General features: G+C 56.6%; 226 protein-coding genes, 2 tRNA genes and 2 pseudogenes (1 of these 230 cut by a window edge). 132 read left to right on the plus strand and 98 right to left on the minus strand.

Going from position 1 to position 223,036, the window contains the following annotated elements:
- Positions 1-158: 158 nt before the first annotated feature.
- The 5 genes from ACR0AW_RS14355 (at position 159) to ACR0AW_RS14375 (ending at position 3,597) form a co-directional block, all read left to right on the plus strand.
- Positions 159-542 (plus strand): nuclear transport factor 2 family protein, encoded by a 384-nt coding sequence (locus ACR0AW_RS14355; RefSeq protein ID WP_170776376.1) that lies wholly within the window; start codon positions 159-161, stop codon positions 540-542.
- 136 nt (positions 543-678) lie between these two features.
- A complete protein-coding gene (locus ACR0AW_RS14360) occupies positions 679-1,182 on the plus strand; it encodes an aggregation factor core (protein ID WP_170408449.1) in 504 nt (167 codons plus the stop codon).
- A 25-nt stretch (positions 1,183-1,207) separates the two neighbouring features.
- A complete protein-coding gene (locus ACR0AW_RS14365; protein ID WP_480444246.1) occupies positions 1,208-1,648 on the plus strand; it encodes a TspO/MBR family protein in 441 nt (146 codons plus the stop codon).
- A gap of 65 nt (positions 1,649-1,713) precedes the next feature.
- Positions 1,714-2,214 carry a CIA30 family protein gene (locus ACR0AW_RS14370; protein ID WP_480437146.1) on the plus strand — a complete coding sequence of 167 codons (501 nt, stop codon included), beginning with the start codon at positions 1,714-1,716 and terminating at the stop codon, positions 2,212-2,214.
- A 210-nt stretch (positions 2,215-2,424) separates the two neighbouring features.
- Entirely contained in the window at positions 2,425-3,597 is a 1,173-nt protein-coding gene (locus ACR0AW_RS14375; RefSeq protein WP_170733514.1) for an adenylate/guanylate cyclase domain-containing protein, read from the plus strand.
- A 351-nt stretch (positions 3,598-3,948) separates the two neighbouring features.
- Here ACR0AW_RS14375 and ACR0AW_RS14380 read toward each other — a convergent pair whose 3' ends face one another.
- Positions 3,949-5,481 carry a phospholipase D family protein gene (locus ACR0AW_RS14380; protein WP_170733515.1) on the minus strand — a complete coding sequence of 511 codons (1,533 nt, stop codon included), beginning with the start codon at positions 5,479-5,481 and terminating at the stop codon, positions 3,949-3,951.
- Between the two features lie 357 nt (positions 5,482-5,838).
- On the opposite strand from ACR0AW_RS14380, the gene ACR0AW_RS14385 reads away from it, so the two are divergent.
- Complete coding sequence (locus ACR0AW_RS14385; RefSeq protein ID WP_480439225.1) at positions 5,839-6,585, plus strand: hypothetical protein; 747 nt, start codon at positions 5,839-5,841, stop codon at positions 6,583-6,585.
- 37 nt (positions 6,586-6,622) lie between these two features.
- Here ACR0AW_RS14385 and ACR0AW_RS14390 read toward each other — a convergent pair whose 3' ends face one another.
- From ACR0AW_RS14390 to ACR0AW_RS14410, 5 genes are all read right to left on the minus strand, one after another.
- On the minus strand, positions 6,623-7,072 hold the full coding sequence (locus tag ACR0AW_RS14390) for a MarR family transcriptional regulator (RefSeq protein ID WP_170513692.1): 450 nt from the start codon (positions 7,070-7,072) through the stop codon (positions 6,623-6,625).
- Positions 7,062-8,162 carry an Acg family FMN-binding oxidoreductase gene (locus ACR0AW_RS14395; RefSeq protein ID WP_170513695.1) on the minus strand — a complete coding sequence of 367 codons (1,101 nt, stop codon included), beginning with the start codon at positions 8,160-8,162 and terminating at the stop codon, positions 7,062-7,064. Before ACR0AW_RS14395 ends, ACR0AW_RS14390 begins: the two co-directional genes overlap by 11 nt.
- A 215-nt stretch (positions 8,163-8,377) precedes the next feature.
- Positions 8,378-9,055 carry a GntR family transcriptional regulator gene (locus ACR0AW_RS14400; protein WP_170408443.1) on the minus strand — a complete coding sequence of 226 codons (678 nt, stop codon included), beginning with the start codon at positions 9,053-9,055 and terminating at the stop codon, positions 8,378-8,380.
- Positions 9,052-10,083 carry a Gfo/Idh/MocA family protein gene (locus tag ACR0AW_RS14405; protein WP_170733516.1) on the minus strand — a complete coding sequence of 344 codons (1,032 nt, stop codon included), beginning with the start codon at positions 10,081-10,083 and terminating at the stop codon, positions 9,052-9,054. Before ACR0AW_RS14405 ends, ACR0AW_RS14400 begins: the two co-directional genes overlap by 4 nt.
- Positions 10,080-11,168, minus strand: a complete 1,089-nt coding sequence (locus ACR0AW_RS14410) for an isocitrate/isopropylmalate family dehydrogenase (RefSeq protein WP_170733517.1) — start codon at positions 11,166-11,168, stop codon at positions 10,080-10,082. The genes ACR0AW_RS14405 and ACR0AW_RS14410 overlap by 4 nt, the downstream gene beginning before the upstream one ends.
- Positions 11,169-11,303: 135 nt before the next feature.
- Here ACR0AW_RS14410 and ACR0AW_RS14415 point away from each other — a divergent pair, with 135 nt between their 5' ends.
- The 7 genes from ACR0AW_RS14415 to otnC are packed head-to-tail and all read left to right on the plus strand — an operon-like array spanning position 11,304 to position 17,626.
- Positions 11,304-12,311 (plus strand): Bug family tripartite tricarboxylate transporter substrate binding protein, encoded by a 1,008-nt coding sequence (locus tag ACR0AW_RS14415; RefSeq protein ID WP_170513339.1) that lies wholly within the window; start codon positions 11,304-11,306, stop codon positions 12,309-12,311.
- Positions 12,312-12,367: 56 nt separating this feature from the next.
- Positions 12,368-13,117: a hypothetical protein gene (locus ACR0AW_RS14420; RefSeq protein ID WP_480439228.1), complete on the plus strand. Its 750-nt coding sequence runs from the start codon at positions 12,368-12,370 to the stop codon at positions 13,115-13,117.
- 4 nt (positions 13,118-13,121) lie between these two features.
- A complete protein-coding gene (locus ACR0AW_RS14425) occupies positions 13,122-14,633 on the plus strand; it encodes a tripartite tricarboxylate transporter permease (protein WP_170638038.1) in 1,512 nt (503 codons plus the stop codon).
- Positions 14,633-14,920 carry a putative quinol monooxygenase gene (locus ACR0AW_RS14430; protein ID WP_170423472.1) on the plus strand — a complete coding sequence of 96 codons (288 nt, stop codon included), beginning with the start codon at positions 14,633-14,635 and terminating at the stop codon, positions 14,918-14,920. Before ACR0AW_RS14425 ends, ACR0AW_RS14430 begins: the two co-directional genes overlap by 1 nt.
- Positions 14,917-15,717 carry an N-acyl homoserine lactonase family protein gene (locus ACR0AW_RS14435; protein ID WP_170733518.1) on the plus strand — a complete coding sequence of 267 codons (801 nt, stop codon included), beginning with the start codon at positions 14,917-14,919 and terminating at the stop codon, positions 15,715-15,717. Before ACR0AW_RS14430 ends, ACR0AW_RS14435 begins: the two co-directional genes overlap by 4 nt.
- On the plus strand, positions 15,711-16,988 hold the full coding sequence (gene otnK / locus ACR0AW_RS14440) for a 3-oxo-tetronate kinase (RefSeq protein WP_170733519.1): 1,278 nt from the start codon (positions 15,711-15,713) through the stop codon (positions 16,986-16,988). Before ACR0AW_RS14435 ends, otnK begins: the two co-directional genes overlap by 7 nt.
- Positions 16,985-17,626 carry a 3-oxo-tetronate 4-phosphate decarboxylase gene (gene otnC, locus ACR0AW_RS14445; RefSeq protein WP_170733520.1) on the plus strand — a complete coding sequence of 214 codons (642 nt, stop codon included), beginning with the start codon at positions 16,985-16,987 and terminating at the stop codon, positions 17,624-17,626. The genes otnK and otnC overlap by 4 nt, the downstream gene beginning before the upstream one ends.
- Before the next feature lie 263 nt (positions 17,627-17,889).
- On the opposite strand, the gene ACR0AW_RS14450 is transcribed toward otnC, so the two are convergent.
- From ACR0AW_RS14450 to ACR0AW_RS14460, 3 genes are all read right to left on the minus strand, one after another.
- A complete protein-coding gene (locus tag ACR0AW_RS14450; protein ID WP_170637440.1) occupies positions 17,890-18,879 on the minus strand; it encodes a HupE/UreJ family protein in 990 nt (329 codons plus the stop codon).
- On the minus strand, positions 18,876-19,706 hold the full coding sequence (locus ACR0AW_RS14455; RefSeq protein ID WP_170597593.1) for a peptidyl-prolyl cis-trans isomerase: 831 nt from the start codon (positions 19,704-19,706) through the stop codon (positions 18,876-18,878). Before ACR0AW_RS14455 ends, ACR0AW_RS14450 begins: the two co-directional genes overlap by 4 nt.
- Positions 19,707-19,864: 158 nt before the next feature.
- Positions 19,865-21,787 (minus strand): DUF3604 domain-containing protein, encoded by a 1,923-nt coding sequence (locus ACR0AW_RS14460; RefSeq protein WP_170733521.1) that lies wholly within the window; start codon positions 21,785-21,787, stop codon positions 19,865-19,867.
- Between the two features lie 237 nt (positions 21,788-22,024).
- On the opposite strand from ACR0AW_RS14460, the gene ACR0AW_RS14465 reads away from it, so the two are divergent.
- On the plus strand, positions 22,025-22,468 hold the full coding sequence (locus tag ACR0AW_RS14465) for a hypothetical protein (RefSeq protein WP_170733522.1): 444 nt from the start codon (positions 22,025-22,027) through the stop codon (positions 22,466-22,468).
- A 611-nt stretch (positions 22,469-23,079) separates the two neighbouring features.
- Here the strand turns inward: ACR0AW_RS14465 and ACR0AW_RS14470 are convergent.
- Both ACR0AW_RS14470 and ACR0AW_RS14475 read right to left on the minus strand, forming a co-directional pair.
- Positions 23,080-23,155, minus strand: a tRNA-Ala gene (locus ACR0AW_RS14470).
- 137 nt (positions 23,156-23,292) lie between these two features.
- On the minus strand, positions 23,293-23,616 hold the full coding sequence (locus ACR0AW_RS14475) for a TIGR02300 family protein (RefSeq protein ID WP_170402007.1): 324 nt from the start codon (positions 23,614-23,616) through the stop codon (positions 23,293-23,295).
- A 100-nt stretch (positions 23,617-23,716) separates the two neighbouring features.
- On the opposite strand from ACR0AW_RS14475, the gene ACR0AW_RS14480 reads away from it, so the two are divergent.
- From ACR0AW_RS14480 to ACR0AW_RS14490, 3 genes are all read left to right on the plus strand, one after another.
- Positions 23,717-24,409, plus strand: a complete 693-nt coding sequence (locus ACR0AW_RS14480) for a M48 family metallopeptidase (protein ID WP_480439232.1) — start codon at positions 23,717-23,719, stop codon at positions 24,407-24,409.
- Between the two features lie 30 nt (positions 24,410-24,439).
- On the plus strand, positions 24,440-25,087 hold the full coding sequence (locus ACR0AW_RS14485; RefSeq protein ID WP_170395556.1) for a GntR family transcriptional regulator: 648 nt from the start codon (positions 24,440-24,442) through the stop codon (positions 25,085-25,087).
- A gap of 111 nt (positions 25,088-25,198) precedes the next feature.
- Positions 25,199-26,329 carry a lytic murein transglycosylase gene (locus ACR0AW_RS14490; protein ID WP_170733523.1) on the plus strand — a complete coding sequence of 377 codons (1,131 nt, stop codon included), beginning with the start codon at positions 25,199-25,201 and terminating at the stop codon, positions 26,327-26,329.
- 4 nt (positions 26,330-26,333) lie between these two features.
- On the opposite strand, the gene ACR0AW_RS14495 is transcribed toward ACR0AW_RS14490, so the two are convergent.
- A complete protein-coding gene (locus tag ACR0AW_RS14495; RefSeq protein WP_170395560.1) occupies positions 26,334-27,296 on the minus strand; it encodes an acetyl-CoA carboxylase carboxyltransferase subunit alpha in 963 nt (320 codons plus the stop codon).
- Positions 27,297-27,417: 121 nt separating this feature from the next.
- On the opposite strand from ACR0AW_RS14495, the gene ACR0AW_RS14500 reads away from it, so the two are divergent.
- Positions 27,418-28,251 (plus strand): AraC family transcriptional regulator, encoded by an 834-nt coding sequence (locus ACR0AW_RS14500; RefSeq protein ID WP_170733524.1) that lies wholly within the window; start codon positions 27,418-27,420, stop codon positions 28,249-28,251.
- Between the two features lies 1 nt (position 28,252).
- Here ACR0AW_RS14500 and ACR0AW_RS14505 read toward each other — a convergent pair whose 3' ends face one another.
- Positions 28,253-28,849: a LysE family translocator gene (locus ACR0AW_RS14505; RefSeq protein WP_170663985.1), complete on the minus strand. Its 597-nt coding sequence runs from the start codon at positions 28,847-28,849 to the stop codon at positions 28,253-28,255.
- A 72-nt stretch (positions 28,850-28,921) separates the two neighbouring features.
- Between ACR0AW_RS14505 and ACR0AW_RS14510 the strand changes: the two genes are divergently transcribed.
- Both ACR0AW_RS14510 and ACR0AW_RS14515 read left to right on the plus strand, forming a co-directional pair.
- Positions 28,922-29,374, plus strand: coding sequence for an Lrp/AsnC family transcriptional regulator (locus ACR0AW_RS14510; protein ID WP_170733525.1), 453 nt, complete (start codon positions 28,922-28,924; stop codon positions 29,372-29,374).
- 118 nt (positions 29,375-29,492) lie between these two features.
- Positions 29,493-30,071, plus strand: a complete 579-nt coding sequence (locus tag ACR0AW_RS14515; protein ID WP_170395568.1) for a PA14 domain-containing protein — start codon at positions 29,493-29,495, stop codon at positions 30,069-30,071.
- A 39-nt stretch (positions 30,072-30,110) separates the two neighbouring features.
- Here ACR0AW_RS14515 and ACR0AW_RS14520 read toward each other — a convergent pair whose 3' ends face one another.
- Positions 30,111-31,073: an L-malyl-CoA/beta-methylmalyl-CoA lyase gene (locus ACR0AW_RS14520; RefSeq protein ID WP_170733526.1), complete on the minus strand. Its 963-nt coding sequence runs from the start codon at positions 31,071-31,073 to the stop codon at positions 30,111-30,113.
- Between the two features lie 295 nt (positions 31,074-31,368).
- On the opposite strand from ACR0AW_RS14520, the gene dgcN reads away from it, so the two are divergent.
- The 3 genes from dgcN (at position 31,369) to ACR0AW_RS14535 (ending at position 34,275) form a co-directional block, all read left to right on the plus strand.
- A complete protein-coding gene (dgcN, locus tag ACR0AW_RS14525; protein ID WP_170612778.1) occupies positions 31,369-32,370 on the plus strand; it encodes an N-acetyltransferase DgcN in 1,002 nt (333 codons plus the stop codon).
- A 68-nt stretch (positions 32,371-32,438) separates the two neighbouring features.
- Positions 32,439-33,404: an N-acetyl-D-Glu racemase DgcA gene (dgcA, locus tag ACR0AW_RS14530; protein WP_170733527.1), complete on the plus strand. Its 966-nt coding sequence runs from the start codon at positions 32,439-32,441 to the stop codon at positions 33,402-33,404.
- Between the two features lie 10 nt (positions 33,405-33,414).
- Complete coding sequence (locus ACR0AW_RS14535) at positions 33,415-34,275, plus strand: D-amino-acid transaminase (RefSeq protein ID WP_170395576.1); 861 nt, start codon at positions 33,415-33,417, stop codon at positions 34,273-34,275.
- A gap of 45 nt (positions 34,276-34,320) precedes the next feature.
- Here the strand turns inward: ACR0AW_RS14535 and ACR0AW_RS14540 are convergent, their stop codons facing one another.
- From ACR0AW_RS14540 to ACR0AW_RS14550, 3 genes are all read right to left on the minus strand, one after another.
- Complete coding sequence (locus ACR0AW_RS14540) at positions 34,321-34,635, minus strand: DUF1244 domain-containing protein (protein WP_170395578.1); 315 nt, start codon at positions 34,633-34,635, stop codon at positions 34,321-34,323.
- Positions 34,636-34,749: 114 nt separating this feature from the next.
- On the minus strand, positions 34,750-34,989 hold the full coding sequence (locus ACR0AW_RS14545) for a DUF6868 family protein (RefSeq protein ID WP_170733528.1): 240 nt from the start codon (positions 34,987-34,989) through the stop codon (positions 34,750-34,752).
- Positions 34,990-35,076: 87 nt separating this feature from the next.
- Complete coding sequence (locus tag ACR0AW_RS14550; protein ID WP_170733529.1) at positions 35,077-35,814, minus strand: N-formylglutamate amidohydrolase; 738 nt, start codon at positions 35,812-35,814, stop codon at positions 35,077-35,079.
- Positions 35,815-35,932: 118 nt separating this feature from the next.
- Here ACR0AW_RS14550 and pyk point away from each other — a divergent pair, with 118 nt between their 5' ends.
- The 5 genes from pyk (at position 35,933) to rplT (ending at position 40,387) form a co-directional block, all read left to right on the plus strand.
- Positions 35,933-37,378: a pyruvate kinase gene (pyk, locus tag ACR0AW_RS14555; protein ID WP_170395584.1), complete on the plus strand. Its 1,446-nt coding sequence runs from the start codon at positions 35,933-35,935 to the stop codon at positions 37,376-37,378.
- 243 nt (positions 37,379-37,621) lie between these two features.
- Positions 37,622-38,059 (plus strand): universal stress protein, encoded by a 438-nt coding sequence (locus tag ACR0AW_RS14560; protein ID WP_170395586.1) that lies wholly within the window; start codon positions 37,622-37,624, stop codon positions 38,057-38,059.
- A 14-nt stretch (positions 38,060-38,073) separates the two neighbouring features.
- Positions 38,074-39,624 (plus strand): alanine/glycine:cation symporter family protein, encoded by a 1,551-nt coding sequence (locus ACR0AW_RS14565; protein WP_170465878.1) that lies wholly within the window; start codon positions 38,074-38,076, stop codon positions 39,622-39,624.
- A gap of 182 nt (positions 39,625-39,806) precedes the next feature.
- Entirely contained in the window at positions 39,807-40,007 is a 201-nt protein-coding gene (rpmI, locus tag ACR0AW_RS14570; protein ID WP_010443552.1) for a 50S ribosomal protein L35, read from the plus strand.
- 14 nt (positions 40,008-40,021) lie between these two features.
- Positions 40,022-40,387, plus strand: a complete 366-nt coding sequence (gene rplT / locus ACR0AW_RS14575; RefSeq protein WP_008756009.1) for a 50S ribosomal protein L20 — start codon at positions 40,022-40,024, stop codon at positions 40,385-40,387.
- A 331-nt stretch (positions 40,388-40,718) separates the two neighbouring features.
- Here the strand turns inward: rplT and ACR0AW_RS14580 are convergent.
- Positions 40,719-40,808, minus strand: a tRNA-Ser gene (locus ACR0AW_RS14580).
- Positions 40,809-41,190: 382 nt separating this feature from the next.
- Here ACR0AW_RS14580 and ACR0AW_RS14585 point away from each other — a divergent pair.
- Positions 41,191-42,069: a FecR family protein gene (locus ACR0AW_RS14585; protein ID WP_480776502.1), complete on the plus strand. Its 879-nt coding sequence runs from the start codon at positions 41,191-41,193 to the stop codon at positions 42,067-42,069.
- Positions 42,070-42,090: 21 nt separating this feature from the next.
- A complete protein-coding gene (locus ACR0AW_RS14590) occupies positions 42,091-44,352 on the plus strand; it encodes an adenylate/guanylate cyclase domain-containing protein (RefSeq protein ID WP_170733530.1) in 2,262 nt (753 codons plus the stop codon).
- Between the two features lie 220 nt (positions 44,353-44,572).
- Here the strand turns inward: ACR0AW_RS14590 and hemC are convergent, their stop codons facing one another.
- Positions 44,573-45,529 (minus strand): hydroxymethylbilane synthase, encoded by a 957-nt coding sequence (gene hemC / locus ACR0AW_RS14595; protein WP_170733531.1) that lies wholly within the window; start codon positions 45,527-45,529, stop codon positions 44,573-44,575.
- Between the two features lie 107 nt (positions 45,530-45,636).
- Between hemC and hemE the strand changes: the two genes are divergently transcribed.
- Positions 45,637-46,671 carry a uroporphyrinogen decarboxylase gene (gene hemE / locus ACR0AW_RS14600; protein ID WP_170733532.1) on the plus strand — a complete coding sequence of 345 codons (1,035 nt, stop codon included), beginning with the start codon at positions 45,637-45,639 and terminating at the stop codon, positions 46,669-46,671.
- A 58-nt stretch (positions 46,672-46,729) separates the two neighbouring features.
- Here the strand turns inward: hemE and ACR0AW_RS14605 are convergent, their stop codons facing one another.
- Positions 46,730-47,824 carry a CaiB/BaiF CoA transferase family protein gene (locus tag ACR0AW_RS14605; protein WP_170733533.1) on the minus strand — a complete coding sequence of 365 codons (1,095 nt, stop codon included), beginning with the start codon at positions 47,822-47,824 and terminating at the stop codon, positions 46,730-46,732.
- A gap of 155 nt (positions 47,825-47,979) precedes the next feature.
- Between ACR0AW_RS14605 and ACR0AW_RS14610 the strand changes: the two genes are divergently transcribed.
- The 7 genes from ACR0AW_RS14610 to uvrC all read left to right on the plus strand — a co-directional run bounded on the left by ACR0AW_RS14610 (position 47,980) and on the right by uvrC (position 55,273).
- Positions 47,980-48,495: an SRPBCC family protein gene (locus tag ACR0AW_RS14610; RefSeq protein ID WP_170423597.1), complete on the plus strand. Its 516-nt coding sequence runs from the start codon at positions 47,980-47,982 to the stop codon at positions 48,493-48,495.
- 91 nt (positions 48,496-48,586) lie between these two features.
- Positions 48,587-49,516, plus strand: coding sequence for an ABC transporter ATP-binding protein (locus ACR0AW_RS14615; RefSeq protein WP_170395599.1), 930 nt, complete (start codon positions 48,587-48,589; stop codon positions 49,514-49,516).
- Positions 49,513-50,274: an ABC transporter permease gene (locus ACR0AW_RS14620; protein ID WP_170395601.1), complete on the plus strand. Its 762-nt coding sequence runs from the start codon at positions 49,513-49,515 to the stop codon at positions 50,272-50,274. Before ACR0AW_RS14615 ends, ACR0AW_RS14620 begins: the two co-directional genes overlap by 4 nt.
- Before the next feature lie 104 nt (positions 50,275-50,378).
- Complete coding sequence (locus ACR0AW_RS14625) at positions 50,379-51,176, plus strand: S49 family peptidase (protein WP_170423599.1); 798 nt, start codon at positions 50,379-50,381, stop codon at positions 51,174-51,176.
- Positions 51,177-51,344: 168 nt separating this feature from the next.
- Entirely contained in the window at positions 51,345-52,307 is a 963-nt protein-coding gene (locus ACR0AW_RS14630; protein WP_170733534.1) for a calcium/sodium antiporter, read from the plus strand.
- Positions 52,308-52,328: 21 nt separating this feature from the next.
- A complete protein-coding gene (locus tag ACR0AW_RS14635) occupies positions 52,329-53,108 on the plus strand; it encodes an SDR family oxidoreductase (RefSeq protein ID WP_170423603.1) in 780 nt (259 codons plus the stop codon).
- 290 nt (positions 53,109-53,398) lie between these two features.
- Complete coding sequence (uvrC, locus tag ACR0AW_RS14640) at positions 53,399-55,273, plus strand: excinuclease ABC subunit UvrC (protein WP_170733535.1); 1,875 nt, start codon at positions 53,399-53,401, stop codon at positions 55,271-55,273.
- Here uvrC and ACR0AW_RS14645 read toward each other — a convergent pair.
- Positions 55,270-56,154 (minus strand): DMT family transporter, encoded by an 885-nt coding sequence (locus ACR0AW_RS14645; RefSeq protein WP_170776378.1) that lies wholly within the window; start codon positions 56,152-56,154, stop codon positions 55,270-55,272. The genes uvrC and ACR0AW_RS14645 overlap by 4 nt on opposite strands.
- Positions 56,155-56,345: 191 nt before the next feature.
- Here ACR0AW_RS14645 and pgsA point away from each other — a divergent pair, with 191 nt between their 5' ends.
- From pgsA to ACR0AW_RS14660, 3 genes are read left to right on the plus strand one after another with little or no spacing between them, the layout of a single operon-like run.
- Entirely contained in the window at positions 56,346-57,014 is a 669-nt protein-coding gene (gene pgsA / locus ACR0AW_RS14650) for a CDP-diacylglycerol--glycerol-3-phosphate 3-phosphatidyltransferase (RefSeq protein WP_170395613.1), read from the plus strand.
- 3 nt (positions 57,015-57,017) lie between these two features.
- Positions 57,018-57,263: a molybdopterin converting factor subunit 1 gene (gene moaD, locus ACR0AW_RS14655; protein WP_170395615.1), complete on the plus strand. Its 246-nt coding sequence runs from the start codon at positions 57,018-57,020 to the stop codon at positions 57,261-57,263.
- A 1-nt stretch (position 57,264) separates the two neighbouring features.
- On the plus strand, positions 57,265-57,708 hold the full coding sequence (locus ACR0AW_RS14660) for a molybdopterin synthase catalytic subunit (protein WP_170395617.1): 444 nt from the start codon (positions 57,265-57,267) through the stop codon (positions 57,706-57,708).
- Between the two features lie 5 nt (positions 57,709-57,713).
- On the opposite strand, the gene ACR0AW_RS14665 is transcribed toward ACR0AW_RS14660, so the two are convergent.
- From ACR0AW_RS14665 to ubiA, 3 genes are all read right to left on the minus strand, one after another.
- On the minus strand, positions 57,714-58,034 hold the full coding sequence (locus ACR0AW_RS14665) for a hypothetical protein (protein WP_170395619.1): 321 nt from the start codon (positions 58,032-58,034) through the stop codon (positions 57,714-57,716).
- Position 58,035: 1 nt separating this feature from the next.
- Complete coding sequence (locus ACR0AW_RS14670) at positions 58,036-59,958, minus strand: OmpA family protein (protein WP_170733537.1); 1,923 nt, start codon at positions 59,956-59,958, stop codon at positions 58,036-58,038.
- Between the two features lie 67 nt (positions 59,959-60,025).
- Positions 60,026-60,988 (minus strand): 4-hydroxybenzoate octaprenyltransferase, encoded by a 963-nt coding sequence (ubiA, locus tag ACR0AW_RS14675; RefSeq protein ID WP_170423611.1) that lies wholly within the window; start codon positions 60,986-60,988, stop codon positions 60,026-60,028.
- Positions 60,989-61,000: 12 nt separating this feature from the next.
- Between ubiA and ACR0AW_RS14680 the strand changes: the two genes are divergently transcribed.
- The 9 genes from ACR0AW_RS14680 (at position 61,001) to ACR0AW_RS14720 (ending at position 70,347) form a co-directional block, all read left to right on the plus strand.
- Positions 61,001-61,726: a 16S rRNA (uracil(1498)-N(3))-methyltransferase gene (locus ACR0AW_RS14680; protein ID WP_170408406.1), complete on the plus strand. Its 726-nt coding sequence runs from the start codon at positions 61,001-61,003 to the stop codon at positions 61,724-61,726.
- Entirely contained in the window at positions 61,723-62,571 is an 849-nt protein-coding gene (locus ACR0AW_RS14685; protein WP_170733538.1) for a GNAT family N-acetyltransferase, read from the plus strand. The genes ACR0AW_RS14680 and ACR0AW_RS14685 overlap by 4 nt, the downstream gene beginning before the upstream one ends.
- The gene (locus tag ACR0AW_RS14690) at positions 62,568-63,095 is read left to right on the plus strand and encodes a hypothetical protein (RefSeq protein WP_170408404.1); all 528 of its coding nucleotides are present in this window, start codon (positions 62,568-62,570) and stop codon (positions 63,093-63,095) included. The genes ACR0AW_RS14685 and ACR0AW_RS14690 overlap by 4 nt, the downstream gene beginning before the upstream one ends.
- Before the next feature lie 67 nt (positions 63,096-63,162).
- Positions 63,163-64,533 (plus strand): glutamate--cysteine ligase, encoded by a 1,371-nt coding sequence (locus ACR0AW_RS14695; protein WP_170733539.1) that lies wholly within the window; start codon positions 63,163-63,165, stop codon positions 64,531-64,533.
- A gap of 70 nt (positions 64,534-64,603) precedes the next feature.
- Positions 64,604-65,677 (plus strand): phenylalanine--tRNA ligase subunit alpha, encoded by a 1,074-nt coding sequence (gene pheS / locus ACR0AW_RS14700; protein ID WP_010443591.1) that lies wholly within the window; start codon positions 64,604-64,606, stop codon positions 65,675-65,677.
- Positions 65,674-66,246, plus strand: a complete 573-nt coding sequence (locus ACR0AW_RS14705; protein ID WP_170733540.1) for a hypothetical protein — start codon at positions 65,674-65,676, stop codon at positions 66,244-66,246. The genes pheS and ACR0AW_RS14705 overlap by 4 nt, the downstream gene beginning before the upstream one ends.
- A gap of 295 nt (positions 66,247-66,541) precedes the next feature.
- The gene (locus ACR0AW_RS14710) at positions 66,542-67,345 is read left to right on the plus strand and encodes a CE1 family esterase (RefSeq protein ID WP_170513226.1); all 804 of its coding nucleotides are present in this window, start codon (positions 66,542-66,544) and stop codon (positions 67,343-67,345) included.
- Positions 67,346-67,423: 78 nt separating this feature from the next.
- Entirely contained in the window at positions 67,424-69,820 is a 2,397-nt protein-coding gene (gene pheT / locus ACR0AW_RS14715) for a phenylalanine--tRNA ligase subunit beta (protein ID WP_170733541.1), read from the plus strand.
- 80 nt (positions 69,821-69,900) lie between these two features.
- Positions 69,901-70,347, plus strand: coding sequence for a YtoQ family protein (locus ACR0AW_RS14720; RefSeq protein WP_170423625.1), 447 nt, complete (start codon positions 69,901-69,903; stop codon positions 70,345-70,347).
- 51 nt (positions 70,348-70,398) lie between these two features.
- Here ACR0AW_RS14720 and ACR0AW_RS14725 read toward each other — a convergent pair whose 3' ends face one another.
- Positions 70,399-71,097 carry a glutathione S-transferase N-terminal domain-containing protein gene (locus tag ACR0AW_RS14725; protein WP_170423627.1) on the minus strand — a complete coding sequence of 233 codons (699 nt, stop codon included), beginning with the start codon at positions 71,095-71,097 and terminating at the stop codon, positions 70,399-70,401.
- Between the two features lie 223 nt (positions 71,098-71,320).
- Between ACR0AW_RS14725 and ACR0AW_RS14730 the strand changes: the two genes are divergently transcribed.
- Positions 71,321-72,127: a mechanosensitive ion channel family protein gene (locus ACR0AW_RS14730; protein WP_170423629.1), complete on the plus strand. Its 807-nt coding sequence runs from the start codon at positions 71,321-71,323 to the stop codon at positions 72,125-72,127.
- Positions 72,128-72,314: 187 nt separating this feature from the next.
- Here the strand turns inward: ACR0AW_RS14730 and ald are convergent, their stop codons facing one another.
- Positions 72,315-73,430, minus strand: a complete 1,116-nt coding sequence (gene ald, locus ACR0AW_RS14735) for an alanine dehydrogenase (protein WP_170395644.1) — start codon at positions 73,428-73,430, stop codon at positions 72,315-72,317.
- 135 nt (positions 73,431-73,565) lie between these two features.
- Here ald and ACR0AW_RS14740 point away from each other — a divergent pair, with 135 nt between their 5' ends.
- Positions 73,566-74,024, plus strand: a complete 459-nt coding sequence (locus ACR0AW_RS14740) for an Lrp/AsnC family transcriptional regulator (protein WP_170395646.1) — start codon at positions 73,566-73,568, stop codon at positions 74,022-74,024.
- Between the two features lie 150 nt (positions 74,025-74,174).
- Positions 74,175-75,113 carry a polyphosphate kinase 2 gene (ppk2, locus tag ACR0AW_RS14745; RefSeq protein WP_170395648.1) on the plus strand — a complete coding sequence of 313 codons (939 nt, stop codon included), beginning with the start codon at positions 74,175-74,177 and terminating at the stop codon, positions 75,111-75,113.
- Positions 75,114-75,164: 51 nt separating this feature from the next.
- Here the strand turns inward: ppk2 and ACR0AW_RS14750 are convergent, their stop codons facing one another.
- A complete protein-coding gene (locus ACR0AW_RS14750) occupies positions 75,165-76,400 on the minus strand; it encodes a CAP domain-containing protein (RefSeq protein ID WP_480439242.1) in 1,236 nt (411 codons plus the stop codon).
- A gap of 296 nt (positions 76,401-76,696) precedes the next feature.
- Positions 76,697-76,903 (minus strand): 30S ribosomal protein S21, encoded by a 207-nt coding sequence (gene rpsU / locus ACR0AW_RS14755; RefSeq protein WP_005614280.1) that lies wholly within the window; start codon positions 76,901-76,903, stop codon positions 76,697-76,699.
- A gap of 111 nt (positions 76,904-77,014) precedes the next feature.
- On the opposite strand from rpsU, the gene ACR0AW_RS14760 reads away from it, so the two are divergent.
- Positions 77,015-77,707, plus strand: coding sequence for a COQ9 family protein (locus ACR0AW_RS14760; protein WP_170733544.1), 693 nt, complete (start codon positions 77,015-77,017; stop codon positions 77,705-77,707).
- A 72-nt stretch (positions 77,708-77,779) separates the two neighbouring features.
- Positions 77,780-78,766 (plus strand): NAD(P)H-quinone oxidoreductase, encoded by a 987-nt coding sequence (locus ACR0AW_RS14765; RefSeq protein WP_170733545.1) that lies wholly within the window; start codon positions 77,780-77,782, stop codon positions 78,764-78,766.
- 15 nt (positions 78,767-78,781) lie between these two features.
- Here the strand turns inward: ACR0AW_RS14765 and ACR0AW_RS14770 are convergent, their stop codons facing one another.
- Positions 78,782-79,639, minus strand: a complete 858-nt coding sequence (locus ACR0AW_RS14770; protein ID WP_480439330.1) for a DUF2189 domain-containing protein — start codon at positions 79,637-79,639, stop codon at positions 78,782-78,784.
- A gap of 214 nt (positions 79,640-79,853) precedes the next feature.
- On the opposite strand from ACR0AW_RS14770, the gene ACR0AW_RS14775 reads away from it, so the two are divergent.
- Complete coding sequence (locus tag ACR0AW_RS14775) at positions 79,854-80,837, plus strand: quinone oxidoreductase family protein (protein WP_170423639.1); 984 nt, start codon at positions 79,854-79,856, stop codon at positions 80,835-80,837.
- Positions 80,838-80,878: 41 nt separating this feature from the next.
- On the opposite strand, the gene ACR0AW_RS14780 is transcribed toward ACR0AW_RS14775, so the two are convergent.
- The 8 genes from ACR0AW_RS14780 to ACR0AW_RS14815 all read right to left on the minus strand — a co-directional run bounded on the left by ACR0AW_RS14780 (position 80,879) and on the right by ACR0AW_RS14815 (position 86,295).
- Complete coding sequence (locus ACR0AW_RS14780; RefSeq protein ID WP_170733546.1) at positions 80,879-81,412, minus strand: porin family protein; 534 nt, start codon at positions 81,410-81,412, stop codon at positions 80,879-80,881.
- 261 nt (positions 81,413-81,673) lie between these two features.
- On the minus strand, positions 81,674-82,147 hold the full coding sequence (locus tag ACR0AW_RS14785) for a YHS domain-containing (seleno)protein (protein ID WP_170395661.1): 474 nt from the start codon (positions 82,145-82,147) through the stop codon (positions 81,674-81,676).
- Positions 82,148-82,319: 172 nt separating this feature from the next.
- The gene (locus ACR0AW_RS14790; RefSeq protein WP_170395663.1) at positions 82,320-82,595 is read right to left on the minus strand and encodes a hypothetical protein; all 276 of its coding nucleotides are present in this window, start codon (positions 82,593-82,595) and stop codon (positions 82,320-82,322) included.
- On the minus strand, positions 82,592-83,197 hold the full coding sequence (plsY, locus tag ACR0AW_RS14795; protein WP_170647151.1) for a glycerol-3-phosphate 1-O-acyltransferase PlsY: 606 nt from the start codon (positions 83,195-83,197) through the stop codon (positions 82,592-82,594). Before plsY ends, ACR0AW_RS14790 begins: the two co-directional genes overlap by 4 nt.
- Positions 83,197-84,477 carry a dihydroorotase gene (gene pyrC / locus ACR0AW_RS14800; RefSeq protein WP_170733547.1) on the minus strand — a complete coding sequence of 427 codons (1,281 nt, stop codon included), beginning with the start codon at positions 84,475-84,477 and terminating at the stop codon, positions 83,197-83,199. The genes plsY and pyrC overlap by 1 nt, the downstream gene beginning before the upstream one ends.
- The gene (locus ACR0AW_RS14805) at positions 84,474-84,860 is read right to left on the minus strand and encodes a hypothetical protein (protein WP_170597242.1); all 387 of its coding nucleotides are present in this window, start codon (positions 84,858-84,860) and stop codon (positions 84,474-84,476) included. Before ACR0AW_RS14805 ends, pyrC begins: the two co-directional genes overlap by 4 nt.
- Complete coding sequence (locus ACR0AW_RS14810) at positions 84,845-85,363, minus strand: hypothetical protein (protein ID WP_170733548.1); 519 nt, start codon at positions 85,361-85,363, stop codon at positions 84,845-84,847. Before ACR0AW_RS14810 ends, ACR0AW_RS14805 begins: the two co-directional genes overlap by 16 nt.
- On the minus strand, positions 85,360-86,295 hold the full coding sequence (locus ACR0AW_RS14815) for an aspartate carbamoyltransferase catalytic subunit (protein ID WP_170395673.1): 936 nt from the start codon (positions 86,293-86,295) through the stop codon (positions 85,360-85,362). The genes ACR0AW_RS14810 and ACR0AW_RS14815 overlap by 4 nt, the downstream gene beginning before the upstream one ends.
- A gap of 758 nt (positions 86,296-87,053) precedes the next feature.
- Between ACR0AW_RS14815 and ACR0AW_RS14820 the strand changes: the two genes are divergently transcribed.
- The 6 genes from ACR0AW_RS14820 to ACR0AW_RS14845 all read left to right on the plus strand — a co-directional run bounded on the left by ACR0AW_RS14820 (position 87,054) and on the right by ACR0AW_RS14845 (position 94,550).
- Complete coding sequence (locus tag ACR0AW_RS14820; protein WP_170514155.1) at positions 87,054-87,818, plus strand: uracil-DNA glycosylase; 765 nt, start codon at positions 87,054-87,056, stop codon at positions 87,816-87,818.
- Entirely contained in the window at positions 87,815-88,414 is a 600-nt protein-coding gene (locus tag ACR0AW_RS14825; RefSeq protein WP_170733549.1) for a metallophosphoesterase, read from the plus strand. Before ACR0AW_RS14820 ends, ACR0AW_RS14825 begins: the two co-directional genes overlap by 4 nt.
- Positions 88,411-89,031, plus strand: coding sequence for a LysE family translocator (locus ACR0AW_RS14830; protein ID WP_170733550.1), 621 nt, complete (start codon positions 88,411-88,413; stop codon positions 89,029-89,031). Before ACR0AW_RS14825 ends, ACR0AW_RS14830 begins: the two co-directional genes overlap by 4 nt.
- Positions 89,032-89,037: 6 nt before the next feature.
- Positions 89,038-89,580, plus strand: a complete 543-nt coding sequence (gene moaB / locus ACR0AW_RS14835) for a molybdenum cofactor biosynthesis protein B (RefSeq protein WP_170408382.1) — start codon at positions 89,038-89,040, stop codon at positions 89,578-89,580.
- A gap of 105 nt (positions 89,581-89,685) precedes the next feature.
- On the plus strand, positions 89,686-91,143 hold the full coding sequence (locus ACR0AW_RS14840; protein ID WP_170733551.1) for an RND family efflux transporter: 1,458 nt from the start codon (positions 89,686-89,688) through the stop codon (positions 91,141-91,143).
- 5 nt (positions 91,144-91,148) lie between these two features.
- Positions 91,149-94,550: an efflux RND transporter permease subunit gene (locus ACR0AW_RS14845; RefSeq protein ID WP_170733552.1), complete on the plus strand. Its 3,402-nt coding sequence runs from the start codon at positions 91,149-91,151 to the stop codon at positions 94,548-94,550.
- Here ACR0AW_RS14845 and ACR0AW_RS14850 read toward each other — a convergent pair.
- Positions 94,517-94,966: an NUDIX hydrolase gene (locus ACR0AW_RS14850; RefSeq protein WP_170612826.1), complete on the minus strand. Its 450-nt coding sequence runs from the start codon at positions 94,964-94,966 to the stop codon at positions 94,517-94,519. The genes ACR0AW_RS14845 and ACR0AW_RS14850 overlap by 34 nt on opposite strands.
- A gap of 4 nt (positions 94,967-94,970) precedes the next feature.
- Complete coding sequence (locus tag ACR0AW_RS14855; protein ID WP_170733553.1) at positions 94,971-95,783, minus strand: protein-disulfide reductase DsbD domain-containing protein; 813 nt, start codon at positions 95,781-95,783, stop codon at positions 94,971-94,973.
- Between the two features lie 148 nt (positions 95,784-95,931).
- Here ACR0AW_RS14855 and ACR0AW_RS14860 point away from each other — a divergent pair, with 148 nt between their 5' ends.
- Complete coding sequence (locus ACR0AW_RS14860; protein WP_170395693.1) at positions 95,932-96,486, plus strand: YqgE/AlgH family protein; 555 nt, start codon at positions 95,932-95,934, stop codon at positions 96,484-96,486.
- Here the strand turns inward: ACR0AW_RS14860 and ACR0AW_RS14865 are convergent.
- Positions 96,483-97,430, minus strand: coding sequence for an L-threonylcarbamoyladenylate synthase (locus tag ACR0AW_RS14865; RefSeq protein WP_170733554.1), 948 nt, complete (start codon positions 97,428-97,430; stop codon positions 96,483-96,485). The two genes, ACR0AW_RS14860 and ACR0AW_RS14865, sit on opposite strands and share 4 nt — an antisense overlap.
- Positions 97,431-97,562: 132 nt before the next feature.
- Between ACR0AW_RS14865 and ACR0AW_RS14870 the strand changes: the two genes are divergently transcribed.
- The 7 genes from ACR0AW_RS14870 (at position 97,563) to ACR0AW_RS14900 (ending at position 104,067) form a co-directional block, all read left to right on the plus strand.
- Entirely contained in the window at positions 97,563-99,266 is a 1,704-nt protein-coding gene (locus ACR0AW_RS14870; RefSeq protein ID WP_170612830.1) for an acyl-CoA dehydrogenase family protein, read from the plus strand.
- Positions 99,266-100,312 (plus strand): MBL fold metallo-hydrolase, encoded by a 1,047-nt coding sequence (locus ACR0AW_RS14875; protein WP_170733555.1) that lies wholly within the window; start codon positions 99,266-99,268, stop codon positions 100,310-100,312. Before ACR0AW_RS14870 ends, ACR0AW_RS14875 begins: the two co-directional genes overlap by 1 nt.
- 4 nt (positions 100,313-100,316) lie before the next feature.
- Positions 100,317-100,766, plus strand: a complete 450-nt coding sequence (locus ACR0AW_RS14880) for a DUF6173 family protein (RefSeq protein ID WP_170395701.1) — start codon at positions 100,317-100,319, stop codon at positions 100,764-100,766.
- Between the two features lie 64 nt (positions 100,767-100,830).
- A complete protein-coding gene (locus ACR0AW_RS14885) occupies positions 100,831-102,669 on the plus strand; it encodes a glycerophosphodiester phosphodiesterase (RefSeq protein ID WP_170513839.1) in 1,839 nt (612 codons plus the stop codon).
- Positions 102,656-103,210, plus strand: a complete 555-nt coding sequence (locus tag ACR0AW_RS14890; protein WP_170733556.1) for a hypothetical protein — start codon at positions 102,656-102,658, stop codon at positions 103,208-103,210. Before ACR0AW_RS14885 ends, ACR0AW_RS14890 begins: the two co-directional genes overlap by 14 nt.
- Positions 103,211-103,278: 68 nt before the next feature.
- Positions 103,279-103,413 carry an aa3-type cytochrome c oxidase subunit IV gene (locus tag ACR0AW_RS14895; protein ID WP_170395707.1) on the plus strand — a complete coding sequence of 45 codons (135 nt, stop codon included), beginning with the start codon at positions 103,279-103,281 and terminating at the stop codon, positions 103,411-103,413.
- Between the two features lie 21 nt (positions 103,414-103,434).
- Positions 103,435-104,067: a hypothetical protein gene (locus ACR0AW_RS14900; protein ID WP_170733557.1), complete on the plus strand. Its 633-nt coding sequence runs from the start codon at positions 103,435-103,437 to the stop codon at positions 104,065-104,067.
- Here the strand turns inward: ACR0AW_RS14900 and ACR0AW_RS14905 are convergent.
- Positions 104,056-104,388, minus strand: coding sequence for an AzlD domain-containing protein (locus ACR0AW_RS14905; RefSeq protein ID WP_170395711.1), 333 nt, complete (start codon positions 104,386-104,388; stop codon positions 104,056-104,058). The genes ACR0AW_RS14900 and ACR0AW_RS14905 overlap by 12 nt on opposite strands.
- The gene (locus ACR0AW_RS14910; protein WP_170408370.1) at positions 104,385-105,095 is read right to left on the minus strand and encodes an AzlC family ABC transporter permease; all 711 of its coding nucleotides are present in this window, start codon (positions 105,093-105,095) and stop codon (positions 104,385-104,387) included. The genes ACR0AW_RS14905 and ACR0AW_RS14910 overlap by 4 nt, the downstream gene beginning before the upstream one ends.
- Here ACR0AW_RS14910 and ACR0AW_RS14915 point away from each other — a divergent pair.
- Genes ACR0AW_RS14915 through ACR0AW_RS14930 form a run of 4 tightly spaced genes read left to right on the plus strand, consistent with a single transcriptional unit; the run spans position 105,094 to position 108,434 of the window.
- Entirely contained in the window at positions 105,094-106,035 is a 942-nt protein-coding gene (locus ACR0AW_RS14915) for a formate dehydrogenase accessory sulfurtransferase FdhD (protein ID WP_480439249.1), read from the plus strand. The genes ACR0AW_RS14910 and ACR0AW_RS14915 overlap by 2 nt on opposite strands.
- Complete coding sequence (gene mobA, locus ACR0AW_RS14920) at positions 106,028-106,684, plus strand: molybdenum cofactor guanylyltransferase MobA (RefSeq protein WP_170733558.1); 657 nt, start codon at positions 106,028-106,030, stop codon at positions 106,682-106,684. The genes ACR0AW_RS14915 and mobA overlap by 8 nt, the downstream gene beginning before the upstream one ends.
- Positions 106,681-107,172, plus strand: a complete 492-nt coding sequence (mobB, locus tag ACR0AW_RS14925) for a molybdopterin-guanine dinucleotide biosynthesis protein B (protein ID WP_170733559.1) — start codon at positions 106,681-106,683, stop codon at positions 107,170-107,172. The genes mobA and mobB overlap by 4 nt, the downstream gene beginning before the upstream one ends.
- The gene (locus tag ACR0AW_RS14930; RefSeq protein ID WP_170733560.1) at positions 107,169-108,434 is read left to right on the plus strand and encodes a molybdenum cofactor synthesis domain-containing protein; all 1,266 of its coding nucleotides are present in this window, start codon (positions 107,169-107,171) and stop codon (positions 108,432-108,434) included. Before mobB ends, ACR0AW_RS14930 begins: the two co-directional genes overlap by 4 nt.
- On the opposite strand, the gene ACR0AW_RS14935 is transcribed toward ACR0AW_RS14930, so the two are convergent.
- From ACR0AW_RS14935 to ACR0AW_RS14945, 3 genes are all read right to left on the minus strand, one after another.
- Positions 108,431-109,423, minus strand: a complete 993-nt coding sequence (locus ACR0AW_RS14935; protein WP_170733561.1) for a hypothetical protein — start codon at positions 109,421-109,423, stop codon at positions 108,431-108,433. The two genes, ACR0AW_RS14930 and ACR0AW_RS14935, sit on opposite strands and share 4 nt — an antisense overlap.
- A 14-nt stretch (positions 109,424-109,437) precedes the next feature.
- Entirely contained in the window at positions 109,438-109,908 is a 471-nt protein-coding gene (gene greA, locus ACR0AW_RS14940; RefSeq protein ID WP_170408364.1) for a transcription elongation factor GreA, read from the minus strand.
- A 234-nt stretch (positions 109,909-110,142) separates the two neighbouring features.
- Positions 110,143-110,523, minus strand: a complete 381-nt coding sequence (locus ACR0AW_RS14945; protein WP_170513859.1) for a VOC family protein — start codon at positions 110,521-110,523, stop codon at positions 110,143-110,145.
- Positions 110,524-110,612: 89 nt separating this feature from the next.
- Here ACR0AW_RS14945 and soxR point away from each other — a divergent pair, with 89 nt between their 5' ends.
- The 4 genes from soxR (at position 110,613) to ACR0AW_RS14965 (ending at position 115,476) form a co-directional block, all read left to right on the plus strand.
- A complete protein-coding gene (gene soxR / locus ACR0AW_RS14950) occupies positions 110,613-111,068 on the plus strand; it encodes a redox-sensitive transcriptional activator SoxR (protein WP_170395726.1) in 456 nt (151 codons plus the stop codon).
- A 136-nt stretch (positions 111,069-111,204) separates the two neighbouring features.
- A complete protein-coding gene (locus ACR0AW_RS14955) occupies positions 111,205-112,851 on the plus strand; it encodes an electron transfer flavoprotein-ubiquinone oxidoreductase (RefSeq protein WP_170626187.1) in 1,647 nt (548 codons plus the stop codon).
- Between the two features lie 104 nt (positions 112,852-112,955).
- Positions 112,956-114,668, plus strand: a complete 1,713-nt coding sequence (locus tag ACR0AW_RS14960) for a tetratricopeptide repeat protein (protein WP_170733562.1) — start codon at positions 112,956-112,958, stop codon at positions 114,666-114,668.
- Positions 114,658-115,476, plus strand: a complete 819-nt coding sequence (locus tag ACR0AW_RS14965) for a 4-(cytidine 5'-diphospho)-2-C-methyl-D-erythritol kinase (RefSeq protein ID WP_170733563.1) — start codon at positions 114,658-114,660, stop codon at positions 115,474-115,476. The genes ACR0AW_RS14960 and ACR0AW_RS14965 overlap by 11 nt, the downstream gene beginning before the upstream one ends.
- On the opposite strand, the gene ACR0AW_RS14970 is transcribed toward ACR0AW_RS14965, so the two are convergent.
- Entirely contained in the window at positions 115,469-116,467 is a 999-nt protein-coding gene (locus ACR0AW_RS14970; protein ID WP_170733564.1) for a polyprenyl synthetase family protein, read from the minus strand. The two genes, ACR0AW_RS14965 and ACR0AW_RS14970, sit on opposite strands and share 8 nt — an antisense overlap.
- 56 nt (positions 116,468-116,523) lie before the next feature.
- Between ACR0AW_RS14970 and ACR0AW_RS14975 the strand changes: the two genes are divergently transcribed.
- The 3 genes from ACR0AW_RS14975 (at position 116,524) to ACR0AW_RS14985 (ending at position 117,792) form a co-directional block, all read left to right on the plus strand.
- Positions 116,524-116,739: a putative signal transducing protein gene (locus ACR0AW_RS14975; protein WP_008755664.1), complete on the plus strand. Its 216-nt coding sequence runs from the start codon at positions 116,524-116,526 to the stop codon at positions 116,737-116,739.
- Complete coding sequence (locus tag ACR0AW_RS14980) at positions 116,736-117,503, plus strand: methyltransferase (RefSeq protein WP_170395736.1); 768 nt, start codon at positions 116,736-116,738, stop codon at positions 117,501-117,503. The genes ACR0AW_RS14975 and ACR0AW_RS14980 overlap by 4 nt, the downstream gene beginning before the upstream one ends.
- Positions 117,504-117,627: 124 nt before the next feature.
- Positions 117,628-117,792, plus strand: a complete 165-nt coding sequence (locus ACR0AW_RS14985) for a YdcH family protein (protein ID WP_170395738.1) — start codon at positions 117,628-117,630, stop codon at positions 117,790-117,792.
- 4 nt (positions 117,793-117,796) lie between these two features.
- Here ACR0AW_RS14985 and yddG read toward each other — a convergent pair whose 3' ends face one another.
- The 10 genes from yddG to ACR0AW_RS15035 form a co-directional block, all read right to left on the minus strand.
- On the minus strand, positions 117,797-118,663 hold the full coding sequence (gene yddG, locus ACR0AW_RS14990) for an aromatic amino acid exporter YddG (protein WP_170423689.1): 867 nt from the start codon (positions 118,661-118,663) through the stop codon (positions 117,797-117,799).
- Complete coding sequence (locus tag ACR0AW_RS14995) at positions 118,660-119,607, minus strand: transcriptional regulator GcvA (protein ID WP_170513880.1); 948 nt, start codon at positions 119,605-119,607, stop codon at positions 118,660-118,662. Before ACR0AW_RS14995 ends, yddG begins: the two co-directional genes overlap by 4 nt.
- A 303-nt stretch (positions 119,608-119,910) precedes the next feature.
- Complete coding sequence (gene phbB / locus ACR0AW_RS15000; RefSeq protein WP_170513883.1) at positions 119,911-120,633, minus strand: acetoacetyl-CoA reductase; 723 nt, start codon at positions 120,631-120,633, stop codon at positions 119,911-119,913.
- A 187-nt stretch (positions 120,634-120,820) separates the two neighbouring features.
- On the minus strand, positions 120,821-121,996 hold the full coding sequence (locus tag ACR0AW_RS15005) for an acetyl-CoA C-acetyltransferase (RefSeq protein ID WP_170733565.1): 1,176 nt from the start codon (positions 121,994-121,996) through the stop codon (positions 120,821-120,823).
- 194 nt (positions 121,997-122,190) lie between these two features.
- Positions 122,191-123,024 carry an EAL domain-containing protein gene (locus ACR0AW_RS15010; RefSeq protein WP_170733566.1) on the minus strand — a complete coding sequence of 278 codons (834 nt, stop codon included), beginning with the start codon at positions 123,022-123,024 and terminating at the stop codon, positions 122,191-122,193.
- Positions 123,025-123,134: 110 nt separating this feature from the next.
- Positions 123,135-123,323, minus strand: coding sequence for a hypothetical protein (locus ACR0AW_RS15015; protein ID WP_170395750.1), 189 nt, complete (start codon positions 123,321-123,323; stop codon positions 123,135-123,137).
- Positions 123,324-123,413: 90 nt separating this feature from the next.
- Positions 123,414-124,385, minus strand: coding sequence for a sterol desaturase family protein (locus ACR0AW_RS15020; RefSeq protein WP_170395752.1), 972 nt, complete (start codon positions 124,383-124,385; stop codon positions 123,414-123,416).
- Positions 124,382-124,768, minus strand: a complete 387-nt coding sequence (locus tag ACR0AW_RS15025; protein ID WP_170395754.1) for a hypothetical protein — start codon at positions 124,766-124,768, stop codon at positions 124,382-124,384. Before ACR0AW_RS15025 ends, ACR0AW_RS15020 begins: the two co-directional genes overlap by 4 nt.
- Positions 124,769-124,827: 59 nt before the next feature.
- Positions 124,828-125,157, minus strand: a complete 330-nt coding sequence (locus tag ACR0AW_RS15030; protein WP_170395756.1) for a hypothetical protein — start codon at positions 125,155-125,157, stop codon at positions 124,828-124,830.
- A gap of 93 nt (positions 125,158-125,250) precedes the next feature.
- On the minus strand, positions 125,251-125,817 hold the full coding sequence (locus tag ACR0AW_RS15035; RefSeq protein WP_170395758.1) for a TlpA disulfide reductase family protein: 567 nt from the start codon (positions 125,815-125,817) through the stop codon (positions 125,251-125,253).
- A gap of 21 nt (positions 125,818-125,838) precedes the next feature.
- Between ACR0AW_RS15035 and argH the strand changes: the two genes are divergently transcribed.
- The 4 genes from argH (at position 125,839) to ACR0AW_RS15055 (ending at position 131,552) form a co-directional block, all read left to right on the plus strand.
- Complete coding sequence (gene argH / locus ACR0AW_RS15040) at positions 125,839-127,227, plus strand: argininosuccinate lyase (protein WP_170408352.1); 1,389 nt, start codon at positions 125,839-125,841, stop codon at positions 127,225-127,227.
- On the plus strand, positions 127,227-127,409 hold the full coding sequence (locus tag ACR0AW_RS15045; RefSeq protein WP_170395762.1) for an argininosuccinate lyase: 183 nt from the start codon (positions 127,227-127,229) through the stop codon (positions 127,407-127,409). The genes argH and ACR0AW_RS15045 overlap by 1 nt, the downstream gene beginning before the upstream one ends.
- A gap of 294 nt (positions 127,410-127,703) precedes the next feature.
- Positions 127,704-128,969, plus strand: coding sequence for a diaminopimelate decarboxylase (lysA, locus tag ACR0AW_RS15050; protein ID WP_170733567.1), 1,266 nt, complete (start codon positions 127,704-127,706; stop codon positions 128,967-128,969).
- Between the two features lie 96 nt (positions 128,970-129,065).
- Positions 129,066-131,552 carry a TIGR02302 family protein gene (locus ACR0AW_RS15055; RefSeq protein ID WP_480439334.1) on the plus strand — a complete coding sequence of 829 codons (2,487 nt, stop codon included), beginning with the start codon at positions 129,066-129,068 and terminating at the stop codon, positions 131,550-131,552.
- Here ACR0AW_RS15055 and ACR0AW_RS15060 read toward each other — a convergent pair.
- A complete protein-coding gene (locus ACR0AW_RS15060) occupies positions 131,549-132,316 on the minus strand; it encodes a zinc-ribbon domain-containing protein (protein WP_170733569.1) in 768 nt (255 codons plus the stop codon). The two genes, ACR0AW_RS15055 and ACR0AW_RS15060, sit on opposite strands and share 4 nt — an antisense overlap.
- A 182-nt stretch (positions 132,317-132,498) precedes the next feature.
- On the opposite strand from ACR0AW_RS15060, the gene ACR0AW_RS15065 reads away from it, so the two are divergent.
- Genes ACR0AW_RS15065 through ACR0AW_RS15080 form a run of 4 tightly spaced genes read left to right on the plus strand, consistent with a single transcriptional unit; the run spans position 132,499 to position 135,404 of the window.
- A complete protein-coding gene (locus ACR0AW_RS15065; protein ID WP_170423929.1) occupies positions 132,499-133,176 on the plus strand; it encodes a cell division ATP-binding protein FtsE in 678 nt (225 codons plus the stop codon).
- Positions 133,173-134,072 (plus strand): FtsX-like permease family protein, encoded by a 900-nt coding sequence (locus ACR0AW_RS15070; RefSeq protein ID WP_170408348.1) that lies wholly within the window; start codon positions 133,173-133,175, stop codon positions 134,070-134,072. The genes ACR0AW_RS15065 and ACR0AW_RS15070 overlap by 4 nt, the downstream gene beginning before the upstream one ends.
- On the plus strand, positions 134,072-134,812 hold the full coding sequence (locus ACR0AW_RS15075; RefSeq protein WP_170513904.1) for a lysophospholipid acyltransferase family protein: 741 nt from the start codon (positions 134,072-134,074) through the stop codon (positions 134,810-134,812). Before ACR0AW_RS15070 ends, ACR0AW_RS15075 begins: the two co-directional genes overlap by 1 nt.
- Positions 134,799-135,404 carry a pyridoxamine 5'-phosphate oxidase family protein gene (locus ACR0AW_RS15080; protein WP_170733570.1) on the plus strand — a complete coding sequence of 202 codons (606 nt, stop codon included), beginning with the start codon at positions 134,799-134,801 and terminating at the stop codon, positions 135,402-135,404. The genes ACR0AW_RS15075 and ACR0AW_RS15080 overlap by 14 nt, the downstream gene beginning before the upstream one ends.
- A 17-nt stretch (positions 135,405-135,421) precedes the next feature.
- Here the strand turns inward: ACR0AW_RS15080 and ACR0AW_RS15085 are convergent, their stop codons facing one another.
- The 9 genes from ACR0AW_RS15085 to mdh form a co-directional block, all read right to left on the minus strand.
- A complete protein-coding gene (locus tag ACR0AW_RS15085; RefSeq protein WP_170733571.1) occupies positions 135,422-135,730 on the minus strand; it encodes an EthD family reductase in 309 nt (102 codons plus the stop codon).
- 121 nt (positions 135,731-135,851) lie between these two features.
- A complete protein-coding gene (gene lpdA, locus ACR0AW_RS15090) occupies positions 135,852-137,240 on the minus strand; it encodes a dihydrolipoyl dehydrogenase (protein ID WP_170733572.1) in 1,389 nt (462 codons plus the stop codon).
- Positions 137,241-137,311: 71 nt separating this feature from the next.
- A complete protein-coding gene (locus tag ACR0AW_RS15095; RefSeq protein ID WP_170395780.1) occupies positions 137,312-137,581 on the minus strand; it encodes a hypothetical protein in 270 nt (89 codons plus the stop codon).
- A gap of 1 nt (position 137,582) precedes the next feature.
- Complete coding sequence (gene odhB, locus ACR0AW_RS15100) at positions 137,583-139,097, minus strand: 2-oxoglutarate dehydrogenase complex dihydrolipoyllysine-residue succinyltransferase (protein ID WP_170465910.1); 1,515 nt, start codon at positions 139,095-139,097, stop codon at positions 137,583-137,585.
- 3 nt (positions 139,098-139,100) lie between these two features.
- Positions 139,101-142,058 (minus strand): 2-oxoglutarate dehydrogenase E1 component, encoded by a 2,958-nt coding sequence (locus tag ACR0AW_RS15105; RefSeq protein ID WP_170395783.1) that lies wholly within the window; start codon positions 142,056-142,058, stop codon positions 139,101-139,103.
- Entirely contained in the window at positions 142,055-142,594 is a 540-nt protein-coding gene (locus ACR0AW_RS15110) for a DUF805 domain-containing protein (RefSeq protein ID WP_170395785.1), read from the minus strand. Before ACR0AW_RS15110 ends, ACR0AW_RS15105 begins: the two co-directional genes overlap by 4 nt.
- A gap of 34 nt (positions 142,595-142,628) precedes the next feature.
- Positions 142,629-143,510, minus strand: a complete 882-nt coding sequence (gene sucD / locus ACR0AW_RS15115) for a succinate--CoA ligase subunit alpha (RefSeq protein WP_170522246.1) — start codon at positions 143,508-143,510, stop codon at positions 142,629-142,631.
- Positions 143,511-143,593: 83 nt separating this feature from the next.
- Positions 143,594-144,787 (minus strand): ADP-forming succinate--CoA ligase subunit beta, encoded by a 1,194-nt coding sequence (sucC, locus tag ACR0AW_RS15120; protein ID WP_170395786.1) that lies wholly within the window; start codon positions 144,785-144,787, stop codon positions 143,594-143,596.
- A gap of 309 nt (positions 144,788-145,096) precedes the next feature.
- The gene (mdh, locus tag ACR0AW_RS15125; RefSeq protein WP_170353522.1) at positions 145,097-146,059 is read right to left on the minus strand and encodes a malate dehydrogenase; all 963 of its coding nucleotides are present in this window, start codon (positions 146,057-146,059) and stop codon (positions 145,097-145,099) included.
- A 161-nt stretch (positions 146,060-146,220) separates the two neighbouring features.
- On the opposite strand from mdh, the gene ACR0AW_RS15130 reads away from it, so the two are divergent.
- The gene (locus ACR0AW_RS15130) at positions 146,221-146,976 is read left to right on the plus strand and encodes a sulfite exporter TauE/SafE family protein (protein ID WP_170733573.1); all 756 of its coding nucleotides are present in this window, start codon (positions 146,221-146,223) and stop codon (positions 146,974-146,976) included.
- On the opposite strand, the gene ACR0AW_RS15135 is transcribed toward ACR0AW_RS15130, so the two are convergent.
- Positions 146,973-147,272 carry a hypothetical protein gene (locus tag ACR0AW_RS15135; RefSeq protein ID WP_170733574.1) on the minus strand — a complete coding sequence of 100 codons (300 nt, stop codon included), beginning with the start codon at positions 147,270-147,272 and terminating at the stop codon, positions 146,973-146,975. The genes ACR0AW_RS15130 and ACR0AW_RS15135 overlap by 4 nt on opposite strands.
- A gap of 175 nt (positions 147,273-147,447) precedes the next feature.
- Here ACR0AW_RS15135 and ACR0AW_RS15140 point away from each other — a divergent pair, with 175 nt between their 5' ends.
- From ACR0AW_RS15140 to ACR0AW_RS15190, 11 genes are all read left to right on the plus strand, one after another.
- Positions 147,448-148,305 carry an HpcH/HpaI aldolase/citrate lyase family protein gene (locus ACR0AW_RS15140; protein WP_170733575.1) on the plus strand — a complete coding sequence of 286 codons (858 nt, stop codon included), beginning with the start codon at positions 147,448-147,450 and terminating at the stop codon, positions 148,303-148,305.
- Between the two features lie 6 nt (positions 148,306-148,311).
- Entirely contained in the window at positions 148,312-148,866 is a 555-nt protein-coding gene (locus tag ACR0AW_RS15145) for an NnrU family protein (RefSeq protein WP_170733576.1), read from the plus strand.
- A 12-nt stretch (positions 148,867-148,878) separates the two neighbouring features.
- Positions 148,879-149,085, plus strand: coding sequence for a DUF1737 domain-containing protein (locus ACR0AW_RS15150; protein WP_170408336.1), 207 nt, complete (start codon positions 148,879-148,881; stop codon positions 149,083-149,085).
- A complete protein-coding gene (locus ACR0AW_RS15155; RefSeq protein WP_170733577.1) occupies positions 149,085-150,113 on the plus strand; it encodes a MaoC family dehydratase in 1,029 nt (342 codons plus the stop codon). Before ACR0AW_RS15150 ends, ACR0AW_RS15155 begins: the two co-directional genes overlap by 1 nt.
- Positions 150,114-150,179: 66 nt before the next feature.
- Complete coding sequence (locus ACR0AW_RS15160) at positions 150,180-150,851, plus strand: DUF1194 domain-containing protein (protein WP_370644346.1); 672 nt, start codon at positions 150,180-150,182, stop codon at positions 150,849-150,851.
- Positions 150,852-151,058: 207 nt separating this feature from the next.
- Complete coding sequence (sdhC, locus tag ACR0AW_RS15165) at positions 151,059-151,442, plus strand: succinate dehydrogenase, cytochrome b556 subunit (protein WP_170423721.1); 384 nt, start codon at positions 151,059-151,061, stop codon at positions 151,440-151,442.
- A gap of 13 nt (positions 151,443-151,455) precedes the next feature.
- Complete coding sequence (locus ACR0AW_RS15170; protein WP_170733578.1) at positions 151,456-151,839, plus strand: succinate dehydrogenase, hydrophobic membrane anchor protein; 384 nt, start codon at positions 151,456-151,458, stop codon at positions 151,837-151,839.
- Positions 151,840-151,851: 12 nt separating this feature from the next.
- Positions 151,852-153,660, plus strand: a complete 1,809-nt coding sequence (gene sdhA, locus ACR0AW_RS15175; protein ID WP_170395802.1) for a succinate dehydrogenase flavoprotein subunit — start codon at positions 151,852-151,854, stop codon at positions 153,658-153,660.
- Between the two features lie 12 nt (positions 153,661-153,672).
- The gene (locus tag ACR0AW_RS15180; protein ID WP_170408332.1) at positions 153,673-154,452 is read left to right on the plus strand and encodes a succinate dehydrogenase iron-sulfur subunit; all 780 of its coding nucleotides are present in this window, start codon (positions 153,673-153,675) and stop codon (positions 154,450-154,452) included.
- 137 nt (positions 154,453-154,589) lie between these two features.
- Complete coding sequence (locus ACR0AW_RS15185) at positions 154,590-154,730, plus strand: hypothetical protein (protein ID WP_170395806.1); 141 nt, start codon at positions 154,590-154,592, stop codon at positions 154,728-154,730.
- A gap of 286 nt (positions 154,731-155,016) precedes the next feature.
- Complete coding sequence (locus tag ACR0AW_RS15190; RefSeq protein ID WP_170513058.1) at positions 155,017-155,880, plus strand: DUF1989 domain-containing protein; 864 nt, start codon at positions 155,017-155,019, stop codon at positions 155,878-155,880.
- A 12-nt stretch (positions 155,881-155,892) separates the two neighbouring features.
- Here ACR0AW_RS15190 and deoD read toward each other — a convergent pair whose 3' ends face one another.
- The 3 genes from deoD to ACR0AW_RS15205 all read right to left on the minus strand — a co-directional run bounded on the left by deoD (position 155,893) and on the right by ACR0AW_RS15205 (position 159,016).
- Positions 155,893-156,603 (minus strand): purine-nucleoside phosphorylase, encoded by a 711-nt coding sequence (deoD, locus tag ACR0AW_RS15195; protein WP_170733579.1) that lies wholly within the window; start codon positions 156,601-156,603, stop codon positions 155,893-155,895.
- Between the two features lie 18 nt (positions 156,604-156,621).
- Positions 156,622-156,933, minus strand: a complete 312-nt coding sequence (locus tag ACR0AW_RS15200) for an H-NS histone family protein (protein WP_170647115.1) — start codon at positions 156,931-156,933, stop codon at positions 156,622-156,624.
- Positions 156,934-157,048: 115 nt separating this feature from the next.
- Positions 157,049-159,016 carry a protein meaA gene (locus ACR0AW_RS15205; protein ID WP_170733580.1) on the minus strand — a complete coding sequence of 656 codons (1,968 nt, stop codon included), beginning with the start codon at positions 159,014-159,016 and terminating at the stop codon, positions 157,049-157,051.
- A gap of 145 nt (positions 159,017-159,161) precedes the next feature.
- On the opposite strand from ACR0AW_RS15205, the gene ACR0AW_RS15210 reads away from it, so the two are divergent.
- The 7 genes from ACR0AW_RS15210 (at position 159,162) to ACR0AW_RS15240 (ending at position 166,069) form a co-directional block, all read left to right on the plus strand.
- On the plus strand, positions 159,162-160,544 hold the full coding sequence (locus tag ACR0AW_RS15210) for a 1-acyl-sn-glycerol-3-phosphate acyltransferase (protein WP_170733581.1): 1,383 nt from the start codon (positions 159,162-159,164) through the stop codon (positions 160,542-160,544).
- 111 nt (positions 160,545-160,655) lie between these two features.
- Positions 160,656-161,942: a crotonyl-CoA carboxylase/reductase gene (gene ccrA / locus ACR0AW_RS15215; protein ID WP_170395824.1), complete on the plus strand. Its 1,287-nt coding sequence runs from the start codon at positions 160,656-160,658 to the stop codon at positions 161,940-161,942.
- 210 nt (positions 161,943-162,152) lie between these two features.
- Positions 162,153-162,371, plus strand: a complete 219-nt coding sequence (locus ACR0AW_RS15220; protein ID WP_152610760.1) for a hypothetical protein — start codon at positions 162,153-162,155, stop codon at positions 162,369-162,371.
- Positions 162,310-163,029: a helix-turn-helix transcriptional regulator gene (locus ACR0AW_RS15225; RefSeq protein WP_170395826.1), complete on the plus strand. Its 720-nt coding sequence runs from the start codon at positions 162,310-162,312 to the stop codon at positions 163,027-163,029. Before ACR0AW_RS15220 ends, ACR0AW_RS15225 begins: the two co-directional genes overlap by 62 nt.
- An 83-nt stretch (positions 163,030-163,112) precedes the next feature.
- Positions 163,113-163,751, plus strand: a complete 639-nt coding sequence (locus ACR0AW_RS15230) for an acyl-homoserine-lactone synthase (protein WP_170589699.1) — start codon at positions 163,113-163,115, stop codon at positions 163,749-163,751.
- 60 nt (positions 163,752-163,811) lie between these two features.
- A complete protein-coding gene (locus ACR0AW_RS15235; protein WP_170733582.1) occupies positions 163,812-165,344 on the plus strand; it encodes an AAA family ATPase in 1,533 nt (510 codons plus the stop codon).
- The gene (locus tag ACR0AW_RS15240) at positions 165,341-166,069 is read left to right on the plus strand and encodes an SDR family oxidoreductase (protein WP_170776380.1); all 729 of its coding nucleotides are present in this window, start codon (positions 165,341-165,343) and stop codon (positions 166,067-166,069) included. Before ACR0AW_RS15235 ends, ACR0AW_RS15240 begins: the two co-directional genes overlap by 4 nt.
- Before the next feature lie 3 nt (positions 166,070-166,072).
- Here ACR0AW_RS15240 and ACR0AW_RS15245 read toward each other — a convergent pair whose 3' ends face one another.
- The 13 genes from ACR0AW_RS15245 to ACR0AW_RS15305 all read right to left on the minus strand — a co-directional run bounded on the left by ACR0AW_RS15245 (position 166,073) and on the right by ACR0AW_RS15305 (position 177,030).
- Positions 166,073-166,837 carry a TIGR02186 family protein gene (locus tag ACR0AW_RS15245; protein WP_170395832.1) on the minus strand — a complete coding sequence of 255 codons (765 nt, stop codon included), beginning with the start codon at positions 166,835-166,837 and terminating at the stop codon, positions 166,073-166,075.
- A 1-nt stretch (position 166,838) separates the two neighbouring features.
- Positions 166,839-167,759 carry a sulfite exporter TauE/SafE family protein gene (locus tag ACR0AW_RS15250; RefSeq protein ID WP_170395834.1) on the minus strand — a complete coding sequence of 307 codons (921 nt, stop codon included), beginning with the start codon at positions 167,757-167,759 and terminating at the stop codon, positions 166,839-166,841.
- A gap of 260 nt (positions 167,760-168,019) precedes the next feature.
- A complete protein-coding gene (locus ACR0AW_RS15255; RefSeq protein WP_170408321.1) occupies positions 168,020-169,030 on the minus strand; it encodes an ABC transporter permease in 1,011 nt (336 codons plus the stop codon).
- Positions 169,030-170,124, minus strand: coding sequence for an ABC transporter permease (locus ACR0AW_RS15260; RefSeq protein ID WP_170733584.1), 1,095 nt, complete (start codon positions 170,122-170,124; stop codon positions 169,030-169,032). Before ACR0AW_RS15260 ends, ACR0AW_RS15255 begins: the two co-directional genes overlap by 1 nt.
- A 3-nt stretch (positions 170,125-170,127) precedes the next feature.
- Positions 170,128-171,657, minus strand: coding sequence for an ABC transporter ATP-binding protein (locus ACR0AW_RS15265; protein WP_170395839.1), 1,530 nt, complete (start codon positions 171,655-171,657; stop codon positions 170,128-170,130).
- Positions 171,658-171,738: 81 nt separating this feature from the next.
- On the minus strand, positions 171,739-172,737 hold the full coding sequence (locus ACR0AW_RS15270; protein ID WP_170395841.1) for a BMP family lipoprotein: 999 nt from the start codon (positions 172,735-172,737) through the stop codon (positions 171,739-171,741).
- 135 nt (positions 172,738-172,872) lie between these two features.
- Positions 172,873-173,289 (minus strand): GNAT family N-acetyltransferase, encoded by a 417-nt coding sequence (locus ACR0AW_RS15275; protein WP_480439262.1) that lies wholly within the window; start codon positions 173,287-173,289, stop codon positions 172,873-172,875.
- Positions 173,290-173,300: 11 nt separating this feature from the next.
- Positions 173,301-173,891 (minus strand): tRNA (adenosine(37)-N6)-threonylcarbamoyltransferase complex dimerization subunit type 1 TsaB, encoded by a 591-nt coding sequence (gene tsaB / locus ACR0AW_RS15280; RefSeq protein WP_170733586.1) that lies wholly within the window; start codon positions 173,889-173,891, stop codon positions 173,301-173,303.
- Positions 173,881-174,444 (minus strand): NifU family protein, encoded by a 564-nt coding sequence (locus tag ACR0AW_RS15285; RefSeq protein WP_170733587.1) that lies wholly within the window; start codon positions 174,442-174,444, stop codon positions 173,881-173,883. Before ACR0AW_RS15285 ends, tsaB begins: the two co-directional genes overlap by 11 nt.
- A gap of 69 nt (positions 174,445-174,513) precedes the next feature.
- Positions 174,514-175,107 (minus strand): 2-hydroxychromene-2-carboxylate isomerase, encoded by a 594-nt coding sequence (locus ACR0AW_RS15290; protein ID WP_170776382.1) that lies wholly within the window; start codon positions 175,105-175,107, stop codon positions 174,514-174,516.
- Positions 175,108-175,116: 9 nt separating this feature from the next.
- A complete protein-coding gene (locus ACR0AW_RS15295) occupies positions 175,117-175,572 on the minus strand; it encodes a universal stress protein (RefSeq protein WP_170733589.1) in 456 nt (151 codons plus the stop codon).
- Between the two features lie 73 nt (positions 175,573-175,645).
- On the minus strand, positions 175,646-176,509 hold the full coding sequence (locus tag ACR0AW_RS15300; RefSeq protein WP_170733590.1) for a branched-chain amino acid aminotransferase: 864 nt from the start codon (positions 176,507-176,509) through the stop codon (positions 175,646-175,648).
- A gap of 59 nt (positions 176,510-176,568) precedes the next feature.
- Entirely contained in the window at positions 176,569-177,030 is a 462-nt protein-coding gene (locus ACR0AW_RS15305) for an Lrp/AsnC family transcriptional regulator (RefSeq protein WP_170408315.1), read from the minus strand.
- 129 nt (positions 177,031-177,159) lie between these two features.
- Between ACR0AW_RS15305 and ACR0AW_RS15310 the strand changes: the two genes are divergently transcribed.
- Positions 177,160-178,209, plus strand: a complete 1,050-nt coding sequence (locus tag ACR0AW_RS15310; protein WP_170733591.1) for a Glu/Leu/Phe/Val dehydrogenase — start codon at positions 177,160-177,162, stop codon at positions 178,207-178,209.
- 66 nt (positions 178,210-178,275) lie between these two features.
- On the opposite strand, the gene trpS is transcribed toward ACR0AW_RS15310, so the two are convergent.
- Entirely contained in the window at positions 178,276-179,304 is a 1,029-nt protein-coding gene (gene trpS / locus ACR0AW_RS15315) for a tryptophan--tRNA ligase (RefSeq protein WP_170408313.1), read from the minus strand.
- Positions 179,305-179,390: 86 nt separating this feature from the next.
- Between trpS and ACR0AW_RS15320 the strand changes: the two genes are divergently transcribed.
- On the plus strand, positions 179,391-180,077 hold the full coding sequence (locus ACR0AW_RS15320) for a rhomboid family intramembrane serine protease (protein WP_170423757.1): 687 nt from the start codon (positions 179,391-179,393) through the stop codon (positions 180,075-180,077).
- 6 nt (positions 180,078-180,083) lie between these two features.
- On the opposite strand, the gene murJ is transcribed toward ACR0AW_RS15320, so the two are convergent.
- The 3 genes from murJ to ACR0AW_RS15335 are packed head-to-tail and all read right to left on the minus strand — an operon-like array spanning position 180,084 to position 185,573.
- Entirely contained in the window at positions 180,084-181,625 is a 1,542-nt protein-coding gene (gene murJ, locus ACR0AW_RS15325; protein ID WP_170733592.1) for a murein biosynthesis integral membrane protein MurJ, read from the minus strand.
- A complete protein-coding gene (locus ACR0AW_RS15330; protein ID WP_170733593.1) occupies positions 181,622-184,441 on the minus strand; it encodes a [protein-PII] uridylyltransferase in 2,820 nt (939 codons plus the stop codon). The genes murJ and ACR0AW_RS15330 overlap by 4 nt, the downstream gene beginning before the upstream one ends.
- Positions 184,401-185,573 carry a penicillin-binding protein activator gene (locus ACR0AW_RS15335; protein WP_170395865.1) on the minus strand — a complete coding sequence of 391 codons (1,173 nt, stop codon included), beginning with the start codon at positions 185,571-185,573 and terminating at the stop codon, positions 184,401-184,403. Before ACR0AW_RS15335 ends, ACR0AW_RS15330 begins: the two co-directional genes overlap by 41 nt.
- Before the next feature lie 87 nt (positions 185,574-185,660).
- Here ACR0AW_RS15335 and rsmI point away from each other — a divergent pair, with 87 nt between their 5' ends.
- From rsmI to gshB, 3 genes are all read left to right on the plus strand, one after another.
- Positions 185,661-186,518 carry a 16S rRNA (cytidine(1402)-2'-O)-methyltransferase gene (gene rsmI, locus ACR0AW_RS15340; RefSeq protein WP_170733594.1) on the plus strand — a complete coding sequence of 286 codons (858 nt, stop codon included), beginning with the start codon at positions 185,661-185,663 and terminating at the stop codon, positions 186,516-186,518.
- A gap of 1 nt (position 186,519) precedes the next feature.
- Positions 186,520-186,891: a YraN family protein gene (locus tag ACR0AW_RS15345; RefSeq protein ID WP_170733595.1), complete on the plus strand. Its 372-nt coding sequence runs from the start codon at positions 186,520-186,522 to the stop codon at positions 186,889-186,891.
- 61 nt (positions 186,892-186,952) lie between these two features.
- Positions 186,953-187,885, plus strand: a complete 933-nt coding sequence (gshB, locus tag ACR0AW_RS15350) for a glutathione synthase (RefSeq protein ID WP_170733596.1) — start codon at positions 186,953-186,955, stop codon at positions 187,883-187,885.
- Here the strand turns inward: gshB and ACR0AW_RS15355 are convergent.
- Genes ACR0AW_RS15355 through cobU form a run of 4 tightly spaced genes read right to left on the minus strand, consistent with a single transcriptional unit; the run spans position 187,882 to position 191,483 of the window.
- Positions 187,882-189,396: a YifB family Mg chelatase-like AAA ATPase gene (locus tag ACR0AW_RS15355; RefSeq protein WP_480776503.1), complete on the minus strand. Its 1,515-nt coding sequence runs from the start codon at positions 189,394-189,396 to the stop codon at positions 187,882-187,884. The two genes, gshB and ACR0AW_RS15355, sit on opposite strands and share 4 nt — an antisense overlap.
- Before the next feature lie 47 nt (positions 189,397-189,443).
- Positions 189,444-190,328, minus strand: coding sequence for a glutathione S-transferase (locus ACR0AW_RS15360; RefSeq protein WP_170733598.1), 885 nt, complete (start codon positions 190,326-190,328; stop codon positions 189,444-189,446).
- 58 nt (positions 190,329-190,386) lie between these two features.
- The gene (locus tag ACR0AW_RS15365) at positions 190,387-190,965 is read right to left on the minus strand and encodes a histidine phosphatase family protein (protein ID WP_170408306.1); all 579 of its coding nucleotides are present in this window, start codon (positions 190,963-190,965) and stop codon (positions 190,387-190,389) included.
- Positions 190,962-191,483 (minus strand): bifunctional adenosylcobinamide kinase/adenosylcobinamide-phosphate guanylyltransferase, encoded by a 522-nt coding sequence (gene cobU, locus ACR0AW_RS15370; RefSeq protein WP_170408461.1) that lies wholly within the window; start codon positions 191,481-191,483, stop codon positions 190,962-190,964. The genes ACR0AW_RS15365 and cobU overlap by 4 nt, the downstream gene beginning before the upstream one ends.
- Positions 191,484-191,586: 103 nt before the next feature.
- Here cobU and ACR0AW_RS15375 point away from each other — a divergent pair, with 103 nt between their 5' ends.
- The 9 genes and pseudogenes from ACR0AW_RS15375 (at position 191,587) to dut (ACR0AW_RS15415) (ending at position 201,513) form a co-directional block, all read left to right on the plus strand.
- On the plus strand, positions 191,587-192,465 hold the full coding sequence (locus tag ACR0AW_RS15375) for an RNA polymerase factor sigma-32 (RefSeq protein ID WP_170566354.1): 879 nt from the start codon (positions 191,587-191,589) through the stop codon (positions 192,463-192,465).
- Positions 192,462-193,283: a ChaN family lipoprotein gene (locus tag ACR0AW_RS15380; protein ID WP_170733599.1), complete on the plus strand. Its 822-nt coding sequence runs from the start codon at positions 192,462-192,464 to the stop codon at positions 193,281-193,283. The genes ACR0AW_RS15375 and ACR0AW_RS15380 overlap by 4 nt, the downstream gene beginning before the upstream one ends.
- A 63-nt stretch (positions 193,284-193,346) precedes the next feature.
- The gene (coaBC, locus tag ACR0AW_RS15385) at positions 193,347-194,543 is read left to right on the plus strand and encodes a bifunctional phosphopantothenoylcysteine decarboxylase/phosphopantothenate--cysteine ligase CoaBC (protein WP_480439267.1); all 1,197 of its coding nucleotides are present in this window, start codon (positions 193,347-193,349) and stop codon (positions 194,541-194,543) included.
- 26 nt (positions 194,544-194,569) lie between these two features.
- Positions 194,570-194,851 (plus strand): annotated as a pseudogene (gene dut, locus ACR0AW_RS15390) (dUTP diphosphatase); the annotation flags it as partial.
- A gap of 573 nt (positions 194,852-195,424) precedes the next feature.
- Positions 195,425-196,486: a hypothetical protein gene (locus ACR0AW_RS15395; RefSeq protein WP_480439269.1), complete on the plus strand. Its 1,062-nt coding sequence runs from the start codon at positions 195,425-195,427 to the stop codon at positions 196,484-196,486.
- Positions 196,479-198,539, plus strand: coding sequence for a hypothetical protein (locus tag ACR0AW_RS15400; protein ID WP_480439271.1), 2,061 nt, complete (start codon positions 196,479-196,481; stop codon positions 198,537-198,539). Before ACR0AW_RS15395 ends, ACR0AW_RS15400 begins: the two co-directional genes overlap by 8 nt.
- 8 nt (positions 198,540-198,547) lie before the next feature.
- Positions 198,548-200,608, plus strand: a complete 2,061-nt coding sequence (locus ACR0AW_RS15405; protein WP_480439273.1) for a tyrosine-type recombinase/integrase — start codon at positions 198,548-198,550, stop codon at positions 200,606-200,608.
- A complete protein-coding gene (locus ACR0AW_RS15410) occupies positions 200,601-201,080 on the plus strand; it encodes a hypothetical protein (protein WP_480776504.1) in 480 nt (159 codons plus the stop codon). The genes ACR0AW_RS15405 and ACR0AW_RS15410 overlap by 8 nt, the downstream gene beginning before the upstream one ends.
- Positions 201,064-201,513 (plus strand): dUTP diphosphatase, encoded by a 450-nt coding sequence (gene dut, locus ACR0AW_RS15415; RefSeq protein WP_480439277.1) that lies wholly within the window; start codon positions 201,064-201,066, stop codon positions 201,511-201,513. The genes ACR0AW_RS15410 and dut (ACR0AW_RS15415) overlap by 17 nt, the downstream gene beginning before the upstream one ends.
- 29 nt (positions 201,514-201,542) lie before the next feature.
- Here the strand turns inward: dut (ACR0AW_RS15415) and ACR0AW_RS15420 are convergent, their stop codons facing one another.
- A complete protein-coding gene (locus ACR0AW_RS15420) occupies positions 201,543-201,800 on the minus strand; it encodes a helix-turn-helix domain-containing protein (RefSeq protein WP_480439279.1) in 258 nt (85 codons plus the stop codon).
- Between the two features lie 87 nt (positions 201,801-201,887).
- On the opposite strand from ACR0AW_RS15420, the gene ACR0AW_RS15425 reads away from it, so the two are divergent.
- From ACR0AW_RS15425 to ACR0AW_RS15440, 4 genes are all read left to right on the plus strand, one after another.
- On the plus strand, positions 201,888-202,523 hold the full coding sequence (locus ACR0AW_RS15425; protein ID WP_480439281.1) for a hypothetical protein: 636 nt from the start codon (positions 201,888-201,890) through the stop codon (positions 202,521-202,523).
- Positions 202,524-202,552: 29 nt separating this feature from the next.
- Positions 202,553-202,981 carry a helix-turn-helix domain-containing protein gene (locus tag ACR0AW_RS15430; protein WP_480439283.1) on the plus strand — a complete coding sequence of 143 codons (429 nt, stop codon included), beginning with the start codon at positions 202,553-202,555 and terminating at the stop codon, positions 202,979-202,981.
- On the plus strand, positions 202,968-203,174 hold the full coding sequence (locus tag ACR0AW_RS15435) for a hypothetical protein (RefSeq protein WP_480439285.1): 207 nt from the start codon (positions 202,968-202,970) through the stop codon (positions 203,172-203,174). The genes ACR0AW_RS15430 and ACR0AW_RS15435 overlap by 14 nt, the downstream gene beginning before the upstream one ends.
- A 167-nt stretch (positions 203,175-203,341) precedes the next feature.
- The gene (locus ACR0AW_RS15440) at positions 203,342-203,527 is read left to right on the plus strand and encodes a hypothetical protein (protein ID WP_281995185.1); all 186 of its coding nucleotides are present in this window, start codon (positions 203,342-203,344) and stop codon (positions 203,525-203,527) included.
- Positions 203,528-203,900: 373 nt separating this feature from the next.
- On the opposite strand, the gene ACR0AW_RS15445 is transcribed toward ACR0AW_RS15440, so the two are convergent.
- The gene (locus tag ACR0AW_RS15445) at positions 203,901-204,104 is read right to left on the minus strand and encodes a hypothetical protein (protein WP_480439287.1); all 204 of its coding nucleotides are present in this window, start codon (positions 204,102-204,104) and stop codon (positions 203,901-203,903) included.
- Positions 204,105-204,334: 230 nt separating this feature from the next.
- On the opposite strand from ACR0AW_RS15445, the gene ACR0AW_RS15450 reads away from it, so the two are divergent.
- On the plus strand, positions 204,335-204,835 hold the full coding sequence (locus ACR0AW_RS15450) for a 3'-5' exonuclease family protein (RefSeq protein ID WP_480439289.1): 501 nt from the start codon (positions 204,335-204,337) through the stop codon (positions 204,833-204,835).
- 353 nt (positions 204,836-205,188) lie between these two features.
- Complete coding sequence (locus tag ACR0AW_RS15455) at positions 205,189-210,798, plus strand: RecQ family ATP-dependent DNA helicase (RefSeq protein WP_480439291.1); 5,610 nt, start codon at positions 205,189-205,191, stop codon at positions 210,796-210,798.
- A gap of 221 nt (positions 210,799-211,019) precedes the next feature.
- Here ACR0AW_RS15455 and ACR0AW_RS15460 read toward each other — a convergent pair whose 3' ends face one another.
- The gene (locus ACR0AW_RS15460) at positions 211,020-211,463 is read right to left on the minus strand and encodes a hypothetical protein (protein ID WP_480439293.1); all 444 of its coding nucleotides are present in this window, start codon (positions 211,461-211,463) and stop codon (positions 211,020-211,022) included.
- A gap of 37 nt (positions 211,464-211,500) precedes the next feature.
- The gene (locus ACR0AW_RS15465) at positions 211,501-211,869 is read right to left on the minus strand and encodes an antibiotic biosynthesis monooxygenase family protein (RefSeq protein WP_480439295.1); all 369 of its coding nucleotides are present in this window, start codon (positions 211,867-211,869) and stop codon (positions 211,501-211,503) included.
- Between the two features lie 139 nt (positions 211,870-212,008).
- Here ACR0AW_RS15465 and ACR0AW_RS15470 point away from each other — a divergent pair, with 139 nt between their 5' ends.
- The gene (locus ACR0AW_RS15470; protein ID WP_480439296.1) at positions 212,009-212,461 is read left to right on the plus strand and encodes a MarR family winged helix-turn-helix transcriptional regulator; all 453 of its coding nucleotides are present in this window, start codon (positions 212,009-212,011) and stop codon (positions 212,459-212,461) included.
- A 114-nt stretch (positions 212,462-212,575) separates the two neighbouring features.
- On the opposite strand, the gene ACR0AW_RS15475 is transcribed toward ACR0AW_RS15470, so the two are convergent.
- From ACR0AW_RS15475 to ACR0AW_RS15485, 3 genes are all read right to left on the minus strand, one after another.
- Positions 212,576-214,108 (minus strand): UvrD-helicase domain-containing protein, encoded by a 1,533-nt coding sequence (locus ACR0AW_RS15475; protein WP_480439298.1) that lies wholly within the window; start codon positions 214,106-214,108, stop codon positions 212,576-212,578.
- Complete coding sequence (locus ACR0AW_RS15480; protein ID WP_480439300.1) at positions 214,101-215,849, minus strand: ATP-dependent nuclease; 1,749 nt, start codon at positions 215,847-215,849, stop codon at positions 214,101-214,103. The genes ACR0AW_RS15475 and ACR0AW_RS15480 overlap by 8 nt, the downstream gene beginning before the upstream one ends.
- A gap of 296 nt (positions 215,850-216,145) precedes the next feature.
- Entirely contained in the window at positions 216,146-220,624 is a 4,479-nt protein-coding gene (locus tag ACR0AW_RS15485; protein WP_480439302.1) for an NACHT domain-containing protein, read from the minus strand.
- 491 nt (positions 220,625-221,115) lie between these two features.
- Here ACR0AW_RS15485 and ACR0AW_RS15490 point away from each other — a divergent pair, with 491 nt between their 5' ends.
- The 3 genes and pseudogenes from ACR0AW_RS15490 to ACR0AW_RS15500 all read left to right on the plus strand — a co-directional run.
- Positions 221,116-221,517: a hypothetical protein gene (locus ACR0AW_RS15490; RefSeq protein WP_480439304.1), complete on the plus strand. Its 402-nt coding sequence runs from the start codon at positions 221,116-221,118 to the stop codon at positions 221,515-221,517.
- Positions 221,518-221,860: 343 nt separating this feature from the next.
- Positions 221,861-222,037, plus strand: a pseudogene (locus ACR0AW_RS15495) (dUTP diphosphatase); the annotation flags it as partial.
- Positions 222,037-223,036 carry the 5' portion of a molybdopterin-synthase adenylyltransferase MoeB gene (locus ACR0AW_RS15500; protein WP_170733602.1) on the plus strand. The gene runs 59 nt beyond the window's last position, so 1,000 of the gene's 1,059 nt are visible here — the first part of the coding sequence; it begins with the start codon at positions 222,037-222,039; its stop codon lies off the right edge, out of view. The pseudogene ACR0AW_RS15495 and the gene ACR0AW_RS15500, both read left to right, overlap by 1 nt.

Here is a 223,036-nt window from a genome sequence, read left to right on the forward strand (position 1 = left end):
ATGACACCGAGTAATTGGCCAACTCTCGAAATAGTCGGAGCACAAAATCAAGCTCGCAACTTCTTGTCGATTAGTAATTGAGATTCTTGCCGGGTTGCTCCCCGGAATTGCGTGGGCCAACATTTTTGGGTGGTACAAACGTCGATTTGGAGATCAGTATGCCGGACCTCAAAACTAACAAGAAAAACGTCATCGCTTTCTACGAAATGATGTTCAACGAGTGTCGACCTGCCGAGGCCATAGATATCTTTGTTGGGGAAACCTATACGCAGCACAACCCGCATGTTGGCGACGGCAAGCAAGCTTTTATCGAATATTTCGAGCGCATGGCCGCCGAATACCCGGGAAAGCGTGTGGACATCAAACGTGCGTTTGCTGAAGGCGATCACGTTATTCTGCATTGCCATCAAATCTGGCCTGATGGTCTCGAGTACGCAGGGATCGATATTTTTCGCCTGGATGCTGATGGCAAGGTTGTCGAACACTGGGACGTTCTTCAGGAAGTTCCAGCAAACAGCGAGAATGACAATGGTATGTTTTGACTTCGTCGTTCTGACAGCGGTGCATGGAACTTCGAAAGGGCCTGTCAGCTAAACCACCATAGTCAAAGGGCATAAGTCTGATCCAAGAGATCCGCCGAAGCGTATCTATCAAGAACCAATAAGGAAGGAGATAAATATGCTCCCGAAGAGTATTCTTGCGGCGACCCTTGGACTATTTGCAGCCACTTCGCTTCAAGCCGGAGTTCAAATTCGCTTCATAGAAGGCGCACCCAAAGACCGTTTTGTTCTGACAAATGTGGGAACGTGCGAAGTAGAAACCTCGACCGTTAAAATTGACTTGTCGCAATCTGCTGGACGTCTGATTTTCGACGTTACCGAAAAAGGCGCGGGTGTAGAGGTATTCCAACCGCTCGAATTCGTTGAGGGTGCGGATGCACTGCGTCAATTTCCTTCGGTCGTGGACGGGCAGAATACAATTGAACTTGAGATCGTTTCCCTCGCAGCCGGGGACAAATTAGCCTTTACCATCGATGTGGACGACACGATCGGGCAACGCGAAATCACCGTAACGGAGTCGGAGATCGAAGGCGCCACGGTGTCATATACCGACGCGGATGAGACCAGTACTGCGACCTTCTCTTCCGAAGCGCTTGTCAACGTGACGACCAAGGGCTGCTGAAAGCTATCCCACAATGTCGAATTGGATGGTCCGCATAGCATTTCTTGCGCTCGTGTTGGGAGGCGGCATCCTGATCGGGATATTGACCGCGCCTGGCGATTGGTATGCGCAGCTTTCTAAACCTGCTTTCAATCCACCAAATTGGATATTTGGCCCGGTCTGGACGGTGCTTTATGTCTTGATCGCCATGGCGGGTTGGCGCCAGTTCGAAACAGACCGAAGCTCGACTGCCATGAAGCTGTGGTGGGCACAGATGGGTCTAAACTTTTCGTGGTCCCCAATCTTTTTCATACTGCAACTACCGTGGTTTGCGTTTGTTGTAATTGCCGCGTTGCTGGCTGTCATCGTCATGTTCATCGCTCTGGTCAGGAGCTCGGATCAGGTTTCCGCACTAGCCTTCCTGCCGTACTTTGCATGGGTCGCATTTGCCACTGTCTTGAACCTTTCTATTGCAATACTGAACTGAGAAAAAACGATATGCGTGGAAACTTCGCTGGGCTTGTTTCAGGTCTTGTTATCATCGGATCTATAATGGCACAGGCTGATGAAAATCTTGCAGAAGACTTCTCCAAGTCTCCGGAGACGAGTTGGGACTACGTTGCCGACACCGTCATGGGAGGAGTTTCTTCAGGACAGGTGCAGTTTCGTTCGGAACGTGATGTTGCGTTCGCCCGGTTGACCGGAACTGTCAGCACAAAAAACAACGGCGGCTTTATCCAGTTCCGACGCAAGTTGTCTGATCGACCAGATGAGGGTGTATCGGGCGTCAGGCTGTTGGTACGGGGGAATGGCGAGCAATACTTCGTCCACCTCAGGACACGTGGCACGGTGCTTCCATGGCAATACTATCAGGCCGCGTTCGCAACTTCTGACAACTGGACCGAAGTCTGGTTACCTCTCCCAGGCTTCAAGGCTTCAGGTGCCATGTTGCGCGCTATTCCCGTTGCTGACGAAATCACCTCAGTTGGAGTTGTAGCCTACGGGAGAGATCACGAGGCCCGCGTAGATGTCAGCGAGATTGGTTTCTATTGAAGGTTTCCCAAGAGAGGGCTGCAATCTTCAAATAGGTCTGTTTGGAACCGCGCGGGATCTAAATTTACAAACCATCTTCCCGATGGAATACATTCCGTTGATGCCCGAGCATCAATTTGGACAGGTCTGATCAGGCTGCTCAACAACAGCAACCGACATTGCCATTCCAATTGTCTTTGCTCATCGTTTCCAAGCGACTAAATTGGGTCCATGGAAGAAGTCACTCGACTGACCGAATGGATGATTACAGAAGGTCGTCGCTCCGGTGATCCTGTAAAGGTGGTGTCACAGTTTTGTTCCTCCTTGATCGAGGCCGGAGTGCCGCTTTGGCGGGCAAACATTGGCCAGCGCTTTGCCAACCCATTGCTTATTGCCTGGGGGGTAGTTTGGACGCCTGAAGGCACCGACAGCTACGACGTCACGCATGAGACGATGTTGACAGATGGCTATGTCGGGAGTTCATTCGAGTATATTCTTGCGAACAGAAAGCCACTTCACAAAAGTCTACGGCGACTGGACTCGGAAACAGAGCATTCATCCTATCTTGAATTTGCAGAGCAGGGTGGCACCGACTACTACGCTACTTTGCTCTATTACGGCGATGGATCGCTGCATGGATGTACGTTCGTTACTCAGGCAAAGGATGGATTCTCGCCCGAACATCTTAGGCTGATTGAAGCGGCCTTACCGGCCCTTTCTTCCGCCTTGGAACCTGTCACGATGCGAAAATCGTCTAAAGGTCTGCTTCGAACTTATTTGGGAGATGGACCTTCCGAGGCCGTCTGGAGCGGCAATATAAAGCGCGGAGAGCGAACAACTTTGGATGCCGTGGTTATGTTCACTGATCTGCGAGGCTTTACAGCACTTTCCGAGACCTCCCCGGAAGAAGATATCTTCGACACGCTTAGCGACTATTTTGATCTGGTGGTTAAAGCCGTAGAGGACAACGGTGGAGACGTCCTCAAGTTCATGGGCGATGGCATCCTGTCGATCTTTACTATTGAAGCTCAAAAAGACCATGCCGACCGCTGCAGAATGGCGGCTCTTGCAGCGCAGAGTGTGCTGAGTGGTTTGAACGCTCTCAACACCAGACGAGACGGGTTTCAAAAACAGCCTTTGGATGTTGGTATTGGAATTAACGTTGGGCAGGTCAGCTATGGTAATATCGGCAGCCCCGGCAGGCTTGATTTCACAGTTCTGGGCGGGGCGGTGAACGTTGCAAGCCGAATTGAAGGTTTAACAAAATCAACTGGTCGGAGAGTGTTGGCGACGTCAGCCGTTGCAAGTGCTGCTCCGAACATGTTCGTTAGCTGTGGGGATCACGAAATACGTGGCCTTGCGCAGCCCATTGAATTGTTCTTTCTCACTGAAGATGCACAATAATCAGCTATAGTTATTCAAAACAATCTACCTTCGGCATCTTACGACATTAAATGATCGCTAGAAATGAAACACAAAGCGCAAAAATCCACTAAGGCACGGCAAGCTGAACGTAACTGTTAGAGTAACCGGAAACCGGGACTTGCCCGTTAACGTTCAGCTTCCCTGGAATGATAAACATGTCCATTGACTTTGGTAGCAGGCATTATCCCGCCAGCAGTTGATAAAATGAATATCTAGTCTGTATTAAGAATTGGATATTGGGAAATATCTGCGACTGATGACCTATTTCTTTTTTGCTGCCATATTCGCAGGCGCCGGTGACGGCCAAGCGATCAGGTAGTTTGCAGAAACCTAAAGCTGGGACCCAATTGGTAAAATACTTAATAACCCGGCAACTATGTGATCCCAGGCCGATCCTGTCGGCTCGAATTGGTACTCAAGAATGGTGCCATCATTGGCTCTTGTCGTCCATTTAAGCTGGCCAGCTTGCTCGAGCGTCACGTTATATGTGTATGCGGGTAGTGCATCGTCCAAGGCTCCCATCGTCTGCGCAGTCAATGCTGGAGAGTCAATCAGAATTCCCATCTCGGTGTTGATGTTGACAGATCGCGGATCCCAGTTGAATGAACCCACGAACAAGTACTGGTCATCAATTGCAAATGCCTTGGAGTGCAGGCCTGACCTAGATTGAGCCCAGTTAATACCGCGGCGTTGGACTTGATAAGCGTCGGGTCGCAGCTCGTAGAGTTCTACTCCACCGCGTAGTAGTGCTCGGCGTTTCTTGGCGTAGTGTGCGTAAACGGGTGCGACGTCGTTAGATGCAAGTGAGTTGGTTACAACCTTTACGTCGACCCCACGGTTCTCGAGTTCGGTCAGCCATTTCACACCGTTGTTGCGCGGCACGAAGTAGGCGGACACGATGTTCACTTCACTGCTGGCATTCTCAAAGTACGGAAGCAATTGAGATGCAAGAACGGGACCTGAGTTCTCGAGGCCCGCGGCCTTTGAAGGCGGATCAGCATAAAGTTTCGCTGGCAGCCAATCCAGTAACAGGGCGCCATCCGCGAAGTTCTCTTTTGCCGACTTTCTGAGCGCTGCGCCGTACTGCGTTTGCTTCGCTTCCTCGACGAATTCATTCAACCTGCTGCGTGCATCGCTCAGGTCAAATTCTTCGGGTTCTCCGACAACCACGCGAGCCGGAACAGCGAATTCGCTGTTCCAGTAAGCGTCAAAGCTACGTGACACTTCGCGTACAACTGGGCCTGCGGCCAGCACATCCAGATCAGCATAGTTCATTTCTTCCCGCGCCAAAAAATACTCGGCACCGATGTTTCTCCCACCCACAATCGTGAACACGTTGTCTGCTGTCATGGACTTGTTGTGCATTCTGCGATTGATGCGTTTGAAATCAGTCAGACCCGCGATCAAAATGCTCTGATCTCGCCAGAACGGGTTGAATAGCCTTATTTCGATGTTTTTGTGATTGTCCAACGCAGCGGTCATCGCGTCGTAGCAGGACGTATCCATATCATCCAACAACAGCCTGACACGAACACCTCGATCCGCCGCTTGCAAGAGACTGGCAGCGAACAGGTGACCGGTTGGGTCGTCGTGCAGAAGATAGTATTGCGCGTCTATCGTTCGCTCGGCCGCAGTGGCCAACAACAGCCGTGATACGAGCGCTTCTTCTCCATCACTGATCAGCTTGATGCCTGACCGACCGTCTTTAGGATCCCCAAGGCGATTGGCCGCCTGACCCAGAGCCGTGCTGGAATTTGCCGGTAGCGCAGCTGATACCGTCTTTTCATACGTGCGGGTTTTCGGAGCGCAAGCGACAAGAAACAGCGCGCAATAAACACTAATCACGAACTTCCACAGCGCCATTGGCTTTCTCCAACCCTATGCCCTAGGTGACTACGCCCGAGCACGCGATTGCAAGTTTGTTCTATGAAGCCTGAGGTTGTTTCGTTCGCTAGTGTTGATTTCGTAACTCTCGCAAGCGCCATGTTGTTGGTTTGCGATTTCGGCACACCCCTAGTTCCAACGGACTATGGCAGAACCCAGATGCGTCGAACCACACCGCTTGTAACCAGTTTCCGTGTTATAAGTCTCTGATCAGGTAAAATGATGCTCTCTGATTTTGGAAGTTTAGGTGCTCTTAGCATTGACGTGTTACGATTCCACCCCACAGTTTTGACGCAGATTTTCGGAGCATCCAGAGTGTTTGTGAGGACAACCGCCTTGTTGATTTTTGCTGTGTCGACCCCGGCCACGGCATTGCAGCTTCGCGAAACAGGGCGTTATGAACTTAATCAGCCCGCAAGTCTTGACTACGATCCGACCTTTTGTGGGTTGTGGATTGCGAACGAGGGGCCCGAGGCAATTCTCGTTACATTGCAAGGTGATGAATTGCGCCGTATATCCAGCGATCTCTTTCGGATCAAAGCAATTGCTGTTGAAGGGGATCACTTGTTGCTGGGCGATGGTCTCGGCAGTCTTCAACGTGTCACCAAGGACGGATCACGCCTGGGAGCACCCTTCGAATTGGAAGGTGGTTTCGCGGATACGGAAGGAATTGCGATCAACGCCAAGGGACAGATCGTGACCGTAGAGGATGACCCCGAACGGTTGTCGTGGTTCACCTCAGAGGGTGCTTTGACGGCGAGGTTGGATACCATGAAGCTCTCTCCTCCCTTGAGTGAGGCGCAGGGCATCGCGATTGATCCGCGTACCGGCCACATGTTGATTGTTGATGACTGGGAAGGGTCAAACAGCCTGTATGAGTTCACGGCAGATGGCCAACTGCTCGCCCAGCAAAGTTTGTTGGAATTCGGAACCGATCCAGAAGGCATCGCCATTAGGCCGGGGTCCAATCAACTGTTCGTTGCATTCGACGGTGGCGCGAAGATTGTGACATTTGACTACACGCCCACTTTGCCTGAAGGATCGCCGCCGCTCCCGCCGGGCGCGGATTGCATGATGTTCTGAAAATTTGGTTGCTTGCTTCGGCTGGCGCAGGTTTCGGCTAGTCGCGCTCGCTGTCCAAAGTTTCGCGTATGAGCGTCAGATTAGGTAATGATTCATGGAACGGTTCAGGCCCGAGTTCGGACAAAACTGGAGCCAGGGATTCCGACATCCGCTCCATACAAGCTTTCAAAAACTCCGCGCCTTGCGGTGTAGGCCGAGCAATTTTCGAACGTTTGTCATTGGGGTTGGCTTCAAGAGTAACAAGGTCATGATTTTCAAGACTGGAGAGTATGTGCGTCATCGAAGTTTTAGGCACTTGAAACGCGTTCGAAAGTTGCTGTGGAGTTTCACCCTCGGGACGCCGTACCAGATGGCCCAAAATTCCGAATTGAGTCGCCGTCATTCTACCAGGCAAGAACGCTTCCAGCTTGGTCGAGATCAACTGATTGATGATCCCGACCTCGGTGAAGAACCGGTAAACTTCGTTGGTCTCATCTTCAGGCTTCATTCAGAATTCGTGTCTCCAGCGGCCAGCGTGGTGTGGGAATTGGTTCAGGTCCATACCCCAAACGCAGCAACATTTGCACCGTGTGGCCCGGTGACGCAAGAAGCTCATGCGCCAGAGCGTACTCATCGGCCATCTCAGGATACTCTTGAAGTGCCTGGCTGACCGGATGAACGCCTAGGCCCATTTCGGTTGTCTTCAGGTAGAAACGCATCAACTGACGTCCTGCATCGATTTGATCGCTTCGCGTATTTTTAGCTGTCGTGAGAACTGCGTACTGCGGTGTCGCGTCTAGCATAGCGAAATAGTCTTGCATGTGCGCCTGAGTGCCTGGGTGATCAACGTTCATCAGGGTCTCATTGTCCAATAGGCCGGTAAGTCGCAGCGTTTCCAGAAACGGATCGCGTAACTCAATCCCGTCCGGGTTGGCGTTGATTTCTGCTTTCCCGATCCGCATGAGGTCCACGGATTCTTTCAAGGTCTGCGGTGTTCGCATTTCGATTTCAAAAGCGCGTTTCGTGAGGTCTCGAATACGGACCACCAAATCTTCATCGGTAATCAAAGTTGCATAGTTGCCAAGCGTAGACACTTGATCGGCAGAGAGGCGCTGTTCTGTGTACGGTTCTTTGTTGGAATGCCGTTTGAGGATTTGATCTGAGAGTGGATCGGATGCCCCGCCAGATACAAACATCGCTTCTGCGATAGGTCCGTCATTCCCATCTGGCAGTAACTCGACCTCTGTATCAAACCCCTGTGCACCTGCTGCCAGAACCATCGTCTCAACAAATGCGCCGAGGCCAATATAGAGCTGGCGGTGGTAAGGGTCGGTTTCAGGAAGCTCACGTTCAGGATCACGGTGGATGCGCACTTTGTCTTGCCCAACCAACTCGATCAGCCAAGGTTGCAAATTGTGTGGATTGGGGGCGAGAATTGCGTAGGACAAAGCAGCCTTGCGTGGGTCATCATACGGTTTTGGCGTCCACGGAGCTAAAGCTTCATGGGGCGTACGTGTCGTGAGAAACCCAGCCGCGCCCGTTGCCGCCAGTATTGTGCCTCCGCCTAGAATCTTGAGAAAACGTCTTCGGTTTGGCATCTTGACTCTCCAATAGTACGATATCGAACTAAATTAATACGAAATCGTACTATTTCAACCCCAATCGATGCAGTGATTGTTTGAGCGACTAGAAAAAAGAATATCAGAGCAGCCGGAGGCAACTGCGGGTTGCCGTTATCGACAAGTATTCGGAGCGCCTTTAGTACCGAAAATAAGCAGATATTTTAGATGATTAATGGCCGGATACGAGAAGATCAGAGGCTGTTGAGCCGATGCTTTTCGAGTATCTCGCAAAGCATAGCCTTGGCTTGCAGCCTGTGTTCTCGATGACGTTCACGGGCGACATCCGGACGACCTTCACTAATCGCTTGGAAAACAACCCGATGATCTTCATTGGATTTGACGGGCAGGGGTCTGATGAACAAGGTCGTTGCGCGCGCGCGGCGCACCTGGTCGCTCATCATGGCGACAATCGCTTCGACCCGTTTGTTGCCGCCCAACCGAACGAGCTCTTGATGAAATAACTCATCGGCCTCGGCCCAGGCTTCAAGATCTTCGGCTTCGATGGCTCGGTCCATCTTCGCAATTGATCCAGCAAGTACTGCCAGTTCATCTTCTGAATAACCCGCTTCGGCAGCGCGTTGTGCAGCGAGGCTCTCGAGCTCCGTCAGGATATCGTAGATTTCACGCATATCGTCTGATGAAACCGGCAGTATCCGCACGCCTTTGCGGGGCCGCATCTCCAACAACCCCTTGCTTTCCAACATCAGCGCAGCTTCCCGTATCGGGGTGCGGGACATACCAAGGGTTTCGGCGAGTTCCGACTCCAGGTGGTCAGTTCCGGCTGCAAGTTCGCCGGACAGGATCATCTGCCGCAAATCCCTAACGGCGCGTTGCGTATTGGAAAGAGTTTTTGCGTCTTGACCCTTCACGGCGTCTCCAGGTTGATCTTTCGTCCCTCCGCAGCCGAAAGATAGATGCTCTCTTCGATGCGGATCACGTCCAAATAGTCTCGGGCCGTGTTTTCCAGCGGCGTGCCCTTTACAAGGCCTGAAACGACGTGACTTTGCAAGGCGTGGACGCAATCGCCGCCAAATCCATTATGATCGCTTGGAGGTAGAATTTGCTGCTGCGCCTGCTTTCCAAAAGCGCGGAGTTCAACTGAACCATCGCCGTTAAGAACCAATGATCCTGTTGTTCCTTCAATGAGAGCTTCACCCATAGTTTGACGCAGGTTTTTGGCGCTGTGGTCAAGACACCTGTTCCCATCGAACAGAGCTTTCAAACCATTGGGATGATCAAACAGGATATAGCCGGCGTCCTCACCCGCGATAATGGGGTTCACTTGGCGCAAGTCCGCATAAACTGCGATGGGCGCATCGAACAAGAATCGGAATGTGTCTACCCAGTGAACTGCTGTTTCATGAACCAGGAAACGCGGCATGTCCTGAAAATACGGCTGCCGGTCAAGATAGGCGCGTGGTCCTTGTCCGTCGCCAGGCCGAAGCCGGAAAGTAGCTTGTAGAGGTGTACCAATTCGACCCTCGGTCATCGCCTCTTTGATCGCGCGATACCAAGGTTGAAAGCGAAAGTTCTCGTGTACAACAATAGTTGCTCCTACCGCTTCGGCCTCTGCAACAATTTTCTCAGCTTCATGCAGCGACATGCAGAAAGGTTTTTGGCAGATCAACCACTTTATTCCAGAGTGCAGCGCCGTTCGGATGGCATCGGCCTGCGCCAAAGGTGGAAGGATGATGTCCACGAGATCTGGTTTTTCCGCCTCCAGCATTTTTGACAGATCATCGTAAGCGGCCAGTCCTGTTTCTTTCGCCTTTTTGATGTCACGGTTGCAGGATGCAATCGGAACCGCTCCGGGCATTCGAGACCAGCTTTCGTAGTGGAACTTGCTGAAATACCCCGCACCTACGCACGCGACCGTGATGGCTTGTTGAGTATTCATGCCAACAATGCTTCCAATACCGATGAGGCTGCGTCCTGCGTTCCGGCGGTGCCACCAAGGTCACGCGTCAGGTTTTGACCGCTCTCAGTCACCTTTTCCACGGCTTCCCGTAAACGTTCGCCATCTTTGGACAGTTCTGGATGATTATGGGTCAACCCTAACCATTCAAGCATCATTGCCGCAGACAAGATCATCGCGAAAGGATTGGCAGTGTTTTGTCCCGCAATGTCCGGAGCAGAGCCGTGACAGGGTTGGAACACGGCGTAGTTCAACCCGATATCTGCTGAAGGAGCCAATCCAAGACCGCCCATAAGGCCGGCGCCAAGGTCGGAGAGAATGTCTCCGAACATGTTCTCAGTGACCAAAACATCAAATTCCCAAGGTTTTTGAACCATCCATAGAGCGGTGGCATCAACATAAGCATGGTCTGCCTGCAATTCGGGATGGTTTGCAGCTTCTGCATCAAACATCGATCTGAAGAACGCAAAGGCGCGGAATACATTGGCTTTGTCGACACATGTAACTCGACCCCGACCGCGCCCGGTTCTTTTGCGGTTCTGGGCGAGTTCAAACGCAAACCGGAACAGTTTTTCGGACACCTCACGAGTGATCAGCAGAGTTTCACGTGCTTCGTGTTCGGTAACTTCTCCAGCGCCTTGGGTGAAGAACAGTCCTTCTGTGCTTTCGCGTATCAAGACAAAGTCGATCTCTTTTCCGGGAGGCAGCGCCAAGGGGGTCATTTGTCCGCTGCTAACCTTTACCGGACGCACGCCGGCAAAAAGGCCGAGCTGCTTCCGCAGGTCGATCTGTGGTGAAATCTCGGTTCCGTCAGGGTAGCGAACATCCGGCAAACCCATTGCAGATAGCAGAATCGCATCAGCCTTGCGTGCAGTTTCAAGTGAACCAGTCGGAAACGATTCTCCAGTTTTGGCGTAGTGGGCTGCGCCCGCTGGAGCGTCTGTAAACACCAGTTCGTAGGAAGGACTGCCGCGCGAGAGCTGACGCAGAATTTCAAGCGTAGGGGCCATAATTTCCGGGCCGATTCCGTCCCCGTGGAACACTGCCACATCATAACTTTTCTTCATCTTAGCCCGCTTCCTTCCCGTTTCGCATTCATAGCGCGATAGCAGCTTTCACTACAGTCCGTTGACAACGCATTCTTTAATGTATACGCAAATAAATGCAATAATAAACGCAAAGATGTTTGGGAGGACTTGGAAATGAAACTGAAGTTAGGGCAGTTGGCGGCCGCAGCCGTGATTGCAACCGGGATTTCAGGGGCTGCTACCGCGCAGGATTACCCTTACCGTGATATCACCACAGCTGTGGTCTGGGGGGCCGGTGGCGGCACGGACACGATCAACCGAATGATCATGGCCGAAATGGAAAAACACCTTCCAGTCTCGATCAATGTGATCAACCAAACCGGTGGGGTCGCAGGCTCCAACGGCATGGTCTACGTCATGAACCAACCAGACGATGGCTACACATTGGTTGGTCTGTCTGAATCGAACGTCACCGCTGCTGTGCAGGGTGGTTGGGATAAGAAATTTGACTTTTGGTATCCGTTTATTGTTGGCGGATCACCCGATCTGATCTCGGTTCCGGCGGACAGCCCTTACAATACTCTGGAAGAACTGGTCGACGCTGCCAAAGCCGCTCCTGGCACTATTCCCGCTGCCGCGTCCGGCGCGGGTTCGATCCACCACTTGAATCTTCTCGCCATCGAGAAAGGGTCCGGTGCAGAGTTCAAGTTTGTTCCATACAAAGGCTCAGCGCCCGGGCAGGAAGCGGCGATAGCAGGTGAGGTTGCGTTGGTTGTGACTTCGCTGGCTGAACAAGCTCCTTTGATCGAAGGCGGACAATTGAAGCCACTTGCGATGTTGACACCGGAAGATGCGCAGATTGCCGGAGCTACAGTGCCATCTGCCTTTGGCATCTATGACGGTCTCGACAAGTATCTGCCGCTAAAACAAGCCATCGGATTCGCCGTTCACAGCTCGGCTGGAGATGATGTGAAGGCGGCCCTCGGCGATGCGTTCGAGCAGGCGATTGCATCCGATACCGTCGCTGAATGGGCTGAGGCAAACAATTATGATGTCGGTGGTCAACACGGCGAAGAAGCTCAAGAATTGTTTGCGAACCTTGAGGCTACTTTTGCCTATACCTTGCAAGATTTGGGCGCTGCCACGGTCGATCCAGCCTCGCTGGGTATCGAGAAGCCCTAATCCGATCAACTTTGGAAGGGCGCGTCTGATCGCGCCCTTTCCTCTAGGAGGCAGGCATGGACAAAATCGACGAAACACTGGTCATGCGGACCCGCGATTTCTGGGCTGCGATTGTTCTAATAACAGTGTCCGTCTTTTTCCTTTGGAAGACGTTGGACATCCCACTTTGGGGTGAAAACCGCGCAGGTGTAAGTGGGTCGGACTGGTACAACTCGGCTGCAATTGTACCGTTGTTCATCTTCTGTGGATTGCTTGTGTTGTCCTTCGTCTTGCTGGCTAATTCGATCCGCTCAGGTGGAGCCCAGAACGCACTCACGGCTTTGGGGATTGGATGGGGTAAGTCGGAAGCCTATCGAGCAACAACAATAGGCCTGATCCTTCTTGCATACGTCGTCGGGCTGGTTCCCAGAGTGGACTTCATATTGTGCTCGGGGTTACTGATTACAGCTTTGACTTACGGCTACTACGGCGGTCACGCGCGGCGTGCTTTGGTAGCCTGTATCGCAGTTGTTTCTGCCGGGGTTTTTGCGTTCGCCGTGTTTCCCGCGCAGGCGGAATGGAATGCACACAGTGATGATTGGTTTACACTGGCCCTATGGGTCTCGCTATCACTTGTGGTGTTGACCAAAGCGGCTTCCGAACGCGTTTTGCGGTTAGTGCCAGTCGTCGCAATATTGGCCCCGCTGATCCTCGTTTGCGCGATGGCCTTTATTTTCCGACAGAACGTGCCCGCGCGCGGGGGACTGATCTTCAAGCAAATCGAATACCACTACTACGTGACGCTTCGTCCGTTTTGGAAAGACTGACCGGATGGACTTTATCCTTTCGCAACTGGCTGGGTTTGGGACCGCATTCGTTGGTCTGGCAGTGGACCCGCTGACCTATCTGTATTTGATTGCATCCGTGTTCCTAGGCATCACGTTCGGCGCATTGCCCGGCCTGACCGCAACGCTGGCAGTGACGATCCTGACGGGATTTTTCGGCAACAAGATCCCATTGGACTATTCGCTTATCGCTTTGCTCGGGGCCTATGTCGGCGCGATTTACGGCGGCTCTTACCCGTCTATTCTGCTGAACATACCTGGCACAGCAGCCAGCGCGGCGACGGCCATGGATGGCTACCCTCTGGCCAAAGCAGGTCGAGGGGGCGAAGCACTTGGTCTGACCACAACGGCCAGCTTTATCGGTACGGTTATCGGGACTATCACGCTTTTGATTTTTGTCTGGGCACTGCTTTTGGTTTCGAAGAACATCGCGAGTCCGGAAAAAGCACTCTTGGCTTTGTTTGGCATCCTTCTATCTGGCACACTTATGAGCGAGGATCTGGTGATCAAGGGATGGATCGCCGGTCTGATCGGGCTTGCAATGTCTATGGTGGGGCTCGATCCGCTTCTGTCTGAGCCGCGCTATACTTTCGGCTGGTCTTACTTGTTGAGCGGGTTTCAGGTCGTGCCAGTTTTGATGGGGGCCTTCGCCATCCCCCAAATCATCGACGGCTTGAGGCATGTTGAGGCCGGGAAAGTTCTGGCCCTGAAAGGTCGCATCCTTCCGAACCTACGCTCCATCCGACGCTACCTGCCCACCATTGGCCGGTCAGGAGTGATTGGGACCGGGGTGGGAGCGCTTCCTGGCGTCGGCGAAGATGTCGCCGGTTGGGTCAGCTACGGTGTCGGCAAGACCGTATCTGCCGAGGGCGACAAGTTCGGAAAAGGGTCATTGGAAGGTCTGCTATGCTCTGAAACAGCAAACAACGCCTGCATTGGGGGCGCGCTAATCCCGCTTTTGGTTTTGGGCATTCCCGGTTCACCACCCGCCGCGGCTTTAATGGGGGCTTTCAAGATCAACAACGTGATCCCGGGCCCCACGATAGACCCCGAGATCATTCTGCGCGTAGTCGCAATCCTGGTGTTGGCATCCCTGACTATGTTCTTGATGGGCCTGTTCACTGCTCGGGTCTTTATCAAAATACTCGCCATACCGCAGACCATCTTCTTGCCGGTTGTGATGGTTCTGACAACAATCGGGTCCTTCAGCGTCGGTGGTGGCATCAATGATCTCTACCTGATGCTTGGTGTCGGCGCCGTCGCCTATTTTATGAACCTGATGAAGTACCCAATCGCTCCATTGGTCATTGGGGTTATACTGGGAAGCCTGTTTGACGAAACTTTCCGCCGATCGCTGTTCTTGTCGGACGGGGATCTTTCGGTCTTCTTTTCACGACCCGGTGCGGCCATTCTACTTGTGCTCAACGTTGGTCTGATCCTCAGCCAACTGCCCGTGGCAAAGCGCGCTTTCTCACGTCTGAAAGGACTTTCCGTCTGATGTTTGTGGTTACCGTCACCTTCACTCTCAAGCCCGGTACGAGAGAAACCTTTTTGCCGCTAATGGTCGAAAACGCTTCAACCTCTTTGCGTGAAGAACCCGGATGCCAGCAGTTTGACGTTTGCCTAGGCGACGATCCCGAGACAGTTTTTCTCTATGAGGTTTATGATGACAGCGTGGCGTTCTCCGCCCACCTGGAAAGCGCGCATTTCCAGTCCTTCGATACGGCTGTGGCTGATATGATCGCCACCAAGACTGTTCACCAGTATTCCGAGGTCATCCGATGAACGATTGGGAAATTCACGCCGTGAAATACGCGGATCGCAATGCCCGCACTCGACGCGACAGCTTCATATTGGATGACAATCACGATGCACCTCACGCGATGGACTATTTCGTTTGGGTGCTCAAGCGTGGCAACAAAGTTATACTGGTCGATACCGGATACGACGGCGACGAGGCAGCCGCCCGTGGACGTCCTATTGTGATGGACCCACGCGAGGCTTTGCGCCCATTGGACATCATGCCTGAAGCGGTGACCGAGGTTATCGTGACCCATCTTCATTATGACCACGCTGGGGGGCTGCATATGTTCCCAAATGCGAAGTTGCACATGCAATCGGCGGAAATGGCCTTCGCCACAGGTCCCTGCATGTGCCACGACCACTTACGCGTGCCTTTCTCGGCGGGCCATATCTGCGAGGTCGTAAAGCGTCTCTATTCAGGCAAGGTCGTGTTCTACGACGGAGAGGCCGAGATAGCAGATGGGGTGACCGTACACTGTATCGGCGGGCATTCGCGGGGGTTGCAATGTGTTCGTGTAAGAACAGCAGCCGGGTGGATGGTACTCGCCTCTGATGCCTCACACTATTACGAGAATTTCATGGCGCGCAAAGCCTTTCCCATCGTCGTCGACCTGCAGGACATGATGGATGGTTTCGAGACACTCGAGAAGTTAGCCTCACATCCTCGACTTATCGTGCCCGGCCATGATCCACTTGTGCGCGAGATTTTTCCCGTCGGAGCAGCACCGCACATCCATAGGCTGGATCCAGGGCCGACGAAGGACATTAAAATATGCTAATCGGCGTCATAGCGGACGATTTCACTGGTGCGAGCGACATTGCGAACACCTTAGCAAAGGGCGTCGAGCCGGAAGGTGGATTAAGAACCGCGCAGTTTCCAGGTATTCCGGATACCCCGGCCGACAAAGAGATCGAAGCGGGTGTCGTCTCACTCAAGAGCCGCACTGCACCTGTCGAAGAATCTGTTGCGGACAGCCTGCGAGCCCTGCGATGGCTTAAAGATCAAGGATGCCGCCAGTTCATCTTCAAGTATTGCTCGACCTTTGATTCCACTAGGCGGGGAAATATCGGCCCGGTTGCGGAAGCGTTGGCCAACGAACTGGGCGCGCAAAAGGTGGTTTTCTGTCCAGCCTTTCCGACAACGGGGCGCACCATCTATCACGGCCATCTATTTGTGTTCGGCAAGCTGTTGAACGAGTCCGGGATGGAAAATCACCCTCTTACTCCGATGACGGATGCCAACATCAAGCGTTGGTTGCAGTATCAGACCCAAGAAGCGGTTGGGTTGGTGCCAGTCGACATCATAAAGCAAGGACCAGAGGCGATTGCTGATGCTTTGCGGAACGCAGACGAGCGCTTTGTGATCGGTGATGCGATTTCGGACAAAGATTTGCTGGCCTGGGGCGAGGCTCTGATGGATGCTCAGCTCATTACTGGGGGATCTGGGATAGCGCTGGGGCTACCCAAGAACTTCGTCAGAAAAGCTTCGTCCAAAAGAGGTGGCAGTGTATTCACAGGTATCGCTGGGCCCGCCGCTATCCTTGCAGGGTCTTGCTCAGGTGCGACCCGTGGTCAGATCGATGTTCATGCGAAATCCCATCCGACATTCGCCATTGACGTTCCGGGTGTTATGTCCGGGGATGTGACTATGCAAACGCTTCTGGATTTCTTTGAAACGCATCCGGGTCAGGCACCGCTCGCCTATTCATCGGGAAGCCCGGATGATGTGCGCGCGGTACAAGGTCAATTTGGCCAAGAAGCCGTGGCGGAAAAGCTGGACAATCTCTTTGCAGATACCGCGCGCGAGCTTGTTCAGAAGAGCTACAAGCGATTGGTGGTTGCCGGAGGGGAGACGTCGGGAGCTGTCGCCAAGGCTGTCTCTGAGGCACTGGGGTCACCGGCCATGTCAATTGGGCCAGAGATTGACCCGGGCGTGCCAGTCCTAAGCGTTGGAAAAACTGAACCCATTGCGTTGGCTTTAAAGTCTGGGAACTTTGGCGCTCCGGACTTTTTCTCGAAGGCCCTCAGAATGATGGAGGCCGGCAAATGAGTTCTGAAGAACAGGCACTACGGCAGCAAATGTCGGAGCTGTGTGCCTCGCTGTTTGCACGTGGCTTTTCCGTTGGCACTGCGGGCAATGTCTCCGCGCGTTTACATGACGGGATCCTCATGACGCCAACGAATTCCACCTTGGGCGATATCGACCCCGAGCGCATCGCCAAGATTGATTTGGATGGTAATCACGTCTCCGGTGACAAGCCGACCAAGGAAGTCTTTCTGCACCAAGCTTTCTATGAGACGCGGCCAGAAGCTGGCGCCGTGGTCCATCTGCATTCGACCTGGGCCACCGCACTGTCCTGTCTGGAAGACACCGATCCCAATGACTGTATTCCGCCGCTTACACCTTACGTGGTCATGCGCGTCGGTACAGTCAAACTGGTTCCATACGTCAAGCCGGGCGATCCGAAATCTGGTGATTTGATCCGCGATCTGGATGGCAAATATAGTGCGGTTCTGTTGGCCAATCACGGTCCCGTCGTATCGGGAGAGGATCTGTTTTCAACGGTCTCTGCAGCAGAAGAGCTGGAAGAAACAGCCAAGTTACTCCTGGCGCTACGGGGGATGCCAACCCGAATGTTGGATACAGAACAAGTCGCAGAACTCAAAGAGACTTTCGGAGGCACTTGAGCGGACACCGAATAGAGTTGTGTGCAAACCTTTGGACATATCGTGTAAAACTATGCGCAAACGCCACGTAAACTTATGGGCAAACTTCCAATATCTTCACTAATGAAATCAATATCGGAAATGGAGCGTTACGAGAGCACCTTCATCGTTTGGAACTATGACCATATGCAAATTAAGGAAATATGGGTGAGTAAATGTCATTCACTATCTGTGCGAGCAGTTGTTAAGAAAGCTTAAGAAGAGAGCATTGAAAGCCATTACGATTAAAAACTGCCTACTCGTTCAATTAGCCAGTACATCGACACCGAACCGATGCTATAGGCTGTAACAAGCGTTGTCTTTTGGCTGACAGGAAGCGCAATAAATCGCCAGACTATAAGCAGGATAGCCAAAGCTCCGACAAAACTCAGTTGTCCGGCCTCGACACCAAGGTTAAATGCAAGCAAGGCTGCGGGAATATCGTTAGAGGGAAGTCCGATCTCGGCTAAAGCGCCAGCAAAACCAAGACCGTGCAAAAGCCCAAATCCGAAACAAACGATCCAGGGGCTCTGTTCTGAAAGCCGGAGCCGACCTTCGCTACCCTTTACAATCTCCATCGCCAAAAAAACGATGGAGAGCGCAATAACCGCCTCGACCGGTGGGCCGGGAACATTCAAAACGCCGAGTGTTGCCAGTGCTAGTGTTATCGAATGCGCAAGCGTGAAAGCTGTAACGGCTCCCACCAGTCTCCAGGGATCACGGACCAAAACAAACAGTGCAAAGACAAACAGCAGGTGATCCCAGCCTTCTAGTATGTGTTCATAACCCAACTGAAAATAGGCTATGAAAACAGACCATGTTGTCTGTTCAAAAGGTATGTTTTGGATGGCAGCATCCGGGGTGAAACGAAGCGTGGCAGGCTCGGCGTGCAGAGGATGCACACGGACCAAAACGTCGTTCTTTTGTGCCGCCAGTCCGTCGATCTCAATGGATTGGCCCGCGATCTCAGCACGGCATTCGACAACCCAGGAAGAAACCCACGCTCGCCCATCGGAGATTGGGTCAGGGCCGTGTGTGGGTGTACAGCCATCCGGTAACACCGCATCAATCGCCATTGGTTGACCATACACATCTGGTTTTCGCCAATGAACACTCCAAGTGTCCGTAGTGATTTGTCGAATTTCCAAGTATCCCGGATCAAGCGCATGCGCGTTGGCGTACCCCGTGGGCCACGCGAACAGCAGAGCAAACATCAAGCTGAAGAAGAAGTTCATTTGACCTGACCTGTGAGATCGGGTGCTGTGATCTCATAATTGTCGGCAAGAGCCTCGTATTGCGCCTGCGCCAAATCTTCGCTCATGGCGCGACGCCAATCACGAAGCACCACACTGTGGATCTCTTGCAAGCGAGGTATCCGGCTTGGTTCAATGGCAAGCACTTTCACCAGATGGATGCCGTAACCTGATTGGACCGGCCCCATCCACTGACCTTTTTCGAGATTGGCGAGACCATTGGAAAATCCGGTTCCAAAGACCGAGTCGATTACCCGTGTCGCGGTTAGGGGCATTGATGCAGGCAGCAGTGTCGCGCTTTCCAAGCCGGAAGTCTCTTGTTCCGCACGCAAGGCGGCCAGTGCCCTTTCAATCTCGGTCTCACTTGGTCCTTCACCAAGAAAAACTTGAGTGAACGCGACCTTGTTGGGTGTCGCGTAGCGGTCCGTGTTTTGTTGGAGGAAAGCCTCTAGATCTTCGTCTTCTGGAATAACTGAAGCGGCGATGGCTTCGGTCAGAAAATCCATCTTTTGGCTCAGCCGCGACCTGATCACGCTATCTCCGCGTTCTAAACCAAGTTTTCTTGCTTCCCTAACTAATACTTCTTCGCGAATTGAAGCGTCGACCAACGCTTGTAACTCGGAACCGCTTGGCTGGCGTTTCCACCTTGCTTCGAACTGTGAAGCTAACAGCGCGGCATCACTTTCGCTTATAGTTATCGTCTCCGGATCTGCAGCGGCGTCGTTATCTGGTGATATTATGTGGAACCAAATGAATATGGCAGCTCCGATCAAGAAGAAATGGAACAGAGGTTCTTTCACTATTCGCATGAAGGCTCCTGCGTGAAACGCGATACGGCATTATGTTTTATGCTGGCATCAGGCAGTTGAATAACACAAGGAATTGCAACTCAAGGCGCGCCGCTTATCATAAGAGCGTCCCGAGTTAGTGATTGCGACCTGGGTCCCCAAATCTGCACGAAGTAAGGTCACTCTGCCGGCGTGTACCAAATCGGCGAGGAATACGCGCGCTCCTGATGCGTAAGTACCGCATCTTCTGGCAGCTCCGCACCAAACCTCAGTTTGTCGTACAACACCCAGCGTGGGGTTGGGATTTCGAGCGCACGTACGTAATAGAATGCCCGCGCATTTGGATCGAAATCAGGGTCAGACCAAACGGTTACCAGTTCGGCGGTTCCAATTGTATTGGTCCAGCTGGCGGTTTCCAGATCCACGGTATTCCCAACCGCAGGGATCTTGCCGTTTTGATCGGCAACACGGTTGTCCGACCATGCCACGTCATAGACGTTTTCCTGCAAAGCACCTTCGGAATCGAGCCATCCCTTTATCACCTGCACGCGATCCAGGTTGGCCCCGACCGGGTCGCGCAGAGCAGCGATCAGGAATGTGGGCGGACCTTCACCCTCGCGAGGTCGCAGATCCGAACCCATTGGAACACCTTTTGTGTAGCCCACATCCGCAAGGAAGCGAGTTTCAACATCAGCGTCATCGAAATCCCATCCGCCAAAGAACCGCAGACCAATCCGCGGTCCAGTGCTCGCGTAGGTTTCGCGCCGCTTGAACGCATCGAAGATCGCTGCGCGAGTATTGTCGGTCGCCCAAACGGCCGTGTACCCGGAAGCTACAAGGAGGTCGCCAGGAATTTCGCCAAGATCGTTGGCGATGAAAGGATGCTTTATTCTCGTGGCCGAAGGTTCAACGCTGACGGATTTTCCGAAGAAGTTGTCTTCCTCAGCAGTTGCCAGAGACGTATGGCTGTCCGTCGCGCCGCCCATGCCGAACTTATATGGGTTCACGCCGAACTTCTCTTCCAACAATAAACCGCGCTTCAAAGCTTCTCGGGCGTACTCGCCGGCCAGCATGTCATCGGATTTCAGCTCGGTTATGTCGAGATTGCCAACGTCCCAGTTTTCGTAATCCGCGAATTCGTCGTCGGGGCTCAGATAGGGGTGCGCTTCGCCGTCGCCCTTGATCTGAGTGACTTCGTAATGGGGCTCCCATTTTGCGCGGGCAGCCACATATTCCTCGTCGACCTTGCCACCGTGATAGGTGTCTTCGGTCGGGAACATCCATCCGTTCGACAGGTTGCCATTATGGGCGAAAGCTACCGCGCGACCGCCAGTATTCTCCTGATACTCTTCAAGCCAGGCATAAAGCGCCTTTGGATCAGTATCACCGTAGGGAGGTTGCGTAACCGGAGGCACCATTTGAAGCGCTCTGATGGGCCCATCACGCAGCATGACGTTCCGGTGCAGGTTGAATCCTTTTGGTACGGAGGTCCACTCAAAGCCAATGAAAGCAGTAAAATTACCGGGATCGTTATGTCGATCTGCTGCAAGGACAATGTTCTCCCAAGTAAAGGCAAAAGCATCGGCACCTGGGCTGTAAGAATTAAGAAGAACTTCCGGCAGAGTCATTTGCGAGAAGTTGGTGATAATGTCGAACGCGGCCTTTCCGGCCGCTTCGCCGCCAGCCATGTACCCTTCGTACCACTCCAAACCTTTTGGATCGGCAAGAACGCCCGGTTTGCCAGCTTGCAGATCTGGGGCAAACCCCATCAAATCTGTGTGGTCTGTTAGGACCATCCAGTCCAAAGGCCGGGCTAGCCGAACAGGCAGTCCAGTCGAAGAAATGACCTGTTCGCCCTTGGCGAAACGCCAGGCATCATCCGGTAGCAGGGTGTTCCCAAAAGCTCCGGCGTCAAGCGAAAGCCCGGTGTGAAGGTGGGTGTCCCCCCAAAGCGGGCGTTCAGGGAAGCTGCGATTTGCGTAGGGAGAGTAAGGTTGCTCTGAGAACAAGCCTTCGGCTGCTTCTTCACTGGGCACAGCGTCGGCAAAGACACTCGTTGGTGCCAATCCCAGAGCGAAAAAGCTTAGCAACATACGAAGCATTGTGACCTCCCAAATCAACTTTTACCCGGTTGTTTCGATAGACTATATCACAACAACTTCATATTCGCATTTCCTTATGTCACAACGAGTTTTCTCTTTGGGAAATTTTTAGCTGATAGCGTCATTGCGGCGATGCAACAATTAAGTGAGGCCTAGTAGACCTATCCTATAGTGTCCCGATGGGCGTGTAGCCTGAAAAGATACCTTCAGACAACTTTCCGGTCTGAGGATGAGGAAATGAGATATGAAAAAGGAAATCAAATGTCTCATATCCGCACGGCGCGCATCGCACGAAACAAACAAGCACGCGCTCGCAAATTCCTGAACTATTGCGGTGAACTGCCGTGTGAATTCCCTGCTAAGACAAAAGTCCCGGCGAATTATTCGTGGTGTTCACCGGACCTTAATCGTCGGAGTGACCTCGACGCCGAACAAGAAGATTTAGAGAAAAACAAGAAATTCGCCGTCCACTGGCTTTTGGCAACAATATCTTCCACAGTTACAACGTTTTACGGCGCGCCAATCTTGGCAACGGCCATTGAGGAGTTCATAAATTGCGTTGACTTCACCGGGACCGAAGGGATGAGGTCTGGAACAAGTGCATCTGGCAACGGGGGCGTAGTCATTTTGTCACTTTCAGGGGTGCCCAGAAGTAGATCCGCTAGGCTTGCCAACAGCTAGTTCCTTTCCGCCACCGGCAGACATCGCCGTACTCAGCACAGTTCTATTTCTGGCGATCTTTACGAAGAACGATTGTATTTACCAAAAATCGACCCACTACGGGGAAGCTTACAAAGACCCCATTTCAACTCAGCGACTGAAGCGGTATCCTGTGTAAGTCGAAATGCATACAAGCACGACTGCTGCGAACGCTGGATCAATGAGTTCTAAGCTCATTTCGCCCAGCATCATTGCCTCTAGGGGCCGAGTTCATCCCTAAATGCGTTTGCCTCCTTTGGTACTTCCGTGAAGTGCTCATGCACCTTTGTGCGCAGTTCGCCGTGGTTTATGCCTTATGTTTCTATGTGCTTTGTTTTTATGTCGCCGCGCACCGCAAGACGCCGTGCCAGAGTACCAGCCTCTTTAGGGCATCGTTTACGCAAAAACATCCGAAGGGTTCTTCGTTTGGTGTTTGGTCTATTGTGGGGTTTTGGTCTTGTGTCGGGCAATGGCCAACGAAAGTAGTAGACGCCATGTCTGGACAGTGAGAGATACTCATGCAGCTTCATTTTGTGTCACACCTGTGTGTCACACCGCTCTTATGCTTGCTATCTAGTTGTATTGTTAGGTTTTGGTGGAGCCTAGGGGAGTCGAACCCCTGACCTCTTGCATGCCATGCAAGCGCTCTCCCAACTGAGCTAAGGCCCCATAAAGGTACCGTCGTAACGGTGGACGGACGTTTATGAGACGCCGTCGATGAGTGCAAGTCCTAAAATCGGAATCGGCAAAAAATTCAGACCGACTTCGCGGACCGGGTCGAGGCGGCGGGGCCGCCTCGGGATCCATCAGTTTTCGTCTTCTGACGACATGTCCTTGATATCGTCGAGTGAAACGTTATCGCCATCGTCATCGTCGTCCAGCAGATCATCGTCCAGTTCGACATCGACGTTGTCGTCATCATCCAGAACGATGTCTTCGTCCGACGACGCTTCGCGCGCCTTGACCGATGCGGCATCTTCAGCATCCGCGGCGATCATCCGGCTTTTTCCGGTGTCCAGCTCCACGACCTCGCCCGTATAGGGGCTGACGATCGGGTCCTTGTTCAGGTCGTAAAACCGTTTGCCGGTTGTCGGGCAGACACGCTTTACGCCCCATTCTTCCTTGGGCATATCAAATCCCCTTGATATCAGGTGAATCTCATCAATGATTCAGGTCACCTGCCACATGCGGCAGGCACTGTCAAAGCCTTTGCGCAAAGGAGGCCCACCTATGGGGCGACACGCATTGCCCGGAACGCCTCCGGTGCCACTGACACTGCGCAGATCGGCGCGCGCACGGCGGATCAGTTTGCGAATTTCCCAATTGGATGGGCGGGTTACGCTGACCTACCCGACAGGGGTGGCTGAAGCCGAAGCGCTGGATTTCGCACAGCAGAAAGAGGGCTGGATCCGCGGGCACCTGCAGGATCGACCTAGCCTTGAAGCAGTCGGCGTAGGGCAGTTCATTCCGATCGAGGGTACGGCTCGGCGAATCGTTTCTGCATCGGGTCGGAGGGTCTTGCTGAGTGGCGATGCGATCGGGGTTCCGCCCGGTGCCGAAGCACGGCGACTAGCGCGGTTTCTAAAAGAGCTTGCCCGTGATCGTCTGACCGGTGCGTGCGATGATTACGCGGCGATGCTGGGGCGGTCGTACAGTAGCCTTACTTTGCGCGATACGCGTTCGCGCTGGGGGTCGTGCAGTTCTGCGGGCGGGTTGATGTTCTCGTGGCGGTTGATCCTCGCCCCGACAGAGGTTCTCCATTATGTGGCCGCGCATGAAGTGGCGCATCTTGCCGAAATGAACCACTCACCTGCGTTCTGGGCGCAGGTCGAGCATATTTTTGGCCCTTACAAAGAACCACGCCGCTGGCTGCGAGACAACGGGGCTGAACTGCACAGATATCGCTTCGACTCCGTCGCTTGACCTCAGCGCGATTTGTGATCACATAAACTCATGTTAACCTCACGCCCCGCCGAGTCTCATACGGCAACCCATGATCGCGTTTATCGCGCCCTCAGATCCCGCATCATGCATGGAGAGATTGCCCCGGGGCAGGCGTTGACGCTGCGCGGGATTGGCAAGGAATTCGGTGTGTCGATGACTCCGGCGCGCGAGGCGGTGCGGCGTCTGGCGGCAGAAGGTGCTTTGTTCCTGTCCACCTCCGGTCGGGTATCAACGCCGGAACTCACGCGCGATCGGATCGAAGAGCTGGCGGCGCTGCGCGCGCTGCTTGAGGTTGAACTGGCCAGCCGGGCCCTACCGCGCGCGCATATGGCGCTGATTGACCGGTTGCAAAGCATCAACATGGCAGTGGCCGAGATGGTCACGAAACGCGATGCGGTGGGATATATCCGTGCAAATCTGGAATTTCACCGCACGCTGTATCTACGCGCACAGGCCCCCGCGATGCTTGCCATGGCCGAAACTGTCTGGCTGCAGCTGGGTCCCACGATGCGTGCCCTATACGGTCGGTTGCGGAGGACCGAGCCACCGCACTACCATCGCCTGATCATCGCAGCACTCAAGGCAGGGGATGAGCCTGGGTTGCGACTAGCAGTGCGCTCGGATGTGACCCAGGGCTTGCGCCTGCTTGTGACCTGAGCGGCATGTTGCCCATCTTCCAATTCAGTTGATTTCGGATGTCGCTTTGCTGGCTTGAGCGACCGGGCTGCGCTATTCTAAGCGCAAATCACAACAAGAGCAGATTTAACCATGATTAATCGAAGAGTGTTTTCCTTAGGGCTTGGGTCAACCTTGTTGGCGGCCTGCTCCACAGGCACGGCACCCAACAGTGCCCCGGCTTCGCGGATGCGTGCGGTTCCGAACGCAGGATGGGATGCCTGGGTGGCCAGTTTCAAAAATCGGGCAGCGTCGCAGGGCATTCCACAAACGACCCTTAACCGAGCGTTTCAAGGCGCCGGATATCTACCCGACGTGATCGAACGCGATCGCAATCAGGTGGAATTCAAACGCTCGCTTGAGGATTATCTGGCGATTGCTGCGTCGGACGAGCGGATCAGCACCGGCAAACAGATGCTTGTGCGGTACGCAGGGACCTTGTCGCAGATCGAAGCGCAATACGGCGTCGACAAGGAAATCGTCGTGGCCGTCTGGGGCCTGGAAAGCCGTTATGGTGCACGGCGCGGCGATGTGCCGGTGATCTCGGCAACGTCGACTCTGGCCTATGACGGGCGGCGCGGAGCGTTTTTTGAGAAGCAACTGGTGGCGGCGCTGAAGATCATTCAAGAGGGCGATACGACCCCGGCTAACATGACCGGCAGCTGGGCCGGAGCGATGGGCCACACACAGTTCATTCCGACGTCCTACCTTGCTTATGCAGTCGATTTCACCGGCGACGGGCGGCGCGATATCTGGTCCGATGACCCAGCAGATTCACTTGCGTCAACGGCTGCTTATCTGGCACGTGCCGGTTGGGTGCGAGGGCAGCCTTGGGGCGGTGAAGTCGGCACGGTTTCGGGCACGCCGGCGGCAGTGCTGCAACCGCAGACGCCCGGCCCACGTATTGCTGTGTTCCGCAATTTTCAGGTGATCAAGCGCTACAACAATTCGGACAGCTACGCGATCGGCGTAGGTCATCTTTCTGATCGCATTGCTGGCGGCGCGCCGTTCCAAGCGTCATTCGGGCCGGATGCGACCGGTTTGACACTGGAGGATCGTAAAGAACTGCAGCGCCGCCTGACATCCGCGGGCTATGACACACAAGGCGCAGATGGTGTTATCGGCAAGAATACCGAGGCGGCAATTAGCGCCTACCAGCGCGCCAACGGGTTGTCCGTGACTGGCCAGCCTTCGGTGGCTCTGTTGCAGCGGTTGGGTGGCTGACGGGTTAAGCCGCCAGCCCTTTCGAACCGATATCCAGGAACTTCTGACGGCGGTCCTTGATCAGGGCTGCCGCGTCTTTCCCATCAAGCTCTTCCAGCATCGAGGCAATTGCAGACCGCACGGCTTCGACCGCCGCCGGGCGGTTGCGATGTGCACCGCCCTTGGGCTCGGTGATGATGTGGTCACAAACGCCCAGCTTGTGCAGATCCTGAGCGGTAAGGCGCAACGCTTCGGCGGCCTCGCGCATTTTTTCGGCATCTTTCCAAAGAATCGACGCGCAGCCTTCGGGCGAAATCACCGAGTAGACCGAATGCTCCAACATCGCTACGCGGTTCGCAGTCGCAAAGGCGACCGCGCCACCAGAACCACCTTCGCCGATGATTACGGACACCAAAGGAACGCCAATCTTTAGGCACATCTCGGTTGAGCGCGCGATCGCCTCGGACTGGCCACGTTCTTCCGCCCCCTTGCCGGGATAGGCCCCAGCTGTATCGATCAAGGTGATTACCGGCAGGCCAAAGCGGCCCGCCATTTCCATCAGGCGTACGGCCTTGCGATAGCCCTCGGGGCGGGCCATGCCGAAATTGCGTTCAATCCGCGACTTGGTATCGCTGCCTTTTTCGTGGCCAATCACCATGACGGGTTGATCGTTGAACCGCGCCAAACCGCCAATTACCGCCAGATCGTCGGCAAAGTTCCGGTCACCGGCCAGAGGAGTGAATTCGGTGAACAGTGCGTCCACGTAGTCGTTGCAGTGTGGACGTTCAGGATGCCGTGCAACCTGACATTTCCGCCATGGTGTCAGATCGGCATACAGCTCATCCAGAAGCTTGGCGGCCTTGGCATCCAGCGCGGCGGCCTCTTCGGTCACATCCATTTCTTCATTGGCACGGGCCAGCGCGCGCAGCTCTTCAGCTTTGCCTTCGATCTCGGCCAGCGGTTTTTCGAAATCCAGATACTGGGTCATGACGCCTCTCAACGCGGAAGTTCCCTGCTATATGACTAATGCTTGTCCGGGATGCAACTCAGCAAGATTTGTGGTTGTGGAATATGCGATCACCGATGGGCAAAGAGAAGGAAGGATACTGATGGCCGCCAGCTACGAAGATCGCGTGTTGCGCGTGTTGGCTTACATCCACGATCACCCCGCTGGGGATCTGTCGCTGGATGCTTTGGCCGAGGTCGCAGCCATGTCGCGGTTTCACTGGCATTGCGTGTTTCGCGCCATTACTGGCGAGACCTGCGCGCAGGCCACCCGTCGGATACGCCTGCACCGTGCCGCCTGCTGGCTGGTGCAAACAGACAGACCGGTTACGCGGATCGCGACCGACATTGGCTATCCGAACCAAAAATCCTTTGCACGGGCCTTTTCCGAGGCCTACGGCAGCTGCCCCACCGCGTTTCGACGTGCGGGGCAAATACTGCCGGCCCATCCAGTGTTCAAAACCGGAGGATATCCGATGCATCCCGTAACAACCCGAACCGAACCGTCCCGCCGAGTCATAGCGCTGCCACATAAATGGGCGTATGCCGAGATTGGCCGCAGCTTTGAGGCCTTTGGTGCCCTGTGCGAATCCCGCAAACTGTGGCCGCAAGTCGGCCCGATGATCGGGCTGTATCTCGACAGTCCGGACGATGTGCCCGAGGATGAATTGCGCAGTTTTGCAGGTGCTGAATTCTGCGGTGATGATACGCCCGAGGGGATGGAAGACCTTGAAATTCCGGGTGGCAAAACAGCGGTGCTGACCTTCAAGGGCCCTTATTCCGGCCTTCACGGCGCGTATCAGGCATTATTTGGCAATTGGTTGCCCGAGTCTGGCGAAGAACCTGCGGACCATCCGTGTTATGAGATCTATCTCAACGATCCACGAGAAACGGCCCCCGAGGATCTGTTGACCGAAATTTGCCTGCCGCTCAGGTAACCTAATTCGGCCACAGCACCGGATAGAGCGAGGCCACAAGCAGGGCCGCCATCGTCCAGTTGAAAACCAGCAATCGGTGCGGGTTCGTCAGGATTCGCGCCATTTGCTGTCCAAGAACCGTCCAGGTGCTGACCGAGGGCAGGTTGATGGCTCCGAACACAAGCGCGACCAGCAGAATCGCGTTGATCGTTTGGTCGGGCGCATAGGCGGCTGTCGCGGTCAACGCCATCGCCCAGGCTTTTGGGTTCACCCATTGGAACGCTGCAGCCTGCAGGAACGTCATCGGGGTGCCTGCAGCATCGGCACCTTTGGCGGGCGCTGCGTGGGCGATTTTCCAGGCCAGATACAGCAGATACAGAACCGACAGTACTTTTAACACGGTATGACTGATCGGATACCGGTCAAAGATCTGAACCAGACCCGCCCCCACCAGAAGCACCATAAAGGTAAAGCCCAAACCAATGCCCAGCATATGCGGGATTGTCCGGCGAAAGCCGAAATTCGCACCCGATGCCATCAGCATAAGGTTGTTAGGGCCTGGAGTGATTGACGAGACAAAAGCAAACGCGATCAGGGCCATCAGGATATCGTAGGTCATGGCTGCATTTTCTCGCTGAACCCGGCAAATGAAATTGCGTATTCGTGCGTTCTAAGGCTAATGTCGCAATAAATGGCGAAGATTGATCAGATCAACCAACAAATATTGCACGAACTTTCGCGCGATGGCCGCGTCAGCAACCTCGATCTTGCCGAGCGGGTGGGCCTGTCCCCATCCGCTTGCTTGCGCCGGGTGCAGGAGCTTGAGCGGGCAGGGGTCATTTCCGGTTACCGAGCGGTGCTGAACCCGGCGGCGCTGGGGGTGGGTTTCGTTGCCTATATCGGCGTTGGTTTGGGCGAGCACACAAAAGCGGCGCAGGAAGGGTTCGAAAGGGCCTTGCAACAAGCGCCCGAAGTGGTGGAATGTCACAATATCACGGGCACGATCGAATACCTGCTACGGGTCGAATGTGCCGATCTGCCTTCCTACAAAACCTTCCACACCGAGGTGCTGGGTACACTGCCGCATGTGACCTCGATCACCTCATATGTTGTGATGGGATCGCCCAAGGATATGCGTGCGTGACCATTAAAAAGTGATTTTTAACCATCTTGCGAGGTCAAAGTTCAGCGCCTAGTGTCATCTCAACAGGATCGTCGGCAGGGATTAACCCCGAAGCAGGCGCAAATTCAGGGAGTAGACCATGACATTTTTCCGCACCGGAGCGCTGGTGGCTGCCTTGGCAATGTTTGCCGGCGCTGCGACAGCAGCACCTTTGAAGTTACAGCCAGCTAGCCCTCAGCCCAGCCCAAAAGCCGGTTTGAACGTAAAATACAGTTGGGAAGGTAACCCGCCCCGCAAAATCCAGAACCTCTCGAAGGTCAATCATCTGCTGAAAAAGGCAAAGCCGGGTCAGCCCCTCAGAGGTTTGGACTACAGAGACACGAACGAAGGTGATCCTGTCCTGACCTACAATCAGGCGTTCAATGTTGCCGCGGAAATCAGCGGATATATCCGGTTTGATTCACCCGGAGTTTACGAGCTTGAGACCTGGTCGAACGATGGGATTGACGCCTGGGTCGGCGGTCAGCAGATCGGCTATGTCAACGGCCGTCAGGGCTGCGAAGCCAACCAACGCACCGAGGTCGAGGTGCCGCAGGCGGGTTGGTATCCAATCAAAATCAAGTATTTTCAGAAATACGGCACATCCTGCCTGATGATGAAATCAGGAAAGAAGGGTGAGCGTTTCACATGGACACCAAACAATGTATTTGGACGCTGATCAGTTCGATTAGGGCGCTCAGTTGAGCGCCCTTTATTCTTAGCTACCCGCCGCGATCAATTCCGCCTGTGCCACAATAACCTCGGCCTGTTTGATCGAAGCAATATCGACCAAACGCCCTTTGTAGACCGTCGCGCCTTCGCCATTGGCTTTTGCCTGATCCATGGCGGCCAGAATCTCGCGCGCTTCGGACACTGCTTCATCCGACGGTGTGAAGACCTGATTGGCCAATGCGATTTGCTTGGGGTGGATGGCCCATTTGCCGACCATCCCCAGCGTGGCAGACCGTTTGGCCTGCGCGATATAGCCCTCATCGTCTGAGAAATCGCCAAACGGGCCGTCGACAGGCAGCACGCCATGAGTCCTGCAGGCGGCGACAATTGCGGCCTGCGCCCAGTGCCACGGATCGGACCAGTGCTTCTCACCCTCGCGCAGCATATAGTAGTTTTCCTGCGTACCCCCGATGCCGGTTGTCTGCATGCCCATTGAGGCTGCAAAATCTGCGGCGCCAAGGCTCATGGCCTGCAGGCGCGGGGATGAGGCTGCGATTTCTTCGACATGCGCCAGTCCGGCGGCGGATTCGATGATCACTTCGAATGAAATTGGCTTGGTTCGGCCCTTGGCACGCTCGATTGCGGTAACCAGAGCGTCGACGGCGTAGACATCGGCCGCGCAGCCTACCTTGGGGATCATGATCTGATCCAGACGGTCGCCTGCCTGTTCCAGCACATCAACCACGTCACGGTACCAATAGGGTGTATCCAGCCCATTGATCCGAACCGACATGTATTTATTGCCCCAATCGACTGTGTTCAGCGCCTCGATTACGTTAGCGCGAGCGGTATCCTTGTCGGAAGGAGCCACCGAATCTTCTAGATCCAGATTAATGACGTCTGCAGCTGATGCAGCCATCTTGGGAAATAGCTTGGTGTTCGAGCCCGGGCCAAACAGTTGGCAGCGATTGGGCCGGGCCGGAGCGGCAGGTTGGATGCGGAAGCTCATTTGGACCTCATGCGAGTAAGGAAATTGCGTTTAGGGTTGGTCATGGGATATTAAATTGCGCAATGCTGCGCAAGCTTGATTGTGCATATGCGGCAATGCGTATGCAGCAAGATTGAAGATACTGGCAAAATGGGGTGCTTAAAGTTTGATCAGTTTAAAAACTTCGAACAATCTTGTGTAAGAATGACCAAATGCGCAAAAACTTCCCGCTGTGGGCTGGCAGGCAAGAAGAATTTGAGAAACCCTCGTCAAAACGGTTCTCTAGCTTAAGCCAGAATCAAAGGAGTGCACCGCAATGATCGAGACACCGTACCTGTTGTTTTTGGGCGATGCGCCCGACTTGTTGGCGGCCAAAGTGGCCATTGGTATCCGGGACTGGCGTCCTGAGAATGCCGTGGGTCAAATAAGGCTGGATGGTTGCAAGACTGATTTGGGTCTTACCGAAATGACACTTGCCGAAGGTAAAGCTGCTGGTGCCAAGACTCTTGTCATTGGTGTTGCCAACCGGGGTGGTGTCATCAGTGAGGCCTGGAAAGAGGTTCTTATCGCAGCGTTGGAAATGGGTTATGATCTGGCGTCGGGCCTGCACAACCTGCTGCGCGACGAAGGCGATCTGGTTGCTGCGGCGCAGACTCACGGCTGCACATTGCACGACGTCCGTGTGCCGACCGTAGGATATCCCATCGCAAACGGCCGCAAGCGTACCGGTAAGCGGTGCCTGGCCGTTGGAACCGACTGCTCTGCCGGCAAGATGTACACCGCGATGTCTATGGACGCTGAAATGCGCAAACGCGGCATGAAATCCACCTTCCGGGCCACCGGTCAGACCGGAATTCTGGTCACGGGTCAGGGCGTCCCGCTGGATGCGGTTATCGCCGATTTCATGGCGGGATCCGTTGAGTATTTGACACCAGACAATGATCCGGATCACTGGGATCACATCGAAGGGCAGGGCTCTTTGTTCCATGTGTCCTATTCTGGCGTCACCATGGCGCTGATTCATGGCGGTCAGCCCGACGCGCTGATCCTGTGCCACGAGCCGACCCGGACCCATATGCGAGGATTGCCTGAGTATTCGCTGCCGACGCTGGAGCAGTTGCGCGACACAGCGCTGCCGCTGGCGCGTGTTGCTAACCCGGAATGCCAGGTTGCGGGCGTGTCGATCAACACCCAGCATCTGAGCGAAGACGACGCACACGCATACATCGCCAAGGTTGAGACCGAGATGGGTATCCCAGCAACCGATCCTTACCGGTTTGGTGCCGGTAAACTGGTGGATGCGCTGGCCGTGCTGTGATCTAAGCAGGTTGCCGATCGCCCCTTGCTGTCGGCAACAGACACCACTTTCGATGAAAGGTTGAACGCGTGCAGATTGACGTTTCCCGCGATGTATTTCGGCTGGCGCAGGTATTCACTATCTCGCGCGGCTCACGGACCGAGGCAAAGGTCCTGACGGTTCGGATCTCGGATGGTGTGCATCATGGTTGGGGCGAATGCGTGCCCTATGCGCGCTATGACGAAACGCTGGATTCAGTCGAGGCCGAGATTGCCGGCCTGCCCGACGTATTCTCTCGCTATTCCCTGATGGATCTGCTGCCTGCCGGCGCGGCTCGGAATGCAGTGGATTGCGCGCTTTGGGACCTTGAGGCGAAACGCTCCGGCAAACGGGCGTGGGAGCTGGCGGAACTTGCCGCACCGGGGCCTGAAGTTACGGCCTATACTCTTTCCCTGGACACTCCCGAGGCAATGCAGGCACAGGCGGCAGAAAATGCGTTCCGACCCTTGTTGAAGATCAAACTTGGTACACCAGACGACATGCCCCGGCTTGAGGCCGTGCGGGCTGGTGCGCCGGAGTCCAAAATCATTATCGACGCCAATGAGGGTTGGTCTGCTGAAGTGTACGCCGATCTTGCGCCGCATCTTGTGCGACTGGGCGTTGCTCTGGTTGAACAACCTCTGCCAGCCGGTGAGGATGATGCACTGATCGGCATGGATCGTCCGGTGCCGGTATGTGCCGACGAATCCTGTCACGATCGGGCCAGCTTGCCTAAGTTAAAGGGCAAATATGATGTGGTGAACATCAAACTCGACAAGACCGGCGGTCTGACCGAGGCGCTGGAGCTGCGCAAGGCCGCGCTGGCCGAGGGCTATGGCATCATGGTCGGATGCATGGTTGGAAGTTCGCTGGCCATGGCACCTGCAACGCTGGTCGCGCAGGGTGCGATGGTGACGGACCTTGACGGACCGCTTTTGTTGGCAGAAGACCGCGACACACCCCTGATTTTTGATGACGCCGGAGTGCATCCGCCCAAAGCGGCACTTTGGGGCTGAGGAGAAGAACATGACCCGCACCGTTTATGTGAATGGCGAATACCTGCCTGAAACCGAGGCAAGCGTCTCGATCTTTGATCGAGGTTTCCTGTTTGCAGACGCCGTCTATGAAGTAACCAGTGTGCTGGATGGTAAGCTGGTCGACTTCGAAGGCCACGCGGTGCGGCTGAAACGCTCGCTGGACGAGTTACAGATGGCTGAACCCTGCAGCAAAGAAGAACTTCTGGAAATCCATCGCAAACTGGTCGAGCTGAACGACATCGAAGAAGGTCTGATCTATCTACAGGTTTCGCGCGGCAGTGACGGCGACCGGGATTTTGTGTTTCCGTCAGCGGATACCAAGCCTACGCTGGTTTTGTTCACGCAGAATAAGCCAGGTCTGGCCGACAGCCCCGCGTCGAAGAAAGGGGCCAAGGTCATTTCGATCGATGACATCCGTTGGGGCCGCCGCGATATCAAAACCGTGCAACTGCTGTATCCGTCCATGGGCAAGATGATGGCGAAAGCGGCTGGCTGTGACGATGCCTGGCTGGTTGAAGATGGCTATGTCACCGAAGGCACCAGCAACAACGCCTATTTCGTCAAGAACGGCAAGATCGTCACCCGCCCGCTGTCCAACGACATTCTGCACGGCATCACCCGCAAGGCGGTTCTGCGCATGGCCGCCGAGGCGCAGATGGAGATTGAGGAGCGCCTGTTCACCATCGATGAGGCGAAAGAGGCGGATGAGGCCTTCACCACTTCGGCCAGCGCTTTTGTCATGCCGGTGGTTGAGATTGACGGCGTGGCACTGGGTGATGGCACGCCGGGCCCGATTGCCAAACGCCTTCGCGAGATCTATCTGGACGAAAGCCGAAAGGCCGCAATCTAAAGCAAAGGCCCGCCAAAACGGCGGGCATTTTTCGTTTTCGGGGCGTCAGCCTTTTTTCGTGACGTTCTCTTCAAACGCGACCTTGAAGGCGGCTTGTTTCTCGGCGTTCGCTTCGGTCTGGTAGTTGGCCTTCCACTCATCCATGGTCATGCCATAGAAAATCTCGCGCGCTTCGTTTTTGTCCATGTCGATGCCCTTGGCATTGGCGGCTTCCTGATACCAGCGCGACAGGCAATTGCGGCAGAACCCGGTCAGATTCATCATATCGATGTTCTGTACGTCGGTGCGATCCTGCATCAGATGCTGCTGCAAACGGCGAAACGCTGCGGCCTGAAGTTCGATTTCGGTTTGCTTGTCCATTGTCGGGCTCCGAATGATTGTCTTGCGTTCTGGACCTGACCTAGCAATCCGTGGGCCATGTTACAACGAACAGTAGAGGCCCTAAGGCCCCTTGGAACGTCAGGTTTGGATGCTTTATGCCAGTTTGAGGGCCAACCACGGCACAAGGCAAAAAATGATTGTCAGGATTTTGTAGTTCGCAAGATATCTGAAATAGACCCTCTTTACGTCGGCCCGCTCCATTTGGAACATTCTGCCATGCACGCCTGCAATCCAGTCCTGCATGATAAGGATCATAAGTGTGCTGAACAACAAAACAGCGATGTTAAGGGCGGTCATCCAGCCGAAGACAGTAGTCAGGAATTCCTGAGTCATGGTCGTCTCCTTTCCCTTAATATATGGGTGTCAGTATATTGGCTCACAATATTTCGAGGATCGGAAGCGGCATGAAGTGACCTTACGTCATAGTCCGCTATCGTTCAGTGCATCCTGCAGAATAACGGCCAATCGTTCGGCCCAGCTGCGTTGCCCGTCATGATCCGCAATCAGATCATTACGCAGTTCGATCAGTGCATTAGGACGGCCGAAACTGCTGCAATGCTTGTCGATCGCATCGCCGGGTAGCACACCTGTATAGGGTTCATTTACCCCAACGCACAGATCATCCTCGGCGTTCAACCGGTTGATCAGCGGGCGCGAGAACCGCTCATCCGGTGTGTGCAAGACGCCGATGTGCCACGGCCGAGGATCGCGGCCACGGAGCTGGCGCGTAAAGGAATGCATCGAGATGATGACCGCATGCGGCAGGGCTGCAAGCTGCGCCAGCGCATCGTGATAGGGCCGGTAACACATATTTAGACGACGCTCACGCTCGGTCGCATCTGCGTGGCGGTTACCAGGAATGATCGAACCGTCATAGAGCTTCATCAGCAGCGTTGGATCGTCCTCGCCCCGGTTGGGGTCAATCACGAGGCGCGAGAAGTTGGCTGCGATTACCGGGGCGTTCAGAACCTCACCCAGATGTTTTGAAACCTCGTAGGCGCCGACGTCATATGCGATATGGCGTTCCATATCCTCGCGTGGCAGACCCAGGTCTCCGCCGCTGATTTCGGGCGGCACCATGTTGGTTGCATGGTCACAGGTAATCAGCCAACGCGACGAGCGATCCGCGCCGTGAACAAAAAACGGAGAGTATGTCATGAGCCTGTCATCTTGTTTGTCGCAGGTGTAGGACAGTTGCGTTGGAAAGGGAATTGCGCAATAAGCAGCCTGAGCAATGTTTGCGGTAACATTTACGCGTTTGAGGAGAGTCTGATCAATGCGACGCCTGAGAAATGTGAAAATCGTGGCGACGCTGGGACCGGCGTCCAATGACTATGACACCATCCGAGCGCTGCATGAGGCTGGGGCCGATGTATTCCGGCTGAACATGAGCCATGGCAGCCACGATGAGATTCGCGAGAGGCACCGTATAATCCGGCAGATCGAAAAGGATCTGGAAAGCCCGATCGCGATTCTGGCCGATCTGCAGGGGCCAAAGCTGCGCGTTGGCGTGTTTGCAAATGATGCGGAAGAACTGGAGGAGGGCGCCGCATTCCGTCTGGATCTTGATCCGGCAGCCGGGGATATCACCCGGGTCTGCCTGCCACATCCCGAAATTTTTGCCGCATTGGAGCCAGGTGCGCGCCTGCTGGTCAATGACGGAAAGATTCGTCTGATCGTGCAGGATTGCGGACAGGATTTTGCACATTGTACCGTTGAAGTCGGCGGCACGATCTCGAACCGCAAGGGTGTGAACGTGCCTGACGTGGTGCTGCCATTGGCAGCGCTGTCGGCAAAGGATCGCGACGATCTGGAATTTGTCTGTCAACTGGGTGTGGACTGGTTGGCGCTGAGCTTCGTTCAGCGTGCCAAGGATGTGTTCGAGGCGCGCGCACTGGCGGATGGCCGAGCATCGATCTTGTCCAAGATCGAAAAACCTGCTGCGGTCGAAGCTTTTGACGATATCCTTGACGCCTCAGACGGGATCATGGTTGCGCGGGGTGATCTGGGCGTCGAACTGCCTGTTTCGGCAGTCCCCCCGATCCAGAAACGTCTGGTGCGTAAATGCCGTACAGCCGCGAAGCCCGTGATTGTCGCAACCCAGATGCTGGAAAGCATGATCGAAAGCCCGATGCCCACAAGGGCCGAGGTTTCGGACGTGGCCACCGCCATCTATGAAGGCACCGACGCAATCATGCTCAGTGCGGAATCGGCTGCGGGTTCTTATCCCATCGAGGCGGTTCAGACGATGAACAAAGTTGCCATCGAAGTTGAAGCCGACCCGACTTATACACAGATTATTGCCGCGTCGCGTACCGCCAAGGGTACGACCATCGCGGACGGGATCGTGGCTGCGGCACGCGAGATTGCCGAAAAGACTGACATTAAAGCCATCTGCTGCTTCACTCAAAGCGGGACCACCGCCTTGCTCACCGCCCGTGAGCGTCCCGGTGTGCCTATCATCGCGATGACCCCCGCCACCGGCACCGCCCGCAGGCTTTGCCTGAGCTGGGGTTGTCATTGCGTCTTAACCCCTGAACAAGAGCGGTTCAAAGGTGCGGTCGTCAGCGCCGCTCGCGCCGCCCGTTCGGGTGGTTTCGCCGCTGAGACTGATCAGATTGTGGTCACCGCCGGCGTCCCTTTCAATGTTCCTGGCACCACCAACATCTTACGTATCGCCCCTTGTGATGAACGGCTGATCTACAACACTGATCCGGGCTAAGCCCGGATCACCACTACTAATTTCAGTTTGATACCAAGCGTATGCCTAATATTTGGGCATATAATAATATTTATTTACAGTGTCTTAGAAGTTTGAGGGTTGTATCCAGCAATAATCTCTCTGTTTTTGCGTGTTTTTTCGGGATACTTGCCCTTAGGGCGGTCTACTCAAGCAAGTTCCAGGTTCCGGCTGCCCTGCCGGGGGCGAGGGCCCCGGCCAAAGCAACAATAACGGAGGAACGGCATGACAACGAAAATTGTCATAGGACTGGACGGGACAGAAACCGGAGAACGCGCGATCGCCTTTGCCAAAGACTTGGCCGGGCGTATCGGTTCATGCGAGCTTCTGGCGGTTTACGTCATCGAATGGTCTCCTTTCACATTCCAGACACCAGAAGAGAACGCCCTACGCCACAAACGGCGCGAAGAAGAGGTTGCGTTAGCTACGTCACGGATCATCGAGCCAGCGGTTGAAGCGTTGAAGGCTGCAGGATTCGAGGCGCGCGGCATCGTCCGTCACGGAGATGTGGCGGAAACGCTGAATGCAATCACGGTTGAAAACGGTGGCTCCCAGATCGTTGTGGGTCGGGCCTCGGCAGATGGGTTCAAAAAACGCCTGTTTGGCAGTTCGACCCAGAACCTTGTCATGCACGCCGATGTTCCGGTTACGGTCGTGAACTGAGGGGAGAGATTATGATGAATATTCAGAACAAACTGAGTCTGGCAGCACTTGCCGCTCTGGTTGCGAGCCCCACTGCCGCACAGGAGGCGGTCGGGTTGGACGATAAAATCAACCAGGCCTTTGCTGATTTCACCGGGCCTTTCGTCAGCTTTATTTTTGCCCCGTTTCCGGGCACCGGGTTCCCTTGGATCGTGGGTTGGCTGGTGATCGCCGCGACCGTCTTCACGCTTTATTTTGCCTTTGTACAATTGCGTTTCTTCGGTCATGCGATCAGCCTTGTGAAAGGTGACTATTCTGATCCCAATGATGCGGGTGAAGTTAGCCACTTTCAGGCGCTGGCAACGGCGCTGTCCGGTACCGTTGGCCTCGGTAATATTGCTGGTGTTGCGGTCGCCGTCGGTATCGGCGGGCCAGGTGCAACTTTCTGGATGATTGTCGCAGGCCTGTTGGGCATGGCGTCGAAATTCACCGAATGTACGCTGGGTGTAAAGTACCGCAACGAATATGATGACGGCACCGTTTCTGGTGGCCCAATGTATTATATGTCGAAAGGGTTCAACGAACTGGGCCTGCCGGGCGGCAAAATTCTGGCCGTTCTGTTCTCGATCTTCTGCATCCTTGGCGCGCTTGGTGGGGGCAATATGTTCCAGGCCAATCAGGCGCATCAGCAGATCGCAGGCATCGTCGGAGATTACCCGGGCTGGATCACTGGCCTGGTCTTTGCAGGCATCGTCTTTGCAGTGATCGTGGGCGGCCTAAAATCCATCGCGCGCGTGACTGAGAAAGTCGTTCCTTTCATGGGCGTGATGTATGTGGCCGCGGCTCTGGTGATCATCCTGATGAACGCGGATCAGATCGGTTGGGCCTTTGGCCAAATCTTCGCGGGAGCGTTCACCGGTCTTGGTGTCGCTGGCGGTATGGTCGGCGCATTGATCCAGGGCTTCCGGCGTGCGGCGTTCTCGAACGAAGCGGGCGTTGGTTCTGCGGCGATTGCCCACTCGGCGGTTCGCACCAAAGAACCGATCACCGAAGGGTTCGTGTCGCTGCTGGAGCCGTTCATTGATACGGTCGTAATCTGTACCATGACCGCGTTGGTGATCATCATCACCCAGCAGCTGATCGTCGATCCGGAGACCGGAAACTATATGCTGAACGAAGCCGGTAATGCCATCGCAACGGTTGACGGAAACTCGGGTGTCAGCCTGACTTCAGCCGCCTTTGGCAGCGCGTTCAGTTGGTTCCCTTACGTTTTGGCAATCGCAGTAGTTCTGTTTGCCTTCTCGACCATGATCAGCTGGTCCTACTACGGCCTCAAGGCCTGGACCTACCTGTTCGGTGAGGGTCACACCAAGGAACTGGTGTTCAAGGTCATCTTCTGCATCTTCGTAGTCATCGGTGCAGCGGCTAACCTTGGCCCCGTTATCGACTTCTCGGATGCGGCGATCTTTGCCATGGCGGTTGTGAACGTCTTCGCGCTCTACTTCCTGATGAAAGTGGTACGTCAGGAACTGGCATCTTATGCAGAGCGTTTGAAGAGCGGTGAAATCCGCAAATTCGAACATTAATCCAAACCTCCGGGGCGGCGCGCGTCGCCCCGGTGCCTAGCCAGCCTGCAAAAAGCGCAGATTCTGGCCCAAACCCCCTTGCCAGTATGACCGAACTTGCGTAAACGGCGCTTCTGATCGCGTGACCGGCCGAGATGGCATGCCGAGTCGCGTCTGAAACCGAACCCCGAAAGGAGACGGAAATGCCTAAGATGAAGACAAAGTCGAGCGCCAAAAAGCGCTTTAAGGTGACTGCGACCGGTAAGGTCCTTGCTGGCCAGGCCGGCAAACGGCACGGCATGATCAAGCGGACCAAGAAATTCATCCGCGACGCCCGTGGCAACACCACCCTGTCCGCCCCCGACGCCAAGATCGTCAAGGGCTACATGCCCTACGACCGCTAAGAGGAGATTAAGAGATGTCCCGCGTTAAAGGTGGAACCGTAACTCACGCCCGTCACAAGAAGGTCATCAAGGCTGCCAAAGGTTACTATGGCCGCCGCAAGAGCACCTTCAAGGTTGCCCGTCAGGCCGTAGACAAGGCCAACCAGTACGCAACCCGCGACCGCAAGAACCGCAAGCGCAACTTCCGCGCGCTGTGGATCCAGCGTATCAACGCCGCTGTCCGTTCGCATGACGAGGCACTGACATATTCCCGCTTCATTAACGGCCTGAACTTGGCCGGTATCGAAGTGGACCGCAAAGTTCTGGCCGACTTGGCAGTGCACGAACCGGAAGCGTTCGGCGCGATCGTCGCCAAAGCACAGGCCGCGCTGGCTGCCTGAACCTCTTTCGAGAGACAGTGAATGAAAGGCCGTCCCAGTTGGGACGGCCTTTTTTTGAATCCGTAACGGGTGTCGATTGCGCCAGGTTGCCAAATTGAGCTCTCTAGGGCGATGAAGATAAATATCTCACCGCCTCCAACATCCTGGGCTGAATTGTACTGCAGACAACGCAACAAGCTCCTGCATCAGGGTGCAATGGTTGATGCGACCGATCCAATCCGCCTTGAGAAATGGTAGTGTGCAACGCCCGTGAAATGTCGTGAATTCAGTGGGATGATTTTATGAGATCGTTCAGACCATGGCGGGCATCGCAGGTGATTCCCGGTATGGGTGGCGGAGACGAAGGGATTCGAACCCTCGAGACGGTTTCCCGCCTACTCCCTTAGCAGGGGAGCGCCTTCGACCACTCGGCCACGTCTCCGCTGGCCGGTATATCCTTGCCTGTCATCCAGATACAAGGCGATTTTCTATGTCTGGAAAATTTTTCTGAATACCGATGATCAAACCCACAAGAAGGAGCGCTGGGGCTACCGGAAGCAGGGGTGCGAAACCCCCGAAATGCTGAAAAACATGCAAAACCTTGCCAACTCCACCTGTTCTGGCGCATATTTGTCTAGTTTTAAGGCTCTAATAACTATTCAGATTTAGCTTTCTGAGGCGACAGATATCGGGCGTGGGGTGTTTGGCACCCTGGTAGGTACCTTTTGGGGGAAGGGGACTTGGGTTTGGTCTGGTTGAAATTGTTTTGTGTTTTCTTGGTTCTAGCGACGCTGCCTGCGTCGGCCATCGCATCAATCGGAAAAGTGCTCAGTGCTAAACCGGGCGCGGATATTATCCGGGCCGGTAAAAAGATACGCTTGCGTGAAGGGATGGATGTTGTTTCAGGCGATACTATTTCGACCGACAGATCAGGCGTGGTTCAATTGGTGTTCGTAGATGAAACCAAGATCGCGGTTGGTCCGAACGCGCGAATGATCCTGGATGTCTCAATGCTGCGAGGCAATCGGAAGGCAAAAAACTTCACCGTGCAGGCGCTGGGCGGCAGTTTCCGTTTCATTTCGGGCAAAAGCAGAAAGCGCGCTTATTCGATCAAAACGCCCGATGCCACCATGGCCGTGCGGGGAACGACATTTGACATGTGGATTACATCCGGCAGCCAAAGCGCGATGCTGGTTATCGAGGGCACCGTTCAGATGTGCGGCCGACGCGGGTCATGCCGGTCGGCAAGCCGACAGTGCAGTCTCTTTGCGACCGGTTCGGGCGGTCAGGTGGGGCGCCCGGTAGATCAGGAGCAGTATGACAAAGCGCTAAAAGGTGGTTTCCCCTTCATACGCTCGCAAACGCAACTGCTGCCACCGTTTCGGGTGAGTGCCGAAGGGTGCTCGGGCAGACAGGCTCAGGCCCTAAAGATTGAATCTGAAAGGCCAGAGCGGCGCGAAGCGCGGCGGCAAACGGAACAAGGTCGTTCTGAGGTGTCGGCGGCCCGCGAAAGCGGGCGATCCGAAGCGCCAGACCGGGCCTCAGCCAGCGCCGAAGGGCGTTCCGGGACATCAGCGCGTGCAGGTGTAAGCGCCTCGGGTGAAACGAGAACATCCGTAAACGCATCCAGTGGAAATAGCGGTGGATCGGGTGTCAGGGCAACGGCGACGGCAGGTAACGCTTCAGCGATAGCTGGTTGGTAGCATCAGGTTACATATATTTTCATGTTCCCCTGCGCCTGGAAGGTGAACGTGGTGGGTAAGATAAGAGACAAAATTGGGCATCGATTAGTATTCAGGCTTGTGGGCTTGGCGCTGATCCTGATGGGCTGCTTCATTAGGGTCGCGGATCCGTATCCCGTTCAAATGTCCAGATTGATTTACTTCGATATCCTGCAGCGGATTTCACCACGGGCCTACAACCCGGATCTGCCGGTCCGCGTGGTGGATATTGATGAAAGGTCTCTGGCAGAATGGGGCCAATGGCCTTGGCCTCGTACCCTGTTGGGTCAGATGGTCGAACGATTGGGCGAATACGGTGCCGCTGCGATTGCCTTTGATATGCTGTTTGTCGAGCCCGACCGATACTCTCCGATGCGATTGTTGCAAGACCCGACCTTGTCCGGACTACTGCAGGTGGATCAGGCCGCGATCGATCTGGACAATGACGTCAGATTTGGGGACGAAGTTGCGAAATGGCCAGTGGTTCTGGGTGTGGCAGCCCGGCAAACCGATAGCGGTTCGGCCATTGTACCGAAGGCGGGGTTAGTTGAAATCGGAGAGAAACCCGCAGCTGGCCTTGTCAGCGTTGCCCACTGGACCTCTCTGGCACCGCCATTGGGGGAAGAAGCGGCCGGGATCGGGGGTGTTAATGTATCGCCCCAAGGAAGTTTGGGTGTGGTGCGACGGGTCCCTGTGCTTTGGTCCGGGCCCAACGGTGTATTACCTGCGCTTGGGGTTGAAGCCCTGCGGGTGGCCATGGGCGAATCCGTTTATTTTGCGGAAGGATCGCAGGACGAGATCGGCATCATGCTTGAGGTTGGTCTGGGTGATTTTGTGCTGCCGACCACCGAGAATGGCGAGATCTGGGTGCGTTACAGGCGGGACAATCCTGGCCTCTATCTGTCGGCCGATGATGTCATGCGCAGCGGTAGTGATCCAACGCTTCAGTCAGAGATAGAAGGACGGATCATTCTGGTCGGCACCTCTGCGGCGGGCCTGTTCGATATGCGCGAAACGGCACTGGGTGAATCTGTTCCCGGTGTTTCGATCCACGCCCAAATTATCGAACAGATCATCCTTGGCGATGTGCTGAGCAGATCGGATGTTACCTCTGCACTTGAGCTGCTGGCGTTCGTGATCCTGGGCGTCGTTGTCACAGTGGTCATGTCCAACTATGGGGCGGTCGCTTCTTTTGCTGCAGGTGGTGTGGCCGCATCGGCCGTGATTGCCATCAGTTGGTTGGCGTTCCAGAACCAGTCGGTTCTGTTTGATGCGACCTTCCCTTTGGCCGGAGGTATGGCTAATTTCGGGCTTCTGGCCGGGTACCTCTTTGTTTCGACCGAGCGGGAGAAGCGGGTGATCCGCCAGACTTTCTCACATTATGTCGCACCGGAAATCCTCGATGAGATGGAGGCCAACGGGCATCAGCTGCAATTGGGAGGTGAATCTCAGGAGATCACGGTGATGTTTTCGGACATTCGGGGCTTCACGCCATTGTCCGAGTCTGTATCAGCCACCGATCTGGTGGCCTTGCTGAATGCGCTGTTCTCAGAGATCGGGGATCAGATTCTGGTCGAGCGTGGAACGATCGACAAGTTCATCGGCGATGCGGTTATGGCTTTTTGGAATGCACCGCTGCCCGTGGATGATCACCCGTGCCGCGCTGCTTTGGCCGCGCTGAAGATGCGCGGCGCGCTAGATAAGTTCAACACTTTGCCCATCATGCGCGGGCGTCCTCCCATCGCACTGGCGACAGGCTGCGCAACCGGAGCCGCCTGCGTCGGCAATATCGGCTCGCGGCGCCGGTTCAATTACACAGTAATCGGAGATGTGGTGAATGTGGCAGCGCGGATCGAACAAAACTGCCGACATGTGGATTATGATATTCTAGTCTCAGACTCTATTCGCCGTGTCACCAATTCTGATCTTGCGCTGCTAGAGGCGGGCTTCGTGGATTTGAAAGGCAAAAGCGAGCCAGAGCCTGTTTATGTACTGGTCGGAGATCGAGAAGTTGCAGGCAGTGCATCGTTTCAAAAGCTGCAGACCGCACACATAGGTCTACTAGAGGCGATACGCGCACGGGAATCACAGACCGTAGTCGCTGGGTTATGCAAGGAATGTGCCAAGCATGCGATGGCGGTTGAGCCAGGTTTGGCATCATTCTATCGCGCGCTACCGGGGCGCATGGCGGACTTCCGATCAGAGGTGCTTCATGCGCGGCCGGTGTTTAGTCATCATCATGGTCTGCGCGAAGGTGCAGAGTAAGTACTTCGCCATATGCTTTGGAAAAGAGAACGGGGCGCTGTTGAAAATCAACTGCGCCCCGCCGGAAGTATCAATCTCGCCCCCTCGAATACCATCTAAAACAACACGGGCTAAAACTTTCGATATATTCGAGATCGACCTTCTATCCCCATATTTAACGAATTCGGCAGGGTAGACAGTGAAGAAGTTCACATTACCCTGAAATTGTTTAAATTTTTTCTTAGCGCCAGTCGAAAAACCCTGGTCCGGCCTGTTTCAGCAGAGAGGCGGCCATTGTCTGACCCAGTTTTGCTCCATCTTCGAGCGCCCCGGTGGCTTCTTCGCTGATCGCCTCGGAACCGTCCGGGCGCAGAACTTCTCCTCGCAAAGCAAGTTGGCCATCCTGAACTTGCGCCAAACCGGCGATCGGTGTTTCGCATGAGCCATCCAGCCCGGCCAGAAGGCTGCGTTCAGCCGCAAGGCGCCGGCTTGTTTCAACATGATGAATCGCCGCCAGCATCTCGGCGGTACGGCTATCGTCGCTGCGCCGTTCAATGCCGATGGTGCCCTGCGCAATGGCAGGTAGCATGTCATCAGGTGATATGGCAGTCGCGGGGACGTCTTTCATATCCAAGCGGCGCAATCCGGCCATGGCCAGAAAGGTACAATCGGCCACGCCATCGGCCAGCTTCTTCAGGCGAGTCTGAACATTGCCGCGAAACTCGACCACTTTCAGATCGGGCCGCCGATTCAGCAACTGCGCCCGGCGGCGCAACGATGAAGTCCCGACAACTGCGCCCTCTGGCAGATCGTGAATCGAACTCAGAGTCGGCGAGATAAACGCATCGCGCACATCCTCGCGCGGCAGGAATGTATCCAGCACCAGCCCGTCAGGCTGTTCGACGGGCATGTCCTTGGTCGAATGTACGGCGATGTCGATCTCACCTTTCAGCATCGCCTCTTCGATTTCCTTGGTGAACAGACCCTTGTTGCCAATCTCTTTCAGCGGTCGGTCCGCGTCGATCATGGCGCGGTTGTCACCGGTGGTCTTGATTACCACGATCTCAAACGCGTCCTCAGGCAGGTCGAAAGCGGCGCCAAGTCTCTGACGGGTTTCATAGGCCTGCGCCAGCGCCAGCGGAGATCCACGGGTGCCGATTTTCAGAGGCGATGCGGGGGTAGGCAATATCAGACTCATGTGCACAGCTTTAGTCGCGTCACATTGCCCTGACAATGGGGGCAGAGCTTGACAAATTGCCACTGAGGGCCGACGCGTTGCACCAAACCGGAACACTGGGGGCACGAATGGCCGAGACAAAGAAATTGCTACGGGCGCTGGCGGGGGAAGTGCAGGATGTGCCGCCGATCTGGATGATGCGACAGGCCGGGAGGTATTTGCCTGAATATCGTGCAACGCGCGCACAGGCCGGAGATTTCCTGTCTCTTTGCTATAACCCCGAGCTTGCCGCCGAAGTCACCCTTCAGCCCATTCGCCGCTACGGCTTTGATGCCGCGATCCTGTTTGCTGATATCCTGCTTGTGCCGCAGGCGCTGGGTGCGGATTTGTGGTTTGTCACCGGCGAAGGTCCTCGCCTTTCGACAATTACACGGGAGTCGGAGTTTGATGCGCTGAAGCCGGTTGATGCAATTCATGAGACGCTCTCTCCGGTGTATGAAACCGTGCGTATTCTTTCGCGTGAGCTTCCTTCTGAGACAGCTCTGATCGGATTTGCAGGCGCGCCCTGGACAGTGGCTACCTACATGATCGCCGGACGGGGCACCCCGGATCAGGGGCCAGCCCATGCGCTGCGCGAAGAAAACACTGCGCTGTTCGAGGCGCTGTTGGATCGGATCACGGCCGCGACAATTGAATACCTGTCTGCCCAAATCGAGGCAGGGGCCGAGGTTGTCAAAATATTTGATAGTTGGGCGGGATCATTGAAGGGCGAAGCGTTTCAGAAATACGCCGTTGAACCCTGTCGCGTGATTACTGCTGCCATAAAGGCACGCCATCCGGGCATTCCCGTCATCGGTTTCCCACGCGAAGCGGATCAGGGTTACATCGGTTTCGCCAAGGCCACCGGTGTGGATTGTGTCGCGCTGGACAATTCTGTGTCGCCCGAATGGGCTGCTGCGAATGTGCAAGTCGATGGGTGTGTACAGGGCAATCTGGCTTCATCGCATATGGTGACAGGCGGGCAAGCGCTTGTCGATGAGACGCGGCGGATTGTCGAAGCCTTCTCAAAAGGACCGCATATCTTCAATTTGGGTCATGGTATTACGCCAGATGCGGACCCTGAGAACGTTCAATTGATGATCGATACGGTGCGCGGGCGGTAAGCCTGGCGTGGGGGCCAGCCCCCTCTTGGCCTGCGGCCAATTCACCCCCGAGGTATTTTTAGCCAGATGAAGCGGGAGGAAGTTCGTTCAAAATCTCATTTGTATGCTCTCCGCGTTTGGGGCTGGGCCGCGGTTGCCAGTTGTAGGTTGAGAATCTAGGAGCGGCTGCGGCTTGACGTGTTTCGTCGTGGTCGACCCATGTTTGGCGAGCCGAATTCATGGGGTGATCTCGTGCTTCTTGTGGACTTAGGACTGGGGCAACGCAGGCGTCCGTGCCTTGAAACAGCGCCGCCCATTCGTCGCGCGGCTTCTCGGCAAAGATTTTGCTCAACCGCTTCGTCAGGTTGGGCCACGTCGCATGGTTATATTGCTGAGCGAATTCCGCGTCATCGCTGAGCCCGAGGATGTCCAGGAAGTGAGCATAGAATTTTGGCTCCAGACATTGAACTGAGATGAAACCGCCATCTGCGCAGGCGTAGGTTCTGCTCCAATGCGGTCCGTCGAGCAGGCTTTGACCCCGGGTGTCGGACAGGTTGCCGGTTTGGCGCAGGCTCATCAGCAAATTCATCATGTGTGCCGAGCCATCGTAGATGGCGGCGTCCACCACCGTGCCTTTGCCTGTATTTCGGGCATTCAAAAGCCCGGCGAGCAGACCTGCAACCAGATACATCGCACCACCGCCGATATCCCCGACTAGTGTTGCGGGCGTCAAAGGCGGTTGGCCGGGCGGCGACGCGTAGGATAAAGCCCCTGAAAGGGCAATATAGTTGAGATCATGGCCCGCTGTCTCAGAAAGTGGGCTATGCTGCCCCCAGCCTGTCATTCGGCCATAGACCAGCTTTGGGTTCAGGTGATGACAGTCTTCCGGCCCCAGCCCCAGCTTTTCCATCACGCCGGGGCGAAAACCCTCGATCAGCGCATCAGCCGTTGCGATCAGCCGTTTTGCAACGCTAAGGTCCTGCGGGTCTTTGAGGTCCAGTGCAATTGATCGTTTGCCGCGATCCAGCAGCGAACGTTCAGGCATACCCGGAGTGACGGCGGACCCTTTGCGATGGATGGTGATGATATCGGCGCCCATATCCGCCAGCAGCATGGCCGCGAAGGGGGCTGGGCCCAGCCCTTCGATTTCGATGATGCGTATGCCGTGCAGCATGTCTTCCTCCTGCGGCGCAGGGTTTCTGTTGGGCGGAGCGAATGCAAGCGAAGAATCCCGATCCAGTGCCTTGGTGTGAGCAAACTGGTTGCCTGCATCGATGTTTCAGGGCTAGGTCTTTGTGGTCTGCCGTAGGATTAAAAAGAGGTTGAGAGATGCAGTTAAGCGATACCCGTGAAATTCAGGCGCCGCCTGCCGCCGTTTACGCTGCGTTGCTGGACCCTGAAGTATTGAAAGCCTGCATCAGCGGCGCGCAGGAGATTACCGGCGATCCAACCGAGGGGTATAATGCGACCGTGGTGCAAAAGGTTGGCCCTGTGAAGGCGACTTTCAAAGGCACTGTGACCATGTCCGACATGGTTGAGCCTGAACGCCTGACCATCGCTGGTGAGGGCAAGGGGGGCGCCGCAGGCTTTGCCAAGGGAAGCGCAGATGTAACCTTCGCGCCCAGCGAGGCTGGTGGCACCCTTCTGACCTACGAGGTCGAGGCTAAGGTGGGTGGCAAACTGGCTCAGCTGGGCAGCCGCCTGATTGATGGGTTTGCCAAGAAGATGGCCGATCAGTTTTTCGCCAATCTTCAAGAATATTTCGAAGGTCCGCCACCGCAAGAAGACGCTGCCGAAGAAGAGACCAAGTCAGGCTGGCTAGGTCGCCTGACGGGACGAGACTGAACCCTGCGCACACGCGCATGGCACTGTGCGGAATTGGACTGTTCGACGATGGTCCGTCACGATAGGTTGCGGGGTCAGAACGAGGGTGCGCATGACGACCATATTGTCGATCCGGGATTTGCGGAAGTCTTATGCCGATGGGTTTGAGGCGCTGAAAGGTGTGTCTCTGGACATTGAAGAAGGTGAGATTCTAGCGCTGTTGGGCCCCAATGGGGCGGGTAAAACAACGCTGATCTCGACTGTGTGCGGTATTACCACGCCGACTTCGGGCTCGGTCACCGTAGGTGGCCATGACATCCAGACCGAGTATCGCGCAGCCCGCAAGATGATTGGGCTGGTGCCGCAGGAAATCGCGCTGGAACCGTTCGAGAAGGTCTGGAACACTGTCCGCTTTTCGCGCGGGCTGTTCGGTCATAGCGGAGACAACGCTAGGATCGAGGAAATCCTGCGCAAGCTGTCCCTATGGGACAAACGCCGTAACGCAATCAAGGAACTATCCGGAGGTATGAAGCGACGTGTGCTGATCGCGAAAGCCTTGGCGCATGAGCCAAGGGTGCTGTTTCTGGATGAACCCACCGCCGGCGTAGATGTCGAGCTACGTAAGGACATGTGGGAGATCGTGGCCGAATTGAAGCAGGCTGGTGTCACCATCATCCTGACCACTCACTACATCGAGGAAGCCGAGGCAATCGCCGACCGTGTGGGTGTCATCGACAAGGGTGAGCTTTTGCTCGTGCAGGACAAAGACACATTGATGGCGCAGATGGGCAAAAAGCAGATTGAGGTCATGTTGACCGAGCCTATTTTATCGGTTCCCGACGTTCTGTCCGATCATCAACTGACGCTCAACGGTGCAGGCGATGCGCTGATCTATACTTACGACACCAATGCCGAGCGCACGGGCATCACCACTCTTCTCAATGATGTTGCGCAGGCCGGTCTAGTGCTGCGTGATGTGCAGACGCGGCAATCGAGCCTTGAAGAGATTTTCGTCAACCTCGTGTCCGGAGAACCCGCATGAACTGGTCCGCTATTACTGCCATCTACCGGTTTGAAATGGCCCGGTTCTTTCGCACACTGGCGCAGAGTTTTCTGTCGCCGGTCCTGTCGACCTCGCTTTATTTCGTGGTGTTTGGCACTGCCATCGGCAGTCGCATTCAAGAGATTGAAGGCGTGTCCTACGGGGCCTTCATTGTGCCGGGTCTTATCATGTTGTCCGTAGTGATGCTGTCAATCTCGAACGCGTCCTTTGGCATCTACTTTCCCAAATTCTTGGGTACGATTTATGAGTTGCTTTCAGCCCCCATCAATTTCATCGAGATTGTGATTGGTTATGTGGGCGCGGCCGCAACTAAGGCACTGTTTGTAGGTCTTGTCATTCTGGCCACTGCGACGTTCTTTGTGGACATTCGCATTGAACACCCGTTTGCCATGGCGGCTTTCCTGATCTTGTCTTGCCTCAGTTTCTCGCTGCTGGGGTTTATCGTGGGTATCTGGGCGGGAAATTTTGAGCAAATGTCGCTTGTCCCCCAGCTTGTTGTGACGCCCCTGATTTTTCTGGGTGGGACGTTTTACTCGATCTCGATGCTACCTCCGCTTTGGCAGACGATCACTCTGTTCAACCCTGTGGTTTATCTGATTTCCGGGTTCCGCTGGTCATTCTATGGTATCGCAGATGTCCCGATATTTTGGAGCCTTCTGGCCATACTGGCCTTCACCGGAATATGCCTCGCGATCATTGGCTGGATCTTCAAAACCGGTTGGCGCATCCGCAGCTAGGGCGTTGCATTTTTGCCCATCAGGTGTGTGAAATTGGTTCACGTCGCGTTTATGGCGCTTCGGGTCTCTTGTTTACGGCTCCGGCGCGCTCTACATCGGCTTCCATGAAACTCAGCCTGCCCTTCATGAAAAAGCCGCCACTTGTGGCCGTTGTTCGCCTGTCCGGTGCCATTGGAATGGCCGGGCGAGGGTCGATGAACGCGACCGCTCTGGCACCGGTGTTGGAGAAAGCCTTTCGCAAGGGCAAGCCCGCTGCGGTCGCGCTGGAGATCAATTCGCCGGGCGGCTCCCCCGTTCAAAGCTCATTGATCGGTGCGCGTATCCAGCGACTGGCGGAAGAGCTTAAGATCCCTGTTTACGCTTTCGTCGAAGACGTGGCGGCTTCGGGTGGATATTGGTTGGCGGTTTCAGCGGATGAGATTTGGGCCGATGACAGTTCGGTTCTGGGGTCGATCGGCGTGATATCGTCGGGATTTGGCGCGCATGTTTTTCTGGCACGTCAGGGCTTTGAACGACGCGTACATACTGCGGGTCAGTCGAAATCAATGCTCGACCCGTTTGCTCCGGAAAAGAAAGAAGACATTGCACGGCTCAAAGTGCTGCTGGGCGATATCCACGAGAATTTCATAACCCATGTGAAATCTCGCCGGGACGGCAAGCTGGACAGCAGCGCTGATCTGTTCAATGGCGAGGTCTGGCTGGCCCGTCGCGCGCAACAGCTGGGCCTGATCGATGGTATTGCCCATCTGAAGCCCAAGATGCAGGAGAAGTTTGGCGACAAAGTCAGGTTCCGCCGCTATGGCCTGCGCAAACCGATCTGGTCGCGCTTCGGCGCGACGCTGGCGCAGGATGCCATAGCCGGTATTGAGGAGCGCGCTGCCTACGCGCGTTTCGGGTTGTAGAGTGATCATCAAAGCAGTCACCTTGTTCCTGATCGCCATGGGCGTTCTGGCGATGTTCGGCAAGCTACGCTTTCCTGGACAGAAACGATTGAGTTCTGCGAAATGTCCGCGTTGTGGGCGGTTTAGGATCGGCAAAGGCCCGTGTCCTTGCGAAGAAGGAGGCCGTGGATGACGGCATGGCTGTTCTCCGGCCTCGGGCTGCTGATCCTGTTGTTGGCAGGCGACGCGCTGGTGCGAGGGGCCGTGAACCTCAGCCTGCGGTTGGGGGTTCCCGCCCTGATCGTCAGCCTGACAATAGTTGCCTTTGGAACTTCGGCCCCTGAGCTGCTGATTGCAATCAGCGCCATCAAGGAAAACGCGCCGGGCATTGCGTTGGGTAACGTGGTGGGCTCGAATACAGCGAATATCTTGCTGGTTCTGGGATTGCCCGCGCTTCTGGCGACCTTGCACACAAGTGAGTGCGACAGCCGCAAGAACTACATCTTCATGCTTCTGGCGTCGGTGTTATTTATCGGGTTGGCTTTTTGCGGGGTCTTTAATCTGCTCAGCGGGGCAATTTTGCTGGCTGCGTTGGCTCTGATCCTCGGCAATGCGTTTCGCGAAGCACATGCGCACCGTAAAGCCTGTGGTGAAGCTTGTGCCGATGAGGACGAGCTTGAGGGTCTTGAGGAAGCAGATCCTGACATGCCCTATTGGAAGGTGGCGATCTACCTGATCCTCGGCTTGGTCGGCCTGCCAATGGGTGCGCATCTGCTGGTCGAAAATGCGACCGTCATTGCCCGGAACTATGGTGTGAGCGAAACAGTGATCGGCCTTACGCTGATCGCGGTGGGTACGTCCCTGCCGGAACTGTCGACAACCGTCATGGCTGCCCTGAGGCGACAAGCGGATGTGGCACTGGGTAACGTCATCGGATCGAACATGTTCAATCTGCTGGCCATTGTCGGCATTACGACCTTGTTTGGGCGTATTCCCGTCGATCCTGAATTCCTGCGTTTCGATCTGTGGGTGATGCTCGGCGCGTCGCTCTTGTTGGTTCCTTTTGTGTTCTTCAAGAAAGATATCACACGCCTCTGGGGCCTGATCTTGACAGCGCTCTATGTGATCTATGTTGCAAGCCTGTTAGCCTGACCTGACGAGGAGAATGAGCCCATGACCCGAGCATTGGTGACCGGTGCCGGTAAACGCCTTGGTCGTGCCATGGCGCTGTATTTGGCGCAGCGCGGCATGGATGTCGCTGTGCACTATTCCAGTTCGGATCAGGCTGCGCGTGAAACGGTTGATGAGGTTCAGGCGCTAGGCCGAAAGTCAGTTGCGCTGCAGGCCGATCTGCTTGATGAGGGGCAAGTCAGCTCATTGCTGCCGCGTGCAGCTGAGGCGCTGGGTGGTCCGATCACCTGTCTGGTCAACAATGCATCGATATTTGAGTATGACAATATCCACACAGCTACCCGCCAAAGCTGGGATCGGCATCTCGACAGCAATCTGCGCGCACCATTCGTTCTGACCCAAGCCATGGCCGAGCAGGGGTTACAGCCGGAGCTTGATGATCAGGGAGAGCCTCTGGCGATTGGGCTGATCGTGAACATGGTGGATATGCGGGTGCGTAAACTGACGCCTGAGTTCATGTCATACACGATTGCCAAGATGGGGTTGTGGGCCTTGACCCGGACTGCAGCGCAGGCTCTGACACCCGCAATCCGTGTGAACGCGATCGGCCCCGGTCCAACGCTGCAGGGTCATCGCCAAAGTGATGCCCATTTTAGCGCTCAGCGGCAGAACACGATTCTGGAGCGCGGCGCGAACCCGTCGGATATCACTGCTGCGCTGGGATACTTTCTGGATGCGCATGCTGTTACGGGGCAGCTTCTTTGCGTCGATGGTGGGCAACATTTGGGTTGGCAAACACCCGATGTTCTTGGTGTAGAATAAGTAGATCTGCTGCAAGTTTTGCACTGCTCTCGTTCCTGTTATCTGAACGTTACAAAAATGTCTTAATTTTCATACACTTGTCTCAGATCAACAAATTTATCGTTTAAAAACAACACCATAATTTCCTGCCTATTTTTTGTGCAGATCAACGAATAGGCAAGGATTCAAGGGAAAATCACGATGCCCCTAAAGTTATCTGCACAGTTATCCACAGAAGTCGTGGATTTGTTTTCTCTTGATCTGAAGCGCACAAGATTGCAGCCATGGTCAGAGAATCATATCTCAGACTCATGACCGCTAGCACTGATTCCGAATCGTCGACCCAAGCCAACGGCTATGCCTGCATTCAGCGTTATGTGAAAACGCTGGACAGCTCGCCGGGTGTGTATCGGATGTTGGATGGGGACAGCCGAGTTCTTTACGTAGGTAAAGCGCGAAACCTGAAGGCGCGGGTATCGAACTACACGCGCCCGGGGCACTCGGGTCGGATCGAGAAAATGATCGCCGCAACTGCCTCGATGATGTTTCTGACCACTCGGACCGAGACCGAGGCGCTGCTGCTGGAACAGAACCTGATCAAGCAGCTCAAGCCCAAATACAACGTATTGTTGCGGGATGACAAAAGCTTCCCGAATATTCTGGTCGCCAAGGATCATGCCTTTCCGCAGATCAAAAAGCACCGAGGGGCGAAGAAAGAAAAGGGGGCTTATTTCGGCCCCTTCGCCAGTGCAGGCGCGGTGAACAGGACGCTGAACCAGCTGCAAAAGGCGTTCCTGCTGCGGAACTGTTCGGATTCCATGTTCGATAGCCGGACCCGGCCGTGTTTGCTCTATCAGATCAAGCGATGTTCTGGACCGTGCGTCGAACTGATCTCGGAAGCCGACTATCGTGAAAGCGTTAAGGATGCCGAAAGGTTCCTGTCAGGCCGATCTACCAAAGTGCAGGAAGATCTCGCCGCGCAGATGATGGCTGCCTCCGAGGCGATGGAGTTCGAACGCGCCGCCGGTTTGCGCGACCGTATCCGGGCGCTGACGCAGGTGCAGACGTCTCAGGGCATCAATCCCCGCGGCGTGGCCGAGGCTGACGTCATTGGCCTCTACATGGACAGCGGTCAAGCCTGCGTTCAGGTGTTTTTCATCCGGGCCAACCAGAACTGGGGTAACCGCGATTTCTATCCGCGCGTCGGCCCGGATGTGTCACAGGCTGAGGCGATGGAAGCGTTTCTGGGCCAATTCTACGACAATAAGGAACCACCCCGGCAGTTGATCCTGTCTGATGCGATCGAGAATGCCGATCTGATGCAGGAGGCATTGTCGGAAAAAGCTGGACGCAAGGTGGAAATCCTGGTGCCCCAACGCGGTGAAAAGCAGGAACTGATCGCTGGTGCCTTGCGCAACGCACGTGAATCGCTGGCCCGGCGGATGTCGGAAAGTGCCACGCAGGCCAAATTGCTACGCGGTGTGGCCGAGGCCTTTGATCTGGACGCGCCGCCAAACCGGATCGAAGTTTACGACAACTCTCACATTCAGGGCACCAATGCAGTTGGGGGCATGATCGTCGCGGGCCCAGAAGGGTTCATGAAAAATGCCTATCGCAAATTCAACATCCGCGGCGATGATCTAACCCCCGGCGATGACTTCGGCATGATGAAAGAGGTCCTGACCCGCCGTTTCACACGCCTGCAAAAGGATGATCCGGATCGGGACAAAGGGCATTGGCCCGATCTGCTGCTGATCGACGGTGGTGCAGGGCAGGTGAGCGCCGTGAATGAGATCATGGCCCAGCACGGGGTCGAGGATATCCCGATGGTCGGTGTCGCCAAGGGTGTCGATCGCGATCACGGCAAGGAAGAATTCCATCGCATCGGGCAGCGCCCTTTTGCGCTGAAACGCAACGATCCCGTATTGTACTTTATCCAGCGCTTGCGGGATGAGGCGCATCGCTTTGCCATCGGCACCCATCGCGCGAAACGCGCCAAGGCGGTTGGTGCAACGCCACTGGACGAAATCCCCGGCGTCGGGGCCGCGCGCAAACGCGCCCTGCTGACTCATTTCGGCAGCGCCAAAGCGGTGAGCCGAGCCAATTTGGCGGATCTTAAAGCCGTCGAGGGGATTTCAGCCGGGTTGGCGCAGAAGGTCTATGACTTCTTCCATGACAAGGGCTAGGCCTTTCGCCCCCGCCAAAGGATATAGAGACCCGACGCCACGATGAGGGCGCAGCCGATCCACATGGTCTGATCCAATCGCTCGCCAAACATCACCACGCCCAAGCCGATACCGAACAACAGCCGCGAATAGCGAAACGGCGTCACAGATGAGACCTCGCCGGTGCGCATCGCTTTCATCAGCGCGGCATAGGCCATGACCCCCATCACGATCGCCCCGCCCATGTGCAGGCTGACATGGGGCGTCAGGGTTTGCAGCGGTGTTCCTTCCCAGAATCGATAAGCCAAACCCGCGACAATGATGCAGAGGAAGCCATAGAATCCCAGAACCTCGGTGCCCAGTGTTGCGGGCGCGGCGCGGCTGGCCAGATCGCGCCCCGCAAAGCCCAGCATCCCCAGCACGGCAAGGATTGACAGGGCCGAGAAGCTGTCTCCGGTCGGTTTGATGATGATCACAACGCCGACGAGGCCGATCAGAATGGCGCTCCATCGCCGCCAGCCGACGGATTCGCCAAAGAACAACGCCGCCCCGGCGACGACAACCAGCGGTGTGGCCTGCAGGATCACCGTAGCCGAGGACAGAGGCGTTAGCGCGATCGCCAATACATAGAAAAGCCGTCCAAGAATCTCGAAGACCACACGCACCTTCATTGGGCGCGACAACACGTCGGACTGGAACAGACGCGTGCTACGTACTGTGGCAACCGCAGCGTAGATTACAGCACCGCCCGCACCGAACAGTACAAGCACCTGCCAGATCGGGATCGACGCCGAAGCCGCCTTAAGCAGCGCATCCTCCAGCGCGAACAGCGCCATTGCGGCGACCATCCAGGCACTGCCGATCAGATTTGACCGGGGATCGGTTTGAATATGCGGTGTCATGTCAGCTCTGGGGTGTTGTCTGGTTGGCCAGCCGACAATCTGACGCCAAAGCAATCAAGTGCCAAGATGAAACCTGTAATGTGACCACCGCTGCGACGCTTTGACTTTTAAGACAGCAAACGCTTGTGTTGGGTAGGTTTTTTTAAGACCCTGTCTTTTCTGTCTTGAACCGGCGATGTAGGGTCCAAGCCATGAAATGGAACCTGCCGAATATTCTGACTGTACTGCGCCTTGTGGCGGCCCCCGGTCTCGCCGTGATGTTTCTGTATTTCACCCGTCCCTATGCGGATTGGTTTGCTTTGATCCTGTTTCTGTCAGCGGCGATCACCGATTGGTTCGACGGGTATCTGGCGCGTGCCTGGAAACAGGAAACGAAGATTGGCGCCATGCTGGATCCCATTGCCGACAAGGCAATGGTGGTAATCGCGCTGATGATATTGGTGGGCTATTCGACTGAACACTGGACACCATGGCTGGTCCTGCCCGCGACAGTGATCCTGTTTCGCGAAGTCTTTGTCTCAGGCTTGCGAGAGTATCTGGGCGATGTGGCCGGAACCCTGAAGGTCACCAAGCTAGCCAAGTGGAAAACGACGGCACAGATGGTAGCGATCGCGATCCTGTTCTCGCAGGGGATATTCGAGCACCATTTTGTGATGGCCACGTTTGGCATGGATGCGACAACCATTGATCAGGTTCTGGCAGGGCAGGTCGAGGACCTGAACAACATCCGCTGGCATCTTGAGGCCATGTTCTGGTCAGGTCGTATCGGGTTATGGCTGCTCTGGATTGCCGCGACGCTGACATTGATCACAGGCTATGACTACCTACGTAAAGCCATGCCCCACCTGAAGGAGAGCTAACCGATGAACGTGCTGTATTTCGCCTGGGTGCGCGAACGCATCGGCCTGCCGAAAGAGAAGATTGAAACCGAGGCAGCAACAGTCAGCGATTTGGTCGCGGAACTGAGCGCGCGTGAGGATCGCTATGCTGCTGCCTTTGCTGATCTGTCGGCCCTGCGCGTGGCGCTGGACCAAGAGCTTTCGGATTTTGACGCCCCGCTGACCGGTGTGCGCGAGGTTGCGTTCTTTCCGCCCATGACGGGTGGCTAGAATGCGGATCGTCGTGCAGGAGGCTCCGTTCGATCTGGGGGCCGAAGCCAACGCTTTTGCCGCCGGGGACGATACCAACGGGGCCATCGTGACCTTCACAGGCGTTGTGCGCGATCTGGCTTCGGGCGATCTGGATGTGATGGAGATCGAGCACTATCCTGGCATGACCGAACGCGCCCTAACCAAGATCGCGGAAGAGGCGCAAGCCCGTTGGTCACTGGGCAACGTTCTGGTGATCCACCGCCACGGAAGGCTTGCTCCGGGTGACCGTATCATGATGGTGGCCACCGCCGCACCGCACCGCAAAGATGCGTTTGAGGCGGCGGAATATCTGATGGATTACCTTAAGTCTCGCGCGCCATTCTGGAAGAAGGAAATCACCACGTCCGGAGCAGAATGGGTGGCTGCTAAGGACGAGGATGAAGACGCGCTGACCCGCTGGTAGGGTGCCTAGTCTGCGTTGTTGATCCGCCCGCGCATCTCTTCGGCTTCCTGCCGCGCCGCGCGCAGCCCTTCCATTGCGGCATTCAACTCGGCTTCGGTTTGCGTCAGCTGGTTGGTTAGCTCTGCCTCACGCTGCTGCAAATATGTGATGGCCTGATCGCGTGTTTCTTCGGCCTCGTGCAGTTCCTGACTCATGCGGTCAAGATCGGCCACGTCGCTTTGGCGAACACGGGACAGCCGATGGGCCAGCCAGTTGGCGAACCAACCCATGCAGAAAGCTGCGAACAGGATAATGGCTGTGGCGATGATGAATTCTGTTCTGTTCAACTTACTGGTCCTCTGAGCCTGCATCCGGTGCGTCGGTTTCAGGTGTCTCGATTTCGGCCTCAGATTCGGCCTCGGCTTCCATCGCCTCAAGCCCGGTCAGGGTGTTGGCCACGGGTTCAGGACGGATCAGGCGAAACTCTATGCGGCGGTTCTCTTCGCGGCCTTCTTCGGTTTCGTTATCGGCGATGGGCTGCGTCTCGCCATACCCGACCGCAGAGAAGCTTGAGGTCGGCACGCGCCGTCCGCGCAATTCGTTCAGGATCGACTGCGCGCGCGACTGGCTGAGCTGCTGGTTCATCTCTTCACGACCCTGACTGTCGGTATGGCCCTGAATCTCCAACCGGATGGGGCCACATTCACGCAGGATGTCCGCGATCTGGTTCAGGGCATCGCGCGAGTCTGCTGCGACGGTGGCTGATCCCGGTTCGAACGCAATTTTGCTGACGGCCTGAACCTCGGCCAGCTGCTCTTCGCAGACCTCAGGGTCGGGCGGCGCGTCGGCGGGTGCGGGCGGCTCCTGATAGGTGATTGACAGGGTGTAATCCTGCGCCTCGCCCAGCTTGTCCGACAGCATGCCGGCGATCCGGGCCTTGGCGTCGGGATCATGGCTGATGCCCGACAGTGCTACATTGTCCGGCGTAACGGTCAGGGCGCCATTGTGCAGTTGCGACAGTGCCTCCAGCCCGGCCAAGACACGTATGGGCCAATCCGCGGGCAGGTCCGGTGCAATCCGGGTGGCTGTGTGCACCTGCAATGATCCAAAGGCGGCACGTGCAAAGCTGTCGGTCATTTCACGCAGCGTTTCGTCACTCAGACGGCCACGCAGTTGAACCAAACCCTCAGGGCTACGTGTTGCGACGAATTCAATAGGCCCAGTCGGGTCATCCGGTTCGGGTTCGGGAAGAATTGCATGCAAGGCGAAAACCTCGGGCAGCGTATTTTCGAGTTCTCCCACGATGCGGTCGAAATCCAAAGGGTTAGTCCCTTGTGTAGCAATTAGAGTGATATCTGCATCCGACAGAGTAACTGAACCCTGACCAAGTTCGGATAGCGCACGAATGCTGAGCTGCGCTGCATTCGCCCAACGCGGAGACGGTACGCCTAGCCCAATGGTGCAGGAATAGGGGCCGGTCAGTCCGGCCTCTTGTGCTGCAGCGACGATGATGTCGCGCGCAACTTCATCCTGGGCCGAGCACGCATCAAACTGCCCGCCATCCTCATCTATCAAATAGCGCAGCGTGAATGGTGTGATTACCGGGCGAGGTGCCGAAATTGAAAGGCCGATTCGCAGACCTGGTGGCGCGGCGCGGCTCAGGTCTTGTTCCAGCTGGTCTTTCTCTTGCTGGCTATCGGCAATGGCCGTGATACGCACCAACCCTGGGCTGGCAGATATCTTGGCCCGTGGCAAATCCGAGAGCGCTTCGATCGCATAGTCGATTGCCTGATCCCATCCGTCTGGCTTGGGATAGTCGGCACTTTCCATCAGGTCCGAGACTGACGCGTCCCGATCAAGGCGTTGCAGCCTGTCTACCAGATCGTCGCGATCCAGTGCCGCAGGTACTAGCCCGATAATCGAAATTCCACTGTCATTGCGCAGGATCTCGGTAGAAAAGCGGGGCGGTGTCAGATCGGCGGTGGGAGCAACCTCCATCTCGTCAATGACGCGCGAGGTGTCGACCTCGGTGCCCGCAGCGATCAGGGCGTTGAATCGGGTCGCCTCAGTCGGGGCCGTGCCGGTCAGAACGACACGCAGGCCGTCGGATTCGACTTCGGCCCAATCATGCCCCTGCAAGTTCAAGGCCTTTCGCACGGCCAGTTCCGAGGCGTCTTCGATCTTGCTGACCGCAAATCCAGCGACCACCAGCGATAGCACGGCGGACACCGCGAAAATCAACGCAACAGCTAGGGCGTAAGGCAGACGCATGGGCGAAATCGAGACTCCTCGGGCGGTTGGTTCCGGGACTCATACAGAGCGCAGCACAGAGGTGCAATCAGAGGAAAAGGGCGACGCAGAGGAAGATCAGCGGAATCAAGCCGGTGTCGCGATTGGCCCGGAAAAGCTGTAGCAATTTGGCGTTGTCCTCCGTGTCCAGCCCCCGCAATTGCCAGGCCAGATGCCACCCCATCGCCCAAGGCCCGCCAAGGGCGACCGCCAAAGCAAGAACCGATGTCCCGGGCAAAGCCGCGTCGATAATTGCAAAGGCCATTAGACTGACGGTTCCAATCAGAAAATACTTGAGCCAACGGGCGGTATCGGTGCCAAACAACCGTGCGGTGGACTTGATGCCGATCAGCTCGTCATCCTCAGCATCCTGATGGGCGTAGATCGTGTCGTAGAACAAAGTCCAGGCGATTCCTGACAGATAAAGCATGATCGCAGGCCAGCCCACGGTGCCGGTATGTGCAGCCCAGGCCAGCAATGCGCCCCAGTTGAAGGCCAGCCCCAGAAAAATCTGCGGCCACCACGTAAAACGTTTTGCATAGGGATAGATGGTAACAGGCAGCAAAGACAGAACCCCCATCGCAATCGCGGCCCGGTTGAAGGTCAGAAGGATGGCCAGGGCCAACAGACATTGCAGCACCATCCAGAATGCAGCCTGACGGACACTCACTTGGCCTGAGGGAATCGGGCGCGACCTTGTACGCTCGACCTTCCCGTCAAACTCACGATCAGTAATGTCGTTCCACGTACAGCCCGCGCCGCGCATCAAAAACGCACCAATGGCACAACCAACTGCGATCCAAAGATCCTCCCATCGTGGTGCGCCGTCGCTCAGGATGGCCAAGGCCAGACCCCACCAGCAGGGAATCAGCAGAAGCCATGTGCCGATGGGTCGGTCTGCGCGGCTGAGCCGCAGGTAAGGGCGGGCAAAGGCGGGGGCGTGGGTGTCGACCCAATTGCCGGTTACGGCATCGGCGACTTGACCGTCTGGTGTTGGGGCATTGCCTTGCATATGTAGGGTCTCATGAATGCGAAGATCAGACTGTATGTAGAGCACCCTTTGGGTCCGGGGCAATCGGTTCCTTTGACGCGTGAGCAGGCGCATTATCTGTTCGGTGTCATGCGCCTGTCGGTTGGGGGGCAGGTCGCGCTATTCAATGGCAGCGATGGCGAGTGGCAGGCAGAGGTAGCAGAAGCAAGTAAACGAGGCGGAATTCTGTCGTGCGTGGAGCAATCGAAACCTCTGCAATTACCGCCCGATCTGTGGCTTCTCTTTGCACCGATCAAGAAGGCGCGGACCGATTTCATCGTTGAAAAAGCAGCTGAAATGGGGGCCGCGCGGATCATACCGGTGCAGACCGAATTCACCAACTCCGAGCGCATTCGGCAGGATCGCTTGCAGGCCCACGCAATTGAGGCGGCCGAACAATGTGGAGGCACTTTTGTGCCTGAGGTCGCTGACCTCCAGCGATTGGATCGTATCCTGGGCGCGTGGCCCGATGATCGCCAATTGATGTTCTGTGACGAGGCAGAAGCCGGCTCGGCCCTGCGCTTGGCAGAGAATGAGAAAGGCAAGCCGTGGGCGATCCTGATCGGCCCCGAGGGCGGGTTTTCCGAGCCCGAACGCAAACGGTTGGCAGAGCTGCCATTTACCCATGTGGTCAGCCTCGGCCCACGCATCCTGCGCGCCGATACAGCAGCCGTTGCGGCGATGACAATGTGGCAGCAATCGTTGGGAGATTGGACGTGACGTGGCAATTGGCGCAGGAAACGGACCTGTCCAGGATCGACTCGTTTTTGTCCCAACATATCCAAACATCGATGTTCCCTTTGGCCAATCTACGGGATTTTGGCCTGTGCGGTACGCATCCCCGGTCGTTGAATGCATGGACGCTTGGCAGCCCGTTGCGTGCGGTCTTTGCCATAACAAATGAAGGCATGATCCTGCTGCAATGTCCCGACTGTTCGGATACCGAACTTGCCGCAGCGATTGACCTTATTCGAGGCCGGGCCCTGTTCGGCATCGCGGCTGAGGCAACGCAGGCTCGTCGGATAATCCGGTTGGCAGGTTGGGAAGGGCGACCCGCGACCCTGAACAGCGATGAGCCGGGGTTTTCCCTGGCGCTGGATCGACTTCAAATACCGGATTTCAGTGGGGCAGATCTCATGCCGCTTACTGATGTAGACCGTTCGGTCCTTGAAGACTGGCGAGAAAGCTACCTCATCGAAGCCATGGATTTTGATCCTTTGCGCGCACAGACGCAGGCTGGGAAGGACATCAAGACCTATATCGAGCGGGATTCGCATCGAGTTTTGCTACATAACGGCCTACCGGTCAGCATGACCGGCTTCAACGCTCGCTTGCCTGAAGTGGTGCAGATCGGCGGTGTCTACACACCACCCAATTTACGAGGGCGGGGCTATGCGCGTTTGGCTGTTGCCCTGCATCTGGTTGAGGCGCGCGACGCGGGAGTTTCCAGAGCTGTCCTCTTTGCGGCTTCCGATGCGGCCGCGCGTGCCTATATATCCATTGGGTTCCAGCCTGCAGGTCAATACTCGCTGATCCTGTTCAAAAACCCGGAGGACGTGGCATGAGTTTCTTTCGACCCGAAGCCAAACTGGCCCTGTGGCGCTGGCGCGAAGTGCTGGTTGCAGGGTTTGTTCTGATCCTCGGCCTCAGCTGGATCAGCGGCCCCGGCGGATTGCTGGCGTGGTTGGGGTGGCTGCTGATCGTCGTCTCGATGGCACTGGCGGTGATCGGAGTGCAACGCGCGCGCTTTCGCAATGGTGCGGGAGGACCGGGTGTGGTGACTATTGATGAAGGCCAGATCACCTATCTGGGCCCGCTCGACGGCGGCATCGTTGCAGCCCGCGAAATCGAGCGGTTGGCGTTGGATCCGACCTCGCAACCTGCGCATTGGGTTTTGGATCAGCCGGGGCAACCGACCCTTCACATTCCGGTGAACGCCGAAGGGGCCGAAGCGCTGTTTGATGTGTTCTCAGCACTTCCGGGGCTTAAAACCGAGCAAATGCTGTCGGAACTCAACGGTCGTGCGGCACATCCGGTGGTGATCTGGGAACGCACGCCGTCACGGCCTGCGCACCTTAGGCTGCATTGACACTGGCGCGGTTTGCGCTCAGGACTGACCGCCAAGATAGACACATCAGGATCGGAGCACGGGTCACATGTCCATCCCCCAGTCCGGCGGCGGACCGATCGAACGCCATGAGCAACTGGCCGAATATCTGGAATCGGGCTGCAAGCCCAAGGAAGATTGGCGCATCGGAACCGAGCACGAAAAGTTCGGCTATTGCAAAGACACTCTGAAACCACTGCCGTTTGAAGGCAAACGGTCGATTGTGGCCGTGCTGGAAGGTCTGCGAGACCGCCATGGCTGGGCTGAAGTGCGTGAAGCTGGACATTTAATCGGGCTTGAGAAGGACGGCGCGAACGTCAGCCTGGAACCAGGCGGTGCGTTGGAACTGTCCGGCGCTCCGCTCGAGACAATTCATGAAACGTGTGATGAGGTGAACACTCACCTGCGTGAAGTGAAGGATATCGCCGATGAGATCGGTGTAGGCTTTATTGGTCTGGGCGCAGCCCCGATCTGGACCCATGAAGAGATGCCGTTGATGCCCAAAGGCCGTTACCGGCTGATGAACGATTATATGGAGAAAGTCGGCACCATGGGCCGTGCCATGATGCGGCGCACCTGCACGGTTCAGGTCAATACCGACTTCGGGTCCGAGGCCGACATGGTGCAGAAGCTGCGCGTCGCGCTGGCCCTTCAGCCGGTCGCGACGGCGCTGTTTGCGAACTCTCCGTTTTTCGAGGGCAAGGTGAACGGCCAGAAAAGCTGGCGCAGTTATATCTGGCGGCATCTGGACGATGCACGGACGGGCATGCTGCCCTTTGTGTTCGAAGAAGGCTTCGGGTTCGAACGCTATGTACAATATGCGCTCGATGTACCGATGTATTTCGTCTATCGCGACGGCCAGTATATCAACGCGCTGGGCATGTCGTTCCGCGACTTCCTGCAGGGCAAACTGCCTGCACTGCCCGGCGAGACGCCGACTCTGTCCGATTGGGCCGATCACCTGACCACGGCATTCCCCGAAGCGCGGATCAAGAAGTTCATGGAGATGCGCGGTGCCGATGGTGGCCCATGGCGTCGCCTATGCGCTCTGCCTGCATTCTGGGTTGGTCTGACCTATGACCAAACTGCGCTGGATGCCGCTTGGGATCTGGTCAAAGGCTGGGATGCCGAGACGCGCGAAGCGCTGCGGGTTGAGGCTGCCAAGGATGGTCTGCAAGCACAGGTTGGCAACATCAACATGCATGATCTGGCGCGCGAAGTGGTCTCGATTGCCGAGGCTGGTCTGGCGTCGCGCGCCCGCCCCGGCGCAGGTGGTCTGGTGCAGGACGAGACGCATTTCCTGAACGCGCTAAAGGACAGCATCGATACGGGCAAGGTTCCCGCTGATGAGTTGCTGGATCACTACAATGGCGACTGGAATGGCGACCTGACCCGGATTTATCCCGAATACAGCTATTGATCCCCACCGTCCCGCTTGCATTCGCGGGGCGGGGCCGATAGCAGGTTGGCGACCAAATTCAGAGGGCGTCATGGACGATCTTAAGGCAAAATATCTGGGCCAAATCGCCGAAGCTGGCGATGAAAACGCGCTTGAGGCGATCCGCGTCGCTGCCGTGGGCAAAAAAGGCGAGGTCGCGCTGAAGATGCGCGAGTTGGGCAAGATGACCCCCGAAGAGCGTCAGGTCGCAGGCCCCGCGCTTAATGCCTTGAAGGATGAGATCAACTCGGCCCTGTCGGCCAAGAAAGCAGCGCTTGCTGATGCGGCGCTGGATGAGCGTCTGCGCACTGAATGGTTGGACGTCACCCTGCCGACCCGCGCCCGCCGTCAGGGTTCGATCCACCCGGTCAGCCAGGCGACTGAGGAACTAACCGCGATCTTTGCCGAACTGGGTTTCTCGGTGGCCGAAGGGCCGAGGATCGAAACCGACTGGCATAACTTTGACGCCCTGAACATCCCCGGCCACCACCCCGCGCGGGCCGAGATGGACACGTTCTACATGCACCGCGCCGAGGGCGACAATCGCCCGCCGCACGTGCTGCGCACCCATACTTCCCCAGTGCAGATCCGCTCGATGGAACTGCAGGGCGCGCCGATCCGCGTGATCTGCCCGGGCGGTGTCTACCGCGCCGACTATGACCAGACTCACACGCCGATGTTCCATCAGGTCGAGGGGCTGGCCATCGACAAGGATATCTCGATGGCGAACCTGAAATGGGTTCTGGAAGAGTTCGTGAAAGCGTTCTTTGAGGTCGACGATGTCGAGCTGCGCTTCCGTGCCTCGCACTTCCCATTCACCGAGCCATCGGCCGAGGTCGATATCCGCTGTTCCTGGGACAATGGTCAGCTGAAGATCGGCGAGGGCGACGACTGGATGGAGATTCTGGGTTCCGGCATGGTCCATCCCAAGGTGATCGCCGCCGGTGGCATCGACCCCGAGGTTTATCAGGGCTTTGCGTTCGGGATTGGGATCGACCGTCTGGCGATGCTGAAATATGGCATTCCTGATCTGCGGGCGTTCTTTGATAGCGACCTGCGCTGGCTGCGGCACTACGGCTTTGCAGCGCTGGATATGCCGAACCTGCATGGTGGTTTGTCGCGGTGACAATTTCAATTGGCGCTGTGTCTGGTGGTTGGTCTTGGCTGGAAATAGCGCAGATCACACTTCCACCGTTTGTAGCGCTTTTTAGTGCTATTTGCGTGTTTTTTGCTCAGCGGAGGTCTGATCGAGAGCAACACCTGAGGGAGAAGAGATCAGTCATTTATGCGGAGTATCTCTCCGTGCTTATGGACCGCAATGTGAGCAGAGCATCAGTTTCGGCTACAGATTTTTTTGAACAAGCAAACAGGCTCACCAATCTACACAGTTTGATAGTAGTGGTGGCTCCAAAAGACGTTGTTCAGGCGTCCAAGAAAATGTTTGGAGCAGCCTTGGTTAGAGGCATGGAAAGAGCAAATGCTAAAGAGCCAGATATTGATGTAGATGCCGATAAAAGTGTTTTGGAGAACTATCTCGCCAATCATAGCGACCTGAAGAAACTTGGCGAAAGAGATCAGGAATTTCACGACGCATATCAGAAGCTGGTTACAACCATGCGGTCAGACTTGCTTTCCGGTACAAAAGTAGACAATTTCCTGGCTGACGAAGCGTTCGCTAACAAAGCTCTGAGCTAATTTAGCGTCTGAATTTAAGGCCAACTGGCCGCCGCGCGATCGCCAGACCGCCCGCACGGGCTGGCGATTTGTCTCCGTTAGCGCTCCGTTTGAACGTTTCGCGGATTTGGCTGGCATAAAGTACTCAACACAAACCTTTGATGGCCACCCCGGGGTCTGGCGATAGCGCGGCTTTGTGATTTGATCCGTTGTAGGGTGGGGTTTCACCCCGCCGTGGGGCGGTTGGTGGGGTGAAACCCCACCCTACACCAATAAGTTATGTGACAGCGCGGCAGATGTCGCTAGGCTCCGGCTTATGATCTATCGACTGCTTTTTCTTCTGCTGACCGCGACTCCGGCCTTTGCGATGGGGCCGTGGAAATCTGACTGCCACGGCGATACCGCCTGTGAGGTTGGCGACCGCTCGTATCATGTGCTGGAACCCGATGGTTGGGATGGCGTAACGCCTCTGCCTGTGCTGTTGCACTTCCACGGTTGGGCGCGGCAGGGCGATGTAGTGGTGAACCATGAACGCATCGCCGGAGCGACCAAGCTGCGCGATGTGCTGTTGGTGGCTCCGAATGGGCTGGGCAAAAGTTGGAACTTCTGGACTGCTGATACCGCAGACGTGCCGTTCGCAGATCGCGTGCTTGAGGACGTCGCCAAACGCTATCCCATTGATCCTGAGCGTATCTATGTCTCGGGCTATTCTTATGGCGGCGCAATGGCATGGCGCTATGTCTGCCAGTCGGGCAATGACATCGCCGCGCTGTTGGCGGTTGCGGGCTCGATCCGCCAGACCGAGGACTGCCCGGAAGCCCCGCGCGAGGTGCGCCATGTGCATGGGCTGGACGATACGGTGATGGATTTTCCCTTTGGCCCGGACGGCGATACGACCTATCCGGTGGCGCTGTGGAAGGCCAAGTTCAACTGCAACGGCGCGACCCCGCGCGGGGATTGGAGCGTGAAGCCGTTCCTGACGCTCAGCCGGGTAGAGTGGACCGATTGCGCGCAAGGGCAGGTGACACTGGACACCCATCCCGGCGGGCACTTTATTCCCCACGGCTGGATCGGCTGGCAGCTGGACGAGCTTTTGGGTCGCACCCCCACCTATCCGTGAGCCGCAGCGCTTGCACCTCGGCGCAATCTTTGCCATTGCCTGTGCCGACTGAATGTTTGCCGAAAAAGGCCCGCTGCAATGAAATTCACTCTGTCCTGGCTGAAAGACCACCTCGATACGGATGCGTCGGTTGATGAGATCGCCGAAGCGCTGACCGATCTCGGGCTTGAGGTCGAAGAGATCGTCAACCCGGCGGACCGTCTGGCGGGCTTTACGCTGGGCCATGTGAAACATGCCGAGAAGCACCCGGACGCCGATAAGCTGCGCGTTTGCACGGTTGAAACCGACGAGGGCGATCTGCAGATCATTTGCGGCGCGCCCAATGCGCGCGAAGGCATCACCGTGGTGGTTTGTAAACCGGGTATGTATATTCCCGGCCTGGATATCACCATCAGCGTCGGCAAGATCCGTGGCGTCGAGAGCTTTGGCATGATGGCATCCGAGCGCGAGCTTGAGCTGTCGGATGAACACGACGGGATTATCGAGCTGCCCTCGGGTGAGGTCGGTGATCGGTTTGTCGATTGGTTGGCTGAGAACGATCCGTCAAAAGTTGATCCGATGATCGAGATCGCGATCACGCCGAACCGCCCGGATGCGCTGGGTGTTGCGGGTATTGCGCGAGATCTGGCTGCACGTGGATTGGGCACGCTGAAGGTGCGTGACTATGTCCCCGTGCCGGGGGACTTTGAAAGCCCGATCAAAGTGTCGATTGATGAAGATACGCTGGATGGCGCGCCGCATTTCACCGGTCGGCTTATCAGGGGCGTCAAAAACGGCCCCAGCCCGCAATGGCTGCAGGACCAGTTGAAGGCGATTGGTCTGCGTCCGATCTCGGCCTTGGTGGATATCACCAACTATATGACCTTCGATCACAACCGCCCGCTGCACGTATTCGATGCCGACAAGGTGCAGGGTAACCTACGCGTTTACCGTGCCAAAGGTGGCGAGAAGCTGGTTGCACTGGATGAGAAAGAATACACACTACAGCCCGGCATGATGGTAATTTCGGACGACGAAGGCCCGGAATCTATCGCGGGCATCATGGGCGGCGAGGAAACCGGTTGTACCGAGGAGACCGTGAACGTTTTCCTTGAAAGTGCGTTCTGGGATCATGTGCAGATTGCCCTCACAGGTCGGGCGCTGAAGATAAACTCGGACGCGCGGTATCGATTCGAGCGCGGCGTCGACCCGGAATACACGCGCGAAGGGTTGGAGCATGCGACGCAGATGATCTTGGATATCTGCGGCGGTGAAGCCTCGAATGTGGTCGAGGCGGGCAAAGCGCCGAACCACGCGCGGGCCTACAAACTGGACGCGGCGCGCGTGCAGTCCCTAGTCGGGATGGAGATTCCGGAAAGCGAGCAGCGGCAGACATTGACCCGTTTGGGCTTTCGTCTGGATGGCGAGATGGCGCATGTGCCCAGCTGGCGACCCGATATCATGGGGGAGGCCGATCTGGTGGAAGAGGTTGCGCGGATCGCTTCTCTGACCAAGTTGCAGGGTATCCCGCTGCCGCGTACGACAGCAGGTATCCCCAAACCGGTCATGACACCCACGCAGCGCCGCCAGTCGATGGCGCGCCGGACCTGTGCAGCGCTGGGGTACAATGAATGTGTGTCTTATACCTTCATCGATCAGGCCTCGGCAGCCTTGTTCGGGGGCGGTGACGCAGCAACCATGTTGGAAAACCCGATCTCGTCCGAGATGAGCCATATGCGCCCTGATCTGCTGCCTGGTCTGCTGCAAGCGGCGGCGCGCAATCAGGCGCGGGGTTATGCCGATCTGGCCTTGTTCGAGGTCGGGCCGGTGTTCCACGATGGTGAGCCGGGGGATCAACAGACACAGATTACCGGCCTGTTGGTTGGGCGTAGCGGTCCCAAGGACGTACATGGTGCTTCCCGTCCCGTTGACCTGTTTGATGCCAAAGCCGACGCAGAGGCGGTGCTTGCCGCCATTGGTGCGCCTGCCAAGGTTCAGATCCTTCGTGGCGGCGATGCCTGGTGGCACCCGGGTCGGCACGGCAAGATTTGTCTGGGCCCCAAAAAGGTTCTGGGCGTTTTTGGTGAATTGCATCCGCGCGTGTTGCAGGCGTTGGATATCAAGGGTCCGGCAATGGCGTTCACCATCTGGCCGGATCAGGTGCCGATGCCACGTAAATCCGGTGCGACCCGTTCTGCCTTGGAATTGCGCGACCTGCAGGCGGTCGAGCGCGATTTCGCCTTTGTTGTAAATGCGGATATCGAAGCTTTGACGTTGGTCAATGCGGCTGCGGGTGCTGATAAGGCTCTGATCGAGGACGTGCGCGTCTTTGACGAATTCATTGGCGGTAGCGTCGGCGAGGGCAAGAAGTCTCTGGCCATTACCGTAAGGCTCCAGCCGTCGGACGCGACCCTGAAGGAAAAGGATATCGAGGCGGTCAGCACCAAGATTGTCGAAAAAGTGATGAAAGCCACTGGCGGCGTCTTGCGGGGATGAGTTGGTTTTCGCCTCCGGCGGGAGTATTTTTGAAATGATAAAGGGGCCATTGCGCCCCTTTTTCACGGGAGGAGAGAAAAATGCTGAAGGTCTATTTGTCCGGTGAGATTCACACGGATTGGCGCGAGCAGATCATTGCGGGCGCCGATGGGTTGGATGTTGAGTTCAGTAGCCCGGTCACCGATCACGGTGCTTCGGACGATTGCGGTGTCACGATCTTGGGGGCCGAGCCGAACAAGTACTGGCACGATCACAAGGGTGCCATGGTCAACGCGATCCGGACCCGCAAGGGCATATCAGACGCGGATGTTGTGGTTGTACGCTTTGGGGACAAATACAAGCAGTGGAACGCGGCATTTGACGCGGGCTATGCGGCAGCACTGGGCAAGTCGATCATTGTTCTGCACGGGGCTGATCATCAACACGCGCTGAAAGAAGTAGATGCAGCAGCCCTCGCCGTAGCTGAAGAACCCGCGCAAGTTGTTGAGATCTTACGCTACGTTCTAACAGGCGCGCTGCCTGGGTAACCCGATGGCCCGTGGCGGCGGATTTGGATCCCGCCGCACAGGCCTTGTGTATCAATCCCGTGAGGGGATGTTCAGTCCTCTTTGCACTGCGGGTCGATCCAGGAACCTGTCCAGATAGCGCGTAACGTTGCCATAGCTTTCCCAGCCTATGACATCCTTGACGCCGTAATAATCTAAACCGCGCAGCCACGGCGCGATTGCGATATCGGCGATCGAGAATTCTCCGGCGATCCAGTCTTGGCCGTCCAGTTGCCGGTCGAGAACGTTCAGCAGGCGTTTGGCCTCGGACACGTAGCGTTCACGCGGGCGGGGGTCTTCGATTTCAGCCCCTGCGAATTTGTGGAAATACCCAAGCTGGCCAAACATTGGTCCGATACCGCCCATCTGGAACATAACCCATTGGGTGACCCGGTGCTTGTCGCCTTTGTTCTGACCCAGCAGCTTACCGCTCTTTTCAGCGAGGTACAGAAGGATTGCACCGCTTTCGAACAAAGCCAACGGAGCATCGTCGGGCCCGTTGGGATCAATGATCGCCGGGATCTTGTTGTTCGGGTTCAGCGAAAGAAACTCCGGGCTTTTGACATCTGCATCGGCCAGTGTGACACGATGTGCCTCATAAGGCAGGCCGGTTTCTTCCAGCATGATCGACGCCTTTACCCCGTTGGGTGTGGGGAAGGAATAAAGCTGAATCCGCTCGGGGAACTGTGGGGACCATTTATTCATGATCGGGAATTGGATTGTGTCCAGCATGATGGGCTCCTTTTATCGCGCCTGTCTCGGTCAATCTGGTAATTTGTGGCGCTTTTGTAAGGTCCAATTCTGTGCGTGATCGGTCAGTCGATGTTTGCTGGGGAACAGCAGGGGGGAAAACTCGGAAATCCCGCACCTAGACCTGCGCGCAAAATTAGCCCAGACTTTTCAGCGATCCCGCGCCAAAAGGCGCGGGTTTGCTGTTGGCGCAAAGGAGAAGCGTGTGGAAGATGTCGTAACACAGGTGGGCGCATTTGGTCCGCTGATCATGAGCGCGATCAAAGCGTTGATCGTTCTGGTATTGGGTTGGATCGTTGCCGGAGCCATTAGCGGTCTGGTGCGGCGGCGGATCAACGCCACGCCACATATCGACCCGACTTTGGGGAATTTCGTTGCGAGCCTCGTGAAATGGGTGCTGCTGGCGATTGTCTTTGTCGCCGTTCTGGGCATTTTCGGAATCGAGGCGACCAGCATCGTGGCCATTCTGGGTGCCGCATCCCTGGCCATCGGTTTGGCGCTGCAGGGAACACTCAGCGATCTGGCCGCGGGCGTGATGCTGGTGGTGTTCCGGCCCTATAAGCTGGGCCAATATGTCGATATTGGTGGCACAGCGGGTACTGTGAAAGACCTGAACCTGTTCACGACCGAGCTGGTGACGCCGGACAACGTGCAGATCATCGTGCCAAACGGTCAGGCTTGGGGTTCGGTGATCACCAACTATTCCGCCCATGACACCCGCCGGGTCGATCTGGTGTTTGGCATCGACTACGGCGATAGCGCGGATGAGGCTATGAACATCATCCTGGATGTGGCCAAAGCTGACGATCGTATCATGGCTGATCCTGAGCCCTGGGTGCGCGTGACAAATCTTGGGGATAGTTCGGTTGATCTGACCGCGCGCCTGTGGTGCGCAGCGGCTGACTATTGGGATGTGAAGTTTGAACTTACCAAAGCGATCAAAGAAGCGTTTGACGCCAAAGGCGTATCCATCCCGTATCCGCATTCTGTGGAGATTCACAAAGAGGCGTAAGCCTCCCGCCCGTCGATCGGGCATTGAAATGCCATCCTCTGGTTGGGCCGGGCACCGCGCTAAGGCGCGGTGCTTTTTTGCGCGAACCTTGGTCCAGAAAAAACAGCGCCGCGCTATTGGCGCGGCACTGGGCCCAAGTCTGTAAAGCGTCCTTTGGAAAAGGACGCTTTCAGAGGCGGGAGCGCTCTTAGTTCAACAGAGTTGTTGGATCGACAGAGTTGATGTTAAGGGCGGTGCCCACCGCTTCGTAAGTCAGCTTGCCGGCGTGGACGTTCAAACCTGCCAGCAGGTGTGCGTCGTCCTTACAGGCCTGCTTCCAGCCCTTGCTTGCCAGCGAAAGCATGAACGGCATGGTTGCGTTGCCCAGTGCGATGGTCGAAGTCCGGGCAACCGCACCGGGCATGTTGGCGACGCAGTAGTGCATGATGCCGTCAACTTCGTAAACCGGATCGGCGTGGGTGGTGGCTTTCGAGGTTTCAAAACAGCCGCCCTGATCGATCGCAACGTCTACCAGAGCCGCGCCGGGCTTCATGGTCGACAGCTGTTCGCGCGAGATCAGTTTGGGAGCAGCTGCGCCCGGGATCAGAACCGCACCGATGACCAGGTCGGCATCCTGGATCAGCTCGGCTGTCGCACCAGCGGTTGAATACTGGTTCTTGAAGGTTCCGCCGAACACATCGTCCAGATAGCGGAGACGCGGCAGCGAACGGTCCAGTACGGTCACATCCGCACCCATGCCTGCGGCAATCTTCGCTGCGTGGGTGCCTACGACGCCTCCGCCGATGACGATCACTTTGGCAGGGCCTACACCCGGAACACCACCCATCAGAACGCCGCGGCCACCGTTGGCCTTTTGCAGAGTCCAGGATCCAACTTGTGGAGCCAAGCGACCGGCAACCTCGGACATCGGCGCCAGCAGCGGCAGGCCGCCATTGGAGTCAGTCACGGTCTCATAGGCAATCGCGGTGCAGCCGGATTCCAGCAGATCGTGGGTCTGGTCTGGATCGGGTGCCAGGTGCAGATAGGTGAACAGCAACTGACCTTCGCGCAGCATTTTGCGCTCGACCGCCTGAGGCTCCTTGACCTTGACGATCATATCAGCCGTGGCGAACACTTCTTCTGCAGTGTCGACGATGCGGGCACCTGCCGCTACATAAGCATCGTTATCAAAGCCCGAGCCCATCCCGGCACCGGTTTCGATAATGACTTCGTGACCGCGGGCCACAGCTTCGCCAGCAGCGTTCGGGGTCATCCCGACGCGGAATTCCTGAGGTTTGATTTCCTTGGGGCAGCCGATTTTCATGTGAGACTCCATTCATAAACTGCCTAAATTATGGGCATAAATTGGCGCAATTTTTGTGAAACCCCACTTGCTAAACACACAATCTGCGGGAAAATATTCGAGGTATAGGCAACTTGACGCAATGGATGTGCGCAAATGACGATTGACGCAACAGATCGGAAGATTCTGGCAGCCCTGCAGCGCAAAGGGCGGATGTCAAATTCGGAATTGTCCGAACAGGCGAATCTATCCCCTTCGGCCTGCCACCGGCGCGTGCAGCGACTTGAGGCTGAGGGTTATATCAAGGACTACGTCGCCCTGTTGGATGCACGGAAGTTGAACGTTCCAACCACTGTGTTTGTCGAGATCACGTTGCAGGGTCAGGCGGAAGAAGTGCTGGAGGCGTTTGAAAAAGCCGTAGCACGGATTCCGGATGTGCTGGAATGCCATTTGATGGCGGGCACGGCGGACTACATTCTAAAGGTCGTCGCAGAAAATACCGAGGATTTTGCTCGCATTCATCGGCAATACCTGTCGCGCTTGCCTGGGGTGGCGCAGATGCAAAGCTCATTTGCTTTGCGCACGGTGTTCAAAACCACGGCCTTGCCTGTCTGAAACCAACTATTGGGGTTAGCCTTGCGTCAATTCTGCCGCTTGTATCTGTCGTGCGGTCGGGCCAAAATCCATGTTTCCGACCTTATGTACGACCTCGGCACTTTGCGCTGACACTCCGTGGTTACACTGGCCGTGTACGGTCCGAACCCGATGAACGATAAGGAGCAGACCTTGGCTTACGAAAACAACAGCACGCCGAAAGATTGGCTGGAAGCTGAACTGGAAGACACGCTGGACGAAGATTTCGAGATCGAATTCAGCGAACCCATGCTTTCGATGGAAGTGCGCAAGATTTACAAGGACCAGCATCCTGACATGCTGGATCGCAAGGTCTATTTTCGCAACCTTTTGCGGCTGCAGGCTGAACTTATCAAAGTTCAGGATTGGGTGGTCCATACAGGGGCCAAGGTCTGTATTCTGTTTGAAGGGCGCGACAGCGCCGGGAAAGGGGGCGTGATCAAGCGGATCACGCAGCGTTTGAACCCTCGTGTAGCGCGTGTGGTCGCCTTGCCTGCACCCAGCCGACGCGAACAAAGCCAGTGGTATTTTCAGCGCTACGTGCCCCATTTGCCTGCGGCCGGTGAGATCGTGTTCTTCGATCGGTCCTGGTACAACCGCGCTGGTGTTGAACGCGTGATGGGATTTGCCAACGAGGATCAGGTCGAACAGTTCTTTCAGGACGTTCCTGAATTCGAACGGATGCTGGTGCGGTCGGGGATTATCCTGCTGAAATACTGGTTCTCGATTACAGACGAAGAACAGCAATTGCGATTCCTGATGCGTATTCACGATCCGATGAAGCAGTGGAAACTGTCACCGATGGATCTGGAATCCCGCATCCGGTGGGAGGCATACACCAAGGCCAAAGAGGATATGTTCTTTCGCACCAACATATCCGAGGCGCCTTGGTATATTGTTGAAGGCAACGACAAGAAACGCGAACGGCTCAATTGTATCGAGCACCTGCTGACCAAGATCCCCTATGAGGATGTGCCGCAGGAAAAGGTCAATCTGCCGGATCGGCGCTATAACCCCGAATACGAACGGCGCATTTTGCCGGATGAGCTACACGTGCCTAAGATATATTGATTTGGCAGGAAAGTGGTGCGGGAAAAGGATCCCCGCACCTGAACGGTTTGATTAACCCCAATCAAATCCGCAGTTCGTTTCGAAAACAAACACGCCGCACATGTCGTCATTCATGTCTTCGACTGTGGCTTCAACGGTTTCGATCATGTCGTCAGCGAAGTCGGTGTCGAACACCAGATCGAAATCATCCATCTCCGGGGTCGTGTCAGCCTGCTGCACCGGAGACCATTCGAACTGGTCAAATTGGGCTTGCAGCGCATTAACAAACGCTTCGATCCCGGCAAGGAAGGCCTGAACGTCAAAGCAGTCCGCGCCCGGTGCACCATTGTCAACGACAACTTCAGGTGTTTCTGGCTCGAGTTCTTCGACCTCGGTGACGTCGGTCTCCGGAGTTTCGGGTTCCTCGACCTCGACGACTTCAGTATCCGGCACATCGGGTTCCGGGTCTTCAACTTCAGTCACATCGGTATCAGGCGTTTCCGGCTCTTCAGTTTCGGTCACGTCTGTTTCCGGAGTCTCCTCAACCGGGTCCTCGGTCTCGGTAACCTCAGTTTCTGGCGTTTCGTCTGCCGGTTGCTCGGTTTCCGTCACATCGGTGTCGGGTGTTTCGTCCGATGGTTCTTCGGTTTCGGTGACGTCTTCCTCCGGGGTCTCCTCTGCCGGTTCTTCGGCATCGGGAACTTCCGCTACCGGTGTTTCGTCAACTGGTTCCTCAGTCTCGGTCACATCGGTTTCCGGCACTTCTGGTTCGGTCGGGGTGGTAACCTCTTCCTCCTCTGGCTCAACAACTTCTTCAACCGGAGGCGTCACCGGCGGGGTGGTGCCGCCGTTATCAAGATCGACATCGCCCTGAGTCGCCGCAAAGTTCTGCGTCACCATGACAGCGTCGTACCCCTGCATGTCGCCTTCTTCGATCCCGATGCCGATATATTTGAAATCGGGGTTCAGAATGTTGGCGCGGTGACCGGGGCTATTCATCAGGTTCTGGTGCAACTGGGCGACATCATCGCTGATACCGGGTGCGCCACGCTCGGATTGCCAGGCGATGTTTTCTCCGGTGCGCCAGCTCCCGGACAGGTCGAACCCTGCGGCTTGCATCCGTTGGGTCGCGGATGAACCACCCTGACCGGTGTGGCTGAACCGGTCGGTGTCCAGCATCCAGCTGCTGTGGTCCTCGGAAGATTCGTTCAGGTTGCGTTCAAGTTCCAGGGGATCAAGACCGCGGGATGTGCGCTCTTGGTTGATCAGCGCGAGCATTTCGCGCTCGACCGTACTTGCTGTCGACATCAGTGCCTCCGTTTTTGGTTATGTCTGAGTGGACGGCCTCACTTACAGACGATCAAAGAACGCTGAATAGGGCGGGTACGGCGATGGGCGTTTTTCGGCGGCAGAATGCAACCGAACGGCGATTCGCTGCGCTGTAAAATGCCGACTGCGGCGATTGCATCAAAATCGGCAGGTTGCCGCGAGGGTAAAGCCGGGAATTGGCGGGATCATCCGCCCTAAAAACGACAAACCCCCGGGCAGGGCCTCGGGGGTCGTCAAATAGTGTCATCCAAAGCTGGACGAGTCGCAGGAAGCTCTTAGAGCAAACCTTCGCGCTGTGCTTTCTTGCGTGCCAGTTTACGGGCACGGCGGATCGCTTCAGCTTTCTCGCGCGCTTTTTTCTCGGACGGTTTCTCGAAATGTTGCTTCAGCTTCATTTCACGGAACACGCCTTCGCGCTGCAGCTTTTTCTTCAGGGCACGAAGCGCCTGATCGACGTTATTGTCGCGAACACTAACCTGCATGTGGTTGTCACCACCTTTCTAGATAGAGTTGCAAGGATTTGCAGGAAGTGGCCGTATAGCAAAGCACGCCTAACTTGTCTAGTACTGGACCCGCAGCCTCGGAGACCCGACATGACAGCAACCTATGAAGACACCAAAGAGCAGCTTCTCGATGCGATTCTGAACCATGTGCCGTTCGACGGCTGGTCGGAAACCAGCTTTCGTGCGGCCATCAGCGATTGCGATCTGGAGCCCGCGCTTGCCCGAGCGATCTGTCCGCGTGGTGCCGTCGATCTGGCACTGGCCTTTCATACGCGCGGGGATGCCGCGATGTTGGAGCGGTTGAAATCCGAAGACCTGAGCGGTCTGAAATTCCGTGAAAGGATCGCCGCTGCCGTCCGTTTCCGCCTGCAGGCGGTCGAAGACAAAGAAGCAGTGCGCCGAGGTATGACTTTGTTCGCGTTGCCGATCCATGCCGCGGATGGGGCCAAGGCGGTCTGGGGCACCTGTGACCAGATCTGGACAGCACTTGGCGATACTTCGGACGACGTGAACTGGTACACCAAACGTGCCACTCTGTCGGGCGTCTATTCTTCGACACTGTTGTATTGGCTGGGTGATGACAGCCCGGATTATCAGGCGACATGGGAATTCCTGGATCGGCGGATCGAGGGCGTAATGCAGTTTGAAAAGTTCAAGTCGCAGGTGAATGGCAACCCGCTGCTGAAACCGTTTCTGGCCGTCCCCAACTGGCTTGCGGGTCAGGTGAAGGCTCCGACGAAGTTGCCCGACAACCTGCCCGGTTCGCTGTCATCGGGAAAATAGTCGCAGCGTTTCCACTTGCCGCTGGGCCTCTGCGTTTTCGCCTGCTAGGCATTGGGCAAAGGAGATATGCCCATGACCCAGACAATGCGCGCTGTCGAGATCACTGAAGCTGGTGGCCCGGACGTTCTGCAACTGACGGAACGCCCGATGCCGGAACCGGCAGAGGGTCAAGTGGTTCTGAAAGTCGCGTACGCCGGGGTGAACCGCCCTGATGCGCTGCAGCGGGCAGGGGCGTATGATCCACCTCCCGGTGCAAGCGATTTGCCGGGGCTGGAAGCGTCAGGAGAGGTCGTCGCCATCGGCTCGGGTGTCGAAGGTCTGGTCGTTGGCGATCGGGTTTGCGCCCTGTTGCCCGGCGGCGGTTATGCTGAATATGTCGCAACGCCCGCCGCTCATTGCCTGCCTGTGCCTGCGGGTATGGGTTTGAAAGAAGCTGCCTGCCTGCCCGAAACCTTCTTTACTGTTTGGTCCAATGTCTTCACCCGTGGCGGCTTGAAGCCGGGGGAGCGGTTTCTGGTCCATGGCGGTTCCAGCGGGATCGGCACGACGGCTATTCAGCTGGCCAATGCGTTTGGCGCCCGCGTCTTTGCAACCGCCGGGTCGGCTGAGAAATGTGAGGCTTGTATCAAGCTAGGTGCCGAAAAGGCGATCAACTATCGCGACGAAGATTTCGTGGCTGCGATGCGCGCCGAGGGCGGGGCGAACCTGATTCTGGACATGGTCGGTGGTGATTATATCCCGCGCAACATCAAGGCTTTGGCGGAAGACGGGCGGCTGGTTCAGATCGCTTTCCTGCAAGGTCCGGTGGTCGAACTGAACTTTGCGCTGATGATGGTGAAACGCCTCACCCTGACGGGCAGCACCTTGCGCCCACAAAGCGATTTGGCCAAGGCGCGAATCGCGCAAGACTTGCGTGAAGCCGTGTGGCCATTGCTTGAGGCCGGGAAGGTCGCACCGGTGATGGATTCAGAATTCGATCTTTCTGATGCCGCCGCTGCACATACGCGGATGGAAGCATCGGGCCATATTGGCAAGATCGTTCTGAAGGTCTCTGGTTAAGCTGCTGCCATGTAGTCAGGCGACCGCCCGGCGATACAGGTGCCATGTGGCGTGGCCTAGAACGGGCATGACGACGATCAGCCCCAGCAACATCGGGATCGCGCCCAGTACCAACATCGCGGCCACAATGGCCCCCCAGGTCAAGATCACACCCGGGTTCTGACGCAAGACCCGTACCGAGGTTACGACGGCCACGGGAACGCCCACTTTGCGATCCAGCAACAGCGGAAAGCTGACCACGCTTAGCGCCAATGCGACCAGTGCAAACAGGAAACCGGTGACGGTGCCGATGATGATCATGCTCCAGCCTGCTCCGGTGGTGAACACTTCTGTCACGAATGCAATGGCCGAGGCCGGAGGTTCTGGCCCTAGGGTTTGCGCGTAGATGCCTTGCGCGACCATCAGCCAGATCATCAATAGCATGACCAGATAGAAGCCCAGTGCCAGTATGGCTCCGAAGGAAGGCGAACGGAATACGCCGAACGCGTCCAGCCAATGAACGTCTCCGCCCTGTTCCCTCTTGCGACTGATCTCATAAAGCCCGACGGCGGCGACCGGCCCGATCAGCGCAAAGCCCATGACAAGCGGGGCCAGCAGGGGCACCATGTCTTTGTTGAGCCCAATACCGAACATCAGCAGACCTGCGATTGGATAGATCAGAACGACAAAGATCGCATCGGCCCGGGTTTCGAGAAAATCGTTATATCCAGCTTTCAGGCATTCGCGCAGATCCTGCAGGGTCAGCGTATGCACCGTCGGCAGAGCCTGAACATCCGCGCTGCCGATCTCGGTCACGGATTCAGTGACATGATCGCTGGTTGCCCGCAGATTTCGGGCGACCCAGGTGATTGGGTTACCGATTGTCTTGTCCATGTTCATCCCCTTTTCTGGCGTGGGTGCGCCGCGGGATGCATCCGGCGTGGCAATTCGCGTGACCGGATCAGCCGGCAACGTCTGCCCAATTACAACGTCTCGTTGCATTATAGCACATATTGCGAAATTTTGCCCGATCACCCTTGCAGAGCCGGAAGGATTGCTCTGCCGCACAGGCGTGTTAGCTTTGTTTCCACAGGCAAGGGAGGCATTCATGCAGCAGACAGCACGCACAGTCGTCATACACGAATCCGGCGGCCCCGAGGTTCTTCGGATTGAGGATCGCCCGCTTGGCGATCCCGGCCCGGGTGAGGTGCGCATTCGCCATCATGCCTGCGGATTGAATTTCATCGATGTGTACCAGCGTACCGGCCTTTATCCGCTGGAGTTGCCTCATGCGTTGGGAATGGAAGCGGCCGGAGTCGTTGAGGCGGTAGGCGAAGGCGTTACGCATCTTGCCCCCGGCCAACGCGCGGCCTATGCCGCAGGCCCATCAGGAGCTTATTCCGAAGCGCGCGTGATGCCTGCAGCGCAGGTTTGTCCGCTGCCCGAGAGTATCTCGTTCCGCACCGCAGCGGCCATGATGCTAAAGGGCATGACGGTTGAATACCTGTTTCACCGCACAACGCCGCTGCGGCGCGGAGATACCGTGTTGTTCCACGCGGCAGCCGGAGGTGTGGGACTGATCGCCTGCCAATGGGCGAAATCCGAAGGCATCAAACTGATCGGGACAGCGGGAACGGATGAGAAATGCAGCCTGGCGCAATTCAATGGCGCGTCACATTGCATCAACTACCGGACCGAGAATTTTGTCGAGCGTGTGGCCGAGATCACCGGAGGCAAAGGGGTTGATGTGGTGATGGACTCCATCGGTGCGGACACGTTTGAGGGATCGCTGGATTGCCTGAAACCCTTGGGCATGATGATTTCATTCGGAAACGCTTCGGGGCCAGTGCCGCCTGTCGATCTGGGAATGCTTGCGCAGCGGGGATCTCTGAAGGTGACGCGGCCAACCTTGTTCACGCATATCTCGGATCACGCCACCTGTCAGGCGATGGCGCGACGCTTGTTTGGCAAAGTGGACGGGCGCGAGGTCAAGATCCATGTCGATCAGGAGTTTCCGTTGGATCAAGTTGCTGATGCGCATCGTGCTTTGGAAGCACGACAAACCACCGGCAGCACAGTCTTGGTGCCCTAGCGGCACGGGCCCGGCGCAAATAGCCGGGCCCTACTTTCTCATCAAAACCGATATGCGACGCGCAGTTGAACTGTAGTTGCGTCAACATCGACGCCCGATGAGTTGAAGTCGTCGAACTCATGATACAGAATCTCGCCTCCAACGCTGATATTGGGGGCTACGATCTGCTCATAGCCTGCGCCGATGAACCAGCCATCGTCACTGCCCAGATTATCGGTATCCGCATCGGCATAACCGGCGGTGCCATAAAGCAGGCCCTGCGGGTTCAACTTGTAGCCCGCGCGCGCTTTGAGCCGCCAGACATTCTCGACCGTGGCGGCGCCGGAAAGGTCTACGTCGCTCCAGTCATAGTCGAAGCCACCTCCGACGACCCAATCGCCCAGATCGTAATCATATCCAAGGATGATACCGCCGATCGCACCATCGCCGTCGACGCCTGCTACGTTTGTGTCGATGTCCGCATAACCAAACTGTGCACCGCCGTAGAATCCAGTCCAGTTGCCTGAGGATTGCGCCATGGCGGATCCCGCAGCCAATACGGCGACCGAGGTGATCAGTGCCAATCTTCCTGTCATCGTCTCATTCCTTTCGCTCGAAACCTGCTGCCAATCAAATCTAATGGCAGCGTTATGATTGAATCTACGTTCCGGCCCTTAGGCCGGATCAGTGATGTTTTGACTGTCCCGAACAAATTTATTCTGGCCGGTGCCCCGGCGTGGGCCCACTCAGGTTGGGCTCTTTTCTCATATGCTAGATAGGGTGAAACATGATGCCTTCAAACGAAGATCGGCGGCAGATACGATCTGCCGCCGATGCACAAAGGTCTTGTCAGCGAATTATTGCTGTAGTTCAGCCGGGTCTTTGTCGGCGATGTCTTCCCAGTTCGCGCTGGCTTTCTCAACAAAGCCCGGAATGTCGCCTTCCCAACGCTCCTGAATGTCTTGTGACAGGTTCAGATACAGCTTGTTGTCGACGATTTTCCAGTAGTTCGGGTCACCATCGAACTTGAAGCCCATTGCGGTGCCAAATGCGCAGTAGCCGCCGTAGGCAGGCAGATAGGCCTCTGGGTTCGCCTCAAAAGCGGCTTTGTTCTCTTCTGATGCAAAACGGTACAGGGCGTCGTTGTGCAGCGTGGTGATTTTGTAATCACCCTTGGTTGCTTCGCCAACGGTGAAATAGGCGACCGGGTCATAGCCCTGCATTGCCAATCCGGTCGAGCTTGCGTTGATTTCGACGCCAGCCGCCATTGCTGAGCTTGCGATCGCAACAGACAGCGCGACTCCGCTGATGATGGATTTGAACGTGTTCATGACTTCACCTTTCGTGAATAGGCTCGCTGAAGAGCACTGTAATTTTGCCCGGGCGAACCGGATTTGATTGTCGCGACGCCTGTAATTGGCCGTCACAAAATCCCAGTTGGGGAATGGCCCGATCACGTTCAAAGCAATCAATTGTGATTGTGCAATCACAAAGACCGGTTGTTCATTCCTGCACGTCAGGCACCAGCGCCAGGACAAAATCGACCACCTTTTCCGCAGGCATTTCGCAGGGGCGAAGCAATGCGCCGCTTTTCTGTGTGAGATAAAGGTTCAGGCTGATGTAATCCGGCCCGCCCAATTGATGAGCCACCAGTTTGTGAGATTTCCCGCAGGCCATGATCTGATGCGATACCAAATATCGATGCGGCCCAACGGAACCGGTGAACGTGCCGACCGGCAGATCATGGAACGCTTTCAGAAACGCGCTGGGCGCTGTCACGATTTCCCGATTTTCGGTTCTGTCCCCGCCTTGATCCGCGCTAGGTTGGCGCTGTGCCGCCAGTAGAGCAGCAAGGTCAGAGCAATTCCAAGAACGAAGGTACTGCCATCTGTCAGCACCATGATCCAGGTGGTGGATAGGGCGGCGGCGGCCAGCGCACCAACGGATGAAATACGCCAGATCAGCGCCGCGACCAGCCATGTCGAACAGCAGGCGACACCCACGCGCCAGTCAAGTGCCAGCCAAAGGCCCAGAAAAGTCGCAACGCCTTTGCCGCCTTTGAAGCCCAGCCAGACCGGAAAGCAATGCCCGAGGAACGCGGCCAATGCGGCGATCTGCGCGGCATCTTCACCAGCCAAAGCGCGTGCCAGCAGAACAGCAACGGCACCCTTGGCTGCATCAAACAGCAATGTCAGCGCTGCCGCTGCCTTATTGCCGGTTCGCAGGACGTTGGTTGCGCCGATATTGCCCGACCCGATTTGCCGCAGATTTCCCAGACCCATCACGCGCGCGACGATCATGCCAAAGGGTATGGAGCCTAGCAGGTATCCCAACGCGGCCCACAGGATGAGCTGAGTCATTGTGCTGTCGATCAGGGGCATCAGGCTCTCCGGTACACTTCTTGTCCAGCGACAAAGGTTGCGGTGACCTTACCCTGCATCCGCTGACCGTCAAACGGTGTGTTCTGCGATTTCGATTTCAGCGTAAATCGGTCCAGAACAAAGGGAACATCCGGGTCGAACTGCACCAGATCGGCAGGCGCGCCTTGGGACAGGCGACCACTCTCCAAGCTCAGCCGTTTGGCCGGGTTCAGGGCCATGGCGCGGAACAGGGTCGGCAAGTCCAGCTGTTCAGAATGGTATAGGCGCAGCGCCGCAGGCAGCAGCGTTTCCAGCGCCACCGCGCCCGAGGCCGCCTCTTCAAACGGCAGACGCTTGCTTTCCTCATCCTGCGGCGTGTGCATGGAACTGATCGTGTCTATCAGACCGGTTCGCACTGCTTCGATCACGGCTTGCCGGTCATCTTCGGATCGCAGCGGGGGCTTTATCTTGAAGAAGGTGCGATAATCGGACACGTCCAATTCGTTCAACGTCAGATGGTGGATTGACGTGCCTGCTGTGATGTCCAGCCCGTTGCGCTTGGCGCGCTCCAGTGCAGGCAGGGCGCGGGCGGTGGTGATCTGATCGGCGTGATAGGCGGCCCCGGTCATTTCAAGCAGGGCGATGTCGCGGTCCAGCCCCATACGCTCGGCCATAGGCGATACGGCAGGCAAGCCTCGCAGTGCGGCGAATTTGCCGCTGGTGGCCGCGGCACCGCTGCTCAGGCCCGGCTCCTGCGGGTGGGCAATCACAAGCGCGCCACAGGATTTGGCGTAGGTCAGCGCGCGTGAGAACACCTTGGTATTGGTGATGACATGATCGCAATCGGTGAAGGCCACAGCTCCCGCATCTTGCAGGAACCCGATCTCGGTCATCTCACGCCCTTCGCGTTCTTTGGTCAGGGCGGCCATTGGCAAAACGTTGACCGGAGCGTCCGCTTGCGCGCGGCGGGTGGCGAACTCCAGCGTCTCGGGTGTGTCGACGGCAGGCAGAGTATCGGGACGGGTGACGATGGTTGTCACACCCCCTGCAGCCGCGGCCAGACCTGCGGATTTATAGCTTTCTTTGTGCCGCTCACCGGGCTCACAGACCTTGACGCCAATGTCGACAATGCCGGGGGCGAGGCACTGCCCACCGCAATCGACCAACTGCGTGTCAGCGTCTGGGGCCGTGCCTTCACCAAGCGCTGCGATCCGACCATCGGCAATCTGCAGCCAGCCGATGCTATCCGTGCCAGCTTCGGGGTCGATCAGGCGAGCGTTAGTAAAAATCAGATTGCTCATGCCATGGCCCTTTCGATTGCAGCTTTGGTGGCGGCGGGGTCCGCCTGATATTTGATCAGGTGCTTGTCGCCGCCTTTTGTGACGATCTGGACAAAGCTGCCAATGGTATTGACCGCCTGAATTTGGTTCAGCGCCACCTTACGCGGACCAGGACCGGTGAGAGTGGTGCCCGTCATTTCCCACTTGGCGACCAGTTCTTCCGAAGCCAAATACCAAGCGCGGATGGTGATGGCGGCCAACCCTGCGGGCGCGCCGGTCCAGACGTAAGGGTTGCCTATCAACCAAAGCAAGACCATCGCGGCCGCCATTGCAAACGCGGCGAGCCATGCGTTGGTGCGGATATAAGCGCCCTTGTCTGGCGTGAATGTTACAGGATCAGCCACAAGGCACCTCCGACGGCGATCAGAATCAGTATGGCAATGACGGCTGAACCGATGCGGCTTGGTTTATTATCCACTGGCGGGCTTTGCGGGGCCGAGAACGGTTTTGCGCTTTCGGTCTCAATCGTGCCGCCGGACCAGTTGGTAGCCTCTTCGGTGAACAGGCCAATCAGATGCAGGCGGGGATCGAGGGAAAGGGTTGCAGATCGACCACCCAGCGCCGCACTGCGCAGGACCATCACCCAGCCTTCGATGGCCTCCAATTTCGTGCGGTCCAACTGGTCTTCCGAGACACCGCAGCCTTCGCTGAGATAGCCATAAAGCCCGAGATCTTCGAGGTCGGATACCGGAAAAATGTCGATCTGTTCGGGGTCCAGCCCCTCGACACCCAACACCTGATCAACAGCACCCGGTTCGCGCAGGAATTTCGCCTCTTCCGGGCGCATGTCCAGCGAGAACAGGCGGATCACGCCGCGCTCATGGGGGGCGATGGCCAGATCGTTCATGCGGCTTCTCGCACGTTGCGCGCTAGCAGGTCCATGGCGGCCATGCGGACGGCAACGCCCATCTCGACCTGTTCCTGAATGACGGACCGGTTGATGTCATCGGCCAGAGTGCCGTCGATCTCGACCCCGCGGTTCATCGGGCCGGGGTGCATCACGATGGCGTCCGGCTTGGCCAGCGCCAGTTTTTCAGCGTTCAGACCGTAGCGGTGATAGTATTCGCGTTCCGAGGGGATAAAGCCGCCGTCCATCCGTTCCTTCTGAAGACGCAGCATCATCACAACGTCGACGTCTTTCAGACCCTCATTTATATCATCATAAATCTCGGCCCCGAATTCCGCGAATTGCGACGGCACCAGCGTCGGCGGGCCGATCAAACGGATGCGGTTTTCCATCTTGCCCAGCAGGATCAGGTTCGAACGCGCCACGCGCGAATGCGCCACGTCTCCGCAAATCGCGATGTTCAGCCGGTGTAGGCGGCCTTTGGCACGGCGGATGGTCAGCGCGTCCAGCAGGGCTTGCGTCGGGTGTTCGTGCCGCCCGTCTCCCGCGTTCAAAACGGCGCAGTTCACTTTCTGCGCCAGCAGGTCGACCGCGCCAGAATGAGGATGCCGTACCACCAGCAGATCGGGATGCATCGCGTTCAGCGTCATAGCCGTATCAATCAGCGTCTCGCCTTTTTTGATCGAACTGGCCTGCATTGCCATGTTCATCACATCAGCCCCCAACCGCTTGCCCGCCAGTTCAAAACTGGCCTGCGTGCGGGTCGAGTTTTCAAAGAACATGTTGATTTGAGTCAGGCCCGACAGCACGTCCGAATGCTTAGTCGATTGTCGGTTCAGATCGACATAGGTTTCGGCCAGATCAAGGATAGCGGTGATATCGGATTGCGACAGATGCTCGATGCCAAGAAGGTGACGATGGGCGAAACGCATGGGCGGGCTCCTGTCTGACAATCGGACCGCTTATAGGAAGCCATGCAGGCCAAGGCAACCTAAGGTTCCGACCCTTCGGGCAGTTTCTCGCATCCACCTTCGGGCAGGCATTGTTCCCCTGGTTTGCACCACTTGCCATAGCCACAATCAATGGCCTTGATCGGAACACAGCCCTGATAAGCCGAGCATTTAAATCCGGGTCGGCATTGCGAACCGGTTTCTTCACACAGAAACCAGCCGGGGCGCGAACATCCGCCGCCCGGCAAGCAGGATGAACCGGCTCCGCAACTCCTACCATCTGCGCAGGTTGTGGGTGGAGCTGGGACCAAATCCGGTCGGCTGCGCTCGCATTCCCCGCGCCCGTTGCAGAAGCTGCCACCTGGGCAATCCAGGCGCGAGGTGCACTTGTTCGCCCCCGCCGGGGCGCAACGGGTTCCTCCTGCCACGCAGCGCTCGAACGGGCCGCAGGTGCGCCCACCTCCACAATAGGTGTGTCCCGGCGGGATACAGCGGCCATCAAAGCTGCAGCGCTGGCCTGCGGGGCAACAACCGCGCCCGCATTGCAACTGTCCGGCGCGGCATTGTGTATTCCGATCAAACAGCTGCGCACTCGCCGAACCGCCAGAGGTTGCCAGCAATAGAGCAATCAGAAGGAATCGCAGAAATGACAGCATGACCCTGCCATGGTCGGTGCGACCCTGTGCCATGGCAAGGTCTATTCGCTTTCCCTCGGTCAAAAGCTGGTTAGATTGAGGGTTATGGAATCGGGCTTGGACCATCATACCGCGCGGGCGCTGCTGGAATGGCAGATCGAGCTGGGCGCAACCGAGGCGATCGGCGACGCGCCGGTGGATCGCTATGCGTTGCCGGACAAAGCGGCCAAGGCTAAGAAACCAGCTGCGGTTGAACCTGCGAAAAAACCAGAGCCGGTCGATGCCGCAGCTGTTGCAAAACAGGCGGCGAAAACCGCTGGATCGCTCGTCGATTTGCGTGCGGCGATGGAGGCGTTTGATCTTTGCGACCTCAAACGCGGCGCGCGGCAGTTGGTGTTTGCTGATGGCACCCCCGGTGCACGGGTAATGATCATCGGCGAAGCGCCCGGCCGTGATGAGGATCGCGAAGGTAAGCCCTTTGTCGGGCGCGCTGGGCAATTGCTGGACCGGATGCTGGCCGCGATTGATCTGGATCGGCGCGAGAATGTCTACATTACCAACGTGTTGCCGTGGCGGCCCCCGCAGAATCGCGATCCCAAGCCGGAAGAGATTGGCATGATGAAGCCGTTTCTGGAGCGGCATGTGGCGTTGGCCAAGCCCGAGGTGCTGGTGGTGATGGGCAATATTAGCTGTCAGGCCTTGCTGGGCAAACGCGGTATCACGCGGCTGCGCGGGAAATGGGATCAGGCGCTGAACCTGCCGGTCATCCCGATGTTCCACCCGGCCTACCTGCTGCGTCAACCGCAGATGAAGCGACAGGCCTGGGCCGATCTGCTGGACCTGCAAGCACGGCTGAGAGGCGCGGGATGAGAGTTCTGGCGTTTTCCGATCTTCATATGGCGCGCAACCGGGCCGCTGATCTGGTGGTCGCCAGCGCCGAGGCTGATCTTGTCATCGGAGCGGGGGATTTTTGCAATGCGCGGCGGGGCCTGAATGAAGCGATGCAGATGCTGTCGGGCATTGCAGCGCCGCTGATCCTGGTGCCGGGCAACGCTGAGAGCGCCGAGGAACTGACAGCCGCTGCGCCCGAAGGCGCGCATGTTCTGCACGGGACGGGCATGACATTGGATGGTCTGCGCCTGTTCGGGCTGGGCTACGGCGTGCCGGTGACGCCTTTTGGAGACTGGTCCTGCGATCTTACTGAAGCTGAAGCATCGGAACTGCTGGACCGGTGCGAGGCTGCGGATGTTCTGATCGCGCACTCTCCGCCAAAAGGATATGGGGATGTGACATCTCAAGATGTGTCGGTCGGCTCGACCGCAGTTCGGGACGCGGTTGAACGAATCCAACCCGATTTTGTCTTTTGCGGTCATATCCACGACAGCTGGGGATATCGCGGCATGCTGGGGCGGTCTCAGATTGCCAATCTGGGTCCGAAACCACATTGGTTCAAGGTAACAACGTGATCGAGACAGTGACATTGATGGCCTTCATCCCAGCCGCACTGGTGCTGAATTTTACACCCGGCGCTGACATGATGTTCTGTTTCGGGCAAGGGTTACGGTCCGGGTCACGCCCAGCGATGATGGCCAGCCTCGGTGTTTCGACGGGTCTGATGGTGCAAGTTTTGCTGGCGGGGCTTGGACTTGGGGCGTTGGTATCAGCCTTGCCTTGGCTGTTTGACGTTATCCGGTGGATGGGCGTTGCTTATCTGTTGGCCCTTGCATGGGGCGCAATCCGGAAAGGGGCAGTGTCGGACGATGCAGCAATCAAGCCTGCTCATTTCGCGTTTCGCGAGGGGTTGCTGGTGAACCTGACCAATCCCAAGGTCATTCTGTTTGTTTTGGCCTTTATCCCTCAGTTCGTGGACCCAGCAAACGGCCCGGTTCTGCTGCAATTCCTAACCTTTGGTGCAATTATCACCTTGGGCAGCATTCTGGTGAATGGGGTGGTCGGTATCTTTGCGGGCGGAGCAGGGCGCATTTTGATCTCAAACCCACGCGCTTCACGTATCATTGGATGGGTCACGGGCGGGATATTCGCGGCTCTTGCCATCCGGCTTGCCATTATGGAAAGGGCTTGACGACATATGTCGCGCATTGATGAAAGCATTGAGTTCATCCCCGTCCGCATTGCGGTTCTGACTGTGTCGGATACTCGCTCGCTGGACGACGACCGCTCGGGCCAGACGCTTGTCGACCGGATCGAAACGGCTGGACATTCAGTGGCGGACCGCAAGATCATTCAGGACGAACGCGCCCAGATTGCCGAGCAATTGCGCAGTTGGATCGCGGATCCTGAAATCGACGTCGTGATCTCGACCGGTGGCACAGGTCTGACGGGTCGCGATGTTACAGTCGAGGCGCACCGGGACGTTTATGAAAAAGAGATCGAAGCGTTTGGCACCGTTTTCACCATCGTGTCTATGGAAAAGATAGGTACTTCTGCCGTGCAGTCCCGCGCCACAGGCGGAGTTGCAGGCGGAACCTATCTGTTTGCGTTGCCGGGCAGCCCGGGTGCCTGCAAAGACGCTTGGGATGCGATTTTGGAGAAGCAGTTCGATTATCGCCACCGGCCCTGTAATTTCGTTGAAATAATGCCCAGATTGGACGAACACCTGCGACGGAAGTAGACTGGTTCTGCGTTTAATGGATCATAACCGCTTTGTGGCTTGGCATTTTTTGCGACCCGGCTACCTTTGCGGAAGGCAGCATGTGCGACCAAAGGTGAGTGACCGATGCGATTTCTGCGGCAAAGCCTTGTTGGGGTCTTCCTGGCGTTTCTGACGCTGGGCCTGCTGATCGTTGCCGCACAGATGATCTCGGGCGCGGTTCAGGATGTGCTGACGCGGGACAATCAGGCACCTGAGGCGCGGGAACGCATATTCGCCGTTACCGTACGAACCGCCGAGCCGGAAACCGTCACTCCTTATCTGGAAGCGTTTGGCCAGATTCAAAGCCGCCGCCGGTTAGAGCTGCGCGCGGCCTTGGGTGGGCGCGTTGTATCACTGGCCGAAGACTTTGAAGATGGCGGTACCGTAACGGCGGGAGAATTGCTGGTCGAACTGGACCCAGCCGATATGCAATCGGCTCTGGACCGTGCCAAATCCGATCTTCTGGATGCCCAGTTTGAAGAGCGGGACGCCGAACGCTCGCTGCTGTTGGCGCAGGATGAGTTGAAATCAGCCGAGGCACAGGCCGAACTTCGCGACCGGGCGCTGCAGCGCCAGCAGGACCTGCAGACGCGAGGTGTCGGGGCTGCTGCAAGCGTCGAAGAAGCGGAACTGGCCGCAACATCGGCTCATCAGGCAGTTCTCGCGCGCAGGATCGCTTTGGCGCAGGCCGAATCTCGTGTGGATCAGGCAACAACCTTGTTTGCGCGGGCTCGTATCGCGTTGGAAGGGGCCGAGCGTGACCTGGAGGATATGACGATCCATGCCGGGTTTGATGGGACGCTGACCGAGGTCACTTTGGTTGAAGGCCGCTTGGTCGCGGCCAACGAAAAGCTGGCCGAACTCGTCGACCCCAATGCGCTTGAGGTCGCGTTTCGGGTTTCCACCGCGCAATTCGTGCGGTTGCTGGACGCGCAGGGTGATCTGATCTCAGCCCCGGTGACTGTATCGCTTGAGGTCACGGGGACCGATCTCACTGCCACCGGCCGGATCGGTCGCGATAGCGGCGCGGCGGGTGAAGGGCAAACCGGGCGTCTGATCTATGCGCGTCTCGACGACGCGCCGGGATTCAAGCCGGGGGATTTTGTCACCGTTTCGATTGAAGAACAGCCGCTCGATAATGTGGTCCGTCTGCCATCCTCGGTTCTGGACGCCACGGGCAACGTGCTTGTTCTCGGCCCCGATGACCGGCTGGAACCGTTGGCTGTGCAATTGATCCGTCGTCAGGGCGATGAGGTGCTTTTGCGTGGTGAAGGCCTGGAAGGCCGCGAGGTTGTGATTGGCCGGACGCCTCTGCTGGGTTCGGGTGTACGTGTGCGGCCCCTACGGATTGAGGCGAACGCTGAAACTGATCCAGGCATGGTCGAGCTTTCGGACGAAAAGCGCGCTCAGCTTGTGGCTCAGGTCGAGGCCAGTGATGCGATGTCTCAGGAAGACAAAGCCCAAGTATTGGGCCAGTTGAGCGAGGCCAAAGTGCCCGCCACCCTAATACGCCGTCTTGATGACAACCGGGCCGGGGGCTAAGCGCGATGATCCGCGACATTCCCAACGCGGCGGGCGGTATCCTCAGCTATTTCACCCGGCACCGGACTGCGGCCAATCTGTTGCTGCTGATCATGCTGGTGCTGGGGGCCGCCGCGATCCCCAACATGCGGGCACAGTTCTTTCCTGATGTGATTCTCGAACGCGTCGATGTGAACGTTCAATGGGACGGCGCAGGCCCCGAGGATGTCGACAATGGCATCATCCAATTGCTGGAACCTGCGCTTTTGGCGGTTGAGGGCGTTGCCAGCACGGAATCAACTTCTCGGGAGGGAACGGCGCAGGTCAGGCTGGAGTTTGAGCCCAACTGGGATATGTCCCGCGCCGTCGAGGAAGTGCGGACAGCTGTCGACAGCGTCACCAACCTGCCCGAAGACGCCGAGGAACCAACGATCCGGCGCGGCGCTTGGCGGGATCGTGTCACGGATGTTGTCATAACAGGGCCCATCGAAGCTGAACAACTGGCCAAATTCACCGATGAATTGATAAGCCGCCTGTTTGCGGTTGGTGTCACGCGGACAACGATCCGGGGACTGGCCGCGCCGCGTGTGGTGGTCGAAGTCCCCACCGCACAGTTGATCGCCAATGATATCTCGCTTTCGGATATTGCCGAGGCCATCGCGGCAGAAGTCACCGCGAACCCTGCGGGCGATGTCACAGGTGCCAATGCGCGTATTCGGACAGGCGTTGAGAAACGCACCCCGGAAGAGATCGAAGGTATCGCCCTGCGCAACTTTGCCGATGGTTCAAAGCTGATTGTGGGCGATGTGGCGGAAATCCGGGTCGAGGGAGTCACGCGCAACCGCAGCTATTTCGTCGGCGACAATCCGGCGATGTCGATCCGCGTCGACCGGTCCAATCTTGGCGATGCCATAGGTATCCAGCGCGATGTCGAGGATGTCGTGGCCGAGATGCAGGCCAGCCTGCCCGAAGGTATCACTGTTGAGCTGATCCGCACCCGCGCACAAGCGATCACCGACCGACTGGATATTCTGGTCGACAATGGCCTTGTGGGTCTTGGGCTGGTGGTCTGCCTGCTGTTCCTGTTCCTCAATGCCCGCATTGCGTTCTGGGTGGCCGCCGGTATTCCGGTGGCAATGTCTGCGGCGATTGCGCTGATGTATCTGGGCGGGTTGTCGCTGAACATGGTGTCTCTGTTCGGTCTGATCATTACCTTGGGCATCGTGGTTGATGATGCCATCGTCGTGGGAGAGCACGCTGATTTTCGCGCCCGCCGTTTGGGCGAAGCGCCAATCGTAGCTGCAGAACGCGCCGCTCGCCGTATGGCGATGCCGGTGTTTGCTGCAACAGTTACCACGGTTATCGCTTTCTTTGGCCTCACCGCCATCGGTGGCCGCTTCGGAGAGCTGATCCGAGATATTCCGTTCACCGTTATCGCTGTCCTGATTGCCTCGCTGATCGAATGCTTCCTGATCCTGCCAAACCACATGGCCCATGCCATTGCGCATTCGGCTAAGGAGCATTGGTATGACTGGCCCAACAGGGTTGTGAACAAGGGCTTCCGATGGGTGCGCGACCACCTGTTCCGCCCGTTGGTCGCTTGGGTGGTCTGGGCACGGTATGTGGTTGTTGCACTGATGGTGGTGATACTGGCCAGCCAGATCGCTCTGTTCATTCGGGGTGATGTGAATTGGCGGTTCTTCAACGCACCGGAACGCGGCTCGGTCACGGGCAATTTCATCATGGTCGAAGGCGCGACGCGTGCTGAGACGCTGGAAATGATGCGCATGGTCCAGAAAGCCACGGAAGAACTGGGTCAGGTTTACGAAGAACGCCATGGCCGCAATCCAATCGAATACGTTCTAGCCGAGGTTGGCGGTTCGGCCGGATGGGGGCTGCGCGCGGCGGACGGCAAGGATGACGATTTGCTGGGCGGCATCTCGATCGAGCTGATCGATGCCGACTTGCGCCCCTATTCCAGCTTTGAATTTGTGGGCGAGCTGCAGGATTTCGTGCCGCGCCACCCGAAGGTTGAGCTGCTTAGCTTCCGTGGTTGGCGTTCAGGGCCCGGTGGCGATGCGATTGACGTGCAGTTCTACGGTGCGGATGTGAACACGTTGAAATCTGCATCCGAGGACCTCCAGGCGGAACTCGCGAAATACCCTGAAGTTTCAGCGCTCGAGGATAACCTCGCCTATGACAAGGAAGAGTTCATTCTGGACCTCACCGCGCAGGGTCAGGCGCTGGGTTTCCGCATCGAAACACTGGGCCGCGTGTTGCGAAACCGGCTGAATGGGATTGAGGCCGCGACCTTCCCGGATGGTCCGCGTAGCACCGAGATTCGGATCGAACTGCCCGAGGGCGAACTGACTGCTGATTTCCTCGAACGCACATTGATGCGGACTCCGGATGGCGTTTATGTCCCGCTCGCCGATATCGTCTCGGTCGAGCGTAAATCGGGTTTCTCGACCGTCCGGCGCGAAAATGGTCTTCGGGTCATCTCGGTGAATGGTGATATTTCCGAGGACGACCCGGCACAGGCTGCCGAAATCGCCCGCGCCATGCGCGAAGAGATATTGCCAAACATCGCCGCCGAACGGCAGGTCGAATGGCGCATGGCTGGCCTGAGTGAGCAGGAGGATGAATTCCTATCCGAGGCCCGCACAGGCCTGATCCTGTGTCTGACCGGAATTTATCTGGTATTGGCTTGGGTCTTTGCCAGTTGGACAAGGCCCTTGGTGGTCATGGCGATCATTCCCTTTGGCCTCGTGGGCGCGATCTGGGGGCATTACCTGTGGGGCGTGCCGTTAAGCATGTTCACCGTCGTCGGCCTGTTGGGCATGACCGGGATCATCATCAACGACTCGATTGTTCTGGTGACCACAATCGACGGATACCGGAAAGAGCGCGGGTTGGTGCCGTCAATCGTAGAAGGTACGGCAGATCGTTTGCGGCCTGTGATGCTGACCACGCTGACCACGGTACTGGGGCTGACGCCCTTGATGTACGAAAGTTCGCAGCAGGCGCAGTTTTTGAAACCGACCGTGATCACACTGGTCTATGGGCTGGGCTTTGGCATGGCCCTGATCCTGCTGCTGGTGCCTGCGTTGCTGGCCATCCTGAACGACATCTCACGCCCGATGACATCGATGAGACGGGCCTTGCGCGCGCCGGACAGGGTGGTGCGCAAGGCCGTGCGCGCAACGGGCGCAGCGTTGGCGATCTGGCTGGGGGCCTCGATGATCTGGCCCGTAGTGACAGGTGCGCCGTTGGCGCTGATCTCGGGTCTCTACCCAGCCGCCGAAGGTCCAAGTGTGCTGCAAATGGGCTTTGGTGTATTCGTGGCGGGTGCGACCGTAATCCTGCTGTTGGGTGTCGTTCTGTCCAGCGTGCTTTATGCGCGCTTGTCGGATCGGGTCGAGGCTTGATCCATCTCTAAAGCTCGCCGCAAAAGATCGGGAACGCGGTCGCTCATTGGCAGGTCGCCGCTGGTGATCTGGTCCACCGGAAACCACTGAGCGTCCTGCGCGTCGTCTGCAGCGACAGGCGTGCCGGTTACATAGCGACACGCAACTCCGACCAGCAGGTAGTGCGCCCGGGTCTGCCCGCTATCATCGCGCAGCAAAAGGTCGAGATTGTCGAGATAGACCAAAGGCTCAGCAATCACACCGGTCTCTTCCCGCAGCTCGCGGGTGGCGGCGTCCAGAACCGTTTCACCCCATTCAACATGGCCGCCTGGAAAACCCCACAGCCCCTGATCGGGTTGCTTGCTGCGTTGCACCAAAAGTACCTGGCCATCGTGCAGCACGACAGCCAAGGCACCGATCTTTGGGGTCTGGCTCATCCGGTCAGCCTGCGCTGCATCCTTGGATATCGACAGCGTGGTTTGCCCCCAGAACCGTGATGCGCACTTCGGACCGATCCAGCGCAAATGGCCCGCCGGAGGCACCGATAATCTCCGAGCTTGCGATCAGGGTGTTGCCCTGACGGCGTGTATCGGGCTGCGATGCCCAGAGTGCCGGGTTTCCTGGTTCAATGACGGCGAATTCGGACCCGCCCGCTGAAGGCATGGTGATACGCGCCTCGATCCGCATTCCGTCTGCAGTGGGAGTCAATTGGCACGTCGCATCCGCCACGCCTGCTTCGCGTTCGGAAAACGGGCGCTGGGCGAGGGCTGCGGCGATGGCCGGATTGCGTGCAGCGTCGGCATCCATTGTGTGATCGAATTGCAACCGACCCGGCACGCAGACATCCTTACACACGCCCAAGTCCATCTCGCCGCGCAAACGCACGGGTTTGGCAGGGTTCTTAGGCGTGATTTCGACGGGCAGTACAAGTTGATCCTCATACCCGACCGAGCGCAGCCCGTTCTGATCAAACACATGCGGCGCGGGCCACGTGAAGGCTATGTCTGCAATATTGCGAGAGCCTTTCCAATCAAACTGTGGCGGAATGCCCGCATCGCCGGGTGCGCGCCAATAGGTCTTCCACCCGTCCTTGAGCTTTAGACGCAAGGCCCCCTGATAGGTACCTTCGGCGGTTTTGCCGCCGTCCAACACCTCAAGCTGAACCAGATTATCAACCCCCTGCGCAGTGGCGGGGGCACCAAAACAAAGGCTGACGGCCAACACGGCTGCAGCAGATTTGCAAAGCGCTTTCATATGCAGAACATGCGCATTCCGGTCGGGATTGCCAAGTCACGTTCCGGTCACTTCTGTGAAATGCACGGAAATCCCGGCTGATCCCTTGCCATTCCCCGGTTCACAGGGTCATTCTAGGGATATCCTATGGCGCAAGAGATATCTGCTGATGGACCTTACGGGAAAACTGTTGATTGCGATGCCCGGAATGGGCGACCCGCGATTCGAGCATTCGGTCGTCTATATCTGCAGCCATGGTGATGACGGCGCGATGGGATTGATCGTGAACAAGCCCTCGGACTTGAGGATCAAGACCTTGCTGGAACAGCTCAACATTCCGTGTCGGATACCTGTAATTGGCGAACGGCTGGTGCAGTTTGGCGGCCCGGTCGAGATGTCGCGTGGCTTTGTCCTGCATAGCGCAGATTATGAGGCGAATCTGCATTCTATGCAGATTTCCGAAGATTTCAGCATGACCGCAACGCTGGATGTGCTCGAGGATCTGGCCTCGGGCAAGGGGCCGCTGAATTCGATGCTGACTTTAGGTTATTCCGGCTGGGGGCCGGGTCAGTTGGAAGATGAGATCGCGATGAATGGTTGGTTAACGACTGATGCGTCGTCGAAACTGGTCTTTGATGTCCCTGATGACGAGAAATGGGAGGCGGCTTTGGCTACGCTTGGTGTTGATCCGCTGACCCTATCAGCCAGTGCAGGCCGCGCCTAATCGCGAGGGGCTGCTGCGCGGCGTAGACGGTCGTTGATGGCCGCACCTAATCCGTGATGGGGAATTGGTGATACGGCGATTGGCCGACCGGTATCGTTAAGTTTGTGAAGGGCGGCAAACAGGCTGGCGGCGGCCTCGGGCAGGTTGCAGGTGCTGGAGAGGTTCAGATCACAATCAACAGGGCCAAAACCCAGCAACACCTCGTCCCCCTGCCGTGACCGGGCGTTCAGCCGCACCGGCGCGTCCGGCGCGTAATGGGATTGCAACTGCCCCGGCGCAGTAAGCAGATCGCCGGGTTGGTGGTGATGCAGTTCTGCCTTTAGAACCTCTTCGATTTGTTCCAATGCGACACCACCTGGACGCAACAAGGCAGGGGTGCCGGCCAGACCCACAATAGTGGACTCAAGCCCGACACCGCACGGCCCATCGTCCAGAACTGCGGCTATGCGTCCCTCCAGCCCCGCTCGGACATGGGCCGCCGTCGTTGGGCTGATCTGACCAGAGGGGTTGGCCGATGGGGCTGCCACAGGACCGTCAAAAGTGGTCAGTAAAGCGTGCGCTGTGGGATGCGCAGGCACGCGAACGGCCAGAGTATCCAAGCCAGCTGTGACCAGCGACGAAATCCCGTGATCGGGGCGCAGAGGAAGAACCAGAGTTAACGGTCCGGGCCAGAAGGCATCAGCCAACAAATCAGCCTGATCGGTCCATTCGACGAAGCGTTTTGCGGTCTCGGTTGAGGCGACATGGGCGATCAGTGGGTTAAAACTGGGTCGCCCCTTGGCTTCATAGATCGCGGCCACAGCCTCGCCGTTCCGTGCATCGCCACCCAGTCCATAGACGGTCTCGGTCGGGAAAGCGACCAGCAGCCCCTGTCGCAACAGGTCAGCGGCCTTGGCGAGCCCGTCGGCGTTTGCTGGTAAGTCTTGAGTACCGAGAAGGGTCATGGATCGTGACGCCGCGTTTTGGTTGCTTGCAGTTCAGGTAACGGTAGGTAATCGTGCCAGCCCAGATGAATACCGGCGTGGGGCCGGGATTCCAACCCCACGCTGACAACTTGCCAGAACCAGAGGGAAACCATGCCCTATCGCGCCCCGATCTCAGACTATGAATTCCTGTTCCGCAACGTGATCGGCTTTGACCAGATCGCCGCGACCGAAAAGTTCTCGGAAGCCAGCGAGGATGTGGTCAGCGCCATTCTGACCGAAGCCGGGAAGATGTGCGAAGAAATCATGTCCCCGCTTCAGCGCCCTGGTGATCTGGAACCCGCGCGGCTGGAGAACGGCGTGCTGAGGACCTCTCCGGGCTATGCCGAGGGCTGGAGGGCGATTGCCGAAGGCGGCTGGATCGGGATGAGCGGTGATCCCGAATATGGCGGCATGGGCCTGCCAATGACCATGACCACCGCCGTGAACGAGATGATGAGCGCCGCTTGCCTGTCGCTGCAACTCGCTCCGTTGATGACCCAAGGCCAGATCGAGGCGCTGGAGCATCACGCAAGCGATGAACTGAAAGCGCTTTATCTGCCCAAGATGATGGCGGGAGAGTGGTCAGGCACCATGAACCTGACCGAACCGCAGGCCGGATCGGATGTGGGCGCGCTGACTTCGAAGGCCGAGGATAACGGCGATGGCACCTATTCGGTGACCGGGCAGAAGATCTATATCTCATGGGGCGACAACGACTTTGCCGAGAATGTCTGCCATCTGGTTCTGGCCCGTCTGCCAGACGGTGTTCCGGGAACCAAAGGGATTTCGCTGTTTCTGGTGCCGAAATACATCCCCGACGAGAACGGCAACCCCGGCGTGGCCAATGACCTCAAGGTGGTTTCGCTGGAACACAAGATGGGCCTGCACGGCTCGCCGACCTGCGTGATGCAATATGACGGGGCCAAGGGTTGGCTGGTCGGCAAGGAACATGGCGGCATGGCCGCGATGTTCACCATGATGAACAACGCGCGTTTGGGCGTTGGCGGCGAAGGTGTGGGTGTCGCCGAAGGGGCCTACCAGCATGCGCTGGCCTATGCGTTGGAGCGTAAACAGGGCAAGACGCCCTCGGGCACCATCATCGACCACGCGGATGTGCGGCGGATGCTGATGTCGATGCGCGCGGATGTGTTTGCGGCGCGGGCGATCATGCTGGCCAATGCAGCTGCAATCGACTTGGCGCAGGCCACGGGTGAGGCCGATTGGGCGGCACGTGCGGCGCTGCTGACGCCGATCTGCAAGGCTTTTGGCACCGAGACCGGCATGCGCGTTTCCGAGACCGGCGTTCAAGTGCATGGTGGCATGGGCTTCATCGAAGAAACTGGTGCTGCACAATATTATCGCGATGTCCGTGTGACCGCGATCTACGAGGGCACCAATGGTATTCAGGCCATGGACCTCGTAGCGCGCAAGATGATGGATGGGGGTGAGGCGGCCTCGAACCTTCTGGATGAGATCGAGGATCAAGCCGAGAAGGCGCGCGCCACGTTGCCTGAACTTGCTGGTCCTGTTTGGGAAGCTTCCGAGTCGCTGCGGGAAGCGACGGAGTGGCTCGTTGCTCAATCGGATATGAACAACCGGTTTGCTGGCGCGGCTTCGTATCTAAAAGCGTTCGCGCGGGTTCTGGGCGGGCATTACCATCTGTCAGCGGCGCTAGCCGATCCCGATGGACCGCGCGCCAAGTTGGCACGTTATTATATTAATGTGCTGCTGCCTGAACATACGGGCTTGCTTGCGCAGGCGCAGAACGGGGCGGATGACCTCTATGCCCTCAGCCCAGAGGAACTGGCGGTTTGATGGATGGCGAGGCTCCGCAAGTGATGCGATATCCGTGGGAGGAACCACCCGCTCCTGGCGAATGGGTCGAAGTTGCAGAAGGAGTTCTGTGGATTAGGCTGCCTTTGCCGATGGCGCTGGATCATGTGAATGTCTATGCACTTGATGATGGCGACGGCTGGACCATAGTCGACACAGGGCTTTCTTCAAAGAAAACACGGGGAATCTGGCAGGCCCTGATGGAAGGGCCATTGGCTGGCAAACCCGTCCGTCGCGTTGTCGTGACTCATCACCATCCTGACCATGTCGGCAATGCGGGCTGGTTCCAGTCCGAGCATGGTGCAGAACTGGTCACCAGTCGTACCGCATGGTTGTTCGCACGTATGCTGACGCTGGATGTGCAAGAGAATTGGCCGAAGGAAACGTTGGATTATTACCGCAGCGCGGGGATGGATCCGGACGTGCTGGCCGGTCGGATGGCCGAGCGTCCGTTCAACTTTGCCGACGCCGTGTACCCTATGCCGCTGGGATTTACCCGTGTCAAACAGGGCGACGTGATCCGCATGGGTGGCCGCGACTGGGATGTTCACATGGGCAACGGCCATGCGCCCGAGCATTGCACCTTCTGGAGCCGCGAGGACAATCTGGTGCTGACCGGTGATCAGATCCTCAGTTCGATCAGTTCCAACTTGGGCGTCTATGCCTCCGAGCCGATGGCCGATCCGGTGGCCGACTGGTTGGAGGCGTGCGAACGCCTGCAACCGCTGGCCCGGCCCGATCATTTGGTTTTGGGCGGGCACAAACTGCCGTTCACCGGGTTGCCGATCCGCATGCGGCAGTTGATCGATAACCACCACGGCGCGCTTGAGCGTCTGCTGAACGATCTCGATCAACCCAAAACCGCCGCCGAGTGCTTTGCCCCGCTGTTCAAGCGCCAGATCAGGGGCGGGGAATACGGCCTCGCGCTGGTCGAGGCGGTTGCACATATGAACCATCTCTACCACATTGGAGCGGTCACCCGGACGCGGCGCGCGGACGGAGCTTGGGAATATCAGCGCAAAGGGTAGAGCAATGGACAAGATCGAAACCTCAGCCGAGGCAGCGGAATCTGCGGCGTTGCCGCGGTGCTATGAGGTACACGCCAACCCTGAAGCGGCATCGGGGAACAAGGACTTGCCCAAGCCATTGCAAAAGCCGGTCGAAAGCAAAAGCCCTGCTCAATGGGCCTATGAGCGGCTGATCATGTATATTCAGAATTTCGAGAAGACTCTGGATGGCGATCACGAGGTTGCCATGGGATTCACCGGTGGTGATGCCGGTGTAATGCGGATCGAGGGCATGGGCTATTTCGATCCGGATGTGATTACCTTCTATGGCTCGGACGGAGGCGGCGCCAAAACGCAGCTCGTCCAGCATGTCAGCCAGTTGAATGTGATGCTGCGTGCCTTGCCGAAATCGATCGAGGATAAACCAGCCAACCGCATTGGTTTCCGGCTGGCGGCTGATCTGGAAGAAAGCTGACGCCCACTCTTGCAATTCACACTTACGCAGCCTTGAATGGATAGACCATTCAGGAGGCAACCGCGTGACCAATTTCTCAGCCGTTACAACTGCCTACCGGGGCGCATGGGCGCGGCGGCGCGTGTTTGTGCCTGTTTATGTCGCCGTCCGGTTGTTGCTGGTTGCACTGATCGCTCCGGGCGTTGCCATCGCCGTCAATCTTGCTGTCTCATTGTCTGATCAATCGGCGCTGACGGATCAGGACATTGCGATGTTCCTGCTGTCACCAGCGGGCTTCATCGCGGCGGTTGTAGTTCTCAGCCTGTTCTTACTGGCCGAGGTCTTTGTCTTCTCGGTCATGGCCGGATCATTGCGGATGGGTGAGCGTGACCCTTGGCGCGCGGGCAGTGCTTCCATCCGGTTGATCCTGACGCGTTTACCTGCGCTTTTCGGCTTTGCCGCACGGTTCATTTTGCGTGTGCTGGTACTTGCGCTGCCTTTTGTCGCCGTGGCTGGCCTGATCGCCTGGTGGATGCTGACTGAATACGACATCAACTATTACCTCACCTTCCACCCGCCTTCATTCTGGGTGGCGGTAGTGCTGATCGGATTTGTGGTGCTGTGTCTGGCTTGGGTTCTGATCCGCAGGCTCTCGGCCTGGGCGCTGTCGCTGCATCTTGTATTATTTGAGGGCTGCAAACCCGCCGAGGCCTTCTCCGCCAGCACGGATCGAATGGAAGGCAAACGCGGTCGCCTCAAGATCGAGCTTGGCCTTTGGCTTGCGATGCGTCTCGTGATCGCCGCACTGATTGCCTTTGTGGCCGGACTGTTGTTCGATCTGGTACCGTTGCAGGAAAGCACGAACCTGCGCTTTGCGCTGATCTTCAGTATGATCGTAGCGGGCCTCTGGTCGCTGGCTGGGCTTGTGCTTGCAGCCGTCGCTCTGGGAGCATTGGCGGTTCTGCTGGATGGGTTCTTCGACACACAAGGCCGAGAGGTCCCTCATCCTGAACCAGGCAACCTGCGCGCGCCGCTTTACGCTGTGGTCGGTGGCGCGGCAATCGCCCTGCTGATCGGGCTCTGGTCCGGGCAGGAGTTGCTGGTCCGCATTCAGGCCCCCGATCATGCGGATGTCATTGGTCATAGAGGTGCGGCGGCGATAAGGCCGGAAAATACCATGGCGGCAGTGTTGAAGGCTATCGAAGATGGCGCCGATTGGGTTGAGATCGACGTTCAGGAGACCGCGGATGGTGTGGTCATCATCGCGCATGACAGCGATTTCATGAAACTGGCTGGTGTGCCGCTCAAGGTCTGGGACGCGACCATGGAGGATGTGGCCGAGATCGATATCGGCAGTTGGTTCGGCCCCGAATATGCCTCGGAACGGACGCCCACGCTGCGCGATGTTCTGGAAGCTGCGAAGGGCAAATCCAAGGTCATCATCGAGCTGAAATACTATGGCCATGACGTCGACCTGGAAAACCGAGTCGCCACAATTGTCGAAGAGATGGGGATGCAGGACGACATCGCCACCATGTCGCTGAAATACCCGGCAGTACAGAAGATGAAAGCGCTGCGCCCCGATTGGCGGGCAGGCGTTCTGGCCGCAACCGCCATCGGCAATCTGTCGGGGCTTGAGGGCGATTTTGTGGCCGTAAACGCGGCGACGGTATCTCCGGGTCTGATCCGCTCGGTCCATGAGGCGGGCAAGGACATCTATGTATGGACGGTGAATGACCCGCTACAGATGTCGGCCATGGCATCGATGGGGGTCGACGGGCTGATCACCGATCGTCCTGCCATGGCTCGCGAAGTACTGCGTGTTCGTGCCGAGATGGGACCGGGCGAGCGTCTGATGCTATGGTTGGCGACGACATTCGGATTGTCCATTGATACTGCCGAGATGCGTGATGCGGAACCATAGACTGGCCGCCCTTCTGGCCTGTTGCGCGCTGCCTGCAGCTGCGCAGGACCTGATGCGTAGCGTGGAAATGCCCGCTCACCGGGCGTTGGCCGACACGATAGAAGGCGCTGAACTGACCCCCTTTGAAACGGATGGCTGTTCGGGCGGATTATCTTCCAGCTGGCGTATGGTTGCCGAGACCTTTCCGAAGTTCAGTCTGCTTTATGAAGAACACCCGCCATGGGAGTACTGCTGCGTTACTCACGATCGCGCCTATTACAACGCAGGCGGCGCATCGCAGGCCGAGGCCAGCTTTGACGCCCGGCTCGCTGCCGATGACGCGCTGCGCACCTGTGTCAAAACCCACGGCGAAAGCCATGCTGATGAATATGCCGAACGCTATGATATGACGCCGGATCAAATCCGCTCGGTTCATTCGATCACCTCCGAGGCGATGTTTCTGGCCGTGCGTTTTGGGGGTGGTCCCTGCAGCGGGTTGCCCTGGCGCTGGGGGTTTGGTTATCCAGGCTGCACGATTTTTGGACCAACTGCGCGCGAATGACGTCGTGACAGGCCCTGAGTTTTGCATTATCCAACATTTCAAATACGCGAATTGGGATTCTAATAAACATGGCTGATCACAAGCACGGCGAGATGGACATCACCGTTCAAACAAAAACCTTTGACGGTTTCATCAAATTCACCACGTGGTGCGTGGTGGCAATTGTACTCCTTTGCCTGTTCCTGGCGGTCTTTGCGGCCTAAACGGTACACGAGGCGCATCTCTTGTTCAGGATTCTGATTGCCTGCCTGCTGGCAGTGACAGTTGCGGGTTGCGCGGGATCGCAGCGCCCGCAGGCTGATCCCTCGGAAATCGTGGCTCGGTCCTATCGTGATCCGGGGCCATCGACACTGACGCTCTATACGATGATCAGCACGCGCACCGGATCGGGGGCACACACGTCGCTGATGATCAGCGGCAGCGAGCGGGTCATATTTGATCCTGCCGGATCGTTCCGGGCGGATGTGGTGCCGATCAAGAATGATGTCCTTTATGGCATCACGCCAAATGTTGAACGCGCCTATCGTAGCAGTCATGCGCGCGAGACGCATTATGCCCGTATTCAGACGATCGAAGTGACGCCACAGCAGGCCGAGAGCGCGCTGCAATTGGCCAAGCAGATGGGCCCGGTTTCGCAGGCTTTTTGTGCAAATTCGACCTCGCAATTGCTGCAACAGGTCCCGGGGTTCGAGCAAATCAAAACAACATTCTACCCGGTGAAGCTATCCGATCAGTTTGGTCAGATTCCAGGCGTTGTCACCACGGACTATCGTGAGAATGACTCGGCTGATCTTCAGCAGGGGCTGGCGGAAAACAATGCGCGCCTCAATCAGCTTGAAGCGGTCTCAACCAACTAGGTACAGCAGACCGTAAAGCGTGGCGGCCCCTGAAAAGATGGCCGCTATGACGTTCTTCGTCACAATTCCCACCGTCAACGCAACTGCCGCAGCCGCCATGCGCGGCATATCCGGTTGTCCTTCGGTGGCCGTGGGCCAGACTACCAAAGGTGCGATCAGGGCAGGCAGAATCGCCACTGCTGTGTACCTCAGGTGCCGCAGAAGCCAGGGCGGCATCGGGCGGTCGCCAACCAGCCCGATAAAGGTAAAGCGCAGAAGATAGCTGCCTATCGCCAGACCTACGATGATGATCCACATGGTTGTCGGGTCGATCTGCGTCATGACTTTTTCCGCTCTAACATCAATTCAGCCCGTGCACCTGCCATCATCCCGGCTATCCCTGCGATCAACAGTCCAAGATTGAACGGCACTGCCACGCAGAGCAGGGCGACAACAATCGCCACCAGCGCGGCTACAACATGCGCCATGGTGCGCATCATCGGTCCGATCATGGACAAGAACGTGATCGGCAGCGCAAAATCCAGAGCCCAGCTTTCCGGAATCTGCGCCCCCAGAACAGCACCCAGATAAGTGGCGAGTATCCAAAGCGGCGTGATCGGCGTGACCGAGCCGACAAAGTACGCCATGCGCTGAGGCACGGACATATCCGGTTCTTTCTCGAATCGGACAATCGAACAGGCGTAAGACTGATCAACAATAAGATAGGCTCCAAGGGCCCGTTGCCACAGCGGAGCCGCCCCCAGATAAGGGGTCAGTGAAGCCGAATACATGGCCACCCGCAGGTTCACAGCCAGGGCCGAGATCAGAACGATAACCGTTGGTGTATTGTCCTGGAGCAATTGCAATGCGGTGAACTGAGCGGCGCCGGCAAACACCGTGGCGGAAAAGGCCATCGTCTGGATGATATCCAGCCCTGCTTCTGTGGCAAAAACACCAAACAGAAGGCCAAAGGGCATGGCGACGAAGATAAACGGCGTCCCGTCGCGAAAACCTTTCCAGAAGTACGACTTGGATGTGGCAGAGGCCATGGCTAAATCCTATGGTGACGCGAGCAGCAGTAGCCGTCTTGGGAAGGGGTTGCAATTGGCCACGGAGATCGACCTGTCAGACTACCTCATTGCGCCCGATCCGGGGGCTGCCCGCCTGACGCGCGGTGTCGAGGGTGTGGACCAGAATGGTGAGATAAGTCAGATCTCAGTGGTCGAGGAACGCCCGCTGACCATTTTCCTCAACTCACAGGAAATCGTGACGGCAATGACCATCGGCGACTATCCTGAATACCTTGCGCTCGGGTTTCTGCGTAATCAGGGGATGCTGCTTGCAGATGATGAAATTACTCGGGTCGACTATGACGACGATCTGGAAACCGTGGTCGTGCGTACCGCGCGTGAGACCTCATACGAGGACAAGCTGAAGAAGAAGACCCGCACCAGCGGTTGCGCAGTAGGCACTGTGTTCGGAGACATGATGGAGGGGCTAGAGGACGTGCGCCTGCCACCGGTCTCGGTGCGCACCTCGTGGCTGTATGAGTTGGCGTCCAAGATCAACCGCACCCCGTCTCTGTACCTTGAGGCGGGTGCCATCCATGGCACGGTGCTTTGTCATGAAAGCCACCCGTTGGTTTATATGGAAGACGTGGGCCGCCATAACGCGGTCGACAAGATCGCAGGCTGGATGCTCTCCGAGGGTGCGACTGCGTCTGACAAGATCCTCTATACGACCGGTCGTTTGACTTCGGAAATGGTGATCAAAACGGCAATGATGGGCATCCCTGTTCTCGCTTCGCGATCGGGATTCACCGCCTGGGGTGTCGAGATCGCGCGCGAGGTCGGTTTGACTCTGATCGGCCGGATGCGCGGGCAGCGGTTCGTGTGTTTGTCGGGCGAAGACCGATTGGTGCGCGATGTCGATCCGTCGAGCGTGGCGATTGAGGACAAAAAACATCGCAGGAAAAGTGCCGATGGCTGAACAGTCGCAAAAACCGCTGGGGGTTATTCTGGCAGGCGGCCTCGCAACGCGAATGGGAGGCGGCGATAAAGGGCTGTTGCAGATCGGCGGGCAGAGCCTGCTGGATCGGGTGATAGACAGGCTGCGCCCTCAGGTCGGCGGGCTGGCTTTGAACGCCAACGGCGATGCCGAACGGTTTGCTCGCTTGAACTTACCGGTTGTTTCGGACTCGATCGAGGGCTTTGCAGGGCCGCTGGCCGGTGTTTTGGCCGGGCTTGATTGGGCCGCTGAACAGGGCGCGCACTCTATCGTGACGGTTGCGGCGGATACTCCGTTCTTTCCGCATGATCTTGTGGCGCAACTGGTGAACGCATCCAAAGGGCAGAAATACCCCCTTGTTCTGGCAACCACCCCGCGCACGAGTGACGAGGCTTTAAAATCCGGCGGCGGCAAGCGGATCAATCGGCATCCGACCTTTGGGCTCTGGCCGGTAGTATTGCGCGATGATCTGAGGGAGGCGTTGAACGCTGGATTGCGCAAGGTTGTCCTGTGGACTGACCAGCATGATGGGCGAGAGGCGCTGTTTTCGGCCCAGCCGTTTGATCCGTTCTTCAACGTCAACACTCCCGATGATCTGGCCCGCGCTGAAACCTTGTTGGAGCAGGTATGAGGGTCTACGGCGTCACCGGTTGGAAAAACGCGGGCAAAACCGGCCTAGTGGAACGGCTGGTGGCTGAAATCACCGGACGTGGGTATACCGTTTCCACCGTTAAACATGCGCATCATTCCGTCGACGTCGACCAGCCGGGTACCGACAGCCAGCGGCATCGCGCGGCGGGTGCGTCCGAAGTGCTGTTGGCATCCGGCCAGCGGATCGCACTGATGCAGGAGTTGCGCGGTGCGCCCGAGCCGAAGCTGGACACCTTGCTGTCGCGTTTGTCTCCGGTCGATCTGGTGTTGATCGAAGGCTTCAAGCGCGAGCGTCATCCCAAGATCGAAGCGTTTCGCGCTGAACCCGGAAATCCGCTGATCGCCACGGATGATGACACGGTTCGCGCGGTTGCAAGTGATACGCTTTTGGAATTGGATTGCCCGGTGTTTGATCTGGATGATACGGCGGCCATTGCAGATTTCATCCTGGAAGAGGTCAGATTATGAGCACGCCGGATATCTCACCTCCGCCCTTGCGCAATGATTGTTTCGCCTTGCCTGCAGGGGTGAACTGGACGCCCGTTGATGAGGCTCTGGCGCTTTTGCGAGACAGATTGTCGGTGGTAGCTGGGGTTGAAAACGTGCCCGTGATGCGGGCGGCGGGCCGAGTTCTGGCGGTGGACGTGTCGGCCAAACGATCAAACCCGCCTCAGCCCAACACCGCTGTCGATGGGTACGGATTTGCCGGTCCGGTGCCGGACGGACCCTGTGTCATGCCTTTGGTAGAGGGCCGGGCGGCTGCGGGTGTACCCTTTGACGGTGAGGTCCCAGAGGGCCATGCGATACGCATTCTTACCGGAGCTGCACTGCCAAAGGGTGTTAATACGGTCATATTGGAAGAGGATGTGACCTTTGATCAGGGGCACATTGCATTCCGAGGTCCGTTGAAACAGGGCGCGAACACGCGAAAGGCAGGCGAAGACGTGGTTGAAGGCGCGCTGACCTTGCCAATTGGGCGGCGTTTAACACCAACGGATCTGGCGCTTTTGTCGGCGGTTGGTCTGGCTGAGGTTTCCGTCCGCAAGGTTTTGCGGGTCGGAGTGCTATCGACCGGGGATGAGTTGGTCGAGCCGGGTGACAGCGCCGGACTGGGGCAGATTTATGATGCCAATCGTCCGATGCTGCTGTCACTGGCCGAGCGGATTGGATTCAAATCGGTTGATCTTGGGCGCGCCGAGGATGATCGCGCGGCGCTGAAACAGCATTTGGATCGCGCGGCTCAGCAAGTGGATGTAATCCTTACCAGTGGCGGCGCCTCCGCCGGCGATGAAGATCACGTCTCGGCTTTGTTGCGAGAGGCCGGGGCGATGCAGGAATGGCGCATCGCACTAAAACCCGGGCGGCCTTTGGCGCTGGGCATGTGGGATCAGACGCCGGTGTTTGGCTTGCCGGGCAATCCGGTGGCAGCACTGGTTTGCACGTTGATCTTTGCCTGCCCGGCACTGAACCTGTTGGCGGGTGCAGGATGGCAAGAGCCGCAAGGCTTCGACGTGCCCGCCGCGTTCGAAAAGCACAAGAAACCGGGTCGTCGAGAATACCTGCGGGCGCGCATCCGTGAAGGACAGGCCGAGGTATTCCATTCGGAAGGATCTGGCCGGATCAGCGGGCTGAGCTGGGCCGAAGGCTTGGTCGAAATCGAGGACGGTGCCCGCGATATCAAGCCCGGCGATCTGGTGAGGTTCATACCCTACGGGAGTTTTGGGCTTTAATCGAACGTCCCTGCGACACGCCCCACCAGCATGAAGGCACGCGCTGTGCGGGTTTCGCTCAGGGCTGTAAGCTCGGCATCGCTGGCATTAGGTTCGAACTCGACGATCATATGGTCAAAGCGGCGCAGGAAATGGTGTGCGGCATCGCGAAAGATCGGATCCTGTTTCATCCGCGCCGCAGTCAGCGCCAGTGACGAACGGTCCCGAATGCCACCCAAGGCAGCCACCGACCGCCCGCGCGCGCCTTGGGCAAATTGCCGCCAGACTTCGGGTCGGGCCAAATCGGGGCGCAGGTCATCCATATAGATGCCTTCCTGGCTGAGAAGGGTCAGAACATCTTGTGAGGCCTGCACAAGTTTCGAGGTCTTGCGATCTTTCAATGCAAGCCGCAGCGCGTTAAATCCCTCGGCATCGCTTTGCGTCTCGGGGAAGTTTAGGGCGCGGATAAAGATGTCGGTGGGCAACGGGGGCGCAATTTCTTCCGCTGAGGTGCCAAGTTCCAACGAAGTCTGATTGGCCATGTCCGGCGCGGGCCTTTGGGTGCGCCCGGGTTCACCGCGATTGGTCGAGAATGTCGCCAGCGCGCTCTCGGTCTTTTTTGCGCTTTCGGCGATTTCATCCAGTTTCTTGCCGACCGTCGGCTCATACGTGCTGGCCGCGCGTTGTTGCTGAACGACATAGCTGTTGCGGATCGCATCGATGGCTGTCTGCAGGCGGGCGCTTTCTTCGCGCATCACTCGGCTGGCGCGCATCGCAAGGGCTGCGACCCAGATCATTGCGACCGGCATGAACACCGCCAGGAAGGTGACGATGAACCCTCCTTGTTGCCCGCCGGGCAGTACCAGAAACACGACCGACACCACCAGCCAGATCAGGCTGAGAACAACTGCTGCAATCTCGATCTCGGTGACCGAACGGTGCGCCGGACGGTCGTAGATACCCAGCGAGGTTGGTTTCTCGGGTTCTTGCTCAGGTTCAGACCCTGACATGACAAACGCTCCGGTCAGGCGTATTCGATATTCAGAACTTCATAAGAGCGCACGCCTCCGGGGGTGCGGACCTCGACACTGTCGCCTTCTTCTTTGCCAATCAGGGCGCGGGCGATGGGGGATTTGATGTTCAGAAGGCCCGCTTCGATATTGGCCTCATACTCACCCACGATCTGCCAGGTCTTTTCTTCGTCGGTATCTTCATCCACCAACGTGACCTTCGCGCCGAACTTGATAGCCCCTGACAGTTTGGCCGGATCAATGACATCTGCCAGCGACAGGATGCCTTCAAGCTCTTTGATGCGGCCTTCGATAAAGCCCTGCTTTTCGCGCGCCGAGTGGTATTCGGCGTTTTCTTTCAGGTCGCCCAGTTCGCGGGCTGAGGCAATCGCCTCGATGATCGCCGGGCGCTCGACGGATTTCAGATTCTTCAGCTCTGCCTCGAGCGCGGCATTGCCCGAAGGCGTCATGGGGATCTTTTCCATTGTCTTGTCGTCCACGCAGAAATTGTTACGCCCCGCCGCACAATAGCGTCGGGGCGAAGGATGGGTTGGCATTTACCTGACCCAAATGAGGCGTGAATTGCAAGAGGGGAGGTGTGCGTTGTCAGTAAACTCGCAACTTAGCGCCGCCGTTCCGGGGGGCGGGTGCGCCTGTGGCGCTGTCCCAACAATTCTCCACTTCGCCAACGGCTGGCTTCGTGCCCAAGCCACAGCATCTCAATCATACTGAACCACTTCGAATTCGATGCCATTGTCATCTTCGAAATAGAACCGCTTGCCTGGCTCATAGTCTGCGTGGTTGTGCGGTTCAAATCCCGCTTTGCGGACCTTTTCCTCGGTGGCGTCGATATCCTCGACCAGCACACCTACATGGTTCAAGCCGCCCACGTAATCATAGCTGCTTTCGCCTGATGGCTTGGGATCGCCGGGGGCGTAGAGTGCCAGATAGGTATGAGGGCTGCCCACATGCACCGTATAGCCACCGGCAATGGCAGGGCCTTCCCAGCGTGTTTTCCAGTCGAAGACTTTCTGCATCCACGCCGCAGATGCCTTTGGGTCGCGGACCGTGAAATTAGTATGTTCCAGCGTCGCCATCATGGGATTCTCCTTCCAATTTGAGGCTTGTCCCGACTCACTGTAATTTCTAAACCTAACTTTAGGTCAAGAGATTTCTTTGGGAGGATGTAATGGTTGTTTCGGAAGGTCTGGCGATTGGAGCATTGGCCCGGCGCACCGGGTTGGCGGTGTCGGCGATCCGATACTACGAGGCGCAAGGTTTGATATCTCCATGGCGTAACGCGGGTGGGCAGCGGCGTTATCAGCGCGCCGATATCCGACGGCTAAGCTTTGTGATGATCGCGCAGCAATTCGGTCTGACTTTGCCCGAGATCCGCGAGGTATTGTCGGGCTTGCCAGGAAACCGCACACCGACGCCTCAGGACTGGAAGAGTATCAGCGAACGGCTGCGCACGCATCTGGATCAGCGAATCGATACGCTGATGCGACTACGCGACAATCTGGATGGATGTATTGGTTGCGGCTGCCTCAGCCTGCCGAAATGCAAGCTTTACAACCCCGATGACAGGGCCAAATCCCATGGTAGCGGTCCCAGATACCTTATGGGGGACGCACCCGAAGCCTGAAGTGTCGAATAGCGGCGTTGTTACGCCGTGTTTCGATTGACCAAAGTCTTTATGACCATGTAATCAGCCGTGAAACAATATTGCGCCGACCGCATGAAGAAAGCGCCAATTCGGAAAGTTAGCTAAGGAGCCCGCGATGGCCGAGATTGAACGCGAAGCGATGGAATATGACGTGGTGATCGTGGGTGCTGGCCCTGCGGGCCTGTCTGCGGCCATCCGTCTGAAACAGCTGGATGCCGACCTGAACGTCGTGGTTCTAGAGAAGGGTTCGGAAGTGGGTGCGCATATCCTGTCGGGTGCGGTGCTGGACCCTTGTGGTCTGGATGCTCTGATCCCCGATTGGAAGGAAAAGGGTGCCCCGCTGAACGTGCCTGTGCATGAAGACAATTTCTACATGCTGGGCGAGGCTGGCAAGATCCGCATCCCCAATTTCCCGATGCCGCCGCTGATGAACAACCACGGCAACTACATCGTTTCGATGGGCAATGTCTGCCGCTGGATGGCAGAGCAGGCCGAAGAACTAGGCGTCGAAATCTTCCCCGGCATGGCCTGTTCCGAGCTGGTCTACGGTGAGAACGGTGAAGTCAAAGGCGTTGTAGCCGGTGTATTTGGTCTGGAGCCAGACGGATCCTACGGCCCCAACACCGAGCCGGGCATGGAACTGCATGGCAAATATGTCTTCCTGTCGGAAGGCGTGCGCGGCTCACTGTCCAAGGAAGTCATCGCCAAATACGACCTGTCTGCCGGTAAAGAGCCGCAGAAATACGGCGTCGGCATGAAAGAGATCTGGGAGATCGACCCGGCCAAGCACAAAGAAGGCAGCGTCACGCACACCATGGGCTGGCCGCTGGGCAGCAACGCGGGTGGCGGGTCGTTCATCTATCACCTTGAAAACAATCAGGTCTATGTCGGCTTTGTGGTTCACCTGAACTACAAAAACCCGCACCTGTACCCCTACATGGAATTCCAGCGCTTCAAGCATCACCCGATGGTGGCTGACCTGCTTAAGGGCGGCAAGCGTGTGGCTTATGGTGCCCGCGCGATCACCGAGGGTGGCTACCAGTCGATGCCGAAACTGGTCGCACCGGGTGTTGCGCTGTTGGGTTGCTCGGCGGGCATGGTCAACGTGCCGCGCATCAAGGGCAACCACAACGCGATGCTGTCGGGCAAGGCCGCGGCCGAAGCCGCCTATGATGCCATCAAGGCCGAGCGTTCGGGTGATGAACTGACCGCTTATGAGGCCGACGTTCGCGATGGTGCAATCGGCTCGGATCTGAAGAAGGTGCGCAACGTCAAACCGCTGTGGTCGAAATACGGCCTGACCGCCAGCTTGGTACTGGGCGGTATGGACATGTGGACCAACACGCTGGGCTTCTCGCTGTTGGGCACGCTGGGCCACGGCAAGAACGACGCGGAATCGACCGAAGATGCCAGCAAGCATCAACCCATCGACTACCCGAAACCCGATGGCACACTGTCCTTTGACCGCCTGACGAACGTATCGTTTGCGGCCACCAATCACGAGGAAAGTCAGCCTTGTCATCTGAAACTGGCCGACCCGGACATCCCGGTTAAGGTCAACCTGCCCAAATTCGACGAGCCGGCACAGCGTTACTGCCCCGCAGGCGTCTATGAGATGGTCGAGGATGAAGACGGGCCGCGATTCGTGATCAACTTCCAGAACTGTGTTCACTGCAAGACCTGTGACATCAAGGATCCCAGCCAGAACATCACATGGACTACACCGCAGGGCGGCGACGGGCCGAACTACCCCAATATGTAGGCAAGAACACGAGCGTTGGCAGGGTCGTGAAGGCTCTGCCATTGCCTCTCGCCCAGCAAAGCCCTAGCTTGTCGGTCAGTCAACGACAGCAAGGCAGATTATCAGTGGTTTCCCTGGTTCGACGCGCGGCTCTGGCCGTGATCCTCAGTTCTTCAATCGCGTTTCCTGCGGTATCGGATACCGGATCGGGGTCGTATCTGGCCGGGCGTCAGGCGATTTATGAGAGCGACTATCCCGCTGCCGAGAGTTACTATGCGCAGGCGCTTCGCGCTGATCCCCAAAATCCGAAACTGCTGGAAAACGTGGTCGTCGCCCGGCTCGCCTTGGGTGAGATTGAGCGGGCCCTGACCGTCGCCGAAGTTATCGAGGAAAATGAACTGCCCAGCCAGGCCGCTCGGATGGTGATCGCCGCCAATCTGGTGGCAGATGGCAAGCTGGATGAATTTCTGGCCCGCGATCCTGAAACGCAAGGGGTTGGACCGCTGGTTGATGGCCTGATGATTGCTTGGGCTCATATGGGGCAAGGCGCCATGACCAAAGCGATGGAACAATTTGACGTTGTTACCACACAGGAAGGTCTGAAAGAATTTGCACTTTATCACAAGGCCATGGCGTTGGCGTCAGTCGGAGACTTTGAGGGGGCCGAGGCGATCCTTGCTGCAGATGATGGCCTGGTCGCCCGTTTTTCACGCCGGGCTGCGCTGGCGCGTGCCGAAGTGCTGTCGCAGCTGGATCGCAACGACGATGCGCTGGAATTTCTGGATAACGTCTTTGCCGCCGGCAGTGATCCGACCATCGAAGGTTACGTCACCCGGCTGTCTGATGGCGAAACGCTGCCCTTTACCCATGTCCGTTCTGCACAGGATGGCATGGCCGAGGTTTTCTTCACCGTTGGCGCTGCGCTGAGTGCCGAGGCCGCGCAGGATTATGTTCTGCTATATGCCCGCGTCGCGGCCTTTCTGCGGCCTGACCATATTGATGCGCTTTTGCTAAGCGCTGAATTGTTGGATGGGCTGGAACAATATGATCTGGCGGTTGATGTCTATCGGCAGGTGCCTCCGGACAGCAGCGATTATCATGCCGCCGAGCTGGGGCGCGCCGAGGTCCTAAGTCGCTCTGACAGAAAAGAAGCTGCCGCCGAGGTCCTGCAAAACCTTGCCGCTCAAAGCCCCGATTTGCCCGGTGTGCATGTAGCCCTGGCCGACCTGCGGCGCCAGCAAGAGGATTACGCGGCAGCGGTCACCTCTTACGACAAGGCGATTGGCCTGACGGAAGAGGGTGCAGGCGGAAACTGGTTCCTGCATTATGCCCGCGGGATATCGCATGAACGTCTGAAGAACTGGGACGAGGCCGAGGCCGATTTCCGCCGCGCGCTTGAGTTGAACCCGGACCAACCACAGGTGCTGAACTATCTCGGGTATTCGCTGGTCGAGCGGCGCGAGAAATTGGACGAAGCGTTGAATATGATCGAACGCGCCGTCGCAGCGCGCCCTGACAGCGGCTATATCGTTGACAGCTTGGGCTGGGTGTTGTTCCGCCTGGGCCGGTACGACGAAGCAGTTGACCACATGGAGCGCGCCGTTGAGCTGATGCCGGTCGATCCGGTGGTAAATGACCATCTGGGCGATGTTTACTGGGCCGTAGGTCGTGGGCGTGAAGCGGAGTTCCAGTGGAAACGAGCACTGTCTTTCATTGATCCTGAAGATACCGACGGCGAAGCCGATCCTGAACGCATCCGCCGCAAGATCGAAGTCGGATTGGATGCGGTTCTGGCCGAGGAAGGCGCCGAACCCCTGAAGGTCGCCAATGAAGGCTGAGGCATTTGCCCCCGCCAAGATCAACCTGACCCTGCATGTGACCGGCCAACGCGCGGATGGCTATCATCTGCTTGATTCGTTGGTTGCCTTTGCCGATGTTGGGGATCAGTTGAGCCTCAGTTCCGGCCCCGAGCTGTCTCTGTCGGTCACGGGTGAGTTTTCGAATGGCGTACCGACCGATGATCGCAATCTGGTCTGGCAGGCCGCCGAGGCCGCAGGCTGGACCGGTCGCATTCATCTGAACAAACAACTGCCGCACGGTGGCGGTGTCGGGGGCGGCTCCTCGGATGCTGCGGCGGTATTGCGCACTGCGACGAAGGGGGGAGAGTGGCCCGATAGCGTGCCGCTGTCGCTTGGCGCGGATGTCCCAGTATGCATACATGCTGCTGCAGCGCGTATGCGCGGGATTGGTGAACAGATTGAGCCGATGGCGTTGCCGCCCCTCCCGGCGCTTTTGGTCAATCCGGGTATTGAAGTTCCCACCGGCACGGTGTTTTCCGCTTTGCACAGCAGAGACAACGCACCGATGCCTGCTGAGATCCCTGCATTCAAAACACCGGAAGACTGCGCCACTTGGTTGAGGGCTCAGCGGAATGATTTAGAGGCACCTGCAATATCTGTAGCGCCGGGCATTGCGGAGGTCATAGCGGCGTTGGAAGGCACCCGAGACGCGTTGATGGTTCGTATGTCGGGTTCAGGCTCAACCTGTTTCGCACTTTATCCAACGCTCAAAGCAGCCCATTTTGCCGCCTATGAGATCGGCGCGGCCCAACCCGGCTGGTGGCACCGCGCAACGACGCTCAGTTAAGGCGCGATACGACGTAATCGGCCAGATCGCCTAACAGGGTGCGGATTTCGTGATCCGGAAGAGGCGCCAGCGTAGCCTTGGCCTTGGCCGCCCAACCAAACGCATCCGCGCGGGTTGCATCCAGCGTGCTGTATTTGGCCATCAGCGACAAAGCGTGATCCAGATCACCCTCTTCCTGCCGCCCGCGACCAATCGTCCGTTCCCAAAACGCGTGTTCCTCGGCAGTTGCCTGAGCCACGGCTTTGATCACTGGCAGGGTCAATTTGCGTTCACGGAAGTCGTCGCCGACGTTTTTGCCTGTGGCCGCACTATCGCCTTGATAATCCAGAAGATCATCAGCGATCTGGAACGCGATTCCAAGCGCATCGCCATAGTGATACAGCGCCTTGACCTGCGCCTCGGTCGCGCCTGCGATCACACCACCCACTTCGGTTGCGGCAGAAAACAGCGCCGCTGTCTTGCCGCGCACAACCTGCAGGTAGACACTTTCATCCGTGCCCAGATCGGTGGCCGCTGTCATCTGCAGCACCTCGCCTTCGGCAATTGTGGCCGACGCATTTGCAAGGATATCCAGAACCCGCAACGAACCGGTTTCGACCATCAACTGAAAGCTGCGGGAAAACAGGTAATCTCCAACCAGAACACTGGATTTATTGTCCCATAGCAGGTTTGCCGTGGGTCGCCCGCGCCGCTGCCTGCTTTCATCGACGACATCGTCATGCAGCAGGGTTGCGGTATGAATGAACTCGACCGTTGCAGCCAGCTTGACGTGATGGTCGCCTGAATAGCCGAACAGCTGCGCCGCCGCCAGGGTCAGCATCGGGCGCAGACGCTTACCGCCCGCCTCGACCAGGTGCGCGGTCACTTCGGGAATGCGCGGGGCATGTTCCGATGCCATACGCGTCCGAATCAGCGTATTTACTGCTGCCATTTCGCCCGCAAGCATCTCTGCCAGACGCTCATGCGGTTTCGAGATCGTGCTGACGTTCATCACTCTCCTGATACAAGGCTCGACATCCCTGTCACCTTGCCCTTACATCCATCCCCATGAAAGAACTATTGCGCAGCACCGATCCGACAATCCTAGCCTTTGCAACGGCTCTCCTTGAGGGCGAGGATATAGACTGCTTTCAGATGGACGTAAATATGAGCATCCTAGAAGGCGGCATCGGAATCTTTCCCCGTCGCCTGATGGTGCGGGCAGATGATCTGACCCGCGCCGAACGGGTCATGCGCGATAACGAGATCCCGCTGGGGCGATGAGCAGCTTTTCCGACAGTGATCTGACCTGCAATGATTTTCTGGGCGGGCGTGTGCGTCTGTGGCAGCCGCGCTCAGGATATCGTGCAGGGGTCGATCCGGTCTTACTGGCGGCATCGGTCCCGGCACAAGCTGGCCAGTCGGTGCTGGAATTGGGCTGCGGGGCAGGGGCTGCTATTCAGTGCCTAATGGCGCGAGTGCCGCACCTGAAGGCAACTGGGGTTGAACTGCAGGCAGGCTATGCAGATCTGGCCCGCCGCAATTCGGAACAAAACGCAGCGATCACCGTGGTTGAGGCGGATTTGAACGCACTACCGAATGATCTGCGACAAGAACAGTTCGATCATGTGATCGCCAATCCGCCCTACTACCGGGCAGGCGCGCATAGCCCTGCCACCGACGCGGGTCGGCAGATCGCACTGGGTGAAGACACGCCGCTTGAGGACTGGATCAATGTCGCCGCCCGACGTCTGGCGCCGCGCGGTTATCTTCACATGATCCAGAGGGCAGACCGGCTGCCCGATATGCTTGCGGGGTGCGCGGGCCGCTTGGGCTCGATTCAGGTGCTACCTCTGGCCCCCCGTGTGGATCGCGGGGCTGAGCTAGTGGTTTTGCGCGCCAGAAAGGGCGGACGCGCCGCATTTCGGCTGCACGCTCCGCTGATTCTGCACCTCGGTGAACAGCACGTAGAAGACGGTGAAAGCTATACTCCTGTGGTTTCGGCGGTGTTGCGCGATGCGGCGGATTTGACCGGGCACTTTGCCTGATCGGCAATGACCAGCCGAATTTGTCGGATTTATTATAGATTTCGTGCGTCTGCAGCGTGACAGGCTGGAAATGATGTGATCAACTTCTTACGTGACACTTACAAACCAGAGAAGGAGGACCGCCATGAGCGTGAGCGCACATCTGACGGAGTTGAAGAAAAAACACGAAATTCTCGGTCTTGAAGTGGAAGAAGCGCAACGCTCACCTGGTATTGACGATCTCCATATCGCACAGCTGAAGAAGCAAAAGCTGAAGCTAAAAGAAGAGATCGAGCGCCTGTCGACCTAAGGTTCTAGGCCTTCAGGCTGGCGCGGGCCGCGATGGCAGCGCCACCGGTGACAAACAAGGCCGCGATCGCCAGGCCCCAGGACGGGGCGGCGATCCCGGCCAGAACCAACACAAGCGTCGATAGCAAAGGTGCCGCGTATGAGGCGGTGCCCAGTATTTGAATGTCCCCGCGCTTGACGCCGATATCCCAGACATAGAACGCCAGCCCAACCGGTCCCAGGCCAAGTGCAAAGGTCGAGGCCCAGCCAAATGTGCCTTGCGGCCAGATCGTTTCTTCCACCGTGAAATGCAAGGCCCATGAGGCGATCGCCGTCAAAATGCAGAACACCGCGACCGAACTTGTCGGCACATCACCCAGCCGTCGCGATAGAACCGAGTAGCTGGACCATGTCAGCGCGCACAGCAAGGCCAGCCCGTAGCCGGGCAGATGCTGGACCTGAAACCCTGCGCTGCCACCACCCGTGATGATGACGGCGGCTCCAGCAAAGCCAAGGCAGGCTCCGATAAGGTGACCAGGTTTCAGATGTTCTCCGGGCAGCAGACCTGACAGAAGAACGATCAGCAAAGGCCAGAGATAAGCGATAAGCCCAGCCTCGGCTGCAGGGGCCATGCGAAGGGCTGAAAAGTACAGCGCGTGGTAGCCAAAAAGGCCAATTGATCCAAGCAGGTATGTCGTCCACGCGACCCGGCGCAGTTGAACCAGCCCGCCGCTGGCGAATGTCCAAATCAGACCCAGCGTACCGCCGATGGTAAAACAGATCGCGTTCAACAACAAAGGCGGCGTCGGGGCCGAACCCACAGTGAACAGCGCCAGCAGAGACCACAGCAAAACGGCGACAAAACCAATCGCGGTCGCGCCCATTCTGCTCATTCACCAGCTACCTTCTCAACAGGGATGATTTCAAACTCATCCGATATATGCGCGGTCTTTTCAATCTCGGAAATGAACCAGTCGCGGAACGCTGCGATCTGCGGTCGCTTCTCTGCCCCTTGCAGGCAGAGGAAACGAAATCGCCCGGCGGTCTCCAGTGCCACTTTGAACGGCGCGACCAGTCGCCCTTCGGTCAGGTCTTTCAGGATCATGGCGCGCCGCCCCAGAACCACGCCCACCCCGGCCACGGCAGCGTCGATGGCGTGATCGGCGTTCGAAAAATGCGCCCCATGGGTCGGAGTGAAATCCAATCCAACCGCACGGAACCACGCGGGCCAGTCGCAACGCGGCTTGAGGAAACTGATCGAATCGTCGTGGATCAGGGGGGCGTCGCGCAACGACGCAGGCGTGGGGAATTGTTCGGCCAGCTCCGGGGTCATAACCGGTGTCAGCCACTCCTTGCGGACGGGAACCGAATAGAGCCCCTCATCCGGCCCATAGCCAAAGCGGATCGCCACGTCCACGTCATCGCGTTCAAGGTCCATGTTGCGCAGAGTGGCCGAGAATTTCAGGTCAATCCCCGGATTTGCACGGGCGAACTCATAAAGGCGCGGAGCCAGCCATTTTGCTGTCAGGGCAGGGCCTGCTGTAACCGTGAGGCTTGTTTCATCCTGCAGCCTCCGCGTCGCTTGCCACGCGGCTTGCAGGGCGGCAAAGCCATCTGCTGTTCCGGGTGCCAATGTGCGCCCAGCTTCGGTCAGCTCGACGGCGCGATTGAGCCGGCGAAACACGGGGTGGCCCAGATGCTCTTCTAACGACTTAATTTGAAAGGACAGGGCCGCAGGTGTCACATTCAGCTCCTCCGCCGCCTTGGCAAACGACATATGTCGTGCGGCGGCATCGAAGGCGCGCAAAGCAGTCAGCGGAGGCAGGCGGTCGGTCATGACGGTTAAGTTTTTCTGAACTGAAGGATCGAAAACTCTCGTTTGTGCAATTTAAAATCAAAGGCCATGTTAATGGCAAGACAAAACCAACTTGATTGAGAAGGGTTCAGCATGATCGAGATGACAACAAACCCAGCCATTCAGAACGCCATTCACCGCGCGCATGAAGAGCGCGGCAAGGCGGTTGTAGGATTCTGGTCCTGGCTATTCGGTTCCCGCTGATCGCAGCGCGCGTGATCTTACGGGATAAAAGAAGGGCCGGTCCTTGATGGACCGGCCCGTTTTCATTCTCAGGTCGTCGGTTTAGACGAAGAACTGTGCACCGTTTGCGGAAATGGTCGAGCCGTTGATGAACTGCGAATCGTCCGATGCCAGGAAGGCGACGCAACGCGCGATTTCTTCCGGTTCACCCAGACGACCAGCCGGGATTTGGCCGATGATCGATTCGCGTACTTTTTCCGGCACCGCCATAACCATTTCGGTCGCGATATAACCGGGGCAGATCGCGTTGGCCGTGATACCGGCCCGCGCACCTTCCTGCGCCAGAGATTTCACGATGCCCAGATCGCCCGCTTTGGTTGCGGCATAGTTGACCTGCGCAAACTGGCCTTTCTGACCGTTGATCGAGCTGATCACGATGATACGACCAAATTTACGCTCGCGCATACCCGGCCATACCGGGTGCACGGTGTTGAAAACACCAGTCAGATTGGTGTCGATGACCTGATGCCACTGTTCAGGTGTCATCTTGTGGAACGGTGCGTCGCGGGTGATACCGGCGTTGGCGACCACGATGTCGATCGGGCCAACCTCGGTCTCGACTTTTTCGATGCCCGCTTTGGATTCGTCGTAATCCGCAACATTCCATTTATAAGTTTTGATACCGGTTTCGTCGGTGAACTTTGCGGCGGCTTCGTCATTGCCTGCATAAGTGGCGGCAACATTGTATCCTTCGGCCTTCAGCGCCTTGGAAATTGCTGCGCCGATGCCGCGGGAACCGCCGGTTACGAGTGCTGTACGTGCCATTTAGGACTCCTCCAAATTTAGTCGTCTTGGTAATTCTGTTACTCTGAGCGTTAAGGATGCGCAATATCGTTTCGTGATCGATCTTGTCTTTCTGTCCGGCGATATTGTCGCATCTATGGGGTATGATCCGATTGTAACAAAAAAGGGCGCCCAGTGGACGCCCTTTTGTATTTAGTTTTCAGCGCACTTAGTCACGCTCCACACACAGGGCGACACCCATGCCGCCGCCGATGCAGAGGGTCGCGAGACCTTTCTTGGCATCCCGGCGCTTCATTTCGAACAGCAGGGTGTTCAGAACCCGGCAGCCGGACGCGCCGATTGGGTGTCCGATGGCAATTGCACCACCGTTGACGTTTACGATCGACGGATCCCAACCCATGTCTTTGTTTACAGCGCAGGCTTGCGCTGCGAAGGCTTCGTTGGCTTCGACCAGATCCAGATCACCGACCGACCATCCAGCTTTCTCCAGCGCCTTGCGCGAAGCGTAGATCGGGCCAACGCCCATGATCGACGGGTCAAGTCCGGCGGTCGCGTAGGATGCAATTCGGGCCAAGGGCTCAATCCCACGCTTTTCGGCATTCTCAGCCGACATCAGCAGGGTGGCAGCGGCACCGTCATTCAGGCCCGAAGCGTTTGCGGCCGTGACAGAACCGTCCTTGGCGAAGGCGGGGCGCAGTTTGCCCATGGCTTCGATTGTCGCGCCGTGGCGGATGTATTCGTCCTTGTCCATCACGATGTCGCCCTTGCGGGTCTTGATGGTGAAGGGCACGATTTCGTCAGCGAACTTGCCAGCGTTTTGGGCGGCTTCGGCTTTGTTTTGCGAGGCGACCGCAAATTCATCCTGCATATCGCGGCTGATCTGCCATTTCTCGGCGACGTTCTCAGCCGTTTGACCCATGTGATAGCCGTTGAAGGCATCCCACAGACCATCGCGGATCATCGTGTCGATGTATTTCATGTCACCCATCTTATGACCGGCGCGCAGGGCGGCGGCATGGGGCGACAGGGTCATGTTTTCTTGTCCACCAGCCGCAACGATGTCGGCATCGCCCAATTGGATATGCTGTGCACCCAGAGCAACAGCACGCAGACCCGAACCGCAGACCTGGTTGATGCCCCAAGCCGCGCTTTCCTGCGGCAGGCCGGCATTTATGTGCGCCTGGCGCGCTGGGTTCTGACCTTGGGCGGCAGTCAGGACCTGGCCCATGATGGTTTCGCTTACTTCGCCCTTGTCGATCCCGGCACGTTCGACAACTGCTTCAAGGACGGCAGCGCCCAGATCATGTGCGGGGGTGTTCGCAAACGAACCGCTAAAGCTACCGACGCCCGTACGTGCGGCGGATGCGATTACTACGTTGGTCATAAAGTCAATCCTTTACCGTCATGGTCCTGTGGGAAATCTGACGGCGCGGTGTGAGGAGAAGTCTTCTCCGGGTGCAAGAGCGCCTCGTGATCCCCCGCTCAAGCATCTTCTGCAATAGCGCAATGCTGCATCTGCAGCAACGGACAGCTTGTCTCAGAGTGAGCCTTGGCGGTGTTCCGCGCGACCAGCTGCTATCAACTGCCCGTTTTTGCAGCTTTTTCCGAGCTCCAGGGCGGAGTGACTGAAGGCGCTCCATACAGAAAGCCCTGCAGACAATCGACACCGTTTGCGATCAGGAAATGAGCATCTTCGTCACTTTCGACCGATTCGGCGGTGACAAGAATTTCGAATTCCCGCGCAACTGCAATCAGTGCGCGCACCAGCGATTGATTGTCGGGATTGCTGCTGATGCCCCTGATGAACTGCCCATCGATCTTGGCGGCATCGAACAGAAATTCACGAAAGTGGCGAAAGCCAAAGTTACTGGCCCCAAAATCATCCAGCGCAAAGGCGATACCGCGGGCTTGTTGGCGATCCATGAAATCCACCACCAGTTCGGGCACCTGCATCGCCGAAGATTCTGAGATTTCCAGAATCAACCTTTCGCCCAAGCTTGCGTCTTTTTTCAGAAACCTATCCAGCACACGCGACCAGTTGGAATAACCGATGGACCGCGCGGACATGTTGATCGACAGGCGGATGCCAGGGTTGCGGATCAGAGTGCGCAGCCCCATTTCAAGCGCGACGCAATCAAGGTCCCGGCCAATTGGCGTGTTCTCAACCTGTGGCATGAACTCGCGCGCGGGGATGACGCGGCCGGTTTCATCCAATACACGGATGAACCCTTCGTGGAACGCGATTCCCTGAGGAGGATGTGCTTGAACGACAGGCTGGAACGCCAGCCTGCATTGTCTATGCTTTACGGCTTCGGTCGCCATCTGTACCACCGATCGATCCCGTGAAGTGACGGCGGCGCTCAAAGGGTCGTCCGATCCCTCGGGCAGGTCTGCGCGTTTCCTGTTTCCCATGACGTACCGTTCCCCTGATCCCGATGATTTTGGCCGGGGCCAGTTTCAGGGAAGACAGGTAAAACCGGGGTTAACGCTCAAAATTTTATCGCAGGTGGTGGGGCGGAAGATCAGTGTGTTGATTGCCATGCATGACGCAGCGAAGCAGCTGCACCGATAAGCGCTCCTAAAAGTCCCAGCGCGGCCATGACAAATCCCAGCCCCAATAGCGCGGGCATTGCTCCGTTGAGTGCGGCTGTCATTGTGATGACGAGGCCCAGCAAACCTGTGATCGTAGAAATTCTCATCAGCTTTGACATGCGGGCCTCCGGAAATGCACTCTTAAAACATCTCAGGGGATATGGAGCGCTTGTGCCAAATTTCAAGCAAAGAAAAGGTCTTTTTGAGACCTAGGCCCGCTTGGCTGTGGAAGCAGGTGATTTGGTGCCGAACTGCTCGAATCCCGGTGTGCCGTGATCTTGCGGATGGCGGACAAGGTGCTTGGCCTTGATCTGTTGGGAATTGTCGCGGCTGCCATCGTGGCTATAGCCCGGAGGGGCAAAACAATAAGCCAGACGTTGGCGCAAGGTCAGGCCCGGTTGGGTGGCGTCCCGCCAGATTCCAACCCATTCATGAAACGCCACGCGCAGCGGATTGAACGTGCCGATATTGTGGACAAGCCCATAGTCGACCTTGTCATCTTCTTGCTCGGGGACAAATGTGCCGAACATCTTGTCCCAGATGATAAAGACACCCGCATAGTTGCAATCAAGATATCGCGCATTTCGCCCATGATGGGCGCGGTGGTGACTGGGCGTATTCATGACGGCTTCGAACCAGCGCGGCATTTTGCCGATCGCTTCGGTATGGATCCAGAATTGGTAGATCAGGTTCAGACCTCCGACGAACAGCACCATCGCCGGGTGAAAGCCTAGTAAGATTAGCGGAGCACGTACCACCATCATAAAGGTGAATGTATAGGTCCAGGTCTGCCGCAGCGCCGTTGTCAGGTTGTAATGCTGTGAGCTGTGGTGGTTCACATGACTGGCCCAGACCCAGCGAATGCGGTGCCCAAAGCGGTGCACCCAGTAATACCGCAGATCGTCCAGTACAAAGCACAAGATGATGACCGGGATCGAGGTCCCTAGGTTGAGCGGTGTTATCTGCCACAGCCACATGAAAAACGCATATGCGATGAAGCCCAGCAAAAAGCCCGAGGCGATATTGCCTGCCCCCATGATCAGCGAGGTCAAGGCATCGCGGGTTTCGTACCTACCGCCCCGGCCTTTGATCGCGATCCAAAGGAATTCGGCCAGAATGGCCGCGATGAAGAAGGGCACGGCCCATTGTACCGCGTCGGGAAAGCTCACGTGATCGGTCATGCGGGATCCATCAGATATTGCCAGTGCTGGCGTTCGGTCTCATCAAGGTGGACGATGACCCGAGGAGTGCTGAAATCGTGGAACAGGACTTCAAAGCCTTCGGGATGATCCAGCCAATCGAAATCCCGTAAATGGCGGGCCACGGTATCGGCACCAAAGGACCACAGCAGACCGGCTCCGGTTTCGGTTCGGATAAGGGCGGCGTGACTATCATGGGCAACGGTTACGTCAATGATTGAATCATCTGGAAAGTGACGCAGCCACTGTTCCTGTGCTGTCTTGGGTGTCAGCACTTGCAGGCGTGATTTGCCCGTCAGATGCAGCAGCAAGGCGACCCCGGCAATGCCGCCGACGACGAGGATCAATAGTATTTCCAGCGGCATTCCATCCTCCTGCAGATAACCTGCAAGCGGGCGATTTGTCTGTCAAAGGTGGCGTGGCGTCAGCCGCTTTCCAGGCTTTCCAGAATCTCATGCTGGACGATGCGTGCGACAAACGGCATTAACCCGTCAGGGCCAGAGGCCCGATCTTTGAGATGGATGCAGATATCGGGCCTTCGCGCGGCGATGATGCCAACCATTTCTCCGCGTATCTTGTCATCAAGACCCGCGCCCATGATCGCACAGGCGATGCGCGGTTCCGCGTCCAGCTGCCGCCGCACCTCATCCTGATCATGCGCGCCCAGCCACTGAATCGGCAGGTGATCCAGTTGTTGTGCCACGTTGCCGATTACATTCGGCAACCGCCCAATCAACAGAACTACCGGTTTCATCGGAGTCTCCCTTTCTTCCGGTCGCAAACGAAAACCGGCCCGTTGGGGCCGGTCTCATTCTAACACAGATTTTCTGCAAGAGCGCGCGGGACCTCAGCTATTGCCTTCGACAAGCGCTGAAATTATCGCCTTGGCACTGTCCGAGTTCCATTCTGCATCACCGATCAGGCGTGCGATCTCATTGCCATCGGGGTCGATGATCACAGTGATCGGCAGGCCAATCACTCCCATTTCGCGTGCAACCGCCTGTTTCGGATCCTGATGGCGCGGCAAGTTGTCGATGCCGTTTTCGTCAAAGAACTTCTTGATCCCGGCAGGTGTGTTGCGACCGGTCGCCAGGGTCAGAACCTCGAATTTGTCACCGCCAAACTCCTGTTGCAGTTCAGCGATCTGAGGCATTTCTTTGCGGCACGGCGCACACCATGTGGCCCAGAAGTTCAGCAGCACATACTTGCCTTTGTAGTCGGCCAGCGATCCGGTGCCACCATCATCTTCTAGTTCAAAATCGACCACTTTGACCGGCTTGGGCTCACTATGCAGGATCAGCCGCTTCAGGCTGCCCTCACGCAATGGGCCAAGCGTTGCCGCATCTGTTGCCAAAGCGGCGTTTGCACCCAGCGCTAGGGCCATATAAAGGGGGATCAGACGTAACAGGCGCATATCAACTCCGGGTTTTCTTTCATGACCGATCAATCTTCGAACCAGATGTGGGGCGGCCGCTTTGCCGCTGGTCCAGACGCGATCATGGAGGCGATAAATGCCTCGATCGGGTTCGATCAGCGGATGGCAGCCCAGGACATCGCAGGCTCGCGCGCCCATGCCGCCATGTTGGCTGCCACAGGCGTTATTACTGATAGTGATGCGCACGCCATTCGGGAAGGCCTGCTCACCGTTTTGTCAGAAATTCAGAACGGAGAATTTCAGTTCTCGACTGCGCTGGAAGACATTCACATGAATGTCGAGGCGCGACTGAAAGAGGTGATCGGAGAACCCGCAGGCCGTCTGCACACGGGCCGGTCGCGAAACGACCAGGTGGCGACCGATTTCAAACTCTGGGTTCGCGACCAGCTAGATGCCGCAGAATCCGGTCTTCTGGCTCTGATCCGCGCGCTTTTGGCGCAGGCCGAGGCCGGGGCAGACTGGGTCATGCCCGGTTTCACCCACCTGCAAACCGCGCAGCCAGTAACCTGGGGTCACCACATGATGGCCTATGTCGAGATGTTTGGCCGCGATCTGTCCCGCGTGCGCGACGCCCGTGCCCGGATGAACGAATCCCCCTTGGGCGCAGCCGCGTTGGCCGGGACCTCTTTCCCAATCGACCGCCAGATGACAGCTGAGGCGCTGGGCTTCGACCGCCCCGCAGCCAACTCATTGGACGCTGTCAGCGACCGCGACTTCGCGTTGGAGTTCCTGTCGACCGCCTCGATTTGCGCCATGCACTTGTCGCGCTTTGCCGAGGAATTGGTAATCTGGTCCTCGGCCCAATTCCGGTTTGTATCACTGTCTGATCGCTTCTCGACTGGTTCATCAATCATGCCGCAAAAGAAGAACCCCGATGCAGCTGAGCTCATCCGTGCCAAGGTTGGCCGCATATTTGGTGCGAATACTGGCCTGATGATGGTGATGAAGGGGCTGCCGCTGACCTATTCCAAGGACATGCAGGAAGACAAAGAACAGGTATTTGATGCGGCAGATAACTGGATGCTGGCACTTGCCGCGATGGAAGGCATGGTCAAGGACATGACCGCCAATCGCGAAAGCCTGGCTGCCGCTGCCGGGTCTGGCTTTTCAACTGCGACCGACCTGGCCGACTGGTTGGTCCGCGTGCTGGGCCTGCCCTTCCGCGACGCGCACCATGTCACTGGATCGCTGGTGGCCATGGCTGAAAGCAAGGGCTGCGACCTACCGGATCTGACGCTGGAGGACATGCAATCGGTCCACGCGGACATCACCGACGACGTCTATTCTGTTCTTACCGTCGAAAATTCGGTAAACTCTCGCCAATCCTATGGCGGCACCGCACCGGATCAGGTGCGGGCCCAGATCAAGCGATGGAAGGCGCTGGTGTAATGCAGATACGACGGGTGGTGCTATTGATTGCGGTCGCAGCGGCCTTGGCCGGGTGTGGTGCCGATGGCGAACCCATACAGCCCACCATGAGCGCAAGCGTCGGCGTAGGCAGCAGCGGCACCTATGGCGGTGTTGGCGTTGGTCTCAGACGCGGTGGGCTGGGCGTTTATCTGGGGCTCTGAACTCCAAAATTGCAATTTGCTGATCGCACACCCATCTGCATCTGACACGTCCTGAATGACAAAGAGAAAATGCATGAGACCTGTCGGCCTGATCCTCTGCCTCGCCGTACTTGCAGCTTGCGACCCGTCAGGCGCACCCCGAACGGAACCAACGGCCGCACCTAGCGGGTCCGGGGTCTCGGTTTCAGGATATGCGAGGGTTGGCGCGTCAAAGACGTTCTGAACCGCGACGGTGACCACAACCCTACCGGAATCATTTGATCCACATACCTCTTTTGGTCTAAGCGCGCAGGCATGGATCATTTTCTCTACCGCGACGGCGCGCTTTTCGCCGAGGATGTGCCAATCTCCGAAATCGCAGCCGCGGTCGGAACCCCGTTCTATGTCTATTCGACGGCGACGCTGTTACGGCATTTCAAGCTGTTCGATGACGCGCTTGAGGGCACTGATCACCTAGTCTGCTATGCGATGAAAGCGGCCAGCAATCAGGCCATCCTGAAGACGCTGGGGCAGGCAGGTGCGGGAATGGATGTGGTTTCGGGCGGGGAATATCTGCGCGCCAAAGCCGCGGGCGTGCCCGGAGACAAGATTGTCTTTTCGGGCGTCGGCAAGACAGCGGATGAGATTCGTACCGCTCTGACCGGTGGAATTCGTCAGTTCAACGTCGAATCCGAGCCCGAAATGCAGGTGATCAATGCGGTTGCACTGGAATTGGGCAAGGTTGCGCCGATCACTGTTCGGGTGAATCCGGACGTGGATGCAAAAACCCACGCCAAGATCGCCACCGGCAAGTCCGAGAACAAGTTCGGCATCCCAATCTCGCGTGCGTCCGAGGTTTATGCACTGGCCGCAAGCCTTCCGGGACTGGAGGTGATTGGGATCGACGTTCATATCGGCTCACAACTGACCGAGTTGGAACCGTTTGAGCTGGCTTATAACAAGGTTGCTGAGCTGACCGAGCGTCTGCGCGCTGAGGGACATAACATCCGCCGCCTTGATCTGGGCGGTGGCTTGGGTATTCCCTATGCCCGTTCCAACGACGCGCCTCCGCTGCCGGTTGAATATGGTGCGATGGTCAAGAAAACACTGGGCCATCTGGGCTGCGAGATCGAGATTGAGCCCGGTCGGCTGATCGCTGGCAATGCGGGTCTGATGGTGTCCAAGGTCGTCTATGTTAAATCCGGCGAAGACCGCGATTTCCTGATCCTCGATGGCGCGATGAACGACCTGATCCGCCCCGCGATGTATGAGGCGTATCATGATATAGTGGCGGTCGAAGAACCTGCCGCAGGGGTCGAACAGCGCCCGTATGATATCGTTGGTCCGGTCTGTGAATCCGGGGATACCTTTGCAAAACAACGCAACATGCCGGCTTTGAAATCGGGCGATCTGATCGCATTCCGCAGTGCAGGTGCCTACGGTGCTGTCATGTCCAGCGAATACAATACGCGGCCCCTAATCCCTGAGGTTCTGGTGAACGGGGATCAATTTGCCGTAATTCGTGAACGCCCAAGCTTTGACGAAATCATAAACCGCGATACCATACCTGAGTGGCTTTGACGCGATAGGCGCGTCGGGCCGATCAGGAGGCCCGCCTTGCGCGACAACCAGACCTTGCCAATTCCAAGACTGTCCCTGTGGCTGACGCACGGGGGTATGCTGGCTGAGCAGGTGATGCGCGCCTTCTGGCCGTTCTTTTCTATTCTTATGGCGCTGCTGGCCGCCCTGATGCTGGGTCTGCACGATCTTGTGCGCATTGAAGCCGTTTGGATTTCTGCAGCGATCGGATTGATTGCTTTGATTGCGACAGCGGTTTTCGGAATCAAACGGTTCCGTCTGCCAACCCGGGCCGAGGCGCTGGTTCGGCTGGATGAAACCCTACCCGGACGCCCGATACAAGCACTGATGGACGATCAGGCAATCGGTGCGATGGATGCGGATTCGGTGGCACTGTGGCATGCGCACCAGACGCGCATGGCAGATCGTGCATCAAAGGCCGATCCGGTGAAACCCGACTTGCGGTTGGCGTCTCGCGATCCCTATGCGCTTCGCTATGCTGCCTTATTGGCACTCGTCGTTGCGGCTCTGTTCGGCTCGTTCTGGCGGATAGGCTCGGTCGCTGACATGACGCCGGGGACCGCTCAGGCGGGGCAGGGCCCGACTTGGGAGGGTTGGGTTGAACCGCCGCGCTACACCGGGCTGCCAACGCTCTACCTTGCCGATCAGACCGATCCGACGTTGACGGTGCCTAAAGGCAGCCGCATCACGCTACGATTTTATGGCGAGGTCGGCGCACACAGCCTGACAGAATCTTCGACACCTCTGGGCACCGAAGCCGCGACAGAACCGGAACAGGAATTTGTTGCCGAACGCTCGGGTCAGATGCGGATCGATGGCCCGGCCGGGCGCGATTGGGCGCTTGAGATCCTTCCAGACACTGCGCCCAGGATCGCGACGGCAGGAGTGGCGCAATCAGAGGCTGGCGGACAGATGAAGCTGCCTTTCGCTGCTGCGGATGACTATGGAATCGTCTCCGGCACAGCCCGGATTGAATTGGACCTGCCAGCGGTCAACCGTCAATTCGGTCTTGCGACCGAGCCTGAACCGCGCGAGATCATTACGGTCGAGTTGCCAATGCCGATTACAGGCGATCGGACCGATGTCACCGAAGACTTGATCGAGGATTTCTCGCAGCACCCTTGGGCACATTTGCCGGTAAAAATAACCCTCATGGCTATCGACGCGGCAGATCAAGAGACGGTGGCAGAACCTTATCTGACAGAACTGCCAGCCCGTAGGTTCTTTGACCCATTGGCTGCTGCGGTGATCGAACAGCGGCGCGATCTGCTCTGGTCGCGCGAAAATGCGCTGCGTGTATCGCAATTGCTGCGTGCGGTTTCGCACCTACCCGAGGACCTGTTCCGCTCAGATACAGCGTATCTACGTCTGCGTGTGATCCTGCGGCGGCTGGAGACCTTCGACAAATACAGCGCACTGAACGTTAAACAGCAGGAAGAAATTGCGCAAGCACTGTGGGATCTGGCGGTTCTGATCGAGGATGGCACGCTGGCCGACGCACTGGAACGGATGCGCCGTGCGCAGGAGCGTCTGACCGAAGCGATGCAGAACGGTGCCAGCGACGAAGAGATTGCCGAACTGATGCAGGAGCTGCGCGAAGCGACACAGGATTACATGCGGCAACTCCAGCGTCTGGCGCAGGAAAACGGTGAGACGCAGCAAGGACAGCAGGGCCAGAACGGCGAAACCCTGCAGATGACGCAGGATGACCTGCAGCGAATGATGGACCGCATTCAGGAGCTCATGGAACAAGGCCGCATGGCCGAGGCGCAGCAGGCATTGGAAGAGTTCCAGCAAATGATGGAAAACATGCGCGTCACACAAGGGCAGGGCCAAGGTGGCCAGTCCGAAGGACAGCAGGCCATGGAAGGGCTGGCAGAAACCCTGCGCGAACAACAGGGCCTCAGCGATCAGGCATTCCGCGACCTGCAGGAACAGTTCAACCCCGGTGCGCAAGCGGGCGAAAGTCAGGGAAATGAGGGCCGCAATGGTGGTCTGGGACGCGGCCAGAGCCATGAAGGCCAGGGCGGTCAGGGCCAGGGTCAGGATGAGGCTGGTGAAGGTCAGCAAGGTCAGGGGTCACTGGCGGATCGGCAGCAGGCGCTGCGGGATGAGTTGAATCGGCAGCAACAGGGTCTGCCCGGCGGTGGTACACCCGAAGGCGACGCTGCGCGCGAAGCATTGGGCCGTGCGGGCCGGGCCATGGACGACGCCGAAGACGCCTTGCGCAGCGATGATCTGGCCGAGGCGATTGACCGTCAATCCGAGGCGATGGAAGCCCTGCGCGAAGGCATGCGTTCACTGGGCGAAGCCCTGGCGCAGAACCAGCAGAACCAGCCGGGTCAAGGGACCGAGGCCGGCGACATGCAGGCCAATAACCGCGATCCATTGGGTCGTACGCCAGGTTCCGCGGGATCAATCTCGACCGACGACAACTTGCTGCAAGGCGAAGATGTATATCGCCGTGCGCGCGAGTTGCTGGATGAAATCCGCCGTAGGACCGGTGAACAGGATCGGCCTCAGATCGAGTTGGAATACCTCAAGCGATTGCTCGAAAGGTTCTAGTTCTGCCCTGCGCCCCCGGTCTGTGTCTCAAGCCAAAGGCGCGCTTGATCGACCAGTGAGACATATGATTTCAGCATCGGATCAGCCTGAGGAACCGCCTCGCTGATCTGATTGGCGTTTCCATATATCAGAAACAGAATGACGCCGATGATAATGATCAAGGTAAAGCCACGCAGAAACCCACCGGATTTGCGGGCCGGAGCAACGGCTTCAGCTTCGTCCGATGTCAAGTCGCTGCGCAGACCCGAGTTGATCGCCTCAACATCCGGCAGCTCATCTTTCTGACCTGCGTCAGCGGCGGTTTCAGTGGCCGAGGGCCGTTTCGGTTTGACTTTGGGCTCTTCAGGCGGATCCAATGCCAGATCAGGTTGGCTTTCCAGATTGCTGCCTTCACGCTCGCGCAGTTCTGCCTCGCGTGCAGCCTCTTCCTTGAGGATGCTGGATACCGCCGGGTCTACGTTTCCAACACTCAATTCCTCGGGCGCATCGGGTTCTGGTGTGTCTTCTGCCTTAACCTTTTCTGGCTCGGCCTTGGCCGTATCGGGTTCTGGCGCATCCTCTGACTTAACATCTTCCGGTTCGGCAAAGGCTGCCTGGATTGCAGTTGCAGATTTCGCTTCCGGCTCTGCTTTGCTGGCGACTGGATACTTTTCCTGAAACCAGGTCTCTTCGCAAGCCGAGCATTGAACTTCGCGCCCGTCCTCGGGGATCACTTCGTCCGGGACTTCGTACTGGGCGCTGCAATTCGGACACGTTAAACGCATTCTGCCTCCTGGCCTTCAAGGCTGGCCTGATAATAGTTTTTTCAGGGATGATATTCCGTTAAGACCCAACAGCAAAGCGTGTTTTCGGTTTCGCGGGCCAAGTGTCGCCAATTGGCCCCGCCCAAGGCATTGAATCCACCGCTGCGCTCGGGCAAGAGGTGAGCAGAATAAAGGGGGCAGGCGTGATCGAGCTGGAGAATATCAGCTATACCTACGGCGGTGGTGAGTTGCTAAGCGATGTTTCGCTGCAATTACAGCCCGGATCGTTCCACTTTCTGACCGGGCCTTCGGGTGCGGGCAAGACCACATTGCTGAAACTCTGTTATGGCGCGTTGTTGCCAACCTCGGGCAGGTTGATGGCCTTTGGTGAGGATATCGCCCGCATGGACCGCGATCAGATGGCGCTGCTGCGCCGCCGAATTGGCGTGGTGCATCAGGATTGCCGATTTTTGGATCACATGACGCTGGCCGAGAATGTCGCGTTGCCGCTGATGGTCTCGGGGCGCTCTGAAAATGGGCAGCAGGACGATCTGACCGAACTGCTGGGCTGGGTCGGGCTTGGCAGCAGGCTTGAGGCGCACCCGCCTGAACTATCGGGGGGCGAACGCCAGCGTGCCGCATTGGCCCGCGCAGTCATCCTATCGCCCGATGTGGTGCTTGCGGATGAGCCCACCGGCAATGTGGACTGGGAGATGTCGCAACGACTTCTGCGCCTGCTGGTCGAATTGAACAGGATGGGAAAAACCGTGCTGATCGCCACCCATGACCTAAGCCTGATCCGCGCCGCCAAAAGCCAGGTTCAGGCTCGCGTTCTGCGTATCGCGCAGCGCCGGGTGCAGCTTGCGGGGGCGGATCTATGAGCAAGGGCACGATCCGCAATTTGCTGCGCCGTGACAGCCGCGCCGACCGGGTGGTGCCACCCACGGGCTTTACCGCGCAATTGACCCTGTTCGTGTCTGGTGCAATGGCCTTTCTGGCGGTTTTTGCGCTGGCTCTTTCGTTAGCCTCGGGCCGTGTGGCGGATCGTTGGGCTTCAGAGTTGGCGGGGGCAGCGACCTTGCGGATCAATGCCCCTGCAGATCAACGTGCGGCGCAAACCGAGGCTGCTTTGAATGTCCTCCAGCAAACGCCGGGTGTGGCTTCGGCTCGCGCGTTGACGAGCGAAGAGCAGGCCACACTGCTGTCACCCTGGTTCGGACCGGACTTGCCTCTGGACACTTTACCAATTCCGCAGCTTATAGAGATTATCGAAGGTGAGCCGGGTCTTGATGCGGCTGGCCTGCGGCTGCGGCTAGGGGCTGAGGTGCCGGGCGCAGTGCTGGATGATCACACTCGCTGGCGCGAACCATTGGTTGATGCGGCCAATTCACTGCGGCGTCTGGGCTGGATTTCGATCCTGCTGATCGGTGGCGCCACTGCCGCCATGATCACGCTTGCCGCCAACGCCTCGCTTGCCGCCAACGCGCAGATAATCGAGGTTCTGCGTCAGGTCGGCGCGCGGGACCGGTTCATCGCCGGAGCGTTCGTGCGCCGCTTTACGTTCCGGGCGCTGTTTGGAGCAGCAGTTGGCACTTTGCTGGGTATGACGGGTGTATTGTTGCTCCCCGAAGCCTCGGATGCGGGTGGTTTTCTCACTGGCCTTGGGTTTCAGGGTATCGGTTGGATCCTGCCCGTGCTGATCCCGGTATTGGGCGCGGCCGTTGCGTTTCTGGCCACATGGTCAGCCGCGCAGCGCAAGTTGAAGGAGCTTTCGTGATGTTCATGGCTATTCAATGGGTCCGGTCGCTGATCTTCATGATCACCATCTATGCCTGGATGCTGGTACTGGGGCTTGTCTTTGCCCCCTATGCGCTGTTCGCCAAGCGTGGCGCATTGCGAGCATGCAAAACCTATGCGCGCACAACCAAGTGGTTGGCCCGCTGGATGGTTGGTATTCGCTGCGAAGTGCGCGGAGAAGTCCCACATGGCGAGGTTGTGATCGGCGCCAAGCACCAGTCGTTTCTGGACATCATCATAATCTTCGACGCCATCCCACACGGCAAATTCATCATGAAGCGAGAGCTTCTGTGGACGCCGGTCATCGGAATGTATGCGCGCCGTCTGGGATGTATCCCGGTCAATCGCGGCAAACGCGGGGCGGCGGTTGCGAAGATGGTCAAGGATGTCGCCCGCGAGTTCAGCGAACCCGGTCAGTTGGTGATCTACCCGCAAGGTACGCGCGTCGCGCCTGGGGTGCACAAGCCCTACAAGGTTGGAACGGCGGTTCTGTATGAAGGGCTCGGGTTCCCGTGCGTACCCGTTGCCACAAATGCGGGCGTCTTCTGGCCCAGAACCGGTGTCATGCGCAAGCCCGGCACGGCGATTGTCGATTTCCTAAATCCAATCGAACCCGGCGTTGCGCGGAATGACTTTCTGGAACGGCTGGAAAACGTTATTGAGACACGGTCCAACGAACTGATGCGAGAAGTGGGGTTTGACCCGGATGGAATTCGTTAAGGATATCACTGCCCTTGAGGCTCTGTATGGCACGCCCGGCGCAGCCTCCATACGCAAAGTGGCGCGGCGGCTAACACCGCTCTACCGCAAATGGATTATGGCCTCACGCTTGTGTATCCTCAGCACCGTCGGCTCCGAAGGTGTCGATGGCAGCCCGCGTGGAGATGAAGGGCCAGTTGTGTTGGAACTGGACCAAGGCACCCTGGCACTGCCGGATTGGCGGGGAAACAACCGCTTGGATTCCCTGCGAAATATCGTACTCGATCCACGCGTCTCATTGTTGTTCATGATACCCGGTTCGAACAATGTGGTTCGGGTAAATGGGAACGCTCAACTAACTGCTGATGAAGCCCTGCGCGCCCGGTTCGAGAAAAACGGGAAGCGCCCCGCGACCGTCATCGTGATCGAAATTTCCGAAATCTACACCCAATGTGCCCGCGCCTTGATGCGCGCGCAAACATGGAGCGGGCGGGATGAATCCGATAGGCTGCCAACCGTCGGCGAGATCCTCTCGGAGATGACGTCAGGAGAAGAAGGCGGCGCACAATATGATCAGGAATGGGGTGCCCGCGCCGCTAAAACCATGTGGTAGGCAAGGATGGCTCTGATTCAGCCGATCACCTCACCGATCAGCATCTGCGGTTTGACATTGGTGAAGTTTGGCAGATCAGCCAGTACAGGGCCTGCCTTTGACATACCGTCGTTCATCGCTTCCTGATCTTCAAATATGATTGTTGCGATCGCGTAGTGACCCGCCGCCTCATCCGGGCCTCCCGCAATGCCTTTGGTTACGACCGTACGTTCGATATGTGACCCCATGTGCTCGCCGACAAGCGGAAGATGTGTGTCGACATAGTAGTCGAAATCGAAATGTGTTTCTGTACCTATGGGATAGATCACCTGTAAACTGACGCTCATCTGACTTCCTTTCCAAAAGCAATGGAGTCAGTAAACCGCGTCTGATCACCTGCCGCAAATGGTTTTGAGCGACACGGGGTGCCGCTCAAGGAGACTAGGTAGAGGACCTGCTCAGGTTGGGTCAGCTATGAATTGGCCCGTCACCACAGGCGAGCGCCGCCTCGCGCACTGCTTCGGAATAGGTCGGGTGAGCGTGACAGGTCAGGGCCAGATCTTCGGCTGATGCGCCGAATTCCATGGCGACGCAAACCTCGTGGATCAGGTCTCCGGCCGCGGGGCCGATGATATGCGCGCCCAGAATGCGATCGGTTTCTTTGTCTGCCAGAATCTTGACGAACCCGTCGGCTGCGAAATTCGCCTTGGCCCGGCCATTGCCCATGAACATGAACTTGCCGACCTTGTAGGCGCGGCCCTGTTCTTTGAGTGTCGCTTCGGTCTCACCCACATTGGCCACCTCGGGCCAAGTGTAGATGACCCCAGGAATGACACCATAGTTCACATGACCATGCTTGCCTGCAACCTGCTCGGCTGCGGCCATGCCCTCGTCCTCAGCCTTGTGGGCCAGCATCGGGCCTTCGGTCACGTCGCCGATGGCGTAGATGCCCGGCACGTTGGTCTGCCAATCACTACCGACCTTGATCTGGCCGCGCGGGGTCATCTCGACGCCTAAAGCATCCAGCCCCAGACCCTCCGAATAGGGCTTGCGCCCGGTGGCCACCAGCACGGTATCAGCATCGATGACGTGCTCGCTGTCATCTTTGAGCAGCTTGTACGTTACCTTGGCTTTGGTCTTGGTGGCTTCGGTCTTTTGCACCGCAGCGCCCATGACGAACTTCAAACCCTGTTTCTTCAGGATACGCTGGAAAGTCTTCTGAACCTCGGGGTCCATACCCGGCGTGATTTCCTTGAGAAACTCGATCACCGTCACCTCTGCGCCCAAACGGCTGTAGACCGAGCCCAATTCAAGCCCGATCACACCGGCACCGATCACAATCATTTTCTTGGGAACTTTGCCCAGAGACAATGCGCCGGTCGAAGTCACCACGACCTTTTCGTCAACCTCGACGCCAGGCAGTGCCGATGGCTCAGAGCCCGACGCGATAATGATGTTCTTGGTCTCATGGACCGCATCACCAACCTCGACCTTGCCCGCAGCAGGGATTGAGCCCCAGCCTTTCAGCCAATCGATCTTGTTCTTCTTGAACAGAAACTCGATGCCCTTGGTGTTGCCATCGATCACCTCGTCCTTGTAGGCCTGCATCTGCTTCCAATCGACCGAAGGTGACTTCCCCTTCAGACCCATCTTTGCAAAGTTGTGTTCGGCCTCGTGCAACTGATGGCTGGCATGTAACAATGCTTTCGAGGGGATGCAGCCCACGTTCAGGCAAGTCCCACCCAGCGTCTCGCGCCCCTCGACAACTGCGGTTTTAAGGCCCAGTTGGGCGCAACGGATGGCGCAGACATAGCCGCCGGGTCCGGCGCCGATTACGATGACGTCATAATTTGCCATTACATTCTCCTAAATCGACCGGGTGATCCGGCAGCGTCCCGATCCGGTGTGGTGGGTCGGGTACCTATATTTCAAACGGGTTCCAGCAGCTTGATCGAGATATGGGCTATCCCGCCCCGCTCGTGATGCATCGCCAACTCTTCCGACCCAAAAAACGCCTTTGCCTTATCCAGATTCATAACTTCGAACATCGCTATCGCATGATCCCGCTGATCTGGATCGCGCCAGACATGCAGGTCGCGGATACCCGCGGCCTTGCGCATCGGTTGATCCTCGCGGAACACTTTCAGCCAGGCATCGAAATCGGCCACATCGGCTTGCCACAGTACATGAGTCGCCATCTTAAAGATCCATCAGCAGACGGCGCGGGTCTTCCAGCGCCTCTTTTACGCGGACAAGGAATGTCACAGCACCCTTGCCGTCCACAATACGGTGATCATAGGACAGCGCCAGATACATCATCGGGCGGATTTTGATCTCACCATTGATGACCATGGGACGATCCTGGATCTTGTGCATGCCCAGAATGCCCGATTGCGGCGGGTTCAGGATCGGTGAAGACATCAGCGAGCCGTAGACGCCTCCGTTCGAGATCGTGAAAGTGCCGCCCTGCATTTCCGCCATCGAGAGTTTACCATCACGGGCGCGCTTGCCCTTTTCGGCGATGGCTTTCTCGATCGCTGCGAAAGACATCGAGTCCGCATCCCGGATGACTGGAACCACCAGCCCTTGCGGCGTACCTGCGGCCACACCCATATGCACGAAGTTCTTGTAGACGATGTCATTGCCGTCGATCTCGGCATTCACTTCGGGCACTTCTTTCAGCGCATGACAGCAGGCCTTGGTGAAAAAGGACATAAAGCCCAGACGTACGCCATGCTTCTTCTCGAACTGGTCCTTGTACTGGTTGCGCAGGGCCATCACCTCAGTCATGTCCACCTCGTTATAGGTGGTCAGGATCGCGGCGGTGTTCTGCGCGTCTTTCAGGCGCTTGGCGATGGTCTGGCGCAGACGGGTCATGCGCACGCGCTCTTCGCGGCTCGCATCCTCGGCAGCCACAGGCGCGCGCGGAGCTTGGGCAGCGGGGGCGGGCACAGCTGCCGCAGGCGCTGGGGCCGTAGCTGCTGCAACTGCCTTTGCCACGTCTTCTTTCATGATACGACCATCGCGTCCGGTGCCAGTGACCTGATCCGCAGACAGACCAGCTTCGGCCATCGCTTTCTCAGCCGATGGAGCGTTGGACACGTCTTTACCTGTGCTGGCTGCAGCCGGAGCGGCGACGGCCGCCACCGGAGCCGCTGCCGCACCTGCGGCTGCGCCCGAGATCACCGCCAATTTGGCAGAAGCATCGACCGTGCTGCCTTCAGGCGCAACGATTTCAGCCAGAACGCCTGCCGCCGGGGCAGGGACCTCGACCGAGACCTTGTCGGTTTCCAGTTCGCACAGCATTTCATCCTGTGCAACGCTGTCGCCGACCTGTTTGAACCATGTCGAGACTGTAGCCTCGGTGACGGATTCACCCAATGTCGGCACCATCACATCTACACTGCCGCCTGATGCTGCGGGTGCCGCTGCCGCCGGGGCCGGGGCCGCCGCTGCCGGAGCAGGCGCAGCCCCTTCGCCCGCCGCTATCGTGGCAAGCAGGGCATCGACGCCCACGGTCTCACCTTCGGCTGCAACGATCTCACCCATCACGCCAGCAGCGGGTGAGGGCACCTCGACCGTGACCTTGTCGGTCTCAAGTTCACATAGCATCTCATCTACGGCGACTGCATCGCCGGGTTTTTTGAACCAAGTCGCAACGGTGGCTTCGGTGACAGACTCGCCCAGCGTGGGAACACGAACTTCAATCGTCATCGTTTACTTTCCTTCAATGCTCAGCGCTTCGTTCACCAGCGCTTCTTGTTGGGCTTTGTGTTGGCTGGCCAGACCCGTCGCGGGCGAGGCCGAAGTTGCGCGACCGGCATAGACCGGACGGGTGTGTTTTGCGCCAATGCGGGTCAGAACCCATTCGATATTGGGTTCAATAAAGGTCCAGGCCCCCTGGTTCTTGGGTTCTTCCTGACACCAGACCATCTCGGCCCCCTTGAAGCGCTCAAGCTCGTTGATCAGCGAATGCGCAGGGAAAGGATAGTATTGCTCGATCCGCATTAAGTAGATGTCATCGATGCCGCGCGCATCGCGTTCCTCAAGCAGATCAAAATAGACCTTGCCCGAGCACATGACGACCCGCTTGATCTTGTCATCTGCCACCAGTTTAGTGTCCGAGTTGCCCTGTTGAGCATCATCCCACAGCACCCTATGGAAGCTCGAGCCTGTAGTGAATTCCTCGGCCTTGCTGACAGCCAGCTTATGGCGCAGCAGCGACTTCGGCGTCACCAGGATAAGCGGCTTGCGGAAGGTCCGGTGCAATTGACGGCGCAGGATGTGGAAATAGTTCGCAGGCGTTGTGCAGTTCGCCACGATCCAGTTGTCCTGACCGCACATTTGCAGAAACCGCTCAAGCCGTGCGGATGAGTGCTCTGGGCCTTGCCCTTCGAACCCATGCGGCAGCAGCGTGACCAGACCAGACATCCGCAGCCACTTCGATTCACCCGAACTGATGAACTGATCGAACATTATCTGTGCCCCATTGGCGAAATCGCCAAACTGCGCCTCCCAGAGAACAAGCGCGTTGGGCTCGGCCAGTGAATAGCCATACTCGAACCCAAGCACCGCGTATTCGGACAGCATCGAGTCAATCACGTCATAATGTGATTGGCCCTTGCGGATATTGTTCAGCGGGTAATACCGTTCCTCGGTTTCCTGATGGACAAATCCGGAATGGCGTTGGCTGAATGTGCCACGCGTCGCGTCCTGTCCGGCCAAACGTACAGGGTAGCCTTCGGTCAGCAGAGAGCCAAACGCCAGAGCCTCGCCCGTTGCCCAGTCAAAGCCGGTTCCGTTTTCGAACATCTGTTTCTTGTGGTCCTGCAACCGGCCCACGGTTTTGTGCATCGCAAAACCTTCGGGGGCGCTGGTCAGAGCGGTGCCGATCTCGGCCAGCGTCTCTGGTGTAATTGCGGTTTCACCGCGCATGTATTCGTCTTTGTGCTTGTCCAGATGCGACCAGCGCCCATCCAGCCAGTCGGCTTTGTTTGGCTTGTAGTCTTTCCCGGCATCAAACTCCTCATTCAGATGTGCCTGAAAGGCCGCCTTCATGTCTTCAATCTCGCCTTCGGGGATAAGCCCGTCCCTGACAAGGCGCTCGGTATACAACGACAACGTGGTCTTATGCGTCTTGATCTTCTTGTACATGATCGGGTTGGTGAACATGGGCTCGTCGCCCTCGTTATGACCAAACCGGCGATAGCAGAAAATATCCAGCACCACGTCCTTGTGGAACTTCTGGCGGAACTCGGTCGCCACCTTGGCGGCATGCACCACCGCCTCGGGGTCGTCGCCATTCACGTGGAAGATGGGAGCTTCAACCATCAGCGCGATATCCGTGGGATAAGGGCTGGAACGGCTGAAATGTGGCGCGGTGGTAAAGCCGATCTGGTTGTTTACCACGATATGCATGGTGCCGCCGGTCTTGTGCCCCTTCAGGCCCGACAGGCCAAAGCCTTCGGCGACAACGCCCTGACCGGCAAAGGCCGCATCACCGTGCAGGAGGATGCCCATCACCTTGGTGCGGTCTTCGTCGTTCAACTGGTCCTGCTTGGCGCGGACCTTACCCAGAACCACCGGGTTCACCGCCTCAAGGTGCGAGGGGTTTGCGGTCAGCGACAGGTGAACGCTATTGCCATCGAACTCTCGGTCGCTTGACGCGCCGAGGTGATATTTCACGTCGCCTGATCCATCCACGTCTTCGGGCTTGAAGCTGCCGCCCTGAAACTCGTTGAAGATCGCGCGATAGGGCTTGCCCATCACATTGGCCAGAATGTTCAGACGACCCCGGTGTGGCATACCGATGACGATATCGCTGAGGCCCAAGGCGCCGCCGCGCTTGATGATCTGTTCCATCGCAGGGATCAGCGCCTCGCCACCATCCAGACCAAACCGCTTGGTGCCCATGTATTTCACATGCAGGAACTTCTCGAAACCCTCGGCCTCGACCATCTTGTTCAGGATCGCCTTGCGGCCTTCCTTGGTGAAGGCGATTTCCTTACCGAACCCCTCGATGCGTTCCTTCAGCCACGCGGCCTCTTCCGGGTTCGAGATATGCATGTATTGCAGCGCGAAGGTGCCGCAATAGGTCCTCTTCACGATCTCGACGATTTGGCGCATGCTGGCCATCTGCAGGCCCAGCACGTTGTCAATAAAGATCGGTCGATCCATGTCAGCATCGGTGAACCCGTAAGTCTTCGGGTCCAGCTCGGGATGCGTACTGGCGGCGCGCATGCCCAGCGGGTCCAGATCAGCTGCCAGATGGCCCCGGATACGATAGGCCCTGATCAGCATCAGCGCCCGCAGGCTGTCCAGCACCGCGCGCTTGATCTGGTCATCACTGACCTCAACACCCTTGGCCGCCGCCTTATCCTTGATTTTGTTGCCCGCTGCTTTGGCGTCGATCTCGGCCCACTCGCCAGTCAACGCACCCGTCAGATCATCGGCAGGCATCGGAGGCCAATCGCTGCGCGCCCACGAAGGGCCCTCGGCCTCGCGCTGCACATCCGGCGCGTCATCGCCCATGGCCTTGAAGAACTCGACCCAGGCTGCGTCGACCGCACCGGGGTTCTTGGTGTACTGGGCATAAAGCTGCTCCAGATATTCGGCATTATGCCCCTGCATGAAGCTTGAGGCATGAAAGGCGGTGTTGGGCGAGTGTTCGGTCATTGGGCTACCTCATATGGGTTGGGACCGTATTGGTTGGTGCCTGGTTCGCTGGGGCGGGTCAGCCACCACAGAACCAGGAGGGGCGACACAAACAGGACAAGAAGTGTCGGAATGACAATAAGAAGAGTTGCGCGGGTGAACAGGATATCCAACGTGCCGCCATGGAACTGGCTGGCAAGGCCGATGCCAAAGATCAGGACGGCAAGCGCACCAAGTATCAGCAGGATCGGCAGCAGAGCATAAAGCCCGCTGCGCCCGGTATCATGCATCCGCCGCCACGCGACGGCCAGATGCGGGAAGAAGACAATCAGGCTGACGATGCTTTGGACCGGGCCTGTCGAGGTAGCCGTGACGGATTTGGATGTTTCGGTTTCGGTCACTGCGACCTGAGTAAAGAACTGCCAGTCGATGATCCCGGCAATGATGCTCCAGATCATGATGAACAGGAAAAAAAACCAGTATTCGGGCCGCGAGGCACGGCCCGAAAAGGTGAAAAACTTGGAGAAACAGGTTTTAATGGCTTCGCCGAAAGTCATGTTTACCGCTCCTCCCAAAGCAGTCAAATTCTGGTCAACCGATGGCTTCCAGCACAGCCTCACCCAGCTGCGCCGGGCTTTCGGCCACGACGATACCAGCCGAGCGCATGGCTTCGATCTTGTCCTCGGCGCCGCCTTTGCCGCCGGCGACGATGGCGCCCGCGTGGCCCATGCGGCGGCCAGGAGGGGCCGTGCGGCCCGCGATGAACCCTGCCGTGGGCTTCTTGCGGCCTTTCTTGGCCTCATCCGCAAGGAACTGCGCAGCTTCTTCCTCGGCCGAGCCACCGATTTCACCGATCATGATGATCGACTCGGTTTCGTCATCAGCCAGGAACCATTCCAGCACGTCGATATGCTCGGTCCCTTTGATCGGGTCGCCGCCGATGCCCACACAGGTGGACTGGCCCAGACCCACATCGGTGGTCTGCTTGACGGCCTCATAGGTCAGCGTGCCGGAACGGGACACAACGCCGACCGAGCCGCGCTTGTGGATGTGGCCCGGCATGATGCCGATCTTGCAGGCATCCGGCGTGATGACACCGGGGCAGTTCGGCCCGATCAGGCGCGAGTTTGAGCCTTCCAGCGCGCGCTTAACCTTCATCATGTCCAGAACCGGGATGCCTTCGGTGATGCAGACGATCACTTCCATCTCGGCATCAATCGCTTCGAGGATCGAGTCAGCTGCGAAGGGCGGTGGTACATAGATCACGCTGGCATTGGCTTCGGTCACATGCTTGGCCTCGTGGACCGAGTTGAACACGGGCAAGCCCAGATGCTCCATCCCGCCTTTGCCGGGGGTCACGCCGCCGACCATCTTGGTGCCATAAGCAATGGCCTGTTCGCTGTGGAATGTGCCCTGCGAGCCGGTAAAGCCCTGACAGATCACTTTGGTATTTTCATCGATGAGGACTGCCATCTGGCGTTCTCCTTTATACGGCAGGCTTCTGCCCGCCAAAATCTTGGGAAAGGCGGGCTGACGCCCACCCTACGGGATGACACTCAGCCTTTGACGGCCTTCACGATCTTCTCGGCACCGTCTTTCAGGTTGTCCGCCGCGATCACATCGAGGCCCGAGGTGTTGATGATCTCTTTGCCCTTCTCGACATTCGTGCCTTCCAGACGCACGACCAGCGGGACCTGAAGGCCCACCTCTTTCACCGCGGCAACGACGCCCTCGGCAATCACATCACAGCGCATGATGCCGCCGAAGATGTTGACCAGAATGCCTTTGACGTTCGGATCCGAGGTGATGATCTTGAACGCCTCGGTCACTTTCTCTTTGGTCGCGCCACCGCCAACATCCAGGAAGTTGGCAGGCTCGGCACCGTAAAGCTTGATGATGTCCATCGTCGCCATCGCCAGACCAGCACCGTTGACCATGCAGCCGATCTCACCGTCCAGCGCGATGTAGTTCAGGTCGTATTTGGACGCTTCCAGTTCCTTGGGGTCTTCCTCGGTCGTGTCGCGCAACTCGGCAATATCCGGGTGGCGGTATACCGCGTTACCATCAAAGCCGACTTTTGCGTCCAGTACTTTCAGGTCGCCTTTGTCCGAGACGATCAGCGGGTTGATCTCCAGCATCTCCATGTCCTTCTCGACGAAGGCATTGTAGAGCTGGTTCATTAGCTTGACGCATTGTTTGACCTGCGCGCCTTCCAGTCCCAACGAGAACGCGATGCGGCGGCCGTGATAGGGCTGATAACCAGTGGCGGGATCAACCGAGAAGGACAGGATTTTCTCAGGCGTCGCAGCGGCCACCTCTTCGATGTCCATGCCGCCTTCGGTCGAGCATACGAATGAGATACGGCTGGTCTGGCGGTCCACCAGCAGGGCTAGGTAAAGTTCACGTTCGATGCCCGAACCGGCTTCGATGTAGATGCGGTTCACCTGCTTGCCTGCGGGGCCGGTCTGATGGGTGACCAGCGTGCGGCCAAGCATCTTCTTGGCTTCTTCGGCGGCTTCTTCCACCGATTTGGTCAGACGGACACCGCCTTTTTCACCGGCGTCGGCCTCTTTAAAGGAACCCTTGCCGCGACCACCCGCGTGGATTTGCGCCTTGACGACCCAAAGCGGCCCGTCCAATTCACCGGCTGCGGTTTTGGCTTCCTCGGCGCGCAGAACTGCGCGACCATCGGAGACCGGAGCGCCATAGCTGCGAAGAAGCGCTTTGGCTTGATATTCGTGAATGTTCATCGAAATTGTCCCGTCTGACTACGATTACACCGTTATAGGGGTGTCTAAGCGCCAAAATTAAAGAGTTTTTTGACGGGTCACGGGAAATTGTCGAAGATTTTCAGTATTTGTGATCACAGGTTTTTGGGGTGTGATCACAAAAATTGCGGGGCGTGGAAATTGATTCGATGATCCGGGATCATGCCCACAAAACACATTCATAGATGAGTTTTGCGACGTTTGCGCGAACATCTTTTAGCCAGCTTGGCACCGTGTAAAAGAAAACCGGCCCGTGAAGAGGGCCGGTTCATTGATTCTAGGGTTCGTGACTTAGGCCAGCGAGCTGTCGATGCCCTTGCATGCTTCGATCAGGCCCTTAACGGCATTGACCGAATTGTCGAAACCGGCCTGTTCTTCTTCGTTCAGCTTGATGTCGACGACGCGCTCGATGCCACCTGCACCGATTACGGTAGGCACGCCGACATACATGCCGTCGACACCCAGTTCGCCGTTGCAATAGGCAGCACAAGGCAGAACGCGCTTCTGATCTTTCAAATAGGCTTCGGCCATTTCGATCGCCGAAGTCGCCGGTGCATAGAAAGCCGAGCCGGTCTTCAGCAGGCCAACGATTTCTGCGCCGCCGTCACGGGTGCGCTGAACGATGGCGTCCAGTTTTTCCTGCGTGGTCCAGCCCATCTCAACCAGATCGGGCAACGGGATACCGGCAACGGTCGAGTAGCGCACCGAAGGCACCATTGTGTCGCCATGGCCTCCCAGAACAAAGGCGGTGACGTCGCGCATGGACACATTGAACTCTTCTGACAAGAAGTGTGCGAAACGGCCCGAGTCCAGAACGCCCGCCATGCCGCAGACTTTGTTGTGCGGCAGGCCCGAGAATTCACGCAGCGCCCAAACCATCGCGTCCAGCGGGTTGGTGATGCAGATGACGAACGCATCCGGAGCGTTTGCGGCGATGCCTTCACCGACCGATTTCATGACCTTCAGGTTGATGCCCAGCAAGTCGTCGCGGCTCATGCCCGGCTTGCGCGGCACGCCAGCGGTGACGATGCAGACGTCGGCACCGGCGATGTCCTCATAGGACTGGGTGCCCTTCAGTTTGGCGTCGAAGCCTTCCGAGGGGCCGGATTCGGCGATGTCCAGCGCCTTTCCTTCCGGGGTGCCTTCGGCGATGTCGAACAGCACGACGTCACCAAGTTCTTTCATTGCAGCGAGGTGGGCGAGCGTGCCGCCGATCTGACCTGCGCCGATCAGCGCGATCTTGGGTCTGGCCATTTGGAATATCTCCGGTCGGTTTTGAAATCGCGGTTGTGCTAGTCGCAAAAGCGGCGTCACGCAAGCCTTCTGCGGCGCGGCATGCCACCGCATACCGTTTGCACACACCCCGCCGATTGCGCTAAACCGCCTGTGAATCATGCATATTTCCGGGGTGCCTGATGCTCGACATGAACCTGATGTTTTTTGCAGTGGCGATCCCGGCGGTGATCTTCGCGGGCATCTCGAAAGGTGGGTTCGGCTCGGGAGTGGCGTTTGCATCTTCGTCGATTCTGGCTCTGATACTGACGCCAGGACAGGCGCTAGCGCTAATGCTGCCGATACTGATGGTGATCGATCTGGCGACGTTAAAGCCGTATTGGAAACGCTGGAGCTGGCCAGATTCGCGCCTTCTGATGTTGGGCGCAGTACCCGGTATCGCGCTGGGCGCGTGGCTTTATCGTGCGACGGATGACGATCTGCTACGTCTGTTGATTGGCGGAATATCGGTCGGTTTTGTGATCTGGCACGTTGCCCTGACCAGAGGCTGGGTACGGGGCTTTGCCAACCAATTGCCTCCATCGGCCGGTTTGTTTGCCGGGCTTATCGCCGGATTCACCAGCTTTGTCAGCCATGCGGGCGGCCCACCCGCCGCCGTGTACCTGCTGTCACAACGCCTGACGAAAACCGAATTTCAAGCCTCGACCGTGCTGGTCTTCTGGGTAATCAACGCCGTCAAATTCGTGCCCTTCGCCTATCTGGGCCTCTTCACTTGGCACACAGCCTTGGCAGACCTGTTGCTGACCCCGTTTGCGATCCTCGGGGCCTGGCTGGGCGTCCGGGCGCATTTCATGCTCTCCGAACGATTGTTTTTCAACATTGCCTATGTCTTGCTGACCCTGACGGGAAGCAAACTGATCTGGGATGCGCTGGTTTAGGTGTTGGGCGGCAGCGTTTCGGCCAGTGTTTCATAAGACTGGCCCGAGGCGATCAGGCAGGTCACACCTTCCGGCAAGGTCACAACAATGGTCCAGCTGCCGGTTTGGTCCGAGGCAAAAACCTCCATCACCGCTCCCTGACGCGCAATACCGATGCCTCGTCGGGTTTCGCCGTAGGACTTTGCCAATCGCTTGATCACGTCCTCGCGTGGCGCACAATTCTGTGCGCTGACTTGTTGCGCTACCAGTACCATGATGCCCAAGCCAATCGTCATTTTCAGCATAATCGTTTTCATTGGTCACCCCTTTCAAGCTCTTCCTCAAAGCAGCGTGCCGTAGGCAAAAGGACATCGCGTTAAGGCAACGCACGTTGCGCAGCGCAGGAAATGCTGCGCTGCGGCGATTTTGTTCTTGAACTTTCCGTCAAAAAATGCCCCATTCCGCGCAACATTATTTCAATGGGAGAGTCCAGTGGACCCGCGCCAACGCCCCTATCGCTCGGTACTATACATCCCCGGCTCGCGTGAACGCGCGCTTGATAAGGCCCGCACATTGCCGGTGGACGCCATCATCTTTGACCTTGAAGACGCGGTTGCGGCTGATGAGAAAGAGAACGCGCGCGAGACCCTCAAGGCGGCTTTGGCCGCCGGAGGCTATGGTGCTCGGGTCAAGATTGTGCGGATCAACGGGCTTGATACCGAATGGGGGCGCGCGGATGCCGAAGCCGTGCGCGAGATGGATGCAGATGCCGTTCTGTTGCCAAAGGTGAGTTCTGCTGCGGATGTGGATGCGCTGACCTCAATCACCGGAGACCTGCCGATCTGGGCGATGATGGAGACGCCGCGCGGGATGCTGAACGCAGCCGAAATTGCCGCACATCCGCTGATGGCAGGCTTTGTCATGGGGACCAACGATCTTGCGAAAGAGCTGCAGACGCGCTTCCGCCCCGACCGTTTGCCGATGATGACCTCGCTTGGCCTGTGCCTGTTGGCGGCCAAGGTCGAGGGGCTGATCATCGTCGATGGCGTCTACAATGCCTTCAAGGACACCGACGGTCTGGCCGCCGAGTGTGCCCAGGGCCGCGACATGGGCTTTGATGGCAAAACCCTGATCCACCCGGCCCAGGTCGACATCGCAAACTCCGCCTTTGCCCCTTCCGAAGTTGAGATTGATCTGGCTCGCCGTCAGATTGCCGCTTTCGAGGAAACCGAGTCTCAGGGGCAGGGGGTCGCCGTTGTCGATGGCAAGATTGTTGAAAACCTACACGTTGTAACTGCCCGTGAAACTCTGGCAAAAGCAGAGGCGATAGTAGCTTTGCAAGCGGGGTAAGCCAGTATGGGCTTTGTTCTTCTGATCCTTGGTGTGGCACTTTGGTGGGTCGCACATCTTTTTAAGCGCGCGATGCCGGAACGACGTGCCGCCATGGGCGACGCGGGCAAGGGCGTCGTGGCGCTCGCCTTGGTGGCCTCGGTATTGTTGATGATCTTCGGTTATCGCATGACCGATTTCATATATGTCTGGGCGCCGCCAACCTTTCTGATTCACGTCAACAACCTGCTGGTGTTGATCGCGTTCTATCTGGCCAGCCCTGCGGGAACCAAAGGTCGCCTGTTGAACAAGGTCCGTCACCCCATGCTGGGTGGCTTTAAACTCTGGGCATTTGCGCACCTGTTGGTGAACGGTGATCTGGCCTCGATCATCCTGTTTGGTGGCTTGCTGGCCTGGGCAATTGTCGAAGTGATCGTGATCAACAAATCCGAACCAGACTGGGCACCGGGCGAACCCGGCACATACGGCAAAGATGCCATGTTCTTTGTGGGCTCCATCGTGCTGCTGGGCGTCGTGGGCTATATTCACGGGCTGGTTGGTCCGTCTCCGTTTGGTGGATAAGGGGCCTAATCAATGGCGAAACTTTATCGTTTGTTGACCGAGGAAGACACATCAGCCTTCTGCCACAAGGTCTCGGACGCGTTGGCAAAGGGATGGGAGCTTTATGGCGACCCGTCTTATGCCTTTGACGCCGCAAATAACGTGATGCGTTGCGCGCAGGCTGTGACCAAAGAGGTCGCCGCTGATTACACCCCCGACATGAAACTGGGACAGCAATAATGGCAAAAACCAATCCGGGTAACTTTTTCGAGGATTATTCAGTCGGGCAGATCCTGCATCACGCCGTGCCGCGCACGGTGACAGATGGCGAGCGCGCGCTTTATCACGCGCTCTATCCCGCGCGACACGCACTCTATTCCTCGGATGAGTTCGCCCGGAATTGTGGCCTGCCGCAAAGTCCGATTGACGATCTGGCGGCCTTCCATGTGGTGTTCGGTAAAACGGTTCCCGATATCTCGCTGAATGCGGTGGCTAATCTGGGTTATGCCGAAGGGCGCTGGCTGCAACCGGTCTACCCCGGTGATACGCTGCGCGCTGAATCTGAGGTGATCGGCCTCAAGCAGAACTCGAACGGCAAAACCGGTGTCGTCTGGGTCCGCACCCGCGGGCTGAACCAACGCGACGAAGTGGTGATCGAGTATGTTCGCTGGGTCATGGTGCGCAAATCAAACCTCGATGCGCCTGCACCAGAGACGGTGGTGCCCAATCTGAAAAAGGCGCTTGATGTCAGCGATCTGGTGGTACCACAGGGGCTCGATTTCTCGAAATACAATTTTGTACAATCCGGCGAAAACCACCGCTGGGATGCGTACAACACGGAAGAAACGATTGATCACGTCGATGGCGTGACCCTCGAAGAGGCCGAGCACATGCTGGCCACCCGCCTGTGGCAGAACACCGCCAAAGTGCATTTCGACCTCACCTTCCGACCAGAGGGGCGGTTGATCTATGGCGGCCACGTTATCTCGATGGCGCGTGCCTTGTCGTTTAATGGCCTGGCGAATGCGCAGATGATCGTTGGCCTGAACGGCGGTGCCCACGCCAACCCTTGTTTCTCGGGCGATACGATCAAAGCCTGGTCCGAGGTTTTGGACAAGGCCGAGACTGGAACTCCCGGAATCGGTGCCATCCGCTTGCGCTTGGTTGCGACCAAAGGCGGCGAGCCCTTCGTTCTGCGCAATGACGAGGGGAGATATCTTCCTAACGTTTTGTTAGATTTGGATTATTGGGCTATTATGCCAATGTAGCCAATGCCTTCTGGCGGCTGACATTCAAGTGATCGCGGTCCGCGAAATCCATGCTACGCTTGGCGCATGATGATGTTTCGTGCGCTCGCCGCCAGCCTGTATCTGGCATCTCAGGCCTATGCTTGTGATTTGGCTCTGGCCTTGGCCGTAGACGTTTCAGGCTCGGTTGATTCCGAGGAATATCGTATCCAAATGGACGGTCTTGCCGCAGGTCTGCGGGACCCCATCGTATCCGAGGCCTTGGTGCGCGGACAGGCTCGGCTGATGCTTGTGCAATGGACAGGTAGTTCTCGCCAGAGGATCACGATCCCCTGGACCCGGATCGATAGTTTTAACACCCTGGACAGTTTTGCTGATCAGGTCGCAGCTGATCCTCGTGTCTGGCGTAACTTCTCAACTGCGATAGGTGAGGCGCTCGATATGACGGTTGCCAGCTTTGACGACGTGCCCGAATGCGAAAGGCATCTTATTGATCTTTCGGGCGACGGAATTTCGAATGAAGGAATCGAGCCGTCGACCATCCACGCCAAACTGCGGGATCGCGGCATCACAGTGAACGCGATCGCGATAGAAGAAAGTGAACCCGATCTGACAGCCTATTTCTTCGAGAACGTCATCGTTGGCGAGGGGGCCTTTGTCGTCTCTGCAGCAGGCTTCGCGGATTATCCCGAACGTATTCGCAAGAAGCTTTTACGCGAGGTGACACAGCAGACTGCAGGGCTGACGCCGCTCCAATAATAGATTCGTGATCACATTGCTTTTTCATTGAAAACGCTAACATTGGCGGTATCGAATGTGATTTGTGATCACGAGAATATTTTGTGTGATCACAAACACGGCTTATCAGCGATTTTGCGTTAAATTTACTGGATTTTGCACCTGCAGCGCGTGACAGAGTCGTAAAAAACAGTAAAACGTTCGGTAGCCAACCGAAAAGGAGCCAACATGGCCGATGTAAATCGAGGCAACCGCCCGCTTTCTCCACATTTGACGATCTATCGTCCACAGATGACGTCCATATCTTCGATTATGGTGCGCATCACGGGTCTTGCGTCTTTTGGTTTGGCTTTGTTGGTCGTCTGGTGGTTACTTGCTGCGGCCACATCGGAAAGCGCCTTTGAGCTGATCAATGGATTGATGACCAGTTTCCTGGGTGATCTGATCATGTTCGGCGCGGCTTGGGCCATTTTCTATCACATGCTGGGCCGTTTGCGGCACGTCATCTGGGATCTGGGATATTGCGTGGATGTTGAGGTGTCCGAGAAGATGGGCATTGGCATGTTCGTGCTGGCAACTGTTCTGGCTCTGATCACAGCCGTAGCGCTTTAAGGGGAGGTTCGCGATGCAGTTTCTCACAGACCGTAAACGCGCGAAGGGCATGGGGGCCGGACGTGCAGGTACACATCACCACTGGCAAATGATGCTCAGCTCGGCGGCATTGGTCATCCTTGTTCCGCTGTTTGTATTTACCTTCGGGCACGCCCTAGGCGGAACCTACGAAGAGGCTCTGGCCTATTACAGCCGCCCGTTCCCGGCGATTATCATGGGTCTGACACTGGTTGTTGTCGTCCCGCATTTGTTGCGCGAAGCCCAGGAAGCGATTGAGGACTACGTGCATGGCGTCGCGGAAAAGCTGGCGCTGATGGCCGCGCAAGCTTTTGCATACACACTCATTGCTGCGGGTCTGTTTGCGCTCGCGCGTCTGGCCCTCGGATATGCGCAGTAAGGAACAAGAACAATGACAGCAGCATATGAATACGAAACCCACGAATATGACGTGGTGGTTGTCGGTGCCGGTGGCGCGGGTCTGCGTGCAACATTGGGCATGGCCGAGCAGGGTTTGCGCACCGCTTGCGTGACGAAGGTATTCCCGACCCGTTCACACACAGTGGCCGCCCAAGGCGGCATTGCGGCGTCCTTGTCGAATATGGGGCCAGACCATTGGCAGTGGCACATGTATGACACCGTAAAGGGCTCGGACTGGCTGGGTGACACCGATGCGATGGAATACCTCGCGCGTGAAGCACCCAAAGCCGTATATGAGCTAGAACACTACGGAGTGCCATTCAGCCGGACCGAAGAAGGCAAGATCTATCAGCGCCCATTTGGTGGCCACACCACCGAATTTGGCGAAGGCCCCGCTGTGCAGCGGACCTGTGCCGCCGCCGACCGGACCGGTCATGCGATCCTGCACACGCTGTATGGTCAATCGCTGAAGAACAACGCTGAGTTCTACATCGAGTATTTCGCCATTGATCTGATAATGTCTGAGGACGGACAGTGTCAGGGTGTCGTGTGCTGGAAGTTGGACGACGGCACGATGCACGTCTTCAACGCCAAGATGGTTGTTCTGGCGACCGGCGGCTATGGCCGCGCCTATTTCAGTGCAACCTCGGCACATACCTGCACCGGCGACGGTGGCGGTATGGTGGCCCGCGCGGGTCTTGCACTGCAGGATATGGAGTTTGTTCAGTTCCACCCAACCGGCATCTACGGATCGGGCTGCCTGATCACCGAAGGTGCACGTGGTGAAGGCGGATACCTGACCAACTCGGAAGGCGAGCGGTTCATGGAGCGCTATGCGCCCCAGTACAAAGACCTCGCGCCGCGCGACTACGTTAGCCGTTCAATGACCATGGAAATTCGCGAAGGGCGCGGACATGGTGACAACGGCGACCACATCCACCTGAACCTCAGCCATTTGCCAGCCGAAGCTTTGGCGGAACGCCTACCGGGCATTTCAGAATCTGCGCGCGTCTTTGCAGGGGTTGATGTTACCAAGGAACCGATCCCGGTTCTGCCGACCGTGCACTACAACATGGGCGGTATCCCGACGAACTATTGGGGTGAAGTTCTGAACCCGACAGCCGACAACCCGACCGCCGTGGTGCCTGGTCTGATGGCTGTGGGCGAGGCCGGGTGTGCCTCGGTTCACGGGGCAAACCGTCTTGGTTCAAACTCGCTGATCGACCTCGTGGTCTTTGGCCGCGCTGCGGCGATCCGAGCGGGCAAAGTTGTGGATGCCGACGCGTCGAACCCGGTTCTGAACCAAGCCTCTGTCGATAAGGCGTTTGACAGGTTCGATGCGGCGCGCAACGCCAGCGGTGCAATTCCAACCGCAGATCTGCGGCTTGAGATGCAGCGCACCATGCAAGAGGACGCGGCGGTTTTCCGCACCTCGAAGACCATGGCTGAGGGCGTCGAGAAGATGACTGCGATCGCCGCCAAGATGGATGATCTGAAGGTTTCTGACAGATCGTTGGTCTGGAACAGCGATCTGATGGAGACGCTCGAGCTTACCAACCTGATGCCAAGCGCGCTCGCCACCATCGTTGGTGCCGAAGCGCGTAAGGAATCCCGCGGTGCGCACGCCCATGAAGATTTCACAGAGCGCGACGATGAGAACTGGCGCGTCCACACGGTCAGCCGTGTCGATGGCAATAAAGTAGAGCTTAGCTACCGTCCGGTTATCGTTGATCCGCTGACGACCGAAGACGAGGGCGGCATAAGCATGAAAAGAATCGCGCCCAAGGCGCGGACGTTCTAAGGAGAGGAACTTATGGTACAACTGACCCTCCCCAAGAATTCCCGGATCACCACCGGTAAAACCTGGCCCAAGCCCGACGGCGCGACCAATGTGCGCAAATTCCAGATCTATCGCTGGAACCCGGATGATGGCCAGAACCCGCGTGTCGATACTTATTTCGTCGACATGGACACTTGCGGCCCGATGGTTCTGGACGCTCTGATCAAGATCAAGAATGAGATCGATCCGACTCTGACCTTCCGCCGTTCGTGCCGCGAAGGCATCTGCGGGTCCTGCGCGATGAACATCGACGGGATTAACACGCTGGCCTGTATCTATGGGATGGATGAGATCAAGGGCGACGTGAAGATCTACCCGCTGCCCCATATGCCGGTGGTCAAGGACCTGATCCCTGATCTGACTCATTTCTACGCCCAACACGCCTCGATCATGCCGTGGTTGGAGACCAAGACCAATCGCCCGGCAAAAGAGTGGAAGCAATCCATCGAAGACCGCAAGAAATTGGATGGTCTCTATGAATGTGTGATGTGTGCCAGTTGCTCGACCTCGTGCCCCAGCTACTGGTGGAACGGCGACCGCTATCTCGGCCCTGCCGCGCTGTTGCATGCTTACCGCTGGATCATCGACAGTCGGGATGAGGCCACCGGTGAGCGCTTGGATGAGCTGGAAGATCCGTTCAAGCTGTATCGCTGCCACACCATCATGAACTGCGCCAAGACCTGTCCCAAGGGTCTGAATCCGGCCAAAGCGATTGCAGAAATCAAGAAGATGATGGTGGACCGCGCGGTCTGATCACGCACCAAAACAAAGCACTTGCCGGGTTGCGGCAAGTGCATGCCGCCTCTGCAAAACTATGCGATGCGCTTGTACGAGCGCGGATCTAAAGTTGGCGCAGGGAGGAGTGATGAGTTCGAAAAGAGGTCACTCCGATGAACATGCAAAACCAAAAACACGACGCGGCCAAAGCGCTGGAATTTCTGGAGCAAGCCTGGGCCTACTATACGCCCGAGCCCAAAGTTCCGGCCAAAGACGAAACACCAGAATTGTTTGAATATGCGAACGCGGCCTGACCGTGTCGCGCGGGCTTGAAAATTACGACACAATAGGCAATGCAGAGCTATGCCCGTTCTATTGCTTCTGCTCGCCGCTGGCGTTTTTGCCTATTTTTTCTGGCGGTCCCGCACGTCGTCTCTGACGCGCGACTGCAGGTGGCGGCAACATCGGAGCGAGGGCCAGTGGCGCTGTGCTTACTGTGGCGCGGTGTCAAAATCTGATGTTGAGCCCACGCAGTGTCTGAAAGGACAATAGCTGCTGTTGGGGGTTTCCCACCGGGCCGAACTGCGCCACTCTCGGCCCATGTCAGAATCTCGGAATACTCCCCGCCCACCCATGGATGCAGATGCGCGCCGCGCGATTGCGCCCGTTATTTGCTACCCGAATGAAGGGCTACCAAAACCCGATCTAGGGCTCTATCAAACTGCGCGTGATACAGCGCACAAAACGGGTGAGGTGTTGGTGCCACCGCGAGATGCGCGATGCTTTGAGGTGCCTGCAGGGCATTTCTTTAGGATCACTTCTGTTGAAGGATCGCAAGTTGGCGATCTAAACCTGTGGAACCTCAACGACCTTTCCGAGCGGTTCTATTCCGGCAAGACGCGCGCGTTGCATGGCACACATATCACCGTGGGTGAGCGCATGTGGTCGAGCTTTCCACATATGCGACCGATGGCGACAATCATTGCAGATACGCTGGGGTGGTACGGAATCGATGATTTCGGCGGGTCGGTGCACGATGTGATCGGGACCCGATGTGATCCCTATACCGGTAATCTGCTAGCTGGATCCCAGTACCATCACTGTTGCCATTCGAATCTGACACGCGCGCTGGCGGATCATTTGGGCGTCTCTTTGGCCGAAGCCGAGCCTGCGGTACATGATGTATTGAACGTGTTCATGTGCACCGGTTTCACGCGTGATACCGGGCAGTATTTCATGAAAGCCTCACCTGTCCGTCCGGGAGACTATCTTGAGTTTTTCGCCGAGATTGACCTGCTGGGAAATCTAAGCGCGTGCCCGGGCGGTGATTGCTCGTCCGAGCATTCATCGGATACCGCAGCCTGTTATCCCCTGCTGGTAGAAACCTTTGCCCCGGCTGAAGGTGCTCTTGAGGGATGGCGCAGCCCCGCGCGCAACGGATATGACCGCACGCACGGGCGCTAGATATCGCGCAATTCAGCTGTCCAGGAACGCCGCCTGCAGCGCGATTTCGACCATGTCGCCAAAACTGCTTTCTCGGTCCGAGGAGGGCAGGGCTTCGCCGGTCAGCAGGTGGTCCGAGACTGTCAGTACCGCCAATGCGCGGCATTTGTGACGCGCGGCAAGGATGTAAAGCTCTGCCGCTTCCATCTCGACACCCAAAATACCGTGCCGAACCATTTGTTCGTTCAGGTCCGGGCGTTCGTCATAAAAGACATCGGATGAATAGATGCCGCCAACATGGGTTGGCGTACCTTTGGCTTGTGCAGCCAATGCTGCAGACTGCAAAAGACCCCAATCCGCGCAAGGGGCGAAGTTCATTTCTCTCATGATCCCGCGCGAAGGGGTGCTGAGTGTGGTCGACGTCATCGCCAGAATAACATCACGCACATTCACACTGTCTTGCATCCCGCCACATGACCCGATCCGGATCAGAGTTTTGGCGCCGTAGTCACGGATCAATTCGTTCACGTAGATCGACAGAGACGGCATCCCCATGCCACTACCCTGAATGGTAACACGATTTCCTTTCCAGGTGCCGGTGAACCCCAGCATGCCACGCACTTCGTTTACCAGCTTTATGTCTTCAAGAAACGTTTCGGCCGCCCATTTTGCACGATACGGGTCGCCGGGCAAAAGAACGGTTTCGGCAATCTCGCCTTTTTGGGCTCCAATATGGATAGTCATTTTGCCACTTGCCCCCGATCAGATTTCCAGATCAGTAATATCGGTACCGGCTTTTATGGCGTCATGAACCCACTGCGGTTTGCGGCCCCGCCCGGTCCAGGTTTGCGACGGATTGTTCGGATTTTGATACTTCGCTTTAGATGATTTTACCGATTTAGCGCTGTCTCCTGACAATTCAGACAACGAAAACCCATATTCCGCCGCCGCCTTTTCGGCGGCTTTCAACGCTTCTTTTCGCTCACGCACTTCGGCGGCTTTTAGCGCCTTTTCGACCCGATTGCGCAATTCGAGCAGTTCTTTGCGCGACATTTTTTCAAGATCGATCGCCATAATCTTCTCCATTTCGGCTATTCCCCTACTTATTGCAGGGGAAATTGAATAAACCCGAACCTATCTATTCCCATTTTACCGGAAATAGAAATGGAGATTTCTGTAATATGCTTTTCTATTCAGCCGCAATTTCCGTTGGGTCAACCAATGTGACGATATCGCCCATGATTGCATTCAATTCGAAATTTTTCGGCGTATAGATTTTCGATACACCCATGGAACGCAATTGATCCGCGTCCTCATCGGGGATGATCCCACCAACAATGACGGGAATATCGCTTAGCCCTGCTGCTTTCAGCCGTGTCATCACGTCCTTCACCAAAGGCAGGTGGCTGCCAGAGAGGATCGATAGACCAATCACATGCGCTTTGTCTTCTTGTGCCGCAGTTACGATTTCTTCGGGCGTAAGACGAATACCTTCGTAACTGATATCCATGCCACAGTCGCGTGCGCGGAAGGCGATCTGTTCGGCTCCGTTCGAGTGTCCGTCAAGACCAGGTTTGCCAACAAGAAACTTCAGCCTGCGCCCCAGACGGTCGCTTACCGCATCTACGGCCGCGCGCAAGTCTTCCAGACCTTCGGTTTTGTTCGAAACAGATCCCGAGACGCCGGTTGGTCCACGATATGTACCGTAGGCCTTGCGCATTTCCTCGGCCCATTCGCCAGTTGTGACACCGGCCTTGGCCGCAGCGATTGAAGGTGCCATCACATTGGCACCAGATTTCGCTGCTTCGCGCAGGGCTTGTAACGCCGCAGCCACGGCGGCGTCATCCCGATCCGCACGCCAGTCGTTCAAGCGCCCGATTTGTTCCTGTTCAACCGCCGGGTCGACGACCATGATGCCGCCATCCTCGGTCTGCAAAGGTGAGGCTTCGCCCTCGGTCCATTTGTTTACGCCAACGACAACGGTTTCATTGCGTTCAATACGGTTCAGGCGCTCGGCATTGGACTCGACCAGCCGCGATTTCATGTATTCGATCGAGGCTACCGCGCCGCCCATCGATTCGAGATTAGCCAATTCGGCCCGTGCGCCATTTTTAAGTTCTTCGACTTTGGCGTCGACAACCGGATTGCCGTCGAACAAATCGCCATATTCCAGCAGATCGGTTTCATAGGCGAGGATTTGTTGCATCCGCATCGACCATTGTTGATCCCATGGACGAGGCAGGCCGAGCGCTTCGTTCCATGCAGGCAACTGCACCGCACGTGCGCGGGCACGTTTGGATAGCGTCACCGCAAGCATTTCAATCAGTATGCGATAAACGTTGTTTTCCGGCTGCTGTTCGGTCAGTCCCAGCGAGTTTACCTGAACGCCATAACGGAATCGGCGGAACTTGGGGTCTTCAATGCCATAGCGCTGCTGCAGAATTTCGTCCCAAAGATCCACAAAGGCGCGCATTTTGCACATTTCGGTGACAAACCGGATGCCCGCATTCACAAAAAACGAAATCCGCCCGCAGAGTGCCGGGAAGTCTTCAGCCGGAACGCGCGGGCGAAGTTCGTCCAGCACTGCAATGGCAGTCGCCAGAGCATAGGCCAGCTCTTGCTCGGGCGTCGCGCCTGCTTCTTGCAGGTGGTACGAACACACATTCATCGGGTTCCATTTGGGCACGTTATCGTAGCAATATTCGGCCACGTCCGCGATCATCTTCAGCGATGGCTTGGGTGGGCACACATAAGTGCCGCGGCTCAGGTATTCCTTGATCAGGTCGTTCTGGACGGTCCCCTGCAATTTCGAGACATCCGCGCCCTGTTCCTCGGCAACTGCGATATATAGCGCCAAAAGCCAAGGAGCAGTCGCATTGATCGTCATCGAGGTATTCATCTGTTCCAGCGGAATTTGATCGAACAGAACCCGCATGTCCCCCAGATGGCAGATCGGAACCCCAACTTTTCCAACTTCGCCGCGCGCCAAAGTGTGATCGCTGTCATACCCTGTTTGGGTTGGCAGATCGAAGGCCACGGACAGGCCGGTCTGACCTTTGGCTAGGTTCGCACGATAAAGCGAATTTGACGCTTTGGCCGTTGAGTGACCGGCATATGTACGGATGAGCCAGGGGCGATCTTTCTGCAACTGCGTCATGGGTCGGGCCTCGCGGATCGGTGGGTAACAAAATTACGTTCTATGGTGGTAAATAGTAATTTTCAGTACATGTCAATTCGCTGCGTTGCGGCATCGACGGTTTCTGCAGATTGTGGGTGGTCGCGTTTGATGGCACTGTGCCCGAATGATGCAGACTGTGGAAATCCCGCTTTGGCTGTTTGTGCTGATCGTGCTGTTTGCCGCGGTCACATTTGCCTCGCATTTTTTGTTTCCGTCGGTGCGCTGGTTTTTCCGCCGCCGCCTTGAGCGCGCCGTCGCACGGTTGAACAAGCGACTGCAGCGTCCGATCCAACCGTTCAAGTTGGCGGGGCGGCATGACATGATTCAACGGCTTATCTATGACCCGCAAGTAAGCCGGGCGGTGCAGCAGCATGCCAAAGAAGAAGGTGTGCCTGACGCTGTTGCCTCAGAATTAGCACGGCGTTATGCGCGCGAGATTGCGCCCTCATTCTCGACAGTGGCGTATTTCAGCATCGCGATCCGTTTTGCCCGCATGCTGAGCAACGCCTTTTACAAGGTGCAGTTGGGTTACGAGGACAAAGCCGCGCTGGACAGCATCGATCCCGATGCGACGGTCGTTTATGTCATGAACCACCGCAGCAATATGGATTACGTGCTGGTCACCTATCTGGCGGCAGATCATTCGACCTTATCCTATGCTGTGGGCGAATGGGCCCGTGTCTGGCCTCTAAGTCGATTGATTCGCGCGATGGGGGCCTATTTCATTCGCCGCAAGTCGGGTAGCGACCTATATCGACAGGTCCTTGCAAGCTATGTAAGACACGCGACCGAAGCGGGCGTGACGCAGGCCATGTTCCCTGAGGGCGGGCTGAGTCTGACTGGCAAACTGGGGCGCCCCAAGCTGGGATTGTTGAAGTATATCCTTGACGGAGTCGAACCGCAGGGGCGGGATGTGGTGTTTGTTCCGGTTGCTTTGAACTATGATCGGGTGCTTGAAGATACCGTATTAACAGCGGCAGCGAAGGATAGTGAACGCCGCTTCCGCGCGCGGATCGGGGTTATCACCCGCTGGTCGCTCAAGCAGATTTGGCGCAGGCTTGTCGGGCGCTACAAGAGATTCGGGATTGCCTCGGTGCGGTATGCGACACCGATTTCACTGAAAGAATTTCGAGTCGCGCACGAACGGGACCTAACGACCGATCTGGCCCGCGAGTTGATGCGCAGGATCGGCGCCGCAATTCCCTTTGTTCCAGTGCCTGCAGCGTGTCGGCTGGTTCAGGAAGAAGGTGAGATGTCAGAGCAGGAGTTGAAGGCGCGTTTGCTGACGTTGGGCGGCGACGCGGTTGCCCAGGATGATGGAGAGGCTGTTGACGATGCCATCAATCAGTTGGTCGAGCGACGGATTCTGCGTCGCGAGGCTGGAGTGTTGCGCCCATCAGGCGAGCGATCAGAGCTGCTTGCTTATTACGCGGCAGCATCAGAACCCGTTGTTCGGGCTGAGAATGATGCAGGTGCAGAAAGTATTTCTGCAACCGCTGGGTCATAAAATTACAAAATAGATACCAAAAACGGTTGCAATATTACTCAGGGACTAATATTTCGTCTTTGGAAAGCCGCGATTCTGCGGCGCGGCAACAGTTGGAAAAAGGAGGCCAGCATGGCTTTGGATGTCGACAGCGGTATCGCGTCGTATGAGGCGCCGGAAAAGGACCTCTACGAGATGGGTGAAATCCCCCCTATGGGGTATGTTCCCAAGCAAATGTATGCCTGGGCCATCCGGAAAGAGCGCCACGGTGAGCCAGACACAGCGATGCAGTTGGAAGTCGTTGATGTCCCGAAGCTGGACAGCCACGAAGTGCTGGTTCTCGTTATGGCGGCGGGTGTAAACTACAACGGCGTCTGGGCATCGCTTGGCAAGCCGATCAGCCCGTTTGATGGCCACGGCCAACCCTTTCACATCGCAGGTTCAGATGCGTCGGGCATCGTCTGGGCGGTTGGTGACAAAGTGAAGCGCTGGAAAGTCGGCGATGAAGTCGTGATTCACTGCAACCAGGACGATGGCGATGACGAACACTGCAATGGTGGTGATCCGATGTATTCGCCCAGCCAGCGCATCTGGGGATATGAGACACCTGATGGCTCGTTCGCGCAGTTTACAAATGTTCAGGCACAGCAGCTGATGCCGCGTCCCAAGCACCTGACCTGGGAAGAAAGCGCCTGCTACACGCTGACCTTGGCAACAGCCTATCGGATGCTTTTTGGGCACGAACCGCACGATCTAAAGCCGGGCCAGAACGTCCTGGTTTGGGGCGCATCGGGCGGTCTGGGCTCTTACGCGATACAGTTGATCAACACTGCGGGTGCCAATGCGATCGGCGTGATATCGGATGAAAGCAAGCGTGAGTTTGTGATGGACCTTGGCGCCAAAGGCGTCATCAACCGCAAGGATTTCAACTGCTGGGGCCAGCTGCCCACGGTGAATACTCCGGAATATGCTGAATGGTTCAAAGAAGCCCGCAAGTTTGGCAAGGCCATCTGGGATATTACCGGCAAAGGTGTGAACGTCGACATGGTGTTCGAGCACCCCGGCGAAAGCACGTTCCCGGTGTCCACTTTTGTCGTGAAAAAGGGAGGTATGGTTGTGATCTGCGCCGGGACCACTGGCTACAACCTGACCTTCGACGTGCGTTACATGTGGATGCACCAGAAACGCTTGCAGGGCTCGCATTTTGCGCATCTCAAACAGGCCTCGGCTGCAAACCAGCTAATGGTCGAGCGCCGCTTGGATCCGTGCATGTCCGAAGTGTTCACTTGGCAGGATCTGCCTGAGGCGCACATGAAGATGATGCGCAACGAACACAAGCCGGGCAACATGTCGGTGCTGGTTCAGGCTCCGCATACAGGCATGCGCACCCTTGAAGAAGTATTGGCTGCCCGCGACTAACGGTCTCAGGCAAACAGCAGCTGCAACACCCGCAGGGCGCAAACACGCCTTGCGGGTGTTCATCGTTTCTATCGATGATTATGCATTTTCAATGCTTTAAGAAATCGCGCCCCGCTATTTCTGGGGAGTAGAAAGCAGCGAGTAGGCCGAATTAGTCTGCACATGTTATGGTTGTGTTAACCCTTCGTTAACTATTTCGGGGACACCCTGATGGCGCAAAATGAGTGGATTTTGGACGTTCTGTCGGACCTCAACGCCTTTGCTGTGGCGAATGGGTTGAGCGCGCTGGCCGAGCAGCTTGACGACACAAGACTGATCGCCGCGGCCGAGATTGCGTCCTCAAAGGATGAGGCTTGCGCGCCCGCGAATGGGAAGAAAATTCGATTTGAGCCAGATCCTAGGGGATTTGGAAAGCACCAGCACGCTTGATGAGCTGACCAGCGTAGCAGTCCAGTTGCGGGACAAGCTGCAAATTGACCACATGACATATCACTGGGTTGATGGGGCCGGGGATCAATACGGGTTCACGACTTATTCGGATGCCTGGGATGAACGGTATCGAGACAGGAATTATCATCGTATTGATCCGGTTATTCTGGGTTGTTTTCAGCGATTTCACGCTGTGGACTGGAAACAGCTGAATTGGTCGGGCAAAGCAGTAAAGGCCTTCCTGCAGGACGCGCAGGAACATGGCGTCGGCAATCAGGGCTATTCGATCCCGCTGCGGGGGCCAGGCGGGCAATTCGCGCTGTTTACGGTCAACAACAGCTGTGATGACATCGCATGGCAGGCATTTGTCGAAACGTACGGCCGCGATCTCATATTGGTGGCGCATTTCCTCAATCGAAAAGCGCTGGAATTTGCAAAAGAACGGCAGCCGGACAACATGCGGGGGCTCTCGCCCCGCGAAATCGATGCAATGACATTGCTGGCGCTGGGGTATAGCCGAGCGCAGGTGGCGCACTCGCTTTCCATTTCTGAGCATACGCTCAGGGCCTATATCGAAAGCGCACGCTCAAAACTCGGTGCGCAAAATACGACTCATGCAATCGCCACTGCACTCAGTAGAGGATTAATAGTCGTTTAACGACCGTACGGTGGTCTCACCTTAATTTAACCACGTGTTCGTACCCCCTTTGTTCCAACTGTGGACGATAAGGGGAACACGTCATGTTGCGTTATTTGTATGCTGATGAGCTGCATAAATTTCCGGAATTGGCCAAGGGAATGTTCAGGGATCGCGCTGATCAGTTCAAAACCCGCCTTGGCTGGGACGTTAAGGTTAATGAAAAGGGGGAAGAGCGGGACCAGTACGATGATCTCAACCCGCTCTACGTGATCTGGGAAGAGGCGGATGGCAGCCATGGTGGTTCCATGCGGATTTTGCCGACGACCGGTCCGGTCATGGTGAATGAGGTATTCGGACATCTGACCGGAGGCAGCCCGATTTGCAGCCCGCTGATCTGGGAAGTCACCCGCTTTTGCCTCTCGCGCAACGCCAGCGCTCATACTGCCGGGGCCATCATGCTGAGCGGAGGTGAGGTGATGGAAGGGTTTGGCCTGACCCACATAGCAGGCGTTTTTGATGCCCGCATGATCCGGATTTATCGAATGATCGGATCGTCCCCAGTGGTTCTGGGAACCGAAGGAAAAGGGCGCGATCAAATCTCGGTTGGCCTGTGGCCATATTCAGCGGAAGACTGCAACCGTGTCGCGGCCCGCGCAGGTATCCCGCGCGAGTTGTCGCGCCTGTGGTTCAAGACGGCATTTGGCCATGGCGCACAGCACCGGTTCGCTTTGTCGGCCTAAGCGCGCGGAAAAACCAATCGGCATCTGGCAGCGCGCGGCGCGTCCCTGTAGGGTCGCGCCATGTCCTTGCCCCAAGTCAACTTTTCCGAAGATCAGGCCGCCGCTTTCGACAACATTGCCGAGATGTTGCGCACAGCTGGCGTAGACCTTGAAGACGACGCGCTGCTGAAACTGCCTGGCAACGGAAAGTCTGGCGTGATGGCAGTCATTGGCAAGGCCGGATCGGGCAAAACCCTGTTGCTGGCAGAGCTTTACAAAGTCCTGGCCGAGACGGGGGTCAACCTTATCTCGGGTGATTTCGAAAGTCGCAAATCCCGCGACAAGCGCAGCCTTGCGATCCTTGCGCCGACGAACAAGGCCGCCAGCGTATTGCGGCTGCGTGGGGTGCCCGCGACGACAATCCATCGCATCCTTTATACGCCTGTTTATGACCCCGAATACGAGCGCATCGCCGAATGGCTGGCGGGCAATGACGAACGGCCCGAGATCGAAGGGCTGACGGATGAAGCGCTCGACCGTGCAGCCGCGTTTTACGCCAACAACAAATCCATCCCCGGCGCGCTGGCCGCTGCTGGGTTACGTGGTTCCGATTTCATCACTGGCTGGAAACGTCGGGATGAGCCGCTGGATATAGGCTTTGTCGACGAAGCCTCGATGCTGGACGACCGACAATTCGAGGATCTGAAGGAAATCTTCCCGACCTTGTTGCTATTTGGTGATCCGGCGCAATTGGCACCGGTCAATCAATCAGGCTCGATGGTGTTTGACGGATTGCCCGAGCCGCGCAAGCAAATCCTGCATCGCGTGCATCGGCAAACTGCGGACAACCCGATCCTAGACCTCGCCCATGCGCTGTCCGATCCGGTCATGGGGTTTGAGGATTTCGAACGCTTGATCGAAGAAACCGCCCGCAAAGATGATCGCGTTGTCTGGGGGCAACGGGTCGAAGTTGATCTGATGGCGCGCAGCCCGGTTCTTGTCTGGCGCAATGCGACCCGAATCCGGCTGATCCAGGCGTTTCGTACCGTGCATGGCGCGCCGGAGACCGAATTGCTGGAAGGGGAGCCGCTGATTTGCGACGGTATTGAGCTGCCATTGAAGCACCGCAAAAAGCGGCTGGACCTTGAGGCGCGCGGGCTGATCAAGGGTGCACAGGTCATCTATCTTGGCCCTGGTCGCAAGCCGGGTTTTTCGCGGTTGCATGTAATGGGGGCCGAAGACCCTCAGGTCTCGGCGGCGTCGATCGTGCAGATTGAAAAGCCCGATGAGGAGGAGCCGTTCATTCCCTATGCTGCCCGTATGGGGGCAACGTTCCTGCATGGTGCCGCTGTGACGATCCATAAGGCGCAAGGGTCGCAATGGGACACGGTTCAGGTCTTTGCGCCAGACATCTACGCAGCCGCCCGCATGGGCCGTACTGAGGCCGGGCAACCGTTGTGGAAGCGCCTAGCTTATGTCGCCATAACCCGCGCACAGGAGAGGCTAATCTGGGTTGTGCGGAACCGCTTGTCGAAACCGACCCACCCGTTGCGTGTGGATGACCTGCGTGCGGTTGCGGCACCATCCCTGACATTGGAGCCGGAAGAGACATGAAGACGATCATCGTGACCGGCGCAAGCTCGGGCATAGGCCGCGCCACCGCCGAGCTGTTTCTGTCAGAAGGATGGACTGTCGGGCTTCTGGCCCGCAGCGCTGACAAACTTCTTGCTATGGCACAGCATAACGCCTCGGCGATCCCGCTGGTTGCCGATGTGACTAACCCGGATGCCGTTGCAAACGCCTTTACTGCATTCACCCGACAGACCGGGCGACTGGACGTGCTGTTCAACAATGCCGGGATTTTTGCCTCTGGTGGCACCATCGACGAGATCGCGCTTGAGGATTGGTACGGCTCGGTCAATGTGAACCTGAACGGCATGTTCCTGTGTGCACGGGCTGCATTTGCTGCGATGCGGGCTCAGGCGCCGCAGGGGGGGCGTATCATAAACAACGGTTCAATCGCTGCTCATGTGCCGCGCCCGAACTCGGCGCATTATTCTGCGACGAAACACGCGATTACCGGTCTGACGCGCAGCCTGTCTCTGGACGGGCGGAGTTTTGGAATTGCCTGTGGTCAGATCGACATCGGAAATGCGCGCACCCCGATGGTGCAAGGGCTGGTCGATGAGGCACTTGCCGAAGGCCGCGACCCTGATCCCACCATGGATGTCGGGGATGCCGCCCGCTCGGTACTGCATATGGCCGAACTGCCGCTTGAGGCGAATGTGCAGTTCATGACCGTTATGGCCACGACCATGCCATATATCGGTCGCGGGTGACGATCAGTTCTCGCGCAGTAGGCGGAAGGCTGTCGAAGCGCCCCAACCGGCGGCAATCGCGATGGCCAGTGACATAAGCCCGTACCAAATGGGTTGTTCACGCGACATCGCGTACAAGAAACGCTCAAGCCCGACTTTGCGTACTCCTATCGAGGTTTCAAAGGTCGAGACCACCTTTCCGTCTCGTGTCAGGAAGATACGGGCGCTGTAGTCGCCTTCGGTCAGGTCCGACGGCATGTCGATTGATGTGCGGAACAACGTCTGTTCGTCCACAGCCACTGTGTTTTCCCGGATCGAGTACAGCCCTTCATCTTCGCGGATGCGGATGACCGCCTCGGAAAAATCCTGTGCGCCTTGAATGCTCATGTCCGCACCGACCGACCGGATGGCACGCTCGATCGAAACCTTATAGCGTAGGTCTTCGGTCTGGGTCAGAACCTCGGAAAACGGGGCGCTGGTGGCAACGGCGTAGAAGCTTGGTGCCAGATCAACAACAAGGCTGTCGGTGTTCACCCAGATACCGAACCGTTTCTCTTTGCGGCGTACGGTGACTGGTTCGGATGGGCCGACTACCGATACGATGACCTCAAGCGGTGGACCGTCCGGGATTGGAGCTTCGCGCTTTACCGCGCCGAAAACCAGTATTTCGGACCCGTCAAAATTGGCGGTAATCGACACCCGATCCTGACTTAGGCCCAGAACAACCTGTTCTTCGGCTGCGTAGGCTGGCAGACAGATCAGACAAAGAAGAGCAATCAGACGCAGCATCTTAATGCCCTCCTGCATCGCCAAGCGAATACAACTCGGCGGGTTGAAGCAGAAGATCAAGCGCCAGCTTGCCGCAGACAACAAGTACCAGAGCCGCCAACAAAACACGCAGTTGTTCAGCCGGCATTCGGGCACCGATGACTGTTCCGATTTGGGCACCAACTACGCCACCGACGAGCAGAAGAACCGCCAACACGACATCAACGGTATAGTTGGTGGTGGCGTGCAGCATAGTGGTAAAGGCGGTTACAAAGATGATCTGAAACAGCGAAGTTCCGACAACAACCTTGGTCGGCATGCCCAATAGGTAGATCATCGCGGGCACCATGATAAACCCGCCGCCGACACCCATGATAGCAGACAGGACACCGACAAACAGGCCTACGACAAGCGGTGGAATGACCGAGATGTACAGGCCCGACGTCCGAAACCGCATCTTGAACGGCATGGCGTGCACCCAACCGCGCTGGCGTCGTTTCGGAGGCGGCGTGCCGCCTTTCCGCGTTTTTCTAATCGCGTTCAGGCTTTCGACAAACATCAGACTGCCGATGATGCCCAGAAATACGACATAGCAAAGTTTGACCAGCAGATCGACCTGTCCGAGGCTCTTGAGATAGTTGAAGACAACAACACCCAACGCAGCGCCTGTCAGCCCTCCGACCAAAAGGACTGTACCCATTTTAAGGTCCACGGTTCGGCGCCTGAAATGCGCCAGCACCCCAGAAAATGATGAAGCAACAATTTGGTTTGCCTCGGTTGCGACCGCAACCGCAGGCGGAATGCCGATGAAGAACAGCAGTGGAGTCATCAAAAACCCACCGCCAACGCCAAACATTCCAGACAGAATGCCCACCATTCCACCCAGTCCAAACAGTAGAAACGCGTTTACGGATACTTCGGCAATCGGGAGGTAAATCTGCATGGCTTCTTCTAGACAGGAGAGGCCGTACCACGCGGTGTGGCAAAGCCATTGGTAACATAAATCTCAACAGACGAAGCGCGCGTGCCAGGTGGGGCCATCTAGTTGTTTCCGTGGCTCAACCTGAAAATAGTCGATAGCATGGCTGCGGAACTGATGCGGGACACGTCCATACCCCCTTAGAGCGGTTGCGGCATACAAAATCAACTCTGTATGCCGCTTTGCAGCAAACAGGACTGAGGGGCAGTCCTGAACTGGCTCTATCAGCGTTCCTTTACATATGGTTCGCCGCCTGCGCGTGGCGGTATGGCCTTGCCGACGAACCCGGCAAGAATCACCACGGTCAGGATATAGGGCAGAGCGTCCATGACCTGCACCGGGATCACGACCCCGCCCAAATCGATGTTCTGGAACCGCAAGGCAATGGCCTGCAACAGCCCGAACAAGAGGCATGCCCACATCGCGTGCCACGGACGCCATTTTGCAAAGATCAGAGCAGCCAGTGCGATAAATCCGCGCCCAGCGGTCATCTCTTTCACAAAGCCTGCTTGCAGCGCGGTGGCCAGGTAGGCACCTGCGATGCCGCAAAGTACGCCGCAAATCGCAACCGCTGCGTAGCGGAGACCTACAACCGAAACTCCAGCAGTATCCACCGCCGCAGGATTCTCTCCGACCGCGCGCAGACGCAGCCCGAACCGGGTGCGGAACAGAATCCACCAAGTCAGTGGCACCATAAGGAAAGCCACATACACCAGAATGGAATGGCCAGACAGAAGCTCGGAATAGGCCATATGCAGGGGATTGGTTTCAGACATCAGCTCGGAAACCGGACGGCCTGTCAGTTCGGCGTCAGCCGGACCGATCGCATAAGGGAATTCTGCAGATTCAAACCGCCCTTCACCGAACAATGATGGCGTACGACCACCCTGCTTGAACCAGCTTTGGGCGACAAGAACGGTCATACCTGAGGCAAGAAAGTTGATCGCAACCCCCGAGATAAGCTGATTGCCCCGGAACGTGATCGACGCAAACCCGTGTAGCGCCGAAAGGACCAGAGATGCCGCGATCCCGGCCAGCAATCCCAGCCACACCGAACCGGTTACGGCGGCGACGGCAGCCGAGAAGAATGCTGACATCAGCATCTTGCCTTCAAGGCCGATGTCGAAGATGCCCGCGCGCTCGGAGTATAGACCGGCCAGACAGGCAAGCAGCAAAGGCGTAGCCAGTCGGATGGTCGAATCCAGAACCTGGATGAGTGTCAGGAAGAAATCCATCAGGCCGACCCCTTCCGAAGCGCCATGAACAGCTTTTCAAGCGGCATGCGCACCATGTTGTCCAGTGCTCCGGTAAACAGAATGACCAACGCTTGGATGACCACGATCAGTTCGCGCGGAATTGATGTCCAAAGCGCCAGTTCGGCACCGCCCTGATACAGAAACCCAAACAGAACAGCGGCTAGAAATACCCCGAATGGATGCGACCGACCCATCAGTGCCACGGCAATTCCAATGAAACCCGCGCCTTCGGTTGCGTTCAGCACCAACCGCTCGGCTTCGCCCATCACGTTGTTGACTGCCATCAGGCCCGCCAGAGCGCCCGAGATCAGCATGGCAATAATCGTGATACGTACAGGCGAGATACCAGCGTAGACGGCACCGGTTTCCGAATGGCCGTAGGCGCGGATTTCATAGCCCAGCCGAGTTCGCCAGATCAGCGCCCAGACAACAAAACACGCAAGGATTGCGACGAAGAACGAGATGTTGGCAGGCGCACCTCGGAAAACGATGTTTTCGGCGCTCGAGAACATCGACTGGAAAGTCGGGAGATGCACTGCCTCGGGGAAACGAGCCGTTGCTGGATCTTGCGACCCTTGCGGGCGCATGACGTTGACCAGCATGTAATTCAGGAAAGCGGCAGCGATGAAATTGAACATGATCGTGGTGATCACGATATGGCTGCCCCGCTTCGCCTGCAGATAGGCCGGGATCGCGGCCCAGGCTGCACCGAAGATCATCGAAGCAGCACAGGCGGCCAGCAAAGCTATTGTCCAATGCGGCCAAGGAACCGATAGGCAGACGATGGCAACGCCCAGTCCGCCCAGCATGGCCTGACCCTCGCCGCCGATGTTGAACAAGCGCGCGTGAAAGGCAACTGCAACCGCGAGTCCGGTGAAGATGAAGTTCGTTGCATAATAAAGTGTATAGCCCCAGCCGTAGGTTGACCCTAGGGCCCCAGTGACCATCAGATTTACCGCCTCAAGCGGATCTTCCCCGATGGCCAGGATCACGATTGCCGAAAGGATTGTGGCTAGAAGCAGACTGATTAGCGGGATCAGTACCACATCGGCCCATTTGGGCATTTTTTCCATGGTTCAGGCGGCCTCTCCTGCAACACCGGCCATCAGCAGGCCCAGTTCTTTTTCATCCGTCTCGGCGGGCAGACGCTCGCCCATGATATGTCCGTCAAACATAACCGCGATCCGGTCCGAGAGTGAGAAGATCTCTTCCAGCTCGACCGAGACCAGCAAGATTGCTTTGCCCTGATCCCTCAAGGCGACGATCTGTTTGTGAATGAACTCGATGGCACCGATATCCACGCCGCGTGTGGGCTGGCCCACCAGCAGCAGATCGGGATTGCGCTCGATTTCTCGTGCAACGACGATTTTCTGTTGATTGCCGCCCGAGAAGCTTTTTGCCGTCAGCCAGCCATTGGGCGGGCGTACGTCGAACTTCTCGATCTTGGCTTCGGTGTCGGCACGCAGGGCGGCGTTGTCCATGAACAGCCCGCGTTTGTAAGCAGGGTCGCGGTGGTAGCCGAACGCCACGTTCTCCCACGCGTGAAAATCCATGATCAGGCCTTCGCGCTGCCGATCCTCGGGGACATGAGCGATATGTCGGGCGCGCCGCGCTTGCCCGTCCGATCCGGGGCCGTGCAACGCCAGAGGCTCGCCGTTCAGTTTGATCGAGCCTACCCCGGGTCGCATACCGCCCAAAACTTCAAGCAGCTCGGACTGCCCGTTGCCAGCAACGCCCGCGATGCCAACGATCTCACCCGCGCGAACGGTTAGGTCGATGCCTTTGACACGCTCGACACCGGCCGAATCGGTGACACTGAGGTTTTCGATTTCCAGAACCGGTTTGCCCGGCTGTGCAGGCACCTTATCAACCTGTAGCAAGACCTTGCGGCCAACCATCAATTCGGCCAGTGCCTGCGGATTGGTATCAGCTGTTTTGACGGTGGCGGTCATCTCACCACGGCGCATAACCGAAACCGTATCAGTGTTCTCCATGATTTCGCGCAGCTTGTGCGTGATCACGATGATTGTTTTACCCTCGGACCGCAGCCGGTCGAGAATGCGAAACAACTGGTCCGCCTCGGCAGGGGTAAGAACGCCCGTGGGTTCGTCCAGAATCAGAATTTCGGCCTTGCGGTAGAGCGCCTTGAGAATCTCAACCCGCTGCTGCATGCCCACACCGATCTCATCGATGCGTTTGTCAGGGTCGACGAACAGTTCGTATTCTTCCTCTAGGTCTTTCAGCTCTTTCCGGGCTTTCGCCAGCGACGGAGCCAACAGCCCACCGTCTTCCGCACCCAGAACGATGTTTTCCAGAACGGTGAAATTCTCGACCAGTTTGAAATGCTGAAACACCATCCCGATGCCCGAGGCGATCGCCGCCTGGCTGTCAGGGATGTCGGTCTTGGTGCCGTTGATCCAGATTTCGCCTTTGTCGGCTTTGTAAAATCCGTAGAGGATGCTCATCAGCGTGGATTTGCCCGCTCCGTTTTCACCGATGATCCCGTGGATCGCTCCGCGGGCGACGCTGATGGAAATATCTTTATTAGCCTGAACCGGCCCAAAGGCTTTGGAAATCCCTTTGAGTTCAATGGCGGGGACGGTCATATCTTGTCCTTGGGTTGCCGAAAGGGCCGCATGCGGCAGAGTGGTGCAGGGCGGAGGCCATGGCCCCCGCCCCCAGTTACATCAGAACTGCAGTGCAGGGCAGCTGTCGTTCTCGTAGTAGCTGACAACGCTTACGTTGCCATCGATGATGTCGCGACGGGCACTTTCAATGGCCGAGCTCATTTCTTCGCTCACCAGTTCCGCGTTGTTTTCATCCATCGCAACGCCAACGCCATCTTGTGCAAGACCCATGGTGTAAACACCGGTCTGGACGTCTTCGCCAGCTTTCATGGCGTCATATACAGCAACGTCCACACGCTTGAGCATCGAGGTCAGGACCTTGCCCGGGTGCAGGTGGTTCTGGTTGCTATCGACACCGATTGACAGGATGCCTTCGTCGGCTGCGGTTTGCAGAACGCCAACACCGGTACCGCCCGCAGCGGCGTAAATCACGTCAGCACCCTGGCTGATCTGTGCTTTGGTCAACTCCGAGCCCTTCACCGGGTCGTTCCATGCTGCAGGGGTGGTGCCTGTCATATTAGCAACAACGTTGATGTCCGGGTTCACGGACTTCGCGCCTTGTGCATAACCACAACCAAAGTGACGGATCAGAGGGATATCCATACCACCGATAAAGCCCACTGTGCCGGATTGGGACGCCATCGCCGCCATCATGCCGACCAGGTATGATCCTTCATGTTCGGCAAATCCTATCTGGCGAATGTTCGGGGCTTCCAGCCAGGTCACGTCGACCGCAACGAATTTGGTATCCGGATAGTCACCTGCCACTGCAGCCAATGGATCGGCCATGGCGAAGCCCATTGTGATAATCGGGTTTGCGCCCGCTTCGGCAAAGCGGCGAAGCGCTTGTTCGCGTTGCGCTTCCGACTGAAGCTCGATCTCGCGATAGCTTTTGCCGGTCTGTTCCGCCCAACGCTGAGCGCCATTATGCGCGGCTTCGTTGAACGATTTGTCGAACTTGCCACCCAGATCAAAGATAAGGGCCGGTTCTGCCATAGCAGCACCTGCTGTTAGTGCAACCGCAGCGGCTGCGCCCATCAAGGATTTCATAAATGTCATTTGTTACTCCCGTTGGCTGTTATCGGTCCGGGGCTTAATCCCCCGGTACCCACTCAGAGCGAGCATACCTGTTGTGATGGCGGGAATTGAAGCTGTTTGCAACAGCTTCGGTCAACACATTTTTGACCATATGGTCTAAAAAAGCGGATATTTTTCGCTCAAGGGGCGTTCCATGACGATCGCATCGGCGTTTGGGCCACTTTTGCGATGATAATAGGCTGCGCGATTGCCGCATGGCGTGTATCCGCTGGTTTGGTACAGAGATATCGCCGAATGGTTATCTGAGGCAACGTCCAGAAATGCACGGATTGCACCGAGTTCTCGTGCCTTGGCGTGCCAGTCTGCCATGATGCGCCGCGCCAGCCCGCGTCTTTGATAGTCTGGACGTGTCGCGATCGTGAGCAGCTCGGCCTCTTCGCCGATCACTTGAATGAGGGCGAAAGACCGTTTGTCGCCAACAACATGGGTAAAGCGATTGGCAATCAGATTGCTGAATTCTTCCGCGCTCCACGGGCGTGACTGTGTGAAAGCTGCGGCGTGGGTTTCTGCCATGTCCTGTGGTGTCATTCGTCCAAAAGCACCGGTGGGACATCGCTTGAAGGGGCCGCATCTGCAGGGCGGACATAAAGCGGAGCGGGTGGCGCTTGAACTGTCGTCCAACGACCAGCGGCCACCTGGGCGATCGCACGAATCTGCTGTTCAGGGTCATCGCAGAAATACAGTGGCCCAATATCGGACGCAGCATGACGTGAGGTCAGGTAAGGCAATTCCCCCTGAGGCTGCAGATAAACCTGATCGCGCGGTGCGACAATCGCCGGGAGATGTCCGTCGGGAGCAATTTCCGCAACTGCATCAAACCCCGACACCCCGACCGCTGGCACGCCGAGCCCAAGAGCCAATCCGCGCGCTGCGGATACCGAGATACGGATGCCGGTGAAATTGCCAGGACCGATTCCGACGGCGATCGTATCAAGGTGCCGCCATGTGCAATTGTTCCGGGTCAGGATTTCTTCAAGCAAGGGCATCAACCGTTCCGCCTGCCCACGAGTCATCGCCTCGGCGTGCGATGCGATAATCTTGCCCTCTCGCAGCAAAGCGGCCGCGCAATGCGCGGCCGATGTATCGAATGCCAAAATCGTCGGTTCAGACGGCAACAGGGCGAACCTCGGTCACTTCGGGGATGTAGTGACGCAACAGGTTCTCGATCCCCATTTTCAGCGTTAGGGTTGAGGACGGACAGCCCGCGCAGGCTCCCTGCATGTGCAGATAAACAACGCCGCGGTCGAAGCCGTGGAAGGTGATGTCACCGCCGTCCTGAGCCACAGCAGGACGCACGCGGCTATCCAGCAGATCTTTGATCTGGTTGACAATCTCTGCATCTTCGCCGGTGTGTTCAGCGTGGCCCGAGGCGGTCTCTGCGCCTGCGCCCATAACCGGTTGGCCGGACTGGTAATGCTCCATCACAGCGCCGAGAATTGCGGGCTTGATGTGATCCCACTGCACGTCATCAGATTTGGTTACCGTGACAAAATCGTTGCCGAAGAACACGCCTGTTACGCCGTTTACACCGAATATGCGTTTGGCGAGCGGAGATTTTTCTGCAGCGTCGACGCTTGGAAAATCAGCGGTGCCTGCTTCCAGAACCGTCTGGCCGGGTAGGAATTTTAGTGTGGCCGGGTTGGGTGTGGATTCGGTTTGAATGAACATGGCGCGGCTCCGTCTAAGATGCACCTGATATGCGCGTCCGTGCGGAGGAAGTCAAGATTTGGAACCGTTCTAAATTGCGGCGGCGTAAGAAATCGCATCATCCAGACGATCATCACCCCAGAATAGCTCGTCCCCAATAACGAAACTCGGCGCACCAAAGATGTGTTTAGCCTTGGCCTGAGTAACTTGCTCGAACAAGGCAGCCTTGATCGCGGGGTCGCTTATCCGATCCATCAGATCAGTCGAAACGCCAGATTTGGTAAGGCACTCAACCAGAACCGCCGGATTCGATATATCACGACCGGAACCAAACTGCGCAGAATAGACAGTGCGTACAAAGGCTGCCCGTTGATCAGCTGGTTCGATCGCCAGCGCTAGCCTTGCTGCTTTCAAGCTGTTTTGTGGAAATGGCTCGGGCCGCCGAAATGGTAAATCGCGCGCGGCGCAAAGCCGTTCCATGTCTCGCCACATGTACCGACCTTTTGCCGGGTAGAGGTTGAACGGCGAGTTGTTCCATCCCTGTTCAGCAAAGATCGGCCCCAGAAGGAATGGGTGCCATTCTATGGCAACTCCATATTCCGAAGCCGCCTGCTGGATACGCATCGCGCTGAGATAAGAATAGGTCGATGCGAAGTCGAACCAGAACTGCAGCTTCGCGGACATAAATTCACCTCAGGTGATGGCTTCCAGCTTCTCTTTGCTCAGATCGCCGGGCACGATGGTAATAGGAATGGGCAAGCTTCCAGAGTTCCGGGTCAGTTGTGTCACCAACGGTCCGGGGCCTTTTTTGTCGGTACCTGCACCCAGAACCAATACGCCGATCTCGGCATCGGATTGGACATGTTCAATGATTTCGGCCACCGGATCGCCTTCACGGATTGCCAATTCGGGCTCGACACCCTGTTTGTCGCGCATCCATTTGGCGAACACCTCGAAATGGGCGTGAATACGTTCACGCGCTTCTTCGCGCATCACCTCGGCAACACCGATCCAGTGGTTGAATTCGTCCGGTGGAATTACCGAAAGAACCGTAACCCCGCCGCCAGTATGTGCCGCACGCATAGCGGCAAAGCGCATGGCGTTCAGGCATTCACGGCTGTCGTCCAGAACGACTAGGAACTTGCGCATGTTTGTCCTCGTTTGTTTTCGGGATCATGCCCCACAGGGTAAGCAGTGGCAACTGAAACAGAAAAGGAGCAGATCAGCAATTGCTTGCAGCCCAATCCCAGTACATCTCGCGTGTGCGACGGGCGATTGGGCCCACCTGATACTGGGTGTCATCCAGCGCGGTGATTGGCGTCACTTTGCTCATGTTACCGCTCATGAACACTTCGTCCGCGTCGTGAAAGTCATCGAAACTCAGCACGGTTTCATGCACGGTTACCCCGTCGGCGCGCAGGTTTTTAATATGCCGCGCGCGTGTAATCCCGGCCAAGAATGTCCCATTGGGGATTGGAGTAAAAACCTCACCATCGCGCGCCATGAAGATATTTGCGGTCGCAGTCTCGGCCACATGCCCCATCGCGTCGGCCACAAGGGCGTTCGAAAAGCCCTTGCTGCGTGCCTCCTGCAACATCCGGGCATTGTTCGGATACAGGCACCCTGCCTTTGCATTGACCACAGCGGATTCCAGGACAGGACGGCGGAACCGAGTGGTTGTCAGCGTCGCCGAGGCGGTTTCGGGTGCCATTGGGATTTCTTCAAGACAGATGGCAAAGCCAGTGCTGTTTTCCTGAGGGACGATGGCGGTGTGATCCCCGTCGATGCCCCAATACATGGGGCGAATGTAAACGGCGGTGTCTGGTGCGTAACTCTGTAACCCTTCGTAAACCAGATCGACCATCTGTTCGATTGTTACAGAAGGTGTCAGCATCAGCGCCTCGGCTGAACGGTTCACGCGGGCACAATGGGCATCCAGATCCGGGGTCATTCCATCAAAGTACCGGGCACCGTCAAACACCGATGAGCCCAGCCATGCGCCATGGTCAGCAGCGCGCATGATCGGTGCGTCCCCGTCATGCCATTGGCCGTTGAAATAGGTGCGGATGTTTTTGCCGACTGCCATTGCGCCCTCCCTCAAGCTTCGGGGAAACCTAGGTTGGGGCTGACGCAAGGTCCAGCAGATTATCCGTGATGCTGGGGCAGCGCTTCGCGTTTGACCATTGTGCGCAAAGCGAAGTTTGATCGTAGGTTTCGAATGCCCGAAATTTTCATAAGCCGGTTTTCCAGAAATGCATCAAACGCATTGAGGTCTTTGGCAACCACGCGCAGCAGAATGTCGCGTGATCCGGTCATGAGGTAGCATTCCATCACCTCGTCGCAGCGACGAATGGCCTTTTCGAAGGAATCGATGGCGTTGCGATCCTGTTTCTCCAACTCGACAGACACAAAGATTGTGACGCCGAATCCAAGCCGCTCGGGGTCGACCTGTGCGGCGTAGCCGGTGATAATCCCGTCCCGCTGCAGCCGATCCAAACGCCGTGCGCAGGGTGTCGGGGACAGCCCGACATGCTCCGCCAAATCAATGACAGTCATACGGCCATCGTTTTGAAGGGCGCGGACTATCTTGGAATCGATATCATCCATGGCGAAAAACTCCACAAAAGTTTTCAATTTTAGATGTTAGCACCAAAAATTTCCCTAATATAGTGACAAAAGGGTGAAAATCACTCGACGATAGGTGGCAAACTCTCGGAAGCATTCCGGAGGAGAAGAATGGACATCACCATCGTAGACGCGCCAGAGCACGAGCGCGTGGTCGAATTCAAAGATAACTCACTTGGTCTATTGGGCTACATCGCGATCCACTCAACGCAACGTGGCCCCGCTGCGGGCGGTGTGCGCATGCGCCCTTATGGCCACCCAGCCGAGGCCCTGGACGATGCTTTGCGACTGGCAAGGGGCATGACGTTCAAGAACGCCGCGGCAGATCTGCCGCTCGGGGGAGGCAAGGCTGTCATTATCGGGGATCCTCATGAGGATAAATCACCTGAACTTTTGCAGGCCTTTGGGCGCGTGATTCAAGGTTTGAACGGTCTGTACTGGACGGCAGAAGATATGGGTATGACGCCTGCAGATATGGCGCATATCGGGTCTGAAACCGAATTTGTGGCTGGGCTGGCGGAAGGTGAGTTCGCCAGCGGTGATCCGTCTCCGATAACGGCGCGCGGGATATTCAATGCTGTCCGGGTGACAGCGCAGCACCGGTTCAGGCTTTCTGGCCTTAAAGGCCTGACGGTATCGGTTCAGGGTCTTGGCCATGTAGGCGAGCATTTGTGCCAGTTGTTGCACGATTCTGGTGCGCAGTTAATCGTAACTGACATCGACACCCGGCAAGCGGCCCGCGTGGCCGAACGGTTTGCGGCACGGGTCGTTGCACCCGATGCGATCTACGGCGTTGAAGCGGATATCTTTGCGCCTTGTGCGATCGGCGGCATCCTGAACGAAACGAGTATTCCATTACTGAAAGTCGGCGCTGTGGCCGGAGGGGCAAATAATCAGTTGTCCAGCGATCGGGACGCGCAGTTGCTCCACGAGCGTGGCATTCTTTACGCCCCTGACTTCGTCGCCAATGGCGGTGGTATCGTGAATGTGGCGACGGAAATCCTCCGTGTCGCAGAGCGTGAAGCTTGGGTCGCCGGTAGGTTGCAGGCGCTGGAGCAGACGATGGATCGCATCCTGACACGGGCCAAAGCCGAAGCGGTCAGCCCGCACGAAGTTGCGGAATCCATCGTGCACGAGATGCTGAGCCTGCAGGCGGCATAAGAGCCGACGGAACGAAAAACGCCGCCCGAGAAAGGGCGGCGTTCTTTTTGGATTGCGATCGCGTGGTCAGGACTTGCCCGCACCGACCATCCCTACAATCTCGTAGGTCTGCTGCAGAATCGGGGCCGCGATTGCACGTGCCCGTTCAGCACCTCGGGCGAGAATCTGATCAATCTCGGCCTCTTCGCCCATCAGGCGCGCCATTTCGGTTGAAATGGGCGAGAGTTTCGAGACCGCAAGTTCTGCCAACAATGGCTTGAACTCACCGAATTGCTTCCCGCCGACCTCAGCCAGCACTTGTGCGGCCGTCTGGTCGCTAAGCGCGGCATAGATATTCACCAGATTGCGCGCCTCGGGACGGTCTTCAAGGCCATCGACCTCCGATGGCAAAGCGTCCGGATCGGTCTTGGCTTTACGGATCTTCTTGGCGATGGCGTCGGCATCATCGGTCATGTTGATCCGCGTCATATCAGACGGGTCTGACGACGACATCTTCCGGGACCCGTCACGCAGGTTCATCACACGGGGCGCAGGCCCACCGATGACCGGTTCGGTTACCGGAAAGAAATCGACGCCATAGTCATGGTTGAACTTGATTGCGATGTCGCGCGTCAGTTCCAGATGTTGCTTCTGGTCTTCACCAACAGGCACATGGGTCGCGTGATAGACCAGAATGTCTGCCGCCATCAGGGCAGGATAGGCGAACAGACCCAGCGAAGCATTCTGCGCATTCTTACCGGCCTTGTCCTTGAACTGTGTCATTCGCTGCATCCAGCCGATACGGGCGATGCAGTTGAAGATCCATGCCAGCTGTGTGTGCTCGGGCACCTGGCTCTGATTGAACAGGATGGATTTCTCGGGATCCAGACCAGCGGCAATGAACCCCGCGCAAACTTCGCGGGTCTTTTCACGCAGACGATCCGGATCTTGCCAGACAGTAATCGCGTGGAGGTCGACCATGCAGTAGACGGTCTCGTATTCCGGCCCCTGCATATCCACGAAACGTTTAAGTGCACCCAGGTAATTACCCAAGTGCAGGTTTCCTGAAGGCTGGATGCCGGAAAACACGCGCGGCGTGAATTGGGTCTCGGTCATCGAAGGAAACTCCTGTCTGGAAAAATCAGCCCCCGTCGCTTACCCATGAGGCCAAGGGACGTCAACAGCCGCGAAAGGCCAGCCCAATGAGCAGTGAGCATTATACACCGCCCGTGAACCCTCTGCCGCCGGTCGTGGTGGCGCTGGTTCTGTTCATCATCGGGATTGAACTGATCTTCTTGCTTGGCAGCAGGGGCTTGGTCGGAGGGCCGACTGCTGTTGGTTGGCGCTTGGATGCGTTGCAGCAATATACCTTTTCGCCCGATATATTCGATTGGATGGTCCAGAACGGGCGCTGGCCGTTCGAACATGTGATCCGCTTTGTCACATATCCCTTTGTTCAGGCCAATTTCACACAAGCTGTGTTTGTCTGCGTGTTTGTTCTGGCGATGGGGAAGATGGTGGCTGAGGTCTTTGGCAGCGTCGCCATGCTGATCATATTCGTCTTGTCCGGTGTCGGCGGAGCGTTGGCCTATGCGGTGCTGTTGAACCCGCCATATCCATTGGTTGGTGGGTTTCCTCCGGTCTACGGGCTAATCGGTGCGTTCACGTGGTTGCTATGGCGCAAGCTTTCTCTGGTGGGTGAAAACCAATCGCGCGCATTCAGCCTGATCGCGGTTCTTATGGGCATTCAGTTGCTGTTCGGTCTGATCTTCGGTGGGACCTCGGATTGGGTCGCCGATCTGGGCGGTTTTGCCACCGGGTTTGGTTTGTCTTTCTTTCTGGCTCCGGGTGGATGGGCGCGTATCCTTAGCAAAACCCGGCGGGATTGATGCGCTTTAGCTACGGCGCAGCGCTGTTCGGAATTCCGAAATCCTGAAGGCCCCCAAGAGGTGCCCCAAAAGGAAGTAGGCCACCGCCGCAGTTACAATGAGCACGATCAGCGCAAGGTAACGCCAGCCTGGTACGCCGAACGTCCAGCCGAAGAGGTTAATGGCCGTAAACAACACCACCCCCATGCCAGCCGATGCCGCCACGACCCGCCAGATCCGCTGTTTGAACCGGTCATCAAATCGGGCTTCGTCGCCCATTCTGCGCGCGCCGATTGCAAGCAGCGCAACCATGGCCCAGCCAGCAGTCGACGCTGCGATTGCGGGCGCAATCCACCCGACAATGGGATAAAGCCCAAAGGCAAGTCCGGCATTCACCACCATCGCAACCACTGCGTATCGAAACGGTGATTTGGTATCTTCGCGGGCGAAGAACAACGGTTGCAGCAGCTTTTGCAGCATGAATGCGGGCAGCCCGATACCATAGATGGCCACGGCCAAGGCGGTCGCCGCTGTATCTTCGGCGCTGAACTGGCCGCGTTGGAACAGGACCGAGACCAACGGGCCGGGGATGATCATAAAGGCAACTGTCGAAGGCAAGGTCAGCAGCAGAGTAAACTCTCCGGCTCTTGAAAAGGCGTTGCGTGCTCCATCTTTGTCGTCTGCGCGCAGGCGGCGCGACAGGTCGGGTAACAGCACGATGCCGACGGCAATGCCAACCACTCCGAGCGGCAGTTGATACAAACGATCTGCGGCAAACAGCCAACTGACTGCCTTTTCGGTTTTTGATGCCACAAGCTGTCCGACTACAAGATTGACTTGCGTTACGCCCATGGCCAACGCCGCAGGAACCGCGATCCGCACCATGCGGCGCATTTCCGGGCTGAGCTTTGGCCGACCGAGCCGAATGCGAATTCCGGCGCGTTCAGTCGCAATCCAGACAAGCGCCAATTGCGCGATGCCTGCGACTGGGATGACCGCGATGAGCCAGCGTATGATGTCTCCACCAGATATCGCGCCAAAGATTAACGCGGAGCAGGCGAATATGTTCAGCAGCACAGGAGCGGCGGCTGCAGCGGCGAAGCGCCCGGTAGCGTTCAATACTCCGGAAAACAGCGCAGCGAGGGACATAAACAGGATGTAGGGGAACACGACGTAACCATAATCCACCGCCAGATCGAAGCGTTCATCACCATAGAATCCTTCGGCGGTTATCCAAACCAACGCGGGCATGAAGACCATCGCCAGACCGACTAGCGCCAACACCGCCACCGCCAACAGGTTAAACGCATCCTGTGCGAAACCTTCGGCGTCTTCACCGCCTTCAAGGCGTTTTGAGAACATTGGAACAAAGGCTGCGTTGAATGCTCCCTCGGCAAAGAAGCGGCGGAACATATTGGGTAGTCGGAAGGCTGCGACGAAAGCGTCCATCACCGGTCCGGGCCCGATATAAGCGGTCAGCAGGATTTCCCGCAAAAAGCCCAGAATGCGGCTTGCCAAGGTCCAGAACCCAACGGTAAAAAAGCCTGAAATCAGGCGGATCGGCTTCATGATGCGGCCCGCTCGGCACCTTCCCTGATGGCCGCGCGCAGCTTGGCTTCCAACCCGCGTTGCTTGGCCTCAGAGTGGTATTTCAGGCCGAACATATCCTTGACATAGAACGTGTCGACCACCTGTTCGCCATAAGTGGCGATCACTGCGTTCGCGATATAGACATTGGCGGCTGCCATCGTGCGCGTCAAATCATATAGCAGTCCGGGCCGGTCGCGGGTGTCGACTTCGATGATCGTGTAAATCTCTGAACCTTCGTTGTCGAAGGTGATATGGGTCGGGACGTTGAAGGCGCGTTCGCGCTTCTTGATCTTGTCGCGGGATTTCAATGCGTCCCGTGCGACCACCTCACCCCTGAGTGTCTTGTGAATCATCTGGGTCAGCCGAGGCAGGCGCGTGGCCTCGAAGGGATGGCCCTCGGCGTCCTGAACCCAGAACGCATCAGTTACATATCCGTCTTTCGTCGTATAGCTGCGGGCATCAACCACATTGGCTCCGACAAGGGCAAGTGCCCCTGCAATGCGAGAAAAAATACCCGGATGATCACCCATGGCAAAACACGCGCGGGTGGCGTCGCGATCCTCATCCGGATGCAGACGGATTTCTACGGCACCTGGATCGCCGCTGTCCTCCAGCGATTTCAACATTTCCGCGAATTCGACATGTGTCGAAAGGTTCAGTCCCTGCCAATACGGATCATAATGCCGCCCGGTTTCGGTTTTCAGGTCAGATTTGGACCAGTTTTCCAATTCGGCCCGCAACCGCTTTTTAGCCCCATCTCCACGATTGGCTCGGTTAAGCGCCTCCATCCCGGATTCCAGTGCGTGTTTGGTGTCAGCATGCAAAGCGCGCAGCAATGTAGCCTTCCAGTTGTTCCAGGTCGTTGGTCCGACACCGCGGATGTCACAGACTGTCAGCACCGTCAGCAAGTCCAGCCGTTTGACGGTTGCAACAGCTTTCGCGAAATCGCGGATTGTGCGCGGGTCTGAGATATCGCGTTTTTGCGCCATATCGGACATCAGCAAGTGATAGCGTACAAGCCATTCGACGGTTTCAGAATCCGCCTTGCTCAGCCCCAATCGTGGTGCCACTTTGCGTGCGATTTGCGCACCCAGAATCGAATGATCTTCGGGGCGTCCTTTGCCGATGTCGTGCAGCAACAGAGCCACGTATAGAACCTTTCGGCTAACACCACCCTCCAGGATGGATGACGCCAAGGGCAGTTCCTCGATTAACTCTCCTCGCTCGATCTGCGCCAAATTGACAATGCACTGGATCGTATGCTCGTCCACCGTATAGCTGTGATACATATTGAACTGCATCATCGCCACGATGTGCTCAAACTCGGGCAAAAAGGCTGACAGAACCCCCAACTCGTTCATGCGTCGCAGGGCACGTTCGGGGTTGCCGTGTTTCAGCATCAGATCAAGAAAGATGCGCCGCGCCTCTTTGTCGTTGCGCATCTCATCGTCGATCAGGTTCAAGTTGGCCGTTACCAACCGCATTGCGTCGGGATGGATCAGCATACCCGTGCGCAAACCCTCTTCGAACAACCGTAACAGGTTGACCTTGTCTGACAGGAACGTGTCAGGGTCCGCGATATCCAGACGGCCATGGACCACGCGGTAACCGGCCTTGACGCGGGGGCGACGGCGGAAAATACGTTCCAGCAAGGCCGCGCCCTTCATGTGCGAGGCTTCCAGTTTGGTCAGGAAAATCCGTGTCAATTCGCCCACACGGGTGGCTTCGCGGAAATAGCGTTGCATGAACACCTCGACGGCGCGCCGACCGGCGCGGTCTTGATATCCCATACGATCGGCCACCTCGACCTGCAGATCGAAGGTCAGTTGTTCCGTCGCGCGGCCCGTCACCAGATGCAAATGAGACCTGACGGCCCAGAGGAATTCTTCGGCTTGCGCGAACTCGTCAAACTCTTCGGGCGTAAAGAGGCCCATAGGGACCAGTTCGGCCACATCCGTTACGCCATAGATATATTTTGCGATCCAGTAGAGCGATTGCAGGTCGCGCAAGCCGCCCTTGCCCTCTTTGACATTGGGTTCGACCATATAGCGTTCACCCTGCTTCAGGTGCCGCTCATCGCGCTCTTTCAGCTTGGCTTCGATAAATTCCCGCTCGGTGCCTTTGAAAAGATCGGTCTTCAGGCGCGCTTCAAGTTCTTGCGCAAGGGGCTGATCCCCGACGAGATACCGTTGTTCCAGCATGGCGGTACGGATGGTGAAATCATCGGCCCCCAGACGCAGGCAATCTTTGATCGTGCGTGAAGAGTGACCGACCTTCAGCCGCAGATCCCAGAGAATATAGAGCATGGATTCGATCACGCTCTCGGCCCAGGCGGTGATTTTGTACGGCGTCAGAAAAAGCAGATCTACATCGGATGACGGGGCCATCTCACCCCGGCCATAACCTCCCACTGCCAGCACAGCGATTTTCTCGCCTTGCGTGGGATTTGCCAGCGGATGCAGATGCTCGCTGGCGATGCGCATTGCTGTGCCGACCATCTGGTCCGTCAGATAGGTATAGGAATGCGTCAGCGGCAGTGCATCAAATGGGCGCTCGGCAAAGGCGTCCGCAATCGCCTTGCGGCCTGTCTTTTGCGCCTCTCGCAGAATGCGCACCGTCTCGGCGCGCAAGGCTGCGTTGTCCGAACTGTTTTCAACAGCGGCGGACAGGTTGGCATTGACCTCGGCGTTGTTAAAAATCTCGTCAGCCGCGCAGATCAGATTGACATCGGGCGCAGAGCCCTGCGCCGGTCGATTAGAATCCGGCGCCAGAGAAGCTTTGTGGGGCAGGGTCAATCACAACCACCTGTTTGTTCTGGATCGTGGCAACAGCCAGACCGCGTTCGTTCGTACCGTTCGGTCGCAGGCGGAAAATACCGCCGACACCCTGAAAACCGGCGTTCTGGGTTAATGCTGCACCTGTCAACGCGTTCGATTTGCCCTGGCTGACCAAGGCTCCGATCGCAGCGATTCCGTCATAGGCAAGCCCGCTGATCGGGTGTGGTGCCTCACCGTAGGTGTTGTTGTAACGCTGGCGATAAGCCTGTGCCTTTGCCGGATCGGGAAGTGCGAACCAGCCACCTTGTACGCCAGGCAATTCCAGCGTTTGGGCCGGAATGTCCCAGCGTGTCAGGCCGATATACTGAGTTGTCGCAGGAGATACACCAGCCTCGGGCAACAACTGGCTGTAAAGCGGCAGCGCGCCTGCGGTTGTCGCGGTCAGGAAAATTGAATCCGCGCCGGTCGAATCGACCGTTGCTTTGATCGCCGAAACCGAATCGATCACGCCCTGCTGTGACCGGTCATATCCAACTGTGCCCGCATTGTTGACGCGGCTGTTGCTGAGCGCGGCAGCGATGGCAGACTGGCCTAGCTGGCCCGCTGAGTCATTGCTGTGCACAATGACAGTACTGTTTTTACCCTGCTGTCCGGCGTAGTTCACCAGCCTGTTGGCCGTGTTCTGGAAAGTGGGGCCAAGCACATAGACATTGCCGCCCGCAATGCTGGTGTTGTTCGAGAAGGACAGCACGTTCACATTGTTGTTTAGCACCGCAAGTCCTGCCGCGTTTGCGGCTTGTGCGTACACTGGCCCAAGAATGATCTTGGCCCCGTCCGCTACAGCTTGCTGTGCAACCGCCGAAGCCGTTCCGGCATTTCCGGCCGTGTCGTAGACGCGCAGATCAATCTTGACGTTCGGCAAATCCGCGATGGCCAGCCGTGCCGCGTTCTCAAGGCTTCGTGCAAGGGCCGCATCGCCAGACTGAGGTGATCCGCTTGGGACCAACAGGGCCACCGGAACCGGGTCAGAGGTGTCGATCGAGGGGCCTCCGCTGATGCCGCCGACTTCACAGGCGGCCAGAAAAGCGGCCGTGGCCAGTACAATGGCGGATTTCGCCAGTTTGCGTGCGGGCTTGCAAACGGTAAACATCTAAAAGAAAACTCCCTGATCCGGCGTCTGAGGGCACCTTGGTCTATTGAACCGCGATAATAAACGTCACGCTGTGAGGGTCCAGCTTTGAATTTCCAAAAGATCAGATTGGCCACTGGGCTGTACTTTATTGCCACCCCAATCGGGACGGCACGCGATATTACGCTCAGGGCGCTCGATGTTTTGGCCTCGGCAGACATGATTGCTGCCGAAGATACGCGCAGCTTGCGACGTTTGATGGAAATCCATGGCGTGCCGCTCGAAGGGCGCCGCATATTGGCCTACCACGATCACAGCGGCGCGGGCGCGCGGGGCAAAATACTTGAGGCGCTGGAACAAGGGCAATCGGTGGCTTACGCGTCCGAGGCGGGAATGCCGCTGATCGCCGATCCCGGCTATGATTTGGGCCGTCAGGCGGCTGAGGCTGGGCACAACGTGACATGTGCACCGGGACCGTCTGCTGTTTTGACGGCGCTGACATTGGCGGGGCTTCCCACGGATGCATTTTTCTTTGCCGGGTTCTTGCCCAATGCCTCTGGCGCAAGGCGTTCACGAATCGAATCCCTGCGCAGCGTCCCCGGAACGCTTGTCTTCTATGAATCGCCGAAGCGCGTGGCTGCCTGCCTCTCTGATCTCGCGGATATTTTGGGTGGAGACCGACAGGCGGCCCTGTGCCGTGAACTCACGAAGAAGTTTGAAGAAACTCGCCGAGGGACGCTCGCTGATCTGGCAACAGAGTACGAGGGCGCATCGGTAAAGGGCGAGGTGGTTCTGCTTGTGGATCGCGCCCATTCGCAATCTGTTAAGGACGCTGACGTAGAAGAGGCATTGATAAAAGCATTGCAAACGCATTCGGTGCGTGATGCGGCTGATCTGGTGTCAGAGATGTTCAGCCTGCCGCGCCGCCCGATCTATCAGATGGCTCTGAAGCTGGGAAAGGGATGATATGGCACAGAGATCCGTTCGGGGTTCTGTATCTTATCACGCTGGACAATCCGCCGAACTTTGCGTGGCCGCCGAATACGAGCGACGGGGTTATTCAATCGCAAGACGCAGGTGGCGCGGTGCTGGCGGTGAAATAGATCTGATCGCGCGCAACGCAGATGGGTTGGTCTTCATTGAGGTTAAGAAAAGCCGTAGTTTTGACCGTGCAGCCGCTCGGATTAGTCGCCGACAGATGGATCGAATTTGCGCATCCGCTGCCCAGTTTCTTGAACAGGAGCCTGCTGGTCAGCTGACGAATACTCGGTTTGATGCGGCACTGGTTGATGACACTGGAACTGTTCAAATCATCGAAAACGCCTTTGGTTTGGACTGACCCCCATTGAACCCGTCAAGCCTCTGCGCCATGTATCGAGCGTGGAATTGAGGGATACACCATGAAGATCGCCTTTCAGATGGACCCAATCGGGGCCGTGGATATCAACGCCGACAGCTCTTTCCGTCTGGCAGAAGAGGCTCAGGTACGCGGCCACCAGCTGTTTTTTTATGGCCCGGATCAACTGGCTTACCAGGAAGGCAAGACCACGGCGCGCGGCCATGACATGACGGTGCAACGAGTCGCTGGCAACCCGGCAGTGTTGGGCCCTGAGCGTGAAGTGGACCTTGCTGAATTTGATGTCGTCTGGCTGCGCCAAGACCCCCCGTTTGACATGCACTACATCACCTCGACCCATTTGCTTGACCGGCTAAAGGGGCAGGCCCTGGTGGTTAACGATCCGTTTTGGGTGCGAAACTATCCCGAAAAGCTGCTGGTTCTGGATTTCCCTGAACTGACTCCGCCCACCACGATTGCGCGGGATTTGCGAACCATCAAGGCGTTCAAGGAAAAGCATGGCGATATCATCCTCAAGCCGCTTTACGGCAACGGAGGTGCTGGCGTGTTCCGTCTTGATGCGAATGACCGCAACCTGACATCGCTACATGAGCTGTTCACCGGCTTTTCTCGTGAGCCATTGATTGCGCAGAAATTCCTGCCGGACGTGCGCAATGGCGACAAGCGGGTCATACTTGTCGATGGTGAGCCGGTGGGCGCCATCAACCGCGTTCCGGCTGAGGGCGAGACCCGCTCGAACATGCATGTGGGCGGGCGCCCCGAGAAAATCGGCCTGTCCGAGCGAGATATGGAAATCTGCGCTGCGATTGGACCGTTATTGAAGGAACGTGGTCAGATCTTTGTGGGGATCGATGTAATTGGCGACTACCTGACCGAGATCAACGTGACCTCACCCACTGGTATTCAGGAGCTTGAGCGCTTCAATGGCGTGAACATCGCCGAGAAAATCTGGCAAGCGATTGAGGCGAAACTTTAAGCTCCTGCTTTGGCGCTGATGCGAAAGCTCAGCGCCTCTGCGACATGGGGGCGGCGCACATCCGGCTCACCTTCGAGGTCGGCAATGGTGCGGGCCACGCGTAGGATGCGGTGAAAGGCGCGGGCCGACAGGCCAAAGCGTTCCGCGGCTTTCAGTAATAGTTCTTTGCCCTGGGCATCAGGGGCGGCGATTTCCTCCAGCACATTGCCTTCTGCATCTGCGTTTTGACGGGTATTTGGCGTGTCGCGAAAGCGATCTGCTTGTATGGCGCGCGCCGCTTCGACCCGCTCTGCGACGGTCGCAGAGCTGTCGCCGGTAGGCGGCAGGTCGAGATCGGTAAATCCGACCGGAGGGACTTCGATGCGCAGATCGAACCGGTCCACCAACGGCCCTGAGATACGCCCCAAGTAATCCTCGCCACAGACCGGTGCGCGTGAACAGGCGCGGGACGGGTCCGTCAGGTATCCGCATTTACACGGGTTCGCGGCGGCTACCAGCATAAAGCGGCATGGGTATTTCACATGGGCGTTGGCGCGGGCGACCATTACCTTGCCGGTTTCAATAGGTTGGCGCAGGGTTTCTAAAACTGTGCGCGGAAATTCGGGAAACTCGTCCATGAACAGGACGCCGTTATGCGCCAGTGAAATCTCACCGGGTTTCGCGCCTTTGCCACCGCCCACGATCGCGGCCATCGAAGCGGTATGGTGCGGCTCGCGAAACGGTCTGGCGCGGCTGATGCCACCTTCGTCCAGTAAGCCGCAAAGCGACTGGATCATCGATGTCTCTAAAGCTTCGACCGGGCTCAGAGGCGGCAAAATACTCGGCAGACGCGCCGCCAGCATGGATTTGCCGGAACCCGGTGTCCCGATCATGATCAAATGATGCCGCCCGGCTGCGGCGATTTCCAAGGCGCGTTTGGCGCGCTCTTGCCCCTTCACGTCCCGCAGGTCCCGTGCGTTGGGTGATAGTTTCACTTCGCCCGGTGTCGCAGCGGGCAGCGCAGACTGACCGGTAAAGTGCCTTACTACATCCCCCAACGAGCCCGCTCCGATCACCTGCGTGGCATCCACCCACGCGGCTTCGGCGCTCGAGGCGCTGGGACAAAGCAAGCTGCGATCATCGGCGGCTGCTGTCATGGCAGCGGGCAGCGCGCCGACGACGGGTACCAGAGAACCATCCAAAGACAACTCGCCCAACGCGACAGCGCCCTCGGCAGCATCCGCTGGGATGATTTCCAACGCAGTCAACAAAGCGACGGCGATAGGCAGGTCGAAATGGCTGCCCTCTTTGGGCAGATCGGCAGGCGAAAGGTTAATCGTGATCCGTTTCGACGGCAGCGCGATCGCCATCGAACTTAGCGCGCTGCGTACCCGGTCCCGTGCTTCGGAGACTGCCTTGTCAGGCAATCCCACGATGGAAAAGGCCGGAAGGCCCGGTGAGACGGCGCATTGCACCTCGACCGGGCGGGCATCGACTCCTTGAAAGGCAACAGTGTGGGCGCGGGCGACCATGGCAATCCTGTTCTTGGTTAACAGGACGTTGCTGCCATGGCTGCAGTTTAAGAATCGTTAACGTCAGCAACCATCGCCGTAAATTTCGGCCACGCCTCAGGGTCGGCAATGGTCTTGTCTCGGCAAAACGGATTACAAAAGCCCCAAATCTTGCCATCGAGTTCCAGATATTCTTGTACAGGCTTGCCGGAATAGGGGCAGGCTGTGTTGACCGAGGGGCCTGTGCTGACTGCCAATGCCTCTGAATCCCCACCAATTGGCCAGCTGTGTGCGGGAAGGTCTTGCGGGTACGGGAAGGGCTCATACGCGATCGTCATGCCCATGGCGCGCCATTGTCGAACTGCGATATCCGAGAGCAGGTGCATGCAGTATGCGCGATTGTCTTCGGAGACGGGCAGTCCGTAGCCAATAATTCGCGCAGCGACCGGCGTGTAGAAAACATCAGCCAGAGAATAGGCACCAAACAGCGGGCCCGACGCGGCGCCAGAGACCTTCCGTGCATGGGCCCAGAGGGTTTCAATCCGCTGCAAATCAGTTATCGTTTCAGGTGAAGGTTTGAACCCTTCCCAGCAATGTTTCAACTGCATGGGGCATTGCCCCCGCAGCGCTGTGAAACCGGCAACCATTTCAGCACAAAGCCACCGGGCTGTGGCGCGGGCGGAGGGGTCTGACGGCCAAAGCCCTGCTTCGGGATGGCGTTCTGCCAATGTCTCTGCCATCGCGAGGCTTTCGCCGACCACGGTTCCATCTGGAAGACGCAGCGCAGGAACAAGGCGCGCCGGGGCCAGTGGTTCTATATCCGCCGCCATGGTGCCGGAATAAAGGCCAATCATGTGGGTGCGGTATGGCAGGCCGAATTTCTCAAGCATCAGCCATCCGCGCATGGACCAGCTGGAAAATAACCGGTCACCGATAAAGAGCTCATATGTCATGCGGCAACGATGTCGGACAGAGACGCGTCGGTAAATCAGAGATTTGTGCGCACCCTTATCACGGTCGGTGATTAATCCGACCTACAGTCCAACCATCGTTATGGCGCGTGATCTCGGTGACGGACAGGTTATCGATGCGGTGACCAAACGCGTGTTGGGCGTCCACGTCCAGAGCGCGTTGGACCTGAGTCAGGATCACTCCGAAATGGGCGACCAGGACTAGGTCACATCCGGTATGGGCCGCGATCAGGGTGTCGACGACCCTATCGACACGCGCGCGGACCTCATTCCAGCTTTCCCCGTTTGGAGGCCTGACCTCGCCCGGATTATCCCAGTAGGCAAAGCAAAGCTCGGGATCTTCGGCCTCGATCTCGGCGAAGGGGCGCATCTCCCAGTTGCCGAAATTAATTTCGCGCAGATCGCGGTGGTGCGGAAGGCGGAGTCGCGTGCCTTGAATGGCGCTGGCCGTATCGCTGGCGCGTGACAAGTCTGATGAGATTACGACGGCATTGGAAGGCAGATGCGCATCAAGCCGTGCAATCGCGGCCTTATCACTCAAGTCGGCAGGAAGGTCGGACCAGCCTACCATAGTTTTAGCATGGGTGGGGCCGTGCCGTACCAAATGCAGGCGCGTCATAGGGGTTGCCCTTTGAGAACCAGCGGCAGCCCGGCCGTAACCTGCACCACCCGATCTGCCTGCGCAGCCAGAGCGATGTTCAGCCGTCCCTGCGCCTCGCGGAATCGACGGGACAAGGCGTTGTCGGGGACGATCCCGTGGCCGACTTCGTTTGATACCACGACGATCTGGGCGGCACAGGTCTTCATCGCCTCAAGCAGCCCGGCCTGTGCTTCCTCTAGGTTATTCTCTGCCAGCAGGTGATTTGTCAGCCACATGGTTGCACAATCGATCAGGCAAATCTGATCATTTGTCAGCTTGGCGAGTTCCGGCGATAGATCAAATGGCGCTTCGATCGTCGTCCACCCGCTGCCGCGTTGTGCAATATGTTGCCTGATTTTTAGGCGCATCTCGTCATCAAACACTTGTGATGTCGCAAGGTAAACGCGACTTTTCCCAGTTGAAACAGCAAGTTGCTCCGCAAAAGCAGATTTTCCGGATGCAGCGCCGCCTAGGATAAAGGTTAAATCGGCATGCACTTTTATTACCTTTCTGGTGATCCACCCGGTTTTGTCCTGCGTATCGACCACAAGTCGGCAAGGCAAGCCCGGCTCATCGCCTGTGAAAAAAGGGGAGAATTGCATGGCACTCGACAACGCACATGATTTTTCGATGTCCCGTAAGGCAATGAAGGCCGAGTTGCTGGATGCCGAGACAGAACTGAAACTGGCCTATGCCTGGCGCGATGAACGCGATGAACAGGCGCTGCATCGCCTCATTACGGCTTACATGCGGCTGGCGATATCAATGGCGGCGAAATTCAAACGCTACGGCGCGCCGATGAATGATCTGATTCAGGAGGCGGGACTGGGCTTGATGAAAGCCGCCGACAAGTTCGATCCGGATCGGGGTGTGCGGTTTTCAACGTATGCAGTGTGGTGGATCAAGGCCAGCATTCAGGATTACGTGATGCGCAATTGGTCGATGGTGCGCACTGGTTCGACCTCTTCCCAGAAATCGCTGTTCTTCAACATGCGTCGGGTACAGGCGCGTCTGGAGCGCGAAGCCGCGACTGAGGGGCTGGAGCTGGATCGCCATCAGTTGCATCAGAAGATTGCCGCCGAAATCGGAGTCCCGCTGCGTGATGTCGAGATGATGGAAGGCCGTCTGGCAGGGTCCGATTTCTCGCTGAATGCGGTGCAGTCTGCAGATGAGGACGGGCGCGAGTGGATTGATGCGCTGGAAGATGACAGCGAACAAGCCGCCGAGGTAGTAGAGAACAGCCACGACAACCAGCAACTGCGCGAATGGCTGGTGGCGGCGATGCAAGCATTGAACGATCGCGAGCGGTTTATCGTTCGCGAAAGAAAACTGCGTGAGCCTGCCCGGACGCTGGAAAGTCTTGGGAAAGAGCTTGGCCTGTCGAAAGAGCGTGTGCGCCAGCTCGAGGCGGCAGCGTTCACAAAGATGCGCAAGAACCTTGAAGCGCAATCGCGCGAGGTGCAACACTTCTTCGCATGAAACCTCTTGCGATTCTTACAGCTTTTGTGTTGCTCGCCACTTTGCCTCAAACGGTTCGAGCTGCTGAATTTATCCCTCAGGACGTGTTGGCCGACATGCGGGCCGCGGATGTCGTCATTCTGGGCGAGATTCATGACAACCCTCAGCATCATCTGGTCCAAGCCGAAGCAGTTGAGGCAATCACGCCCACGGCGGTTGTCTGGGAGATGGTGACCGAAGAAGGTGCTCAGCGGTTGGCTCAAAAAGCGGCAACCAATCCCGAGGAGCTGTCCCGAATTCTGCGCTGGGCAGAATCCGGTTGGCCGCCTCTCAGAATGTACTACCCCATTTTTCAGGCCGCGGATGTGCCGGTGTATGGCGCGATGGTTCCGCGTGAAGCGGCCCGCGCTGCTATGGAACGCGGGGCGGCCACAGCGTTGGGGGCTGATGCGGCCAGATATGGATTGACTGTACCCCTGTCGGATGAAGATCAAGCCGCACGCGAGGCTGATCAACTGGCGGCACATTGCGACGCATTGCCCGCTGAAGTTCTACCGCAGATGGTCGCCATTCAACGTCTGAGGGACGCTGTGTTGACCCGAGCCATTCTGCGCGCCACCGACGAAACTGGTGGGCCTGTCGCGGTCATCACTGGCAATGGCCATGCCCGTAAGGATCGCGGAATTCCGACTTTTCTGTCGCGACTGCGCCCCGGTTTGAAGGTCTTTGTACTCGGACAATCCGAAGATGGGTTCGTGAGCGGGGATTTTGATGCTGTTATCGATAGCCCCACAGTCGAGCGAGAAGACCCCTGCAAAGCCTTTGAGGCGCAGAATTAACTGCTGGAACTGCCCGCCAGCGTTGCCTAATGTCAGGGCCGACCGGGACGGGAAGGGTGAGCCATGCTGTCATCGAAACGTATTCTGCTGATTATCGGCGGTGGGATTGCGGGCTACAAGTCGCTGGACCTGATCCGGCGGTTGCGGGAACGTGGTGCAGCGGTCACGCCGGTTTTGACCCGTGCTGCCGAAGAATTCGTAACTCCGTTATCCGTGTCTGCCCTGGCCGGTGAAAAGGTCTATCGAGATCTCTTTGATCTGACCGATGAAGCGGAGATGGGTCATATTCAGCTTTCCCGTTCGGCTGATCTGATCGTGGTTGCTCCGGCAACGGCCGATCTGATGGGTAAGATGGCAGGCGGGTTGGCTAATGATCTGGCCTCGACCCTTTTGATGGCGACCGATACGCCGGTTCTGTGTGCGCCTGCGATGAATGTCCGCATGTGGGAGCATCCCGCAACCCGGCGTAACCATGCGCAACTGGAAGCAGACGGCGTGCGTTTTGTCGGCCCCAACGAAGGCGATATGGCTTGCGGTGAATACGGTCCGGGCCGCATGTCGGAGCCACTTGAAATTGTCGCTGCGATCGAGGCGCAGTTCGGGGATGGGCCTTTGGCTGGCAAACGTATTCTGGTGACCTCGGGTCCGACACATGAACCAATTGATCCGGTACGATACATCGCCAACCGATCGTCGGGCGCTCAGGGAACAGCTGTTGCACGCGCGCTATCTGCGCTGGGGGCCGATGTTACATTTATCACGGGTCCGGCTGACGTGCCTCCTCCAGACGGCGTGAAGGTCGTGCGTGTAGAGACCGCGCTGCAAATGTCGGATGCGGTCGACGCAGCGCTTCCAGTGGATGCGGGGGTATTTGCAGCTGCAGTGGCCGATTGGCGGGTATCCAGTGCCTCGGACCGGAAGCTGAAGAAAAGCCGCGACGGGGTGCCCGCGCTAGAGTTTGCCGAGAATCCCGACATTTTGAAGCGCATCGCGCGAATGGGAAGTGGCAGGCCCGTTTTGGTAGTGGGTTTTGCCGCCGAAACAGACAACGTGATCGAACATGCTACGGCCAAACGTGCCCGCAAGGGATGTGACTGGATCGTTGCGAATGATGTCAGCCCCGCGACAGGTATCATGGGCGGTTCTGAGAATGCGGTGATCCTGATCTCAGAGCAAGGTGCCGAAGAATGGCCGCGTATGGGCAAGGATGATGTGGCAAAGCGGCTGGCAGCCAAGATCGCTGGCGCGCTGACCAGATAACAGCCATAAAGACAAGAGGTACAGGTATGGTGGCAATTCGCGTGATCCGAGAGGAGTGGGCTGACCCGTTGGTGCCCTTGCCTTCATACGAAACCGCGGGTGCTGCCGGGGCGGATGTGCGCGCCAATCTGCCGGATGGTACGTCTATTATTCTGGAACCGGGCCGTCGTGCGCTGATACCGACAGGCCTTAGGATCGAAATTCCGCAGGGGTTCGAGGTTCAGGTGCGTCCACGATCGGGCCTTGCCTTGAAACACGGGATCACCTTGCCCAACACTCCGGGTACAATCGACAGCGACTATCGCGGTTATTAGGACCGGAGAGAAAAGCGACTTTATGTGTTTTTCTGACTGGGGCAATGCCCACAGAACTTCGTAATTTTCTAAACGGGATTGATCCTACGGTACTATTTTTCCCGTCGAGTAGCGGATGGGTTCGAGTGATGAGGGGCGCCTTGGCGCGCGCGCTCCCCAAAAAGCAAGCGAGTGCCAAGGCGCTATGGCCCGAAGGGCCATTTCGTACTGAGGAACGAAATTTCCACCGAGTCTTGGAGCCAATCTGCTTGCGAATAAGTGTTTCGTGGTTGCGGAGACGTCTCGTCTCTGCGCCCAAACGGGAGTCTTGACGCTTTTAATATCTTCATCTCTATTGTTTTTTTTTATGTTGAGTTGGAGTTGGGTGTATTGGCGCATTTCGTTCGTTGCGAAGATCGGCACCTAACGAGTTTTGGGCTCCATGAATTGGTGGGATATGGAATCGGTGTCATCTGGTCTCGAGACTGGACCCCGTATGTCGAAGCTGCCGATTATCTTCGACATAAAGCAATTGGTGTCTGGGCGGGAGGCAGGCGTTCGAAATATGCAAGTGTTGTTCGGCCTTCGATGAACACCATTCTTGCTGTCGCAAATGACTTGACTAATTTTTTTGATTGGTGCGAAACCCGTCACATCGACTGGAAAGAAATTTCCTACAGCCAACTGTGCCAACATTACCAAGGTCAGATGTGCTCTGGAAATTGGTCTTTGCGGGTTGTGGGCAAGCCTTTGTCGCCAAGCACGATTAACAGGCGAATGGCCTATGTTTCAGATTTTCTGGAGTATTCTGCATTGCACGGTTTGCGTTTACCATTTGAAACCGAAAGGAGGCGAATTCGCTTCCATCCAACGCAAGATTTTCTCATGGCAAGGGCAGGTCGAGTGCGCCAACATCCGCGGGATCTTCGATTACCTTCACCAAATGAAATCGGCAAATGGCTTGGTGGCATGGAAAAACGGTTTGGACCGAGTATTGCCCTCGCCGCAAAGACGGCTATCCGTCTTGGATTGCGTCCTGATGAAGTCGTCAATCTTCCGCTCAACGGGCTACCAAAAATTCCAATTGATCGGAGTAGAGCTACCGTCAAGATGACAATCATTTTTGGTACAAAGGGCGGCCGCCGTATTGGTGACTCTGAGAAGAAAGGAAAGCCGCGTCGAATTAACGTACCCGTAGATCTTCTCATAGAGTTGCATGCTTATGCTCGTGTGAGGAGAAAGAAGCTCTTAGCAAAGTTTCGCAAGAGAAATCCAGGCGAGAAAGCACCTAAGAAGCTATTCCTAACTGACACAGCGGGGACCACGCTATCATACCACTGGTTTTACAAGGTTTGGGTTGCTTCTCAACCTCTGCCTTTCGACGGGTTTAGTCCACACCTTGCTCGACACATCTGGGCTTGCTTCACACTAAAAGAGAAGATTCAGCGAGAGATTGAGATTTCCTCCTCAGATGCACTGGTTTCTCAGGTGGCTCCTTACCTCCATCAAACATTAGTTGATGTGTACTTGCGGCCACAACTTGGGCATATCGATACGCGAACAAGTGACATGTACCTGGCGTGGCTTTCAGATGATGCCGACTTACTGAATTTGAGAGACAGTTGGGTCTCCTTTCTCGAAGATGCGTAAGTTTGGCAAACACACACTGCAAAACCAAGATGCTCCGCTGAATTTGGATCATCACGACTGCAACGATACGCAGTTCACTGAAACTGATCCCCTGTTAATACAGTATCGAGAAAGAAGTGGTCGCTATATAGAAATCGATCTTCGCGCTTATCGTGATGGTGCAGCAGAGAGGAACCTTGTTGGATTCCCGCAAATTGTAGCAGAAGTTTTACCTGTTGTTCGGAGCTTCCTTAGTACTCCGCGCACAAAAGCTTCAATAGACTCATATTTGCAAAAAACATTGGGAGTCATGGTAAAGTGGTTGTCTTATTTGTACCGAGAAACAGGTGAGGCGCCAACCAGTGTTTTCATGTTCACAAACGCGGATGGTGAACTCCTCAAGCAGTATCTTATCTCTCAGCCCGGTAATTTGCGAGCAAGAGGAAAATCACTCTCAACCGTCCACAGCTTTATCACAAGAGCACGTGGTACTGGTGCGTCGTCTCTGCAATGGCCAACTATTGAACATGGGCGCACAATCAAGATCCAGGAGGACGTTAACCCTGAGGCTGTACGTGCGATCTACAACGCTTGTAAAAGAATTCTTGAACAGGCTGATCAGTCTCACCGGAGAGGGCTTGCCTGGCTTTCGAATGGAGTGGATCCAAGAATTCAATCCGGCCCGCGGCGACTTTGGGAAAAAGGGTCTCGGGGTTCTGTAAAAAACCAAAACTGGTATAGCCACGCCAACCTTGCTGTACTTATGCGCGAATATCTCCGCGAAAAAGTTCTGAAATCAGGCAAGTTCAGTTCGCAAGATCTTACAAAGATGAGAAACCACCTCAGTCGTGGAAACACCTGGGCAGGCGTCACATATACCGATCTTCAGCACGCTATTGCGCCTTCAAATTTAGAGGTAGCAGCTTCAATTCTGATTGTAAGCATGGAAACAGGTTGGATCGATACTGTCGATGCCGTTGATCTTTCCACTGACTGGTTTGAGGTGCGGCACGCAGATAATGGCTCCGAAGCGAGAAAAACGGACAGTGTCATATTAAAGGCGATTAGACCCAAAACTGGAAAGCCACATATATCGGTAGGCCTTGCCGGACCTCGTTTTCGTTCCTTTCGAATAATTCGAATGCTTGAGAAACGTTCCGAATACCTAAGAACGCTGCTCAGGGAGAAACGGAAGATGACCGAAAAAGAGCCGGACAGCTTGGAAAAAGCCGCGGCTTTGGCAGAGATTGATTATAGATTGCGTTCCCCATGGATCTATCTCAATACGCGGCAATCTGGAGTGAAGGCTGTCAGCAGAGTCAGACTTGCACAATTGATGAATGAGCAGTTGCCCATTATTCGAAAAAGAGCTCTTGAACTGCCAAGTGTGCGCAAGAAGGCTAATGAAAAAGTCGCTCAGAGTATACGCACCCTAAATTGGTCAGACCTCAGAGACGCGTTTGCGGCTCACATATATGCAGCCAGTGGCGGAAACGTTTTCTTGGTTAAACGCGCGTTGAATCACAATGACGTTCGGGTTACGCGCAGCTACCTCCGACAACGCAGGCTCATACGTGAGCATTTTGATGATTTTCGAAAAGTTATTTCAGCCGCATTGGAAGAAGTGTCTCAAGGAAGGACTTTAGATCCCACTATACTTTTTTTGCGATCAAACTATGCAGATTTCACGAATGAAGATCGTGAGAGGCTTAGACTATATAGAACGCGCCTTGGAATGGGGTGCACAGATCCAAACAACCCAGACCCAGTAATTTCTTCGCGCTCTGGAGCACTTTGTGAGACACAAAGATGCATCCTGTGCCGTCATGGTGTGATCTTCACTGAAGCATGGAAGGGGCTCGCTGATCGCCACGCAGATTTGATCTGGATTCGACAAGCGAGTTCTCCAAATCGGTGGTCGACATCGACTCTTTCCTGGGAGCTCGAAGCAATAGAGCTCGCAAGAGAAATAGCCTTTAGTGATGTGAAGATTGAATTTCGAGATCATTCTGAAGCTCGGCTGAAACGCCTGGAGGCGGGAACTGAGTTCATCTTTGATGATCCTTCGCTGTAGGTTTAAAAATGGACGCAACTCTACAAAATGCCATTTCAAACGACTACTACCGGCAATTTTCAAGTTCGTTTAGTCTGGATCTCGCATGGTCAATCGCCTGGGAGGAGCTGGCTGAATACCCAATTTCGCCAGTATCATTGTCCAACGATAACGTTCCTACACTTGTGAAAGACGACGTCTGGCTGCTTCCCGCGGAATGGTGCCCCCCATCTAAACGGGCGTTATGTTATCGAAAAATTGATTTTCGGAATGCAGTTTCTCTGGATTGTGCACCCAGCAGGTCCAAACATTTCGTAGAGACATTGAAGCGGATTGCAGTTCTCGACCGCTTTCAGACTGTGAGAGCTAAGAGGAAAGGAAAGCAACATCTTATTAAACCGCCCACTTCGTTGACATGGGTGAGAAGATGGCGGTCTACGATCGCAGTCGCGCGGTACTTAGTTGAAAACAGTGCAATGACTGCAAAAACCGCTGTTAGATCAAGCGCAGGGCTTAAGCTTTTTGCGGGGCTATCTCCGGGCGAAATGGAAGATTTGAAAACCAGATTTCCTACGTGGAGCAACGCCGCGGTCTCCCGTCTCAATGCACTATTCGCCGCAGGTTTATTCGACGATTGGCCAAGTGCTGACGTAGGTGTGAAGAAATTTGCAAAACGGACAGGAAGTCGAGCAAGTGATCACCTATCAGACGAGGCTTTCACTCAGATTATTCACTGCGCAATCTTGCTTTCTCATATGCAGCCAGAGTTACTGGCCGCGTTCAGGCGAGCGGTCATCTATGGTCAGGCCCATTCCAGGGGGAAGCGATTTTCGGTACTGCAAGAAGAACAAAAGAGGGTGCTCTCGTCTTGGCGGTCTCCGCGCCTTGCGCCAGAAGTTCAGTTCGGGTTTACAGTTTGGGTTGCGGGTGAGGACAACGTAGTTAAGCCGTTTGAATCTTGGCCACTCCCGACCGTTAGGGGGGCAAAGTCGCTGCTGCATCTATGTCAGACTGCAAACGCAATTTTATTGTTGACCACAGGAATGCGAGTGGGAGAGCTATCGTCCCTGCCATTTGATTGCGCCAGAATAGTTGATGGGCGGAGTTTTTTGACTGGTCCCTCGTTCAAAGACAATGATGATGGCTCAGGTGTAAACAGGCATTGGCCGTTACCCAAAGTTGCTGCCCACGCTCTTTCCAACCAACAAGAGTTGTCTCGGGCGATGTTGGATGATCAACAACTGTGGGTACCATTCGGAGGGGGCAAGAATACTACCGGAGTGCCAGTTTTGGACAATGCTATTTCCATGTTTGCAAAACGTGTGGCGAGAGAAAAGCAACAAAAGCTGTCCGAAATAGATGGGAAGGTAACGCCGCATCGTTTCCGCTATACGATCGCTCGCCTGATAGCTCTGTCCCTTACTAACGCTTCGCAGGTTCTTTTTGACGTTCTGGGGCATGACGATGTGGAGGTAACACTGGGATATGCACATCAAGATCCCGAACTTGCAGAAGAAATTGATCGCATTCAGTCTGAAGTGTTGGTCGTGCGTGCAAAGGAGATTCTTGACAATTCGGAAAGTAATGGCGGCCCTGCAGCGGGCTTATTGCGGCGCACAAAAAAGGAGATGCTGGTAAGATCAGGGAAATTAGATCTTGATGTCGATGACATCGCGGCGGCCGCAAGCCTCTTAGGCGATGTAGAAGTTGTACGCCCAGGAGTTCTATGTACAGCTCAGAAGCTTGAACGAGGTGCATGTTCTTCGAGTCTGGGACTTCGGGATATAGGGGCATGTTCTACGAGTTGTGGTCACAGACTTGAATTGGCGGCTTATCGCTCGGATCGCATCACAAAGATTCAACACGTCTTGCGGAAGCTGAACGCAGACGCTCTTTCCGAACTTGAGGTCGCATTTTGGCAGAACCAACTCGTCTCAAGTTTGAACGCTTTCCCAGAAATCCTCGATGATCGGAACATGGCGGCCCCTCTTGAGAAAGAATTGCGTGCGTGTGACCCCAATATTTGGAGCAATGTGCAGGAAGATCTGAAGGCACGCCTCGGGTGGGTGAAAGGTTCGTCGAATGGCTAAGCACTTCGAAAAATTGATGGAGTTTAAGAAGGCGCAACGCGAGCAAACACGAGTGCGAGTGTTAGAAGCTCTTCGAACAATTGAAAACGAGATCTCCCAACACGGAACCTATCTTGAAAACAATGGAAAACTGAACCAGCGGGAAGTTTGCCGCCGAGCAAACATAGGTCAGACGACCCTCCGAAATCCGCATCACCATGAAACTCGAGACATCGTCAAGCACTGGCTTAGCGAACTAAAAATAAGCACCGCCATCGAAACCGGTGGAGAGAGGGCGAAAACAGTAAAGACAATCGCTTCTCTCAAGGAAATTATTTCTAAGATGAGCGCTGAAGTATACAAGCTGCGAGTTGAAAATGAGGCTCTATCGTCGGAGAACGATTTCCTGCGTGAGAATCTGAACGAACAAAAACTCGCCGGTTCTAATGTTGTGCCAATTAACAAGGAAAACACTCGTGACGAAAATCGTTAAATTCAAGAGGGTTGATGGTAATGATTTGCCGCTTCCCAGCTATGCGACAGAGGGCTCGGCAGGAATGGATCTCCGCGCGTTTCTACCTAACGGACCAATTGATCTTGTTCCAGGTGAGCTAAGCTTGATTTCAACTGGCCTCTACGTTGAGCTACCTCAATGCACAGAGATGCAAATTCGACCTCGCTCGAGTCTTGCCATCAAGCGAAAGATAATTATCCCGAACAGTCCTGCCACGATTGATGAAGACTATCGAGGTATCGTGTACGTCGGTCTCTATCAACTTGGAGGTGAGCCAACTACATTGAATCATGGTGATCGTTTTGCGCAGGCGATCATCGCGCCGGTACTACGGGCTTCAATTGTCGAAGCGCACGAACTATCTTTAACTGGCCGCGCATCAGGTGGTTTTGGCTCAACAGGTAGAGAATAGAGCAAAACAGAACAATTTGCTGAGCAGGTTCAAAGGTAGTGATCGTGTTGCGTGGCGGATTCTGTAACTTTCAGAACTTCTTCGGGGTCGACGCCTAAAGCCCTACAAATAACAATAAGCTCAACGACGTCTATACGGCGTTCTTCGCTTTCTATTCGAGCAACTAAGGATTGCTGGCAATGTAGTCTTTCGGCCAATTGCTCCTGGGACAATCCTGAACGCTTTCTTGCGTCTACAATGGCTTGGCACAAAGCTTTGTGCCCACTGCTTCTTATAGTTTTTGACATGACCGCCAAACATTTGTGTGCTTGACGATCCCTAATCTGGATTTTAGATTATCTAAAAAGTAGATAATATGACCTGGAGCGACACGAATGCCTGAAGGTGGTTCGTTGAATTTCATAGCCTTGGCGGATTTGGCGGCAAGAAAGGCCCGAGACGAAGTCATCGTTAAGAGCATTCCGCAGCCTTTGGCACGCCGTTTTGTAACGAGTCTTCTCGATCGCCCGTTCCTGCGCCCGCTTTTGGAACTTGAAATCAATGGGTGCACCAGCTTTGAAGGAGCACTTCTATTGGTAGGGCAGGAGCTTGCTCACGCCACGAAGTTCCGATGCCGAAGCCAGCAGTTTCGAGGTGAAGAGTGCGAGGCTTTGGAGATATCCCCATTGGGTTGGACAACCTTGGCAGCGGAGCAAGTGGGATTGGAAGAGAACCGTTGGATGCACCTGTTTAGAGAGGCCATTCAGGGATATGTATGTGTCGATCAAGGAGCTGGGATCTGTATGTCTCGGGCGCTCTACGAAACAGCACTTGAGATCCCAGACCCGGCTTTGCTTGAACGCGTCGTCTTAATTAACAGCGGAGCTAAACAATTTCCGCATTTCCGAAGTGGTGCCAATCAAACCGACAAAGGCATTCGGCAGGAACAGTCCCCATGGTGGAGTACAGATGGGCAAAAGAGGTCATGTGTAGACGTTTTTGACTTAAGTCGAGCGAATGAGGTTTTTTGATCTGACGAATAGCTGAAACGGAGATTGAGATGCCATATCAGACCGAAAAGAAGCTCAAGCTTGGCATTCTTGACGGGCAACTTGGAAATCCTCCTGACTTTATTGATACCCAAAAACCTACTGAATGCAGACACAATGAAATGGCTGCAGAAGCAGCTGAGATGCTCGGTCTGATGATACAGGCAGTGCGGATTCAGCATAAGATTTCGGTCGAAAAGCTTGCCGAAAAAGCGGGACTATCAGCTTTACAAGTAAAGCAGATTGAAGCCGGAGATTTGAGCGTGCCAATCGGCGAGACATTCACAGTTGCCGCTATTCTTAGCGTTCCTCTGTATGAGCCCGAAGAGTATGATCCGCGATTTGTTAGCCCGCGGTTGCACGCACAAAGACAAAAGAACGCTCTTCTACAGCAGCGCGCATTTCAAGCGCGACACAGAGAAGTTGATGATGATTTTTGACGTTGGCGTCGGCCGCGACAAAGGCGGGAAACTTATGCGTGGGCCAGATCCAAATGAGCGCGTTAAGGCTGCCCTTGAAGGCAAATTGTCACCTGGTGAACTCTCCGATGAGGAACACGAGGTTTGGGCTGCGTTGTTCATGGAGAAGATGTCCAATCCAGGGCCGAGAGAGCGAGCGTTTTTTGAAGAATGACGGCGGAAGGGTCTTGGCGTCGGTCTCGATGAAGATGGAAATCTGATACGTGGGTCAGATTTCGGTGAGCGCGTCAAAGTTGCTATCGATGGACTAATCGCACCCAGCGATCTGACCGAACACGAAACAGTATCCTGCTTAGAAGGAGCACGCGTTTCAAGCCAAACATGGAAGAATGGATCTGTTTTGGAGAACTACCGGAAGAGGCGCTGGAGGCGCATCTGCAGCTTGAAGAGAGGGTACCGCCAGAGCATCCGACGACGAAACCTCTGCTCAAGCCCCGGCTTTTTCTCAAAGAGTTCTTTCATCATCTGATCGGGTGTCATGGAAACAGAGTAGCACAGATTCACTGATGCAGGAAACTCCCGAGATTCTTGCTTTGACTCGGCCCTACTGTTTGAGACCAATTGCTTTCTTACTCGGCTACGCCCGGTTGCGGAATAGCGACAATCAATATCGCGATAGACCAATCGCCCTCCCCGGGCATCCTAACCTTTAACCACAGCTGGTTATTGGAACCAGTGCCAGACGGCACCAAGGTGACTCAGTATAATATCTACCGCAGCATTGGATACTGGTTCTGGAATTCTGATTGGATTGAATTTGGATACGCGACCGTTGGTGAGGCACTGAAGGCCCGCGTCAAAGCACTTGTTGGATCAAACTGAAGCCACAGGCGATACGCGAACAGCAAAGGGTCTGGTATCCCTGGTTCACGCCTGGGCCTCATCGATCTTGTTTTTCTTTTCTCTCAGCAAGCGGGTGCGCGTGCCGTTTATACAATTCTGCCTTTGCGACAAAGGCGAGACGGTTTTCGTTGAGCCTCGCTTTTCGATATCGCTCAAGCGAAGGCCCATTCTCATTGAGACGACGTTGCTCTTCTTGAACACCATCGCGCGCCTCAGACGCCCATTCATTCTGGTTGCTCATCGAACCCTCACTCGGCTGAGATTTCTATTGTCAAACGCACAACACTACGATCCTGCTGACGCAGCACCGCAAAGACCAATTGGGTTTCAACACTTCGAGCGCCCAAAGCCTTGTTCTGCATGCGCTCACTTTCCATTCATCCATGGTATACCGAAAAGAACTGGCGGCCTACCGCGAACACTGCGCGACCGACGAACGCATACTTTTTCGATTTCACGGACTCTAACCAAATGAACATCTTCATTGATTTCGAAGCGTCGTCGCTGCGCCCGGAAAGTTGGCCAATAGAGATTGGCTTGGCTTGGCTCGAAGGCAGAAGAGTTGTCGTCAAAAGCCGATTGATCACCCCGCGCGTGGAGTGGGATCCAAACGATTGGGATCCGAAGTCAGAAAAGGTGCATGGCTTGCAGTACTCAACCGTTATTACTTCCGGATCAGACGCGGATGAAGTGTCCGACTGGCTGCTGGATATCGTTCAGGAAAACGCCCTGATTTCTGATGCTCCAGACTTCGATCAGAGATGGCTTGATCGTCTGCTCAGCCGACCGGGGCCACAGATCATGGATTTTGATCAAGCGGCTTGGAACACGTTCTCAGACAAAGGCAATCGAGCATCCTCGGTGTTGTCTCGCGTCTACAAAACCAAAGCGAACCGTCCAACAACTCACCGAGCCGGCCCTGATGCGGCTGATCTTGCGTATGCGTGGCGCGCCGGGATGTTGAAAGGGTAACGAAAGGAGGTGTCCGCAAACCGTGTTGGTCCGATATGCGGACTATATAGCCGACATTCGATGCGCCTCTATCAATGTCGGCTTTCCTTTGTTCCGGATTTCTCGGCTTTGGGCGCCCTTTTCACTGCGACCGGCGATACCGCAGCGCAGCTTCCCGAAAACGGTTAAAGGCGAAATGCAAAAGAGTCTGGGCAAGTGGAGCCATTCCGCCAGAACTGTATCCAGGCATTGATAGTTCGCCATCGTTTGTGGCTTTGCAACCAATGGGCTCAGTCATCACTTCCCGCCCGGGTTGTGCATAGTCTCAAAAAGGTATTCTCTGACTGCAGTGTTTGAATGGTTGCGCATCACAAATGAACGGTCGACATACCGAGTTACTTTCCAATTGTCTGTCCATCGATTTGGAGGTGGATCCAAAAACCGCGAAGGTATTTGCCTTTGCCGCCGTCCGAAACGACGAGCAACCGGCTTTGAAATCGAAATCCAGCACGCTGGAGAAAGATCTCGACCGCCTGGAAGAGGCTATCGCAGGTGTACCACATCCGATTGGTCACAATTTCCTGCACCACGATATGGAACACCTAATCGCTGCCAGACCACGTCTGACCCAGATCATGCGAGCACCAATTGATACACTGTGGCTGAACCCGCTGGCCTTCCCACGCAACCCGTACCACCATCTGGTCAAACACTATCAGGACGGGCGGCTGGCTGCGGGGCATATCAATGATCCAGAACTTGACGCCCGGCTTGTTTTTGAGGTGTTCGCTAATCAGCTCGATGCCTTTCAAAACCTTGCCGAAAGCGAACCGGATGCGCATGTAGCCTATCACTTCCTGACCACCCGAACTGAACAATCGGAAGGGTTTGATGCGGTTTTCAAGTACCTAAGAAAAGCCAGTTGCCCGTCGCAGGATGAAGCCGTTGCCGCCATCCGTCGGATGCTGGATGGTCGGGCTTGTAGTAAACGGGTCGAACAGACTCTGGGAAGGCTTAGCAACCCCCGAAACGGATGGCCTATGGCCTATGCGCTATCTTGGATCACCGTAGCGGGTGGGGACTCGGTCATGCCGCCATGGGTTCGGGCGCAATTTCGCGAGGCATCTCTGATTGTCCGGCATCTCAGGGATACGTCCTGCAAAGATTCCGCCTGCCAGTGGTGTGCTGAACAGAATGATCCGGTCCGTGCGCTGAACAGGTGGTTCGGTTTCGACAGTTTCCGTCCACAGCCTGTGGACCCAGATGGTCGCCCTCTGCAGGAACGCATTGTCGATGAGGCCATGTCCGGAACAAGCCTGCTCGGCATCCTACCAACAGGCACTGGAAAGTCCGTGTGTTATCAGGTGCCCGCTTTGTCGCGGTTCGACAAAATCGGGGCGTTGACTGTGGTCATTTCTCCGTTGGTCGCGCTGATGGCAGATCAGGTTCAGGGTATGGAGCGCGTAGGAATTTCTTGTTCCGTGACAGTGAATGGTCAGATGTCCATGCCCGAGCGGCAAGACGCCCTGGACAAGGTCCGCATGGGCGATGCGGGCATTTTGATAATCTCGCCCGAACAATTGCGTAGCACATCAATCCGGTCGGTACTGGCTCAGCGCGAGGTTGGCCTGTGGGCAATTGACGAGGCTCACTGCGTGTCGAAATGGGGTCATGATTTCAGGCCTGACTACAGATATCTGGGCAGGTTCATCAAAGAGTTCTCGGGCGATCAAGACCCTGCCCCAATCCTATGTCTAACGGCCACCGCCAAACCAGAGGTTGTCGCCGATATCGTCGAGCATTTCCAGTCTCGCGCCGGGGTCGAGCTGCTCTCCCTTGATGGTGGAGCATCGAGGAAAAACCTGACATTTGATGTCAGGCCTACCACTAAGAACAGCAAACTGACCGATGTCCTGAACGTGATCGAAGAGCTGCTGCCCGCTGGAGGCCGATCCGGCGCTGTAATCTATTGCGCGACGCGTAAAGAGACCGAGCGCGTCGCCGAGTTTCTAAAATCACAGGGTATGGACGCGGCACATTTCCACGCTGGACTTGGGTCCGATGACAAACACGACGTCCAGGAACGCTTCCGGATCGGAGACCTGCGGGTGATCGCAGCCACCAACGCTTTTGGCATGGGCATCGACAAACCCGACATCCGGCTGGTGGTGCATGCAGACATCCCAGGGTCCTTGGAAAACTACCTGCAGGAGGCAGGGCGCGCCGGACGCGACCGGGAAATCGCCGATTGCGTGCTTCTGTACGCGGGGGATGATGTAGAACGCCAGTTCAGGCTGTCCGCGGGTTCGCGTTTGGCACGGCATGAAATCGGAGCCATTCTGAAAGCCCTGCGCCGGATCGACGAGCGCACACGCAAAACTGGCAAGATCGTCGCCACTGCGGGTGAAATTGTCCGGTTCGAAAAGGATCAAGAATTTGAACGGGACAGCGCGACTGATGATACACGAGTCAAAACGGCCGTATCTTGGCTTGAAGAAGCAACACTTGTTTCGCGAGAGGAGAACCGTGTTCGTATTTTTCCTTCGTCGCTAACAGTCCGCACACTGGACGAGGCGAAACAACGGCTTGCAGATGCGGAGATCACTCAAGCGCATCGCAAGCAATTGCTGGCCATCGTACAGCATCTGATTTTGGCCCCGGCGGATGAAGGGGTTTCAACCGATCAGCTCTGTGGCGTTAGCGGTTTGACACCTGGCGCACTGACCAAGGCGATGGCCAATCTCGAAAGCTTTGGCATCGCGCGCAACGACGTTGCAATGACGCTTTTCATCCATGTCGGTGTGGCGCAGTCTTCCTCCGGGCGACTCACAGAGGCCGCAAATCTGGAACGGGATTTGATCGCGTCGATGCGAGAGCTGGCACCGGATGCAGACAAAGAGACTCCAATACCGCTGAACCTTCAGGAAACTTGCCAGCATCTGCGCAATCAGGACCACGCCGATGCCCGCCCTGATGTAATCGACAAACTGATCCGGGGCATAGCTCGGGATGGCAAGGGGCAGGATGGAGGCACTGGCAATATCCGGTTGCGCAAGATCAGCCGAAACACTCTAAACGTGACGCGTATAAGAACGTGGGAAGTCATTGCCCAGACCGCTGAGGTTCGGTGGCAAGCTGCCGGAATTCTTTTGAAGTTTCTGACGGGTCGACTCGACAAAGGCGCGCGCGGCAAAGATCTGCAGGTCGAAACTACCGTAGGTGACCTTCTGGCGCAGCTCACACAGGATGCCGTTCTGAAATCCAGCGGTCTGCGGGATATGACCAAGCTGTTGGAACGCTCCCTGCTTTGGATGCATGAACAGGGCGTTTTGACCCTGGGGAAAGGGTTGACCGTATTCCGCCCCGCCATGACCGTATTCCTCAATCCCGAAGGTGGTCAGTTCACGCAATCGGACTTCCTCCCTCTGGAAGAGCATTACGCCGAACAGACGCTTCAAACCCATGTCATGGCAACTTACGCGGAAACCGGCCTCGAGAAGATCACAGACGCCGAACGCCTATCGGAGGATTACTTCCTGCTCAACAAAGAGCAGTTCATGAAACGTTGGATGCCGGGCATGGCACGAGAGGTCAAGCGACAGACAACCAGCAAATCCTGGACCGCCATTGTCGAAGATCTGGGCAACAAGGTCCAACAGGACATTGTCGCGGACGATCGGGACCAAACCAATGTATTGGTTTTGGCCGGTCCCGGATCTGGGAAGACCCGTGTTTTAGTCCACCGGATCGCTTATCTATTACGGATGAAGCGCGAAGACCCGCGCGGTATCCTGGTACTGGCCTATAATCGCCATGCCGCTGCTGAAATCCGTGTTCGCCTACGAGCGCTGGTGGGCGATGATGCGGCGGGGGTTACGATCTCGACTTGCCATTCGCTTGCGATGAAGCTGGTTGGCGCCAGTTTTGCGGGGGTTCAGGCCGCGACAGAAGACTTCGACAATGTCATTATGGAGGCGGTGCGCCAGCTCAACCCCGAAGGCCTTACAAAAGCCGAAGCAGAGGCGCAGCGCGAGAGCCTGATTCAGGGGTTTCGCTGGATATTGGTGGATGAGTATCAGGACATTGGCCCGGAGGAATACGCGCTGATCTCCGCCGTGGCAGGTCGTTCTCTGGAAGATGCCGAACTTAAACTTAGCCTGTTTGCCGTGGGCGATGATGACCAGAATATCTATGCCTTCAATGGGGCTTCCGTGGATTTCATCCGCAGATTTGAAGAGGACTATAAGGCCAGACCATCTTTTCTGATCGAAAACTATCGGTCGACAGCACATATTATCGAAGCCGCCAATCAGGTCATATCCAAGGCGCCTGAACGAATGAAAATGGATCACCAAATCACTATCAATCAGGCGCGGCTCTCTCAACCCAGCGGCGGACGTCTGGAGGGGAAGGATTCCGTTGCCCATGGCCGAGTGCAGTTGCTGGACGTCCCACTTGGCGCTATGCCGCAATCTGCAGCAGCAATCGACGAGCTGATACGCCTTTCTCGCCTGGACCCCAATTGGAACTGGTCCCGCGTTGCTGTGATTTCCCGAGACTGGAAATCACTGGATGCAGTTCGGACCTATGCCGAAGCACAAGGTCTGCGCGTGGATATGGCCAACGAAGACCTTCCAAATGTTTGGCGACTTAGGGAGACCCAACGTCTGGTGTCCGGGCTGCGCGAGAAACAAGGCGCACTTCTGGGTATTCAGGATATCCTCACGGTCCTGAATGTTCAGTCTCGCAACAAATGGGTGGATTTGCTGGCAGAAGGTGTGGCGGAACTGGCCCGGGAGTTGGGCACCAAAACTATGCCGGTACCTGACATCATTGAATGGATCGCGGACTGGTCTCGGGATACACGCGGTGAACAACGTGGACTGCTGTTGCTGACGGCGCACAGGGCCAAAGGCCTTGAATTTGACCATGTCGCCATTCTAAACGGCGGTTGGACCCGAGTCTCGAAAGAGGAGGATAACGAAGCCCCTCGTCGCCTATTCTATGTGGCAATGACCCGCGCGCAGCAAAGCCTCACAGTGCTGACATCCGGAACGCACCCCTTTCTGAAAACGGGTTCAGATTCAGTTCTTATCAGGCATGTGACGCCCGATCTCGACGAAACCTCTTTGCCTGCAACAAAATACCAGATGCCCGCGCTCGATATTGTAGATTTGTCATTCGCCGGTCGCCAAAGGGATGCACATGAAGTCCACAACGCCGTGCGCACAGCGAATGTAGGGGACACCCTTTTCCTTGTGTTTCAACAACCTCATTGGGTTTTGCTGGACGCCCAAAAACGTGTTGTCGGACGTATGGCCAAATCGTGGAAACCACCCGGCGGGCATGTATTTGCCACTGGCCAGATCGGGGCCATCATCAACTGGCGCAAGATCGATAGTGGCGAAGACTACGCCCACTACCATAGGCGCGATAGTTGGGAGACCATACTACCAGAGTTGATCTTCCGACATGATAATACCAAAGCCTCGCATAGTCAGCCGACACCAACAGCCCGAGAGTATGATCAGACGGACCGTGTCAGGGAAAATCCATATCGACAAACAGCCGACCCTTCCGCAAAGGCATTGGAAATCTCGGTTCCAGAACCACAGGAGATTGATAGTCCGCCGAAACTCGACCTCAAAGCACTCATCCGCAAATCTATTGACGACACAAGCTCCTGGGATGATCTTTCGGCAGCGTTGAAAGATAGAGATATAGCGCTGGCGGCCAAGGGCGGCGGCCTTGTGATCAAAAACGCCTCAACCGGCGAGGAGATCGGAAAGATTTCTGCGTTTGGTTTCAAATATATCGATCTGATCCGCCACTATGGCGAAGGTTTCCCTGATCACCCTGCTACATGGTTGGTAGAGAAGGCGTTAAACGACAATTATATTCCCAAAGGCCCAAGACCCGGGAAAGCCAGAAATCGAAAAAGAAAATCGGGCGATGGCGACAATTTTTCTCTGATTGAAGACTGATTGGTTGGGTCAATCTTGGGAGTTTCGTTCGCATGCAAACGGCCCTAAGCCGACCTCAACAAGCTCGTCACGATGCTGCGGCGCGGCCCGTTGATCCGGACATTCGCTGCGAACGCGAAACTGGACACAGATCGAACTCACGGTTTGCGGACATAGCACCAATTCGCAGCGTTTGCTCGATGGTCGGCAATTTGGCCCCTACTTGGATTGGAACCACATCTTCAGCGCGGCCTTCGAATTTTGCCGGTCATTCGCAAGCCATCACGAATGTTCAGGCCCATCATCGTGAGGTTGGCCGCCCCGGCGATCAGCTCAACCACCTGAACCATATAAAATGTGCTGTCAAAATCACCGGCTGCGGCTTTTCCAGCCAGAAACCAGGCGGCTGGTACGAGGATCAGCAAACCATTCAACGCAATGATAGGCATTCGGGTTTTCTTTGCCTTGGTCAGCGCATCCTTGCGCTTTCGGCCCATTGCCATTCCCGATCCGCCAGCGATGGCCATTGCCGGGATGAGGATGAACATGCCGTACAGGATCAATGCCTTGACGGTTGCGACTGTTTCATGGCTCGCAAAGAGTTCGCTGGTGGCCGTCGATGTCCAGAAGAGGAGGATCATCACAAAGCCGATGACACCCGCGATGGCGTGAATCATTGTTTTCATTGCGGTTCCTTCAAATTGGCTTTTGGAAAGGGCTTCATCAGGCCGTGCAGCAATTCGGCACTGCAACCTTTTCGAACAGGTGGGGTGCGGTCACAGCGCTTGAGGGATAGTGGCTGAGCTGCTGCTGAAACTCGGGGTTTGAAAACGCAGCGCGAAAATCCGCGACAGTCTCCCAGACCGCGTAGTTCAGGTACATACTGCCGTCACCAAGGGCTTTATGCAGCTGGGTGCTGATGTAACCCGCCTGCTTTTTCATCCATTGGGCATCGCTCTTCCAAGCTTCTACTAAGGCGACTTGGTCAACGGGATCGACTGTGAAGAGATTGACGAGAACGACGGGGCCAGCGTCGATGTCCAATTGCCGTTCAATGGGAAACTCCGGGTCGAGGGGTTTGAAACTTACCATTTCGGTACTCCTTGAAAGTAGTTTCAATCTGGTGTCATGTTGTCATATTCAGGAAGCATCAAACACAATGACAACACGTTGTCAAATGAAATGAGGAATCGACATGCCGGATGCGCGAAGGACTGAAGAAGGAGAAGCCGTGACAGCCTTGATACTGGATGTGTTTCGGTTGAACGGTCGATTGCAGCTTGCCGGTGATCGCCTGGTATCAGAACTCGGTCTAACAAGTGCCCGATGGCAGATTCTTGGTGCCATCGCCTATTCTGATCGACCGGAATCCGTTGCCTGGCATGCACGGACGATGGGCGTTCACCGGCAGGGCGTACAACGGATCATAAATGAATTGAGCAAAGAAGGCATGGTGGAGTTTCAGCCGAACCCACACCACAAGCGTGCGCACTTGGTTGTCATGACTCGAAAGGGGCAGGAGTTATACGAAGCCGCGATTGCGAAGCAAATCCCATGGGTGAATGAACTCTCGGAAGGCCTGTCGCCAGATGATATTGCGACAGCGCAACATGTTGTTGACCGGCTCAAAACACGTCTCGAAGAAGCCTCAACGCGACAAGATCAGAGCCCGAAGGTGCATTAAGCAATTGCTGGTTCGGGTCGTCTAATACACCTGAGATGTAGGCAGAAAGCGGGTCGATTTTTGCGCGATCAAGAAACTTGGATTTTGGAAAAAGCAGACGTTCAACGTGAATAGCTATCCAAGTTTGAATAGCGGACTCGGATTTGATTCCGGCACGACGATTGTCAGCGATGACTTTGCACGGCTTATGGCTACATATAACTTGCATCTTCCGTACATTGTGTCACCAAAACTGCCACGATCACAATGCATGATCATTGTGTTACTGCATTCCAGACCCTTAGACTTATGAACTGTTGAAAGTGTCTTAGGCAGCGGTTTTGGACGCATAACGCTCCGCCGCATGGTTATCTCCGCGTAACCTTGAGAGGAGTCTTCATACTGCGAGAGTTTTTGAGCTTCCCAAAACTCGCGCTTCAGATCGACTTTTACGTCGGAGAATCCGGGCGCAGACCTTGTAATGAATTCGTCAATCTTCCCAATGGTTTTTGAGATCCCAATGTGGTCTGGTGCCTCCAGCAGCATCCCGGCAAGAACCTGTATGTTCCTGGGCTTACCTTTCCGTGACTTAGCGCAACCGGATTCGATTTCGGCTTTCAACATTTTGCCGTGTGTTGAAGCTGTAAACCCTTTGGCGATCGACGACATAAACCTTGTAAGCGCTTCTCCAGCTTTGACTGCATTGCCTTCCAGAGACTGGATATCGGAAATTAAGACAGACAAAGCGTCGCGTGTGTGGCCTTCCCATATCGGGATCTTCCGGTTCCAGAACGAGCGCAAACTCCTTACGAGATCGTTTCCACTCGCAAGGACAAAAACCTCATCGTGAACACTCAACTGTGTGTCCAGTGTTTTTCGTTGCCATCCCGCGACACGGTAGCCTCCGTGAGAGGGTGAGATATTCTCCGCAACAATCACCTTAACAGATGGGGGCAATGCCAATGTCAAATCGAGCTGTTCATTTGCTAAGAGGGATTGGCGAGCGGCCAGAACCCAGTCACCCAACTCCGAACAACCTTCCGCGTTTCCGGCCCAACGATGTGGATGACTTAGTTCGTCATGAGCTGCGCTTGCAACCAACGCCTCCCATCTCCGTCGGTGTTGTTCAGCCGCGTTGGCATTGCTTGTGTATATGCTCTGCATTCGATCCCCAAAGATGCGCAGCTTCGCACCTTTCCTGTGTATCGCCATGACGATTTGGTGATGGTCTGGAGACGCATCTTGATGCTCATCACAAACAATGATCGGGTACCGGCGCGCCAGAGTTGCAGGTACAACAGGGTTTTTCCCAAGGAATTCTGCTACACGAGCCGCAATCTCAGCGAAACCATTGTGAGTATATGCCCAAACTATCGGGTTGGGCGGAAGGTCGAGCACTTTGTGATATGCAGCTGCGATCTGGCATATCAGCGCGTCTATGGTTCTAATTTCGACCGCGTTGCCAGAATTACCCCGTGTTCGCTCTCCAAATACGTCGCATGCCGCGTTGGTATGCGTGAGAATGAGCACCCGGCCATTGCAGAGTGTCGGTGCGATGTCGTGGACAAATTCGGCTCCCTGATAAGTTTTGCCACAACCCGCAGGCGCTTCAATTACGACCAAAGGTTCATCGCTTCTTAGCAAATCGAATACTGATTGATCAGTCATCCGAAAAACTGCCGACTACGGTGAGCCCAACAGATCCCAAAATGGCTTTAACAAAGGGAAGTAGGCGCTCCGAAAGACTATCCCATCCACCAAGCGAGATCGCTTTTCGGGCCAGTTCGGCGCCGCCAGCTTCCGACTTGAACCAGCTGGATGAATGACTCTTCCAAGCTTTTTTGTCCTCTTTCGGTGCATCGTCCGAGTTCCCGCTTGCCGCTTCGATAACAAGCTGTTTAAGGGTTTTCCCAGAACGCTCTAATGCGGCACCAATGCTATCCAGAGACCTTTCTTCAGCACCGGAGCGAACTTTTAAGTGTTGAAGGCGTGCGCCTATCTGATTCTCGTCGGGCCCGATCAAAGCGGGGATTTGGTCGGCGGGAATGGCAGAAATTACGGCTTCTTCTGTGCAACCTTCCTTCCATTGGAGCAGCAAGTCGCCCATTCCTTTCTTCAACTCTGCCCAACTTTCGATTTTGACACCTTCATTGTCAGCCAAACCTGCGAACTTGAGGCCAGCCTCATCAAGGGCCTTCAAAAGTCTTCGAGTATGGTCGTTGCCTTGTCCGTTGCAGACCCGAATTCCGTAGTCCAAAGGTGGGCAACCGAGTGCCCTTTCCAATAGGTGGTTGAGAAAACCGACCTCGGTTGCGCCTTCTGCGATGACTGCGACACGAGACAAGAAAGTTTCAGGGTCATTTCTTTGCTGTTTAACAACTAATTCAGGAGGAAGTGAACCTAACTGTCCAGAGCTATCCATATACCACAGCTGTGCTTCTGGAGCAGAAGCTATCGCTATCGGGCTGTGTGTAGTTATGAACTTTTGGCCGTCTTGCTTCAAAAGGTCGGCGAGGAACTGTCGAAGCCGGTAAGGCTCAAGACCGCGTTCGATCTCATCAACGGTGATGAAGGAGGGAGCCATGCTATTGGCAGCCCCGATTTCAAGGCTTGCCAAACGCCTGGTTCCGGCTCCCCAGCTCGAAAGTGGAAGTTGCGTTCCTTCGGCTCTTTGAGCCAGCAAACCGACAAGAGCCCCAATTGAAATACCCTTGGAACTCGACAATCCAATTGAAACACCGCCGGGTAAAGCCTTTTCTTCGAACTTTGCGTCGAGTGACATGAGCGCTTCCTTTGCCTCATCCGACAACTCGTCCTGAAGGTTGATAGCAGCTACCTGCTTACCTATTCGGGAACGCAAAGATACGTCGCCAATGTGCCGATCCAAAGCAGACCCATAGACCAATCTGAGGTCTTTGTCGTTTCGGTCGTCGCTTGGAAGTGAGACCAAACCTATTTGCCTTCTTAGCCCGACAGAAAAACGGATTGTGCTTTCGTCCGGCTGCACGACCTCCCACAAGGTTTCCTGCTGATCATTTGCGGTAAACCGGACTCTGTAAACCTCATCATTCCCAGCGTTCTCTTCGTTGTTATCAGGGATTACGGCTTCCGTTCCATCCCAATGCCAAGGGTATGCCATGTTTGGTTGGGTACTTATGTCAATCTTGTCATCCAGACGAATGACGCTCTCGATTGTAATACTGCTTGAGGTCTCCCGCATCCAATAGTCCGTTTCAGAAACGGAAAAGGAGGTGGATGGCGAGAATAGCAGGTCTATGGCTTCAAGCACGGTTGTTTTCCCTGTGTCACCGCCGCCCAAAACGAAATTCATACCGTGTGCGGGATACCATTCAAGCTCTTGAACTCCCCTGAAGTTTCTAATTTTCAGTTTAAGGATTCGCGACGACATAATAACTTTTCTCTATCAATCTAACTTTGAATGAGAATGAACCTTAAATTTCGGCCATACAACCTAATGCTACACTCTCCACCGATCAATCAGCCGTAGATACTGTTGTTGGTGTCTACTGTGGTTACGCAAAAACCAACAACTTTTAGCCCAACGTCTGGTCTCACAGGTGGAGTGAAACTTCAAAATGAAGTGTTTTGTGCCTGTTAAGGGACGTTTTAAGCACCCGGGGAGCCGGGAGAGTACTATCGATTGCTGCGGGAGTAATCCATTGCTCGAAGGCAATAACTGGTGGTTCATGGAGCGTCGGTGCGTCCAATTTCTGGTTCAATTTTCTCGCCAGGGTACCGAAGTGCCTCGTCGGAAGTTTGGGTGCATCGTTGAAAAACGCCATCCTCGATCGTCCATGTGTTTGTGAACCATCGCTGACCAAATGCTTTGTCTCTTTCAGAATGTAACTCTTTCCCACCTCCAATTACCCAAATTGGGCTCAAATCTTTCTGACAGATAAAGCGCAGGAAAGTATCCCTGTCGACAAGGCCGGCACTTCGCCCGGGTGTCGAGACCGATGGGTCCATGAAAATCTTCCCACCAAATTGATCGGTGTAAATCAGATCGCGCCCATCTTTGAGCGACATATTCAGGTCTCGCACCAGCCAAGGGCAAGGCAATACTACGCTCAAGTCCTGCACCAAGCTGAAGTTGTATCCACTTGCTTCCTGTAGAAGTTCGAATGTTGGACAAATTCCCTCAATGGGGGCGGTGAAAAAGGCGGGTTTCGGCTTTTCGACCCATTTTCGAGCCCACTCGGTTGTCCATTCCTCGCAAGTTGCTGTTCGCCAACCAATCTCACCAAGAAAGTCCTCTGATAATCCTTCGTTCGAGAATCCAAGATCGTGATCGGCTGTCAACATTTGGCCGTTGAGGTGCTTGACAGCTTCAGAAACATCACACTTCCGAACGATAAAGCATGTTAACCGTCGCCATGTCTTCGTTTTGATATGGGCGGCTTGAGCAGAGCCGCCTGAACCAGTGAAACTGTGAAAGTCTCGAAGAGGCAGCCACTTCTGGCCTTTTGCATCGGATTGAAGGTCCAGAAATTCTTCGCCATCAAGAAAATCTCGTTCACTCTCGAGCCATTCCCAAGCCTCTTCAACCGAGCTTGGCGACAATAGTGGAGCCTTGGGCATCCAAAAGGTAGGTTCACTGAACTTTGCCCAGCCCCAATCATGGCTTTTCGTCATGAGGTGGCTCGGATCCATGTCGCGCAAGTGTCGAACGGTGGCGCGAAGAAGCTGCGGTTTTTGCCGTTCCACAGCTCCGCAATGGTCTGAAATGCGCGCCATCAACTCTCTTAACGCGATCCATTGATATTTTTTTCCGATACGTTCCTTCGTGTGATTGTTTCTGTCGCTCGCGCAGTTGCGGTCGAAATCTTGATGCAATTTCGCACTCCAGCCAAGGCCATGCGCTCGCTGGCAGATCCAGCGCTGCGCCCAGCCTTGGTCAAACTCCGCAGCACGGATTGTGCTCCTGCTTCCTACGAGGTCTGTTGCCCAATAGCCTGCTCGGACGCGATAGGCCTCATAACGTTGGTCGCCAAGAAGTTGGTGGAATTTTGCTTCCAACGCCTTATGATGCCGCCCCTCCTCTGTGCCGGGATAGCACCAGTCTCTTGATGATGATCTTAGCGCGATGAGTTCATCGACAAGGGTGCGTTCGCTTTCGGTAGCGGATGCGTCGAACTCAATTCTCCACGCTTGATAGAGATCCGCTGGAGATGGAAGGGTAGAACTCTCATTACCTGCGGCCCAATTCTGAATGGCGTACCTGATCACATATCTCGCAAAATCGCCGTGGTTTCCTGTTGAGTCGATAATGTCCCAAGACGTTTCAGAACTGTTTGGATCATTTTCGCGCTCCATGTCTGGCGCGTATTCGAGAGGCCAAGGGCTATCGAAAGGAGGATGGAGACGCGTCTCAGCAGGTATGTTGAGAACACCGCAGCGATGTCTTGTATAATCGAGAAGCCCAATCAAATGATCGCGCCAAAGAAGATCTATAGGCGGGCTATTTTGAACAAAGTGGCGGTCTGCAATCGTCTGCGCAATTGCAGACAAGCTTGTGTCGGACCATGCAGATTGCATTGCGGCACCATAAATCGCCGCCGCAAGTCTCTCGCCGATGTATGGATCATCAATATCATCGAAGCGGCGAAGAAGTTCTGGACCGCATTCAGGGGCAGCTATCAGCAAAGATACCAAGGCCTTGGTAGCACGGTCGCGCGCGCGCCGAAAAGTCGTAGAAAGGCACCAAACAAGAATAACCGCTGCGTTCTTGGCAGCTTCGTTCTCCAACGAACCACGCCTCGCATCCATGGCCCACTCCATCAGGTCGTTGAGCGGCGTGTCGAGATAGTATTCTCCATCTCGCCCGTTGTCGGCAGCTTCACCGGCATAGATTGACCACGTAGCATCCCTCTCAGCCATCGATTGCCCAAGAAGCCGCTGGTGGAATTCGTCGAGGCCATATGGCCCATCCGTTCCGAGCGCAAGATGGATGCGGGCGTGCCATTCCTCATCGGGATCGGCCCAATCTGCCAATAGTTCAAGACTCCGAGCAGTTACGCTCTCGCGGCGGCGCAAGCTAATGTTTTCCCGAGAAACGCAGAAATGTAGCCAGCGCGTCGCGCTCTTGATCGCGTCCGGAAGTTCAACACCTGTTCGCTCAGGCAGTTGAATTGCGAGGGCGTCGAGAACTCCCTGTGACGCGCCGTGGCGGGAGCATGCCATTGAAAGCGGGGCGTCTGCTGACAGGGGTCGAGGAAGAGATTCTTCGATAAGCGTTGTGTCGAGGATTGATTGTGCTGCCACATGATCACCGAACCGTTCGAAGCTGAAGCGTACATACTCCTTAACTTCCCCATTAGTAGGAATTGGTTCAATTGCGAGCAGGCCTTCATCGCCAAGCGCTTCGAGCAAGTCACTATCGAGGTTAGGATTGGTCCCGCACAATGGAGCGAGCAGTTCAGCAGCCCGATCATACTCTATGACAGGATCGTGGGTTCTCGCGACTTCTTTTGCGAGGATGTCTATCGCCTTGGTAGGGTATTTTCGGCGATGCGGGAGCTTCAGGCGATTTTCAATCGCATCACAGAGCGATGTTCGATACATCGCGAAAATCTCCGTGACGCCCTGTAGCCCTTTAGGAAAGCGTCGGGCTTCCTGGCGATCCAGAGCATCGCAGCAAACTTTCAAGAATAGGGGATTGCGCAGTTCGCCGGGCAGGAAGGGTTGATCGGGCAACAATATATTCCGCAACGTCAGAAACCTTCGGGCGTCACGCGTCGAGAAACCAGAATGATTGAGGCGCGGCAGTTTGGCTTCGTCCAAATGTGGTGGCACGATCTGCTTCAGGTACGTTGAACGGCAGGACAGGACGACGACCACATTTGTGTAATCCTCAACGTCTCTTAAGAATGCCGCTATCCGGTCCGGCCAGATATCACGTCCTCGGCGTTCGTTAATTGCGTCAATGCAAAGTAAGGTCCTGACACCCGCGACCTCGCCTGCTGCGTCGAGTGCTCCAAGCAGCTGATCTCGAGTGTAGTGGGCGGGCAGGCCCAACTGGCTGGAAACCTGAGGCCAGATCTCTGCATCACTCAGTTGACCGCCAAGCAGAAGAACGGCGGGACGCTTCTTATCTAACTGATGCCTGCACGCATCGGCGAGAAGGTGGGACTTGCCACAACCAGCTTCACCGGTGATCAGTAGGTTGGGGCTGAGGGCCATGTCCCATTCACCCGCCTGCAATGCCGTGCTAACTTGTTCTAATCCCTCGAGAGTACGGCGCGCATCATGAGATTGATTCCGTCTATTTTTCGTCTCATCGTTTTTGCTGGAGTATGCGTAACGGAGCTCGGCGTTGTAGGTGCGCTCTACAATCTCTATACCTTTAGCAAGCATGGCTCGCCAGTGGCCGACCGGCCAAGTCCCGCGAGGCAGTCTGTTGACATCATCCAAAAGCGAACCGAGGGCGGCAATTGTCGCGGAGTTTTCATTGGAGAGGGCAAAGTTCTTCAGGAACTCTGTGCAAGCTTCACGCAGCTTGTCGCGATGGTCGTGCAGTTCAGTCAGAAGCTCGGGATTTCGGGCGGCTCCGAGGAGAGCGCGGCGAATAGGAAGCTCTACGTTCGTTTCCTGCGTGTACCTGTGGCCTAACGCCGCCTTGCTACGCTCAAATTGGTCCTGAAACCAACTGGCTGAGAGAAATTGAGTGTCAAACCAATAAAGTATGCGTCCAGCATGATGGCCGCTTTGGTGTGTCAGTCTCGTTTTTAGCGCGGAGGCGTCCCAAAGATCAATTTCAAGGTGCCGACCCTGTGAGGTAGTCGCCGCCGCTGTTTTTGTACGCCAGTTTTCGAACGCCTCAAGTTGCGTCTGGGTTTTCGAGAAAGGATCGGACCGATCAAACGGAATGCAAACGAAGATTTTAACAAGATTTGGGTGCTTTTTTAGAGCGCTTTGGATTGATGCGTTCAGGCTACGTTCTAAGTTGTTGTCAAACGACCAAGAATATTTGGCTTGCCATCCGTGTTCGGTGCCATCGGCGAAGGTTGCAAAACACTCAAGGCCACCGTCTTTTCCTGGGCCCTTTCGATGAAATCGTGCGCTATCGGGGCGTGGTTCTAAGGCTGCGAGCTGACACACAAGCTCTTCGAAGCCGGTAGAGTTTTTGCCATCGATAGCCCTGATCTTCTTAAAGTCTATTTGCATACCAATTCCTGAACTTCGCATTTGTAGGCAGCATTTCGGGACAGTGCGGACCAATACTCAGAAGCGTATTAGTCCTTTCTGAACGTCCCTCCCGCATTTCCCTTGCCTTTCTGATGAGTTTTTCTCCTGATTTCAATCTACTAAGCCGACGAAAATCTTGGCGTGAACATCCCTTAGCTTCCGGGGTTTCAGGGCTCAGAAATGATGCGCCGTGAGCAATTGATAGGCGCATGCAGCGAATTTGCGGATTATCCAGCCGCACTGTGACACAGTTTAGAAATCTGAGGTCCGCTAAGGTCCGTTGGTGCAAGTTGTAGCGAGCGACAGGCCCCTAAGGTCTCTTGCGTTCCAGTTTAAGGAGCGAGCGTTGGCTAATCAGCAGCAAGGCCTGCAATCATTGGCCAAAACTTGACCTCGCAAACAAACTTTTTTGCTACTTTTTGATGTGAACACACTTCCCTCAAGCCAACAGCAATATTTAAGGGAAAGCGATGAACACACATAAACGGCTGATCAAACTTCTGATTGATGCAATCGTCAATGGCAATTTGGTCCTCAATGAGAAGAATGGGCGGGTTCGTTTTGAACTCCGTTCCGATATCTGCTCGGTAAAAGGGGTTCTGTTTTCGCGGTGGGATTGGAGTAACACTCAAGGACGGCCTGGGTTGATGTCGATGATCGAGCAGGTCGAGTTTGATTGTTCAAAGACTACTTACTTGGGTCTGCTTGATGAATCCCCGAAGTACGAGGAAAAGGTCACGTGTCTCTTGCAAGAGCGTTTGGCACCGGAGCGACTTTACAAGCACGATGTAGAAAGAGGTTGGTTGCTGACGGCATTCAACTCGCCGACCCACTATGAACGTGATGAAACTGCTGCATACTCCCCAATGTAAATCGACGGGCTGACTGGAGTTACGCTCAGCTGGAACCGCATTTGTCCAAGTTCTCAAACTTTGGGAAAAAAGGGCTTCCACTTCATGGCTTTCCACGTTCTGTGAACGGCTGCAAACGCGTCCGCTTTCAGGTTATGATTGATCTTGCGGGCGCGGCGGAGGCCTGTATGAATTCATGAACAATGAACGTTTCGTGCTATTTGATCTTTTCAAGAAGATGCATAGACCTATTGGACGCCACTGGGCATAGTCCTATGCATCGTGCAATCGGAAATGAAGGCGCTTACACATGGAATACGCTTTGAATTGTACATTCAATCGCCTTCCAACTCTATATAACACTGGGCCATTGGGCGTGATCGTGATGAACGCGGGTCAGGACCCCTTCGAGATTGCGCATGGCGAACGTATCGCGCAACTGATCGTTGCACCGGTGGTGCAGGCCATGTTCCAGGACGTTGAGGCTCTGACCGAGACTGATCGCGGCGCGGGCGGGTTCGGTTCAACCGGGCGGGGCTGATGCTGCTGGTTCTGATCCTTGCTGCCGGGCTTTGGGGTGTTGGCTATATTGCCGGGGTGTCGCGCAGCGCGCGGCTGGTTTCTGTTGGCGCGCTCCTGACAGGCGTGATTATTGCTCAACTTCTGCTGCCCGAGGGTAACCCGTTGCGTCAGGCAACCGGCGGGTCGGCAGCGATGTGGCTGATCCTCGCTGGAGCGGCTGTGCTGGTGCTGCTTTATGGGCGGGGTTTGAAGGCGTTGCGAAATCGCGCCGCGTCCGGCCAGACGTCGGAGCCCGCCAAGCCATCCGATCAGTTCAGCGAGACCGAGCTTGAACGCTATGCCCGCCACATCGTTCTGCGTGAACTGGGCGGTCCCGGCCAAAAGCGAATGAAACAGGCGCGCGTGCTGGTAATCGGTGCGGGGGGGCTCGGCGCGCCCGCCCTGCAATATTTGGCTGCCGCCGGAGTGGGAACAATCGGCGTGATCGACGATGACGTGGTCGAAAACGCCAACCTACAGCGGCAGGTGATCCACCGCGACGCAGATATCGGCATGCCCAAAGTGTTCTCGGCCCAGCAGGCGATGGTGGCGCAGAATCCCAACGTGGTCGTCTTGCCGTACCACCGTCGCCTGACCGAAGAGATTGCAGCAGATCTGTTTGCTGATTTTGATCTGATCCTCGACGGCACTGACAATTTCGACACCCGCTACCTTGCAAACCGTACGGCGGTTGCACTGGGAAAACCCCTGATATCTGGCGCGCTGTCGCAGTGGGAAGGGCAGCTCAGCGTCTTTGACCCTGCCACCACCGGCCCATGTTATCAGTGCATTTTCCCCGAAGCACCCGCCCCCGGCCTTGCGCCTTCTTGCGCCGAGGCAGGGGTGATCGGCCCACTGCCCGGCGTGGTTGGTTCGATGATGGCGATTGAGACGATCAAGGTCATCACCAGCGCTGGGCAGGCGTTGCGGGGTGAGATGTTGATCTACGATGCGCTTTACGGCGAAAGCCGCAAGATCA

This window comes from Ruegeria sp. C5 (genome assembly GCF_056537605.1).

What these genes read in the sequence shown, in the direction of transcription:
- ACR0AW_RS14615 (WP_170395599.1), top strand. Translation starts at nt 48,587, where the DNA reads ATGACGACCATATTGTCGATCCGGGATTTGCGGAAGTCTTATGCCGAT.
- ACR0AW_RS14710 (WP_170513226.1), top strand. Translation starts at nt 66,542, where the DNA reads ATGATCTATCGACTGCTTTTTCTTCTGCTGACCGCGACTCCGGCCTTT.
- ACR0AW_RS14760 (WP_170733544.1), top strand. Translation starts at nt 77,015, where the DNA reads ATGACAGCAACCTATGAAGACACCAAAGAGCAGCTTCTCGATGCGATT.
- ACR0AW_RS14605 (WP_170733533.1), bottom strand. Translation starts at nt 47,824, where the DNA reads ATGCTGCACGGCATACGCATCATCGAAATCGAAGGGCTGGGCCCAGCC.
- ACR0AW_RS14875 (WP_170733555.1), top strand. Translation starts at nt 99,266, where the DNA reads ATGGATGGCGAGGCTCCGCAAGTGATGCGATATCCGTGGGAGGAACCA.
- ACR0AW_RS15160 (WP_370644346.1), top strand. Translation starts at nt 150,180, where the DNA reads ATGATGATGTTTCGTGCGCTCGCCGCCAGCCTGTATCTGGCATCTCAG.
- moaB (WP_170408382.1), top strand. Translation starts at nt 89,038, where the DNA reads ATGTCGCGCATTGATGAAAGCATTGAGTTCATCCCCGTCCGCATTGCG.
- hemC (WP_170733531.1), bottom strand. Translation starts at nt 45,529, where the DNA reads ATGAGTCTGATATTGCCTACCCCCGCATCGCCTCTGAAAATCGGCACC.
- ACR0AW_RS14480 (WP_480439232.1), top strand. Translation starts at nt 23,717, where the DNA reads ATGGGGCGACACGCATTGCCCGGAACGCCTCCGGTGCCACTGACACTG.
- ACR0AW_RS15465 (WP_480439295.1), bottom strand. Translation starts at nt 211,869, where the DNA reads ATGGTAAGTTTCAAACCCCTCGACCCGGAGTTTCCCATTGAACGGCAA.
- ACR0AW_RS15445 (WP_480439287.1), bottom strand. Translation starts at nt 204,104, where the DNA reads ATGAGCAACCAGAATGAATGGGCGTCTGAGGCGCGCGATGGTGTTCAA.
- ACR0AW_RS15285 (WP_170733587.1), bottom strand. Translation starts at nt 174,444, where the DNA reads ATGTTCATTCAAACCGAATCCACACCCAACCCGGCCACACTAAAATTC.
- ACR0AW_RS14420 (WP_480439228.1), top strand. Translation starts at nt 12,368, where the DNA reads ATGGACAAAATCGACGAAACACTGGTCATGCGGACCCGCGATTTCTGG.
- ACR0AW_RS14725 (WP_170423627.1), bottom strand. Translation starts at nt 71,097, where the DNA reads ATGCTGGACACAATCCAATTCCCGATCATGAATAAATGGTCCCCACAG.
- ACR0AW_RS14430 (WP_170423472.1), top strand. Translation starts at nt 14,633, where the DNA reads ATGTTTGTGGTTACCGTCACCTTCACTCTCAAGCCCGGTACGAGAGAA.
- ACR0AW_RS14520 (WP_170733526.1), bottom strand. Translation starts at nt 31,073, where the DNA reads ATGAGCTTCCGCATCCAACCTGCCGCTCCGGCCCGGCCCAATCGCTGC.
- ACR0AW_RS14695 (WP_170733539.1), top strand. Translation starts at nt 63,163, where the DNA reads ATGTCCATCCCCCAGTCCGGCGGCGGACCGATCGAACGCCATGAGCAA.
- pheS (WP_010443591.1), top strand. Translation starts at nt 64,604, where the DNA reads ATGGACGATCTTAAGGCAAAATATCTGGGCCAAATCGCCGAAGCTGGC.
- ACR0AW_RS14955 (WP_170626187.1), top strand. Translation starts at nt 111,205, where the DNA reads ATGGCCGAGATTGAACGCGAAGCGATGGAATATGACGTGGTGATCGTG.
- ACR0AW_RS15220 (WP_152610760.1), top strand. Translation starts at nt 162,153, where the DNA reads ATGGCGCAAAATGAGTGGATTTTGGACGTTCTGTCGGACCTCAACGCC.
- ACR0AW_RS15145 (WP_170733576.1), top strand. Translation starts at nt 148,312, where the DNA reads ATGGGCTTTGTTCTTCTGATCCTTGGTGTGGCACTTTGGTGGGTCGCA.
- ACR0AW_RS14810 (WP_170733548.1), bottom strand. Translation starts at nt 85,363, where the DNA reads ATGAACGATCTGGCCATCGCCCCCCATGAGCGCGGCGTGATCCGCCTG.
- ACR0AW_RS14970 (WP_170733564.1), bottom strand. Translation starts at nt 116,467, where the DNA reads ATGAACGTCAGCACGATCTCGAAACCGCATGAGCGTCTGGCAGAGATG.
- ACR0AW_RS14620 (WP_170395601.1), top strand. Translation starts at nt 49,513, where the DNA reads ATGAACTGGTCCGCTATTACTGCCATCTACCGGTTTGAAATGGCCCGG.
- ACR0AW_RS15410 (WP_480776504.1), top strand. Translation starts at nt 200,601, where the DNA reads ATGGCTAAGCACTTCGAAAAATTGATGGAGTTTAAGAAGGCGCAACGC.
- ACR0AW_RS15185 (WP_170395806.1), top strand. Translation starts at nt 154,590, where the DNA reads ATGAACATGCAAAACCAAAAACACGACGCGGCCAAAGCGCTGGAATTT.
- ACR0AW_RS14535 (WP_170395576.1), top strand. Translation starts at nt 33,415, where the DNA reads ATGACCCGCACCGTTTATGTGAATGGCGAATACCTGCCTGAAACCGAG.
- rpmI (WP_010443552.1), top strand. Translation starts at nt 39,807, where the DNA reads ATGCCTAAGATGAAGACAAAGTCGAGCGCCAAAAAGCGCTTTAAGGTG.
- ACR0AW_RS15430 (WP_480439283.1), top strand. Translation starts at nt 202,553, where the DNA reads ATGCCATATCAGACCGAAAAGAAGCTCAAGCTTGGCATTCTTGACGGG.
- ACR0AW_RS15085 (WP_170733571.1), bottom strand. Translation starts at nt 135,730, where the DNA reads ATGAGCGTCAGTTTACAGGTGATCTATCCCATAGGTACAGAAACACAT.
- yddG (WP_170423689.1), bottom strand. Translation starts at nt 118,663, where the DNA reads ATGAGCAGAATGGGCGCGACCGCGATTGGTTTTGTCGCCGTTTTGCTG.
- ACR0AW_RS15130 (WP_170733573.1), top strand. Translation starts at nt 146,221, where the DNA reads ATGCTCGACATGAACCTGATGTTTTTTGCAGTGGCGATCCCGGCGGTG.
- lpdA (WP_170733572.1), bottom strand. Translation starts at nt 137,240, where the DNA reads ATGGCAAATTATGACGTCATCGTAATCGGCGCCGGACCCGGCGGCTAT.
- odhB (WP_170465910.1), bottom strand. Translation starts at nt 139,097, where the DNA reads ATGACGATTGAAGTTCGTGTTCCCACGCTGGGCGAGTCTGTCACCGAA.
- ACR0AW_RS14410 (WP_170733517.1), bottom strand. Translation starts at nt 11,168, where the DNA reads ATGAAGAAAAGTTATGATGTGGCAGTGTTCCACGGGGACGGAATCGGC.
- ACR0AW_RS15015 (WP_170395750.1), bottom strand. Translation starts at nt 123,323, where the DNA reads ATGTCAAAGCTGATGAGAATTTCTACGATCACAGGTTTGCTGGGCCTC.
- lysA (WP_170733567.1), top strand. Translation starts at nt 127,704, where the DNA reads ATGGATCATTTTCTCTACCGCGACGGCGCGCTTTTCGCCGAGGATGTG.
- ACR0AW_RS14630 (WP_170733534.1), top strand. Translation starts at nt 51,345, where the DNA reads ATGACGGCATGGCTGTTCTCCGGCCTCGGGCTGCTGATCCTGTTGTTG.
- ACR0AW_RS14540 (WP_170395578.1), bottom strand. Translation starts at nt 34,635, where the DNA reads ATGGACAAGCAAACCGAAATCGAACTTCAGGCCGCAGCGTTTCGCCGT.
- ACR0AW_RS14770 (WP_480439330.1), bottom strand. Translation starts at nt 79,639, where the DNA reads ATGGACAAGACAATCGGTAACCCAATCACCTGGGTCGCCCGAAATCTG.
- ACR0AW_RS14405 (WP_170733516.1), bottom strand. Translation starts at nt 10,083, where the DNA reads ATGAATACTCAACAAGCCATCACGGTCGCGTGCGTAGGTGCGGGGTAT.
- soxR (WP_170395726.1), top strand. Translation starts at nt 110,613, where the DNA reads ATGGTTGTTTCGGAAGGTCTGGCGATTGGAGCATTGGCCCGGCGCACC.
- ACR0AW_RS15045 (WP_170395762.1), top strand. Translation starts at nt 127,227, where the DNA reads ATGCAGATACGACGGGTGGTGCTATTGATTGCGGTCGCAGCGGCCTTG.
- ACR0AW_RS15355 (WP_480776503.1), bottom strand. Translation starts at nt 189,396, where the DNA reads ATGGTCGCCCGCGCCCACACTGTTGCCTTTCAAGGAGTCGATGCCCGC.
- ACR0AW_RS15225 (WP_170395826.1), top strand. Translation starts at nt 162,310, where the DNA reads ATGGGAAGAAAATTCGATTTGAGCCAGATCCTAGGGGATTTGGAAAGC.
- ACR0AW_RS14750 (WP_480439242.1), bottom strand. Translation starts at nt 76,400, where the DNA reads ATGTCGACAGCAAGTACGGTCGAGCGCGAAATGCTCGCGCTGATCAAC.
- otnC (WP_170733520.1), top strand. Translation starts at nt 16,985, where the DNA reads ATGAGTTCTGAAGAACAGGCACTACGGCAGCAAATGTCGGAGCTGTGT.
- ACR0AW_RS15060 (WP_170733569.1), bottom strand. Translation starts at nt 132,316, where the DNA reads ATGCGTTTAACGTGTCCGAATTGCAGCGCCCAGTACGAAGTCCCGGAC.
- ACR0AW_RS15230 (WP_170589699.1), top strand. Translation starts at nt 163,113, where the DNA reads ATGTTGCGTTATTTGTATGCTGATGAGCTGCATAAATTTCCGGAATTG.
- ACR0AW_RS15070 (WP_170408348.1), top strand. Translation starts at nt 133,173, where the DNA reads ATGAGCAAGGGCACGATCCGCAATTTGCTGCGCCGTGACAGCCGCGCC.
- ACR0AW_RS14815 (WP_170395673.1), bottom strand. Translation starts at nt 86,295, where the DNA reads ATGCGTTTCGCCCATCGTCACCTTCTTGGCATCGAGCATCTGTCGCAA.
- ACR0AW_RS14495 (WP_170395560.1), bottom strand. Translation starts at nt 27,296, where the DNA reads ATGACCCAGTATCTGGATTTCGAAAAACCGCTGGCCGAGATCGAAGGC.
- ACR0AW_RS14670 (WP_170733537.1), bottom strand. Translation starts at nt 59,958, where the DNA reads ATGCGTCTGCCTTACGCCCTAGCTGTTGCGTTGATTTTCGCGGTGTCC.
- ACR0AW_RS14855 (WP_170733553.1), bottom strand. Translation starts at nt 95,783, where the DNA reads ATGAAAGCGCTTTGCAAATCTGCTGCAGCCGTGTTGGCCGTCAGCCTT.
- ACR0AW_RS14935 (WP_170733561.1), bottom strand. Translation starts at nt 109,423, where the DNA reads ATGTCAGGGTCTGAACCTGAGCAAGAACCCGAGAAACCAACCTCGCTG.
- ACR0AW_RS14505 (WP_170663985.1), bottom strand. Translation starts at nt 28,849, where the DNA reads ATGACCTACGATATCCTGATGGCCCTGATCGCGTTTGCTTTTGTCTCG.
- ACR0AW_RS15365 (WP_170408306.1), bottom strand. Translation starts at nt 190,965, where the DNA reads ATGACGCGCCTGCATTTGGTACGGCACGGCCCCACCCATGCTAAAACT.
- ACR0AW_RS14930 (WP_170733560.1), top strand. Translation starts at nt 107,169, where the DNA reads ATGAGCACGCCGGATATCTCACCTCCGCCCTTGCGCAATGATTGTTTC.
- pyk (WP_170395584.1), top strand. Translation starts at nt 35,933, where the DNA reads ATGCGACGCCTGAGAAATGTGAAAATCGTGGCGACGCTGGGACCGGCG.
- ACR0AW_RS15310 (WP_170733591.1), top strand. Translation starts at nt 177,160, where the DNA reads ATGGACATCACCATCGTAGACGCGCCAGAGCACGAGCGCGTGGTCGAA.
- ACR0AW_RS15235 (WP_170733582.1), top strand. Translation starts at nt 163,812, where the DNA reads ATGTCCTTGCCCCAAGTCAACTTTTCCGAAGATCAGGCCGCCGCTTTC.
- pheT (WP_170733541.1), top strand. Translation starts at nt 67,424, where the DNA reads ATGAAATTCACTCTGTCCTGGCTGAAAGACCACCTCGATACGGATGCG.
- plsY (WP_170647151.1), bottom strand. Translation starts at nt 83,197, where the DNA reads ATGCCCCTGATCGACAGCACAATGACTCAGCTCATCCTGTGGGCCGCG.
- ACR0AW_RS15150 (WP_170408336.1), top strand. Translation starts at nt 148,879, where the DNA reads ATGGCGAAACTTTATCGTTTGTTGACCGAGGAAGACACATCAGCCTTC.
- ACR0AW_RS15335 (WP_170395865.1), bottom strand. Translation starts at nt 185,573, where the DNA reads ATGTTTACCGTTTGCAAGCCCGCACGCAAACTGGCGAAATCCGCCATT.
- coaBC (WP_480439267.1), top strand. Translation starts at nt 193,347, where the DNA reads ATGCTGTCATCGAAACGTATTCTGCTGATTATCGGCGGTGGGATTGCG.
- ACR0AW_RS14845 (WP_170733552.1), top strand. Translation starts at nt 91,149, where the DNA reads ATGATCCGCGACATTCCCAACGCGGCGGGCGGTATCCTCAGCTATTTC.
- sucD (WP_170522246.1), bottom strand. Translation starts at nt 143,510, where the DNA reads ATGGCAGTCCTCATCGATGAAAATACCAAAGTGATCTGTCAGGGCTTT.
- ACR0AW_RS15425 (WP_480439281.1), top strand. Translation starts at nt 201,888, where the DNA reads ATGCCTGAAGGTGGTTCGTTGAATTTCATAGCCTTGGCGGATTTGGCG.
- ACR0AW_RS15255 (WP_170408321.1), bottom strand. Translation starts at nt 169,030, where the DNA reads ATGGATTTCTTCCTGACACTCATCCAGGTTCTGGATTCGACCATCCGA.
- ACR0AW_RS14660 (WP_170395617.1), top strand. Translation starts at nt 57,265, where the DNA reads ATGCGGATCGTCGTGCAGGAGGCTCCGTTCGATCTGGGGGCCGAAGCC.
- ald (WP_170395644.1), bottom strand. Translation starts at nt 73,430, where the DNA reads ATGAAAATCGGCTGCCCCAAGGAAATCAAACCTCAGGAATTCCGCGTC.
- ACR0AW_RS15080 (WP_170733570.1), top strand. Translation starts at nt 134,799, where the DNA reads ATGGAATTCGTTAAGGATATCACTGCCCTTGAGGCTCTGTATGGCACG.
- ACR0AW_RS14780 (WP_170733546.1), bottom strand. Translation starts at nt 81,412, where the DNA reads ATGACAGGAAGATTGGCACTGATCACCTCGGTCGCCGTATTGGCTGCG.
- ACR0AW_RS15480 (WP_480439300.1), bottom strand. Translation starts at nt 215,849, where the DNA reads ATGTCGTCGCGAATCCTTAAACTGAAAATTAGAAACTTCAGGGGAGTT.
- ACR0AW_RS15180 (WP_170408332.1), top strand. Translation starts at nt 153,673, where the DNA reads ATGGTACAACTGACCCTCCCCAAGAATTCCCGGATCACCACCGGTAAA.
- ACR0AW_RS15455 (WP_480439291.1), top strand. Translation starts at nt 205,189, where the DNA reads ATGAACGGTCGACATACCGAGTTACTTTCCAATTGTCTGTCCATCGAT.
- ACR0AW_RS14865 (WP_170733554.1), bottom strand. Translation starts at nt 97,430, where the DNA reads ATGACCCTTCTCGGTACTCAAGACTTACCAGCAAACGCCGACGGGCTC.
- ACR0AW_RS15200 (WP_170647115.1), bottom strand. Translation starts at nt 156,933, where the DNA reads ATGGCGATCGATCTTGAAAAAATGTCGCGCAAAGAACTGCTCGAATTG.
- ACR0AW_RS15270 (WP_170395841.1), bottom strand. Translation starts at nt 172,737, where the DNA reads ATGACATTTATGAAATCCTTGATGGGCGCAGCCGCTGCGGTTGCACTA.
- ACR0AW_RS14450 (WP_170637440.1), bottom strand. Translation starts at nt 18,879, where the DNA reads ATGAACTTCTTCTTCAGCTTGATGTTTGCTCTGCTGTTCGCGTGGCCC.
- ACR0AW_RS15395 (WP_480439269.1), top strand. Translation starts at nt 195,425, where the DNA reads ATGAACACCATTCTTGCTGTCGCAAATGACTTGACTAATTTTTTTGAT.
- ACR0AW_RS14820 (WP_170514155.1), top strand. Translation starts at nt 87,054, where the DNA reads ATGGAATCGGGCTTGGACCATCATACCGCGCGGGCGCTGCTGGAATGG.
- ACR0AW_RS14425 (WP_170638038.1), top strand. Translation starts at nt 13,122, where the DNA reads ATGGACTTTATCCTTTCGCAACTGGCTGGGTTTGGGACCGCATTCGTT.
- ACR0AW_RS14380 (WP_170733515.1), bottom strand. Translation starts at nt 5,481, where the DNA reads ATGGCGCTGTGGAAGTTCGTGATTAGTGTTTATTGCGCGCTGTTTCTT.
- ACR0AW_RS15025 (WP_170395754.1), bottom strand. Translation starts at nt 124,768, where the DNA reads ATGCCGCTGGAAATACTATTGATCCTCGTCGTCGGCGGCATTGCCGGG.
- ACR0AW_RS14825 (WP_170733549.1), top strand. Translation starts at nt 87,815, where the DNA reads ATGAGAGTTCTGGCGTTTTCCGATCTTCATATGGCGCGCAACCGGGCC.
- ACR0AW_RS15460 (WP_480439293.1), bottom strand. Translation starts at nt 211,463, where the DNA reads ATGAAAACAATGATTCACGCCATCGCGGGTGTCATCGGCTTTGTGATG.
- ACR0AW_RS14460 (WP_170733521.1), bottom strand. Translation starts at nt 21,787, where the DNA reads ATGCTTCGTATGTTGCTAAGCTTTTTCGCTCTGGGATTGGCACCAACG.
- ACR0AW_RS15485 (WP_480439302.1), bottom strand. Translation starts at nt 220,624, where the DNA reads ATGCAAATAGACTTTAAGAAGATCAGGGCTATCGATGGCAAAAACTCT.
- ACR0AW_RS15135 (WP_170733574.1), bottom strand. Translation starts at nt 147,272, where the DNA reads ATGAAAACGATTATGCTGAAAATGACGATTGGCTTGGGCATCATGGTA.
- ACR0AW_RS15405 (WP_480439273.1), top strand. Translation starts at nt 198,548, where the DNA reads ATGGACGCAACTCTACAAAATGCCATTTCAAACGACTACTACCGGCAA.
- ACR0AW_RS15450 (WP_480439289.1), top strand. Translation starts at nt 204,335, where the DNA reads ATGAACATCTTCATTGATTTCGAAGCGTCGTCGCTGCGCCCGGAAAGT.
- ACR0AW_RS15095 (WP_170395780.1), bottom strand. Translation starts at nt 137,581, where the DNA reads ATGGCGACTCATGTACTGTGGCAAGCCGATGTGGCCGATTTCGATGCC.
- ACR0AW_RS15030 (WP_170395756.1), bottom strand. Translation starts at nt 125,157, where the DNA reads ATGAAACCGGTAGTTCTGTTGATTGGGCGGTTGCCGAATGTAATCGGC.
- mobA (WP_170733558.1), top strand. Translation starts at nt 106,028, where the DNA reads ATGGCTGAACAGTCGCAAAAACCGCTGGGGGTTATTCTGGCAGGCGGC.
- uvrC (WP_170733535.1), top strand. Translation starts at nt 53,399, where the DNA reads ATGACCGCTAGCACTGATTCCGAATCGTCGACCCAAGCCAACGGCTAT.
- pyrC (WP_170733547.1), bottom strand. Translation starts at nt 84,477, where the DNA reads ATGAGCAATCTGATTTTTACTAACGCTCGCCTGATCGACCCCGAAGCT.
- ACR0AW_RS15205 (WP_170733580.1), bottom strand. Translation starts at nt 159,016, where the DNA reads ATGACGCAGTTGCAGAAAGATCGCCCCTGGCTCATCCGTACATATGCC.
- ACR0AW_RS14355 (WP_170776376.1), top strand. Translation starts at nt 159, where the DNA reads ATGCCGGACCTCAAAACTAACAAGAAAAACGTCATCGCTTTCTACGAA.
- ACR0AW_RS15265 (WP_170395839.1), bottom strand. Translation starts at nt 171,657, where the DNA reads ATGACCGTCCCCGCCATTGAACTCAAAGGGATTTCCAAAGCCTTTGGG.
- rplT (WP_008756009.1), top strand. Translation starts at nt 40,022, where the DNA reads ATGTCCCGCGTTAAAGGTGGAACCGTAACTCACGCCCGTCACAAGAAG.
- ACR0AW_RS15155 (WP_170733577.1), top strand. Translation starts at nt 149,085, where the DNA reads ATGGCAAAAACCAATCCGGGTAACTTTTTCGAGGATTATTCAGTCGGG.
- ACR0AW_RS14765 (WP_170733545.1), top strand. Translation starts at nt 77,780, where the DNA reads ATGACCCAGACAATGCGCGCTGTCGAGATCACTGAAGCTGGTGGCCCG.
- sdhA (WP_170395802.1), top strand. Translation starts at nt 151,852, where the DNA reads ATGACAGCAGCATATGAATACGAAACCCACGAATATGACGTGGTGGTT.
- ACR0AW_RS15435 (WP_480439285.1), top strand. Translation starts at nt 202,968, where the DNA reads ATGATGATTTTTGACGTTGGCGTCGGCCGCGACAAAGGCGGGAAACTT.
- ACR0AW_RS14360 (WP_170408449.1), top strand. Translation starts at nt 679, where the DNA reads ATGCTCCCGAAGAGTATTCTTGCGGCGACCCTTGGACTATTTGCAGCC.
- ACR0AW_RS15400 (WP_480439271.1), top strand. Translation starts at nt 196,479, where the DNA reads ATGCGTAAGTTTGGCAAACACACACTGCAAAACCAAGATGCTCCGCTG.
- ACR0AW_RS14775 (WP_170423639.1), top strand. Translation starts at nt 79,854, where the DNA reads ATGCAGCAGACAGCACGCACAGTCGTCATACACGAATCCGGCGGCCCC.
- ACR0AW_RS15075 (WP_170513904.1), top strand. Translation starts at nt 134,072, where the DNA reads ATGTTCATGGCTATTCAATGGGTCCGGTCGCTGATCTTCATGATCACC.
- ACR0AW_RS15010 (WP_170733566.1), bottom strand. Translation starts at nt 123,024, where the DNA reads ATGGGAAACAGGAAACGCGCAGACCTGCCCGAGGGATCGGACGACCCT.
- ACR0AW_RS14565 (WP_170465878.1), top strand. Translation starts at nt 38,074, where the DNA reads ATGAATATTCAGAACAAACTGAGTCTGGCAGCACTTGCCGCTCTGGTT.
- ACR0AW_RS14545 (WP_170733528.1), bottom strand. Translation starts at nt 34,989, where the DNA reads ATGACTCAGGAATTCCTGACTACTGTCTTCGGCTGGATGACCGCCCTT.
- ACR0AW_RS14395 (WP_170513695.1), bottom strand. Translation starts at nt 8,162, where the DNA reads ATGCCAAACCGAAGACGTTTTCTCAAGATTCTAGGCGGAGGCACAATA.
- dgcN (WP_170612778.1), top strand. Translation starts at nt 31,369, where the DNA reads ATGATCGAGACACCGTACCTGTTGTTTTTGGGCGATGCGCCCGACTTG.
- ACR0AW_RS14995 (WP_170513880.1), bottom strand. Translation starts at nt 119,607, where the DNA reads ATGACCGACCGCCTGCCTCCGCTGACTGCTTTGCGCGCCTTCGATGCC.
- ACR0AW_RS14840 (WP_170733551.1), top strand. Translation starts at nt 89,686, where the DNA reads ATGCGATTTCTGCGGCAAAGCCTTGTTGGGGTCTTCCTGGCGTTTCTG.
- ACR0AW_RS15295 (WP_170733589.1), bottom strand. Translation starts at nt 175,572, where the DNA reads ATGCGCAAGTTCCTAGTCGTTCTGGACGACAGCCGTGAATGCCTGAAC.
- ubiA (WP_170423611.1), bottom strand. Translation starts at nt 60,988, where the DNA reads ATGCAAGGCAATGCCCCAACACCAGACGGTCAAGTCGCCGATGCCGTA.
- ACR0AW_RS15260 (WP_170733584.1), bottom strand. Translation starts at nt 170,124, where the DNA reads ATGGAAAAAATGCCCAAATGGGCCGATGTGGTACTGATCCCGCTAATC.
- ACR0AW_RS15345 (WP_170733595.1), top strand. Translation starts at nt 186,520, where the DNA reads ATGGCACAGAGATCCGTTCGGGGTTCTGTATCTTATCACGCTGGACAA.
- greA (WP_170408364.1), bottom strand. Translation starts at nt 109,908, where the DNA reads ATGGAAAAGATCCCCATGACGCCTTCGGGCAATGCCGCGCTCGAGGCA.
- ACR0AW_RS15380 (WP_170733599.1), top strand. Translation starts at nt 192,462, where the DNA reads ATGAAACCTCTTGCGATTCTTACAGCTTTTGTGTTGCTCGCCACTTTG.
- ACR0AW_RS15290 (WP_170776382.1), bottom strand. Translation starts at nt 175,107, where the DNA reads ATGTCCGCGAAGCTGCAGTTCTGGTTCGACTTCGCATCGACCTATTCT.
- ACR0AW_RS14550 (WP_170733529.1), bottom strand. Translation starts at nt 35,814, where the DNA reads ATGACATACTCTCCGTTTTTTGTTCACGGCGCGGATCGCTCGTCGCGT.
- pgsA (WP_170395613.1), top strand. Translation starts at nt 56,346, where the DNA reads ATGAAATGGAACCTGCCGAATATTCTGACTGTACTGCGCCTTGTGGCG.
- ACR0AW_RS14370 (WP_480437146.1), top strand. Translation starts at nt 1,714, where the DNA reads ATGGCACAGGCTGATGAAAATCTTGCAGAAGACTTCTCCAAGTCTCCG.
- ACR0AW_RS14785 (WP_170395661.1), bottom strand. Translation starts at nt 82,147, where the DNA reads ATGAACACGTTCAAATCCATCATCAGCGGAGTCGCGCTGTCTGTTGCG.
- ACR0AW_RS14740 (WP_170395646.1), top strand. Translation starts at nt 73,566, where the DNA reads ATGACGATTGACGCAACAGATCGGAAGATTCTGGCAGCCCTGCAGCGC.
- ACR0AW_RS15440 (WP_281995185.1), top strand. Translation starts at nt 203,342, where the DNA reads ATGGAAGAATGGATCTGTTTTGGAGAACTACCGGAAGAGGCGCTGGAG.
- ACR0AW_RS14485 (WP_170395556.1), top strand. Translation starts at nt 24,440, where the DNA reads ATGTTAACCTCACGCCCCGCCGAGTCTCATACGGCAACCCATGATCGC.
- ccrA (WP_170395824.1), top strand. Translation starts at nt 160,656, where the DNA reads ATGGCTTTGGATGTCGACAGCGGTATCGCGTCGTATGAGGCGCCGGAA.
- ACR0AW_RS15475 (WP_480439298.1), bottom strand. Translation starts at nt 214,108, where the DNA reads ATGACTGATCAATCAGTATTCGATTTGCTAAGAAGCGATGAACCTTTG.
- ACR0AW_RS14435 (WP_170733518.1), top strand. Translation starts at nt 14,917, where the DNA reads ATGAACGATTGGGAAATTCACGCCGTGAAATACGCGGATCGCAATGCC.
- ACR0AW_RS14975 (WP_008755664.1), top strand. Translation starts at nt 116,524, where the DNA reads ATGAAAGAACTATTGCGCAGCACCGATCCGACAATCCTAGCCTTTGCA.
- ACR0AW_RS14515 (WP_170395568.1), top strand. Translation starts at nt 29,493, where the DNA reads ATGACATTTTTCCGCACCGGAGCGCTGGTGGCTGCCTTGGCAATGTTT.
- ACR0AW_RS14510 (WP_170733525.1), top strand. Translation starts at nt 28,922, where the DNA reads ATGGCGAAGATTGATCAGATCAACCAACAAATATTGCACGAACTTTCG.
- ACR0AW_RS14915 (WP_480439249.1), top strand. Translation starts at nt 105,094, where the DNA reads ATGGCTAAATCCTATGGTGACGCGAGCAGCAGTAGCCGTCTTGGGAAG.
- ACR0AW_RS14985 (WP_170395738.1), top strand. Translation starts at nt 117,628, where the DNA reads ATGAGCGTGAGCGCACATCTGACGGAGTTGAAGAAAAAACACGAAATT.
- ACR0AW_RS15305 (WP_170408315.1), bottom strand. Translation starts at nt 177,030, where the DNA reads ATGGATGATATCGATTCCAAGATAGTCCGCGCCCTTCAAAACGATGGC.
- ACR0AW_RS15170 (WP_170733578.1), top strand. Translation starts at nt 151,456, where the DNA reads ATGCAGTTTCTCACAGACCGTAAACGCGCGAAGGGCATGGGGGCCGGA.
- mobB (WP_170733559.1), top strand. Translation starts at nt 106,681, where the DNA reads ATGAGGGTCTACGGCGTCACCGGTTGGAAAAACGCGGGCAAAACCGGC.
- ACR0AW_RS14590 (WP_170733530.1), top strand. Translation starts at nt 42,091, where the DNA reads ATGTTCCCCTGCGCCTGGAAGGTGAACGTGGTGGGTAAGATAAGAGAC.
- ACR0AW_RS15055 (WP_480439334.1), top strand. Translation starts at nt 129,066, where the DNA reads ATGCTGGCTGAGCAGGTGATGCGCGCCTTCTGGCCGTTCTTTTCTATT.
- ACR0AW_RS14455 (WP_170597593.1), bottom strand. Translation starts at nt 19,706, where the DNA reads ATGCGAATAGTGAAAGAACCTCTGTTCCATTTCTTCTTGATCGGAGCT.
- deoD (WP_170733579.1), bottom strand. Translation starts at nt 156,603, where the DNA reads ATGACTATCCATATTGGAGCCCAAAAAGGCGAGATTGCCGAAACCGTT.
- ACR0AW_RS14625 (WP_170423599.1), top strand. Translation starts at nt 50,379, where the DNA reads ATGAAACTCAGCCTGCCCTTCATGAAAAAGCCGCCACTTGTGGCCGTT.
- ACR0AW_RS14980 (WP_170395736.1), top strand. Translation starts at nt 116,736, where the DNA reads ATGAGCAGCTTTTCCGACAGTGATCTGACCTGCAATGATTTTCTGGGC.
- ACR0AW_RS14905 (WP_170395711.1), bottom strand. Translation starts at nt 104,388, where the DNA reads ATGACGCAGATCGACCCGACAACCATGTGGATCATCATCGTAGGTCTG.
- ACR0AW_RS14945 (WP_170513859.1), bottom strand. Translation starts at nt 110,523, where the DNA reads ATGATGGCGACGCTGGAACATACTAATTTCACGGTCCGCGACCCAAAG.
- ACR0AW_RS14490 (WP_170733523.1), top strand. Translation starts at nt 25,199, where the DNA reads ATGATTAATCGAAGAGTGTTTTCCTTAGGGCTTGGGTCAACCTTGTTG.
- otnK (WP_170733519.1), top strand. Translation starts at nt 15,711, where the DNA reads ATGCTAATCGGCGTCATAGCGGACGATTTCACTGGTGCGAGCGACATT.
- ACR0AW_RS15105 (WP_170395783.1), bottom strand. Translation starts at nt 142,058, where the DNA reads ATGACCGAACACTCGCCCAACACCGCCTTTCATGCCTCAAGCTTCATG.
- ACR0AW_RS15490 (WP_480439304.1), top strand. Translation starts at nt 221,116, where the DNA reads ATGAACACACATAAACGGCTGATCAAACTTCTGATTGATGCAATCGTC.
- ACR0AW_RS14365 (WP_480444246.1), top strand. Translation starts at nt 1,208, where the DNA reads ATGGTCCGCATAGCATTTCTTGCGCTCGTGTTGGGAGGCGGCATCCTG.
- trpS (WP_170408313.1), bottom strand. Translation starts at nt 179,304, where the DNA reads ATGACCGAGACCCAATTCACGCCGCGCGTGTTTTCCGGCATCCAGCCT.
- ACR0AW_RS14895 (WP_170395707.1), top strand. Translation starts at nt 103,279, where the DNA reads ATGGCTGATCACAAGCACGGCGAGATGGACATCACCGTTCAAACAAAA.
- ACR0AW_RS14635 (WP_170423603.1), top strand. Translation starts at nt 52,329, where the DNA reads ATGACCCGAGCATTGGTGACCGGTGCCGGTAAACGCCTTGGTCGTGCC.
- ACR0AW_RS14870 (WP_170612830.1), top strand. Translation starts at nt 97,563, where the DNA reads ATGCCCTATCGCGCCCCGATCTCAGACTATGAATTCCTGTTCCGCAAC.
- ACR0AW_RS15300 (WP_170733590.1), bottom strand. Translation starts at nt 176,509, where the DNA reads ATGGCAGTCGGCAAAAACATCCGCACCTATTTCAACGGCCAATGGCAT.
- ACR0AW_RS14465 (WP_170733522.1), top strand. Translation starts at nt 22,025, where the DNA reads ATGAGATATGAAAAAGGAAATCAAATGTCTCATATCCGCACGGCGCGC.
- gshB (WP_170733596.1), top strand. Translation starts at nt 186,953, where the DNA reads ATGAAGATCGCCTTTCAGATGGACCCAATCGGGGCCGTGGATATCAAC.
- ACR0AW_RS15420 (WP_480439279.1), bottom strand. Translation starts at nt 201,800, where the DNA reads ATGTCAAAAACTATAAGAAGCAGTGGGCACAAAGCTTTGTGCCAAGCC.
- ACR0AW_RS14475 (WP_170402007.1), bottom strand. Translation starts at nt 23,616, where the DNA reads ATGCCCAAGGAAGAATGGGGCGTAAAGCGTGTCTGCCCGACAACCGGC.
- ACR0AW_RS15360 (WP_170733598.1), bottom strand. Translation starts at nt 190,328, where the DNA reads ATGACATATGAGCTCTTTATCGGTGACCGGTTATTTTCCAGCTGGTCC.
- ACR0AW_RS14850 (WP_170612826.1), bottom strand. Translation starts at nt 94,966, where the DNA reads ATGAGCCAGACCCCAAAGATCGGTGCCTTGGCTGTCGTGCTGCACGAT.
- ACR0AW_RS14500 (WP_170733524.1), top strand. Translation starts at nt 27,418, where the DNA reads ATGGCCGCCAGCTACGAAGATCGCGTGTTGCGCGTGTTGGCTTACATC.
- rpsU (WP_005614280.1), bottom strand. Translation starts at nt 76,903, where the DNA reads ATGCAGGTTAGTGTTCGCGACAATAACGTCGATCAGGCGCTTCGTGCC.
- sdhC (WP_170423721.1), top strand. Translation starts at nt 151,059, where the DNA reads ATGGCCGATGTAAATCGAGGCAACCGCCCGCTTTCTCCACATTTGACG.
- ACR0AW_RS15020 (WP_170395752.1), bottom strand. Translation starts at nt 124,385, where the DNA reads ATGACCGATCACGTGAGCTTTCCCGACGCGGTACAATGGGCCGTGCCC.
- ACR0AW_RS14375 (WP_170733514.1), top strand. Translation starts at nt 2,425, where the DNA reads ATGGAAGAAGTCACTCGACTGACCGAATGGATGATTACAGAAGGTCGT.
- ACR0AW_RS15110 (WP_170395785.1), bottom strand. Translation starts at nt 142,594, where the DNA reads ATGACTTTCGGCGAAGCCATTAAAACCTGTTTCTCCAAGTTTTTCACC.
- murJ (WP_170733592.1), bottom strand. Translation starts at nt 181,625, where the DNA reads ATGAAGCCGATCCGCCTGATTTCAGGCTTTTTTACCGTTGGGTTCTGG.
- ACR0AW_RS14680 (WP_170408406.1), top strand. Translation starts at nt 61,001, where the DNA reads ATGAATGCGAAGATCAGACTGTATGTAGAGCACCCTTTGGGTCCGGGG.
- ppk2 (WP_170395648.1), top strand. Translation starts at nt 74,175, where the DNA reads ATGAACGATAAGGAGCAGACCTTGGCTTACGAAAACAACAGCACGCCG.
- hemE (WP_170733532.1), top strand. Translation starts at nt 45,637, where the DNA reads ATGGCCGAGACAAAGAAATTGCTACGGGCGCTGGCGGGGGAAGTGCAG.
- ACR0AW_RS14610 (WP_170423597.1), top strand. Translation starts at nt 47,980, where the DNA reads ATGCAGTTAAGCGATACCCGTGAAATTCAGGCGCCGCCTGCCGCCGTT.
- ACR0AW_RS14860 (WP_170395693.1), top strand. Translation starts at nt 95,932, where the DNA reads ATGGACCTTACGGGAAAACTGTTGATTGCGATGCCCGGAATGGGCGAC.
- ACR0AW_RS14880 (WP_170395701.1), top strand. Translation starts at nt 100,317, where the DNA reads ATGGACAAGATCGAAACCTCAGCCGAGGCAGCGGAATCTGCGGCGTTG.
- ACR0AW_RS14910 (WP_170408370.1), bottom strand. Translation starts at nt 105,095, where the DNA reads ATGGCCTCTGCCACATCCAAGTCGTACTTCTGGAAAGGTTTTCGCGAC.
- phbB (WP_170513883.1), bottom strand. Translation starts at nt 120,633, where the DNA reads ATGGCACGTACAGCACTCGTAACCGGCGGTTCCCGCGGCATCGGCGCA.
- ACR0AW_RS15240 (WP_170776380.1), top strand. Translation starts at nt 165,341, where the DNA reads ATGAAGACGATCATCGTGACCGGCGCAAGCTCGGGCATAGGCCGCGCC.
- ACR0AW_RS14560 (WP_170395586.1), top strand. Translation starts at nt 37,622, where the DNA reads ATGACAACGAAAATTGTCATAGGACTGGACGGGACAGAAACCGGAGAA.
- argH (WP_170408352.1), top strand. Translation starts at nt 125,839, where the DNA reads ATGACCGATCAATCTTCGAACCAGATGTGGGGCGGCCGCTTTGCCGCT.
- ACR0AW_RS14415 (WP_170513339.1), top strand. Translation starts at nt 11,304, where the DNA reads ATGAAACTGAAGTTAGGGCAGTTGGCGGCCGCAGCCGTGATTGCAACC.
- ACR0AW_RS14965 (WP_170733563.1), top strand. Translation starts at nt 114,658, where the DNA reads ATGAAGGCTGAGGCATTTGCCCCCGCCAAGATCAACCTGACCCTGCAT.
- sucC (WP_170395786.1), bottom strand. Translation starts at nt 144,787, where the DNA reads ATGAACATTCACGAATATCAAGCCAAAGCGCTTCTTCGCAGCTATGGC.
- ACR0AW_RS15320 (WP_170423757.1), top strand. Translation starts at nt 179,391, where the DNA reads ATGAGCAGTGAGCATTATACACCGCCCGTGAACCCTCTGCCGCCGGTC.
- ACR0AW_RS15005 (WP_170733565.1), bottom strand. Translation starts at nt 121,996, where the DNA reads ATGACCAACGTAGTAATCGCATCCGCCGCACGTACGGGCGTCGGTAGC.
- ACR0AW_RS15210 (WP_170733581.1), top strand. Translation starts at nt 159,162, where the DNA reads ATGATGCAGACTGTGGAAATCCCGCTTTGGCTGTTTGTGCTGATCGTG.
- ACR0AW_RS15275 (WP_480439262.1), bottom strand. Translation starts at nt 173,289, where the DNA reads ATGGCAGAAACCCACGCCGCAGCTTTCACACAGTCACGCCCGTGGAGC.
- ACR0AW_RS14720 (WP_170423625.1), top strand. Translation starts at nt 69,901, where the DNA reads ATGCTGAAGGTCTATTTGTCCGGTGAGATTCACACGGATTGGCGCGAG.
- ACR0AW_RS15035 (WP_170395758.1), bottom strand. Translation starts at nt 125,817, where the DNA reads ATGCGCCTGTTACGTCTGATCCCCCTTTATATGGCCCTAGCGCTGGGT.
- ACR0AW_RS14890 (WP_170733556.1), top strand. Translation starts at nt 102,656, where the DNA reads ATGCGGAACCATAGACTGGCCGCCCTTCTGGCCTGTTGCGCGCTGCCT.
- ACR0AW_RS15375 (WP_170566354.1), top strand. Translation starts at nt 191,587, where the DNA reads ATGGCACTCGACAACGCACATGATTTTTCGATGTCCCGTAAGGCAATG.
- mdh (WP_170353522.1), bottom strand. Translation starts at nt 146,059, where the DNA reads ATGGCCAGACCCAAGATCGCGCTGATCGGCGCAGGTCAGATCGGCGGC.
- ACR0AW_RS15245 (WP_170395832.1), bottom strand. Translation starts at nt 166,837, where the DNA reads ATGCTGCGTCTGATTGCTCTTCTTTGTCTGATCTGTCTGCCAGCCTAC.
- ACR0AW_RS14645 (WP_170776378.1), bottom strand. Translation starts at nt 56,154, where the DNA reads ATGACACCGCATATTCAAACCGATCCCCGGTCAAATCTGATCGGCAGT.
- moaD (WP_170395615.1), top strand. Translation starts at nt 57,018, where the DNA reads ATGAACGTGCTGTATTTCGCCTGGGTGCGCGAACGCATCGGCCTGCCG.
- ACR0AW_RS15250 (WP_170395834.1), bottom strand. Translation starts at nt 167,759, where the DNA reads ATGCAGATTTACCTCCCGATTGCCGAAGTATCCGTAAACGCGTTTCTA.
- ACR0AW_RS14390 (WP_170513692.1), bottom strand. Translation starts at nt 7,072, where the DNA reads ATGAAGCCTGAAGATGAGACCAACGAAGTTTACCGGTTCTTCACCGAG.
- ACR0AW_RS14690 (WP_170408404.1), top strand. Translation starts at nt 62,568, where the DNA reads ATGAGTTTCTTTCGACCCGAAGCCAAACTGGCCCTGTGGCGCTGGCGC.
- ACR0AW_RS15190 (WP_170513058.1), top strand. Translation starts at nt 155,017, where the DNA reads ATGTCAGAATCTCGGAATACTCCCCGCCCACCCATGGATGCAGATGCG.